Origin of the sequence: Streptomyces barkulensis (assembly GCF_002843305.1) — a bacterium.
Classification (GTDB): domain Bacteria; phylum Actinomycetota; class Actinomycetes; order Streptomycetales; family Streptomycetaceae; genus Streptomyces; species Streptomyces barkulensis.
On sequence record NZ_PGSG01000029.1, the window covers coordinates 1 to 171,722 of the forward strand.

The 171,722-nt window shown below is 71.9% G+C and carries 149 protein-coding genes, 3 pseudogenes and 2 riboswitches; of the genes and pseudogenes, 102 read left to right on the forward strand and 50 right to left on the reverse strand.

Annotation, left to right across the window (positions count from 1 at the left end):
- Positions 1-926, forward strand: a 926-nt coding sequence (recA, locus tag CUT83_RS06740; RefSeq protein WP_101254966.1) for a recombinase RecA, incomplete at its 5' end; no start/stop codon positions are given.
- Positions 812-1,460, forward strand: a pseudogene (recX, locus tag CUT83_RS06745) (recombination regulator RecX). The gene recA and the pseudogene recX, both read left to right, overlap by 115 nt.
- 43 nt (positions 1,461-1,503) lie before the next feature.
- Here recX and CUT83_RS06750 read toward each other — a convergent pair.
- From CUT83_RS06750 to CUT83_RS06770, 5 genes are all read right to left on the reverse strand, one after another.
- Complete coding sequence (locus CUT83_RS06750; RefSeq protein WP_101254968.1) at positions 1,504-3,069, reverse strand: FAD-dependent monooxygenase; 1,566 nt, start codon at positions 3,067-3,069, stop codon at positions 1,504-1,506.
- Between the two features lie 190 nt (positions 3,070-3,259).
- A complete protein-coding gene (locus tag CUT83_RS06755) occupies positions 3,260-4,168 on the reverse strand; it encodes an amino acid ABC transporter permease (RefSeq protein WP_101254969.1) in 909 nt (302 codons plus the stop codon).
- Positions 4,165-4,842, reverse strand: a complete 678-nt coding sequence (locus CUT83_RS06760) for an amino acid ABC transporter permease (protein ID WP_093851289.1) — start codon at positions 4,840-4,842, stop codon at positions 4,165-4,167. Before CUT83_RS06760 ends, CUT83_RS06755 begins: the two co-directional genes overlap by 4 nt.
- A gap of 102 nt (positions 4,843-4,944) precedes the next feature.
- Positions 4,945-5,775: a glutamate ABC transporter substrate-binding protein gene (locus CUT83_RS06765; RefSeq protein ID WP_165869610.1), complete on the reverse strand. Its 831-nt coding sequence runs from the start codon at positions 5,773-5,775 to the stop codon at positions 4,945-4,947.
- Positions 5,776-5,828: 53 nt separating this feature from the next.
- Positions 5,829-6,605 carry an amino acid ABC transporter ATP-binding protein gene (locus tag CUT83_RS06770; RefSeq protein ID WP_093851307.1) on the reverse strand — a complete coding sequence of 259 codons (777 nt, stop codon included), beginning with the start codon at positions 6,603-6,605 and terminating at the stop codon, positions 5,829-5,831.
- A 281-nt stretch (positions 6,606-6,886) separates the two neighbouring features.
- Here CUT83_RS06770 and CUT83_RS06775 point away from each other — a divergent pair, with 281 nt between their 5' ends.
- Positions 6,887-7,654: a response regulator transcription factor gene (locus CUT83_RS06775; protein ID WP_101254971.1), complete on the forward strand. Its 768-nt coding sequence runs from the start codon at positions 6,887-6,889 to the stop codon at positions 7,652-7,654.
- 39 nt (positions 7,655-7,693) lie between these two features.
- Positions 7,694-9,121: a sensor histidine kinase gene (locus tag CUT83_RS06780; protein ID WP_101254972.1), complete on the forward strand. Its 1,428-nt coding sequence runs from the start codon at positions 7,694-7,696 to the stop codon at positions 9,119-9,121.
- Positions 9,122-9,145: 24 nt separating this feature from the next.
- Here CUT83_RS06780 and CUT83_RS06785 read toward each other — a convergent pair whose 3' ends face one another.
- Positions 9,146-10,144: a TAXI family TRAP transporter solute-binding subunit gene (locus tag CUT83_RS06785; RefSeq protein WP_101254973.1), complete on the reverse strand. Its 999-nt coding sequence runs from the start codon at positions 10,142-10,144 to the stop codon at positions 9,146-9,148.
- 77 nt (positions 10,145-10,221) lie between these two features.
- On the opposite strand from CUT83_RS06785, the gene miaB reads away from it, so the two are divergent.
- Together miaB and CUT83_RS06795 are read left to right on the forward strand one after the other, a co-directional pair.
- Positions 10,222-11,709, forward strand: a complete 1,488-nt coding sequence (gene miaB / locus CUT83_RS06790; RefSeq protein WP_101254974.1) for a tRNA (N6-isopentenyl adenosine(37)-C2)-methylthiotransferase MiaB — start codon at positions 10,222-10,224, stop codon at positions 11,707-11,709.
- Between the two features lie 161 nt (positions 11,710-11,870).
- A complete protein-coding gene (locus CUT83_RS06795; RefSeq protein WP_101254975.1) occupies positions 11,871-12,584 on the forward strand; it encodes a class III extradiol dioxygenase subunit B-like domain-containing protein in 714 nt (237 codons plus the stop codon).
- Between the two features lie 48 nt (positions 12,585-12,632).
- On the opposite strand, the gene CUT83_RS06800 is transcribed toward CUT83_RS06795, so the two are convergent.
- Positions 12,633-12,824, reverse strand: coding sequence for a hypothetical protein (locus CUT83_RS06800; RefSeq protein ID WP_101254976.1), 192 nt, complete (start codon positions 12,822-12,824; stop codon positions 12,633-12,635).
- A 323-nt stretch (positions 12,825-13,147) separates the two neighbouring features.
- On the opposite strand from CUT83_RS06800, the gene miaA reads away from it, so the two are divergent.
- The 6 genes from miaA (at position 13,148) to CUT83_RS06830 (ending at position 20,395) form a co-directional block, all read left to right on the forward strand.
- A complete protein-coding gene (gene miaA / locus CUT83_RS06805; protein WP_101254977.1) occupies positions 13,148-14,086 on the forward strand; it encodes a tRNA (adenosine(37)-N6)-dimethylallyltransferase MiaA in 939 nt (312 codons plus the stop codon).
- A gap of 145 nt (positions 14,087-14,231) precedes the next feature.
- Positions 14,232-14,741, forward strand: a complete 510-nt coding sequence (locus CUT83_RS06810; protein ID WP_101254978.1) for a hypothetical protein — start codon at positions 14,232-14,234, stop codon at positions 14,739-14,741.
- A gap of 41 nt (positions 14,742-14,782) precedes the next feature.
- Positions 14,783-15,685, forward strand: a complete 903-nt coding sequence (dapF, locus tag CUT83_RS06815; RefSeq protein WP_101254979.1) for a diaminopimelate epimerase — start codon at positions 14,783-14,785, stop codon at positions 15,683-15,685.
- 105 nt (positions 15,686-15,790) lie between these two features.
- Positions 15,791-17,947 carry a RelA/SpoT family protein gene (locus CUT83_RS06820; protein WP_101254980.1) on the forward strand — a complete coding sequence of 719 codons (2,157 nt, stop codon included), beginning with the start codon at positions 15,791-15,793 and terminating at the stop codon, positions 17,945-17,947.
- 230 nt (positions 17,948-18,177) lie between these two features.
- On the forward strand, positions 18,178-19,677 hold the full coding sequence (gene hflX, locus CUT83_RS06825) for a GTPase HflX (RefSeq protein ID WP_101254981.1): 1,500 nt from the start codon (positions 18,178-18,180) through the stop codon (positions 19,675-19,677).
- 112 nt (positions 19,678-19,789) lie between these two features.
- Positions 19,790-20,395, forward strand: coding sequence for a response regulator transcription factor (locus CUT83_RS06830; protein ID WP_101254982.1), 606 nt, complete (start codon positions 19,790-19,792; stop codon positions 20,393-20,395).
- Here the strand turns inward: CUT83_RS06830 and CUT83_RS06835 are convergent.
- Entirely contained in the window at positions 20,282-21,526 is a 1,245-nt protein-coding gene (locus CUT83_RS06835; protein ID WP_101254983.1) for a sensor histidine kinase, read from the reverse strand. The two genes, CUT83_RS06830 and CUT83_RS06835, sit on opposite strands and share 114 nt — an antisense overlap.
- A 398-nt stretch (positions 21,527-21,924) precedes the next feature.
- Between CUT83_RS06835 and CUT83_RS06840 the strand changes: the two genes are divergently transcribed.
- The 3 genes from CUT83_RS06840 (at position 21,925) to CUT83_RS06850 (ending at position 29,433) form a co-directional block, all read left to right on the forward strand.
- On the forward strand, positions 21,925-28,449 hold the full coding sequence (locus CUT83_RS06840) for a polymorphic toxin-type HINT domain-containing protein (protein WP_240958329.1): 6,525 nt from the start codon (positions 21,925-21,927) through the stop codon (positions 28,447-28,449).
- A gap of 112 nt (positions 28,450-28,561) precedes the next feature.
- The gene (locus tag CUT83_RS06845) at positions 28,562-28,840 is read left to right on the forward strand and encodes a hypothetical protein (RefSeq protein ID WP_101254985.1); all 279 of its coding nucleotides are present in this window, start codon (positions 28,562-28,564) and stop codon (positions 28,838-28,840) included.
- Between the two features lie 89 nt (positions 28,841-28,929).
- Positions 28,930-29,433 carry a hypothetical protein gene (locus tag CUT83_RS06850; protein WP_101254986.1) on the forward strand — a complete coding sequence of 168 codons (504 nt, stop codon included), beginning with the start codon at positions 28,930-28,932 and terminating at the stop codon, positions 29,431-29,433.
- Positions 29,434-29,601: 168 nt separating this feature from the next.
- On the opposite strand, the gene CUT83_RS06855 is transcribed toward CUT83_RS06850, so the two are convergent.
- The gene (locus tag CUT83_RS06855; RefSeq protein ID WP_101254987.1) at positions 29,602-29,946 is read right to left on the reverse strand and encodes a hypothetical protein; all 345 of its coding nucleotides are present in this window, start codon (positions 29,944-29,946) and stop codon (positions 29,602-29,604) included.
- A gap of 275 nt (positions 29,947-30,221) precedes the next feature.
- Between CUT83_RS06855 and panD the strand changes: the two genes are divergently transcribed.
- Complete coding sequence (gene panD / locus CUT83_RS06860; RefSeq protein ID WP_093662665.1) at positions 30,222-30,638, forward strand: aspartate 1-decarboxylase; 417 nt, start codon at positions 30,222-30,224, stop codon at positions 30,636-30,638.
- 100 nt (positions 30,639-30,738) lie between these two features.
- Here the strand turns inward: panD and CUT83_RS06865 are convergent, their stop codons facing one another.
- Positions 30,739-31,965, reverse strand: coding sequence for a trypsin-like serine peptidase (locus CUT83_RS06865; RefSeq protein WP_101254988.1), 1,227 nt, complete (start codon positions 31,963-31,965; stop codon positions 30,739-30,741).
- Positions 31,966-32,249: 284 nt separating this feature from the next.
- On the opposite strand from CUT83_RS06865, the gene CUT83_RS06870 reads away from it, so the two are divergent.
- From CUT83_RS06870 to CUT83_RS06880, 3 genes are all read left to right on the forward strand, one after another.
- On the forward strand, positions 32,250-34,265 hold the full coding sequence (locus tag CUT83_RS06870) for an IucA/IucC family protein (protein ID WP_420882485.1): 2,016 nt from the start codon (positions 32,250-32,252) through the stop codon (positions 34,263-34,265).
- A gap of 29 nt (positions 34,266-34,294) precedes the next feature.
- Positions 34,295-35,125 carry a GNAT family N-acetyltransferase gene (locus CUT83_RS06875; RefSeq protein ID WP_240958323.1) on the forward strand — a complete coding sequence of 277 codons (831 nt, stop codon included), beginning with the start codon at positions 34,295-34,297 and terminating at the stop codon, positions 35,123-35,125.
- Between the two features lie 67 nt (positions 35,126-35,192).
- Complete coding sequence (locus tag CUT83_RS06880; RefSeq protein ID WP_101254990.1) at positions 35,193-37,271, forward strand: ATP-dependent DNA helicase; 2,079 nt, start codon at positions 35,193-35,195, stop codon at positions 37,269-37,271.
- A gap of 194 nt (positions 37,272-37,465) precedes the next feature.
- On the opposite strand, the gene lexA is transcribed toward CUT83_RS06880, so the two are convergent.
- Positions 37,466-38,272 carry a transcriptional repressor LexA gene (gene lexA, locus CUT83_RS06885; protein WP_101254991.1) on the reverse strand — a complete coding sequence of 269 codons (807 nt, stop codon included), beginning with the start codon at positions 38,270-38,272 and terminating at the stop codon, positions 37,466-37,468.
- Between the two features lie 407 nt (positions 38,273-38,679).
- Here lexA and nrdR point away from each other — a divergent pair, with 407 nt between their 5' ends.
- Both nrdR and CUT83_RS06895 read left to right on the forward strand, forming a co-directional pair.
- Positions 38,680-39,309 (forward strand): transcriptional regulator NrdR, encoded by a 630-nt coding sequence (nrdR, locus tag CUT83_RS06890; RefSeq protein ID WP_101254992.1) that lies wholly within the window; start codon positions 38,680-38,682, stop codon positions 39,307-39,309.
- Positions 39,310-39,422: 113 nt separating this feature from the next.
- Positions 39,423-42,278 (forward strand): vitamin B12-dependent ribonucleotide reductase, encoded by a 2,856-nt coding sequence (locus CUT83_RS06895; RefSeq protein WP_101254993.1) that lies wholly within the window; start codon positions 39,423-39,425, stop codon positions 42,276-42,278.
- Positions 42,279-42,421: 143 nt separating this feature from the next.
- On the opposite strand, the gene CUT83_RS06900 is transcribed toward CUT83_RS06895, so the two are convergent.
- Positions 42,422-42,952, reverse strand: coding sequence for a TerD family protein (locus CUT83_RS06900; protein WP_101254994.1), 531 nt, complete (start codon positions 42,950-42,952; stop codon positions 42,422-42,424).
- A 286-nt stretch (positions 42,953-43,238) separates the two neighbouring features.
- On the opposite strand from CUT83_RS06900, the gene CUT83_RS06905 reads away from it, so the two are divergent.
- The 5 genes from CUT83_RS06905 to CUT83_RS06925 all read left to right on the forward strand — a co-directional run bounded on the left by CUT83_RS06905 (position 43,239) and on the right by CUT83_RS06925 (position 48,109).
- Positions 43,239-43,847: a YdbC family protein gene (locus tag CUT83_RS06905; RefSeq protein ID WP_101254995.1), complete on the forward strand. Its 609-nt coding sequence runs from the start codon at positions 43,239-43,241 to the stop codon at positions 43,845-43,847.
- A gap of 103 nt (positions 43,848-43,950) precedes the next feature.
- The gene (locus CUT83_RS06910; RefSeq protein WP_101254996.1) at positions 43,951-44,673 is read left to right on the forward strand and encodes a histidine phosphatase family protein; all 723 of its coding nucleotides are present in this window, start codon (positions 43,951-43,953) and stop codon (positions 44,671-44,673) included.
- Positions 44,674-44,871: 198 nt separating this feature from the next.
- A complete protein-coding gene (locus CUT83_RS06915) occupies positions 44,872-46,632 on the forward strand; it encodes a DUF4153 domain-containing protein (RefSeq protein ID WP_101254997.1) in 1,761 nt (586 codons plus the stop codon).
- Positions 46,633-46,731: 99 nt separating this feature from the next.
- Positions 46,732-47,409 carry a ribonuclease HII gene (rnhB, locus tag CUT83_RS06920; RefSeq protein ID WP_101254998.1) on the forward strand — a complete coding sequence of 226 codons (678 nt, stop codon included), beginning with the start codon at positions 46,732-46,734 and terminating at the stop codon, positions 47,407-47,409.
- 67 nt (positions 47,410-47,476) lie between these two features.
- Positions 47,477-48,109 carry a hypothetical protein gene (locus CUT83_RS06925; RefSeq protein WP_101254999.1) on the forward strand — a complete coding sequence of 211 codons (633 nt, stop codon included), beginning with the start codon at positions 47,477-47,479 and terminating at the stop codon, positions 48,107-48,109.
- A 36-nt stretch (positions 48,110-48,145) separates the two neighbouring features.
- Here the strand turns inward: CUT83_RS06925 and CUT83_RS06930 are convergent, their stop codons facing one another.
- Positions 48,146-48,793 carry a hypothetical protein gene (locus CUT83_RS06930; RefSeq protein ID WP_101255000.1) on the reverse strand — a complete coding sequence of 216 codons (648 nt, stop codon included), beginning with the start codon at positions 48,791-48,793 and terminating at the stop codon, positions 48,146-48,148.
- 118 nt (positions 48,794-48,911) lie between these two features.
- Positions 48,912-51,077, reverse strand: coding sequence for a RecQ family ATP-dependent DNA helicase (locus tag CUT83_RS06935; RefSeq protein WP_101255001.1), 2,166 nt, complete (start codon positions 51,075-51,077; stop codon positions 48,912-48,914).
- Between the two features lie 163 nt (positions 51,078-51,240).
- Between CUT83_RS06935 and CUT83_RS30800 the strand changes: the two genes are divergently transcribed.
- Positions 51,241-51,714, forward strand: coding sequence for a DUF4192 domain-containing protein (locus CUT83_RS30800; protein ID WP_101255002.1), 474 nt, complete (start codon positions 51,241-51,243; stop codon positions 51,712-51,714).
- A 94-nt stretch (positions 51,715-51,808) separates the two neighbouring features.
- Here CUT83_RS30800 and CUT83_RS06945 read toward each other — a convergent pair.
- Positions 51,809-52,963, reverse strand: a pseudogene (locus tag CUT83_RS06945) (tyrosine-type recombinase/integrase); the annotation flags it as partial.
- Between the two features lie 287 nt (positions 52,964-53,250).
- Here CUT83_RS06945 and CUT83_RS06950 point away from each other — a divergent pair.
- The 11 genes from CUT83_RS06950 to CUT83_RS06995 all read left to right on the forward strand — a co-directional run bounded on the left by CUT83_RS06950 (position 53,251) and on the right by CUT83_RS06995 (position 60,430).
- Positions 53,251-53,448, forward strand: coding sequence for a helix-turn-helix transcriptional regulator (locus tag CUT83_RS06950; protein ID WP_101255004.1), 198 nt, complete (start codon positions 53,251-53,253; stop codon positions 53,446-53,448).
- A complete protein-coding gene (locus tag CUT83_RS06955; protein WP_101255005.1) occupies positions 53,445-53,666 on the forward strand; it encodes a hypothetical protein in 222 nt (73 codons plus the stop codon). Before CUT83_RS06950 ends, CUT83_RS06955 begins: the two co-directional genes overlap by 4 nt.
- Positions 53,663-53,932, forward strand: coding sequence for a hypothetical protein (locus tag CUT83_RS06960; protein ID WP_101255006.1), 270 nt, complete (start codon positions 53,663-53,665; stop codon positions 53,930-53,932). Before CUT83_RS06955 ends, CUT83_RS06960 begins: the two co-directional genes overlap by 4 nt.
- A 123-nt stretch (positions 53,933-54,055) precedes the next feature.
- Positions 54,056-55,270, forward strand: coding sequence for a hypothetical protein (locus CUT83_RS06965; protein WP_101255007.1), 1,215 nt, complete (start codon positions 54,056-54,058; stop codon positions 55,268-55,270).
- Between the two features lie 173 nt (positions 55,271-55,443).
- On the forward strand, positions 55,444-55,644 hold the full coding sequence (locus CUT83_RS29795) for a hypothetical protein (RefSeq protein WP_143688504.1): 201 nt from the start codon (positions 55,444-55,446) through the stop codon (positions 55,642-55,644).
- Complete coding sequence (locus CUT83_RS06970; RefSeq protein ID WP_101255008.1) at positions 55,641-56,042, forward strand: helix-turn-helix domain-containing protein; 402 nt, start codon at positions 55,641-55,643, stop codon at positions 56,040-56,042. Before CUT83_RS29795 ends, CUT83_RS06970 begins: the two co-directional genes overlap by 4 nt.
- A 4-nt stretch (positions 56,043-56,046) precedes the next feature.
- Positions 56,047-57,033 carry an HK97 family phage prohead protease gene (locus CUT83_RS06975; protein WP_101255009.1) on the forward strand — a complete coding sequence of 329 codons (987 nt, stop codon included), beginning with the start codon at positions 56,047-56,049 and terminating at the stop codon, positions 57,031-57,033.
- Positions 57,030-57,248, forward strand: a complete 219-nt coding sequence (locus CUT83_RS06980; RefSeq protein ID WP_101255010.1) for a hypothetical protein — start codon at positions 57,030-57,032, stop codon at positions 57,246-57,248. The genes CUT83_RS06975 and CUT83_RS06980 overlap by 4 nt, the downstream gene beginning before the upstream one ends.
- On the forward strand, positions 57,248-57,787 hold the full coding sequence (locus tag CUT83_RS06985; protein WP_101255011.1) for a hypothetical protein: 540 nt from the start codon (positions 57,248-57,250) through the stop codon (positions 57,785-57,787). The genes CUT83_RS06980 and CUT83_RS06985 overlap by 1 nt, the downstream gene beginning before the upstream one ends.
- A gap of 678 nt (positions 57,788-58,465) precedes the next feature.
- Entirely contained in the window at positions 58,466-58,654 is a 189-nt protein-coding gene (locus CUT83_RS06990) for a hypothetical protein (protein WP_158238977.1), read from the forward strand.
- A gap of 132 nt (positions 58,655-58,786) precedes the next feature.
- A complete protein-coding gene (locus CUT83_RS06995) occupies positions 58,787-60,430 on the forward strand; it encodes a DNA methyltransferase (RefSeq protein ID WP_101255012.1) in 1,644 nt (547 codons plus the stop codon).
- A 52-nt stretch (positions 60,431-60,482) separates the two neighbouring features.
- On the opposite strand, the gene CUT83_RS07000 is transcribed toward CUT83_RS06995, so the two are convergent.
- Positions 60,483-60,689: a DUF397 domain-containing protein gene (locus tag CUT83_RS07000; RefSeq protein ID WP_101255013.1), complete on the reverse strand. Its 207-nt coding sequence runs from the start codon at positions 60,687-60,689 to the stop codon at positions 60,483-60,485.
- The gene (locus CUT83_RS07005; RefSeq protein WP_101255014.1) at positions 60,686-61,510 is read right to left on the reverse strand and encodes a helix-turn-helix domain-containing protein; all 825 of its coding nucleotides are present in this window, start codon (positions 61,508-61,510) and stop codon (positions 60,686-60,688) included. Before CUT83_RS07005 ends, CUT83_RS07000 begins: the two co-directional genes overlap by 4 nt.
- Positions 61,511-61,557: 47 nt before the next feature.
- Here CUT83_RS07005 and CUT83_RS07010 point away from each other — a divergent pair, with 47 nt between their 5' ends.
- Genes CUT83_RS07010 through CUT83_RS07020 form a run of 3 tightly spaced genes read left to right on the forward strand, consistent with a single transcriptional unit; the run spans position 61,558 to position 62,737 of the window.
- Positions 61,558-61,827 (forward strand): hypothetical protein, encoded by a 270-nt coding sequence (locus tag CUT83_RS07010; protein WP_240958321.1) that lies wholly within the window; start codon positions 61,558-61,560, stop codon positions 61,825-61,827.
- Positions 61,824-62,084 (forward strand): DUF7848 domain-containing protein, encoded by a 261-nt coding sequence (locus tag CUT83_RS07015; RefSeq protein ID WP_101255016.1) that lies wholly within the window; start codon positions 61,824-61,826, stop codon positions 62,082-62,084. The genes CUT83_RS07010 and CUT83_RS07015 overlap by 4 nt, the downstream gene beginning before the upstream one ends.
- A gap of 41 nt (positions 62,085-62,125) precedes the next feature.
- Positions 62,126-62,737 (forward strand): hypothetical protein, encoded by a 612-nt coding sequence (locus CUT83_RS07020; protein WP_143688505.1) that lies wholly within the window; start codon positions 62,126-62,128, stop codon positions 62,735-62,737.
- Between the two features lie 20 nt (positions 62,738-62,757).
- Here CUT83_RS07020 and CUT83_RS07025 read toward each other — a convergent pair whose 3' ends face one another.
- Positions 62,758-62,937, reverse strand: a complete 180-nt coding sequence (locus CUT83_RS07025; protein ID WP_101255018.1) for a hypothetical protein — start codon at positions 62,935-62,937, stop codon at positions 62,758-62,760.
- A gap of 145 nt (positions 62,938-63,082) precedes the next feature.
- Here CUT83_RS07025 and CUT83_RS07030 point away from each other — a divergent pair, with 145 nt between their 5' ends.
- The 4 genes from CUT83_RS07030 to CUT83_RS07045 all read left to right on the forward strand — a co-directional run bounded on the left by CUT83_RS07030 (position 63,083) and on the right by CUT83_RS07045 (position 67,901).
- Entirely contained in the window at positions 63,083-63,841 is a 759-nt protein-coding gene (locus CUT83_RS07030) for a DUF4192 domain-containing protein (protein WP_338154106.1), read from the forward strand.
- A gap of 55 nt (positions 63,842-63,896) precedes the next feature.
- A complete protein-coding gene (locus tag CUT83_RS07035) occupies positions 63,897-64,664 on the forward strand; it encodes an NUDIX hydrolase (protein ID WP_101255020.1) in 768 nt (255 codons plus the stop codon).
- A gap of 216 nt (positions 64,665-64,880) precedes the next feature.
- Complete coding sequence (locus CUT83_RS07040; protein WP_101255021.1) at positions 64,881-65,948, forward strand: FadR/GntR family transcriptional regulator; 1,068 nt, start codon at positions 64,881-64,883, stop codon at positions 65,946-65,948.
- A 375-nt stretch (positions 65,949-66,323) separates the two neighbouring features.
- The gene (locus tag CUT83_RS07045; protein ID WP_173915038.1) at positions 66,324-67,901 is read left to right on the forward strand and encodes an RNA polymerase sigma factor; all 1,578 of its coding nucleotides are present in this window, start codon (positions 66,324-66,326) and stop codon (positions 67,899-67,901) included.
- Between the two features lie 360 nt (positions 67,902-68,261).
- Here CUT83_RS07045 and CUT83_RS07050 read toward each other — a convergent pair whose 3' ends face one another.
- Complete coding sequence (locus CUT83_RS07050; RefSeq protein WP_093851254.1) at positions 68,262-68,492, reverse strand: DUF7455 domain-containing protein; 231 nt, start codon at positions 68,490-68,492, stop codon at positions 68,262-68,264.
- Between the two features lie 471 nt (positions 68,493-68,963).
- Here CUT83_RS07050 and CUT83_RS07055 point away from each other — a divergent pair, with 471 nt between their 5' ends.
- Both CUT83_RS07055 and CUT83_RS07060 read left to right on the forward strand, forming a co-directional pair.
- Entirely contained in the window at positions 68,964-71,066 is a 2,103-nt protein-coding gene (locus tag CUT83_RS07055; RefSeq protein WP_101255095.1) for a DNA gyrase/topoisomerase IV subunit B, read from the forward strand.
- A gap of 241 nt (positions 71,067-71,307) precedes the next feature.
- Positions 71,308-71,772 carry a DUF485 domain-containing protein gene (locus CUT83_RS07060; RefSeq protein ID WP_101255023.1) on the forward strand — a complete coding sequence of 155 codons (465 nt, stop codon included), beginning with the start codon at positions 71,308-71,310 and terminating at the stop codon, positions 71,770-71,772.
- A 53-nt stretch (positions 71,773-71,825) separates the two neighbouring features.
- Here the strand turns inward: CUT83_RS07060 and CUT83_RS07065 are convergent, their stop codons facing one another.
- Complete coding sequence (locus CUT83_RS07065) at positions 71,826-72,737, reverse strand: ferredoxin family protein (protein ID WP_101255024.1); 912 nt, start codon at positions 72,735-72,737, stop codon at positions 71,826-71,828.
- Between the two features lie 185 nt (positions 72,738-72,922).
- On the opposite strand from CUT83_RS07065, the gene CUT83_RS07070 reads away from it, so the two are divergent.
- Positions 72,923-73,987, forward strand: a complete 1,065-nt coding sequence (locus CUT83_RS07070) for a CobW family GTP-binding protein (protein WP_101255025.1) — start codon at positions 72,923-72,925, stop codon at positions 73,985-73,987.
- 103 nt (positions 73,988-74,090) lie between these two features.
- Here CUT83_RS07070 and CUT83_RS07075 read toward each other — a convergent pair whose 3' ends face one another.
- Positions 74,091-76,538 (reverse strand): DNA gyrase/topoisomerase IV subunit A, encoded by a 2,448-nt coding sequence (locus CUT83_RS07075; RefSeq protein ID WP_101255026.1) that lies wholly within the window; start codon positions 76,536-76,538, stop codon positions 74,091-74,093.
- A gap of 215 nt (positions 76,539-76,753) precedes the next feature.
- On the opposite strand from CUT83_RS07075, the gene CUT83_RS07080 reads away from it, so the two are divergent.
- The 4 genes from CUT83_RS07080 to CUT83_RS07095 all read left to right on the forward strand — a co-directional run bounded on the left by CUT83_RS07080 (position 76,754) and on the right by CUT83_RS07095 (position 81,694).
- A complete protein-coding gene (locus CUT83_RS07080) occupies positions 76,754-78,145 on the forward strand; it encodes a M16 family metallopeptidase (protein WP_101255027.1) in 1,392 nt (463 codons plus the stop codon).
- A gap of 23 nt (positions 78,146-78,168) precedes the next feature.
- Positions 78,169-79,545, forward strand: coding sequence for a M16 family metallopeptidase (locus CUT83_RS07085; RefSeq protein WP_101255096.1), 1,377 nt, complete (start codon positions 78,169-78,171; stop codon positions 79,543-79,545).
- A gap of 207 nt (positions 79,546-79,752) precedes the next feature.
- Positions 79,753-79,926, forward strand: a riboswitch (cyclic di-AMP (ydaO/yuaA leader).
- Between the two features lie 13 nt (positions 79,927-79,939).
- Positions 79,940-80,809, forward strand: coding sequence for a M23 family metallopeptidase (locus tag CUT83_RS07090; RefSeq protein ID WP_101255028.1), 870 nt, complete (start codon positions 79,940-79,942; stop codon positions 80,807-80,809).
- A gap of 192 nt (positions 80,810-81,001) precedes the next feature.
- Complete coding sequence (locus CUT83_RS07095) at positions 81,002-81,694, forward strand: GntR family transcriptional regulator (protein ID WP_101255029.1); 693 nt, start codon at positions 81,002-81,004, stop codon at positions 81,692-81,694.
- 212 nt (positions 81,695-81,906) lie between these two features.
- On the opposite strand, the gene CUT83_RS07100 is transcribed toward CUT83_RS07095, so the two are convergent.
- Positions 81,907-82,188 (reverse strand): HPr family phosphocarrier protein, encoded by a 282-nt coding sequence (locus CUT83_RS07100; RefSeq protein ID WP_093851246.1) that lies wholly within the window; start codon positions 82,186-82,188, stop codon positions 81,907-81,909.
- 211 nt (positions 82,189-82,399) lie between these two features.
- On the opposite strand from CUT83_RS07100, the gene CUT83_RS07105 reads away from it, so the two are divergent.
- The 4 genes from CUT83_RS07105 to CUT83_RS07120 all read left to right on the forward strand — a co-directional run bounded on the left by CUT83_RS07105 (position 82,400) and on the right by CUT83_RS07120 (position 87,826).
- Positions 82,400-85,204: a bifunctional acetate--CoA ligase family protein/GNAT family N-acetyltransferase gene (locus CUT83_RS07105; RefSeq protein WP_101255030.1), complete on the forward strand. Its 2,805-nt coding sequence runs from the start codon at positions 82,400-82,402 to the stop codon at positions 85,202-85,204.
- 28 nt (positions 85,205-85,232) lie between these two features.
- On the forward strand, positions 85,233-85,826 hold the full coding sequence (locus tag CUT83_RS07110; RefSeq protein ID WP_101255031.1) for a DUF5998 family protein: 594 nt from the start codon (positions 85,233-85,235) through the stop codon (positions 85,824-85,826).
- On the forward strand, positions 85,826-87,025 hold the full coding sequence (locus tag CUT83_RS07115) for an alkaline phosphatase family protein (protein ID WP_101255032.1): 1,200 nt from the start codon (positions 85,826-85,828) through the stop codon (positions 87,023-87,025). Before CUT83_RS07110 ends, CUT83_RS07115 begins: the two co-directional genes overlap by 1 nt.
- Before the next feature lie 114 nt (positions 87,026-87,139).
- The gene (locus tag CUT83_RS07120) at positions 87,140-87,826 is read left to right on the forward strand and encodes a thymidine kinase (RefSeq protein ID WP_101255033.1); all 687 of its coding nucleotides are present in this window, start codon (positions 87,140-87,142) and stop codon (positions 87,824-87,826) included.
- Between the two features lie 33 nt (positions 87,827-87,859).
- Here the strand turns inward: CUT83_RS07120 and CUT83_RS07125 are convergent, their stop codons facing one another.
- Complete coding sequence (locus CUT83_RS07125; RefSeq protein ID WP_101255034.1) at positions 87,860-88,681, reverse strand: VOC family protein; 822 nt, start codon at positions 88,679-88,681, stop codon at positions 87,860-87,862.
- 251 nt (positions 88,682-88,932) lie between these two features.
- Between CUT83_RS07125 and CUT83_RS07130 the strand changes: the two genes are divergently transcribed.
- Positions 88,933-89,808 (forward strand): sulfurtransferase, encoded by an 876-nt coding sequence (locus tag CUT83_RS07130; RefSeq protein ID WP_101255035.1) that lies wholly within the window; start codon positions 88,933-88,935, stop codon positions 89,806-89,808.
- Positions 89,809-89,866: 58 nt separating this feature from the next.
- Here CUT83_RS07130 and sepH read toward each other — a convergent pair whose 3' ends face one another.
- Positions 89,867-90,928, reverse strand: coding sequence for a septation protein SepH (gene sepH / locus CUT83_RS07135; protein WP_101255036.1), 1,062 nt, complete (start codon positions 90,926-90,928; stop codon positions 89,867-89,869).
- A 444-nt stretch (positions 90,929-91,372) separates the two neighbouring features.
- A complete protein-coding gene (locus tag CUT83_RS07140; RefSeq protein ID WP_101255037.1) occupies positions 91,373-92,716 on the reverse strand; it encodes a D-arabinono-1,4-lactone oxidase in 1,344 nt (447 codons plus the stop codon).
- Between the two features lie 143 nt (positions 92,717-92,859).
- Here CUT83_RS07140 and CUT83_RS07145 point away from each other — a divergent pair, with 143 nt between their 5' ends.
- Together CUT83_RS07145 and CUT83_RS07150 are read left to right on the forward strand one after the other, a co-directional pair.
- A complete protein-coding gene (locus CUT83_RS07145) occupies positions 92,860-93,972 on the forward strand; it encodes a ferrochelatase (protein WP_101255038.1) in 1,113 nt (370 codons plus the stop codon).
- Positions 93,973-94,156: 184 nt separating this feature from the next.
- Positions 94,157-94,918, forward strand: coding sequence for an inositol monophosphatase family protein (locus tag CUT83_RS07150; protein ID WP_240958327.1), 762 nt, complete (start codon positions 94,157-94,159; stop codon positions 94,916-94,918).
- Positions 94,919-95,019: 101 nt separating this feature from the next.
- Here the strand turns inward: CUT83_RS07150 and CUT83_RS30275 are convergent, their stop codons facing one another.
- Positions 95,020-95,193 (reverse strand): hypothetical protein, encoded by a 174-nt coding sequence (locus tag CUT83_RS30275; protein WP_165869606.1) that lies wholly within the window; start codon positions 95,191-95,193, stop codon positions 95,020-95,022.
- A 392-nt stretch (positions 95,194-95,585) separates the two neighbouring features.
- On the opposite strand from CUT83_RS30275, the gene CUT83_RS07155 reads away from it, so the two are divergent.
- From CUT83_RS07155 to CUT83_RS07170, 4 genes are all read left to right on the forward strand, one after another.
- Entirely contained in the window at positions 95,586-96,239 is a 654-nt protein-coding gene (locus CUT83_RS07155) for a response regulator transcription factor (protein WP_101255039.1), read from the forward strand.
- A 7-nt stretch (positions 96,240-96,246) separates the two neighbouring features.
- Complete coding sequence (locus tag CUT83_RS07160; RefSeq protein ID WP_101255040.1) at positions 96,247-97,524, forward strand: sensor histidine kinase; 1,278 nt, start codon at positions 96,247-96,249, stop codon at positions 97,522-97,524.
- A 444-nt stretch (positions 97,525-97,968) separates the two neighbouring features.
- A complete protein-coding gene (locus CUT83_RS07165; protein WP_093662716.1) occupies positions 97,969-98,268 on the forward strand; it encodes a DUF4193 domain-containing protein in 300 nt (99 codons plus the stop codon).
- Between the two features lie 13 nt (positions 98,269-98,281).
- Complete coding sequence (locus CUT83_RS07170) at positions 98,282-99,154, forward strand: EcsC family protein (protein WP_240958320.1); 873 nt, start codon at positions 98,282-98,284, stop codon at positions 99,152-99,154.
- Between the two features lie 71 nt (positions 99,155-99,225).
- On the opposite strand, the gene CUT83_RS07175 is transcribed toward CUT83_RS07170, so the two are convergent.
- Positions 99,226-99,681 (reverse strand): DUF3093 domain-containing protein, encoded by a 456-nt coding sequence (locus tag CUT83_RS07175; RefSeq protein ID WP_101255041.1) that lies wholly within the window; start codon positions 99,679-99,681, stop codon positions 99,226-99,228.
- A 58-nt stretch (positions 99,682-99,739) separates the two neighbouring features.
- Between CUT83_RS07175 and CUT83_RS07180 the strand changes: the two genes are divergently transcribed.
- The 6 genes from CUT83_RS07180 (at position 99,740) to CUT83_RS07205 (ending at position 103,889) form a co-directional block, all read left to right on the forward strand.
- Complete coding sequence (locus CUT83_RS07180; RefSeq protein ID WP_101255042.1) at positions 99,740-100,324, forward strand: PaaI family thioesterase; 585 nt, start codon at positions 99,740-99,742, stop codon at positions 100,322-100,324.
- On the forward strand, positions 100,321-100,881 hold the full coding sequence (dut, locus tag CUT83_RS07185; protein ID WP_240958318.1) for a dUTP diphosphatase: 561 nt from the start codon (positions 100,321-100,323) through the stop codon (positions 100,879-100,881). The genes CUT83_RS07180 and dut overlap by 4 nt, the downstream gene beginning before the upstream one ends.
- A gap of 1 nt (position 100,882) precedes the next feature.
- Positions 100,883-101,671 carry a DUF3710 domain-containing protein gene (locus tag CUT83_RS07190; RefSeq protein WP_101255043.1) on the forward strand — a complete coding sequence of 263 codons (789 nt, stop codon included), beginning with the start codon at positions 100,883-100,885 and terminating at the stop codon, positions 101,669-101,671.
- Positions 101,672-101,826: 155 nt separating this feature from the next.
- Positions 101,827-102,537, forward strand: coding sequence for an ABC transporter ATP-binding protein (locus CUT83_RS07195; RefSeq protein WP_101255044.1), 711 nt, complete (start codon positions 101,827-101,829; stop codon positions 102,535-102,537).
- Positions 102,538-102,692: 155 nt separating this feature from the next.
- Entirely contained in the window at positions 102,693-103,100 is a 408-nt protein-coding gene (locus CUT83_RS07200; RefSeq protein ID WP_101255045.1) for an OB-fold nucleic acid binding domain-containing protein, read from the forward strand.
- 3 nt (positions 103,101-103,103) lie between these two features.
- Positions 103,104-103,889, forward strand: a complete 786-nt coding sequence (locus CUT83_RS07205; protein ID WP_439144995.1) for a DUF3159 domain-containing protein — start codon at positions 103,104-103,106, stop codon at positions 103,887-103,889.
- A gap of 105 nt (positions 103,890-103,994) precedes the next feature.
- Here the strand turns inward: CUT83_RS07205 and CUT83_RS07210 are convergent, their stop codons facing one another.
- The 3 genes from CUT83_RS07210 to CUT83_RS07220 all read right to left on the reverse strand — a co-directional run bounded on the left by CUT83_RS07210 (position 103,995) and on the right by CUT83_RS07220 (position 107,599).
- On the reverse strand, positions 103,995-104,678 hold the full coding sequence (locus tag CUT83_RS07210; protein WP_101255046.1) for a potassium channel family protein: 684 nt from the start codon (positions 104,676-104,678) through the stop codon (positions 103,995-103,997).
- Positions 104,675-105,343 carry a potassium channel family protein gene (locus CUT83_RS07215; protein ID WP_101255047.1) on the reverse strand — a complete coding sequence of 223 codons (669 nt, stop codon included), beginning with the start codon at positions 105,341-105,343 and terminating at the stop codon, positions 104,675-104,677. Before CUT83_RS07215 ends, CUT83_RS07210 begins: the two co-directional genes overlap by 4 nt.
- Before the next feature lie 108 nt (positions 105,344-105,451).
- On the reverse strand, positions 105,452-107,599 hold the full coding sequence (locus CUT83_RS07220) for an MMPL family transporter (RefSeq protein ID WP_101255048.1): 2,148 nt from the start codon (positions 107,597-107,599) through the stop codon (positions 105,452-105,454).
- Positions 107,600-107,695: 96 nt separating this feature from the next.
- Between CUT83_RS07220 and CUT83_RS07225 the strand changes: the two genes are divergently transcribed.
- The gene (locus tag CUT83_RS07225) at positions 107,696-108,250 is read left to right on the forward strand and encodes a MarR family winged helix-turn-helix transcriptional regulator (RefSeq protein ID WP_420882482.1); all 555 of its coding nucleotides are present in this window, start codon (positions 107,696-107,698) and stop codon (positions 108,248-108,250) included.
- Here CUT83_RS07225 and CUT83_RS07230 read toward each other — a convergent pair.
- Positions 108,147-109,835 (reverse strand): SDR family oxidoreductase, encoded by a 1,689-nt coding sequence (locus CUT83_RS07230; RefSeq protein ID WP_101255049.1) that lies wholly within the window; start codon positions 109,833-109,835, stop codon positions 108,147-108,149. The two genes, CUT83_RS07225 and CUT83_RS07230, sit on opposite strands and share 104 nt — an antisense overlap.
- Positions 109,836-109,999: 164 nt before the next feature.
- Here CUT83_RS07230 and CUT83_RS07235 point away from each other — a divergent pair, with 164 nt between their 5' ends.
- From CUT83_RS07235 to CUT83_RS07250, 4 genes are all read left to right on the forward strand, one after another.
- On the forward strand, positions 110,000-112,066 hold the full coding sequence (locus CUT83_RS07235) for an APC family permease (protein ID WP_101255050.1): 2,067 nt from the start codon (positions 110,000-110,002) through the stop codon (positions 112,064-112,066).
- Positions 112,067-112,133: 67 nt separating this feature from the next.
- A complete protein-coding gene (locus tag CUT83_RS07240; RefSeq protein ID WP_101255051.1) occupies positions 112,134-113,513 on the forward strand; it encodes a class I SAM-dependent RNA methyltransferase in 1,380 nt (459 codons plus the stop codon).
- 489 nt (positions 113,514-114,002) lie between these two features.
- The gene (locus tag CUT83_RS07245) at positions 114,003-114,251 is read left to right on the forward strand and encodes a TIGR02391 family protein (protein ID WP_101255052.1); all 249 of its coding nucleotides are present in this window, start codon (positions 114,003-114,005) and stop codon (positions 114,249-114,251) included.
- Positions 114,252-114,271: 20 nt separating this feature from the next.
- Positions 114,272-115,204: a transposase family protein gene (locus CUT83_RS07250; protein ID WP_240958314.1), complete on the forward strand. Its 933-nt coding sequence runs from the start codon at positions 114,272-114,274 to the stop codon at positions 115,202-115,204.
- A 55-nt stretch (positions 115,205-115,259) separates the two neighbouring features.
- Here CUT83_RS07250 and CUT83_RS07255 read toward each other — a convergent pair whose 3' ends face one another.
- Both CUT83_RS07255 and CUT83_RS07260 read right to left on the reverse strand, forming a co-directional pair.
- On the reverse strand, positions 115,260-116,228 hold the full coding sequence (locus CUT83_RS07255) for a PIN domain-containing protein (protein ID WP_101255054.1): 969 nt from the start codon (positions 116,226-116,228) through the stop codon (positions 115,260-115,262).
- A 455-nt stretch (positions 116,229-116,683) separates the two neighbouring features.
- Entirely contained in the window at positions 116,684-117,892 is a 1,209-nt protein-coding gene (locus CUT83_RS07260; RefSeq protein ID WP_240958313.1) for a cellulase family glycosylhydrolase, read from the reverse strand.
- A gap of 517 nt (positions 117,893-118,409) precedes the next feature.
- On the opposite strand from CUT83_RS07260, the gene CUT83_RS07265 reads away from it, so the two are divergent.
- The 3 genes from CUT83_RS07265 to CUT83_RS07275 all read left to right on the forward strand — a co-directional run bounded on the left by CUT83_RS07265 (position 118,410) and on the right by CUT83_RS07275 (position 122,448).
- Positions 118,410-120,056: a cellulose binding domain-containing protein gene (locus CUT83_RS07265; RefSeq protein WP_101255056.1), complete on the forward strand. Its 1,647-nt coding sequence runs from the start codon at positions 118,410-118,412 to the stop codon at positions 120,054-120,056.
- Positions 120,057-120,143: 87 nt separating this feature from the next.
- Positions 120,144-121,388 carry a mannose-6-phosphate isomerase, class I gene (gene manA / locus CUT83_RS07270; RefSeq protein ID WP_101255057.1) on the forward strand — a complete coding sequence of 415 codons (1,245 nt, stop codon included), beginning with the start codon at positions 120,144-120,146 and terminating at the stop codon, positions 121,386-121,388.
- Positions 121,389-121,473: 85 nt separating this feature from the next.
- Entirely contained in the window at positions 121,474-122,448 is a 975-nt protein-coding gene (locus CUT83_RS07275) for an ROK family protein (RefSeq protein ID WP_101255058.1), read from the forward strand.
- A 165-nt stretch (positions 122,449-122,613) separates the two neighbouring features.
- Here CUT83_RS07275 and CUT83_RS07280 read toward each other — a convergent pair whose 3' ends face one another.
- Both CUT83_RS07280 and CUT83_RS07285 read right to left on the reverse strand, forming a co-directional pair.
- On the reverse strand, positions 122,614-123,642 hold the full coding sequence (locus CUT83_RS07280; protein WP_101255059.1) for a LacI family DNA-binding transcriptional regulator: 1,029 nt from the start codon (positions 123,640-123,642) through the stop codon (positions 122,614-122,616).
- On the reverse strand, positions 123,639-126,086 hold the full coding sequence (locus CUT83_RS07285; RefSeq protein ID WP_101255060.1) for a glycoside hydrolase family 2 protein: 2,448 nt from the start codon (positions 126,084-126,086) through the stop codon (positions 123,639-123,641). The genes CUT83_RS07280 and CUT83_RS07285 overlap by 4 nt, the downstream gene beginning before the upstream one ends.
- A gap of 271 nt (positions 126,087-126,357) precedes the next feature.
- On the opposite strand from CUT83_RS07285, the gene CUT83_RS07290 reads away from it, so the two are divergent.
- The 4 genes from CUT83_RS07290 to CUT83_RS07305 all read left to right on the forward strand — a co-directional run bounded on the left by CUT83_RS07290 (position 126,358) and on the right by CUT83_RS07305 (position 132,000).
- Positions 126,358-127,677: an ABC transporter substrate-binding protein gene (locus CUT83_RS07290; protein WP_101255061.1), complete on the forward strand. Its 1,320-nt coding sequence runs from the start codon at positions 126,358-126,360 to the stop codon at positions 127,675-127,677.
- Positions 127,678-127,782: 105 nt separating this feature from the next.
- On the forward strand, positions 127,783-128,760 hold the full coding sequence (locus CUT83_RS07295; RefSeq protein WP_101255062.1) for a carbohydrate ABC transporter permease: 978 nt from the start codon (positions 127,783-127,785) through the stop codon (positions 128,758-128,760).
- Positions 128,757-129,629, forward strand: a complete 873-nt coding sequence (locus CUT83_RS07300) for a carbohydrate ABC transporter permease (RefSeq protein ID WP_101255063.1) — start codon at positions 128,757-128,759, stop codon at positions 129,627-129,629. The genes CUT83_RS07295 and CUT83_RS07300 overlap by 4 nt, the downstream gene beginning before the upstream one ends.
- An 856-nt stretch (positions 129,630-130,485) precedes the next feature.
- Positions 130,486-132,000: an AAA family ATPase gene (locus CUT83_RS07305; protein ID WP_101255064.1), complete on the forward strand. Its 1,515-nt coding sequence runs from the start codon at positions 130,486-130,488 to the stop codon at positions 131,998-132,000.
- 64 nt (positions 132,001-132,064) lie between these two features.
- Here the strand turns inward: CUT83_RS07305 and CUT83_RS07310 are convergent, their stop codons facing one another.
- Both CUT83_RS07310 and CUT83_RS31355 read right to left on the reverse strand, forming a co-directional pair.
- On the reverse strand, positions 132,065-132,508 hold the full coding sequence (locus tag CUT83_RS07310; RefSeq protein WP_101255065.1) for a hypothetical protein: 444 nt from the start codon (positions 132,506-132,508) through the stop codon (positions 132,065-132,067).
- Between the two features lie 688 nt (positions 132,509-133,196).
- Positions 133,197-133,964 (reverse strand): calcium-binding protein, encoded by a 768-nt coding sequence (locus CUT83_RS31355; protein WP_101255066.1) that lies wholly within the window; start codon positions 133,962-133,964, stop codon positions 133,197-133,199.
- 441 nt (positions 133,965-134,405) lie between these two features.
- Here CUT83_RS31355 and CUT83_RS07320 point away from each other — a divergent pair, with 441 nt between their 5' ends.
- Positions 134,406-135,080, forward strand: a complete 675-nt coding sequence (locus CUT83_RS07320) for a lytic polysaccharide monooxygenase auxiliary activity family 9 protein (RefSeq protein ID WP_478079045.1) — start codon at positions 134,406-134,408, stop codon at positions 135,078-135,080.
- A gap of 380 nt (positions 135,081-135,460) precedes the next feature.
- Here the strand turns inward: CUT83_RS07320 and CUT83_RS07325 are convergent, their stop codons facing one another.
- Together CUT83_RS07325 and CUT83_RS07330 are read right to left on the reverse strand one after the other, a co-directional pair.
- Positions 135,461-136,486 carry an MDR family NADP-dependent oxidoreductase gene (locus tag CUT83_RS07325; RefSeq protein ID WP_101255068.1) on the reverse strand — a complete coding sequence of 342 codons (1,026 nt, stop codon included), beginning with the start codon at positions 136,484-136,486 and terminating at the stop codon, positions 135,461-135,463.
- 25 nt (positions 136,487-136,511) lie between these two features.
- Positions 136,512-137,442: pseudogene (locus CUT83_RS07330) on the reverse strand (dTDP-glucose 4,6-dehydratase).
- 737 nt (positions 137,443-138,179) lie between these two features.
- On the opposite strand from CUT83_RS07330, the gene CUT83_RS07335 reads away from it, so the two are divergent.
- The 3 genes from CUT83_RS07335 to CUT83_RS07345 all read left to right on the forward strand — a co-directional run bounded on the left by CUT83_RS07335 (position 138,180) and on the right by CUT83_RS07345 (position 143,938).
- Positions 138,180-139,820: a penicillin-binding transpeptidase domain-containing protein gene (locus tag CUT83_RS07335; protein ID WP_101255069.1), complete on the forward strand. Its 1,641-nt coding sequence runs from the start codon at positions 138,180-138,182 to the stop codon at positions 139,818-139,820.
- A 776-nt stretch (positions 139,821-140,596) separates the two neighbouring features.
- Entirely contained in the window at positions 140,597-142,021 is a 1,425-nt protein-coding gene (locus CUT83_RS07340) for a non-reducing end alpha-L-arabinofuranosidase family hydrolase (protein WP_101255070.1), read from the forward strand.
- Between the two features lie 375 nt (positions 142,022-142,396).
- The gene (locus CUT83_RS07345) at positions 142,397-143,938 is read left to right on the forward strand and encodes a fused MFS/spermidine synthase (protein WP_101255101.1); all 1,542 of its coding nucleotides are present in this window, start codon (positions 142,397-142,399) and stop codon (positions 143,936-143,938) included.
- A gap of 100 nt (positions 143,939-144,038) precedes the next feature.
- Here CUT83_RS07345 and CUT83_RS07350 read toward each other — a convergent pair whose 3' ends face one another.
- From CUT83_RS07350 to CUT83_RS07370, 5 genes are all read right to left on the reverse strand, one after another.
- Complete coding sequence (locus tag CUT83_RS07350; RefSeq protein ID WP_101255071.1) at positions 144,039-144,866, reverse strand: pentapeptide repeat-containing protein; 828 nt, start codon at positions 144,864-144,866, stop codon at positions 144,039-144,041.
- Positions 144,867-145,160: 294 nt separating this feature from the next.
- Positions 145,161-146,030 (reverse strand): energy-coupling factor ABC transporter ATP-binding protein, encoded by an 870-nt coding sequence (locus CUT83_RS07355; protein WP_101255072.1) that lies wholly within the window; start codon positions 146,028-146,030, stop codon positions 145,161-145,163.
- Positions 146,027-146,776 carry a cobalt ECF transporter T component CbiQ gene (gene cbiQ, locus CUT83_RS07360; protein WP_101255073.1) on the reverse strand — a complete coding sequence of 250 codons (750 nt, stop codon included), beginning with the start codon at positions 146,774-146,776 and terminating at the stop codon, positions 146,027-146,029. Before cbiQ ends, CUT83_RS07355 begins: the two co-directional genes overlap by 4 nt.
- Before the next feature lie 4 nt (positions 146,777-146,780).
- The gene (locus CUT83_RS07365) at positions 146,781-147,245 is read right to left on the reverse strand and encodes an energy-coupling factor ABC transporter substrate-binding protein (protein ID WP_240958309.1); all 465 of its coding nucleotides are present in this window, start codon (positions 147,243-147,245) and stop codon (positions 146,781-146,783) included.
- The gene (locus tag CUT83_RS07370) at positions 147,245-147,955 is read right to left on the reverse strand and encodes an energy-coupling factor ABC transporter permease (RefSeq protein WP_101255102.1); all 711 of its coding nucleotides are present in this window, start codon (positions 147,953-147,955) and stop codon (positions 147,245-147,247) included. The genes CUT83_RS07365 and CUT83_RS07370 overlap by 1 nt, the downstream gene beginning before the upstream one ends.
- Before the next feature lie 30 nt (positions 147,956-147,985).
- Positions 147,986-148,170, reverse strand: a riboswitch (cobalamin riboswitch).
- 160 nt (positions 148,171-148,330) lie between these two features.
- On the opposite strand from CUT83_RS07370, the gene CUT83_RS07375 reads away from it, so the two are divergent.
- From CUT83_RS07375 to CUT83_RS07405, 7 genes are all read left to right on the forward strand, one after another.
- Entirely contained in the window at positions 148,331-148,948 is a 618-nt protein-coding gene (locus tag CUT83_RS07375) for a hypothetical protein (RefSeq protein ID WP_240958308.1), read from the forward strand.
- Positions 148,949-149,056: 108 nt separating this feature from the next.
- Positions 149,057-149,794: a hypothetical protein gene (locus CUT83_RS07380; RefSeq protein ID WP_101255074.1), complete on the forward strand. Its 738-nt coding sequence runs from the start codon at positions 149,057-149,059 to the stop codon at positions 149,792-149,794.
- Positions 149,794-150,471: an RES family NAD+ phosphorylase gene (locus tag CUT83_RS07385; RefSeq protein WP_101255075.1), complete on the forward strand. Its 678-nt coding sequence runs from the start codon at positions 149,794-149,796 to the stop codon at positions 150,469-150,471. The genes CUT83_RS07380 and CUT83_RS07385 overlap by 1 nt, the downstream gene beginning before the upstream one ends.
- An 8-nt stretch (positions 150,472-150,479) precedes the next feature.
- Positions 150,480-154,250 carry a CHAT domain-containing protein gene (locus CUT83_RS07390; protein WP_101255076.1) on the forward strand — a complete coding sequence of 1,257 codons (3,771 nt, stop codon included), beginning with the start codon at positions 150,480-150,482 and terminating at the stop codon, positions 154,248-154,250.
- A gap of 284 nt (positions 154,251-154,534) precedes the next feature.
- Positions 154,535-154,975 carry a MerR family transcriptional regulator gene (locus CUT83_RS07395; protein ID WP_101255077.1) on the forward strand — a complete coding sequence of 147 codons (441 nt, stop codon included), beginning with the start codon at positions 154,535-154,537 and terminating at the stop codon, positions 154,973-154,975.
- 181 nt (positions 154,976-155,156) lie between these two features.
- The gene (locus tag CUT83_RS07400) at positions 155,157-156,359 is read left to right on the forward strand and encodes an MFS transporter (protein ID WP_101255078.1); all 1,203 of its coding nucleotides are present in this window, start codon (positions 155,157-155,159) and stop codon (positions 156,357-156,359) included.
- Between the two features lie 171 nt (positions 156,360-156,530).
- A complete protein-coding gene (locus CUT83_RS07405) occupies positions 156,531-156,890 on the forward strand; it encodes a hypothetical protein (RefSeq protein WP_101255079.1) in 360 nt (119 codons plus the stop codon).
- A gap of 149 nt (positions 156,891-157,039) precedes the next feature.
- Here CUT83_RS07405 and rox read toward each other — a convergent pair whose 3' ends face one another.
- Both rox and CUT83_RS07415 read right to left on the reverse strand, forming a co-directional pair.
- Entirely contained in the window at positions 157,040-158,473 is a 1,434-nt protein-coding gene (gene rox / locus CUT83_RS07410; RefSeq protein ID WP_101255080.1) for a rifampin monooxygenase, read from the reverse strand.
- Positions 158,474-158,733: 260 nt separating this feature from the next.
- Positions 158,734-159,075 carry a VOC family protein gene (locus tag CUT83_RS07415; protein ID WP_101255104.1) on the reverse strand — a complete coding sequence of 114 codons (342 nt, stop codon included), beginning with the start codon at positions 159,073-159,075 and terminating at the stop codon, positions 158,734-158,736.
- A gap of 148 nt (positions 159,076-159,223) precedes the next feature.
- On the opposite strand from CUT83_RS07415, the gene CUT83_RS07420 reads away from it, so the two are divergent.
- The 4 genes from CUT83_RS07420 (at position 159,224) to CUT83_RS07435 (ending at position 162,576) form a co-directional block, all read left to right on the forward strand.
- A complete protein-coding gene (locus tag CUT83_RS07420) occupies positions 159,224-160,201 on the forward strand; it encodes a GlxA family transcriptional regulator (protein WP_101255081.1) in 978 nt (325 codons plus the stop codon).
- Positions 160,202-160,256: 55 nt separating this feature from the next.
- Positions 160,257-160,898: a DJ-1/PfpI family protein gene (locus tag CUT83_RS07425; protein ID WP_101255082.1), complete on the forward strand. Its 642-nt coding sequence runs from the start codon at positions 160,257-160,259 to the stop codon at positions 160,896-160,898.
- 59 nt (positions 160,899-160,957) lie between these two features.
- Positions 160,958-162,025 (forward strand): DNA polymerase III subunit beta family protein, encoded by a 1,068-nt coding sequence (locus CUT83_RS07430; RefSeq protein WP_101255083.1) that lies wholly within the window; start codon positions 160,958-160,960, stop codon positions 162,023-162,025.
- A 74-nt stretch (positions 162,026-162,099) separates the two neighbouring features.
- Complete coding sequence (locus tag CUT83_RS07435) at positions 162,100-162,576, forward strand: hypothetical protein (RefSeq protein WP_101255105.1); 477 nt, start codon at positions 162,100-162,102, stop codon at positions 162,574-162,576.
- 235 nt (positions 162,577-162,811) lie between these two features.
- Here CUT83_RS07435 and CUT83_RS07440 read toward each other — a convergent pair whose 3' ends face one another.
- Genes CUT83_RS07440 through CUT83_RS07450 form a run of 3 tightly spaced genes read right to left on the reverse strand, consistent with a single transcriptional unit; the run spans position 162,812 to position 165,462 of the window.
- Positions 162,812-164,923, reverse strand: coding sequence for a caspase, EACC1-associated type (locus CUT83_RS07440; RefSeq protein ID WP_101255084.1), 2,112 nt, complete (start codon positions 164,921-164,923; stop codon positions 162,812-162,814).
- Positions 164,898-165,281 (reverse strand): hypothetical protein, encoded by a 384-nt coding sequence (locus CUT83_RS07445; RefSeq protein ID WP_139238140.1) that lies wholly within the window; start codon positions 165,279-165,281, stop codon positions 164,898-164,900. The genes CUT83_RS07440 and CUT83_RS07445 overlap by 26 nt, the downstream gene beginning before the upstream one ends.
- 7 nt (positions 165,282-165,288) lie before the next feature.
- Positions 165,289-165,462 carry a DUF397 domain-containing protein gene (locus tag CUT83_RS07450; protein ID WP_101255085.1) on the reverse strand — a complete coding sequence of 58 codons (174 nt, stop codon included), beginning with the start codon at positions 165,460-165,462 and terminating at the stop codon, positions 165,289-165,291.
- A 366-nt stretch (positions 165,463-165,828) separates the two neighbouring features.
- Here CUT83_RS07450 and CUT83_RS07455 point away from each other — a divergent pair, with 366 nt between their 5' ends.
- Complete coding sequence (locus tag CUT83_RS07455) at positions 165,829-166,821, forward strand: alpha/beta fold hydrolase (RefSeq protein ID WP_101255086.1); 993 nt, start codon at positions 165,829-165,831, stop codon at positions 166,819-166,821.
- Positions 166,822-166,912: 91 nt separating this feature from the next.
- Here the strand turns inward: CUT83_RS07455 and CUT83_RS07460 are convergent, their stop codons facing one another.
- Entirely contained in the window at positions 166,913-167,353 is a 441-nt protein-coding gene (locus tag CUT83_RS07460; protein WP_101255087.1) for a MarR family winged helix-turn-helix transcriptional regulator, read from the reverse strand.
- Positions 167,354-167,441: 88 nt separating this feature from the next.
- Between CUT83_RS07460 and CUT83_RS07465 the strand changes: the two genes are divergently transcribed.
- The 5 genes from CUT83_RS07465 to dnaK all read left to right on the forward strand — a co-directional run.
- Positions 167,442-167,852 carry a nuclear transport factor 2 family protein gene (locus CUT83_RS07465; protein ID WP_101255088.1) on the forward strand — a complete coding sequence of 137 codons (411 nt, stop codon included), beginning with the start codon at positions 167,442-167,444 and terminating at the stop codon, positions 167,850-167,852.
- Positions 167,853-167,993: 141 nt separating this feature from the next.
- Positions 167,994-168,695, forward strand: a complete 702-nt coding sequence (locus CUT83_RS30045; RefSeq protein ID WP_158238978.1) for a hypothetical protein — start codon at positions 167,994-167,996, stop codon at positions 168,693-168,695.
- Positions 168,696-168,840: 145 nt separating this feature from the next.
- On the forward strand, positions 168,841-169,722 hold the full coding sequence (locus CUT83_RS07480) for a helix-turn-helix domain-containing protein (protein WP_101255090.1): 882 nt from the start codon (positions 168,841-168,843) through the stop codon (positions 169,720-169,722).
- Positions 169,719-169,907 carry a DUF397 domain-containing protein gene (locus CUT83_RS07485; RefSeq protein ID WP_101255091.1) on the forward strand — a complete coding sequence of 63 codons (189 nt, stop codon included), beginning with the start codon at positions 169,719-169,721 and terminating at the stop codon, positions 169,905-169,907. Before CUT83_RS07480 ends, CUT83_RS07485 begins: the two co-directional genes overlap by 4 nt.
- A 214-nt stretch (positions 169,908-170,121) precedes the next feature.
- A partial coding sequence (gene dnaK, locus CUT83_RS07490) for a molecular chaperone DnaK (RefSeq protein ID WP_101255092.1) occupies positions 170,122-171,722 on the forward strand: 1,601 nt, incomplete at its 3' end.

Sequence of the window (171,722 nt, forward strand, 5' to 3'; positions counted from 1 at the left end):
CCTCCGGCAAGACCACCCTGACCCTGCACGCGGTGGCCAACGCCCAGCGGATGGGCGGCACGGTCGCCTTCGTCGACGCCGAGCACGCGCTGGACCCGGAGTACGCCAAGCGGCTGGGGGTGGACGTGGACTCGCTGATCCTGTCCCAGCCCGACAACGGCGAGCAGGCGCTGGAGATCACCGACATGCTCATCCGCTCCGGGGCGCTGGACCTGATCGTGATCGACTCGGTGGCCGCGCTGGTGCCGCGCGCGGAGATCGAGGGCGAGATGGGCGACTCGCACGTGGGCCTGCAGGCGCGGCTGATGAGCCAGGCGCTGCGCAAGATCACCGGTGCGCTCAGCCAGTCCAAGACCACCGCCATCTTCATCAACCAGCTCCGCGAGAAGGTCGGAGTGATGTTCGGGTCGCCGGAGACGACCACCGGTGGGCGGGCGCTGAAGTTCTACGCCTCGGTGCGGCTGGACATCCGCCGGATCGAGACGCTCAAGGACGGCACCGATGCGGTGGGCAACCGCACCCGGGTGAAGGTGGTCAAGAACAAGGTGGCGCCGCCGTTCAAGCAGGCGGAGTTCGACATCCTCTACGGGGTGGGGATCAGCCGGGAGGGCGGGCTGATCGACATGGGGGTGGAGCACGGCTTCATCCGCAAGTCGGGCGCCTGGTACACCTATGAGGGCGATCAGCTGGGGCAGGGCAAGGAGAACGCCCGCAACTTCCTGCGCGACAACCCGGATCTGGCCGACGAGATCGAGAAGAAGATCAAGGAGAAGCTCGGCATCGGCCCGAAGACCGAGGCCCCCGAGGGCGAATCGGGCGCGGACGTGGCCAAAGCCGAGACCGCCCCGGCCGCGGCGGCGAAGACGGTGCCCGCGCCGACGACACGTGCCAAGGCGGTCAAGAGCACCGCAGCGGCCAAGAGCTGAGCCGTGGCGGGACGTCAGGGGGAGCCACCGGCAGACCCGGAGGAGCGGGCGCGGGCGATCTGCCTGCGCCTGCTCACCGGAACGCCGCGCACCCGCGGGCAACTCGCCGAGGCACTGCGCAAGCGGGAGATCCCCGAGGACGTCGCCGAGTCGGTGCTCTCCCGGCTGGAGGACGTCGGGCTGATCGACGACGCGGCGTTCGCCGACGCCTGGGTGGAGTCCCGCCACCACGGCCGGGGCCTCGCCCGCCGGGCCCTCGCCCGGGAACTGCGGCACAAGGGCGTGGACTCCGAACTGATCGACCATGCGGTGGAGCAGCTGGATCCGGAGCGGGAGGAACGCACCGCCCGAGCCCTGGTGGAGCGCAAACTGCGCGCCACCAAAGGGCTGGAACGAGACAGGCGGCTGCGCCGGCTCGCCGGGATGCTGGCGCGCAAGGGCTACCCCGAGGGGCTCGCCCTCCGGGTCGTGAGGGAGGCGCTGGAAGCGGAGGGGAAGGACGTGGAGGAGTACCCCCTGTACGGCGGGGACTGAGCCGCACGGCACCGACCGGCGGTGACACCGGTCGGCGGCGGGATCACGGACCCGCTGTGGCCGCCTCCCCGGCCAGGGCGCCGCGCACCACGTCCACACAGGCACGCAGTTCGCCGGTCCGCGCGCCGGGCAGCGCGGTCACCAGATGTCCGTCCGGGCGGATCACCAGAGCGGTGTGGGCGACCGCGCCCGGATAGCTCTCGGCCACCAGCAGCTCAGCGGGCACCGGAAGCCGCTCCACCACGGCGGCCAGCTCCGGCATCAGTCCGGCCGACAGCCAGTGGCGGCTGTCCCACACATGAGTGCCGGGCGCGACCAGCAGCACCAGCAGCTCACCGCCCAGCCGCTCCCACAGCCGCCCTCGCGTCCCGTCCAGGGCCGTCACCGGTACGTCCCGTACAGGCGACCCCGGCTCGGTCCCGACCGCGAGCGCCCCGGGAACGGCGTCATGCCCGGGCGCCAGCGGCGAACGTCCGTAACACGGGGGCGAGCCCAGTGGCCCCCGGCCCAGATGCCCGTCCGTCAGCAGCTCCGGATGCCCCCGTGAGGCACCGGACAGCAGGGTGCGCAGTCCCCCGCCCCCGCGCACCAGAGGCAGCGCCTGGTCGAGGGCGCGCAGCCGGGCCCCCACCGCGCCGCGCCGCTCGGCCTCGTAGCTGTCGAGCAGCTCTCCGGGCGCTCGGCCGCGCAGGCACAGCGCCAGCTTCCAGGCCAGATTGGCCGCGTCCCGCAGACCCTCGTCGACCGGCTGGGTGCCCAGCGCCCCCAGCAGACGCGCCGCGTCCCCGGCCAGGAAGGCCCGGTCCGAGCGCCAGTGCCGAGCCAGCCGCTGGTGGGCGATGTGCACACCGGTGTCCAGCAGTTCGTAAGGGGGAGGAGCCTCCCCGCACCATGCGGTCAGGGTGTCGCGTATCCGGGCCAGCAGCGCGTCCGGGGTGACCAGATCGCCACGCGGTGGCAGCAGCCAGTCCAGCCGCCACACGCCGTTGGGCAGCGGACGCGCCACCACCTCGCTCTCCCCGCCGGGCACATCGCGGTGCAGCAGCGCCTCGCCGTCCCAGGGCAGTTCCACCCGCAGGGCCGCCACCGCGTGACGCTCGACGGAGGTGCGCCCGGGGAAGCGGATCCCCAGCAGCTTGCGCACCGTGGAGCGGGCACCGTCGCACCCCACCAGATAACTGCCCCGCCACCAGGCGCCGGCGGAACCGGGAGCGCCGCGGGTGTGGGCCGAGACCCCCCGTTCGTCCTGCTCCAGCTCGTCCAGGCGGGCCCCGGTGACGATCTCGGCCAGCGGCTCCCGTTCCAGCGCGGCCCGCATGCCCCGCTCCAGCGCGTACTGCTGTATGTGCACCGGCGAGGTCCGGGCGTCCAACTCGACCCGCCGCACCGGCTGTCGCCGCCGCTCGGTGCGCCACGCCGCCCACCGGGCGCCGCCCAGCGTCGCCGCGTACGCCGCCGTGTCCGGCCGCAGGACGCAGGTGCGCGCCGTGCGCTGTTCCACCTCGCCGTCACCGCCGTCCAGCACCACTGACGGCACACCGTGGCGCGCCAGCGCCAGCGCCAGCGCGAGCCCGACGGGTCCCGCGCCGACGACGATCACCGGGTCCACGACGGGCGGCCCTCGCAGTTCTTGCGGTCCGGGCGGTTCTCACGGTCCGGGGAGGGAGGAGGGGGTGGAGCCGATGGAGCCCGGTACACGATCACACCTCGTATGCAACCCACTGCCTGTGCCCCCGTCAAGCGACGGGGGCACAGGCAGTGGATGCACAACGGGCGCGGAAGGGGGGAGCGGCGAGCGGCTACTTCCGGGCGTGGGGCTCGACGTGCGGCTCGTCGAACTCCATCTCCGTTTCGCCGCCGCCGTGCAGCACGGCCCCGGTGGACCGCTTGCCGCGCCGCAGCCGCCCTTCCAGCCAGCTCGCGAAGCTGGTGAGCAGGAAGTTCAGCACGATGAAGATCAGCGCGATCACGGTGAAGGCCGCGATGGTGTTGGCACCGTAGTTGGCGGTGATCACCCGCACCTGGCTGAGGAGCTCCATGTAGCCCAGCAGCGCGCCGCCCAGCGCGGTGTCCTTGACGATCACCACGAGCTGGCTGACCAGCGCCGGCAGCATCGCCGTGACCGCCTGCGGCAGCAGCACGTAGAACATGATCTGGCCCTTGCGCATGCCGATGGCCTTGGCCGCGTCCGTCTGGCCCGAGGGAAGCGACAGGATGCCCGCCCGCACGATCTCGGCGATCACCGAGGCGTTGTAGAGCACCAGGCCCGTCACCACGGCGTACAGCGGGCGCACATCGGAGGACAGGTCGGTGAACTGCGCGTACGCCGCGTTGGCGAAGAACATCATCAGCAGCACCGGAATGGAGCGGAAGAACTCCACCACGGCGCCGGCGGGGACACGGACCCACCGGTGGTCCGACAGCCGGGCCATGCCGAACAGCGCGCCCAGCGGGAGCGCGATGACGATCGACAGAGCCGCGGCCTTGAGGGTGTTGAGCAGGCCGGGGATCAGATATGTCGTCCACACCCGGCCGTCGGCGACGAACGGCTTCCACTTCGCCGCCTCGAGCTGGTTCTTGTCGGCCATGGTGTCCAGCGCCCACCACAGGGCGAGGGCGAGGAGCAGCAGGAACACCACGGAGTAGAGGATGTTGCGCGCCTTGGCCCGCGGGCCCGGGGCGTCGTACAGAACGGAGAGGTCACTCATCGCTTCACCGCCACGCGCTTGCTGACCCAGCCCAGCAGCATGCCGGTCGGGAGTGTCAGGACAACGAACCCGAAGGCGAACATCGCGGAGACCAGGAAGATGGCGTCGCTCTCGTACTCGATCATCGTCTTCATCAGCGCCGCGGCCTCCGCCACCCCGATGGCGGCCGCCACCGTGGTGTTCTTGGTCAGGGCGATCAGGACGTTCGCCAGGGGCGCCACGACGGAGCGGAAAGCCTGCGGGAGGATGATGAGGAACAGCACCTGGAAGAAGCTCAGCCCCAGGGCGCGCGCCGCCTCGGCCTGCCCGACGGGCACCGTGTTGATGCCCGAGCGCAGTGCCTCGCACACGAAGGTGGCGTGGTAGGCGATCAGGCCGAGCACGGCGAGCCTGAAGCCGATCGTCTCGAAGTCGCTGCCCCCGGCCAGCGTGATCCCCAGCGTCTGGAAGAGCCCCAGCGAGGCGGCCAGGATGATGACCGTCAGCGGGGTGTTCCGTACGACGTTGACGTAGGCGGTGCCGAAGGCGCGCATCAGCGGCACCGGACTGACCCGCATGGCGGCCAGGATCGTTCCCCACACCAGGGAGCCGATCGCCGAATAAACGGTGAGCTGCACCGTCACCCAGAAGGCTCCGAGCACGTCGTACTGCCCGGAATCAAGAAAGTCGAACACGTTCTCCCGCGCTCTCGCCTCGTCGGATGGCGTCTCGTCGGACACCGTCGGAGGTGCGGTGCGCCGCCGCCCGCGGACGGCCGCGGCGCACCGCGGACGGCGTCAGTTCGTCTCGGTGATCTCCGGGGCGGGCTCGTACTCGTAGTTGGCCGGGCCGAAGTGCTTCTTCGCGGCCTCTTCCCAGGCGCCCTCGTCGACCATCTTCTCGAGAGCGTCGTTGATCTTCTTGCGCAGCTCGGTGTCGCCCTTCTTCAGGCCGATGCCGTAGGGCTCGTCACTGAGGTTGAGACCGGCGAGCTTGAACTTGCCCTGGTGCTCCTTCTGCGCCGCGTAGCCGGCCAGGATGGAGTCGTCGGTGGTCAGGGCGTCGACGGCCTCGTTCTCCAGGCCGGTCAGGCACTCCGAGTAGCCGCCGTAGTTGATCAGGTTGGCCTTCGGGGCGAACTTCTTGTTGACGTTCTGCGCCGAGGTGGAGCCGGTGACCGAGCAGAGCTTCATCTCGCTGCTGTTGAGGTCCTCCTCGCTCCGGACGGTGTCGTCGTCGTTCCGCACCAGCAGGTCCTGGTGGGCGAGGAAGTACGGGCCGGCGAAGTCCACCCGCTCCTTGCGCTCGTCGTTGATCGTGTAGGTGGCGGCGATGAACTTCACATCGCCGTTGACGATCATGTTCTCGCGCTCGGCGCTGGGAGCCTGCTTCCAGACGATGTCCTTCTCGTCGTAGCCCAGCTCCTTGGCGACGTACTTGGCCACGTCCACGTCGAAGCCGGTGTACTCGCCGTCCTGGGTCTTCAGACCCAGGCCCGGCTGGTCGAACTTGATGCCGATGTTGATCTTCTCGTCGTCGGAGCCGCTGGCGCCGCCGCCGCACGCGGTGGCGGTCAGGGCGAGGACGACGGCGGTGGCGGCCACGAGGCCGGACTTGCGGAGGGTCATGGTGAACATCCCTGGAGTCGTATCGTGCAAAGGTCCGCTGAGCCGTTGCCGGATCAGTGGTGGAGGATCTTCGACAGGAAGTCCTTGGCGCGGTCGCTGCGCGGGTTGCTGAAGAACTGGTCGGGAGTGGCCTCCTCGACGATCCGCCCGTCGGCCATGAAGACCACCCGGTTCGCGGCGGAGCGGGCGAAGCCCATCTCATGGGTGACGACGACCATCGTCATGCCGCCCTGCGCGAGCTGCTGCATGACCTCCAGGACCTCGTTGATCATCTCGGGGTCGAGCGCGGAGGTGGGCTCGTCGAAGAGCATCACCTTCGGGTCCATCGCCAGCGCGCGGGCGATGGCCACACGCTGCTGCTGACCGCCGGAGAGCTGGGCGGGGTACTTGTCGGCCTGGTTGGCCACGCCCACCCGGTCGAGCAGGGAGCGGGCCTTCTCCTCGGCCGCCTTCTTGTCGACGCGGCGGACCTTGAGCTGGCCCAGCATGACGTTCTCCAGCACCGTCTTGTGCGCGAAGAGGTTGAACGACTGGAAGACCATGCCGACATCGGCGCGGAGCCGGGCCAGTTCCCTGCCCTCGGCGGGCAGCGGCCTGCCGTCGATCAGGATCGTCCCGGAGTCGATCGTCTCCAGGCGGTTGATGGTGCGGCACAGCGTGGACTTCCCGGACCCCGAGGGCCCGATGACGACGACGACCTCGCCCCGCGCAATGGTCAGGTCGATGTCCTGAAGGACGTGCAGGGCACCGAAGTGCTTGTTGACATTGTCCAGGACGACCAGGTTCTCCGCCGTCGGTGCGGCGTCCTTGGTCACCGATACATTGCTCATCGGCGTCATTCGCTCCGTCCTCGTCGGTTGAGGGGACCTTAGTGACCACCGCTGAGCAGCGTCATCCCATCTGAGCTGAACTTGAGCATAACGATTCAGCCGCAAAGGAACTTATCGCCCGAAAGGTTCACCGGTCGGCGTATCGGCTGCTTAACGTGGGGGTTCGTGCGGACGCGGGCCCGCCGGGTCTTGACGCACCGGGCCGGATCGGAGTGGATGACTGCCACGCCCGGGAGGGTCCGGGAAGACACACGGGGGAGCGCCGGGGGAGGAGAGGGGCCATGAGACTGCTGCTCGTCGAGGACGACGACCGCGTGGCCGCGGCGCTGTCCGCCGTACTCGCCCGGCACGGCTTCGAGGTGGTGCACGCCCGCGGAGGCGAGGAGGCCCTGCGACGCCTGCTCCCGGACGGCGCCGCGCCCCCCTTCGACGTGGTGCTGCTCGACCTCGGTCTGCCCGACATCGACGGTTTCGAGGTGTGCGGCCGCATCCGCCGGCTGACCAGCACCCCGGTGATCATGGTCACGGCGCGGGCCGATGTGCGCTCCCGCGTCCACGGCCTCAACCTCGGCGCCGACGACTACGTGGTCAAGCCCTACGACACCGCCGAACTCCTCGCCCGGATCCACGCCGTCAGCCGCCGCACCGCCCCCGCCGCCGCCCCCGCCGCCGCACCGGCCGGCGCACCGGGCGACCCCGGCGCCGACCGCACCGCGGGCGGGGAGGGGGGAAGCACCCGGGCGGCGGGGACCGGAGAGCTGAGCCTGGGGCCGCTGACCATCGAGACCGACACCCGCCGGGTCACGGTGCACGGCGAGGCGGTCTCCCTGACCCGCAAGGAGTTCGACCTGCTCGCGCTGCTCGCCCAGCGCCCCGGCGTCGTCTTCCGCCGCGAGCAGATCATCAGCGAGGTCTGGCGCACCAACTGGGAGGGCACCGGCCGCACCCTGGAGGTGCACATCGCCTCGCTCCGCTCCAAGCTGGCCCTGCCCGCCCTGATAGAGACGGTGCGCGGAGTCGGCTACCGGCTCGTCGCCCCCACCGGCTGAGGCCGGGACCAGGACCGGGACGAAAGCGGACCGCCCGCCGTGCGCACACGCCTCCTCGCCCTCCTCAACGCCCTGATGGCCGCCGTCCTGCTCGCCCTCGGCTTCCCGCTCGCCGCGAGCATGGCAGCCGCCGAGCAGCAGCACGTCGTCGTCGACCGTATCGACGACACCGCGCGCTTCGCCTCCCTGGCGCAGTACGTCACCACCCGCCCCCCGGCCCGCAGCCCCACCACGGCCGAGGCCCGCCAGCAGGACGAGCGGCTGGCCACCCTGCGGGACGAACTCACCCGCTACCACGATCTGTACGGCATCAGGGCCGGCGTCTTCTACCGCGACGGCAGCCCGATGGCCGCGGCCCCGGCGGCCTGGCGGCCCCCGCGCCGGGGAGAGGGCGCCGCGGCCTTCGCCGAGGCCCTGGCCGGGCGCCGCAGCCACGACCCGCCCCAGGTGTGGCCCTGGCAGGACGGCCGGATCGCGGTCGCCTCACCGGTCGTGCGCGACGGCGACGTCGTCGCCGTCGTCCTCACCGACTCGCCCACCGGGCCGATGCGCTCGCGCATCCTGCACGGCTGGCTGCCGCTGGCCGCCGGGGAGGCGGCCGCCATGCTCGTCGCCGTCGCCCTCGCCGTCCGGCTGACCGGCTGGGTCCTCAAACCGGTGCGCGTACTGGACAAGGCCAGCCACGACATCGCCACCGGGCGGCTGGCCTCCCGGGTGGCCGCCCTGAGCGGACCGCCGGAGCTCCAGCGCCTGGCCCGGTCCTTCAACGAGATGGCCGACCACGTCGAGACCGTCCTGGAGCAGCAGCGCGCCTTCGTCGCCGACGCCTCCCACCAACTGCGCAACCCGCTGGCGGCCCTGCTGCTCCGCATCGACCTGCTGGCCCTGGAACTGCCCGAGGGCAACGAGGAGATCGCCTCGGTGCGGGCCGAGGGCAAGCGGCTGGCCCGGGTGCTCGACGACCTCCTCGACCTCGCACTGGCCGAGCACACGCCCGCCGACCTGCGGCTGACCGACATCGCCGCGCTCGCCGCCGAACGCGTCGCCGCCTGGCGTCCGGTCGCCGACCGCGAAGGGGTGGAGCTGCGCGCGACCGGGCAGGGCGCGGTGACCGGCTGGGCCGACCCGGTCGCGCTCTCCAGCGCGCTGGACGCGGTCGTGGACAACGCGGTGAAGTTCACCCCCGCCGGGGAGTCGGTCACGGTCGCCGTCACCGCGGGCGGCGGGCGGGTGACCATCGAGGTCGCCGACCACGGGCCCGGCCTCGCCGAGGAGGAGCTGAACCGGGTCGGGGACCGCTTCTGGCGCAGCGGCCGCCACCAGAACGTCTCCGGCTCCGGCCTGGGCCTGTCCATCTCCCGCGCGCTGCTCACCGCGGGCGGGGCGGAGATCTCCTTCGCCCGCAACGAGCCGCACGGCCTGCGCGTGGTGATCGCCCTGCCGCGGAACGCGCCGGACGCGGGGTGAGGAGCGGACTGGCACCGGACCGGCTCAGGACTTCACGGAGCGGTAGTAGCGCTCGGCGCCTTGGTGCAGCGGGAGCGGGTGGGTGTAGATGGCCGTGCGCAGGTCGACCTTCTGCGCGGCGTGGACCGCGCGGCCGATGCGGTCCCGGCTGTTGATCACCGAGCGGGTTATCCCCTCGGTCAGTGCGGCGTCCGTGCCGTCCATGGTGACCAGCAGGTTCGCCACCGCGATCGTCTCGACGGCCTTGCCGTCCCGGACGGCGGGATAGGCGTCGGAGGGCATCAGGGCCGCCCGGTAGGAGCGGGTCTGCGGCTCCTGGGCGTGGAGCACCGGCACCAGGTCGCCCAGCGGGACGAGGCGGATCTCGGTGGCCTCGGCGAGTTCCTCGATCGCGCCGGTCGGCAGCCCGCCCGACCAGAAGAAGGCGTCCAGCTCCTCGCGCAGCAGCAGTTCCGGCATCCGGTCGATGCCCTGGAGTACCGGCCGGATGTCCTTGTCCGGGTCCAGGCCCGCGGCCTTCAGCAGCCGGCCCGCGATCAGGTTGACACCGGAGCGCTGCTGTCCGAGCCCGACCCGCAGCCCCTCCAGGTCCTCGGCGGCGCGCACCGGCGAGTCGGCCGGGACGACGAGCTGGATGTAGTCGTCGTACAGCCGCGCGCAGGCCCGCAGCCGGTCGGCGTCCTTTCCGCCGGAGTTGACGTAGGCGGCGACCGCGTCGGCCGCGGCGATGGTGAAGGACGCCTCGCCGGAGACCAGCCGCTCTATGTTCTGCACCGAGCCCTGACTGGGCACGAGTGTCACGTCCACCTCGGGCAGGTCGCGGCCCAGCTGCTCCTTCAGCAGCTCCCCGTAGCGTTCGTAGACCCCGCCGCGGGCTCCGGTGGTGAAGACGACCTGGCCGCCGGGCGCCGGGCCGCCGCCGGGCAGCAGCCACCACAGCAGCAGCGCGAGCACGGCGACCGCGGCTCCGGCGGCCGTCAGCGGCCGCCGCGCCCACGGGCGCCGTATGTGCGGGGAGACCATGGCACCGATCCTGCCAGGACCGGTGTGCGGAAGGGAGAGGCGGGGCGGGCGGGGGAGCGCGTACCCTGTCGACTGAGATGAGTGCGAAGACTTACCAGGTGCGCACCTACGGGTGCCAGATGAACGTCCACGACTCCGAGCGCCTGTCGGGCCTGCTGGAGGACGCGGGCTATGTCCGGGCCCCGGGGGACGCCGAAGACGCCGACGTGGTCGTCTTCAACACCTGCGCGGTGCGGGAGAACGCCGACAACAAGTTGTACGGCAACCTCGGCCACCTCGCCCCGAAGAAGGCGTCCCGGCCGGGCATGCAGATCGCGGTCGGCGGCTGCCTGGCGCAGAAGGACCGCGACACCATCGTGCGGCGCGCGCCCTGGGTCGACGTGGTCTTCGGCACCCACAACATCGGCAGTCTGCCGGTGCTGCTGGAGCGTGCCCGCGTCGAGCAGGAGGCGCAGGTCGAGATCGCCGAGTCGCTGGAGGCGTTCCCCTCCACGCTGCCGACCCGGCGCGAGAGCGCGTACGCCGCCTGGGTCTCCATCTCGGTCGGCTGTAACAACACCTGCACGTTCTGCATCGTCCCCGCGCTGCGCGGCAAGGAGAAGGACCGCCGGCCCGGCGACATCCTGGCCGAGGTCGAGGCGCTGGTCGCCGAGGGCGTCACCGAGATCACCCTGCTGGGGCAGAACGTCAACGCCTACGGATCCGACATCGGCGACCGCGAGGCCTTCTCCAAGCTGCTGCGCGCCTGCGGGAAGGTCGAGGGTCTGGAGCGGGTCCGCTTCACCTCCCCCCACCCGCGCGACTTCACCGACGACGTCATCGCCGCCATGGCCGGGACGGAGAACGTGATGCCGCAGCTGCACATGCCGCTGCAGTCCGGCTCCGACCGCGTGCTGAAGGCGATGCGCCGCTCCTACCGGCAGGAGCGCTTCCTGGGCATCATCGAGAAGGTCCGGGCCGCGATCCCCGACGCCGCGATCTCCACCGACATCATCGTGGGCTTCCCCGGCGAGACCGAGGAGGACTTCGAGCAGACCCTCCACGTCGTCCGCGAGGCCCGCTTCGCGCAGGCGTTCACCTTCCAGTACTCCAAGCGCCCCGGCACCCCGGCAGCCGAGATGGACGGGCAGATCCCCAAGGAGGTCGTGCAGACGCGGTACGAGCGTCTGGTGGCCCTCCAGGAGGAGATCTCCTGGGCGGAGAACAAGAGGCAGGTCGGGCGGACACTGGAGGTCATGGTGGCCGAGGGCGAGGGCCGCAAGGACGGCGCCACCCGCCGGTTGTCGGGCCGCGCCCCCGACAACCGCCTGGTCCACTTCACCCGCCCCGACGACGACGTACCGCGCCCGGGGGACATGGCGACCGTCAAGGTCACCTACGCCGCCCCGCACCACCTGCTGGCCGAGGGCGCGGTGCTGGGAGTGCGGCGCACCCGCGCGGGCGACGCCTGGGAGCGGCGCAACGCCGCTCCCGCGGCCGGGCCCCGGGGCGTGATGCTCGGGCTGCCGACCGTCGGCGCTCCCGAGCCGCTGCCCGCCGCGCCGGGCGGCTGCACCGCCCGCTGACGCACCCGCCCTCCGCGGCGCACAGACGCACGGGTCCGGCGTACGCGCGCCGGCCTGTGTCGGATGCGCGCCAGGTGCGCGCCGGTTGTGCGCTGGTCAGACGTGTGCGGGCCCCTGTGCGCCCGACCGCGGGGAGGGCGTGCGGCGGTAGGCTGCGAGCCATGCTTGTCGCCGCCGCCGTATGCCCCTGCCCGCCGCTGCTGGTGCCCGAGGTGGCGGGAGGCGCCGCCCAGGAGATGGACGAAGCCCGAGCCGCCTGCTACGACGCGATCGCCGTCCTGGCCGCCGCGCGTCCCGGCCGGCTCGTCGTCGTCGGCGCCGCCGATCCGGCGGGCCGGGGCAGGTACCCGCAGGGCGCCACCGGCTCCTTCCACGCCTTCGGGGTCGGTCTGGAGGTCCGGCTGGGGTCGGGCGAGGGCCCGTCCGCCGGGCATCCGCTGCCGCCGTCCCTGGCCGTGGGCGCCTGGCTGCTGGAACGCACGGGCTGGGGCGCGGCGCCGGTGGAGGGGATCGCGGTGGGGGAGCCGCTGCCGAAGGAGCGCTGCGCGCAGACCGGGCGGGAGCTGGCCGCCTCGGCGGAGCGCGTCGCGCTGCTGGTCATGGGCGACGGCAGCGCCTGCCGGACGATCAAGGCCCCCGGCTACTTCGACGAGCGTGCCGCCGCCTTCGACGCGGAGGCGGCCCGTGCCCTGGGCGCGGCCGACCCCGCCGGGCTGCTGGCCCTCGACGAGGAGCTGGCCTACGAGCTGAAGGCGTCCGGCCGGGCCTGCTGGCAGGTGCTGGCCGGCGCGGCCGGGAACGCGGGGCTCAAGGGGCGGCTGCTGTACGACCGGGCGCCCTACGGTGTCGGCTATCTGGTGGCGAGCTGGTCGTAGGCCGGCCCGCCCCCTCCGTCCCCGCCGTGCGGCGGGGACGGAGGCCGCTCAGGCGGCGGGGCCGGCGGTGTCCCCCTTCTCGTCCCTCTCACGGGTCATCCGCTCCCGCGCCTCCTGGATCTTCGCGTCTCGGGTCCCGGTGCGGCGCCGGTGCCTGCCTCCGGTTCCGCCACCGGACGTCTCCCCGGCCTTCCCGCCGCGGCGGCCGGCCATGCCCCTGACCCTGTCCATGATGCCCATGGCGGTCACTTCCGTTCTCTCGCGGTCCTCTCGCGCTCCGCCGGTGACCCCCGCCCCGGGGCGGGGCCCCGGCCCACTCGCGCATCGCCGACAATGGTGCGAATCGCCTCATATACACCTCAGACCTTACTCGCGCGGTCGCGGTTCCGCGCCTCACGGAGCGGTTCACCGGCCCGCACCCCGGTTGCCCGGCCGCGGGCCGGTACGCCGTGACGGGCGACGGGCGACGGGTGACGGGCGACGAGCGACGAGCGAGGGGCGCGGACGTGTGGCGCCGCGTGACCCGCTCGGAGCCCTCCTTGTGTGTTTGCGAGACTTGGGCCGTGAGCAGCTCACCCCCCAACCCCCGTGTCATCGCCGTGGTCGGACCCACCGCGGCCGGAAAGTCCGACCTGGGCGTCGCTCTGGCCCGGCATCTCGGCGGCGAGGTGATCAACGCCGACTCCATGCAGCTCTACCGGGGCATGGACATCGGCACCGCCAAGCTGACTCAGGAGGAGCGCCAGGGCGTCCCGCACCGCCTTCTGGACGTCTGGGACGTGACGGTCACCGCCAGCGTCGCCGAGTACCAGCGTCTGGCCCGCGCCGAGATCGACCGTCTGCTCGCCCAGGGGCGCACCCCCGTGCTCGTGGGCGGGTCCGGGCTGTACGTGCGCGGCGCCGTCGACGCCCTGGAGTTCCCCGGCACCGATCCGGCCGTGCGGGCCCGGCTGGAGGCCGAGCTGGCCGAGTCCGGCTCCGGGGCGTTGCACGCCCGGCTCGCCGCCGTCGACCCCGAGGCGGCCCGCGCGATCCTGCCCGGCAACGGCCGCCGGATCGTCCGCGCCCTGGAGGTCGTCGAGATCACCGGCCGCCCCTTCACCGCCAACCTCCCCGGCCCCGAATCCGTCTACGACACCCTCCAGATCGGGGTCGACGTCGCACGCCCCGAACTCGACGAGCGGATCTCCCGGCGGGTGGACCGGATGTGGGAGGCCGGGCTGGTCGAGGAGGTGCGAGAGCTGGAGCGCGCGGGACTGCGCGAGGGCCGCACGGCCTCGCGGGCCCTGGGCTACCAGCAGATCCTGGCCGCTCTGGCCGGTGAGTGCACCGAGGACGAGGCGCGCGTCGAGACCGTACGCGCCACCAAGCGCTTCGCGCGGCGCCAGGACTCCTGGTTCCGCCGCGACCCGCGTGTCCACTGGCTCAGCGGCGCGGCGGACGATCGTGGCGAACTGCCCGACAGGGCGCTGGCCCTCCTCGAACGAGCGGTCACAGCCTGATCACGTGATGGCATCGGGACGCCCAGCGGGCGCTGGACGGCCGCTCCGGCGTGCCATCATCGAGCATCGGCGAGCATCGGCGAGCATCGGCGAGCATCGACCGCCGATCGAGCCGCAGAGCCGGGAGTTGGGAGGGCACGTGGCGATGGAGGCCGGCCCCCGCAACAGCGACGAACCGGTCGTCGAGCAGCTCCGCGCCGACGGCGCGGCCGGCGACGACCCGAGGCCCCTGGACGGTCCGAGGCCCCTGGACGGCGCGGGCCCACTGGAGGACGGGGACGGACTCGAGGTGCTGGAGGAAGCGGCCCCCGAGGAGGACGAGTCCTACGGCGAACTCCGCCCGCCCCGGAAGCTGCGGCTGTGGCAGCTCGCCCCCATCGTCGGCCTGGGCGCGGCCGGCTCGCTGATGTTCGCCTTCCCGCTCGCCTTCGGTCTCGGTGAGGGAGGGGCGGTGGTCGCCATGCTCGGACTGCTCCTCAGCTGCTGCGCCGCGGGCTGGGGCATGATGGCCGCCCGCCGCGTCGGCCTCGCCTGGCCGGGCCTGCCGGCGCGCGGCTCCGGAGAGCGCCCCGACTGGCGTCTGGTCGTCCTGTACACGCTGATCGTGGGCACCCTCGTGGCGCTGGCCGTCTGGCGCGTCGCCCGGCTCCGCTAGCGCCCGCCGGCCCGGCCGGCGGGCGGGTTCCGCCCCGTACGATGGGCACCGTGAACAGCGCAGCAGGGGCCGCAGGCACGCCCGTGCCGTTCCTCAAGGGGCACGGCACCGAGAACGACTTCGTGATCATCCCCGACCCGGACGGGACACTGGATCTGTCCGCCGCGGCCGTGGCCCGGCTGTGCGACCGGCGTGCCGGGATCGGCGGGGACGGCCTGCTGCGGGTGGTGCGCTCCGCGGCCCACCCCGAGGCGCGCCCGATGGCCGGCGAGGCCGAGTGGTTCATGGACTACCGCAACGCCGACGGCAGCGTCGCGGAGATGTGCGGCAACGGCGTACGGGTCTTCGCACGCTACCTCCAGCGCGCCGGGCTGGCCGGGGCCGGCGACCTCGCCGTCGCCACCCGGGCCGGTGTGCGCCGGGTGCGCCTGGCCGAGGACGGCGGCGTCACCGTCCACATGGGCGCCGCCAAGCTGCCCGGCGGCACGGGGACGGACGTCACCGTCACGGTGGGGGAGCGCAGCTGGTCCGCGCTCCAGGTCGACATGGGCAATCCGCACGCCGTCGCCTTCGTCGGCGACCTCGCCCACGCCGGCGACCTGACCACCGCCCCGGCCGTGGCACCGGCCACCGCCTACCCCGAGGGCGTCAACGTCGAGTTCGTCGTCGGCCGGGGGCCGCGCCACGTGGCCCTGCGGGTGCACGAGCGCGGTTCCGGCGAGACCCGCTCCTGCGGTACGGGCGCCTGCGCGGTCATGGTCGCCGCCGCCCGCCGCGACGGCGCGGACCCGGCCGCGGACGGCGCTCCGGTCACCTACACCGTCGACGTCCCCGGCGGGCGGCTGGTGATCACCGAACATCCGGACGGCGGTATCGAGATGACCGGCCCCGCCGTGATCGTCGCCGAGGGCACGATCGACCCCGGCCTGCTCGCCGTTTCCTGAGGGCGACCGCTCGAACGGGTGATCCCGGCCACTGCGGACGGGAGGCGGCCCGCGGGGTGTGGGAGGCTCGGTAGGATCAAGCCCCCCGACGCAGTGGGAGGTGCCATGAGCGCAGTACGGAGCCTTCGCAAGCTCGGTCGTGCGGCCCTCCTGGGTCCGTCGCCCCGTCACGCCCTCCCCGACGCCATCGAGCACGTGGCCAAGGCGCACCGCGCCCACCACCCGCGCGCCGACCTCGACGCACTGCGCCGTGCCTATGTCCTGGCGGAGTCCTCGCACCGGGGGCAGACGCGCAAGAGCGGCGAGCCGTACATCACCCACCCGCTGGCCGTCACCCTGATCCTGGCCGAACTCGGTGCCGAGACCACGACCCTGACGGCCTCTCTGCTCCACGACACCGTCGAGGACACCGAGGTGACGCTGGAACAGGTGCGGGCGGAGTTCGGCGAGGAGGTGGGTTACCTCGTCGACGGTGTCACCAAACTGGAGAAGGTGGACTACGGCGCCGCCGCCGAGCCGGAGACCTTCCGCAAGATGCTGGTGGCCACCGGCAACGACGTGCGGGTGATGTCCATCAAACTCGCCGACCGGCTGCACAACATGCGCACCCTGGGCGTGATGCGGCCCGAGAAGCAGGCGCGCATCGCCCGCGTCACCCGCGACGTGCTGATCCCGCTGGCCGAGCGGCTGGGCGTGCAGGCGCTCAAGACCGAGCTGGAGGACCTGGCCTTCGCCGTCCTCCACCCCGAGGAGTACACCCGCACCCGGGAGCTGATCCGCGGGCACAACGCCGGCGCCGACCCGCTCGCCGAGATCGCCGAGTCGGTGCGGGCCGTACTGCGCGAGGCGGACATCGCCGCCGAGGTCCTCATCCGGCCGCGACACTTCCTCTCCGTCCACCGGGCCCGCGCCAAACGCGGCGAGCTGGGCCCCTGCGACTTCGGGCGGCTGCTGATCCTGGTCGCCGAGAACGCGGACTGCTACGCGGTCCTGGGAGAACTGCACACCTGCTTCACACCGATGATGTCGGAGTTCAAGGACTTCATCGCCGTGCCGAAGTTCAACCTGTACCAGTCGCTGCACACCGCGGTCGCCGACACCGGGGGGCGGGTGGCCGAGGTCCTGGTCCGCACCCACCGGATGCACCGGGTCGCCGAGGCCGGGGTGATCGCCCTCGGCGACCCGCACCGGGCCTCCGGTGCCTCCGGTGCCGACCCCGCCGGCGAGACGGCCGCCGCGGACGACGGACGCGCCGACCCCACCCGTCCCGGCTGGCTGGAGCGGTTGCTGGAGTGGCAGAGCCACGCGCCCGACCCGGACACCTTCTGGGCCGAACTGCGCGACGACCTCGCCCAGGACCGCGAGATCACCGTCTTCTGCACCGATCCGGGCGGCCCCGGCCGGACCGCCGCCCTCCACCTGCCCGCGGGCGCCACCTGCGTGGACGCGGCCTACGCCCGCTACGGCGCGGCCGGGCACGCCCTGGTCGGCGCCCGGGTGGACGGACGGCTCGCGGCGCTGGGCACCGTGCTGAGCGACGGCGACTCGCTGCAGTTGCTGATGGCTCCCGAGGGCACGTCCGGCCCCTCCCCGCAGTGGCTCGAGCACGCCCGCACCCCCACCGCGCGGATCGCCATCCGCACCTGGCTCGATGCCTGCGCGGAGGGCGGCGAGCGGTCGGAGGGAGCGGGCGGGCAGGCCCGTACGGCCCCTCCGAGCGCGGCCCGGGAGCCCGCCCTCCCCCCTGCCGCCGTACCCGATGGCCCGCCTGCCGTACCCGGCGGTCCGCGCCGGGCCGCCCGGCCCCGCCAGAGGCCCGCGGCCGTGGCCGGGATGCCAGGCGCCCCCGTGCGGCTGGCCCGCTGCTGCACGCCGGTGCCCCCCGACGCCGTGGTCGGCTTCGCGGTGCGCGGCGGCGCGGTGACCGCCCACCGGGAGGGCTGCCCCACCGTGGCCCGGATGACCGCCGCCGGGCGCGAGACCGTGTCCGTGCGGTGGCAGGACTCCGGCGCGGGCTGCCGGGTGACGCTGCACGCCGAGTCGCTGAGCCGCCCGCACCTCCTCGCCGATCTGACCGAGGCCATCGCGGCGGAAGGGGCCGCCGTGGTCTCCGCCGAGGTGGAACCACCCAGGGAGCACCGGGTGCGGCACACCTACACCCTGCGGCTGGAGGACGCCGGAGAGCTGCCCCGGCTGATGCGCGCCATGCGGGAGGTGCCCGGCGTCTACGACGTCGTCCGGGCCACCAGCCCCCAGCCCTGAGGAGCCCGCTCGGGGGCCGCTCGGGGGCCGCTCGGGGGAGCCCGGCCCCCGGAAGGGCCGGGATGCCGCGCAAACCAGGTGACGGCCGGGCCGCGCCGTGCCACCATCGTCGTGTCCGGGCGGGCCGCGGCCCGCGTCCGTACTCGTGTCCGTGCCCGTGCCGACGGGAATGTTCCGGGTGCCGCACACGTTGACCCGGATACCTTCACTCCATCGACGTAAGGACTCACTTGACCTTCTCTTCCTCCCTTCCGCAGAACGGCCAGCGCCTCGCCGAGACGTACCGCCGAGCCGACGCCCTGATGGAGGAGGACGTCGCTTGGAGCCAGGACATCGACGGCGAGCGCGACGGCGACCAGTACGACCGTTCCGAGCGCGCCGCCCTCCGCCGCGTCGCGGGTCTCTCCACCGAACTGCAGGACGTCACCGAGGTCGAGTACCGGCAGCTGCGGCTGGAGCGCGTGGTGCTCGTGGGCGTGTGGACCTCCGGCACCGCACAGGACGCCGAGAACTCCCTCGCCGAACTCGCCGCCCTCGCCGAGACCGCGGGCGCGCTCGTCCTCGACGGTGTGATCCAGCGCCGCGACAAGCCGGATCCGGCCACCTACATCGGCTCGGGCAAGGCGCAGGAGCTGCGCGACATCGTGGTCGAGACGGCGGCCGACACCGTCGTGTGCGACGGCGAGCTCAGCCCGGGCCAGCTCATCCACCTCGAGGACGTCGTCAAGGTCAAGGTGGTGGACCGCACCGCCCTGATCCTCGACATCTTCGCCCAGCACGCCAAGTCCCGCGAGGGCAAGGCGCAGGTCTCGCTCGCGCAGATGCAGTACATGCTGCCCAGGCTGCGCGGCTGGGGCCAGTCGCTGTCCCGGCAGATGGGCGGTGGCGGCTCCGGATCCTCCGGCGGCGGCATGGCCACCCGCGGTCCCGGTGAGACCAAGATCGAGACCGACCGGCGGCGGATCCGCGAGAAGATGGCGAAGATGCGCCGGGAGATCGCGGAGATGAAGACCGGCCGCGACGTCAAGCGGCAGGAGCGGCGCCGCAACAAGGTGCCGTCGGTCGCCATCGCCGGATACACCAACGCGGGCAAGTCCTCGCTGCTCAACCGTCTCACGGGCGCGGGCGTGCTGGTGGAGAACGCGCTGTTCGCCACCCTCGACCCGACCGTGCGACGTGCCGAGACCCCCAGCGGGCGCGCGTACACCCTGGCCGACACCGTCGGCTTCGTACGCCATCTGCCGCACCACCTCGTCGAGGCGTTCCGCTCCACGATGGAGGAGGTCGGCGACGCCGACCTGATCCTCCACGTGGTCGACGGCTCGCACCCGGCACCGGAGGAGCAGCTCGCCGCCGTGCGCGAGGTGGTCCGGGACGTCGGCGCGGTGGAGGTGCCCGAGATCGTGGTGGTCAACAAGGCGGACGCGGCCGATCCGCTGACCCTGGCGCGGCTGCTGCGCGCCGAGAAGCACGCCATCGCCGTCTCCGCCCGGACCGGGCAGGGCATCGACGAGCTGCTGGAGCTGATCGACCGGGAACTGCCGCGCCCGGCCGTGGAGCTGACGGTGCTGGTGCCCTACACCCGTGGCGACCTGGTCTCCCGGGTCCACGCCGACGGGGAGGTCCTCTCCGAGGAGCACACCGAGGGCGGCACACTGCTCGCGGCCCGTGTCCACGAGGAGCTGGCGGCCGAACTCAGGGCGTACGCCACCGCCGGCACGGCGGCCTGACCCCGGCGCCGCACGCGCCTTCCGACAACGCGCACCGGGCCCGCCCCCTCTCCAGGAGGGGGCGGGCCCGGTGGCCGTGTGGGGCCGGATGCCGGGCGGGCATACTGATCCCATGATCAAAGTGCTGGTCGCCGAGGACATGCACGTGGTGCGGGCGGGACTGGCGGAGATTCTGGACGGACAACTGGGCATCGAGGTCGCCGGGCAGGCGGCCGACGGCCCGGCCGCACTGGAGGCGGCCCTGCGGCACGGGCCCGACGTCGTGGTCCTCGACATCGATCTGCCCGGTCTGGACGGCATATCGGTGGCCGCACGGCTGCGCGAGAGGCTTCCGGCGTGCCGCTGTCTGATGCTCACCGCGCTGGACCGCCCCGGACTGTTGCGCAGGGCACTGAAGGCGGGGGCGGCGGGCTACCTGCTGAAGACCACCACGCCGGGTGAGCTCGCCTCGGCCGTGCGAACCGTCGCGGCCGGGGGACGGGCCGTCGACCCCCGTCTGGCCGAACAGAGCTCGGAACTGGGGAAGAACCCGCTGACCGCGCGTGAGGCCGAGGTGCTGCGGCTGTCCGCGGGCGGGGCGGGGGCCCGGGAGATCGCCGCGGAGCTATTCCTCGGCGTGGGTACGGTGCGCAACCGCATATCCTCCGCGGTGGGCAAACTCCATGCCCGCACCCTCGTCGACGCCGTCAGGATCGCCGAGCGCAACGGCTGGATCTAGCGGCAGCACGACCGACAGCCGGAACGATCCGTCCCCGGCCGCGAAGGTCAGGGCGCCGCCGAGCACCGCCGACCAGGCCGCCAGGCCGGCCAGCCCCGCGCCGGTGAGCGGCCGGCGGCGCGGAGCGCCGTCGTTGGCGACGGTGAGCTCCACCCGCCCGTCGTGCTGGTTCACGGCGATCTCGCAGTTCACGGCCCGGCTGTGCCGCAGGAGGTTGCCGGTGGCCTCCCGCAGCGCCGCGCCCAGGCAGTTGCCCACGGCCGGCGACAGCCGGCTGTCCGGCGGGGCGGTGACACGGGTGGTGATGCCGGCCTGGGTGAGCAGCCGCCGGGCGTGGACGATCTCGGCCTGCAGCGACACCGACAGCCGCCCGTGCGCCACCGCCCGTACCTCGGCGTGCGTACGGCGGGCCAGCGCCGCGGCCTCGGCCAGCGCGCGCCGGGTGGAATCCTGGGAAGCGGGCGCGCCCGCACCACAGGTCCCCGCGCGGTGCAGCGCGGACTCGCACCGGACCGCTATCGACACCAGCGAGGACCCCAGCAGATCGTGCAGGTCCCGGGCGACCCGGTCGCGTTCGCGCTGCTCGGCCAGCCGGGCGGCCTGGTCCTGCGCGGCCTGCGTCCGGGAGGCGAGCAGGGCCAGGTGCGCCACGCCGTAGACGCTGCTGGCCGTGATCACACTGGACACCAGCACGTTCAGGGAGCTGCGAGGGGTGTCGACCAGCGTCCCGGCCAGCAGCGGCCCGCTGGCGACGACACCGGCCGCGATCACCACCGAGGAGGGCGGAGGGACGGTCAGCAGGACCGCTCCGGCCAGAAAGCCCAGCAGGCTGAGCCAGGGACTGGGGAAGAGCAGGATCGGCAGATAGGTCAGCAGCGCCTGAGCGCCCAGCAGCCACCACCGCCAGCGGTAGGGGAGCCGGTAGGGGGGAGGCGCGTACTGGCCGAGCAGCACGGCGGGCAGGACGATCAGCAGCAGGAGGCCGGTGACCACCGTGCGGCGGCTCAGAGGCTGGCTGAGCACGTCCAGCGCGACCAGGGTGAGCGATCCGGCGATCACCAGGGCGACCGTCCCGAAGGCGATCCACGAGCTCTGCGGCGCCCGGACGCGGCTCCGCTTTCCGGTGGTCATCCAACCCTCCTTGCGGCGGCGGGAGTTGAGGAGTGCCCGGCGCCTGTGAAGCCTGTGGGAAGTTGTACGCGGAATCGGTGAAGATCTCACTTCTTTTCCGGTCGGACCGGTGGTCGGATCAGCGGCGACCTGTGCTGCCGAGAAGAAGGACACACCCGGTGAGAGACCACGCACCCCCGCCCGAGGAGTGGGAAGGGTCCGTACTGGCGCTGCAGCGCCGCAGACGCCTGCTGCCCCGTATAGCCCTGGCCGCCGCGGCCCTGCTCACCGCCGAGACGGCGCTCGTCGTCGCCACGTCGGGCCAGGCCGTCGCGCTCCCGGCGAAGAAGACCCAGGCCCCGGCCCGGCCGGAGGGCGGGAAGGGGCCGCGGAGCGCCGCGGACATCCCGTCGGCGAAGGTGGCCGCGCGGCTGTCGGGCAAGCGGGTCGAGGCGCTGAGTGAGCGGACGGAGACCTCGACGACGTGGGTGAACAAGGACGGCAGTCTGACCACCGAGCTGTCGGCCGGCCCGGTCCGCTTCCAGCGCGACGGCGAGTGGGTCGAGGTGGATGTCGATCTGGTGCGGCGGCCGGACGGCTCGGTTGGGGCCGCCGCCCACCCGGCGGGGCTGAGCCTGGCGGGCAAGGGCGGCGCGCTGCCCAAGTCCCTGGCGGCGGCGGAGAAGGCCCCGGCCCGTGACCTGGTGACGCTGGGGGAGGGCGAGGAGCAGATCACCCTGCAGTGGAAGGGCGGCCTGCCCGCCCCGAAGCTGGAGGGCACCCGCGCCACCTACGCCGGTGCGCTGCCGGACGCCGATGTGGTCGTGGAGGCCACCCGGACCGGGTTCGAGCAGTTCGTCGAGATCGACAAGCGCCCCGCGGCGAAGGAGTACTCCTACACGCTGCCGCTGAAGACCGACGGGCTGAAGATCAAGCAGCAAAAGGACGGCAGCCTGCTGTTCACCGACACCGCCTCGGGCAGGAAGAAGCGGGCGGTGATGCCCGCACCGGTGATGTGGGACGCCGCCGTGGACGAGGTCTCCGGTGAGCACACCAACCGGGCGAAGGTCGACTGGAAGGTCGTCAGGACCGGCGATGGCGTCGATCTGGTCATCACCCCCGACGCCGACTTCCTCGCCGACCCGGACACCAAGTACCCGGTGACGGTGGACCCCTCCACCTCGGCGCTGTCCAACGTCTTCGACACCCTGGTCAAGCGCGGTGAGACCACCGACTGGTCCACCAACACCGAACTGCACCTGGGCAACCCGGGCACCACCAACCCGGACGGCACCACGAGGCTGTCGCGGTCGTTCATCACCTGGAACACCGCGCCGATCTCCGACGCGCTGGTCACCGGCGCGAAGCTGTCGCTGTGGAACGTCCACTCCGGCAACTCCGACTGCAAGCCGTACGGGTGGACGATCTGGGAGACCGGCGCCCCCTCCACCGCCACCCGGTGGGACAACCAGCCCTCCTGGGTCGCCCAGCGCCACTCCTCCACCGAGACCAAGGGCCGCGCGGCCTGCGGCGGGGCGGGCTGGATCAACGCCGACGTCACCGGTCTGGTGCAGACGTGGGCGTCGGCGAAGACCTCCCGCGGCCACATGGGCCTGCGCGCCGCCACCGACGCGACGACCCACTGGAAGCAGGTGAGCTCCGCCAACGCCGCCGCCAACCCGCCGAAGCTGGTGGTGAACTACAACTACCGGCCGCGCACCGGCACCAAGCAGGAGGCCGGCCCGCCGTACTTCTCCTACAGCGGCGCCTATGTGGTCAACACCACCACGCCCACGCTGCGGGACACCTTCGTCGACGCTGACGGGGACAAGGTCAACGGCACCTTCCAGATCTACGACAACGCCACCAACACCCAGGTCGGCGACGTGATCGTCTCCAAGTACGTGCCCAGCGGGCAGGTCGCCTCCGTCACCGTCCCCGCCGGGGTACTGGCCAACGGCAGGACCTACAAGTTCCGCACCAGCCCGTACGACGGGGCGCACTACAACACCGGCTGGTCGGCGTGGAAGACCTTCACCGTCGACACCACGGCCCCCTCCGCCCCCACCAAGATCACTTCCACAGACTACCCGTCGGGTTCCTGGGTCAAGGGCGCCGGACAGGCCGGCACCTTCACCGTCACCCCGCCCGCCGGCAGCGACCACAACTGGCTGGAGTGGACGCTGGACGGCGTGACCTGGACCAAGGTCGCCACCGGCGGCTCCAGCGCGAACAAGGCCCTCTCCGTCACCCCGCCCAAGGACGGCACCCACACCCTCCAGGTGCGGGCGGTGGACAAGGCCGACAACAAGTCCGACGCGATCGAGTACACCTTCCACGCCGGGCCCGGCGGCTTCCTCCAGCCGGCCGACGGCGAGCGCACCGCCCGCCGCCTGCCGCTGGTCGCCGAGGCCGACGGAGCCAAGTACGACGCGGTGTCCTTCTCCTGGCGCCGCTCCGAGGCGGACGACTGGACGCGCATCCCGGCCGGGGACGTCACCTCGGGCGGCACGGCGCTGACCGCCTGGCCGGTGCCGCTGACGAACGGCAGGAACGCGCGGCTGGTGTGGAACGCCACCGACACCGTCGACCCCGACGGATCGGTGCAGATCAAGGCCGACTTCACCGGCCCGGGCAGCGCCTCCGGCGCCACCGAGCCGCTGACCGTCGTCGTCGACCGCAACGCCACCGGCGCGGCCACCAGCCAGGTCGGCCCCGGCTCGGTCAACCTCCTCACCGGCGACTACACCCTGTCGGAGACCGACGCCTCCGCGTTCGAGATGTCGGTGACCCGTACCGCCTCCTCCCGCACCCCCGACAAGGGGGCGACGCAGGAGGGGCAGGCACCGATCTTCGGCAAGGAGTGGGTGACCGGCACGGCCGCGGAGCTGACCGACTCCGACTACACCCACCTGCGCAGGGTCTCCGACACGGCCGTGGACGTGGTGCTGGAGGAGGGCGACGCGCTCCATTTCACCGCCAACGCCGCGAAGAACGGCTGGATTCCGGAGCCCGGGGCGGAGGACCTGACCCTGCGGGGCAGCGTGACCGGCTCCTTCACCCTCACCGACACCGAGGGCACGGTCACCACCTTCACCAAGCCCGACGCGGCGGCCACCACCTGGCAGGTCTCCTCCACCCTGCTGGACGGCCTGACCAACTCCACCACCACCGTCGTCTCCGAGACGGTGACCGTCGACGGCAAGAAGCTCGCCCGCCCCAAGCGGGTCATCGCCCCGACCTCGGCCGCCACGATCGCGGCCTGCACCGCGGACCCGGCCACCAAGGGCTGCCGTGCGCTGGAGTTCGTCTACGCCACCGCCACCACCGCCACCGCCGACGCCTTCGGCGACTACAGCGGCCAGGTGAAGGAGCTGCGGCTGTGGTCCACGGCCCCCGGCGCGGCGAACGCCACCGCCAAGGCGGTGCAGACCTACGCCTACGACGCCTCCGGCCGACTGCGCCAGGCATGGAACCCGCTGATCACCCCGGCGCTGAAGACGGAGTACGCCTACGACGCCGCGGGGCGGGTCACCCAACTCACCCCGCCCGGCGAGCTGCCGTGGACCTTCGCCTACGGCAAGGCCGGCAGTGCCTCCACCGCCGGTGAGGGCATGCTGCTCAAGGCCACCCGGCCGGGTCTGAAGCAGGGCACCGCCGGCACGGTCGAGGGCACCGCGGCCACCAGCGTCGTCTACGGCGTACCCCTGACCGGCAGCACCGTCGCCCCCTACAACATGGGCGCGAACGACGTCAGGACCTGGAGTCAGCTGGACGCCCCCACCGACGCCACCGCGGTCTTCCCCGCCGACGCCGTCCCCGCCTCCCACACCGGCAGTGCGCTGACCCCGGCCGCCTACCGGCGGGCCCAGGTGCACTACCTGGGCGTCTCCGGACGCGAGGTCAACTCCGCCGCACCCGGCGGTCACATCTCCACCACCGAGTACGACCGCTTCGGCAACACCGTCCGCGAACTGTCGGCCGCCAACCGGGCCGTCGCCCTGGGACTGACGGCCGGGGACCGGGCCGCCCAGGCCGATCTGGGCATCGCCCAGCTCACCCCGGCCGAGCGCGCCGACCTGCTGGCGACGAAGTCGGTCTACAACGACACCGGCACCCGGGAATTGGAAGAGTTCGGGCCGCTGCGGCGCGTGGACCTGACCGCCGACCTGAAGTCGGGCACCACCACCCTGGTCCCGGCCGGCACCTCGGTCACCGCCCGGAGCTGGACGGCCAACGAGTACGATGCCGGACGCCCGACCGACGGCACCGCCAAGGTCAGGGACCAGGTCACCAAGGTCACCACGGGCGCGCAGGTGCGTGAGCACCCCGCCGTGCACGGCGAGACCCGAGCGGTGCAGACCGTCTACGACTGGGCCAAGGGCCTGCCGGTCAAGTCGATCCAGGACCCCGGCGGTCTGGCGATCACCACCACCACCGAGTACGACGGGCAGGGCCGGGTGATCAAGACCATGAACACCGGCAGTACCGGAACCGACGCAGGTACGGTGGTCACCGCCTACTGGTCCGCGAGCGGCACCGGCGCCTGCGCCGGACGCCCCGAGTGGGCTGATCTGGTGTGCTCGGTCGGACCCGGCGGAGCGATCACCGGCGGAGGATCCAACCCCGCCCAGCTGCCGACCACCACTACCGAGTACGACTGGTGGGGCAACGCGGCCAAGGGGGTCGAGACCGCCAATGGCGTCACCCGCACCACCACCACCGCCCATGACGCCGCGGGGCGTCCCACCACGGTGAAGATCACCGGTGGGGTCGGCCAGGCGGTGCCGGAGGCAACCACCGAGTACGATCCGGCCACCGGACAGGCCGTCAAGACCGTCTCTCCGACCGGCGGCACGATCACCCGGGCGTACGACAAGCTCGGTCGCATCATCTCCTACACCGATGCCGACGGGGGAAAGACCACCACCGAGTACGACCTGCTCGACCGGCCGGTGAAGGTTTCCGACACCGTCCCGTCCACCGTCACCTACACCTACGACCACGCTGCCGAGCCCCGAGGTCTGGCCACGAAGACCACCGACTCCGTCGCCGGCACCTTCTCGGCCACCTACGACGCCGACGGCTCTGTCGCCACCGAGAAACTGCCCGGCGGCTACACCCTCACCGTTACCGAGGACACAACCGGCTCGACCACCGACCGCACCTACACCCGCGACAGCGACGGCACCGTCGTGATGTCCGACTCGGTCACCGAGTCCGTCCACGGGCAGAACACCAGCCATGCCGGCTGGTCCGACCAGACCTACCGCTACGACGCGGCAGGCCGCCTGGTCACGGTCGAGGACACCGTAGAGACCGTTTGCACCCGCCGGACCTACGGCTTCGACAAGCACAGCAACCGCACATCCCTGACCACTGCCGCCGGAGCCCCCGGCGCCGACTGCCCCACCACCGGAGGAACCACCAGGACACACACTTACGACAGCGCCGACCGCCTCGTCGACTCCGGTTACACCTACGACGCGTTCGGCCGTACCACGGCCCTGCCCGGCGGCGTGAGCGTGGGCTACTACGCCAACGACCTCGCCTACCAGCAGACCGCGAACGGCAAGCGCCAGACCTGGAAGCTCGACGCCAACCTGCGCTTCCGCTCCTGGACGGTGGAGACCAACAACGGCGGGACCTGGTCCCCGACCGACAACAAGGTCAACCACTACGACGGGGACAACGACAATCCCCGCTGGATCGTCGAGAACACCGCCACCGGCGCCCTGACCCGCAATGTGGACTCCCTCTCCGGAGACCTCGGTGCGATCACCAGCGGCACCGGCCACACCGTGCTCCAGCTCAGCGACATCCACGGCGACGTCGCTCTGCAGCTCCCGCTCGCCGCGGGGGAGGCACCGGTAGCCCTGGACACCGATGAGTACGGCAACCCGCGCGGCAAGCAGGACGCGGCCCGCTACGGCTGGCTCGGCGGCAAGCAGCGCTCGAGTGAGACCGTGGCCGGCTACACCCTCATGGGCGTACGCCAGTACAACCCCGCCACCGGCCTTTTCCTGTCCGTAGACCCCGAGCAGGGCGGTAACGCCAACGCCTACGAGTACTGCAACGCCGACCCCGTCAACTGCTTCGATCTCGACGGCAAGTGGAGCTGGCGCAAGGCGTGGCGCAAGACCAAGCGCTGGGCGTGGCGCAACAAGTGGGACATCGCCCTCACCGCGGCCGGTTTCATCCCCGGCCTCGGCGCCGCGGCCTGGGGTTACCGCGCTTACCGTGGTTACCGCGCCATCCGGGCCGCGCGGACCGTCGCACGCAGTTGCCGCCGTAACTCCTTTCTTCCCGAGACGCCGATCGTCATGGCCGACGGGAGCACCAAACCCATCAGCGAGGTGAAGGTCGGCGACCGTGTGCTTGCGGCGCACGAGGTGACAGGCGAGATCACCGTCTCCCCCGTCACCGACGTCATCATCGGTGACGGGCTCAAGGACTTGGTCACGCTGTCGGTGGACGCAGACGGCGACGGACGGTCCCAGCAGATCACCGCCACGGCCGAGCACCCCTTCTACGCCCAGGGACGGGGGTGGGTCAACGCATCCGAGCTGCACACCGGGGAGCGCCTGATGACCCCGGAGGGGCCGGTGCCCACCGTCACCGGCACCAGCCGCACCCAGGAGATCCGCACCGTCTACAACCTGACCGTCGCCGGCAGCCACACCTTCTTCGTGGTGGCCGACGGCCAGTCGGCGCTCGTCCACAACTGCGGCCCCAGGAACAGCAGCAAGTGGTTCTCCAACAGGAGGAAGGCGTACCAGCAACGCAGGAAGGACTACAAGCGGCTGACCCGCAGGGGATACAGCTGCGAACTCCGCGGTCCCTGCAGCAGTGGTGGTCACTCCCACCTCACCTGGCGCAAGAACGGCCGGTGGGGAACCATCCACTACCGCTGGCACGGCCGTGGCCTGGGACGACGAGGCTGACCACGCCGCAGTCCTAAGCTGGTTCATGCAGTTCCCCCGTCAGGGGGCAGGTGGCGAGGCCGCACCGTGTGCGGCCTCGCCACCCTCATCGGAGGGAGTGAACGTGGGAGACATGACCGCCAAGGCGCGAGTGGCAGACCTTGTCGTCGCGTACGCGGTCCTGGTCGACGCGACGAATGCGTGCGATGCCCTGGACGAGGTGGTGGTGGCCGCCGACACCTGGGCTTCGGCCACGGATCTCATCCGGGCCTGCGGCTACCTCAAGGTCCCCAGGCGGGCCACGAGCGGCAGGATCGCGGCAGAGGCGATCGAGACGGCCCTCACGGATCCCGGAACGGTCTTCCGGAAACGCTTTATGTCGGACACACCGTGGGCACCCGCCGCGAGGTAAGGGAAAGTCCCGTCTTCGCGGGGCGGTGCGACGGAAGAAGTACGTGTCCCTGCGCCCGGACACGAAATCCGCTGGAACGGTTGGCAACCATGAGCATTCAGAATTCCCTCGAAGGTCTCGTCAGCGCGCTGCGCCGCCACGCCGAGCTGATGTCCACGCCCGACACCGCGGGAAACGCGGGTGTCGAAGCGTTCCAGGAGCTTAGGAGGGCCGCTGTGGCATATGGCCGAAGCGTCCGTGAAGAGACACGGTGGGACAGTCCGTTCGCCGAGATCGAGGAGGACGAGGAGGACTTTGTGGCGGACGAGGGGGATCTCGGGGAGATCTTCGGCGCCGGGCCCGGCGAGAGGCACTTCACCGTGTCGGGCACCTGGACGTTCGAAGTGACCGACGAGGAGGCATGGCTCGAATACGCCAGACAGCTGCTGGCCGGCGTTCCGGAGGAATCCCTTCAGCTGAACGGAGATCCGGCTGAAGCTGCCGCAGCGGTGCTGGCTTACAGCGACCTCTTCGCTCCTCTCGCGGGTCACGGTGTCATCACTGCCGAGCAGGACTGGACCGTCCAAGGCACGGGCGACGTTCTGGAGGGTTGAATCTCCCCGCGGGATTCACCGAGCGGGTGCAGGTGGGTGAGTGACACGGCTGTCGGCCCGGCCGTTCGGGCCGTGCCCGCTCACTCCTTCGGCGCGGACATCTGCGGGGACGGCAAGGCCGGGAACGGCTCGCGTGCGGGCGGCTGACCGCACGAACCGCCACGCCTCTCAGCAGGACTGCTCGACGTAGAGCAGTCTCCTCCCGTCCTCGGACCGTCCGCGAAAAGCTGAGTAGATGGGGTGGTCCTCACGGCCGAGGCGGTCTTCGACCTCGGCCCACGCCGCTTCCCTGTCCTGCGCCGCCGTCCCGACGCGGCGCAGGACATCGCCCGCGCCGTCACCGATGATCACCACGTCGGCCCGGCGCATGAGCCGCCTGGCCATCCGGGCGTCGAGCGGGTGCTTGGTCAGCACCCATGCCTCGCCGTCGCCGTCGACGAGGAGCCCCGCGGTCGCCGGAGACGGGACGAACTCGCCGCCGGTCTCCTCCGCCGGCCCCAGCGACTGCAGCATCCGCGCGAAGCCTCCGCTGCGGCGAGATGGTTTCTTCGGCACGCGGACAAGTCTCCCGCCCCCGGCCCCGGAGCACCACGTCCACAGACCCGTCGGCATCATGTGCGGTATGCGGTGCCGTCTCCCGCGCCACGGGCCGCGGGAGGCGGCGGCGGGCCGACCGTGATCCGGGTCACGCTCCACCAGGTGGCCGGGGGCTCGGCCGTACGATGGGCAAGACGGCGCGCATCCCGCCCCGGGAGCGCGACCCTACCCACCATCGAGGAGTCGGCACCGTGCTGCGCACCATGTTCAAGTCGAAGATCCACCGTGCCACGGTCACCGAGGCGGATCTCCACTACGTGGGGTCCGTCACGATCGACGCGGACCTGATGGAGGCCGCCGACCTGCTGCCCGGAGAACTGGTCCACATCGTCGACATCACCAACGGCGCCCGCCTGGAGACCTACGTCATCGAGGGACGGCGCGGCTCCGGTGTGATCGGGATCAACGGCGCGGCCGCGCATCTGGTCCACCCCGGGGACCTGGTGATCCTCATCAGCTACGCGCAGATGGACGACGCCGAGGCCCGCTCCCACCGGCCCGCGGTGGTGCACGTGGACGCCGACAACCGCATCGTGGAGCTGGGCAGCGACCCGTCCGAGCCGGTGCCCGGCAGCGACACGGTGCGCAGCCCGATGGCCATGGTCTGACCGTCCGGCGTGGCACTCCCGCACCCGCGGACAGGCCGAGGGCCCCGCCGCTTCCCTCCGGGGAAGCGGCGGGGCCCTTTGCGTACCGTCTCCGGCGCGCTCAGTTCTCGCCGGCGAACTTCTCGCTGACGCCCTCCAGGACGCCCTCGGCCTCCTCGCCCAGCCGCGGCCCGGCCAGCCAGGTGTGGTCGATCGTGCCGATGGAGGTGACCGACACCAGCGTCCGCTCGCCGGAGCCCCCTCCGGCGAACCAGCCGCCGCCGGAGGAGCCGCCGGTCATGGTGCAGCCGATGCGGTACATCGTGGACTCCGACTCGCTCAGGGTCAGCCGGCCCGGACGGTCGGTGCAGGTGTGCATGGTGAGCCCGTCGAAGGGCGGGGCGGCGGGGTAGCCGTAGGCCCGTACCGAGGAGAGCGAGGCCACCGACGGCTTGCCGAAGTCGACCGGTACGGCGGTGCCGACGGTCTCCTCCAGCGACTTGCCGCCCTTGTCCTCGGCCTCCACCCGCAGCACGGCGAAGTCCTGCGAGGCGCCCAGACCGCCCGTCTCGGCGCCGTTGGAGATCCAGTGCTCGGTCGTCTGCGCCCAGGTCGCCCAGAACACGCCGTGCGGCGCGACCTCGGCCGGGGACGCCTGCTCCAACTGGGAGGCCTTCAGCGCCGAGTCGTTGTAGGCGGGCACGAAGACGACGTTGCGGAACCAGCCGCCGTCGGAGCCCGCGTGCACGCAGTGCCCGGCGGTGGCCACCAGGTTGGACTTCCCCGGGCTGCGGGGGTCCTCGACGACGGTGCCGGAGCAGACCATGGGGCCCTTGGGGGTGTCCATGAACACCTTGCCCACCGCCGGAGCGTTCTCGCGGTACGGCGCCGTGACCGGCCGGGCCTTCTTCGGCGCGGGGTCGGGGTCGGTGACGCCCTCGTCCCCCTCACCGCCCGTGCCGCCGCCCGTGCCGCCGTCGTCGACGTCGGAGTCGACCCTGCGGTCGTTCTCCTCGGCGTCCTTCATCCGGTCCGGGTTCCACAGGCCCTCGATGATCGGGTTGACGAAGTCCCTGGCCTCACGCAGCCAGTCGTCCTTGTCCCAGTTCCGCCACTCCCCGTTCTTCCACTTCTCGGGATCGAAGTCCTTCAGGGCGGCGGGCAGTTCCTCCGGCAGACGGAGACCGTCGATGCCGGGTCCGCCCTTCCCGTCCGGCGCGGTGACGCTGGGACTGGCCTGCGCACCGGCCTCTTCGTCCGCGGGACCGCACGCGGCGGCGGTGACGGCCAGGGCCGCGGCGATCGCCGTTGCGGCCAGTGCGGACCGCCTCCTGCTCGTAGCTGACATGAACTGAGAATCCCCCTGAGACGGAACGCTGCGCCTACCGGCCTGCCATGGGCCCCGCCGAGCGGGGCGGGCCCCACTATGCCGGTGCTTCGGGGGACGGCGTACGACGGGTCCGCGGTTCCAACTCGCCCGGGAGACGGGGATCTCGCCCCGGACCGTGATCCGGCGGAGGCGTCGTCGTTGGTACGGGCGAAGACACGGTGGCGCTCTTGCCGGCGACACCGTGCCACGGGAACCGGACGACCACGCACCGGTGCGGTGCCCTCACCCCCAGGGAGACTTCCGTGAACGCATGTCCCGCTCCGGACGGGATGACGACGCAGGAGGCGGCGGACCCGGCGGGAGAACGGCCCGCCGTGATCGCGGACCCCGCCGTCCCCACCGAGCCCGGCGTACCCCGGCAGCCGCGCCGCGCCGTGCCGCCGGCGCACACCGGTGGGCGGGAGGCGGGCGATTTGCCGGAGCACCCCGACCCGCTGGAGCACCCCGACCCGGTCGCGGCCGCCGATGCCGCGGCCGCCGAGAACCTGCTGCGCTGCTGGGTGCGGGAGAACGACCTGCCCCGGCCCCAAGGGTCCGGCGGAGCGGGAGGCCCCGGCGGAGCAGGCGGCCTCGGGGGCGGGACCGTTCTCCGCGTCGCCCTGGCCTCCTGCGGCCTGGTGCTGCGGGTACCGGTCCGCCACTGGTCCGCCACCGGCTGGCACCGCTTCGGTCCGCCGGCCCTGGAGGGTGCCGCGCCCGGCACCGCCCCCGTCGACGCGGTGACGCTGGCCGCGCTGCTGGCGCGGGAGGCCGCGCACCGCGGCCCCACAACCCCGAAGCCCGCGGTGGGGGAGGGCGCTGAACTGGTCGGCCGGGTCGCCGACTCCGTACGCCGGACCGCCGTCTTCCTCGCCGACCGCCGCGCCCGACCCGAGAGGCCGCCCACCGCCGACCCGTTCCTGGACGGCGAGCAGTCCCTGATCCTGGGGCATCCGCTGCACCCGGTGCCCAAGAGCCGCGAGGGCATCACCGAGGCGGAGGCGCGCGACTGGTCCCCGGAGCTGCGCGGATCCTTCCCCCTGCACTGGATGGCCGTCGACCGCTCCGTCCTGGCCTCCGACTCCGCCTGGACCGACCGCGGCCGGACCGTGCCCGCCGAACGGATCGCCGCCGAACTGGCCGGGCCCGGCCTGCGCCTGCCCGAGGGGACGGTCCCCCTTCCGCTGCACCCCTGGCAGGCCCGCGAGGTGCGGCGCCGCCCCGCCGTCGCGGCGTTGCTGGAAGCCGGTCTGCTGCACGACCTCGGCCCGCACGGCGACCCCTGGCACCCGACATCCTCCGTGCGCACCGTCCACCGGCCCGGCGTACCCGCCATGCTCAAGCTCTCGTTGGGGCTGCGGATCACCAACTCCCGCCGGGAGAACCTCCGCAGGGAACTGCACCGCGGAGTGGAGGTGCACCGGCTGCTGCGCACCGGCCTGGGCGCGCGCTGGCGGACGGCCTTCCCCGGCCGCCCGGGCTTCGACATCGTGCGAGACCCCGCCTGGCTCGCCGTCGACGACGGCGGCGGGGAACCGGTGGCCGGACTGGACACCGTCATCCGCCACAACCCCTTCGGACCCGGCGACGACGCCGTGTGCCTGGCCGGGCTGACCTCCCCCCGGCCCTGGCCCGGAGATCCCCGCGGCGCGCTCCGCTCCCGGCTGGCCGACGCCGTCACCCGGCTCGCGGCCAGCACGGGACGGCCGGTGGCCACCGTCGCCGCCGAGTGGTTCCTGCGCTACCTCCACACCGTCGTCCGCCCCGTGCTGTGGCTGGACACCGAGGCGGGTGTCGCCCTGGAGGCGCACCAGCAGAACACCGTGGTCCTGCTCGACGGCGACGGCTGGCCGGTGGGCGGCCGCTACCGCGACAACCAGGGCTACTACTTCCGCGAGTCCCATCGCGAGGCGCTCCGGCGGCGCCTGCCGGGCATCGGCGCCGACAGCGACACCTTCGTCGCCGACGAGGTCGTCGACGAGCGCTTCGCCTACTACCTGGGCGTCAACAACCTGCTGGGTCTGATCGGGGCGTTCGGTTCCCAGGGCCTTGCCGACGAGGGGCTGCTGCTCTCGGCGCTGCGCCGCTTCCTCGCCGGCGCCCACCGCCCCGGCGGCGGCGCCGGCGGGTCGCCGCTGCCCGCCCTGCTGCTGGACTCCCCCGTCCTGCGGTGCAAGGCCAACCTCCTCACCCGGCTGCACGGACTGGACGAGCTGGTCGGGCCGGTGGACACCCAGTCCGTCTACGTCACCGTCACCAACCCCCTGGTGAAGCCCTGAACCGCCCGGACCGCCCAGGAGGCACCGCCATGACCACCGGTGTTCCACCGGCCCGCCCCGCATCCGGCGCACCCGCCGTGTTCGCTGCCGCGCGCGTCCCGGCGGACGTGACGCTCCCGCCGGCCTCCGGTGCCCCCGGCCCACGGCTGCCCGTCGGCCCGTCCGTCGGCCCGCCCGCAGGCCCGTCCACCGCGCCGTACGGCACCGCGCCGTACGGCACCGCGCCGTACGGCACCGCGCCGTACGGCACCGCGCCGTACGGCACCGCGCCGGAGCCAGTGCCGCGGCCGGATCCGCTGGACGCCGTCGCCGACTGGGGGCCGGTCACCACGGCCGCCGGGGTCTTCCGGCTCGTCCCCGTCCGCCTCGAACGCGATCTGCGGCTGATCACCGCCTGGATGAACGACCCCGCGGTGGCGGCCTTCTGGCACCTGGCCGGCCCCGCCGGGACCACCGCCGCGCATCTGCGCGCCCAGATCCGCGGCGACGGGCGCAGCGTGCCGTGCCTGGGGGTGCTCTGCGGCGTCCCCATGAGCTACTGGGAGGTCTACCGAGCCGACCTCGACCCACTCGCCCGGTACCACCCGGTGCGCCCGCACGACACCGGACTGCACCTGCTGATCGGCGATGCGGCGGACCGGGGCCGCGGTGTCGGCACGGTGCTGCTGCGGGCGGTCTCGGACCTCGTCCTGGACCGGCGGCCGATGTGCGGCCGCGTCATCGCCGAGCCCGACATCCGCAACGTCCCGTCCGTCTCGGCCTTCCTGCGGGCGGGCTTCCGGCTGGCCGCCGAGACCGACCTCCCGGGCAAACGGGCCGCCGTGGTGGTCCGCGACCGGGCACCGCGCCACGCCCCGTGACCCTCCGGGTGGGCAGCGGGCCGTACCGGGCACGGCTGTCGGCGGCACCGCGTAAGGTGGCGGTCCTATGACCAAGCCCGCCCTCACCGACCTCCTCCACGCCGCGGTCACCGCCGTCGGAGGCACCGAGCGACCCGGCCAGGTCGCCATGGCCGAAGCCGTGGCGGAGGCCATCGACAGCAACGTCCACCTGCTGGTCCAGGCGGGCACCGGGACCGGCAAGTCGCTGGGATACCTGGTGCCCGCCCTGGCACACGGCGAGCGCACGGTCATCGCGACCGCGACGCTCGCCCTGCAGCGGCAACTGGTCGAACGCGACCTGCCGCGCACGGTTGAGGCACTCCATCCGCTGCTGCGCCGCCGCCCCGAGTACGCCATGCTCAAGGGACGCTCCAACTACCTGTGCCTGCACCGCCTCCACGAGGGGGTGCCGCAGGACGACGAGGACGGTCTGTTCGACCCCTTCGAGGCGGCGGCCCCCACCAGCCGGCTGGGCAAGGACCTGCTGCGGCTGCGGGACTGGGCGGACGAGAGCGAGACCGGTGACCGCGACGATCTCACCCCGGGCGTCTCCGACCGGGCCTGGTCCCAGGTGTCGGTCTCCTCGCGGGAGTGCCTGGGCGCCACCCGCTGCGCCTACGGGGCGGAGTGCTTCGCGGAGGCGGCGCGCGAGCGGGCCAAGCTCGCCGAGGTGATCGTCACCAACCACGCGCTGCTGGCCATCGACGCCATCGAGGGCGCGCCGGTGCTCCCCGGTCACGAGGTCCTGATCGTCGACGAGGCGCACGAACTGGTCTCCAGGGTCACCGGGGTGGCCACCGGCGAGCTGACGCCGGGCGGGGTCAACCGGGCGGTGCGCCGTGCGGCCAAGCTGGTCGACGAGAAGGAGGCCGACCGGCTGCAGACGGCCGCGGAGGGCTTCGAGCGGCTGATGGAACTGGCGCTGCCGGGCCGGCTGGAGGAGATCCCCGAGGATCTGGGGTACGCCCTGACGGCGCTGCGCGACGCGGCCCGCGCGGTCATCACCGCGCTGGGCAACACCCGCGACCGGTCCGTCCAGGACGAGGACGCCGTCCGCCGCCAGGCCCTGGCCTCGGTGGAGAACGTCCACGCGGTCGCCGAGCGCATCGTGCAGGGGCCGGAGCACTCGAAGTACGACGTCGTCTGGTACGAGCGCCACGACCGCTACGGCGCCTCGCTGAGGGTCGCCCCGCTGGCGGTCTCCGGGCTGCTGCGGGAGAAGCTGTTCGAGGACCGGTCGGTGGTCCTGGCCTCCGCCACGCTCAAGCTCGGCGGGGACTTCGACGGGGTGGGCGCCTCCCTGGGGCTGAGTGCCGAGGGACGGGTCACGGAGACCGGCGGTGCGGCCGAGCACTCCGGGAGCGCCGGCGCCGCCGACGGGGACGGCGCCGCCGACGGGGACGGAGACGGGGAGGGCGCGGCGGAGGCGGACACCGGAGTTCCGCGGTGGCGGGGGCTGGACGTCGGCTCGCCCTTCGACTACCGCAGGCAGGGCATCCTCTACGTCGCCCAGCATCTGTCGCCGCCCGGCCGGGAGGGCAGCCGCGGCGACATGCTGGACGAGCTGACCGAGCTGGTCCGGGCGGCCGGGGGACGGACCCTTGGGCTGTTCTCCTCGATGCGGGCCGCCCAGGCGGCGGCCGAGGAGCTGCGCGGGCGGCTGGACGTCCCCGTACTGCTGCAGGGCGAGGAGACCCTGGGCGAGCTGATCCGGCGCTTCGCCGCGGACGCCGAGACCTGTCTGTTCGGGACGCTGTCGCTGTGGCAGGGCGTGGACGTGCCGGGCCCGAACTGCCAGCTGGTGGTGATGGACCGCGTCCCGTTCCCGCGCCCCGACGATCCGCTGATGAGCGCCCGGCAGAAGGCGGTGGAGGAGGCGGGCGGCAACGGCTTCATGGCCGTGGCGGCCACCCACGCCGCGCTGCTGATGGCGCAGGGTGCGGGCCGCCTGGTGCGGGCGACGGGGGACCGGGGCGTGGTCGCGGTGCTGGACCCGCGGCTGGCCCGGGCGCGCTACGGGAGCTTCCTGCGGGCCTCGATGCCCGACTTCTGGTACACCACCGACCGCAACCAGGTGCGCCGTTCGCTGGCGGCCATCGACGCCGCGGCCAAGGAGGGCGTGTAGAGCCCCGGTAAGGCAGGGCAGCCGCGCAAGGCGGCCCCCGGCCCCCGGCCCCCGGGAGCCCGGCGCAGGCCCGGTGCTCCGGCAGGCCCGGAGCGTACCGGAGCGCAGGGCACAAGCTGGGCCCCGGGACCGGCGCAGTGGTCCCGGGGCGGTCCGTTCCGGCCGTCGTGCGGCCGGTTTCGTGCTGCGGCGCGTCAGACGCGCCGCAACACCGCCACGACCTTGCCGAGGATGGTGGCCTCGTCACCGGGGATCGGCTGGTAGGCGGCGTTGTGGGGGATCAGCCACACATGCCCGTCCTCGCGCCTGAAGCGCTTGACGGTCGCCTCGCCGTCCAGCATGGCGGCGACGATGTCACCGTTCTCGGCGACCGGCTGGCGGCGCACCGTGACCCAGTCGCCGTCGCAGATCGCCGCGTCCACCATGGAGTCGCCGACGACCTTGAGCACGAACAGCTCTCCGTCGCCGACGAGCTGGCGGGGCAGCGGGAAGACGTCCTCCACCGACTCCTCGGCGAGGATCGGGCCTCCGGCGGCGATCCGGCCGACCAGGGGGACGTAGGAGGCGGCGGGCTTGCCGGTGGTGTCGGTGGTCTGACTGGTGGGCGCGTCCGAGGCGCGCACCTCGTAGGCGCGGGGACGGTGCGGGTCGCGCCGCAGGAAGCCCTTGCGCTCCAGCGCCATCAGCTGGTGGGCCACGGAGGAGGTGGAGGACAGGCCGACGGCCTGTCCGATCTCCCGCATCGACGGCGGGTAGCCGCGGCGCTGCACCGAGTCGCGGATCACCTCGATCACCCGGCGCTGCCGGTCCGTCAGCCCGGAGCTGTCGGCGCGGATCCCCGGTGGACGGCCGGGCAGCGAGCGGGTGGGCCTGGGAGCCTCCGCGCCGCCGGCCGCGCCGTCGGACGCGCCGGGGGCGGCGTTTGCCTCCTGCACATGATCGGCGCGGCCCCGGGAACGGTCCCGTGCGGCGATGGTGGCGCTCTCTGCGGTGGTGGTCACGTCGGCCCCTCTCAAGCGGTTCTCCCTGGTTGGACAACGGTATGTGCTTTCGAAAGGTTGCGCCAAACACACGTTCGAGTGAAATTTCGCAGATTGCCTGACGTGATCGATGAGGGCGGTGTATGGGCTGCGGGACGCCTCCGATCGCTACGGTAGCCTCTCGTACGTTTGCCGTTCCGGCGTTTCCGGCACGCATGGCGTGTTCGTCAAGCAGCCACCAGATGTAGTGGTTAGATGTTCGGTGGCTGCCCAGAAGTTGTGGTCCCCCGGTCCTGAGGGGCGGCGGGTATCACCTATGCTGGTGGCCGCTTCCGAGGCCCGTCCACCGGGTACTCGAATGCGTGTCCAATGCTGTTCTGCTGCGCCGCTCATGCTGCGCCATCGAGGGTGAAGGAGGGTGGGAAGCGATGCACTGCCCCTTCTGCCGGCACCCCGACAGCCGCGTCGTCGACAGCCGCACCACCGACGACGGCACCGCGATCCGCCGGCGCCGCCAGTGTCCGCACTGCTCCCGCCGCTTCACGACGCTGGAGAACGCGTCGTTGATGGTCATCAAGCGGAGCGGGGTCACCGAGCCCTTCAGCCGGGACAAGGTGATCGCCGGGGTGCGCAAGGCATGCCAGGGACGTCCGGTCACCGAGGACGCGCTCGCCAAGCTGGGCCAGCGGGTCGAGGAGGCGGTACGCGCCACCGGAAGCGCCGAGCTGTCCACACATGACGTCGGGCTGGCCATACTCGGCCCGCTGCGGGAGCTGGACCTCGTGGCGTATCTGCGCTTCGCCTCCGTCTACCAGGCGTTCGACTCGCTGGAGGACTTCGAGGCCGCGATCGCCGAGCTGCGCGGGGAGCGGGCCTCCGCCGACCGCGTCGCCTCCGGCGACCGCGCCGGCGGAGGCGACGCGGCCCCGGGCAGAACCACGGCCGCGGGAGGCGGAGCCGGGGAGGCCGGGGACGGAAGTGACGGCGGGGGCGAAGGTGACGGCGGGGGCGGCGAAAGCCCCGCCGCCCCGCCCGCGCCACTGGCCGCCGGGAACTGAGCGGCCCCGCACGGACCGGACCGGAGCGCGTCGCGCTCCGGCCATCGAAACGAACACCACACCCCGGGAAGTGCGGGGTGTGTCAGGGCGTTATGCCTGTACAGGGAGGCGGAATGACAGAGACGACGAGCGACCCGGCACGAGGGGCCCGGTCCAAGGGGACCAAGGCCGCCAAGGGTCTGCGGATCGAGCGCATCCACACCACCCCCGGGGTGCACCCGTACGACGAGGTGGTCTGGGAGCGCCGTGACGTCGTCATGACCAACTGGCGCGACGGCTCGGTCAACTTCGAGCAGCGCGGCGTGGAGTTCCCCGACTTCTGGTCGGTGAACGCGGTCAACATCGTCACCAGCAAGTACTTCCGCGGAGCCGTCGGCACGCCCCAGCGCGAGACCAGCCTCAAGCAGCTCATCGACCGCGTGGTGAAGACCTACCGCGCCGCCGGTGAGAAGCACGGCTACTTCGCCTCCCCGGCCGACGCCGAGATCTTCGAGCACGAGCTGGCCCACGCCGTGCTCCACCAGGTGTTCTCGTTCAACTCCCCGGTGTGGTTCAACGTCGGCACCACCCAGCCCCAGCAGGTCTCCGCCTGCTTCATCCTCTCCGTCGACGACTCCATGGAGTCGATCCTGGAGTGGTACAAGGAAGAGGGGATGATCTTCAAGGGCGGTTCCGGCGCGGGCCTGAACCTCTCGCGGATCCGCTCCTCCAAGGAACTGCTCTCCTCCGGCGGCAACGCCTCGGGCCCGGTCTCCTTCATGCGAGGCGCCGACGCCTCGGCGGGCACGATCAAGTCCGGCGGCGCCACCCGCCGCGCGGCCAAGATGGTCGTCCTGGACGTGGACCACCCCGACGTCGAGGCGTTCATCGAGACCAAGGTCAAGGAGGAGGAGAAGATCCGCGCCCTGCGCGACGCGGGCTTCGACATGGACCTGGGCGGCGACGACATCACCTCCGTCCAGTACCAGAACGCCAACAACTCCGTCCGCGTCAACGACGCCTTCATGAAGGCCGTCGAGAGCGAGTCGAAGTTCGGCCTGCGCGCCCGGATGACCGGCGAGACCATCGAGGAGGTCGACGCCAAGGCGCTGTTCCGCAAGATGGCCGAGGCCGCCTGGGCCTGTGCCGACCCCGGCATCCAGTACGACGACACCATCAACCACTGGCACACCTCGCCGGAGAGCGGCCGCATCACCGCCTCCAACCCGTGCAGCGAGTACATGCACCTGGACAACTCCTCGTGCAACCTGGCCTCGCTGAACCTGATGAAGTTCCTGCGCGACGACGACGCCGGCAACCAGTCCTTCGACGCCGAGCGCTTCGCGAAGATCGTCGAGCTGGTCATCACCGCGATGGACATCTCCATCTGCTTCGCCGACTTCCCCACCGAGAAGATCGGCGAGACCACCCGCGCCTTCCGCCAGCTGGGCATCGGCTACGCCAACCTCGGCGCCCTGCTGATGGCCACCGGCCACGCCTACGACTCCGACGGCGGCCGTGCGCTGGCCGGTGCGATCACCTCCCTGATGACCGGCACCTCCTACCGCCGCTCCGCCGAACTGGCCGCGACCGTCGGCCCGTACGAGGGCTACGCCCGCAACGCCGACGCCCACCAGCGCGTCATGAGGCAGCACGCCGACGCCAACGCCGACGCCAAGCGCATGGACGACCTGGACACCCCGGTGTGGGCCGCGGCCACCGAGGCGTGGCAGGACGTGCTCCGGCTGGGCAAGAAGAGCGGATTCCGCAACGCCCAGGCGTCCGTGCTGGCACCCACCGGCACCATCGGCCTGATGATGGACTGCGACACCACCGGCGTCGAACCCGACCTGGCCCTGGTCAAGTTCAAGAAGCTGGTCGGCGGCGGCTCGATGCAGATCGTCAACAACACCGTGCCCAAGGCCCTCAAGCGGCTCGGCTACCAGCCCGAGCAGGTCGAGGCGATCGTCGAGCACATCGCCGAGCACGGCAACGTCATCGACGCCCCGGGGCTGCGCCACGAGCACTACGAGGTCTTCGACTGCGCCATGGGCGAGCGCTCCATCTCCCCGATGGGGCACGTGCGGATGATGGCCGCCGCCCAGCCGTTCCTGTCCGGCGCGATCTCCAAGACGGTCAACATGCCGGAGTCGGCCACCGTCGAGGAGGTCGAGGAGATCTACTTCGAGGGCTGGAAGCTCGGCCTGAAGGCCCTGGCGATCTACCGCGACAACTGCAAGGTCGGCCAGCCGCTCTCCGCCAAGAAGAAGGAGGCGCAGCCCGAGGCCGAGAAGGTCGTCGAGTACCGCCCGGTGCGCAAGCGCCTGCCCAAGGGCCGGCCCGGCATCACCACCTCCTTCACCGTCGGCGGCGCCGAGGGCTACATGACCGCCAACTCCTACCCGGACGACGGTCTGGGCGAGGTCTTCCTGAAGATGTCCAAGCAGGGCTCGACCCTCGCGGGCATGATGGACGCCTTCTCGATCGCCGTCTCGGTGGGCCTGCAGTACGGCGTGCCGCTGGAGACCTACGTCTCGAAGTTCACCAACATGCGCTTCGAGCCGGCCGGTATGACCGACGACCCGGACGTGCGGATGGCGCAGTCGATCGTCGACTACATCTTCCGCCGCCTGGCGCTGGACTTCCTGCCCTTCGAGACCCGCTCGGCACTCGGCATCCACTCCGCCGAGGAGCGCCAGCGCCACCTGGAGACCGGTTCCTACGAGCCCGCCGACGACGAGCTGGACGTCGAGAGCCTGGCCCAGTCGGCCCCGCGCCAGGTGGAGCCGCCCAAGACGGTGAGCGGCGCCTCCGAGCCGCAGGCTCCGGTCCCGGCGCCGAAGGAGGCGCACAGCTCCACCGAACTGGTGGAGATGCAGCTCGGCCTCAACGCCGACGCGCCGCTGTGCTTCTCCTGCGGCACCAAGATGCGCCGCGCGGGAAGCTGCTACCTGTGCGAGGGCTGCGGCTCCACCAGCGGCTGCAGCTGACCTGCGGTGCGGCGGCGGGCACCCGCCGCCGCACCGGGGGGACGACCGGAGGGCGCCGACCGTGAGCGGTCGGCGCCCTCCGCGCCCTCCGCGCCCTCCGCGCCCTCCGCGCCGTCCGGCGCCGCCTGCGGCGGGCCGGGCCGTCAGACGGGAGTGCCGCCCATGAGGCGGGTGAAGGACTCCGGGTCGGCGTCGAACCCGCGCAGACGCTCTCGGAACTCCCAGGCGCCCGTGCCGTTGCGGGTGAACTCCGCGACGGTGGCGGCCGTCGCCCCGGACACGCCGGAGAAGTCGTGCTCGGCCAGCTCGACGTAGCCCTCCCTGATCCGCACACCGGTGCGCGCTATGTCGCCGAACGTCCGGCGTCCGCTGTGCTGCTGGACCGCCACGCCCACGACCACCCGGGCGTAGGAGGAGGCCAGCCGGCCGAGTTCCAGGGTCATGACCTCGTCGTATCCGAGGCCCAGACCGGTCCGGCTGTCCCTGCTGAGGTTGATGGTGCCGTCGGGCGAGCGGCTGTCGAAGTGCACGATGTACGCGGGCTCGCCGTGCGGGTCGTCCGCGGTGTAGGTCGCGGCGATGATGTCGAGGTCGTGGGGCGAGGACTCGGAGGGGCTGGGGTCCCACCTGACCGCTACCTCGACCTTCTCCACCCCCTTGTTGGGACTGCTCACCAGGCTCCCCTTCCTAGGAACTGAGCTGCTGCGGGACACGGCCGCCCCCGGCCCGGGGCCGGCGTGGTGCGAACGCCATGACAGCACATCAACTCTCCTTGTTACCAGGCTGTTTGTCCACGGCACCCGGTCCACGGCCCACGGCATCCGGCACCCGCTCGCGGACGGCTCGGGGAGAGCACGGCCGCGGAGGCGGTCGAACGCGGAGTCGGGGCCGTCACGCCCGTCGCCCCCCGCCCGTGACAAGCCATGCGATCAGTCACCGATATGGCCGTACGATGGCGCGGTGCTGGTCAAGTGGATGCGCTGCACGGTTGTGGACCGACGAGGCTTCGAGCGGGGGCAGCGGAAGTGGGCCGGCCTGCTCGGCGAGCCGGGCTTCCGCGCACAGGGCGGCGGCTGGAGCCGTTCCCGGCCCGGCGTGGCGCACCTCTTCGGCTTCTGGGAGAGCCGGGCCTTCTACGACTCGTTCATGGCACGCTCCCACGACCGGCTGGCGGCGACGCAGAACGGCACCTACAAGGACGCCCAGGTCCGGCTCTTCGAGTACCGCTTCGATGTGAAGGTGGGGTTCCGTCCGCAGTTCACGGACGCGGACCTGTTGCGTGTCGCCCACTGCCGGGTGCGCCGTGAGCGCATCGAGCACTACACCCTGATGCAGGAGAAGGTGTGGAACCCGGCGATGGCCGGGTCGCCCGGGATGCTGCGGGGGGTCTTCGCGCAGGCTCAGGCCGAGGACGAGTTCCTGGTGCTGTCGATGTGGGACTCGGCGGCGGAGCACGGCAAGTACCGCACGGAGCGGATCGAGCGGCTGGCGCTCCGCGCCCAGCTGGGCGCGGACGTCGCGGCGGTCGGCGGGGACGTGATCGACCTCGAGCCGTCCTGGACGGTCTGACGCCGGTGCCGGTGCCGGTGCCGGTGCCGGGGTCGGTGCCGGGGTGAGAGCTGGCCGGGCTCGTGGTTGGGCCGTGAGGCCTTTGCGCGCCTAGGGTGGGGGCATGGCACGACCCCGGCGCATCGTCCTGGTCCGGCACGGCGAGTCGGAGGGAAACTTCGACGACGCGGTCTACGAGCGGGTGCCCGACCACGCCCTGAGCCTCACCGAACGCGGATTCCGGCAGGCCGAGGCGACGGGAGAGCGGTTGCGGGCGGTCTTCGGCGACGAGCGGATCTCGGCGTACGTCTCGCCCTACCGCCGCGCCCACCAGACCTTCCGCGCACTGCGTCTGGACCCGACGCGGGTGCGGATGCGCGAGGAGCCCCGGCTGCGCGAGCAGGACTGGGGGAACTGGCAGGACCGCGAGGACGTACGGCGGCAGAAGGCGGCGCGCGACGCGTACGGGCACTTCTTCTACCGCTTCGCGCAGGGGGAGTCGGGCGCGGACGTCTACGACCGGGTCGGGGCCTTCCTGGAGAGCCTGTGGCGCAGCTTCGAGTCCCCCGACCATCCGCCGAACGTGCTGCTGGTGACGCACGGGCTGACCATGCGGCTGTTCTGCATGAGGTGGCTGCACTGGACGGTCGCGGAGTTCGAGTCGCTGTCCAATCCGGGCAACGGGGAGATGCGGACCCTGGAACTGGGAACGGACGGGCGCTACCACCTGGACCGGCCGTTCGAGCGCTGGTGCACCCCCGAGTCGTACGCCGGGCCCTACGAGGGGGAGTCCGGGGAGACGTACGGGATGTCCGGGGTGCGCGGGCGTCCCGGAAGGTTCCGGTGAGGCGCTGACGCCGCGGCGGGTGTGCGCCGGACCGCCGGACGCGCCGGGTGGATTCCTTGCCCTCCCTCTTGTCACCGCTCTGTCACAGAGCGGCGCTCGGGATGCGAGTGAGCGCCGGGGGCGCACTACGGTGGCGCCCGAGCCGCCGCGTTGATCACCGCACGGCGGTGGGGGAAGACGTGGTGGGGAGGGGAGCCCATGTCCGATCAGCCGTCCGGCGTGCCCGCGGTGAACGGGGCGAACGAGGTGGACGACACTCCGCCGAAGGATGCCGTCCGAGGGGAGGACGGGCACGAGGAGGCACGGCGGGGGGAGGTCCGGCGGGGAGAGGCCGCCCCCGGTGGCGCCGAGCAGCCGGAGAAGTCCGTCCGGACGACGGGGGAGCCCGCCGCCCCGGACGGACGGCGGCCCGGCGCGACCCACGGCGCGACCCATGGGGCATCCTCCTGGGCCGCGTACGAGCCACCGCCCCCGCCCGCCTGGGTGACGGCCGCCAGACCGGAGGAACCCGGGCCGATCGGCACAGCCGCGCTCTGGGCGGTGCTGGCCACCGGGGTGCTCGCCGCGCTGCTGCTCGGTGACGGACTGGGCCTCAACGTGCTGCTGGCCGCTGCGCCGGCCGCCCTCGCCGCGTACTTCGCCGGGCGGGCCGCGGGGCGCGGCGTGCGCCCGTGGTCGCTGGTGTGGGCCGCCGGCGGAGCGGCACTGCTGCTGGTGCCCGCGCTGCGGGACGCGGGGTGGCCGACCTTCCTGGCGCTGGCGGCGGCCCTCGCGTCGGGGTCACTGGCACTGCACGGCACGCGCACTTGGCGCGGAACGCTGATCGGATGTGTCGGAGCGGTCGGCGAGGTCCTGCCGGGCGCCCTCTGGGTCTGGCGCGGATTGCGCGAGCGGGCGGACGGTTCGCGCGACCGCTGGTGGCCCGCCGTCCGGACGGCCGGCGTCGCGGCCGTGCTGCTGGCCGTCTTCGGTGCGCTGTTCGCGGGGGCGGACGCGGCCTTCGCGGACCTGCTGGCCGGGCTGGTGCCCGAGGTGTCGGTGTCGGACGGACCGGCGCACACCCTCCTGTTCGTCCTGGGGCTGGCGACCGCGCTGGGAGCGGCCCGCACCGCCGCGGCCCCCTGGCGCTGGGACCGCGTCGAGGGCGGCCGGGGGCGCCCCCGGGGGCGCGTGGAGTGGGCGCTTCCCCTGATCGTGCTGAACGCTCTGTTCGCCGTGTTCATAGCCATCCAGCTCGCCGTCCTCTTCGGCGGTTATGACAAGGTGCTCGAAGAGACCGGGCTGACCTATTCGGAGTACGCCCGTCAGGGCTTCTGGCAGCTGCTGACCGTCACCCTCCTGACCCTCGTCGTGATCGCACTGGCCCTGCGCTGGGCGCCGCGCGGCGCGGCGCGCGACCGTACGCTGGTCCGCGCCGTCCTGGGCGTCCTGTGCGCGCTGACCCTCGTCGTGGTGCTCTCGGCCCTGCGCCGGATGGAGCTGTACGTCGACGCGTACGGCCTGACCAGGCTCAGGGTGTCCGTGGCCGGGGCCGAGCTGTGGCTCGGTGTCGTCATCGCCTTGATCATGGCGGCCGGGGTGTTCGGCGCGCGCTGGCTGCCGCGCGCGGTGGCGGCGAGCGCGGCGGGCGCCGTGCTGTGCTTCGGACTGGTCTCGCCGGACGCCCTGGTGGCCGAGCAGAACGTGCGGCGCTTCGAACGTACCGGGCAGATCGATCTGGCCTATCTGAAAGGGCTCTCCGCGGACGCCGTACCGGCCCTCGACGCCCTGCCCGAGCCTCAGCGATCCTGCGCCCTGCGGGACATCGCCGACGACGTGCTCGGCGGGGACAAGCCCTGGTACGCGACCAGTTACGGCGAGGCGCGGGCCCGCGCCGTGCTCACCGAACGTCCCGCCGACCGGATCACTTCCCCCTGCGGGCGGCTGGACCGGGAGGGGCGGAGCCTCGAATCCCGCTGAACCGCGCGGGGGCGTGCCGGATCGTACCTGCGGGCGGCTGGAGATCCTCCGGCCCCGGGGGACGTCCCCCGGGCGGCGGGGCGTACCCTGGCTGACGCCATGCCGTACGAGCCTCCCACCCACCGCGTCGAACGTTCCCTGCGGGCCACCACGGGAGCGAGGGTCGTCGCCGGGATCGACGAGGTCGGCCGGGGCGCCTGGGCGGGGCCCGTCACCGTCTGCGCGGCGGTCACCGGGCTGCGCAGGCCGCCCGACGGGCTGACGGACTCCAAGCTCATCGGGCCCGCCCGCCGCACCGAACTCGCCGGACGGCTCACCGACTGGGTGACCGCCCACGCGCTCGGGCACTCCTCTCCGGAGGAGATCGACGAACTGGGCATGACGGCCGCCCTCCGGCTGGCCGCCGTGCGTGCGCTGGAGGCGCTGCCGGTCCGTCCCGACGCGGTGATCCTCGACGGCAGGCACGACTACCTGGGGGCGCCCTGGCGGGTCCGCACGGTGATCAAGGGTGACCGATCGTGTGTCCCGGTCGCCGCGGCATCCGTGATCGCCAAGGTGCACCGGGACACCCGTATGGCCGAACTGGGCTCCGAGTACACCGAGTTCGGCTTCGACCGCAACGCCGGCTATCCCTCGCCCGTCCACCGTGCCGCCCTCGAGGAGCTGGGGCCCACGCCCCACCACCGGCTGTCGTGGTCGTATCTGGACGCACTGCCGCGCTGGCGGCACCTGAAACGGGCGCGTGCCGAGCGGACCGAGCAGATCGGCCTCTTCTGACTCGAAACCGAATCTTTTTCCGAACCCGCTGGCGCGTCCCGCACCGGCGTTTGATAGACAACACCCCATGCCGCACAGCTCCGAGGAGCCCAAGATCCACCCGAATGTCCCCGGCCCCCGCAACATGACGGGCACCGCCCGGGCCCCACAGGTCCCCCGCCCCTCCGCACCCGTTCCCGGCCCCCGGCCGGGCCCCCGGCCGACGCAGCAGCGGGCCGACCGCAGCCGTCCCGCTCCCGGCAGGCCGGCCCCGGCTCGTAACGCCGGGCCTTCGCGCCCCGCGGAGGAGGCGGCGGACGCGAAGGCGGATCCGGGGAAGGCCGCGCCGCAGATCCAGCTCGTCGAGGCCACCGACGCCACCGCGGTCGAGGTCGCGGACGAGGCCGTCGACAGGCTGCTCGACGAGGGCCGCTCGCCCGCCGACGTCCTGGTGTTCACCACCGGTGAGCAGCACCCCTGGGCGCAGCACGAGCTCACCTTCGGCGAGGACGCCTACTGGCGCCAACAGGCCGAGGGCGATGACGTCTTCTACGCCCACGCGTCGGCCGCGGAGCGCACCACCGGCCGCCCGGTCGTCGTGCTCGCCGTCAACGGCGGGACGGACGAGCAGGCTGCCCGGGCGCTGCCAGCCGCCCTTGCCAGGACGGGGTCGCGGCTGATCGTCTGCGGCGATCCGGGCCGGCTGCGCACCCTGCTCTGAATCGGCGCTCCGGCCCGCGGCCCGCCGCCCGGCGGGTCAGCGGGCCGTCGTACTCCGCCGCGCCCCGGAGTGCCCCGGGCCCTTCTTCCCGGGGCTGTTCCTTCCCGGGCCGCCTTTCTCCGCGGCCTCGTCCCCCGGGCCCCCGCTTTCCGGCCGTGCGCCCCAGGCGGCGGGGCCGCCGACGTACGGCCGTCGTCCGCCGCGGTCCTCGCCGAGCACCTGCCAGCCGGTACGGGTCAGCGTGATGTACGCCCCGCACCGCAGGCCGTGCAGTATGCAGGCGTCGCGCAGCCCCCACATCCACGCGCCGTCCTCGTCCCTCCAGCCCGAGCCGTCCTCACGGCAGCACAGCAGGACGGCGGTCCGCGAGGGCCTGCGGCGGCGCAGGTCGTGAGGGACGATCCTGCGCAGCTGGGACAGCAGGACGTTGCGGCACTCCCAGCCGTCCGGAGTGGAGTTGGCCCGCGAGAACGACGCGCTGGCGATGATCCGTTCGTCCGGGCCGAGCACCGCGACGACGGAGGTGGCCGGCCCGGGCCGGTGGCGGGTGTGCAGCCCGGCGACCAGTTCGCGCGGGCTGCGCAGCAGAGGGATCCCGGCAGCGGCCCACTCGGCGGGTTCGAGAAGGCGTCCGGCGTGGGACGGGGTCTCGGCGGGCGGCGGTGAGACGAAGCCGACGGTCATGGTCCTCCCTCCGTGGCACCGCACCAATTCTCACGGGTGAACACGGTCGCGGCAATGGAACACCGAGTCGACCTGGTCACGCCGGACCTTTTGCCGCGGAGCGGCGGGCGGCCGCGGTTCATCCCCGCACGGCCAGCACCAGCGGCATCACCTTCTGGGCCCCGGCCCGGCGCAGCAGCCGCGCGGCCACGGCCAGGGTCCATCCGGTCTCCGTGACGTCGTCCACCAGCAGTACCGGGCCGCCGGCCGACGTGACCGCCTCCGCCAGCGGCTCGGGCACCGTCAGCGCACCGTGCAGGGCCCGCAGCCGCTGCGCGCTGTTGCTGCGCGGGATACGGGTGTCCGACGCCCCGTCGGTGTATTCCACGGTGCCCAGCAGCGGTATCCGGCCGACCGCCGCGATCCGCTCCCCGAGAGACCTGATCAGCTGTGGCCGGGTCCGCGAGTCGATCGTCACCACCCCCACCGGGCGGGCCGGCGAGTCCTCCTCCCCCGAGGCCCAGCCGCCCGGCCCCCGCGCCCAGTCGGCGAGTACGGAGACCACGGCGCCGGCCACGTCGTCGGGCACCGGTCCGTCCTGTGAGGGCGGCTCCAGCAGCGGACGCAGGCGGTTGCCCCATCCGATGTCGGACAGCCGGCCCAGCGCCCTGCCGGGAGCGGCCTGTTCGCCCGGAGGAACGCGCCCCTTGAGATCCAGCCCGATCGCGGGGAGCCCCGTCGGCCACATCCTGCGGGGCTCCACCTCCACACCGGGGCGTCCCAGTTCTCCCCGGGCGGCCTCCAGCGCCGCCGGATCGACATCGGTGCCGAACCGCGGGCCCGCGCAGTTGTCGCACCGTCCGCAGGGCGCCGCCTGCGCGTCGTCCAACTGCCGCCGCAGGAACTCCATCCGGCATCCGGAGGTGGCGGCGTACTCCTTCATCGCGCGCTGCTCGGCCTCCCGCTGCCGCGCCACCCAGGCATACCGCTCGGTGTCGTAGGACCAGGGCTCTCCCGTGGAGATCCAGCCGCCGCGCACCCGCCGCACAGCCCCGTCCACGTCGAGCACCTTGAGCATCATCTCCAGCCGCGAGCGGCGCAGTTCCACCAGCGGTTCCAGGGCGGGCAGGGACAGCGGCCGGTCGGCCGACGCCAGCACGTCCAGGGTGCGGCGCACCTGCTCCTCGGGGGGAAAGGCCAGGGACGCGAAGTACCGCCAGATCGCCTCGTCCTCCGGGCCGGGCAGCAGTAGCACCTCGGCGTGCTCCACCCCGCGCCCGGCCCGGCCCACCTGCTGGTAGTAGGCGATGGGGGAGGAGGGGGAACCGAGATGGACGACGAAGCCCAGGTCCGGCTTGTCGAAGCCCATGCCCAGCGCGGAGGTGGCCACCAGTGCCTTGACCCTGTTGCCCAGCAGATCCGCCTCGGCCGCCTCCCGGTCGGCGTTCTCCGTCCGCCCGGTGTAGGAGGCGACGGTGTGCCCCCGCTGCCGCAGGAACGCCGCCACCTCCTCGGCGGCCGAGACCGTCAGCGTGTAGACGATGCCGGAGCCCGGCAGCTCGTGGAGATGGCCGTCGAGCCAGGCCAGCCGACGTGCCGCGTCCGGCAGGTGCAGCACTCCCAGGCTGAGGCTCTCCCGGTCCAGCGGGCCGCGCAGCACCAGTGCGTCCGTCCCCGTCCCGCCGGTGCCCAGCTGCTCCGCCACGTCGGCCGTCACCCGGGCGTTGGCCGTCGCGGTGGTGGCCAGCACCGGGACGCCGGGGGGGAGCTCGGCGAGCATCGTCCGCAGCCGCCGGTAGTCGGGCCGGAAGTCGTGCCCCCAGTCGGAGATGCAGTGCGCCTCGTCGACCACCAGCAGTCCGGTCGTGGCGGCCAGCTTCGGCAGGACCTGATCGCGGAAGTCGGGGTTGTTCAGGCGCTCCGGGCTGACGAGCAGCACATCGACCTCTCCCGCGGCCACCTCGGCGTGGACCGTCTCCCACTCCTCGGTGTTCGCCGAGTTGATCGTCCGGGCGCGGACACCCGCGCGCTCCGCGGCCTCGACCTGGTTGCGCATCAGCGCCAGAAGCGGTGAGACGATCACCGTCGGTCCCTCGCCGCGCTCGCGCAGCAGCGCGGTCGCCACGAAGTACACCGCCGACTTGCCCCAGCCCGTGCGCTGCACCACCAAGGTCCGCCGGCGTTCCACCACCAGAGCCTCGACGGCCCGCCACTGGTCGGTGCGCAGTCTCGCCGTACCGGTGGTGTCGCCGGTGAGGCGGGCCAGTACGGCGTCGGCCGCGGTGCGCAGATTCTCCTCGCTCATGTGTCCATGCAACCCGATGACACCGACACCGTGCGAACCGCCTGTGGACAACCAGGGGTCCATACAGCTGAGGTGATCACCGGAATATCAGTAAATGTTCTTACCGAGGCCACTTGTGGACGGAGCCGCACGCCATCCCGTCCGTCCGCGTCACTGTCAGGGCATGACACAGCACAGCGAATCCTCCCGACAGCCGTCCACCACCGCCCAGGTCACCCTGCGCGGTCCGGCCGAGCTGGTCGACTCCCTCCCCTACCTCCTCGGCTACCACCCCGACGACTCCGTCGTCCTGGTCGGTCTCCACGGCCCGAGCGGCCGCTTCGGCGGCCGGCTCCGCGTGGGCATTCCCGCCGCGGAAGGGGAATGGCCCGAGCTGGCCGAACAGCTCGCCGACTGTCTGCGCGGCAGCGGCGTCCCGCGAGGCGACAGCCCTGACGCGGCGCTCGTCTTCCTGTGCCGGGATCCGGCCGCCGGCGAGAGCGGCCGGGCCGTCATGGAACGGCTCAGGCCTCTCGCCCAGCGGCTGCGGACCGCCTGCGGGGCGCTGGACATGCCGGTGTACGAGGCGCTGTGCGTCTCCGGTGGCCGCTACTGGTCCGGTCGCTGCCTCCCCCTTCCTGACCAGCGGAAACCGTAGGATCCGGGGCCGCTGGGCGCAGTATGGGCGCTGCGCCCAGGGCCGCCTCGATCACGGTCCGCGCGGTGTCGTCCGCGCCGGGCAGGACGTGGGCGTACACCTTCATCGTCACACCGGGGTTGGAGTGCCCGGCGTACGTCTGCACGGCCTTGATCGACACCCCTGCCTGCACCAGGGTCGAGATGTACCCGTGCCGCAGAGTGTGGAACGTGGTGCGCTCGGCGACCGGTTCCTGCCCGGCCTCCCGCAGCGCCCGGTTGGCCCGCCCGACGATCTTCTCCCACCGCCGCGACCAGTTCGACCGGCGCAGCGCCTCACCCTCGGCCGAGGGGAAGACCAGCATCGCCGTGCGCCGCTCAGGACGCCTGGGGTCGGTCCGGTCGTCCAGCACGACGCCCTGGGGCGGGAAGGCCCGCAGATGGGCGCGCAGAGCCTCCACGGCCACCTGGGGGAGCGGGACGGTGCGCAGGCTCTTGGCCGTCTTCGGCCGGTCGAGATAGGGGAGACCGGCGGCCGGGCCGACGAGCTGCCGCCGGATCGTAACCGTCCCGGCCCTCAGGTCGAGCGCGTCGGCCTCCAGCCCGAACACCTCGCCCCACCGCAGCCCGGCCGAGGCCGCCAGCAGCAGCGCGGCCCGGTAGTGCGCCGGGGCCGCGTCCACTAGCGCGGCCACCTGGGTGGCCGTGGGCGGCCGGATCTCCCGGCGGACATCGGCGGGCAGCCGGATGCGCGAGCACGGCGACCGGGATATCAGCCCGTCGCGCACCGCCTCGCTGAAGATCGACGCGAGGACGGCGTAGGTGGACTGCATCGAGCTGGGCGCGAGTACCTCCGCCCGGTCGGCCACCCACGCCTGGATGTCCCGGCGGGTGACGGCCCGGATCGGCGTGTCTCCGAGGAGCGGCAGGATGTGCAGCCGCAGCACCCGCTCCGTGCGCTCGGCGGTGCCCGGCCGGTGGTGGGCCGTGGCCGCCCACCGCTCGGCCACCTCACGGACGGTCTCCCGGCCGGTGGCGGTGTCACCCAGCAGGCCGCGTGCCAGCTCGGCGGACACCTGGGCGGCCCGGCGGTCGGCGTCGGCCCGCTTCGCCCAGGTCTCCTTGCGCTGCCTGCCGTTGGCCGCACGCCAGCGGACCTGCCACCGACGGCCCTTGCCGTGCAGGGGAGTTGGGAATTTCTTGTGCTCCGCGCACCTTCCGCGCGGAGTTTTCGGCTTCTCTGTGTGCCAGAGATCCACGACGGCGGCCATGGTGCTTCGCCTCCATATGGGCGCGTTCTTATCGCTGCCCTGAATTCCAGCGTACTGCGCTGCCGGTCATGGCGGGAGAGAGGCTGCGGATCCGTTCTCCGAGGTGGATATCTACCCCGAAGGTCACTTTCGCGAGATCAGGGAAGTGCAGGTCAGAGACTCAGGTGCGTCTTGGATGTCGGTTTTCTGGGGTTTCTCGTGTCCGAAACCCCGGGGCTCTGTCGGGTGGCTCGGCTGCAATGGGGGTCACGGGAAATTCCCGTTATCCGAGACCGAGGAGAACCGAAATGGCCAAGGGAGTTGACCGGCTGCTCACCTCCGAGGAAGTCGCCGAGATTCTGGGCGTCGATCCCCGCACCCCTCCGCAGTGGCGCTACCGGGGCCTGGGGCCGGACTGGGTGAAGATCGGCACCCGCGTCCGCTACCGGGCCGAGGACGTGGAGAAGTACATCCGCTCGCATCTGCGGAAGGCGGCCGAGAAGTGAGCGCCGAGCAGGGCCGCAGCAAGGGAGAGTCCGGCTTTGCCTGCTCGGTCTGCGGGAGCAGCGAGGTCTACCGCAACGGTCGCGACCAGGGGCCGAGGTGCGCGCCTTGCAAGCGCGAGTACGCGCGGCGGCGCTACTGGGCCGACCCCGAGCGCGAGAACGCCCGCTTCAGGGCCTGGTGGGCGGCCAACCGGGCCGTGCGGGAGGAGACGCCGTGAGCCCCAAGTTCGACCTGACGGTGGCGGTCCGTGCCGACGGGGAGCGCGTCCTGGTCGTGCAGCCCGCCCTCACGGAAGACCAGCCGCAGGAGGTCAAGGACGCCCTGGCCGTGCGCCGCGTGGCCAACACGACGGGCGTCTGTCCCGGCTGTGGTGCCCGCATGGCGCTCCCGAACCGCGCCGAGCGCCGTGCGGCGGCGAAGGCCGGGCGGGTGCTCCACGCCCGGATGGAGCACGAAGACGACTGCCCGGCCACCGCCGTCTGACCGATCCCTCTGTCCGCTCAGACCCGCAGTTATGAGTACGAGTACATGCAAGACGACAAGACGACGGCCGCCGGGGATTTCTCCTTCGACGACCGTCCAACAACCACTTTCCACGGTACCCCTTTGGCCTCTCTCGCGCTGGAGGCGCTGGCGTATGCCTACGTCACCGCGCCGGACAATCTGAAGGCGGCCGGGACCTGGCTTGCCGTCCCGGCAAGTCAGCAGACCGAGTTCGCTCAGCTTGTGGAGACCGTCCGCCAGAACCGGCTGTACGCCGCTCAGACGGATGAGCCGTCGTCCTGGGTGCGTGTTCACCCGGAGAAGGCTCTGGAGGCCGCGAGCAACCCGTTGGAGCCGACGATCGGCCGGTTCGCCGAGACCCCCAGCGAGCCGCCGCACGGGGTCTTCTACGCAGGCTGTGTCAACTCCGTCATCGGACCGTCGGAGAGCGGCAAGTCCTGGCTCGTCCAGTACGTCGTGGCACAGGAACTCAGGGCCGGGAACGGGGTCGTCTACGTGGACTACGAGGACGACGCGGCCTCGGTCTACCGGCGGCTTCTGCTGCTGGGCGTCCCGGAAGAGGTGCTGCGCGGCGACCGATTCCGGTACCACCAGCCGAACGGCCCCATGACCGAGGCGGAGAAGGCCGCATTCATGGCCTCCGTGGACCTGGGCGGCACCCTCGCCGTCTTCGACGGGGTGACCGAGGGGATGGCCTTGGAAGGGTTGTCGCCGCGCGATGAGGCCGAGGTCGCCACCTGGCACGCCCGGACCACCAAGGACCTCGCCCACGGCGGCTGGGGCGTCGCCGTCATCGACCACACCCCCCACGACGGCAACCGGGCCCTCGGCTCGCAGCACAAGAAGTCCTGCATCACCGGGGCCTCCTACCTGGTTGAGGCGGTGCAGCAGGTCGCGCCGGGTGAGGCCGGACGGCTGCGCCTCAAGGTCGAGAAAGACCGGCACGGCTCGGTGCGGCGCGAGGCAGCACCGGGGCCCAATCCGAGGTGGCGCGGCGACCTCACCGTGGACTTCACCGGTGGACCGGAGCCGGTCGTGACCCTGTGGCCTGCCTCGCCCAGAAGCGAGACGGACGTCATCGAGGTTGAGATCAAGCCCGAGGAACGCGTGTGCCGGGCGGTCGTCCAGTACATCGCCCAGGCACCCGGCTGCACGGCCGGTGACATCGAGGACGCCGTGAAGGCGAGGAAGAACAGTCTTCTCCGGGCCAAGCGGTGGCTGATCGACCAGGGGTTTCTGAAGGCTGCGAAGGAAGGCAACCGGGTCGCCCACTACATCGGCCGACCGCTCGCCGACGAGGCATTCGACCCGGTGTAGTTCCCAGGTTCCCGCCTTTTCGGAACCGGTTCCCGGAACCGCTTCGAATGCCCGACAGAACGGTTCCCCCGGTTCCCGTCTTTAGCGGGAACCGGGAACCGAGTCGGTTCGAGGGGCCTTGAGGACGAAAGCAAGAACAAGATCGCGGAACCTCTCTGAGAAGGAAGAAGACCATGAGCGAACCCTCCATCCCCATGGGCGTCGGAGACACCCCCCACGGCCCCGCCGACCCGGCCGACGACGAACTGGCCGCACCGGAGCCATGCAGGCCGCCCCGGACGCCGCTGACGCCGCTGGAGAGTGCCTGTGCTCTTTGCACCATGCCCAGTGGCCAGCACGACCGGGGCTGCCCGCTGCGCAGGAGGCCGACATGAGCACTCATCGCATCACCGAGGAGTCGGTCATCGTCGGCGGCTACACGGCCCTGCTGATGGCTACCGCGCTGCGCGTGTACATGCGTCGGGGCGGATTCGATGCGGTCCATCCGGCGGACCGTGCCGAGCTGGACGCTTCGATTGCCGCGCTCGCAGCGGCCGGAAACGCATCCCAGCAGCTCAGGACGGTGGGCGGAAACGCGGAAACGCCGACCGGCGCGGCCGGGCCAGAGTCGTCCATGACGGTCCCCGAGACGGCCCAGCGACTCGGCCTCAGCGAACGGCACATCCGGAACCTCGCCGAAAGCCACCTGGGCGGCCGGAAGGTCCGGGGCGGCTGGCGCTTCGACCCGGCGGCCGTCGAATCCGAAGCGGCCCGCAGGAGCAGGAAGGAGTGAAGCGATGGAGAGCAAGACGACGCGCGGCTCGGTCAGCGTCAAGGCCGCGCGGTCCGGCGGCGGCGCATCCGGCACCATCGAGGCCGTCTTCGCCACCCTCGGGGTGCGCGACCACGACGGCGACATCGTCCAGCCCGGCGCGATCGGCTCCGGCCAGGTGATCATCAGCGACTGGAACCACTCGTCGTGGCAGGGAGCCCGGCCCATCGGGCGGGGCCGCATCTACGTGGACGGCAACAAGGCCAGACTGTCGGGGCGGCTGTTCCTCGACACCGCCGCCGGGCGCGAGGCGCACGCCATGCTCAAAGGGCTGGGCGACCTCGCCGAGTTCTCCTGGTCGCTGGACTCCATCGAGTCCCACATGGGCCAGGACGCCCAGGGCCGCCCCACCCGGTTCATCACCGGCGTGAAGGTCAGGGAAGTGAGCCCCGTCATTCAGGCCGCCTCCATCGGCACCGGCCTGCTCGCCCTGAAGGGGCGCGGCTCTACCCGCGCCGAACTCGCGGCCATCAAGGCCCGGCTCGACCTCGAAGAGCTGGCCGAGATCGCCGAGCGCAACGAGCGGGCCCTGCACTGCGAGGCCGTGCAGGCGGAACTGCTGGATGTGCACGAGGACATGCTCCGCCGCGACGGCGTCGGGTACTCCCGCGACCTCGACTCCCTGGTGCCGGACGGCACGAAGGACGCCGCCCGTGCGGCCGTCGTCAGGTACGCGGGGGAACTGGGACTCCCCGACGCCGTGCGGGTCAAGTGGTTCTCGGCCGAGGACGAGGAGGGGCACGTCGAGTTCCGCTCGCTCAGGCCGCTGCTGGGCCGCTGCCGCCCGAAGGCCGAGCCGGACACGATCTGGCTGCACAGCGCCCTGTCGGCCGAGGAGGCCCACCGCGTAGCCGCCCACGAGCTGCGGCACCTCGCCGGCGGTGACGAATCCGAAGCACGCACCTACGAGGAGAAGGCCAAGTTCGAGTGGCTGGAAAGGAATTGGCGATGACCGAGAAGACCTATGGCAGCCCGACCGAGGAAGCGCAGGGACGAGTCCAGGCTGCTCTGGAGATCGGGGACCTGTCGGAGATCCATCCCAACGCCGCCCTGATGCTCCGAACCCGTGTGCTGAACCTGGACATCGAGAACTCCGAGTACCTGACCGCGATCGTCGAGCGCGCCAAGCAGGCGGCCGTGGACCGGGCGCTGGGGAGGAGCGAGTGATGCGCACACCGCGCGAGAACAAGGCCGCTGGCCGCAGCACCTGCCCCCGGTGCGGCCGCAAGCGCACCGACTTCGGCTGCCGGACGGTCCGCATCGGCGAATACTGCATGCAGGCCGGGCTGTACGAGTACGCCGAGGGCTATCTCGTCTACCCCACCTACGACCCCCCGGGGCCCGCCGAAGGGGCCGCGATGGTCGAGCACGCCCCGGCCGTCGCGGAGGCGGAGAAGGCCGTGGACGCCGCCCTGGCCGAGTTCACCGCCGCCCAGTCCGCCCACTTCGACGCGCTGCTCGCCGCCGACCAGGCGGGCGTCCGCACGTCCAGCATGGTCATGCGGCAGGACGGTGCGGTGCCCGTGCGCCAGCGCGTCTCCGCCCGCGAGAAGGCCAGGATCGCCGATGCCGAGGAGGCCGCCCGCGACCGGCTGGGCGATGCCGAGGAGGCACTGAAGCGGGCCAGGGACCGGCTGTCCCGGCTGGAGCACCGGAGGGAGGCCGCCGTACGGGCGGGTCGCAACGAGGACCGGGAGGCGGGATGATCCCCGCACCGGAACTGTCCATCCGTACACAAGTCCCTGTCTTACGAAGGTTCATTCTGAATCAGTACACAGTCGCACGTTGTTGCTGTGTACTGATTCAGTCCTTCTGTAACAGAGCTGAATGCTGAGCTGCTGTTGTCAGTCATTCGCTTACATGCATCTGTTCGTGGCTACTTACTCGATGAACTGCATTGATGTAATGATTGCAAGTGAATGATATGCAGTCTTCGTATGACAATGCAGTCAAGTAGTAGAGACCAAGACAGAGACATGTGATAGATGCATGACTGCATTGCTTGCCTCATCGCATGCAACATCCTGTCGAGTCCTGCACCGGCCATGCGAAGGCGAGTGCGAGCCGATGCGCCACTGGAGTAAGTGCGCCACCGCCGCAATACGGCACGGATGATCCGTGCACCATTCACAGCGCTGGTGAACTGCGCCAGTGACGGCGACAACGGTGCGCCAGCCCATTTGCGGCGATCCAGGAGTCACCGCCACTTCGGCCGCAGGCACCGATTCCTCGCGCACCCGGTCATCCCGATCTCAGGGAATGGGGGGCGGGGGGGTGCACATGCGCACGTACGCGAGGAAGACCCCGCGCCCCTGACCGTTTCTCTCCCTATTTTTCCGCCTGGGGAGCCCTCTCATCTCTCCCCGGACACGAGGAGTTCGAGCATGCCGATCGCGCACTGCACCGCCTGCGACGCCGTCATCCGCGACGCCGACGGGCGGCCCGCTCAGGTCCCCGTGGGCGACCCGCCGCGCTGGTGCCGTGCCTGCCGCCTGGAGAGCGAGCATCCGGGCCGCTGGTACGGCCTGAGCGACGGCGGCTGGTCGCCGACCCGGCGGCGAGGGGGTGCGTGACCGTCTCGGAGCTGGCGGGAGGGACCGGAACGCCGGCCTCGCTGGTGGGCGGGACAGAGGTGAGAAAGCGTCACGTACTGCTCGTGCAGGGCACTTGGCCGGACAGGGGCCAACCTGGCAAGATCCCCCTCCATGGGGACTACGCAGGAGACCGCGCTCAACCAGCTGTACTACGGCGACAACCTCGATTTACTCAGACAGCACATCCCTACAGGCAGCGTTGATCTGGTATATCTCGATCCGCCGTTCAATTCCAAACGCTCCTACAACATCTTGTTCAAGGAGAAGAGCGGCGAGGACTCTCCTGCGCAGATCGAAGCCTTCGGTGACACGTGGACATGGAGCTACGAGTCCGAGGCCCTGTTTAATGAGATCCTCAACGGCGATGCATCCTTGAAGGTAAAGGACGCCCTGGAAGCCATGCGAAGGCTCCTGGGCGACAACGATGTGCTCGCCTACCTAGTCATGATGACCGCCAGGCTTATCGAATTGCACCGCGTGCTAAAGGACACCGGGTCTCTGTATCTGCACTGCGACCCAACGGCAGGTCATTATCTCAAGGTCATGCTCGACGCAATCTTCGGGCCGGACAAGTTCGGTGCAGAGATTGTATGGAAGCGGACCACTGCGCACAGCGATGGAAAGCAGGGGCGCAAGCTGCCTGGTCGAGTCCACGACGTGATCTACTTCTACACGAAGGGCAAGGAGTGGACGTGGAACCCGATCTACACCCCGTACGAGCAGTCGTACATTGAGTCGCACTATCGTTTCATTGAAGAAGACACGGGACGCCGGTACCGTAAGGACAACCTGACTGCTAGCAAGCCCGGTGGTGACACCAGCTATGAGTGGAATGGGGTAAGGCCCTACAAGGGGCGATACTGGGCGTACAGTCGCGCGAAAATGCAACAGTTCGAAGAGGAAGGGCGGCTCGTATACACTCGGACGGGAATGCCGGAGCTGAAGCGGTATCTCGATGAGATGCCCGGCGTCCCCCTTCAGGATGTGTGGACAGATATCGACCCCATCAACGCCAAAGCCATTGAGCGCCTGGGGTACCCCACTCAGAAGCCGGTGGCGCTGCTGGAGCGGATTATCGAGTCCAGCAGCAATCCGGGCGATGTGGTCCTCGATCCCTTCTGTGGATGCGGCACGGCCATCGACGCCGCCCAGAAGCTCGGGCGGCGCTGGATCGGCATGGACATCACCACGCTGGCCATCGACCTGATTGACGCCCGGCTCCGCAATACTTACGCCGAGTCGATTCAGGACACCTACGAGATCCTCGGCATACCGAAGGACATGGACGGAGCCGTAACGCTCTTCAAGAAGTCGCCCTTCGAGTTCGAGCGCTGGTGCGTCATGCTGGTGGACGGTCAGCCCAACGACAAGCAGGTCGGCGACAAGGGGATCGACGGTGTCATCCGTATCCCCATCGACAAGAAGGGCAGCTCCCAGCGGGTCCTGGTGTCCGTCAAGGGCGGCAGCACCAACCCCGGGCATGTGAGGGATCTGGTCGGAACCGTCAGCTCGCAGAAGGCCGCCATGGGCGTGTTCATCACGATGAAGAAGCCGACCAAGGGCATGGTGGACGCGGCCAACCACTCCGGCACGTACACCTATCCGATCAACGGTGTGACGTACCCCAAGGTGCAGATCATCACCGTGCAGGAGCTGTTGGACGGCAAGCGTCCCAACCTCCCGACTGCGTTGCTGCCGTACTTCCAGGCCAGGCGACGGCAGGATGATGGGCACAAGCAGATGACGCTCGGTTAGAAATGCCGAGGGCCCCGGAGCCGGGGAAGCTCCGGGGCCCTCGCTGGCAGCCTCAGCGGCCGTCCTTCACCCCGGCCACGAACGCCGCCCAGGCGTCCGCCGGGAAGGCCAGGACCGGCCCGCCGGTGTTCTTGGAGTCCCGGACACCGGCGACGCCGGGGAGGCCGTCGGCGACCTCGACGCACTCGCCGCCCTGCCCGTTGCTGTAGCTGGACTTACACCAGAGAGCGGCACTGAGGTTGGGGCGGTCCGGGCTCATCGCATGTCCTCCATCGCTTCGCGGATCACGGCTAGCGACTCCTCGTGGCTGAGAGCCGTGGCCTGAAGGTGATCGTAGGCCAGGGACAGCTCCGTCACCTGGTCCGATTCCTCGCAGAGCTGCCCGGTGAACGGGCCTTCCACGTAGGCCACGGCGGGGCCGTCCTTCCGGCTCAGCAACGTGAGCGTTCCGCCCAGCGCGGCGTGAGCGCCCACGCTGGTGGGGAGCACCTGGAGCACTATGGTCCGGCTTTCCACCAGCGTCACAAGATGGCCGAGCTGGGCGGCCATGACATCCCGGCCACCCACGGGGCGGCGCAGCAGTTCCTCCTCGACCACGTACCACAGGGCCGGGGGGACGGCCCGGCCCAGGACCTCCTGACGGCCCAGGCGGGCATGGACGCGGCGCTCCACCTCCTCAGCACTGTCGCGGGGCCGTCCGGCCCGGAGAATGGCGCGGGCGTAGTCCTCCGTCTGCAACAGTCCGGGCACCACCATGGGCGCGTAGCCGCTGATGGCGGTGGCCGCCGCCTCCATGCGCATGTACCGCTGCACCCAGTCCGGGAAGGCGGGGGTGCTGTCCATGAGGGCGAAGAGGCGGGCGAACAGGCCGCCGGTCTCCAGCGCCACATCGAGCGCGGTGGCGTTGTGGAGGGTGGCCGGAATCGACGCCAGCTCGATCTGGGCGATGCGGCTGGGGGAGATGTTCGCCTTGACACCCAGCTCCCGCTGGCTCCAGTCCCGTTCCTCCCGGCGGTGGCGGACCTCCGCGCCGAAGAACTCCGCTGGACCGGCGCTCGGGTCAAGTTCCTTGCCGGGCACAGGCGATCACCGTTCTTTAACTCTCAAGCTTAAAGGACTGGGATCTGGTGAGCGTACCGCCGCAGCCGCAACTCTGTGACCGGCTGGACACGCACAGCGGTCAGGAGAACGGCATGGCGGTGTACCTGGTGGACACGGCACGGAACAAGATCGGTGAACTCATGGGCAGGGACGGGAGTCGGTACCTGCTGCGCCCGGTGGGCGGAGGACGCGAGTGGGCGTGCGACCCCGGTGACGCCCGGGCCGCCACGCTCGCCGAGAAGCTGAGCGCGGGGGTGCGGGCGGCGAACCAGCGCAGCGGGGAGCGGCTGCGATGACGCGGTCGGTCTACCGCTTCATCCGGTGGCGGATGTCGCTGAACGAGGAGCCGGACGCCGAGCCGATGACGTACGCCATGCAGTGCACGCTGTGCGGCCAGCACGGCCCGGCCGGGGAGGATGCCGAAGAGGCCCGCCGCTGGGTGTTCGCCCATGTCACGAAGCCGGAGAACCGGCTGCACATGACCTACCGCGAGATCATCACCCGGCCGTGGGTCGCCCTGCCCGACGACCGCCGGCCTCCCAACTCCCTCTGACCGCCCGAGCGTTGTCACATGGTCGTTCTACGCTGCTCCGCGTGGGAGCAATCGACTGGGGGGACGCCCCGACATGGCTGGGAGCCGTCTTCGCCGCGCTGGCCGCAGCGGCGGCTGTGTGGACACTGAAGTCCCAGCGGGACCAGATCGACGAGCAGCGGGAGTTCATCCGCCAGCAGTCCGAGAACCTGGCCCTGGAGCGTGCCGAGCTACAGGCTGTGGCCGAGGACCGGAAGCGGGAGCAGGCCAGCAGGGTCACGATGGTGGACTGCCACCTCAGGTTGAAAGATGGAGATTTGACCGACGCTGGCGCTCCTGACGGGAGGAGATGGTATGTGGCTGTCCAGAACGGGAGCAGTGCGCCAATTTTCTCTGTGCAAATGACCTTTGGAGCCGCAGGGATCGCTGAGGAAACGGCTGTGAATCAAAACCCTGCTGCCGGACATAGTTCCCTGGGGTTGATTGGTAGGAATTCGCCGGTGAAGGTGGTTGGAGCAGGGGATCGCCTTCGGTTTGACTCGGTATTGATATCCCCCGAAGAAATTCCCGCATGCCGTCCTGTCCTGTACTTCACGGATGAGGCCGGTGTGCGCTGGAGCCTGGACGAGCACGGCAAGCTCGAAGAGGTCACCGAAGGCCAGGCGGGGGAGTAGGCCCGCAGGCCGGGCCGCACTCAGGCCAGCCCGGCCCGGTCATCGAAGGTGATCGCAGCGGCGGCGGCCAGCAGCCGCAGCTCGGGATCGTCCGGAGCGTCGTAGAGCATGAGGCCGAGCGCGTCCATGAGCCGGGCGAGGTCGCCGGGGCCCATGTCCTTGATCTCCGTGGCGATGCGGGCGAGGTCTGCGGGTGTCATGGTGATCGCTTTCCTGTGTGCTGGTGTCGATGTTGTGGGCGCGAGGTGGGCGCGGGACCTGTAGATGACCAGTGATGCCGGTTGATGCCCAGAGCAGTGGAATCGCAGGTCAGAGCCACTGCTCCGGGCATCGGCCGAGGTCAGGATTCCGGCCGGACAGAGCTGGTCCTACTGCTGTCCCGACACCCGGTGCTGCCCCGCGGAGGGCACACCGCTGGGCGTCCCCGGCACCTCGGCCATCGCGGCCGCGGCCGCGTACGCCGGACTGCGGGTGGAAGGCACCCTGAAGGAGATGACGGCCAGGCTCGCGCCACTGGGCCCACCGGCCGCCGGGCCGCAGGAGCGGGCCCTCGACATCGCGGGCGCGGCCCTGGTGCCGCGGATGCTGGGCGAGGCCGACCGCGAGACGGTGCGTGCCGAGACCCTGGCGCTCGCCGGGCGGCTGCTCGACCGCTACCGGAACGCGCCGGCGGCGGGCCGGAACGAGGGGGCGGCCGGGGCCGACGCCCGGGACGACCGCCTCCTGACCGATGAGGAGGCCGCCACCGTGATCCTCGGTCTCCAGGACAGGGTCACCCGGGACTGGGCCGCGGAATGGATGGAGGGCGAGGACGCCGTCCCCGCGCTGCGACTGTGGAGGGCGCTGGCCAGGCGGTGCGCCGGGGCCTACGCCGAGCACGCCGCGGCCCCGCTCGCTCTGGCCGGATGGGTCGCCTGGTCCGGTGGGGACGAGCCGGGCGCGCGCGTGGCGCTGGGCCGGGCGCTGGAGCTGGACCCGGAGTACGTCTTCGCGCGGCTGCTCCACGGCGCGTGCAACAGCGGGCTCGACCCCGAACCGCTGAGGCAGTGCCTGCGGAGGCAGCGGGCCGCGCGCGGTCTCGGTGCCGCGGCGGTCCAGGGCTGAGGGCGGAGCGGCGCAAGCCTCTGTTTATCGTCAGGCAGACGACTATGATCACGTCATGCCCTACGACCCGTCGGCCTTCCCTCCCTTCGCCGTCACCGTCGATCTGGTCGTGCTCACCGTGCGAAGGCATGCCCTGTGTGCGCTGGTCGTACGCCGGGGCGAACCTCCCTACCAGGGGCGATGGGCGCTGCCCGGGGGCTTCGTGCGCATCGACGAGGACCTCGGGGCCGCGGCGGCCCGCGAACTCACCGAGGAGACCGGGCTGCATGTCCAGGGGCCGGACGACCGGCACACCGGTGCCCATCTCGAACAGCTCGCCACCTACGGTGATCCGGGTCGGGACCCGCGGATGCGAGTGGTCAGCGTCGCCCATCTGGTGCTGGCCCCCGACCTGCCCACCCCCACGGCCGGTGGCGACGCCGACAGTGTCCGCTGGGCGCCGGTGGACACCCTGCTGCCTCCCGGACAGCCTTCCGGGGACGGCCCGGACCGAAGCGGCGGACAGCCCGCTCCGCTGGCCTTCGACCACTCGAGGATCCTCGCGGACGGAGTGGAGCGGGCCCGATCGAAGATCGAGTACTCCTCGCTCGCCACCGCCTTCTGCCCGCCGGAGTTCACCGTGGGAGAACTGCGGCGGGTCTACGAAGCGGTGTGGGGCGTCGCGCTCGACCCGAGGAACTTCCACCGCAAGGTCACCGGCACCCCGGGCTTCCTGGTGCCCACCGGCGGTACGACGACTCGTCAGGGTGGTCGGCCCGCACAGTTGTTCCGGGCAGGCGGCGCCACGGTGCTGAATCCACCGATGCTGCGCCCGGATGTCTGAGGGGGAGAGAAGCCGAATCCTCGCCTCCCTCCGGCCGGTGTCCGGGCCGTCGGGCGGCCCGCCGGGGAACCGACGCGCCTCTCACCAGCGGATCCGGGGCCTTCGGTGGTACCGCTCCGCCGCAGGCTGGTGCCGGCTGCCGCGTATTCCCGGTCGGAAGACCGTTTCTTTCCGATAAGGCGTCAATCGCGAGGAGACCACTGATCACCCTTTCGTGTGCTTTTCACCAAAGCCCTCAAGGCCGTCCGGAGCACCGCCGACAAAGGATGCGTGACTACCCTTGCGCACACCATGATGACCTCGGCTCGCTCCGCCGACTCCGGCCTCACGGCTTCGGGCGAGCCGGACCGTTACGCCTACGCCGAGTCGACCGGCGCGACCCGTGCCACCACCGTCCCCGCGTGGGACGGTGGCGAAGCGGACATGGCCCGGGCCGGACGACGTGCCGCCGGAAACCGGGGGCGCGGACTGCACGGCCAACTCGTACAGCAACTGGGGCAGATGATCGTCTCCGGAGACCTCGGGGCCGACCGCCCCCTCGTACCGGAGGAGATCGGCCAGCGATTCGAGGTGTCGCGCACCGTCGTCCGCGAGTCGCTCCGGGTCCTCGAGGCCAAGGGCCTGGTCAGCGCCCGCCCCAACGTCGGAACACGGGTCCGCCCGGTCAGCGACTGGAACCTTCTCGACCCCGACATCATCGAATGGCGCGCCTTCGGCCCACAGCGTGACGACCAGCGCCGCGAGCTGTGCGAGCTGCGCTGGGCCATCGAGCCGCTGGCCGCCCGCCTCGCCGCGGACCACAGCCGCGACGAGGTGCAGCAGCGCCTCGCTGACATGGTCGAGATCATGGGCCACACACTCGCCCAGGGCGACAGCCTGACCTTCTCCCGGGCCGACGCCGAGTTCCACGCCCTGCTCCTGCACGGCGCCGGCAACCGGATGCTGGAGCACCTCTCCGGCATCGTCGGCGCGGCTCTCCAGGTCTCCGGGGCCCCCGCCGCCGGATGCGAGCGTCCCACCGAGGCGTCGCTGGCGCACCACCGCAGGATCGCCGAAGCCGTCGCCTCCGGCGAGGCGGCCGCGGCGGAGAACGCGGTGCGCCAGTTGCTCACGGTCTCCTCCGAGGCGGCCGTCCCCGCGACGCCCGGCGCTCCCGCGCCGGGCGCTTCCACCGCGGCCGCTTCCGCCGCGCAGTCCGAGACCCAGACCTCTCCGGCGGCTCCGGCGGCTCCGGCGGCGGGTGGAGCCGCCGACCACGTGGTGCCGGCGCCTCGCGAGCACTGACGTCCGGTACCGGCCGCACCCGCACGGTGTCGCCGGATCCCGCCCGGCGGGATCCGGCGACGTCCTTCCGGCGGGTCCGCCCGCACCCGCGGCGTCTGCCGCCCCGGGGCACGGTCCGGCCATAAGTCGCCGTATGGGTATTTCTGTTCTCCTATGTCGTGTGACCCGGGACACTCTGGTTGGGCGTAACGCTTCGCGTGGCAGCGCGATGACTCAAGAGGTGGCAGCTACCGGGGGAATACGGACGCCGCATCCGGCGCTGTAGTTCCTCCGTCGCTCCACCCGAGCCGCCGGTCATCCCCGCCGGGGCTTGCAGGTCCCGGACCCCTCCGTGGGCGGGGCCGAAGCCGTTTCCATCGTTCCGAGAGGTTGTTCGTGTCGGCCAGCACATCCCGTACGCTCCCTGCGGAGATCGCCGAGTCCGCGTCTGTGATGGCGCTCATTGAGCGGGGAAAGGCCGAGGGGCAGATCGCCGGCGACGATGTGCGTCGGGCCTTCGAGGCCGACCAGATTCCGCCGACCCAGTGGAAGAACGTCCTGCGCAGTCTCAACCAGATCCTCGACGAGGAGGGTGTGACGCTGATGGTGAGTGCCGCGGAGGCCCCCAAGCGCACCCGGAAGAGCGTCGCAGCGAAGGCCCCGGCCAAGCGCACCGCGACCAAGACGGTCGCCGCCAAGAAGACCGCTGCCAGGAAGGCCGCCCCGGCCGCCGCCCCCGAGGACCCCGCCGAGGACGCGGAGGGGACCGCCGAGGAGGCCGAGGCGAAGCCGGCCAGGAAGGCGCCCGCCAAGAAGGCCGCGGCGAAGAAGACCGCTGCCAGGAAGGCGCCCGCGAAGAAGGCCGCGGCGAAGAAGACCGCGGCCAAGAAGTCGGACGTCGACGAGCTGCTCGAGGGGGACGAGGAGGTCATCGACGAGCCTCCGGTCAAGGGCGGCAAGACCGCCGAGGACTCCGCGGCGGAGCCCAAGAACGAGAACGAGGGTTTCGTCCTGTCCGACGAGGACGAGGACGACGCCCCCGCGCAGCAGGTCGCCGCCGCGGGCGCCACCGCCGACCCGGTCAAGGACTACCTCAAGCAGATCGGCAAGGTCCCCCTGCTCAACGCCGAGCAGGAGGTCGAGCTGGCCAAGCGCATCGAGGCCGGTCTCTTCGCCGAGGACAAGCTCGCCAACAGCGACAAGATCGCCCCCAAGCTCAAGCGCGAGCTGGAGATCATCGCCGAGGACGGCCGCCGGGCCAAGAACCACCTGCTGGAGGCCAACCTCCGTCTGGTGGTCTCACTGGCCAAGCGTTACACCGGCCGGGGCATGCTCTTCCTGGACCTGATCCAGGAGGGCAACCTGGGCCTGATCCGCGCGGTCGAGAAGTTCGACTACACCAAGGGCTACAAGTTCTCGACCTACGCGACCTGGTGGATCCGCCAGGCCATCACCCGGGCCATGGCCGACCAGGCGCGCACCATCCGCATCCCGGTGCACATGGTCGAGGTGATCAACAAGCTCGCGCGCGTCCAGCGCCAGATGCTCCAGGACCTGGGCCGCGAGCCCACCCCGGAGGAGCTGGCCAAGGAGCTCGACATGACCCCGGAGAAGGTCGTCGAGGTCCAGAAGTACGGTCGCGAGCCGATCTCCCTGCACACCCCGCTGGGCGAGGACGGCGACAGCGAGTTCGGTGACCTCATCGAGGACTCCGAGGCGGTCGTCCCGGCCGACGCGGTCAGCTTCACGCTCCTGCAGGAACAGCTCCACTCCGTGCTCGACACGCTCAGCGAGCGCGAGGCCGGCGTGGTCTCGATGCGTTTCGGTCTCACCGACGGCCAGCCCAAGACACTGGACGAGATCGGCAAGGTCTACGGCGTGACCCGCGAGCGGATCCGCCAGATCGAGTCCAAGACGATGTCGAAGCTGCGCCACCCCTCCCGTTCGCAGGTCCTGCGGGATTACCTCGACTGACCCGTTCGCCAGGTTCGTCCGCTCAGGCCGGAGGGCCGGAGCCCCGTCCACGGGGCTCCGGCCCTCCGGCCTGAGCGGCGCGCGGGTGTGTGCGGCTCTCCGGATGCGGAAGCCGCCCGCATGGCTCACCCTGGGGTGAGGCGGGGGGCGATCCGTACGTTCAGGGAGGCTCCGTGCGCCCGTTTCCCGGCATGCGGGAGCCTGTGCGGCCTCCGGGGCCCACCACCGCCTGCCGTGCCCGCCCGTGCCCGGGTACGGCAAACGGGCGGTCACCCCGTGAGGGGGCGACCGCCCGTGGCGTCCGGCCCTGGGCCGGTCCGAGCTCGTCGGATGGGGACGCGTTTGCCGCCGGTCGGCAGATCAGTGCTCGCTGTCACCCGCCGTCGCGGGGGTGGCGTTGAGCCGTTCGGTCTCGTCCTGTATCTCCGCAGCGATCTTCTTGAGTTCCGGCTCGAACTTGCGGCCGTGGTGGGCGCAGAACAGCAGCTCTCCACCGCTGACGAGCACAACACGCAGGTATGCCTGGGCGCCGCAGCGGTCGCAGCGGTCAGCGGCCGTCAGCGGGCTCGCGGGGGTCAGAACAGTAGTCACGTCGCCTCTTCTCTAGCTCGACGAGCTGTCGTACCAGGGTCAACATCCAACCAGGCCGAAAACGTTCCCGCTCGTGGCTTTTCCTCGAAAATCTCTGTGTGAGGTGGCTGACATGTTGCCGGTTGGCGGCGAATGAGCCGATTACAGAGATGTGTTGATCTTCGTCGTCTTCGTGTTGTGTGTTCGGTTGTCTCCTCCGGCGCCGGTCTCGCCGGTGTCGTTCCAGAGGACGTGCCCGGAGCCTAGATGGTTCATGCCCGGAAGGGAACGTGATGTACACGTCACCCGGACGAGTTATCGAACGCTTGGTCGACGCTGGTCTAGCATGGGCCTTCTCCTGGGTGGCTTCACCTTGGCTCTCCATGGCCTCGGTACCCTCTGACCCGCAAGACAGCCATCCCCAGCGAAATTCAGCGAGGAGCGAACCGCGTGACCGCCGAGACTCCCCTGGCCTCCGGCAGGGGAAACCCCATGCCGTCCACCGCCCTGCTCACGGGCGCGGACCGTGACGGTTCCAACTACACCGCGCGGCACCTGCTCGTCCTCGAGGGGCTGGAGGCGGTGCGCAAACGGCCCGGTATGTACATCGGCTCCACCGACAGCCGCGGTCTGATGCACTGCCTCTGGGAGATCATCGACAACTCGGTCGACGAGGCCCTCGGAGGGCACTGCGACCACATCGAGGTGATCCTCCGGGAGGACGGCTCCGTCGAGGTGCAGGACAACGGCCGCGGCATCCCCGTCGACGTCGAGCCCAAGACGGGACTGTCGGGTGTCGAGGTCGTGATGACCAAGCTGCACGCCGGCGGAAAGTTCGGCGGCGGATCGTACGCGGCCTCCGGCGGTCTGCACGGTGTCGGCGCATCCGTCGTCAACGCCCTGTCCGCCCGCCTCGACGTCGAGGTCGACCGTGACGGCCGTACGCACTCCGTCAGCTTCCGGCGCGGTGTTCCGGGCATCTTCACCGAGTCCGGCCCGGACGCCCCCTTCGATCCGACGAGCGGCCTGCGCAAGAGCAAGAAGATCCCCAAGACCCGTACCGGCACCCGGGTGCGGTACTGGGCCGACCGCCAGATCTTCCTCAAGGACGCCCGGCTCTCCCCGGAGAACCTGCACGCACGTGCCCGCCAGACCGCCTTCCTGGTGCCCGGCCTGACGATCGTCGTCCGCGACGAGCGCGGGATCGACGGCGCACCGCCGGTGAAGGAGGTCTTCCGCTACGACGGCGGCATCAGCGAGTTCTGCGAGTACCTCGCCCCGGACCGGCCGCTGTGCGACGTGCTGCGGCTGACGGGCCAGGGCGCCTTCAAGGAGACCGTCCCCGTCCTGGACGAGCGCGGCCACATGATCCCCACCGAGGTCACCCGCGAGCTGGGCGTGGACGTCGCGCTGCGCTGGGGGACGGGGTACGACACCACGGTCAGGTCGTTCGTCAACATCATCGCCACCCCCAAGGGCGGCACCCACGTCGCGGGCTTCGAGCGCGCCGTCACCCGCACGGTGAACGAGGTGCTGCGCTCCGCCAAGCTGCTGCGCGTCGCCGAGGACGACATCGTCAAGGACGACGCCCTGGAGGGCATGACGGCGGTCGTCACCGTGCGGCTGGCCGAGCCGCAGTTCGAGGGGCAGACCAAGGAGGTGCTGGGCACCTCGGCCGCCTCCCGGATCGTCGCCCAGGTGGTCTCCAGGGAGCTCAAGGCGTTCCTGACCTCCACCAAGCGCGACGCCAGGCAGCAGGCCCGCTCGGTGCTGGAGAAGGCCGTGGCCGCGGCCCGCACCCGCATCGCCGCCCGCCAGCACAAGGAGGCCCAGCGCCGCAAGACCGCGCTGGAGTCCTCCGCCCTGCCGGCCAAGCTCGCCGACTGCCGCAGCGACGACGTCGAGCGCAGCGAGCTGTTCATCGTCGAGGGCGACTCGGCGCTCGGCACCGCCAAGCTCGCCCGGAACTCCGAGTTCCAGGCGCTGCTGCCGATCCGCGGCAAGATCCTCAACGTCCAGAAGTCGTCCGTCTCCGACATGCTGAAGAACGCCGAGTGCGGCGCGATCATCCAGGTCATAGGGGCGGGCTCCGGTAGGACGTTCGACATCGACCAGGCCCGCTACGGCAAGGTCATCTTCCTGGCCGACGCCGATGTCGACGGCGCGCACATCCGCTGTCTGCTGCTGACGCTCTTCCAGCGCTACATGAGGCCGATGGTCGAGCAGGGCCGGGTCTTCTCGGCGGTGCCGCCGCTGCACCGGATCGAGCTGATCAATCCCCGGCGGGGCCAGGCGAAGTACATCTACACCTACTCCGACAACGAGCTGCGCCAGACCCTGCTGGAGCTGCAGAGCAAGGGGGTCCGCTTCAAGGACTCCATCCAGCGGTACAAGGGCCTGGGGGAGATGGACGCCGACCAGCTCGCGGAGACGACGATGGACCCGCGCCACCGCACCCTGCGGCGTATCAACATCAGCGACCTGGAGGCCGCCGAGAAGACCTTCGACCTGCTGATGGGCAACGAGGTCGCGCCGCGCAAGGAGTTCATCACCACCTCCGCGGCCACGCTGGACCGCTCCCGGATCGACGTCTGACCCGGGCGCCTTGGCCCCTTGGCCGCCTTCGCCGTGCCTCTGCCACCGCCTCTGTCCCCGCCTCTGTCCCCGCCTCCGCTTCCGGCCCGTCCGGAGACGGGGGCGGGGCGGGGGCGGGGTTCTTCCAGGGCCGGATCCGGTCCCCGGACCGCCGGGGACCGGCCCGGTGAATCCTCCCCTGAAAGGGTGAAGAGTCCGGATTGATCCTCCGCCGGGCCCGAATCCCTGCCCATCCTGGGCCATGCGGATCGACGACCCCTGGCACGACACCCTCGCCTCCGGCCGGGGCGAGGAGCGCGGCGCCGCCGCGGCGCCCTTCCCCCGGCGGCCCGCTTCCGGCGGGGCGACCGCCCCCGCCGCCCGCCTCGCCCACCCCCGCGCAGCGGCCTTCCGCGGAACGCGCCACCGCCGCCTCGTTCTGTCCGTCTGCGCCGCGCTCCTCGCCTGCCACCTGGCGTATCTGGTCGCCGTCACCGCCGTGCCCGCCGTGGCGGGCCGAACACTGGGCGGCGGATCCGTTACGGCGGGCACGGCCGCCGGATTCGCGCAGTTCGCCGTCGTCTGCCTGCTGGCTTGGGCGTACGCCCGGCACACGCGCCCGCACCGGGGCGGGCGCGGGGAGGTCCACGGGCCGTGCCGGTACGTCTGTGGACCGGCCCGTGCCGCGAGCCCGGCGGCACCGGGCAGGAGCGGCCGGGTCCGCTGACCGGCCCACCACCGGGCCGCGCTCCGGCCCGCCCATACCTCCTGGGAGAGTGGTCAGAGCGGGGTCACGTCCACGGCGGCCACACGGGGCTGTACGGCGGGAGCGGCGCCGCAGCTCGCGGTCACGGGCGGGACGTCGGTGTCCTCGGTGACCGTGACGCGCCAGGAGCGGCCGTCGGCGTGGGCCACCGTGACGCTCCACCGAGGGGCGGCGCCGGCGGTCCCGGCGACCGTCAGGGCCTCGGCACCAGCCTCGCCCGTCAGCTCGCGCACCGCCAGGTCGGCGGCCTGGCCCGGCCGGTCCCAGGCGGACCGGCCCCGGCACCCGTCGGTGGCGATCCGGCCGCGCCGCAGCTCGTCCAGCACGCCCTTGACGGCGTGGCCCCCCAGCCTGCCGTACGCGTAGCCGTACGGCAGGACCAGCAGGGTGGGGGCGAAGCGGTGGCCGCCGATGTGGGTGGTCTCCCACACCTCGCAGGCGTCGGAGGCCGCCAGCTCGGCGGCCAGCGGGCGGCCCAGGACGGCGCAGCAGCGGTCGCGCCTGCCGTTGGTGCACACCAGAGCCAGGGGATCGCCGCCGTACGGCTCCCACAGCCCGCCGTGGTCGCCCGCGCCGAGCGTGGCCATGACGGCCGCGTCGAGGCCGTACAGCTCGTCCGTGCCGGTGAGCAGGGCGGTACGCACCCAGGACCGGCCGGGGAGGGTGTGGGCGAGATAGACGCGGCGGAGGGCCGGACCGTGGCGGTCCGGGTGGCGGCCGGGGCGGCGGATCAACGCGACCCGTACACCGGTGCCGGCGGCGGCACGCTCCAGCGCACGGCCCAGTACCGGGTCGAGACGGCTGTCGGTGAGGGCCTTGGCCCCCCACGGACCGGGCTGCTCGACCAGCAGCCATGTCCGGGCGGTCGCGGCGGTGGCGGCCGGCGGTTCGGCCAGCGCCCGGGAGGCGGTCGAACAGGTACTCACACAGGGGAGCCTAACCGCTCCCGCCCGGGGGATTCCCGTCGGCGGAACCGGCGGGCCCGGGCAGATCCCGGGCAGGCCCGGGCAGGTCCTCGGGCGCGCGGGCGGGAGCGGGGAGGGGAGAGGCCGTCGGTTACCATCGGCAGCCGTTCCGGTACGGCTGCCACCCGCACGATGGAGGCGCGATCTTGGTCAGGAAGCGGATCCCGGTCATCGTGCTCGCCGGTTTCCTCGGGTCGGGGAAGACCACCGTCCTCAACCACCTCCTCGCCCACAGCGGCGGTACACGCATCGGCGTGGTCGTCAACGACTTCGGCAGCATCGAGATCGATGCCATGTCGGTGGCCGGGCAGGTCGACTCGATGATCTCCCTGGGCAACGGCTGCCTGTGCTGCGCCGTCGACACCAGCGACCTGGACACCATGCTGGAGCGCCTGGCGCGCCCCTCGGCCCGTATCGACGTCATCGTGGTGGAGGCCAGCGGCCTGGCGGAGCCGGAGACCCTGATCCGCATGATCCTCTCCAGCGACGAGGAGAACATCGTCTACGGCGGCCTGGTGGAGGTCGTAGACGCCGCGGAGTTCGAGGACACCCGGGCCAGGCACCCGGAGCTCGAACGGCATGTGGCGATGGCCGATCTGGTGGTGCTCAACAAGGCGGACCGGGCCGGGGAGGAGGAGCTGTCCGCCCTGGCCGGCCGGCTGCGTGGGATCGGCCGGGGCGTACCCGTCGTCCCCGTCTCCCACGGGCGCGTCGATCCGGAGCTGCTCTTCGACCCGCGCCCCCGCGACGACGGCGCACAGGGCGTGCGGCAGCTCTCCTTCGAGGACGTGTGGGCCGAGATCCGCGAGAGCGGGCACGGATGCGGCGACGGGCACGACGGGCATGACGCGCACCTCCACGCCGCCTACCAGAGCGTGGAGTTCACCACCGGTGAGCCGGTGGACCCGCGCCGGCTGATGGAGTTCCTGGACGGCAGACCCGACGGCCTGTACCGGATCAAGGGCTTCGTCCACTTCGGTGTGCCCGGTCACCGGGAGAAGTACGGGCTGCACGCGGTCGGCCGCTTTCTGCGCTTCAACCCCGGGCCCTGGGGGAGCGGGGAGCCGCGCCTGACACAGCTCGTGCTGATCGGCTCCGGTATCGACGCCGGCGCGGTGCGCGAGGAGCTGGCCTCCTGCACGGCCACCGGCTCGCCGGAGGAGGCGAGCCCCGACAGCATGTGGGGCGTCCTGCGCTACGTACGGCCCTGAGCGTCCCGCTGCACAGGACGCCCCGGCGGCGCGACGGCCCGGCCCGTACCACCGGGCCGGAGCGCCGCACCGGGATGTCGCACCGGGGTGTCGCGCCGGGACGTCACACCGGCCCGGCGACCACCGAGACCGGCTTGGCCAGCGGAGTGCCCGAGCCGTCGCGGCGCGGGTCCGGCTCCGGCAGGTCCACCGGCGAGCCCTTGGCGTCCGCCGCACGAGCGGGAGTGGCGCCGGCCCAGGCGAAGGTCAGACGGTCCTCGCCCTTGAGGAAGCGCTGGCAGCGCACCCCGCCCGTGGCCCGGCCCTTGCGGGGGTACTGGTCGAACGGCGTCAGCTTGGCCGTGCTCACCTCGTCGGCCAGCGTGCCGCTCGATCCCGCGACCGTGAAGACCACCGCGTCGGCGGCCGGGTCGACCGCGGTGAAGGAGATCACCTTCGCGCCCTGGCCCAGCTTGACGCCCGCCACGCCGCCGGCCGGGCGCCCCTGCGGCCTGACCTGCCCGGCGGGGAAGCGCAGCAGCTGCGCCTCGTCGGTGACGAAGACCAGGTCCTCCTCGCCGGTGCGCAGCTCCACCGCGCCGACGATCCGGTCGCCCTCCTTGAGGGTGATGACCTCCAACTCGCCCTTGTTGGAGGGATAGTCGGGCACCACCCGTTTGACCACGCCCTGCTCCGTGCCCAGCGCCAGCCCCGGCGAGGACTCGTCCAGGGTGGTCAGGCACACCAGCTCCTCGCCGTCCTCCAGGGAGAGGAACTCCGTGAACCGGGCGCCGCCCGCCAGGTTCGGTGCGGAGTTCTCCGGAAGCTGCGGCAGGTCGATGACCGAGATCCGCAGCAGGCGCCCGGCCGAGGTCACCGCCCCCACCTCGCCCCGGGCCGTCGCGGGGACGGCCGAGACGACCACGTCGTGCTTGCGGCGCTTGGCGGAGGAGTCGAAGGCCGGCTCGCCGCCCGCGGTGCGGGCCAGCAGCCCGGTGGAGGACAGCAGCACCCGGCACGGGTCGTCCGCCACCTGGAGCGGGACGGCCGCCGCGGGAACGTCCGCCGAGGACAGCAGCTCGGTGCGGCGCGGGGTGCCGTACTTCCTGGCGACCGCGGAGAGCTCCGAGGAGACCAGCTTGCGCAGCTCCGCGTCGGACTCCAGGATGCGGGTCAGCTCCTCGATCTCGGTGTTCAGCCGGTCACGCTCGGACTCCAGCTCGATGCGGTCGAACTTCGTCAGCCTGCGCAGCGGGGTGTCGAGGATGTACTGCGTCTGCACCTCGGACAGGCCGAACCGGCCGATCAGCGACTCCTTGGCCTGCGCGGCGTTCTCGCTGGAGCGGATGATCCGGATGACCTCGTCGATGTCGACGAGCGCCACCAGCAGGCCCTCGACCAGGTGCAGCCGGTCGCGCCGCTTGCCGCGCCGGAACTCGCTGCGCCGCCGCACCACGGTGAAGCGGTGGTCGACGTAGACCTCCAGCAGCTCCTTCAGGCCCAGTGTCAGCGGCTGGCCGTCGACCAGGGCCACGTTGTTGATGCCGAAGGACTCCTCCATCGGCGTCAGCTTGTAGAGCTGCTCCAGCACGGCCTCGGGGTTGAAGCCGTTCTTGATCTCGATGACCAGCCGCAGCCCGTGCTCGCGGTCGGTGAGGTCCTTGACGTCGGCGATGCCCTGGATCTTCTTGCCGTTGACCAGGTCCTTGATCTTGGAGATGACCTTCTCGGGGCCGACGTTGAAGGGCAGTTCGGTGACGACCAGGCCCTTGCGCCGTGCGGTCACGTTCTCCACCGAGACCGTGGCGCGGATCTTGAAGGTGCCGCGCCCCTTGGCGTAGGCGTCCTTGATGCCCTGCAGCCCGACGATCCGGCCGCCGGTGGGCAGGTCCGGGCCCGGCACGAAACGCATCAGCGTCTCCAGGTCCGCGCCGGGGTGCTTGATCAGATGCCGGGCGGCGGCGATCACCTCGCCCAGGTTGTGCGGGGGCATGTTGGTGGCCATGCCGACCGCGATACCGGAGGCGCCGTTGACCAGCAGGTTCGGGTAGGCCGAGGGCAGCACGGACGGCTCGGACTCGCTGCCGTCGTAGTTGGGCGCGAAGTCGACGGTGTCCTCGTCGATCGACTCGACCATCAGCCCGGCCGCCGGAGCGGAGCGGCACTCGGTGTACCGCATGGCGGCGGGCGGGTCGTCGTTGCCCAGCGAGCCGAAGTTTCCGTGCCCGTCCACCAGCGGCAGCCGCATGGAGAAGGGCTGGGCCAGGCGCACCAGCGCGTCGTAGATGGCGCTGTCGCCGTGCGGGTGGAGTTTGCCCATCACCTCGCCGACGACGCGTGCGCACTTGACGTATCCGCGCTCCGGCCGCAGCCCCATCTCGTGCATCTGGTAGAGGATCCGCCGGTGGACCGGCTTGAGTCCGTCGCGTGCGTCGGGCAGGGCGCGCGAGTAGATGACCGAGTAGGCGTACTCCAGGAAGGAGCCCTGCATCTCGTCGACGACGTCGATGTCGAGGACGCGCTCCTCGAACTCTCCCCCGGGCGGCGGGGTCTTCGTGCTGCGGCGGGCCATCGCGGCTGCGACTCCTTCTTGCGTACTGCGGATTGTGTGTCCCCGTGCGGGGGCAGGGGGCGGACGGGCACCATTGTGGACCTCGGCACCGACAGTCCGGTCCCCGCCCCGAACCGTACGGGAACTTCGCGCTTTGTCCGGCCGCTTGCATACAGTGACCACACACGCGTTGTGAGAACGCGGTCCGCGATCGCGATCGAAGGGACTCCCTGCCCATGGCTCACACGGCCTCTCCCCCGCCCACCACCGGCGGTCTGACGGCGACCGAGCACCGGCTGGCCAACGGCCTGCGAGTAGTGCTCTCCGAGGACCATCAGACACCGGTCGCCGCGGTCTGCCTCTGGTACGACGTCGGATCGCGCCACGAGGTCGCCGGGCGCACGGGTCTGGCACACCTCTTCGAGCACCTGATGTTCCAGGGATCGGCACAGGTGAAGGGGAACGGTCACTTCGAGCTGGTGCAGGGGGCGGGCGGCTCGCTCAACGGCACCACCAGCTTCGAGCGCACCAACTACTTCGAGACGATGCCCGCCCACCAGCTGGAGCTGGCGCTGTGGCTGGAGGCCGACCGCATGGGGTCGCTGCTGGCCGCCCTGGACGAGGAGTCCATGGAGAACCAGCGCGACGTGGTGAAGAACGAGCGCCGCCAGCGGTACGACAACGTGCCCTACGGCACGGCGTTCGAGAAGCTGACGGCGATGGTCTACCCCGAGGGCCACCCGTACCACCACACCCCGATCGGCTCCATGGCCGATCTGGACGCCGCCTCCCTGGAGGACGCGCGGGACTTCTTCCGCACCTACTACGCGCCGAACAACGCCGTGCTGGCGGTCGTCGGCGACATCGATCCGGAGCGCACGCTCGCCTGGGCCGAGAAGTACTTCGGCTCCATCCCCTCCCACGAGGGCAAGCGGCCGCCGCGCGACGGCTCCCTGCCGGAGGTCATCGGCGAGGAGGTCAAGCAGGTCCTCCACGAGGAGGTGCCCTCCCGGGCGATGATGGCCGCCTACCGGCTGCCGCACGACGGCACCCGTGAGGCGGACGCCGCCGACCTGGCGCTGACGGTCCTCGGCGGCGGCGAGTCCTCCCGTCTGAACACCCGCCTGGTCCGCCGCGACCGCACCGCCGTCACCGCCGGTTTCGGCATGCTGCGGCTGGCGGGGGCGCCCTCGATGGGGTGGCTGGACGTGAAGGCCTCCGGCGACGCCGAGATCCCCGACATCGAGCGGGCGGTCGACGAGGAGCTGGCCCGCTTCGCGCAGGAGGGGCCGACCCCGGCGGAGATGGAGCGCGCCCAGGCGCTGCTGGAGCGTGAGTGGCTGGACCGGCTGGCCACGGTCGGCGGCCGCGCCGACGAGCTGTGCCGCTACGCGGTGCTGTTCGGCGACCCCCAGCTCGCCCTGACCGCGGTGGAACGCGTGCTCCAGATCACCGCCGACGAGGTGCGCGAGGTGGCCGCGGCCCGGCTGCGCCCCGACAACCGGGCGGTGCTGATCTACGAGCCCACCCAGGCGACCGCTCCCGACACCGCGGCCGACGTCTCCGAGGGCGCCACCGTTTCCGAGACCGGCACCGCCGACGACCACGACCAGGAGGCCGCTCAGTGAGCGACGCCACGGCCCAGAACGGAATGTCGATGGAGTTCCACCCCCAGCCCCGCGGCGGCGAGCCCAGGCCGTGGGCGTTCCCCGCTCCCGAGCGCGGTGAGCTGCCCAACGGGCTGACAGTGCTGCGCTGCCACCGCCCCGGCCAGAAGGTCGTGGCCGTCGAGGTCAACCTCGTCGCGCCGCTGGAGGCCGAGCCCCGTGACCGGGAGGGCGTGGCCGGGATCATGGCCCGGGCGCTGAGCGAGGGCACCGACCGGCACAGCGCCGAGGAGTTCGCCGCCGAGCTGGAGCGGTGCGGAGCCACCCTGGACGCGCACGCCGACCACCCCGGCGTACGGGTCTCCCTGGAGGTCCCGGCCTCCCGGCTGACCAGGGCGCTGGGCCTGCTCGCCGACGCGCTGCGCGCCCCCGCCTTCCCCGAGGGCGAGGTCGAGCGGCTGGTGCGCAACCGCCTGGACGAGATCCCGCACGAGCTGGCCAATCCCGCCCGCCGGGCGGCCATCGCGCTGTCGAAGGAGCTGTTCCCGGCCGATTCCCGGCTCTCGCGTCCCCGCCAGGGGGCCGAGGAGACCATCAGGAACATCGACGCCGAGGCGGTGCGCGCCTTCTACGCGGAGCATGTGCGGCCCTCGACGGCCACGGCCGTGGTGGTCGGCGACTTCACCGGGGTGGACCTGGACAAGGCGCTGGCCGAGACCCTGGGTGACTGGAAGGGCGCGGCCGCCGGGCCCCGCCCGGTCCCGCCGATCACCGCGGACGACACCGGCCGGGTGATCGTCGTGGACCGGCCCGGATCGGTGCAGACCCAAATGCTCATCGGCCGGATCGGCCCCGACCGGCACGACCGGGTCTGGCCCGCCCAGGTGCTGGGCACGTACTGCCTGGGCGGCACGCTCACATCCCGCCTGGACCGGGTGCTGCGCGAGGAGAAGGGCTACACCTACGGCGTACGGGCCTTCGCCCAGGTGATGCGTTCCTCCCCCGAGGGGGCCGGCGCCTCGATGCTGGCGATCAACGGCTCGGTGGCCACCGATGTGACGGGTCCCGCACTGGAGGACCTGTGGCGCGTGCTGCGCACCCTGGCGGAGGAGGGCCTCACCGACGCCGAGCGCGACACGGCCGTGCAGAACCTGGTGGGGGTGGCCCCGCTGCGCTACGAGACGGCGGCGGCCGTCGCCGGCACCCTCGCCGACCAGGTGGAACAGCACCTCCCCGACGACTACCAGGCGAAACTGTACGCCCGCCTCGCCGAGACCGGCACGGTGGAGGCGACGGCGGCGGCCGTGGCCGCCTTCCCCGTGGACCGTCTGGTGACGGTGCTGGTGGGAGACGCCTCACAGATCGCCGACACGGTGCGGGATCTGGGCATCGGAGAGGTGACGGTCGTCACGGACCAGTGATCCCCGGCCGCCTCGCGGCGGCCGCGCAGCGGAAGGCCCTTGGTGGGGTTGCCATACCAAGGGCCTTCCGTATGTCCGGTTTTGGGCTATTCCGGTGGGCGGCTCGTGTGGCATGGCCTACAAAAGGCGCTATTTGCTTGCTCGCTCAATTTTGTCCGTTTAGCGTCGATCTCGCTGGCCGTCAGAAGTGACCGCGACCGCGGCCGACGGCAGTGATCGCCGAGTCCCCCGAGCGGGGGAGCCGGGGACCCAACCTCCCGCCCTTCACACGCGGGAGCGGTCCTCTCCCGAGGCACCTGGGGTGAATCGGGCCGTGCGCCCGTAGGAGACCTTCCTGCTCCGAACCCGACAGCTAACCCGGTAGGCGAGAAGGAAGGAAAGGAGTACGCCACCCATGGCGTTCACCCGTGCCACCGCGCAGCTCGCCGAGAAGCTGACCGGAAAGCTCACCGGGCTCACCGAGAGCCTCACCGAGAAGCACCACCTCTCCAGCCGCTCCGTGCGCACCCGCGTCGGCCTGGCCGGAGCCGCCGCCCTGACCGTCACCGGTGTGGTCGGCGCCGCCGCCACTCCCGCGATCGCCGCTCCGGACGAGGGGTCGGGGACCTACGCCCTGGGCTTCGTCCAGGCCATGGCCGTCGGCGACACGATCGCCGACGACGTCAGGGCCCAGGCGCAGGCCCAGCAGCGCGTCGCCGACGCCGCCGAGGAGAAGGCCGCCGAGGAGCGCGAGGCCGAGAAGGCCGCCGAGAAGCGTGAGGCCGCCCAGGAGCGTGAGGCCGCCGAGAAGCGTGAGGCCGCCCAGGAGAAGCGCGCGAACGAGCGCGCCGACCGTTCCGCCGAGCGCCGTTCGGCCACCGGCTACGTCGACCCGGTCGCGGGCGTGGACACCACCACCACCTACAAGCAGGCCGGGGCCTCCTGGTCCTCCGGCAAGCACAGCGGCATCGACTTCCCCGCCAACACCGGCACCCCGGTGCGGTCCGTCGGCCCGGGCACCGTGGTGACGGTCGGCTGGGGCGGCGCGTACGGCAACCAGATCGTCATCCGCCATGACGACGGCAAGTACACCCAGTACGCCCACCTGTCCGCCACGAAGGTCTCGGCAGGCCAGAAGGTCGACGGCGGCCAGCGGATCGGCGCGGTCGGCTCCACCGGCAACAGCACCGGCCCGCACCTGCACTTCGAGGCCCGCAACGGCGCCTACTACGGCTCGGACTTCAACCCGATCACCTACCTGGCCGGCAAGGGCGTCGACGTCTGACGGACCCCGCCCGCAGGGCGCCGGGCCGCCGTGCCCGTCATACACCGGCATCCGCCGCACGACCCGTGAGGGTCGTGCGGCGGATGTTTTCACGTCTGTTTTCCGGCGGGCATCGGAAAACGCGTGCCGGTGGAATACAGTTCGAACCTGCGGCACTTCGGGAAACATGGAGACGGCGGCGGAGGTCGGCCCATGCGCATTTCCGCGCACATGGTGTGCAGCGCGGTCCGTGACGATATCGTCCTCGGTGTTTTCCCGCCCGGGGCCCGGCTCACCGAGGAACTCCTCGCCAGACGCTACGGCGTCTCGCGCGTCCCGGTGCGCGAGGCTCTGCGGACCCTGGAGTCGGAGGGCTTCGTCGTCTCCCGCCGCCACGCGGGCGCCTGCGTCGCCCGGCCCACCGAGCAGGAGGCCGCCGACCTGCTCGACATCCGCGCCCTGCTGGAGCCGCTGGGTACCGCGCGGGCCGCCCGGCGCCGCACCGAGGCGCAGCTGAGGGTTCTGCGCGGACTGGTCCGCCTGGGGCTGCAGCGGGCGGAGAGCGGCAGGCTGTCCGACCTGAGAGCCCTGGAGGACTGGTACCACGAGACGCTGGCCCGGGCGTCGGGCAGCCCCAGTCTGGCCTCACTGCTCACACAGCTGCGCCGCAAGATCACCTGGGTGTACGCCGCGGAACCGCCGCTGCGGGCGGTCGCCGTGTGGCGTGAGCACGGCGCCATCGTGGACGCCGTCGCGCGCGGCGACGCGGAACGGGCCCGCGCCCTGGCGAGCGAGCACGTGGAACGCTCCGTCGCGGTGCGCCGCGAGCAGCGGCCGGTGGCCGTGCGGCGGCCGCCGGAAAGGCCCGGTGAGAAGAAGGAAACACACCGTAAACACGCCGTGTGACAATTCGTAACAGGAATTGTGTACACAGGAGGGGAATACACGGGGAATGCGCACCTGGAATGCACTGGGTGCGGGAAAGGCTGCGGAGCGGTTCGCCCCGCAGTCTTTGCCGGTGGTTGCCCGCCGGTGATTTCCGTCGCGTTTCCGCGCCGGGCCCGTATCCAGCGCCGCATGCGGGCCCGGACGGCGGCCGGCTCGCCGGACCGTGCGGCTCAGACGGCTCCGGGCAGTTCGTCCAGCCCCTCGGAGACCAGCTTCGCCAGCCGGTCCAGGGCGGCGTCGGCGTCCTCGGCCGCGGAGGCCAGCACGATCTCCTGGCCGCCCTCCACCCCCAGCCCCAGCACCGAGAGCATCGATGCGGCGTTGACCGGTTCGCCGCCCGGCCTGGCCACGGTGACGGGGACGCCCGAGGCGGTCGCGGCGCGGACGAAGACCGCGGCGGGGCGGGCGTGAAGGCCCTCGGGCCAGCCGACGGTGACACGGCGCTCTGCCATGGTGTTGCCCTTCGAATCGAAACGGATCGGATCGGGTCGAAACGGAGCGGATCGGAGCGGGCCGGAGCGGGCCGGAGCGGTGCCGGCCGGTTCGGGTCCGGCCGGGACCGGGCCGCGTGTCCGCGGTCCAGCCCAGCTTCGCACAGGCGGGTCCCCGGAAAGGGGAGACGACACCTCCGCGATCCAGGGCCCGGTGACTAGGCTGACCCCCATGCGGACGTCGAGCGAGCCTGCCTACCCCGCCCACTGGGAAGCCGATGTGGTACTGCGCGACGGCGGTACGGCCCGGGTCCGCCCCATCACGCCCGACGACGCCGAGCGCCTGGTCGGCTTCTACGAGCAGGTCTCCGACCAGTCGAAGTACTACCGCTTCTTCGCCCCCTACCCCCGGCTCTCCGACCGCGACGTACGCCGCTTCACCCACCACGACTACGTCGACCGGGTCGGCCTGGCCGCCATCGTCGGCGACGAGTTCATCGCCACCGTCCGCTACGACCGCATAGACGCCACCGGCCGCCCCGCCTCCCTGCCCGCCGACGAGGCCGAGGTCGCCTTCCTCGTCCGCGACGACCACCAGGGCCGCGGGGTCGGCTCCGCCCTGCTGGAGCACATCGCCGCCTGCGCCCGCGAGCGCGGGGTGCGCCGCTTCGTCGCCGAGGTCCTGCCCGCCAACACCAAGATGGTCAAGGTCTTCACGGACGCCGGCTACTCCCAGAAGCGCAGCTTCGAGGACGGCGCGGTCCACCTCACCTTCGGCATCGAACCGACCGAGCAGTCCCTGGCGGTCATGCGGGCCCGCGAGCAGCGTGCCGAGGCCCGGTCCGTGCAGCGGCTGCTGTCCCCCGGCGTGGTCGCCGTCATCGGCGCCAGCCGTAACCCGGGCGGGGCCGGGCGCACCGTCCTGGAGAGCCTGCGCGCGGCCGGTTTCACCGGCCGCGTCCACGCCGTCAACCGCGCGCTGGAGGAGGGACGCGCCGAGATCGACTCGGTGCCCGCCCACCGCTCGGTGCGCGACATCCCCGAACCCGTCGACCTCGCCGTCGTCGCCGTCCCCGCCGGGGAGGTGCCCGGGGTGGTCGACGAGTGCGGCGGGCGGGGCGTGCAGGGGCTGGTCGTCCTCTCCGCCGACTTCGGCCGCGACGCGCAGCGCGAACTGGTGCGGCAGGCCCGCTCGTACGGGATGCGCATCATCGGGCCCAACGCCTTCGGACTGATCAACACCGCCCCGGAGGTCCGGCTCAACGCCACCCTGTCGCCCGAGACGCCCGAGCGCGGCCGCATCGGGCTGTTCACCCAGTCCGGGGCCATCGGCATCGCCGTGCTCGCCGGACTGCACCGCCGCGGCCGGGGGGCCGGCGGCGTCTCCACCTTCGTCTCGGCCGGCAACCGCGCCGACGTCTCCGGCAACGACGTGCTCCAGTACTGGGATGACGACCCCGACACCGACGTCGTCCTGATGTACCTGGAGTCCTTCGGCAACCCCAGGAAGTTCAACCGCCTGGCCCGGCGCACCGCCGCCCGCAAGCCGATCGTCGTGGTCAAGGGCGCCCGCCACAACGCCAGCGCCCCGCCGCCCGGCCACGCCGTCCCGGCCGGCCGCACACCCGACGCCACGGTCTCCTCGCTGCTGCGGCAGGCCGGGGTCATCCGCGTCGACACCGTCACCGAACTCGTCGACGCCGGCGTGCTGCTGGCCACCCAGCCGCTGCCCGCCGGCCCGCGGGTGGGCATCCTGGGCAACGCCGAGTCGTTGTGCCTGCTCACCTACGACGCCTGCCTGGCCCGGGGCCTGCGCCCGCAGCCCGTCACCGACCTGACCACCGAGGCCGGCCCCGAGGACTTCCGGCGGGCCCTGGCCGCCACCCTCGCCGACCCGGCCACCGACGCCGTCGTGGTCACCGCCATCCCCTGGGTGGACGGCAGCCACGGCGCGGGGGACGCGACCCTGCTGGCCGAGGCGCTGGCCCGGGCGCTGCGCGAGCCGGACGGCGGCGCGACCGGCGGCGCGGGCGGTGGTGAGGACGGCGGCCGCGGCGGCGCGGAAGCCGCGAGCGCCCCGGCCAAACCGGTGGTCGTGGTCCATCTGGCCATCGAGGGCCTGGACGCCGCCCTCGCCGAGCACCGCCTGCCCGCCTACCCCGCCCCCGAGCGCGCCGTGGACGCCCTGTCGGAGGCTGTCCGCTACGCGCAGTGGCGGCGGGAGGCGGCCGACCCCGGCCGGGTGCCCGAGTACGACGACATCGACGAGGCTTCCGCCGCCGCCCTGCTGACCCGGGTGCGCGAACCGGACCGCGGCACGCTCCGCAGTACCCCTCTGAGCGGTGAGGAGACGGCCGAACTGCTGGGCCACTACGGCGTGTCGGTGCAGCCAGTCCTGCCCGCGCCCGACGCCCGCGCGGCCCGCGCCGCCGCGAAGAGGCTGGGCTATCCCGTGGCCCTGAAGACCACCGCCCCCCATCTGCGCCACCGCTCCGATCTGGGAGGCGTACGGCTGGACATCGGCAGCGAGGCCGGACTGCGGCGCGCCTACGCCAGGATGACCGAACAGCTGGGCGAGCCCGCCGAGTTGCGGCCCGTCATCCAGGCCATGGCGCCCCGCGGCGTGGACACCGCGGTGAAGGCCACCGTCGACCCCGCCATCGGCGCGGTGCTCTCCTTCGGACTGGCCGGCCCGCCCTCGGAACTGCTGGGCGACGTCGCCCACCGGCTCGTCCCCGTCACCGACCGGGACGCGGCCGGACTGGTCCGCTCCATCCGCTCCGCGCCCGTGCTGTTCGGCTGGCGCGGCGCCCAGCCGGTGGACACCGGTGCCCTGGAGGAGCTGCTGCTGCGCGTCTCCCGGCTGGTCGAGGACCATCCCGAGGTGGTCTCCGTCGACCTGGAACCGGTGGTCGTCGCCGCCCGCGGGCTGACCGTCCTGGACGCGGCCGTCCGCGTCGCCGAGCCGCCCGCGCCCTTCGGCACGGCCCATCCGGCCTGGGCCGACCTCGGCCCCCGCCGCCTGCCCGCGTACTGAGCCGCCCGGTCCCCGTAGGATGGGCCGCATGGCGAAGACCGGTACGACGACCCAGGGGCTGCGCACGGCCATCGAGCGCAGCGGCTACTACCCGGCTCTCGTGGCCGAGGCGGTCGAGTCCGCCGTGGGCGGCGAGCCCGTCTCCTCGTACGTGGTCCACCAGGAGACGACCTTCGACTCCAACGAGGTCCGCCGCCACGTCACGGTGCTGGTGCTCACCGACACCCGGTTCATCGTCAGCCACACCGACGAGCAGCCCGCCGACGGCACATCCCCCTCGCCGTACGCCACCACCTCCACCGAGTCGGTGAAGCTGGAGCGGATCTCCTCGGTCGTCCTCAGCCGCGTCGTCGCCAACCCCGAGTCGTACACCCCCGGCACCCTGCCGCGCGAGGTCGTCCTCACCATCGGCTGGGGCGCCGTCTCCCGCCTCGACATGGAGCCCGCCAACTGCGGCGACCCCAACTGCGAGGCCGACCACGGCTACACCGGCTCCCTGACCGCCGACGACCTCTCGCTGCGCGTCAGCGAGGCGGGCGACGGACCGGACACCGTCCGCCAGGCGCTCACCTTCGCGCAGGCGCTGTCCGAGGCCACCACGGCGACCGCCGGCGCCCGCTGATGGTCCAGTCCCTCCCGCACGGTCCGGCCGCCCACGAACCGGCCCCGCTGGATCCGCGCACCGCGCCCGTGCCGCGCTACGGCGACGCCTCGCTGGCCGATCTGCTGCCCGCCGTCGCCGCCGGGCAGGGGGTGCCCGGACTGTCCTCGGGCCTGGAGCTGGAGCCCGCCGACCGGGTGTGCGTCTTCCTGGTGGACGGCATGGGCTGGGAGCTGCTGGCCGCCCATCCCGGCGAGGCCCCCTTCCTGGCCTCCCTGCTGGCCGGCTCCCGCGGCGGCACCGGGCGGCCCCTCACCGCGGGCTTCCCCTCCACCACCGCCACCTCGCTCGCCTCCGTGGGCACCGGCCAGGTGCCCGGCGCCCACGGACTGCCCGGCTACACCGTGCTCGACCCGGCCACCGGCGAGCTGATGAACCAGCTGCGCTGGCAGCCGTGGACCGACCCGTACCAGTGGCAGCCGTATCCCACCGTCTTCCGGCTCGCCGACGCCGCCGGCGTCGCCACCTGCCAGGTCACCGCCCCGCACTTCGAGCACACCCCGCTCACGAAGATCGCCCTGTCGGGAGGCTCCTTCCTCGGCCGGCTGTCGGCCGAGGACCGCATGGACCTCGCCGCCGAGCGGCTGGGCTCGGCCGGCCGCACGCTGGTCTACACGTACTACGCCGAACTCGACGGCAGCGGCCACCGCCACGGCGTGGACTCCGACGCCTGGCGCGGCCAGCTGATGTACGTCGACCGCCTCGCCCAGCGCCTGGCCGAGCAGCTCCCGCCGCGCTCCGCGCTCTACGTCACCGCCGACCACGGCATGGTGGACGTCCCGCGGGATCCGGACGCCCGCTACGACTTCGACCACGACTGGGAACTGCGCGCGGGCGTCGCACGGCTGGGAGGCGAGGGCCGGGCCCGCCACCTGTACGCCGTGCCCGGCGCGACCGGGGACGTCCACGCCGTCTGGCGCGAGGTCCTGGCGGACCGGGCGTGGGTGGCCACCCGGGACGAGGCGATCGAACTGGGCTGGTTCGGGCCACGTGTCGACGACCGGGTGCGCGGTCGGATCGGCGACGTGGTGGCCGCGATGAGCGACACGGCCGCCGTCGTCGCCACCGAGACCGAGCCCAACGAGTCCGAACTGATCGGCATGCACGGCTCGATGACCCCCGCCGAGCAACTGGTCCCCCTGCTGGAAGTCCGCACCTAGCCCGGCGCCGCCGGACCTGCTGGATCCGTCCGCGGCCGCGCGCACCGGTTTGTCGCTCGCACCGCCCGCCCCCCCCAACGCCGACCGCCGACCGCCGAAAGGTTCCGCCTCCCCATGCCCGAACTGGTCTTCTTCGCCGGAACGATGGACTGCGGGAAGAGCACCCTCGCACTCCAGATCCAGCACAACCGCTCGGCGCGGGGACTGTCGGGGATGATCTTCACCCGCAACGACCGGGCGGGGGAGGGACGGCTCTCCTCAAGGCTCGGTCTGGTCACCGAGGCCGTGGAGGCGGGCGAGGGCTTCGACTTCCACGCCCATCTGGTGCGGCACCTGACCTCCGGCGGGCGCACGGACTACGTGATCGCGGACGAGGCGCAGTTCCTCGACCCCGGGCAGGTCGACCAACTCGCCTGTGTCGTCGACGACCTGGGCATCGACGTCTTCGCCTTCGGCATCACCACCGACTTCCGCACCAGGCTCTTCCCCGGCTCGCAGCGGCTGATCGAGCTGGCCGACCGGATCGAGTCCCTCCAGGTCGAGGCGCTGTGCTGGTGCGGCGCACGCGCCACCCACAACGCCCGCACGGTCGGCGGCCGGATGGTCGTCGAAGGCGCCCAGGTCGTCGTCGGGGACGTCGCCGGCGAGCGGAGCGCCGCGGGGGAGGACGTCGGCTACGAGGTGCTGTGCCGGCGCCACCACCGGCGCCGGCTCACCGCCGCCACGGCCCGGGCGGGGGCGTTGTCCCCGGACGTACTGCCCGTGGACGGTGCGGACGCCCCCGCCCTGCACCGCGGCTGAGCACCCCTCACGGGGCGCTTCCCGCAAGAGCCCTCACGAGCCCCGGCGACCCGTGTGGATCACCGCGAAGGGCGCGCCCTCGCGGTCGGCGACCCGCGCCGCCCGCCCGGACGGCGTGTCGTGCGGCGGCAGCAGGACGCGCCCGCCCAGCTCGGTCACCCGGCGCGCCGCCGCGTCGGTGTCGGCCACCTCGACGTACATCAGCCAGTGCGAGCCGCGGTCGTGCGGCAGCCCGTCGCCGATGCCGTGGATGCCGCCGACGATCCGGCCGTGCGCCGTCAGGGTGAGACGGTCCGGCTCCGCGTCCGCGCCGCCGGAACCGCCCGCACCCGGGTGCTCCCCGGCGGGCTCGGCCTCCAGACCGAACACCGTCTGGTAGAACTTCTCGACCGCCGACGCCCGGTGGGTGATCAGTTCGTTCCACACCACCGTGCCCGGGCCGCCGCCCATACGGGCCCCGGGCCGTGTGTCCGTCTGCCGTATCCCGAAGGAGGCCCCGGCCGGGTCCGCCGCGATGGCCACGCGCATCGTCCCCTCCATGTCCAGCGGCCCCACCCCGACCGTGCCGCCGCACAGCCGGACCAGCTCCGCGGCCTTGTCGGCGTCGTCGGCGGACAGATACGGCAGCCAGGCGGGCAGGCACTGCCGCCCCCGCGGCATCTGGCCGATGCACGCGACCTCACTGCCGTCGAGCAGCGCGCGGAAGTGCGGGCCGGCCGACCCCGGCCCCGGGCCCTGCCGGTAGTCCCAGCCGAACAACTCGTGGTAGAACTCCTGGCTCGCCGCCGGGTCGTGGGCCAGCAGACTCAGCCAGGAGGGCGTGCCCGGAGCGTGTCGTGCCACTGCCTCGGTCATCTGTTCACTTCTCTCCTCGGGACCGTCGTCGATGCGGTCGTCCGGTGATCTTCCGTGCACTGTCGGTGGCCATGGTCTCATCCGGCGCCCATGCCGCGCACGGGGCCGTCCGGCCCGTGAGGAGGGCGAGGCGGCCCTCCGGGGAGAACGGCGGACATCTCGCCCAAAGCCCCCGCTCCGCACGCCGACACGGGCGGACCGCGCCGGGCGGAGGCGAGGACATACGGGAACGGCCGCGCGAAGATACGGCCATGGCAGTCATCGTCTCCCCTACTCAACTCGCGCGCGAACTCACCGGTTCGCCTTCCTCACCGCATACCCCGCCCACGCTGCTCGATGTCCGCTGGGAGCTGACCGGGCCCTCCCGGCGCCCGGACTACGAGGCGGCGCACCTGCCCGGAGCCGTGTACGTCGACCTGGAGACCGAGCTGGCCGGTCCGGTGGGGGAGGGGACGGGGCGTCACCCGCTCCCGGATCCACAGGTGTTCGGGGCGGCCATGCGCCGGGCCGGGGTCCGCCAGGGGCACCCGGTGGTGGTCTACGACGGCGGCCGCGGATGGGCCGCCGCCCGCGCCTGGTGGCTGCTGCGCTGGACCGGCCACGAGGACGTACGGGTGCTGGACGGCGGTCTCGCGGCCTGGGAGGGCCCGCTGACCGGGGAGGTGCCACGGCCGCCCGAGGGCGACTTCACACCCCGGCCGGGCTCGCTTCCCGTGCTCGACGCCGACGGCGCGGCGGCCCTGGCCCGCACCGGGGTGCTGCTCGACGCCCGCTCGGGCGAGCGCTACCGCGGCGAGGTCGAGCCGATCGACCGCGTCGCCGGACACATCCCGGGCGCGGTGTCGGCGCCCACCACCGAGAACACCACCCGAAGCGCCTCCTGGGACGCTTCCGGCAGTGCCCCCGGCGCTTTCCGGCCCGCCGCCGAACTGGCCGCCCGCTTCGCCGCACTGGGCATCGACGCGGACACCGAGGTCGGCGTCTACTGCGGCTCTGGGGTCTCCGCGGCCCACGAGATCCTGGCGCTGGCGGTCGCCGGCATCGACGCCGCGCTGTATCCGGGCTCCTGGTCGCAGTGGTCCGCCGACCCCGCCCGCCCGGTGGCCACGGGCCCCGAGCCGGGCTGAGGGGCGGGCCGCCGCACACGCCGAAGGGCGGCGGGGCCCGGCCCCGCCGCCCTTCGGCCTACTCCTGTTTCTTGCGGCGCGTGCCGAAGACGATCTCGTCCCAGCTGGGGACCGCCGCACGGCGGCCCGGGCGGACGCCGTCCGCCTCGGCCTGGCGGTCGGTGCTGCCCGTGAGCCGGTCGCGGTGGCCCGCCACCGAGCGCGGCATGAGCACATCGGCGTAGGCCGCCCCCGCGCTCGCCGCGGGAGCGGGCGGCTCCACCGCCTCCGGCTCCTCGGTCTCGTCCTCCGGCGTGCCGTCGGGAGAGGGGGACTGCTCCGGCACCACCAGATCGCCCCGGAAGCTGGGCACCGCCTCCAGCAGGCTGGTCAGCGAGTCCCGCTCGACACCCCCGTCCTGGTCCGCGGCCTCCGGCGGATCGGACTCGGAGGCGTCGGAACGCTCCGTCCGGTCGAAGCGGTCGCGCGGCAGCCGCGCGATGCGCGGCACGAACGGGAAGCTCGGCTCGGGGGTGTCGTCGCTCTCGCCGATCAGCGCCCGCGCCTCGTCGTCCACGGCCTGCACCAACCGCCGCGGCGGATCGTACGTCCAGCTCGCCGAGTGCGGCTCGCCGGCCACCCGGTAGACGAGCAGCACCTCCCAGGTGCCGTCGTCCCGGCGCCAGGAGTCCCACTGCACCGTGTCCTTGTCGGCGCCGCGCAGCATCAGCCGCTCGGCCACGGCCTCGCCGAGCTGCGGGCCGGTGCTCTCGCCGGGGCGGCGCACCGGTGTCTTGCGGGCCCGCTCGGCCATGAACGCGCGCTCGGCGAGCACCGGCCCCTCGAACCGCCGTACCCGGTCCACGGGGATGCCGGCGAGCTGGGCGACCTCCTCGGCGGTGGCTCCGGCCCGTATGCGGGCCTGGATGTCGCGGGGGCGCAGATGGCTCTCGACCTCGATCTCGATCTGGCCGAGCCTGGCGCGGTCGTTGCGGACGGCGGCGCGCAGCCGCTCGTCGATCGGAAGTGTGTACTCCGTGTTGTCGGCAGCCTTGAGCACCAGCCGTGTGCCGTCGTTGCTGACGGCCACGACACGCAGTTCGGGCATGGGAACCTCCCGGGTGGTGCCTGCCGACGTCACGTGCGTCGCTGCTCCCGCTGGACGAGTGTGACGTGCCCGGGCGCAGCCTGCCACAACCTTGCCGACCTGCCCGGCGTGTCGGGCCCGCGCCCTGATCCGCCACTGTGGCACGGTTGCCTGTTGACCACGGAAAGTGACCGGGGTGGTGACTGTCCGTGGTACCGGCTGACCGGGGCCGGGGTCAGGGCTCGCCACACTACTCCATTGGGGCCACGCCGTTGGATCGGCACGCCGCCCAAGTTCTCACAGCGCCGGGGAGTTGAACACCGCGCCGGCCGTAAAAAGACGGCATCGAAGGTGTGGATCTTCACGGAATCCGCCGAAACGGAACCACCACCTTGGCCGGAAACCGCCTAGCGGGGGCGGAGGGGAAGATACGTGCGACCCGGTCCGGTAGGGGGACGGCCGGGGCGGCGGGCTGACGGCGGCGGGCCGGCGCCCGGATCAGTCGCCCAGTACCCGCCGCAGATGGTCGTTGCCGAACACCCGGTCCGGGTCGAGGCGGTCGCGCAGCGCGGTGAACTCCGCGAAGCGCGGGTAGACCTCGGCCAGGTACCCGGCGTCGCGGCTGTGCAGCTTCCCCCAGTGGGGGCGCCCGCCGTGCGCGACCATGATCTGTTCGGCGGCCGTGAAGTACCGCTCGTGCGGGGTGCCCCGGTACACGTGCACCGCGATGTAGGCGGTGTCGCGGCCCGAGGCCGTGGACAGCGTGATGTCGTCGGCGGGCGCGACGCGCACCTCGACGGGGAAGTTCACCCGCAGTCCCGAACGGTCGACCACCGCACGCAGTTCGCGCAGCGCCTCCACCGCGGCCTCCCGCGGCAGGGCGTACTCCATCTCCACGAAGCGCACCCGGCGCGGCGAGGTGAACACCTTGTAGGGGATGTCGGTGTATGTGCGGGCCGACAGGGCCCGGCCGGCGAGCCGCGCGATGCCGGGGACGGCGGCGGGAAAGGCCCGGCCCACCGAGCAGGCGGCCTGGAAGACGCCGTTGGACAGGAGTTCGTCCTCCAGCCAGCCGCTCAGGCGCGGCAGCGGCTCGGCCGGGCCGCCGCTGCGGTTGTTGCGCTTGGTGACGCAGCGGTCGGTGTGCGGGAACCAGTAGAACTCGAAGTGCTCGTTGTCGCGCACCAGATGGTCGAAGTCCTCCAGCACCGCCTCCAGGCGCATGGGCTCCTCGCGTGCGGTCAGCAGGAACAGCGGCTCCACGGCGAAGGTGATCTCGGTGATCACACCCAGCGCCCCCAGGCCGATGCGGGCCGCCGCGAAGACGTCCGGGTTCTCACCCGCCTCGCCCGCCGAGCACCGCAGGACCGATCCGTCGGCCAGGACCATCTCCAGGGCGCGGATCTGGGCGGCGAGCGAGCCGGAGTCGCGGCCGGTGCCGTGGGTGCCGGTGCCGACCGCGCCGGAGACGGTCTGCTCCATGATGTCGCCCATGTTGGTCAGGGACAGCCCCTCGGCCGCCAGCGCCTCGTTGAGCCGCTTCAGCGGTGTTCCGGCGGCCACCGTCACCGTCCCGGCCCCGTGGTCGATCCGGCGGATGCCGGTGAGGCGGTCGGGGCGTATCAGCACGCCCTCGGTGGCGGCCACGGGCGTGAACGAGTGCCCGGTGCCGGCGGCCTTGACCGTCAGTCCGTCCTCGGCGGCGCGGCGCACCACCTCGGCGAGCGCATCGGTGGTGGAGGGCGCCGAGGTCCGCAGCGGACGGGCGGTCGCGTTGCCCGCCCAGTTGCGCCACGTCGGCGGTGCGGGCCGCCCCGTACGCCGTGCTGTGTGCGTGGTCATCGCTGACGGCCCTCCCCATGGCTGGCGTACCGCGCGGGCGGTGGACCCCACCGGTCGGAGGGGGATCATACTCACGCGAGGCCGTTTTGGACCCACCGCGGGTCCGGGCGGTGGACCCCGCGGCCGGATGGCAGGATCGAGACATGTCCGACGCAACTGACGCCCGCCCCTACGACGCCCTGCTGCTGCTGTCCTTCGGAGGACCGGAGGGGCCCGACGACGTGGTGCCGTTCCTGGAGAACGTCACCCGCGGGAGAGGCATTCCGAGGGAGCGGCTGGAGGAGGTCGGGCAGCACTACTACCTGTTCGGCGGCGTCAGCCCGATCAACGCCCAGAACCGCGAGCTGCTCGCCGCCCTGCGCGAGGACTTCGCCGCGAACGGACTGGACCTGCCCGTCTACTGGGGCAACCGGAACTGGGCGCCGTACCTGACCGACACCCTCCGCGAGATGGTGTCCGACGGCCGCCGTCGGATCCTGGTGCTGGCCACCAGCGCGTACGCCTCGTACTCCGGCTGCCGCCAGTACCGGGAGAACCTCGCGGAGGCCCTGGCCGCCCTCGAGGCCGAGGGCCTGAGGGCGCCGCGGGTGGACAAGCTGCGGCACTACTTCAACCACCCCGGCTTCGTCCGCCCCATGACCGACGGGGTGCTGGCCGCCCTCGCCGAACTGCCCGGGGAGGTCCGCGCGGGGGCGCACCTGGTCTTCACCACCCACTCCATCCCCCTCTCCCAGGCCGAGACATCCGGGCCCGACGGCGGCGCGTACGTCGCCCAGCACCTGGACGTGGCGCGGGTGATCGCCGGCGCGGTGCGCGAGGAGACCGGTGTGGACAGGCCCTGGGAACTGGTCTACCAGTCCCGCAGCGGCGCCCCCCACATCCCCTGGCTGGAGCCGGACGTCTGCGACCACCTGGAGGCGCTGCACGGGCAGGGCGTGCCGGCCGCGGTGATGGTCCCCATCGGTTTCGTCTCGGACCACATGGAGGTCCTGTACGACCTCGACACCGAGGCGATGGCCAAGGCGGGGGAACTGGGCCTGCCGGCGGTGCGGTCGGCCACCGTCGGCGCCGACCCGCGCTTCGCCGCGGCCGTGCGCGACCTGGTGACCGAGCGCGCCGCCGCCGAGCGCGGCGAGCACCCCGAGCGCTGCGCGCTGGGCGCGCTGGGCGCCGGCCACGACGTGTGCCCGGTGGGCTGCTGCCCGGCCCGTACGCCGAAGCCCGCCGCCGCGGGCGCCGACAGCCCGTACGCCTGACGCCGTACCGGCGCCCGTCCGACACCCGCCTGATTCCCGCACGACACCGCCGAGGAGAGCCGTGACCGACGCCGCAAGCCCCACCGGGCCCCCCGCCGGCAGCCCTGCCGGGACCGGAGCGGAGACCGACCGCGCGACCGCCGCCGTGGCGGATCCGCTCAACAGGGAGCTTCTGGGCCTCGCGATGGAGGCCGCCCGCCGGGCGGGCGCGCTGCTGAGCGAGGGACGCCCCGCCGACCTGGGGGTGGCCGCGACCAAGAGCAGCCCCGTCGACGTCGTCACCGAGATGGACCTGGCCTCCGAGAAGCTGATCACCGGCTTTCTGGCCGACCACCGTCCCGGGGACGGCTTCCTGGGGGAGGAGGGGGCCTCCTCGGAGGGAGACAGCGGGGTGCGCTGGGTGATCGACCCGATCGACGGCACCGTGAACTACCTCTACGGACAGCCCGCCTGGGCCGTCTCGATCGCCGCCGAGCACCGGGGCGAGACGGTCGTCGGCGTGGTCCACGTCCCGCCGCGCGGCGAGACGTACCACGCGGTGCTGGGCGGGGGCGCCTGGCTGAACGGGAAGCGCGTGCGCTGCCGCCCCTCGCCGCCGCTGGAGCAGGCACTGATCGGCACCGGCTTCAACTACGTCGCCGAGCGCCGCCGGGCCCAGGCGGAGGTGGCCCGCCGCCTGCTGCCGAGGGTCCGCGACATCCGCCGCTCCGGCTCGGCGGCCATCGACCTTTGCGACGTGGGCGGCGGGCGGCTGGACGGCTTCTACGAGCGCGGGCTGCATCCATGGGACTTCGCCGCGGGCGATCTGGTCGCCCGCGAGGCGGGCGCCCTCACCGGCGGACGGCCCGGCTCCCCGCCGACGGGCGAGCTGACGGTGGCCGCCTCGCCCGGGGTCTTCGGCGCGCTCCAGCCGCTGCTGGAGGAACTGGGCGCCTGGCACGAGTGAACGGCTCCGGTCCGGGCAGTAGGGGCACCGGCCCCTCGTGCGCCCCGCACGGCGGCGCCCCGGGAGGTTCTTCCCCCCGGGGCGCCGGTGTGTGATGCCGGTCAGGCGCTGGTGACGCCGACCTCCACTCCGTACTCGGCGGCCAGACGGCGCAGATCCTCGAGCTCGGCCTGCTCGACGTCCACCAGGAAGTCGTCGCCCGACTCACGAGCGCGGATCAGGTCGGACTCCGTGGTCCGTATGCGCTGCAGAATGCCTGCGGTGAACGCGTCCATGGTGCGCCCCCTCGTCGTGGGTCGTCGGCACGGGGGTGTGCCGGGGGTGGGGCGATCACGGTGTGTTCCCCGAGCGGTCGGCCGACGGCTCTTCCGGGGCTGGGAAGAGGGGTCGTGGCATGCCGTCTACAGGGCGTGATCGCGGGTGTACTGCCGTCCTCCCCATCTCAAACCTCAGAGAAACCTCAAGAAGGACGAAAATTCGGTGAACGGCTGCGACGGAAGTCCCTTACGGCCCGTTTACTGAGGTCGCGGGCACGATGGACATGATGGAACAGGACGGGGTGCGGCCCGGCTCGGAGCCGCTCCCGCGCCGTTCCCCGACGGCCCGGACGGCCCCTTGTCCTGTGAAGCCCCGCGAAGCACCGTGAACCGAAGGAAGGACACCGCCCGTGCGCGTACTCGTCGTCGAGGACGAGCAACTGCTCGCCGATGCCGTGGCCACCGGACTGCGCCGGGAGGCCATGGCCGTCGACGTGGTCTACGACGGCGCCGCGGCCCTTGAGCGCGTCGGGGTCAACGACTACGACGTGGTGGTGCTCGACCGCGACCTGCCACTGGTCCACGGCGACGACGTGTGCCGCGAGATCATCCGGCTGGGCCTGCCGACCCGGGTGCTGATGCTCACCGCCTCCGGCGACGTCAGCGACCGGGTGGAGGGCCTGGAGCTGGGCGCGGACGACTACCTGCCCAAGCCCTTCGCCTTCAGCGAGCTGACCGCCCGGGTACGGGCGCTCGGCCGCCGCAGCACCGCGCCCCTGCCGCCGGTGCTGGAGCGCGCCGGCATCCGGCTGGACCCCAACCGCCGCGAGGTCTTCCGCGACGGCCGGCAGGTGCAGCTGGCCCCCAAGGAGTTCGCGGTGCTGGAAGTGCTCATGCGGGGCGAGGGATCGGTGGTCTCCGCCGAGCAGCTCCTGGAGAAGGCATGGGACGAGAACACCGACCCGTTCACCAACGTCGTACGGGTCACCGTGATGACCCTGCGCCGCAAGCTAGGCGAGCCGCCGGTGATCGTCACCGTGCCCGGCTCCGGATACCGCATCTGAGCCCCTCATGACACCCAGCACGCCCGGTACCCCCGGCTCTCCGCCCCAGCCCCCGGCGACCCCGCCCAAGCCCACCTGGGACCCCTTCCAGCCGGGCCGCTCACACCCCTGGCTGCGGCCCACCATCCGCATACGCCTGACCCTGCTGTACGGCGGGATGTTCCTGATCGCCGGGATGGTGCTGCTGGCGATCATCTACCTGCTGGCGGCCCAGGCGCTGAAGGACGGCAGCCATCTGCCCTTCCAGATCATCGGCGTGCGGGACCAGACCACCGACGCCGTCTGCAGCCTGCCCAGCCGGGCGGACGGCGGGGAGCTGACCCCCCAGGAGCTGACCGCCGCGGTCCAGCAGTGCATGGAGAACCAGCGGCAGGTGGCCCTGGAGGCCCTGCTCAACCGTTCCCTGATGGCCCTGCTGGGCCTGGCCGTGGCCGCCTTCGCCTTCGGCTACGTCATGGCCGGCCGGGTGCTCTCGCCACTGGAGCGCATCACGCGCACCGCCCAGCGGGTCGCCGGTTCCGACCTGCACCGCCGCATCGAGCTGGACGGACCGGACGACGAGCTCAAGGAGCTGGCCGACACCTTCGACCAGATGCTGGACCGGCTGGACCGGGCCTTCACCGCCCAGCAGCGGTTCGTCGCCAACGCCTCGCACGAGTTGCGCACCCCGCTGGCGATCAACCGCACCCTGCTGGAGGTCCAGCTCTCCGATCCCGGCGCATCCCCGGAGCTGGTCCAGCTCGGCAAGACGCTGCTCGCCACGAACGAGCGCAGCGAGCAGTTGGTGGAGGGCCTGCTGCTGCTGGCCCGCAGCGAGAACGAGATCGTGGACCGCAAGCCCGTGGACCTGGCCGAGGTCGCCTCCCAGGCCGTGGAGCAGGCGCGCGGAGAGGCCGAGGAGGGGGGCGTGGAGCTGCGGGGCGTGCGCCAGCCCGCGTATGTGCAGGGCAGCGGGGTGCTGCTGGAGCGGGTCGCGCTCAATCTGGTGCAGAACGCCGTGCGCTACAACGTGCCCGGTGACGGCTGGGTCTCGGTGGACACCCGGGCCCAGCCGGGGCAGGCGGTGCTGGTGGTGGAGAACACCGGCCCGGTGGTCCCGGCGTACGAGGTGGACAATCTCTTCGAGCCCTTCCGCAGGCTGCGCACCGAGCGCACCGGCAGCGACAAGGGGGTCGGCCTGGGCCTGTCGATCGTGCGGTCGGTGGTGCGCGCCCACGGCGGGGCGGTCACGGCCCGGCCGCGTGAGGAGGGCGGGCTGGTGGTGCGGGTCACACTCCCCATCTGACGTCCCCGCCGGACGGGAGGGGCGGACGGGCCGGACGGGACGGAGAGGCGATCATGGAATACCCTCGCCACGCCCGGTGTTATGGGGCGAAATCCGGGAATTCCTCCATGGTTCGCCCCGGTTGTGATCGATCACACACGCGATTTTTCAATCACGCGCGTACAGCCCCCCAAGGCCTGTCGAAAAATGCCGGAAAATCCATGTTTTCGCAGGTCGTGATCGTGGAAAAGAGGGGAGGCGGTACGCGCAAAGTGGACACGAGGGCCGTCCCGGGCCCTCGGTCGACGGCCGACTCGGTCACCCCATCAGGGGCGCGGTTGGGTGTCGATTGAGTAACAGGGCTTGATGTGAGGCAAAATCTCCGCCTCAGGTCGGGCACAAGTCCGGCCTCTCGCGCGTTACGTGCGCTGGAGACACCACAGACACCCAGAGGGGGAGAGCGACATGGCGACCGATTACGACACTCCACGCAAGACCGATGACGACGTCAACGAGGACAGCATCGAGGAACTGAAGGCCCGGCGGAACGACAAGTCCGCCTCGACCGTCGACGTCGACGAGTTCGAGCAGGCCGAGGGCCTGGAGCTGCCCGGAGCGGATCTCTCCAACGAGGAGCTGTCCGTGCGGGTGCTGCCCCGGCAGGCCGACGAGTTCACCTGCATGAGCTGCTTCCTGGTCCACCACCGCTCGCAGCTGGCGGCGGAGAAGAACGGCCACCCCATCTGCCGCGACTGCGCGGCCTGAGCCGGGCCGGCTGATGACGGCCGAGGAAGCACGTGACGCCGAGCGGGGCCAGGACGGGGAGGCCTCGCTCGCGCCCGTACCCGCACCCAGGTCCGCGCCCGCAGCCGCCCTCGGCCGCGGGCTGCGGCGGCTCCGTCCGCGCCGCCCGGACGGAGTGGACGGAGTGGACGGCGCGGACAGACCCGACGGACCCGACGGCCGAAGCGCACGGGGGCCGCGCGAGCGTGGCACGGTCCGGGCGTTCCTGGGCGTGGTGGCCGACCGCATCGTCGACCTCGCCCCCAGGATCCCGGTGAGGGACCTGGCCACGCTCCGCCGGCAGTTCCCGGGCCTGGGTCCCGAGGAGATGGCCGACCGGCTGATATCGGGTGCCGTGAAGGGCAGTGCGACCGTCGGCGCCGGAGTGGGCGCCTCGGCGATGCTGCCCGTACCGCCGGCGATGCCCGCCGAGCTGGCCGCCGAGGTCGTCGGGGTGGCCGCGGTGGAGCTCAAGCTCATCGCCGAGCTCCACGAGGTCTACGGGCTGCGCCCGCCGGGCAACACCCGGGAGCGGGCCGCCGCGTACCTCACCGAGTGGACCCAGGAGCGCGGGATAGAACTGGCCGCGCCCGCCACGTTCGGCGCGGCGTTCGGCAGCCACATGAGACGCCAGCTGCGCCAGACCCTCCTCAAACGCACCATGCGCAACCTCCCCAACCTCACGCCGTTCATGATCGGCGCGGCGGTGGGCGCCCTGATGAACCGGCGCGACACCAGGAAGCTGGCGGAGAAGATCCGCGGCGATTTGAGGCAGCGGCGGATCCCCTGGGACGCGATCCCCCTGGAGGACCGCCCGGGGAAGATCATCCCCTCGCAGCCCCGGAACGCCCCGGAAGGGGACGGCTGACGCCCGTCGTCCTCCCGCCGGGCCCTTCGCCGGCCCGGTACGCCCGGCCCGGTACGCCCGGCCCGGCCGCGCTACCGGCGCGCGGCCTCCAGCGCGTCGGCCAGCGCCCGCGGGCGCCGGGTGGACAGATACAGGTACGGCGTGGGATCCGCGGGGTCGGTGACCTCCACGCGCAGCGCCGTGGGCACATAGCCGCGCAGCAGCATGTAGGCGCGCGGATCGGCGCGGTGGGTGCGCCAGGCGCGGGCCTCCTCCTCGTCCAGGACGTGCGCCCCGCCCAGCGCGGAGACCGGCACCCGGGCGTCCCCCGCGACCAGCGAGTCCGCGACCACGCGGATACGGGCCGATCCGTAGGCGCTCACCGCCACCGCGCCCAGCGCCGCACCCACCGCCAGACCGCCCAGCAGGGGCATCAGGCCCAGGGGGAACAGGATCAGGCCCAGGGCGACCCCGGACAGGGCGGCGATCAGCCGCCAGGTGCGGGGTGCGGTCAGCCGCTCGTCGTACAGCACGCCGGGAGGAAGCATGTCCCCAGCTTGGCACGCCCGCGACCGGCTCACTGACCCGGCGGTAAGGTCAGCATCCGTGAGTGCCACCAAGACATCCCTGACCCCGCCGGACGACGCCGTTCCCCCCGTGCGCCACCCCGACGCCCCCGCCCCCGGAGAGCCGCTGGGGGCCCACTACGCGCAGTGCTTCGGCTGCGGCACCGAGCAGCCCCACGGGCTGCACATCGACGCCCGGGCGGGCGAGGGGGTCAGCGTCACCGCCGAGTTCACCGTCCGCCCCGAGCACCAGGGCGCCCCCGGCCTCGCCCACGGCGGACTGCTGTCCACCGCCATGGACGAGATCCTGGGCTCCCTGAACTGGCTGATGCACACCATCTCGGTCACCGGGCGCCTGGAGACCGACTTCCTCCAGCCCGTCCCCGTGGACTCCGTGCTGCACCTGACGGCGCGGGTGACCGCCCGGCACGGGCGCAAGATCTACTGCACCGCCACCGGGCGCGTCGGCGGCCCCGACGGCCCCCTCGCGGTGCGCGCCGACGCCCTCTTCATCGAGGTCAAGGTCGAGCACTTCGTCGACCACGGCCGCAAGGACGAGATCGAGGCCGCGATGGCCGATCCCGACACCGTCCGCCGGGCCCGCGCCTTCGAGGTGAACCCGTGAGCCGCGCCGGCCTGCCCGGACGCGACCCCGTCGAGGTGCTGATCCGCCGCCTCGACCCCGAGGTGCCGCTGCCCGCCTACGCCCACCCCGGCGACGCCGGCTGTGATCTGGTCACCACCGAGGCGGCCGAACTGGCCCCCGGCGAGAGGGCTGTTCTGCCCACGGGGGTTTCCATCGCACTGCCCGACGGGTACGCCGCCTTCGTGCATCCGCGCTCCGGTCTGGCGGCCCGCTGCGGGGTCTGCCTCGTGAATGCCCCCGGAACCGTGGATGCCGGGTACCGTGGGGAGATCAGGGTGATCGTGGCCAACCTGGATCCACGCGAGAGCGTGCGGTTCGAGCGGTTCGACCGCATCGCCCAGCTCGTCGTCCAGCAAGTCGAGAAGGTGCGCTTCCACGAGGTGGAGGAACTGCCGGGATCGGCGCGAGCGGCGGGGGGCTTCGGCTCCACGGGCGGCCACGCCGCACAGGACGGCACCGCACAGGACCACGCTGCACAGCACAACCATTACGCTGCGGTCGCGGCCGACGAGGCTGCCGACCTGAAGGGACAGTGACGTGTTCGGACGTCGTCGCAAGAAGAAGGTAGAGCCCGAGGGCGCCTCGGACGAGTTCGAGACGGAACGATCCGACGAGGGCACCGACGCGTCGGACGGGTCCGCCGACGGCACCGGTGGCGAGCAGACCCGGGTCAAGCTTCCCCCGGCCCCCCGGCCGGACGGCCCCTGGGACGTGAGCGAGCTGCACGCACCGGGCGAGGGCCGGGTCGATCTGGGCGGCATGTTCGTGCCCGGAGTGCCGGGCATGGAGCTGCGGGTGGAGGTCGCCGGTGACGCCATCGTCGCCGCGACGATCGTGCTCAAGGACAGCGCCGTCCAGCTCCAGGCGTTCGCCGCCCCCAAGCGCGAGGGCATCTGGGACGAGGTGCGCGAGGAGATCGCCTCGGGCATCACCCAGAAGGGCGGGATCATCGACGAGGTCGAGGGACCCCTGGGCTGGGAGCTGCGCGCGCAGGTGCCGGTCAGGCTGCCCGACGGCAACAGCGGCATGCAGGTCGTGCGTTTCATCGGCGTGGACGGCCCCCGCTGGTTCCTGCGCGGTGTCATCTCCGGCCAGGGCGCGGTGCAGCCGCAGGCCGCCGGACTGCTGGAGCAGATCTTCCGCGACACGGTCGTGGTGCGCGGGGAATCCCCGATGGCGCCCCGTGACCCGATCGTCCTCAAGCTCCCCGACGACGCGCAGATGGTGCCCGACGGCGTCCAGCAGGAGCAGGCCCAGGAGGGCTCCCGCTTCGCCGGCGGCATCGACAAGCTCCAGCGCGGCCCGGAGATCACCGAGGTCCGCTGAGCGGGACGCGGGGCGCGGGGCTCCCGCGGGAGCCCCGCCGCATCGCCCGTGACGGGTGACGGCCGGCCGCGGGCTCCGGCGCCGGACGGGGTGAACCCCGGCCGGTGCGGCGCTAGGCTCGGCACCGTCCGGAGCCGTCCGGAAGGGGAGGCCGTATGGGCGCCGTGGTCGACGTCGAGGATCTGTACCACTCCTACGGCCACGCACCCGCCGCGCCGCCCGTACTGCGCGGCCTGTCGCTCACCGTCCGGCGCGGTGAGCTCGTCGCGGTCACCGGGCGCCCCGGCGCGGGCCGCACGACCCTCCTGGGCCTCGTCGGCGGGCTCGACACCCCCGTCTCGGGCCGGATCACCGTCGACGGGGTGCGGCTGGACGGAATGGGGGAGCAGGAGCGGCTGAGGCTGCGCCGCGACCGCATCGGCATCGTCTTCCCCTCCCCGGGGCTGCTGCCGGTCCTCACGGTCGCCGAGAACGTCGGTGTTCCGCTGCGGCTGCGCAACATCCCCGCGCGCGAGCGCGACGAGCGGGTCTCCCGGCTGCTGGCCGAGGCCGGCCTCGCCGAACTGGCCGGGCGGCGGCCCGACGAGATCGACGGTGCCCGGCGCCAGCGCGTCGCCGTCGCCCGCGCGCTGGCCATCCGGCCGGCGCTGCTGGTCGCCGACGAACCCACCGCACTGCTCGGCCCCGGCGACGTGGCCGGGGTGCTGGAGCTGCTGTACACCGCCGTCCGCGCCCGCGGGACCACCGCGCTGGTCGCCACCCGCGAGCCCTGGCTGCTGTCCCGCTGCGACCGCGTCCTGGAACTGCGCGACGGACGGCTGAGCGAGGCCGGCCCGGAACTGCGTCCACTGCCGGCCCGGCCCTGAACCGCGAGCCGTGAGCCCGGTGCGCGTCGCGGAGCGCCGGGTCCGCCGGGGGCTCGGAAGACGCCGGGGAACCGGGGAAGGAGCCTTCGGTCACATCCGGTTCCGGGGCCCTCCGGGGCATTACGGGGGGTGACGGGCGCGGGTAGGCTGGCCGTATGAGTGGCGTTACCCGACTCGAGAGGGGCGGCCGGCTGCGGCGCCTCCTCGGGCGTCTGGCCTCCTCCCAGGAGGATCTGCTCTCCGCCGAACTCCGGCAGGACACCGAGGAGAGCGGCTGCACCCGCATCTGCGACTGCGGCGACCGGCAGATCGTCACGGTCACCGGTACGCTGCGCACGGTGACGCAGCGCCCCAGGGCGGGCGTGCCCGCGCTGGAGGCGGAGCTGTTCGACGGGTCCGCCCCGCTGGACGTCGTCTGGCTCGGCCGCCGGTCCATCGCGGGCATAGAACCGGGCCGCAGGCTGATCGCCCACGGGCGGATCGCGATGAACCGCGGCCGCCCGGTGCTGTTCAACCCCAAGTACGAGCTGCGACCCATCGGACAGGACAGCGGACAGGAGTAGCGGGTGACCTCTCTCGACAAGCCGGCCGCCGGCGTGGACGGGCCCGGGGCCGGAGCCGAGGCCGAGGCCGGCGCGCCCGGTCCGACGGTCACGGACAAGGCGCTGATGGAGGCGTTCGGCGGAGTACGGGGCATGGTGGACACCACCGTGCCCGGACTGGTCTTCGTGCTGGTCTACACGATCAGGCGCGACATCCACCTCGCGGCCGTCGCCGCCCTGGGCCTGAGCGTCCTGCTCGCGCTGGCCCGTCTGGTGCAGCGCGAGACCCTCAAGCACGCCTTCAGCGGCGTCTTCGGGGTCGGGATCGGCGCGGTCTTCGCGATGATGTCGGGCGACGCCAAGAACTTCTACCTGCCGGGCATGCTCTACACCCTGGGGCTGGCGGTCGCGTACTGCCTGTCGGCGATGGTGCGCTTCCCGCTGATCGGGGTGCTGCTCGGGCCGCTGATGCGCGAGAACCTCTCCTGGCGCACCCGCAACCCCGGCCGCCTGGCGGCCTACACCAAGGCGACCTGGGCCTGGGGCATCGTCCTGCTGGCCAAGTCGGCCATCCTCTTCCCGATCTACTTCTGGGGCGACGCCACCCAGCTCGGCTGGGTGAAGGTGGCGCTCGGCATCCCGCCGCTGCTGCTGTGCGTCTACCTGACCTACGTCTTCCTGGCCAAGGCCCCGCCGCCGATCGACGTGATCGCCGAGATGGAGGCGGAGGAGGCCGCGGAGGCGGAGAGGAAGAAGGAGCGGGACGGGGAGCGCGAGCGCGTGGCGGGCGAGACGCGGACGGACTCCTGACCCCCGGCCCCTCACGGCCCCGCGGCGGCCGTACGGCACACGCAGAGGGCGGCGGCCCCGGCCGGCCGGCCGGGGCCGCCGCCCTCTGCCACGTGGAGCCCGCCGCTACCGGGAGTCCTCCTCCGGCTCCCGGCGCACCGACAGCAGTTCCTCCAACTGCTCCTCGCGGGACTGGGCGGCGACGAACAGCAGCTCGTCGCCCGGTTCCAGGGAGTCCTCGGGGCCCGGGGTGAGGACCCTGCTGCCGCGGATTATCGTCACCAGCGCGGTGTCCTCGGGCCACCGCACCTCGCCCACCCGTGTGCCGGCCAGCGCCGACTCGGGGGGCAGGGTCAGCTCGACCAGGTTGGCGTCGCCCTGGCTGAAGCGCAGCAGCCGCACCAGATCGCCGACGCTGACGGCCTCCTCGACCAGCGCGGACATCAGCCGCGGGGTCGAGACGGCCACGTCGATGCCCCAGGACTCGTTGAACAGCCACTCGTTCTTGGGGTGGTTCACCCGTGCCACGACCCTCGGTACGGCGTACTCCGTCTTGGCCAGCAGGGAGACCACGAGGTTGACCTTGTCGTCGCCGGTCGCGGCGATCACGACGTTGCAGCGCTGGAGCGCGGCCTCGTCCAGCGAGGTGATCTCGCAGGCGTCGGCCAGCAGCCACTCGGCCTGCGGCACCTGCTCCACCGAGATGGCGCCGGGCGCCTTGTCGATCAGCAGTACCTCGTGGCCGTTCTCCAGCAGTTCCCCGGCGATGGAACGGCCCACCGCGCCGGCTCCGGCGATCGCGACCCTCATCGGACCTCCCCCTCGGGGCCGCGGGAGAACGCCGCCTCCACGTCGCCGACCCGGTCGCAGCGCATCATCACATGCACCAGATCGCCCTCCTGGATCACCGTGTCGGAGGTGGGCAGCATCGCCTCGCCCAGCCTGGTGATGAAGGCGACCCGGGTGCCCGTCTCCTGCTGGAGGCGGCTCACCCGGTGCCCGACCCAGGCGGTGGAGGCGTGCACCTCGGCGAGCTGGACGCCTCCGGTCGGGTCCAGCCACAGCGGCTCCGCCCCCGAGGGCAGGAGCCGCCGCAGCATCTGGTCGGCAGTCCAGCGGACCGTGGCGACGGTCGGGATCCCCAGCCGCTGGTAGACCTCGGCGCGGCGGGGGTCGTAGATGCGGGCGGCGACGTTCTCCACGCCGAACATCTCGCGCGCCACGCGGGCGGCGATGATGTTGGAGTTGTCGCCGCTGCTGACGGCGGCGAACGCCCCGGCCTCCTCTATCCCCGCCTCGCGCAGGGTGTCGCGGTCGAAGCCGATCCCCTCCACCCGGCGTCCGCCGAAGGACGAGCCCAGTCGGCGGAAGGCCGCCTCGTCCCGGTCGATGATCGCAACCGTGTGACCCCGCTGCTCCAGGGTCCGGGCGAGCGCGGCGCCCACGCGCCCGCACCCCATGATGACGATGTGCATGAGGCCGCTACCCCGTGCCTTCCTGTGCCGTGACGACCCGGGCCCGCATCGTGCGTCGTCCTTCCCGCCCCGACCGGGGCACCTGCCGATCTGTCCTGCGCCGTAACGCTACCCGGCATCCGGCGCGGGGCGCCCCTCCCGGTCCCCTCCGGGTCGTGTCCCCGTCTCCTCGCCGCGGCGGCCCAGCGCGCTGGGCCACCACACGGCCGGTCCGATGTCCCTGGCGAGGGCCGGGACGAGCAGGGAGCGCACGAGGACGGTGTCCATGAGCACGCCGAAGGCGACGATGAAGGCGATCTGCACCAGGAAGGACAGCGGGATCACCACCAGCGCCGCGAAGGTGGCGGCCAGCACCACCCCGGCCGAGGTGATCACACCTCCGGTGGCGGTCAGGCCCTTGAGCACGCCCATCCGGTTGCCGTGCAGCAGGGTCTCCTCGCGGACCCGGGTCATCAGGAAGATGTTGTAGTCCACCCCGAGGGCGACCAGGAACACGAATCCGTACAGCGGGATGGAGGGATCGGTGCCGCTGTAGCCGAGGAGGTGTTCGAAGACCAGGGCGGCGATGCCCAGGGTGGCCAGGAAGTTCAGGGCCACGGTCGCCACCAGCAGCACGGGCATCACCACCGACCGCAGCAGTCCGATCAGGATCACCAGGATGATCACCAGGACGACGGGGATGATCAGCGCGCGGTCCTCGCGGGCGGTCTCACGGGTGTCGAGCTGCTGTGCGGTGTAGCCGCCGACCAGGGCGTCGGCGCCGTCCACGGCGTGCACCCGCTCCCGCAGCCGCTCGACGGTGTTCAGGGCCGCGTCGGAGTCGGCCCCGGCCGACAGGGTGGCCTGGACGCTCACCCGGCCGTCGACGACCAGCGGCTCGCCTCCGCCGGGGCGGCCCGAGGAGGTGACCGGGGCGGCCGAGACCACGCCCTCGGTGTCCTGCGCGGCGGCGGTGACCTCCCGCACCCGGTCGGCGTCCGCGATGATCACGGCGGGGTTGCCGGAACCGCCGGGGAAGTGCTCGTCGAGCTTCTCCTGGGCGGTGACGGACTGGGCCCCGCCGACGAAGATCTCCTTGGTCGGCACGCCGGTGGACGACAGGGTCGGGAAGAAGGCGGCGGCGATCGCCAGGCCCGCCAGCGACACCGCCCACACCCGGCGCGGGGAGCGGTCCACCAGGGCCGCCACCCGGCCCCACACGCCCCGGGCGGCGGACGGGTCGGACGGGTCCGCGGGCGGCTTGGGCCGGGCGGGCCAGTACGCGGACCGGCCGAGCACCGCCAGCACCGCGGGCAGGAAGGTCAGGGCGCTGAGCATCGCGCAGGCGATGCCGATGGCGCCGACCGGGCCCAGGGCCTGGTTGTTGCGCAGATCGCTCAGCAGCAGGGCCAGCAGGCCCAGGGCGACGGTGGAGCCGCTGGCGACGATGGCCCCCAGGGAGCGGCGCAGCGCGGTCCGCGCGGCGCCCAGGCGGTCGCCGCGGTGGGCGAGCTCCTCGCGGAAGCGGGCCGACAGCAGCAGCCCGTAGTCGGTGGCGGCGCCGATGACCAGGATGAACAGGATGCCCTGCACCTGGCCGTCCACCCGTACGACGTCCCGTTCGGCCAGGAAGTAGACGATCGCGGTGGCCAGCGCGAGGGCGAAGACCGAGCCGAGGATGATCGCCAGTGGCAGCAGCAGACTGCGGTAGACCAGCAGCAGGATCAGCAGCACCACGCCGAGCGCCACGCCCAGCAGCAGTCCGTCGATCCCGGCGAACGCCTCGGACAGGTCGGCCTGGGTGGCGGCCGGGCCCGCGACGTAGGCCTCGGTGCCCTCCACCTGCCCGGCGGTCTCCAGGATGGTGTCGACGACGTCGCCCATCTCCTCGTCGAGGTCGGAGGAGAGCGGGAGGACGGCCTGCAGAGCCTCGCCGTCCTCCGACGGCTGCACGGGGGAGGGGCGGCCGGCGACGCCGGGGGCCTGGGCCAGTTCGGTCAGCGCCTGCTCGGCCCGCTGCCGCTGGCCGGCGTCGATGCCGCCCTCGTCGGCCTCCCAGACGACGATGGCGGGCACGGTCTCGGAGGTCTGGAAGTCCTTCTGCGCCTCGATCACCCTGGTCGACTCGGCGCTCTCGGGGAGGAAGGAGGCCTGGTCGTTGGTCGAGACCTCGCTGATCTTCCCGGCGTACGGGCCGAAGGCGCCGCCGACCGCCAGCCAGACGACGATCAGTGCGGCGGGCACCAGCCACCTGAGGACACGCGGTGTGGGTTTCATGGACTCCCCTGAACCGAAGGACGTGGGCACCGCCTGCGCGGGCATAAATCTTTTTCGTTGAGAAACTTGACGATCGAGACTGTATATCGTGGAGGAGTGCGCGACTCAGACGACCCCACCGGCAAACCGGCCGGCGAACCCGCCGGCGCCTCCACCGAGCCCCCCGCCGGCCCCGACGGCGGTCCGACCGGGCTCCAGGCGTTCGCCGTGCTGCTCCGGCGCATGAACGGCGAGTTCAGCCGCATGGCGCACGACTTCGCCCAGTCCCACGGCCTGCACCCCACCGACGTCCAGGCCCTGGTGGAGATCCTGGACGGCGAGCGGGACGGGCCCGTCACCCCCGGACTGCTGCGCGAACGCCTCCAGCTCACCTCGGGCGCGGTCACCGCCTGCCTGGACCGCCTGGAGCGCGCGGGCCACATCCGGCGCACCCGGGACTCGGCCGACCGCAGAATCGTCCACCTCCACTACGCCCCCCGGGGCCGGGAGGTGGCCCGCGAGTACTTCCGTCCCCTCGCGCGTGCCACCGACACCGTGCGGCAGCGCTTCAGCGACGCGGAACTCCGCGCCGTCGTGCGCTTCCTGGCAGCCATGAACGAGGAGCTGGCCGCGCTGCGCCACCGCCCGGACGGGGGCCCGCCCCGGAGGTGACCCGGCGCCGCCGCCCGACACCCGCGGCCCCCGCCTCGGCCGCCGAGGCGATATTGCGCGCCATCCCGCCGAATACCACCGCGTGGAACGGCGAAACACCCCACCAGTACGCCTGGCCCAGCAGACCGTGCGGGTGGAACAGCGCCCGCTGCCGGTAGACGGTCTCCCCGTCCGGCCCCCGGTCCGCCCGCAGCTCCAGCCAGGCCAGCCCCGGCAGCCGCATCTCCGCCCGCAGCCGCAGCAGCCGTCCCGGCTCGATCTCCTCCACCCGCCAGAAGTCCAGCGAGTCGCCCGCCCGCAGCCGCTCGGCGTCCCGCCGCCCCCGCTGCAACCCGATCCCGCCCACCAGCCGGTCCAGCCGGCCGCGCACCGCCCAGGCCAGCGGCGCGGAGTACCAGCCGTTCTCACCGCCGATGCCCTCGATCACCCGCCACAGCGCCTGCGGCGAGGCGGCCACGGTGCGCTCGCGCTCGTCGGTGTAGAGGCTGCCGCCCGCCCAGTTCGGGTCGGTGGGCAGCGGATCGCTGGGCGCGCCGGGGACGGACGCCGAGGACCACCGGGTGGCCACCTCGGCGTTCTTGATCCGCTTCAGCGCCAGCCGCAGCGCCCGGTCCAGGCTCAGCAGGCCGCCGGGCGGGTCGGGGACGTAGCGGGCGATGTCGTGCTCGGCGCAGACCACCTCGTGCCGCAGCGACTCCGCCAGCGGCCGGGCCAGTGCGCGCGGGACGGGGGTGATCAGGCCGATCCAGTGGCTGGACAGGGTGGGGGAGAGCACCGGCACCGGGACGATGACCCGCCTGGGCAGCCCGGCCGTCGCGGCGTAGCGCTGCATCATGTCGTGGTAGGTGAGGATCTCCGGGCCGCCGATGTCGAAGGTCCGGTTCACCTCGGGCGGCAGCGACGCGCAGCCGGCCAGGTAGCGCAGCGCGTCGCGCACCGCGATCGGCTGGAGCCGGGTGCGCACCCAGCTCGGGGTGATCATCAGCGGCAGCCGCTCGGTCAGATAGCGCAGCATCTCGAACGACGCCGAACCCGAACCGATGATCACCGCCGCCCGCAGCACGGCCGTCGGCACCCCGGAGGCCAGCAGCAGCCGCCCGACCTCGGCGCGGGAGCGCAGGTGCGGGGAGAGCTCCTCCTCCGGCACCCCGGCCGGGGTCAGCCCGCCCAGGTAGACGATCCGGCCCACCCCGGCCGCCCGCGCCTGCTCGCCGAAGATCCGCGCGGCCTCGCGGTCGGTGGTCTCGAAGCGGGAGCCGCCGCCCATGGAGTGCACCAGGTAGTAGGCGACGTCCATGCCCTCCATCGCCGCGCGCACCGACGCGGCGTCGGTGACGTCCCCGCGCACCACCTCCGCCCGCCCCGCCCATGGATAGTCGCGCAGCTTGGCCGGGGTGCGGGCCAGACAGCGCACGGTGTGCCCGGCCGCCAGCAGCTCGGGCACCAGCCGGCCGCCGATGTAGCCGGTGGCCCCGGTGACCAGGCAGCGCAGCGGCCGGCCCGCAGGCCCTTCCCCCTCCCCGCCGGTGCTTCCGTTCCCGCCGGTGCGGTCCGTACCGCCCTCGCCGCCGTCGCCGCCGTCCATGTGCCGGCCCGTCCTCTCCGCCATACGGCCATGCTTGGCCCCGCCCCCGCCTCCCGCAACTCGCGGGAGCGGACGCCGGTGACGCGCCCTCCCGCCGTGACCTGCCGCACTCCGGCCCGACGGCGGTTGGGTGGGCCGGGGAGGTGAGGCTTACGATCCTCTGCGTGTCCAAGCTGACCGATGTGTCCAAACGGATCCTGATCGGCAGTGCGCTGCGCAGCGATCGCCTCACCCAGACGCTCCTGCCCAAGCGCATCGCCCTCCCGGTCTTCGCCTCCGACCCCCTGTCGTCGGTCGCGTACGCCCCGGGCGAGGTCCTGATGGTGCTCTCCATCGCCGGGTTCTCCGCCTACCGCTTCGGGCCGTGGATCACCCTCGCCGTCGTCGTGCTCCTGTTCGTGGTGGTCGCGTCGTACCGGCAGAACGTCCGCGCCTACCCCTCCGGCGGCGGCGACTACGAGGTGGCCACCGCCAACCTCGGTCCCCGCGCCGGGCTCACCGTCGCCGGCGCCCTGCTGGTGGACTACGTCCTGACGGTGGCCGTGTCGGTCGCCGCCGGGGTGGAGAACCTCGCCTCGGCCATCCCGTTCGTCTCCGAGAACAAGACCGGTACGGCGGTGGCGATCATCGCGCTGCTGGCCGTGCTGAACCTGCGCGGCGTACGCGAGTCCGGCACGATATTCGCCGCCCCCACCTACCTCTTCGTCGCCTGCGTACTGGGCACCATCGTCTGGGGAGCCTTCCGCGGCCTGGCCCTGGGCGACGAGATGTCGGCCCCCAGCGCCGGATACGAGGTCAGCGCCGAGACCGCGGAGCTGACCGGCTTCGCCCTGCTCTTCCTGCTCCTGCGGGCCTTCTCGTCCGGCTGCGCCGCCCTCACCGGCGTCGGCGCCATCAGCAACGGCGTCCCCGCCTTCCGACGCCCCAAGAGCCGCAACGCCGCGACCACCCTGGCGCTGATGGGCGGGCTGGCCGCCACCATGTTCGGCGGCATCATCGCCCTGGCCCTGGCCACCGGTGTGAAGATGTCCGAGACGCCCGCCACCGACATCCTCATCGACGGCCGCCCCGCCGGTCCCGACTACCACCAGGACCCGGTCATCGCCCAGGTCTCCGCGGCCGTCTTCGGCAACGGCTCGCTCCCCTTCCTCCTGGTCGCCGCGGCCACCGCGCTCATCCTCTTCCTGGCCGCCAACACCGCCTACAACGGCTTCCCCGTCCTCGGCTCGATCCTCGCCCAGGACCGCTACCTGCCCCGCCAGCTGCACACCCGGGGCGACCGGCTGGCCTTCTCCAACGGCATCGTGCTGCTGGCCGTCTTCGCGGGCGTGCTCGTCTACGCCTACGACGCCGACTCCACCCGGCTGATCCAGCTCTACATCGTCGGCGTCTTCGTCTCCTTCACCTTCAGCCAGACCGGCATGGTCCGGCACTGGAACCGCCACCTCGCCCAGGAGACCGACTCCTCCGCCCGCCGCCGGATGAAGCGCTCCCGCGCCATCAACGCCTTCGGCGCCTTCTTCACCGGCCTGGTCCTGGTGGTGGTGCTGGTCACCAAGTTCAGCCACGGCGCCTGGGTCGCACTCATCGGCATGGCGCTCTTCTACGCGATGATGACCGCCATCCGCCGCCACTACGACCGGGTCGCCGAGGAGCTGGCGCTGCCGGCCGAGGCCGGGCGGGAGGAGATGGCCAGGCCCTCGCGGGTGCACTCCATCGTCCTGGTCTCCAAGGTCCACCGGCCGACCCTGCGGGCGCTGGCGTACGCCAAGATGATGCGCTCCGACACCCTGGAGGCCCTCAGCGTCAACGTCGATCCCGAGGAGACCCGCGCCCTGTTCGAGGAGTGGAACCGGCGCGGCATCGACATCCCGCTGAAAACCCTGGACTCCCCCTACCGCGAGGTCACCCGGCCGGTCGTGGAGTACGTCAAGGGCCTGCGCCGCAGCAGCCCGCGCGCCGTGGTCAGCGTCTACATCCCCGAGTACGTCGTCGGCCACTGGTACGAGCAGCTCCTGCACAACCAGAGCGCCCTGCGGCTCAAGGGCCGCCTGCTGTTCACCCCCGGCGTGATGGTCACCTCCGTGCCCTACCAGCTGGAGTCCTCCGAGCGCGCCCGGCTGAGGGCGCGCAGGCGCTCGGAGTGGAGCGCGCCCGGTGCGGTGCGCCGCGGCCCCGCCGGCCCCGACCGGCCCGCGGACCGGAGGGAGGGGGACGGGCGACAGGGGTGACCCGGGCGGACCGGTAGGCTGGAGGACTGCCGTCCATGCGCCCCGCCGTCCGTTGGAGCCGCTCCCCATGCCCCCCGCAACACCCCCCGCCGCGTCCCCCGAAACCGCACCGTCGCTGGTGGGCCGGGAGTACGAGGTCGAGATCGGCCCCGTCGCGCACGGTGGCCACTGCATCGCCCGCACCGAGGAGGGGCGGGTGCTGTTCGTGCGCCACGCCCTGCCCGGCGAGCGGGTCGTCGCGAAGGTGACCGAGGGCCGGGAGGACTCCCGCTTCCTGCGCGCCGACGCCGTCGAGGTCCTGGAGCCCTCCAAGGACCGCGTCGAGGCGCCCTGCCCGTTCGCCGGCCCCGGCCTGTGCGGCGGCTGCGACTGGCAGCACGCCGCCCCCGGGGCCCAGCGGCGGCTGAAGGCCTCCGTCGTCGCCGAGCAGCTGGCGAGGCTGGCGGGGCTGACGGCCGAGGACGCCGGCTGGGACGGCACCGTCGAGCCCGCCCCCGGCGACAAGGTGCCCAAGGGCGAGGTCCCGGCCTGGCGCACCCGCGTCCACTACAGCGTGGACGACGAGGGCCGCGCCGGGCTGCTGCGCCACCGCTCCCACGAGGTGCAGCCGATCGACCGCTGCCTGATCGCCGCGCCGGGGGTGAGCGAGCTGGGCGTCGAGAAGCGCCGGTGGCCGCAGATCGCCACCGTCGACGCGACCGCCGCCACCGGCTCCGGCGACCGCCAGGTCGTGCTCACCCCCCGCCCCGGCGGGCGCCTGCCCCTGGTGGAGCTGGACCGGCCGGTGTCGGTGCTGAGGGGCGAGGAGCCCCGCGGACGCGGCGCGGAGCGCGGCGGCGAGCGGGCCGTGCACCGGGTGCACGGCCGCCCCTTCGTCCGTGAGCGCGCCGTCGGCCGCACCTGGAGGATCAGCGCGGGCGGTTTCTGGCAGGTCCACCCCAAGGCCGCCGAACTGCTGGTCGAGGCCGTGATGACCGGTCTGACGCCGCGCAAGGGCGAGATGGCCCTCGACCTGTACTGCGGCGCCGGGCTGTTCGCCGGAGCCCTGGCCGAGCGCGTCGGGGACAAGGGCGCGGTGCTCGGCATCGAGTCCTCCAGGCGCGCGGTGGAGGACGCCCGCCACAACCTCGCCGACCTCGACCGTGTCCGCGTCGAGCGCGGCAACGTCGAGCAGGTCCTGCCGCGCACCGGCATCACCGAGGCCGACATCGTCGTCCTCGATCCGCCCCGCTCCGGCGCCGGGCGCAAGACGGTGCGGCAGGTGGCCTCCCTCGGGCCGCGCCGGATCGCCTACGTCGCCTGCGACCCGGCCGCCCTCGCCCGCGACCTGGCGTACTTCCGCGAGGAGGGCTACGTCCCGCACTTCCTGCGGGCCTTCGACCTGTTCCCGATGACCCACCACGTGGAGTGCGTCGCCATCCTCAAACCCGCGCCGAAGGGTTCCTGACCTGCGATTTTGCGCGTGCGCATTATGTGCGGTGTGGGCGTTACGGGCGATATCTTGACGCTGAAATGACGCTCGTGACGCTCATTTGACGCTCGTTCTGACGGGATGCCAGGTGAGGTTGTGGCAGGTGATGGGCACGGCCTCATTCGTAGGGAGGTGCGCCTGGGCGTCACCTGCATGCGTCCGCACGTGGTCGTGGAGTCCCAGCCGTATCCAGGCGCGTCCAGGGCGAGCCGGCCGGAACGACCCGTCTCCAGGGTGCCGCCGTGGATTGTGACTGGATGCGGGGACAGCTTGAAGAGTTCCTTGACCTGGCCACCCGCTACGACGCCAACATAAGGCCGGGCGATTACATCGGTGACCCGAACCTGCACGCCCGTTTGCACCGAGCCGAGCCCACTGCCAAGCAGATTCTCCACCTGCTCGCCCCAGCGATCGCCGACAAGATCGACATCGGCCAGGTGGCCTGCCCAGGTAGCCTGCGTCGCCATGGCGCGCAACGAGGTTCAGCGCGGCCTCGGAATTCTGGCGGACAAGGACGAATGGGCGGTCCGGCTGGTGCCGGACGTCTCGACGCTGGCCGCCGACCGGTTTCACCCCTGGGTCTGGGAGCCAGCGGCTCCCCTGTGGGCTGCGGAGGCCCGTCAGGACGCGGTGCTCGCCGCCGCCCGGACCGTAAACCGGCGCCTCCAGCTAACGAGCTCGTGCATGGTAGGCGGTGAGGCGTCGAGCTGCTGATCGCCGATCATGGTCGGGTGGTGGGGAACGCGTCTCGTGCAGTGATCATCAGCGACCGGAGGATCACGGGCCTGTCGGCCGACGTGATCGCTGAATTGGTCGCCGAGCTGGGCCCGTTGTGGCATGAGCGGCACCAGGCCAGGCTCACCTCCCGGCCGCGGAAGCGGGCGGTGGGCGCCGGTGCGAAGCACCGGCTGGTCTTCGTCGACCGGCTCCTGGCCACGCTCTTCCACCTCCGTCACGCCACCACGCATGACGTGCTGGCCTGCTGGTTCGGCGTGGACCGCTCCACCATCACTCGAGCCGTCGGCGAGGTGCGGCCCCTGCTCGCCGAGCGAGGCTGCACCATCGCCCCCGGCGTGCGGCTGCGGACTCTCGCCGAGGTCATCGACCACCTCGGTGCCAGCGGCAGGACCGGGATCATCGATGGCACCGAGATCCGCGTCCGGCGCCCGGCCGCCGGACGCCGGGACCGGGACAAGTTCATCTCCGGCAAGACCAGGCAGAACGCCGTCAAGACCATGGTCGTCACTGACGGGGACGGCCGGATGCTGTTCTGCAGCCCGACCCGGCCGGGCAGCTGCGCGGACATCACCCACGCCCGCCAGCTGGGGCTGGTCAAGCTCCTGGCCGACGGGCCGGCCGTGGAGATCCTCGCCGACGCCGGATACCAGGGCCTGGGCGCGCAGACCGGCGGACGGGTGGTGACACCACCGCACCGGAAGTTCAAGAAGAACGCTCCCGACTGGTACGAGGAGATGTATGAGCGGCAGCGCACGGCGCACTCCTCTCGGCGCATCCGGGTCGAGCACGGCATCGCCCATCTGAAGAACTGGCGCGCCCTGGCCCGCCACCTCGGCCGCCGCGAGCACATCAGCGACACCGTCCAAGCCGTCGCCGGCCTGCTGTCCCACCAGCAGACCGTCGACCTCACCTCGGCACGGCCGAGGTGAACACCGAGCCCCGTCAAAGTCCTCGACGCCTCACCACCTACCATGCACGAGCTCGTTAGGAACCCGCCGCTTCCGCCACTGCCTCGCTCTCGCTCTGGTTGCGAGCGTCCTGCCTCGCGCGGCGCTTTGCTCTGGTTCCAGGTTGCTGGGCCGCAGCCCAGTCGGGTTCCGGCCCCGGGTCCTTCGTTGGAATCTTCGTCACGGTCAGCCGGGCCGCATGGCCGCGGGTGTGCTGGCCAGTGTCGCAGGTCAAGAAACGCACGTCGTCACGGGCGAGTGACTGGATGGCGACGGCCCGGTCAATGATCTCGTCATCGGTGATGGGCAGCCGCGTGTGGCCGGTGGGGTCCAGCACGATCTCGAAGGTGATGGCGCCCCGCGCCTTCTCGGACGTGTACCGGGCCTGGCGCCAGCAGACCGCGGAGGTCCCTCCTTGCAGCGTCTTGTCCAGGAGCCCGAGGGTGTAGGAGGCGCGCCACCGCGCCTGCTGCTTGCTCGACTCCTTGAGGGCGTCCAGCTCGTCGACAACCGCCATGGGGAATAGGAGACGGATGCTGTCGGACGGGAAGATGCCGAGGACTGCAACGAGATCGAGTGTGTCGAGCCTGCTGGGCGCGTGAATGTAGAAGCTGGTGTCGGCGATGACGAACACCTCGCGCTTATCCCAGCGGGAGATGACCCTCTCGAGATCGGTGACGGCCTCCTCCAAGGCCCGATCGCGCTCGGAAAGTTCTAGGTCGACGAGGCCGTTCACAAGACGCTGCTGCGCGGAGCCCGCGAGGGTGCCGCAGCTGGACAAGAGTGCCTGATAGCGGCGGGTGAGGACGAGGTGCTCAATGTCCCTGTTGCTGATCTGGTGGCGCAGACGGTCGGCCGAGTCCGTCGCCCACTCCAGGTATCGCAGGAGCCGGTCGTAGGCGCTGTTGTAGCCAGAGCCGCGGAGGTTCTGAGCGTTGAGCTGGACGCCCCTGAGGTGCTGTCGGATGGTGTCCCGGTCGGCTCCGGGGCGAGGTGTTATCAGCATCCTCCGATCATGCAGTGCGGGTCTGACAACGGTGCTTCACGGAATCGGCGAGGTCACCGAGTCGCTCGATAGGTGACGGACCGAGCTGCGCCCCGTGGCCTCTTGGCTGCGCAAGTCATCGATTGCCCGACCAGTCTCGAGCCCTCGACTCGGAAGGTGACAAGGCGCTCGTGACCGACGGTGATGGTGACCTCGGACGCGCTGGTGAAGGGCTCTGCGTCGGCAGTGTCAGGGAGGCGAAATGAGAGTGAGTCATGACGCTCGTTTGCCTTCGAGACCAAGGTCGCCAGGCGGGACACGGCACATTCTGCGAGGGCGGCCTCTCGACGTCGCTCGGGTGAAGCGGCCTGAGCCGTGGGGTCCTCGGCGGGCGTCACGCACCGTTGGCTGATTTCTGTATGACAGCACGCCCCGCTCGAGAGGCATCCGGGCGGGGCGTGCGATCATCGGGCTGGTCAGCGATCCGCAGCGCTGCCGCGGACGACGCAGGAACGGTTGTTCTCCCAGCCCCAGCCGTCACCGTCAGGGTCGGAGGCACTGCCGTGCACGCAGTACACGTACCCGTTGGGAGCGAGGGCGCCGCGGACGACGCAGGAACGGTTGTTCTCCCAGCCCCAGCCGTCACCGTCAGGGTCGGAGGCACTGCCGTGCACGCAGTACGGGTAACCGTTGGGCGCGGTGCCGCCCGTGCCGCCGTCCTCACCGCCGTTGTCGCCGCCGCCGTAGACGGTGGCGCGCTCCGACGTGGCGACGATGCCGTTGCTGCCGTTGAAGAAACGGTCGCCCCAGCTGGTCAGCGAGTTCGGGTCGAAGCCGTTCACCATGTCGAGGTACTCGACGCCGCTTCCGTTGCCGCTCCACGACCAGCCGATGTAACCCACTCCGAGGGACTGGGCCGTGGCCATAATGGCGCCCTCGTCGGGGTTGCCGTCGCTGTGCTGGTCACCGAACTCGCCGACAACGATCGGGAGGCGGTTGCTCACGAAGGCATTGAGGTAGTCCTGCACCTCGGTCGCGGTGTCGTACACGCCGTACATGTGGATGGAGAAGATGGTGTTGCGGTCGGGGTCGGAGGCGAAGACCGACGCCGCGTTGTCCCGCATGGTGCCGGACCAGTCCTGCCCCCAGTTGGGAGCGTCAACCATCAGCGCGTGGTCGATGCCGGCGCCACGGAGCTTGGCGATGGCCGCCTTCGTCGCGTCGGTCCACGCGGTGTAGTTGGTGTTGCCGAAGGGCTCGTTGCCGATGTTGACGACGACGTAGTCCTCCTGGCCCTCCAGCGCGCTCTTCACGCTGACCCAGTAGTCGGCGGCCTGGTCCAGGCTGGTCGCCGCACTGTCCTCGCCGTAGCCGGTGGTGTCGTGCACCTCGAGGACGCAGATGACCCTGGCCTCCTTGCACTGGGAGATGAGTGTGGAGACCTGGGAGGCGCTCGTCTTCGTCCAGCGGCCGCCGCTGCTCAGAACGACCCGCACGGTGTTGGCGCCCTTGGCCGCGATGTCGGCGATGGAGCTGGTGCGCTCGGGGTACCAGGTGTAGGCGTGGTTGACCCCGCGCATGACGAATGCGTTGCCGTTGCCCTCGACGACGCGCCCGTTGCTGACGTGGATGCCGCCTTCAGCCGCCTCCGCCGTACCTGCAGAAGGCCCTGCGAGTGAGAGCAAGAGCCCGAGAAGGGCAGCGAACGCGGCCCAGGCCCTGGTGATCGGCGCGCTTCGTGACTTTTGCATGTGTCTCCTCGGAAGGTTGATGGGGGGAGTCGCTGCCTGGCCGCCGCACGCAGACGTCGGAACAGGTGGATGACAACGATGTCCGACAGCGGGAAGGCGTCGCCCGCCAGTAACTGAGCGAGCGTCAGGCGCCGTACGGCAGGCGCTGGGTGAGCGGTGCGAAGAGCCGCCGAGCGGCCGAACCCAGCTGCGGGCCGCTCAACGCCACACCATGAGGCACTGGATGTCCCACACATGTCAATAGACGGTTCGAGATTTGTTGCCAGGGGTGGATGGCGGCCTGCCGGCTAAACCGCTAAACCTGCTGCACAGGCAGCGGAATCCCCTCTGCCGCACCTTTGACCAAGGGAAACATGTCTTGCGAGATTGATTGACAGTCAAAGCGGCCCCCTCTACGTTCCCCGCAGGTTAACCGGTACATGTCAGTCGTCAGTCGAACGAGAGAGCCGCGATGCATGGTCACCTCCTCCCACCGGTCCGACGCCATTCGACACTCCTCGTCTTCCTGATCGTGGCCGCCCTGGCCGCTGCGTGCCTGTCGGTCATGCGGCCGCCTCCGGCCTCGGCCGCCTCCCAGGACTCCTTCGTGACACGCTGCGGGATCCGTTTCTGCCTGGACGGCGAGGAGTACTACTTCGCCGGCGCCAACGCCTACGACCTCTTCACCTTCGGGTCGGGCTCCGGTGACACGGAAACGCAGTTCATGGACAAGCAGCGCATCGACGCCCACATGGCCCGCATGCGCGACGACGGAGTCGACGTCGTCAGGCTGTGGATGTTCAGCCACGAGAGCTGGCACGGCTTCGAGAAGTCCGAAGGGGTTTACGACGAGCAGCAGTTCGCACTGTTCGACTACGTGATCGAGTCGGCTCGGGCCCATGGCCTGCGGCTGATGCCGGTCCTGGAGAACTACTGGGAGGCGTACGGCGGCATCGACACACGCCTGCGCTGGGAAGGACTGTCGGGCGGGCAGCCGGCCCGGGCAGCGTTCTTCGACAAGAACCGCTGCCCCGGGTGCTTCACCTCGTACAAGAACTACGTGAGTCACGCGCTGAACCGGACCAACCACTACAGCGGCGTCAAGTACAAGGACGATCCGACCATCTTCGCCTGGGACCTGATGAACGAGCCCCGTTACGAGGGGCAGAGCCAGGAGGAGAACGTCGAAGGGACCACCCTGCGCGCCTGGGTCGACGAGATGGGGGCGTTCGTCAAGGGGATCGACCCCCACCATCTGCTGGGTGCCGGCATCGAGGGACACGGCACGGAGTACGGCTTCGGCGGCGACGAAGGCAATCCCTTCGTCCATTTGCAGCAGTCCCCGTACCTGGACTTCACCTCGGCCCACCCCTACCCCACGGAGCACTGGGCAGACCTGACCCTCGAGGAGACGAAGTCCCTGGTCAGGGCCTGGATCAGAGACTCGCACGAGAAGGTCGGAAAGCCCTTCTTCATGGGGGAGTTCAACGTCCACAACGTCGACCGCGCAGCCTGGTGGCGCGAGATCTACGCCGACTTCGAAGCGGCCGGTGGCGACGGCAGCGCCTTCTGGTGGTACCAGGACCGGGAGATCGACGGCAAGTTCGGTGTCTCGCAGGGGGACCCGGAACTCGAGGTCTTCCGTGCCCACTCGGCCCGCATGGCCGCCAAGAGCGGCAGCTCCCCGACCGCCACCCCGACGCCGCCTCCTTCCACCGGCACGCCGACCGGGAGTCCGGAGCCGACGCCGAGCCCGGACCCGACCGGCACGCCCACGGCATCGCCCACCCCGGCCCAACGGTGCAAGGTCGGTTACCGGCTGTCCGACTGGGGGGCCACCTTCAACGCGGACGTCACGATCCACAACACCGGAACCGCTCCGGTGAACAACTGGGAGCTGTCCTTCTCGTTCTCCGGCAACCAGACCATCACCCAGATCTGGAACGGCACGCGGGTCCAGGACGGGCGCAGCGTGACCGTGACGCACCCTGCCGGCTACAACACGACCATCGCGCCGGGAGGGAGCGTGAACTTCGGCTTCAGCGGCACCTCCGAGGACGGGACGAATCAGGTGCCCGCGTCCTTCACCCTGAACGGAACGGCATGCTCTTCAGCGTGACCGCGGAACCGGGATTCACTATACCGGTTTAATAACAGGGCTCCACGGTCTCGTGGAAAACTTCTGTACGCGGTTAACGTACGGAACGTGGACCTACTTCTTCCGATCATCAAGCCGTATGCGTGGGGCTCCCGCGAAGCTCTGGCCCGGCTGCAGGGGCGGACGACCCCTGCGGCCGGGCCGGAGGCGGAGCTGTGGATGGGTGCGCATCCGTCCGGCCCGGCGGGCCTGACCCGCGACGGACGGGCAACGACGCTCCTCGACGTCGTCACCGACGATCCCCACGCGGAACTGGGCACCGAGTGCGCCGAGCGGTTCGGGGGCAGACTGCCCTTTCTGCTCAAGGTGCTGGCCGCAGAGCAGCCGCTCTCCATACAGGTGCACCCCGACCAGGAGCAGGCGCGCGCCGGGTTCGCCGCTCAGGCGTCCGATGGAGGGCGCGGTCCCTACGTCGACGACTGGCCGAAACCCGAACTGCTCCACGCCCTGACCCGTTTCGAGGTGCTGGCCGGCTTCCGTGACCGGGAGGAGGCCGCACGTCTCCTGCGGGGCCTCGAAGTGGAAGCACTGCGCCCCGTGATCGGCCTGCTGCACGCCGGGACCGACGAGCGGGCCCTGTCCGCGGCACTGCGTGCCCTACTGGAATGGCCGCCGGAGGCCCGCGCGGACCTCGTCCACTCCGTCGTGTCCTCGTGCCGGCGTGCTGCCGGGTCGACCGGCCCTGCCGCAGCCGCCTACGGGGCAGTGGTCCGCATGTCCCGGCATCACCCCGGGGACCTCGGCCTCGTGGCCTCACTGCTGCTCGACCGCCGGGTCCTGGAGCCCGGTGAGGCTCTGTTCATGCCGGCGGGCGGACTGCACGCCTACGTCCACGGCGTGGGCCTGGAACTGCTCGCCAATTCGGACAACGTGCTGCGCGCAGGGCTGACTGCCAAGGAGGTGAACGTCCCGGAGCTGCTACGCATCACCAACCCGGCGGTGCGGGTCCCTGCCGTCACGCCGACCAGGGTCCAGGGACCGGGATCCACCTGGCTCTACGACTGCCCGGCTGCCGAGTTCGCCCTCTACCGCACGGATCTCGACGGCTCGCGCATCCCCCTCGTACCTGCGACCGGACCTCGTATCGCCTTCTGCCTGGACGGGTCGGCGAGCCTTCGCGCCACGGCGGCCGGGAGCACGCCGGTGCGGCTTGGCCCTGGCACCTCCTGCTTCCTCCCCGACTCGGACGGAGAAGCCCTCGTCGAAGGCAACGGCACCCTGTTCGTCGCCACCGTCGGCCACCGCCCGGACCGGCGCGACACTCCCGCCCAACCTTCCGTCCCCCTTATTTGACAACGTTGTCGCCCTTCACAGCCTCCGTGGTCCGCCACCGCGGCACCCAAGGCTGTGCCGGGCGACCGGAGAAAGGACCGTATCGGTGTACGCCGCCTTGGACATCGGAGGGACCAAGATCGCGGGAGCGCTGGTGGACGAACGCGGCGCCGTCGTCCACCGTGCCGAGCTCCCCACGCCGGCCCGGGAATCCGCCCGACGCATGGCACGGACCGTCGACGCCGTGATCGACGCCCTGTCCGCCACTGCGGCCTGGAGCGCGGCGCGCGCCGTGGGTATCGCCAGCGCCGGACCGGTCGACACCGTGAGCGGCACGGTGAGCCCGGTGAACATTCCCGCCTGGCGCGACTTCCCCCTCGTCGACAGCGTGAGCGCCCATCCGGAGCTCTCCTTCGGCCCTGAGCCGATCCTGCTCGGGGACGCAGTGGCCATGGCCGCCGCCGAGCACTGGATCGGCGCCGCACAGGGAGCGGACAACGCTCTGTGCATGGTCGTCTCCACCGGTGTCGGCGGTGGATTCGTCCTGGGCGGGAGGCTGCATCCGGGAACCTCGGGGAACGCCGGCCACATAGGCCACATCTCCGTCGGCATCGACGGACCGCCCTGCCCCTGCGGGGCACGGGGATGCGTCGAGGGGTACGCCAGCGGGACAGCCATCGCCCGGTACGCCGTCGAGACGGGCTGGTCCCCAATGCCTGGCATGCAACCCTCCGCCGCGGCCGTCGCCGCGTCCGCGCGTCAGGGTGACGAACGGGCCCTGGCCGCCTACGACCGCTCGGCACGGGCCTTGGCCGCCGCGATCGCCGGTTGCGCGGCGCTGCTGGAGATCGAGGTCGCGGTCATCGGCGGGGGCGTGGCGCAGGCGGGCGACACACTCTTCGGACCGCTGCGCCGTCACCTGCGGTCGTTCGCGGCACTCGGCTTCATGCGCGGCCTGGAGGTGCGGCCCGCCGCTCTGGGCGGGGACGCCGGTCTCATCGGCGCGGCGGCGGCGGCCCGCAGGCACCACGAGGAAATAGGGGTGCCTGGCTCACCAGCCGTTCCGCGATCGAGGACTTAACCGGTTTTGTTCTTGTGGTCGGTCGATGTTTTCGGCGGGGTCCTGCCTCCTTCATCCGCAGAACCCCGCCGAGGCTCCCGACGGGCGGTTTCGGGGAGGAACTCCCGAAGCCAATGAGAAAGGGCGCGGCCTGAAGCCGCACCCTTCCGTCGTGCCCGCCCGCCTCTACGAGGGAGGTGGGGCGGTCGATGCCCTCGGCACGAGCGAGGGAGTGGCGACGGGCCGTGACGTCACCTCGCGTTCTTCCAGCACATCGAACAGCACCCGTGCGACCTGGGCTCCGAAACCATGGACGTCGTGACTCATCGCCGTGAGCGTCGGATGGGTCAGCCGGCACAACTGGGAATCGTCCCAGGCCAGGAGCGACACCTCGTCAGGTACGGAGAAGCCCATCTCCGTGGCGACGCCGAGTCCCGCGACGGCCATGATGTCGTTGTCGTACAGGATCGCGGTGGGCCGGTCGCCGGCCAGCAACAGCGAACGGGTGGCCCGCGCGCCGTCCTCGCCCGAGAAACCGGTCTCGACGTGGGGTCCGTGCTCCAGGCCGAGTTCGCTCATGGCCTGTTCGAACGCTGTGGTCCGGATCGTGCTGTGTCCGAGCCCCCGGGGACCGCCGACGTGGGCGATCCGCCGGTGTCCCAGCACCGCCAGGTAGCGTACGGCCTCGGCGACGGCGGCGGCGTCGTCCGTCCACACCGAGGGGAACCCTCCGGTGAGAGACGGATGACCGACGGCGACAGCCGGGAGGCCGATCTCCTGCAGGGGCGAAATCCTCGGATCCTCGTCATGGAAGTCGACCAGGATCGAGCCCGCGATCTGCTGTTCCCGCCACCACCGTTGCTGCAGCCCTACTTCCTCCTCCAAGGAGTCGACGAGGCGTAGCAGCAGTGAGCAGTCCCGCTCGGCGAGGACGCTTTCGATGCCGGAGATGAACTCCATGTAGAACGGCTCCAGCCCGAGCAGCCTGGCAGGCCGGCAGATCGCCAGCCCGACCGCGTCGGCGGACTGACGCGACAGACTCCGGGCCGAGGAGTTCGGGGACCAGCCCAGACGCCGGGCCGCGGCGAAGATCCTCTCCCGGGTGGCCTCCGAGACTCCCGGTTTGTGGTTGAAGGCCAGGGAGACGGCTCCCTTGGAGACTCCGGCGGCCGCGGCGACGTCTTTGATGGTCACCCGCGCGGACGGTGAGCTCATGCCGGTTCCACGCAGAACAGTGCCGCCGCGACGGCGTCGGCGCCCGTCTCGGTCGCGTTCGTGACGCGCAGCCGGAGATGCTCGCCGGGAAGCAGGGTGCGCAGACCGGTGTCGCATGCCGCGCCCGGGCCCAGCCGGTCGGCCTGCAGGAGAAGGTCGCGTACCAATGTATGTGCGGTCACCACGACCTCGACATTACCCGGACCGGCGTCCGACGGGGACTCGACCGCTACGTCGTAGTCCGGGACCGGGTAGGCGAACTCCTTGTCGGTGACCGGCAGATGCACACTGCGCAGGTCCCCGCTGTCGGCGACGAGGAACTCCTTGGCGGAGGACGCGTCGGGGACCAGGTCCTGCGGCAGGCACTGCCGGTGCGCCGTACGGGCGGCGACGGTCACCTCTATCACTCGCTCGGCCACGACGGCGCCGTCCGCCCGCATCCGGCGCAGAGTCACATGTGCCTCCCAGGGCTCGGCCGCCTGATTGACGACAGCGAGCACAGGCGCGTCGTCGCCGGGCTGGAGGGTGAGGAGCCGGTCGGCGTAGACGCGGCGCAGTTCGTGGTAGAGCGGCTTCGGACGGCCGTCGCCGTCGATCGCCGCCCAGGAGCTGACCGGCCAGCAGTCGTTGATCTGCCAGACCACCGTGCCGGCGCACACCGGCCAGTGGGAGCGCCAGTGCTCGATCCCGGCGGCCACCGCACGGGCCTGCACGACCTGCGTCAAGTAGTGCCAGCGGTCGAAGCCACCCTCGGGGAGGACGAAGTGGCGCTCCACACCGCGGTCGAGCTTGCCGTTGCCGTCCTCGGCCTTCTGGTGGTGGAGCATGCCGGGCGAGTCGGGTGCGAGGTCCTCGCCGGGCAGCGCGCGGCGCAGCGTCGCCATCGCCGGCGGGGCCTGCCAGCCGAACTCGGCGACGAAGCGGGGCACCGAGTCGCGGTACTCGGCGTAGTCCCGGCGGTTCCACACCTCCCAGGAGTGGTGGGTGCCGTGCGCGGGATCGTTGGGGTGGTGGTCCCAGGAGCCGGACCAGGGGCTGCCTGCGGTGTAGGGGCGGGTGGGGTCGAGTTCGGCGACGATGCGGGGCAGCAGGTCGAGGTAGTAGCCGCCGCCCCAGGAGTCGCCGTCGAGCTCCGGTTCCCAGTCCCAGTCGCGGAAGCCCCACAGGTTCTCGTTGTTGCCGTTCCACAGCACCAGGCTGGGGTGGGGCATCAGCCGGACGACGTTGTCGCGCGCCTCGGCCTCCACCTCGGAGCGCAGCGGCTGTTCCTCCGGGTAGGCGGCGCAGGCGAAGAGGAAGTCCTGCCAGACCATCAGGCCGAGCTCGTCGCAGGCGTCGTAGAAGGCTTCGTCCTCGTAGATCCCGCCGCCCCAGATCCTGACGAGGTCCACCCCTGCCTCGGCCGTCTGGCGCAGGCGGGTGCGGTACCGCTCGGGGGTGACACGCGAGGGGAAGACGTCGTCGGGGATCCAGTTCACGCCACGGGCGAAGATCCGCTCACCGTTGACGACGAGAGTGAACCCTGTACCGTGCCGGTCCGCCGAGCGGTCCAGTTCCACGGTCCGGAAGCCGATGCGCCGTTGCCAGGAGTCCAGGGGACGTTCCTCGTGCTCCGGACCGGTTCCTTCACCGTCCTTGACGAGCACGAGTTCCAGGTCGTAGAGGGGCTGCTCTCCATAGCCACGTGGCCACCACAGAGCGACGTCGGGCACGTCCAGCGTGATCACGGCCTGCGTCCCCTCCACGACGCCCCTGGCCACGGCGAGCCCCTGCCCGACGGTGGCACGCACGGCGAGCGGCCGTTCCGCTCCTTGTGCGGTCCGCTCGACCTCGACGCTCACCTCGACCCGGCCGGTGCCGTCGGCCACCGTCACCAGGGGGCGCACGTCGGCCAGCCGGGCCGTCGACCACCGCTCCAGCCGCACCGGTCGCCAGATGCCGGCGGTGACCAGCGTCGGCCCCCAGTCCCAGCCGAAGCTGCACGCCATCTTGCGGATGTACTGGAACGGCTCGGGGTACACGTTGGGTCGCTCACCCGTCACTGCCCGCACCGAAGCCGCCTCGTCGTAGGCGGAGGCGAACTCCACCTCCAGGAGGCCGTGCCGACCGGTGACGTCGAAGCGGTAACGCCGGTGCATGTTCCGGGTCCGGCCCAGTTCCCGACCGCCGAGAGTGATCGTCGCCGCGGTGTCCAGGCCGTTGAAAACCAGATCGGTCCGCTCGTGCGCCTCCCCGGAGGTATCGGCGGCACGCAGATCACGGATGTATGTCCAGGCTCGCTGCCCCACCCAGGCCACGTCCTTCTCGTTGGTGCCGAGGAAGGGGTCGGGGATCAGTCCGGCCGAGAGCAGATCGGTGTGAACGCAGCCAGGAACCTGGGCGGGGAGCTGGCTGCCGCTGTGGAGGAGGCTCCAGTTCTCGGTGAGCGGGACGACTTCCTTCATGTACGGCTCCTTCGGGGGGACGGGCCCGGTGTCGTATGCAACGCGACTCAACCTAACCCCGGACGAGTGAACCGGTCTAGTCCGCATCGAACGAGCGGGCGCCTTGCCGTTTCAGCAAGAATCAGCAGGTCTCGACATGTCAGCGTGCTCCCGAGGTAACGATTAAGTATCGCGGAGGATAGGGGAGCTTTACCGGTTCACAACTGGCTGACATAGTCGCCGTCAACCACCACCGGAGCCCGAGCCGTGATCCTTGGAAGGAGCTGGGCACATGGGGAAGAGGACGCTGAGCGTCGCTCTGTTCGCCGCGATGCTGACCGTTGCGGGGTGCAGCGGAGGAGCAAGTCCGAGCGCCGACGAGACCGCGGCCGCGCCGGCGAACCCGGACGACGCGTCGGGGGGCATCACCGTACTGACCAATCGCACCGACCTCGTCGAGGACGGAACGATGAAGAAGTACGCCGATGAGTTCAACAAGGTCTACCCCAAGGTGAAGGTCACGTTCGAGGGTCTCACCGACTACGAGGGGGAGGTGAAGATCCGCATGAACACGGAGGACTACGGCGATGTCCTTCTGATTCCGTCCGCAGTCGCCAAGGGCGACTACCCGAAGTTCTTCGCTCCCCTCGGCGACACCTCGTCGATGAAGGAAACCTATCGCTTCACCGGCAAGACCGACGTCGCCGGCAAGACGTACGGCATCGCCACCTTCGGTACCGCCAACGGGCTGGTCTACAACAAGGCCCTGTGGAAGAAAGCCGGGATCAGCGACTGGCCCACGACCACCGACGAGTTCCTCGACGATCTCAAGACCGTCAAGGAGAAGACCGGGGCGACTCCCTACTACACCAACTTCAAGGACGGCTGGCCGCTCGAGAGCCCTTGGACCAACGGTGTGGGATCGATCAGCTGCGACGCCCAGGCCACCGACCAGCTTGCGGCGACGGACGAGCCCTGGGCCGAGGGCAGCGACCTCCGCACCCTCGACGGGCTTCTCTTCGACATGGTCCAGCAGAAGCTGACCGAGAAGGACCCCGCCACCACGAACTGGGAGAGCTCCAAGACCCTTCTGGCCAAGGGCAAGGTCGGCAGCATGATGCTGGGCTCCTGGGCGATCAACCAGATGCGGGACGCGGCCGAGAAGGCAGACCAGAACCCGGACGACATCGGGTTCATGCCGGTCCCCTCCCAGAAGGACGGCAAGTTCTGCGCCACCCTGGTCTCGGACTATCAGCAGGCCGTCAACATCCACTCCGAGCACAAGGAGGCCGCCCGGGCATGGATCGACTGGTTCACCGAGAAGTCCGGCTACGCGACGAAGGAGGGAGCGGTCTCCGTCCTGAAGTCCGAAGCGATGCCGGCGACGCTCCAGGACTACGTTGACAACGATGTCCAACTGATCGAACGTTCCGAGGCGAAGACCGCCGAGGTCAACGCCATCGACAACGCCGCCGAGATCGGGCTCAACAAGCCCGACTACCGGAAGAAGCTCATCGACATGGCCCGCGGTGCCACCGACGGCTCCTTCGAGAGCTACATCGAGGAGCTGAACAAGCGATGGTCCGAAGCCAGGCAGACCGTCGGTTCCTGACCCATCCCGACTGAACTCAGCACCTGCCGGGTCCCGCCCACCGTCTCGGACCGGGACCCGGCGCCCCAGTGCCCTCAGCGGACGACGAAAGGCCCTGGTTCCGCGATGACCCGAACGACTTCCACCGCCTCACCCCCCGCCCAGGCTGCCGCCGGACCGGCCCGTCCCGGAAAACTGCCCGGCCGGCCCCGCGCCCGGGCCGCCGCGTCATGGCGCGACCGGCCGATGCGCAAGATCACCCCCTGGCTGTTCCTGCTGGCGCCCCTCGCCCTGCTGATCACGTTCACCTACGTGCCGGTGGGCAACATGATCTACTACAGCTTCACCGACTGGGACGGTGTCAGCCCGGACCGCAACTACGTCGGAGCGGGGAACTACGCCGAGATCTTCACCCGCCCCGAGCTGCTGCGGGTGTTCGCGGTCAGCTTCTACTACCTGGCCGCCTCGGTGGTGCAGATCGTCATCGCGCTGTACTTCGCGGTCATTCTCAGTTTCGATCTGCGCTTCAGGAACCTGTTCAAAGGCATCCTGTTCTTCCCCTACCTGGTCAACGGTGTCGCGATCGGCTTCGTCTTCCTGTACTTCTTCCAGGACGGCGGCACGCTGGACTCGGTCCTGTCCTGGTTCGGCATCGGCACCGACCACGCCTGGCTGGGGACCCCGGAGTCTGCCAACACCTCCATGGCCGGCGTTTCCGTGTGGCGCTTCACGGGCCTGAACTTCGTCCTCTTCCTGGGCGCGATCCAGTCGATCCCAGGGGAGCTCTACGAGGCGGCTCAGCTGGACGGTGCGAGCCGGTGGCAGCAGTTCCGCCACATCATCGCGCCGAGCATCCGGCCGGTGGTGAGCCTGAGCGTCATCCTGGCGATCTCCGGCTCACTGTCCGTGTTCGAGATTCCGTACATCATGACCGGCGGTGCGACGGAGACCTCGACGTTCGTCATCCAGACGGTGAAGTTCGCCTTCCAGTTCAACAAGACCGGCCTGGCCTCCGCCTGCGCGGTGGTGCTGCTGGCGATCATCCTGGTGATCACCTGGATCCAGCGCCGCCTCGTGCCCGACGAGAAGGTGGATCTCGTATGACTCCCATCGCCCCCGCCCGCCCGACGCAGGGACGAGCGCGCCGTCGTCCGCGCATCAGCACCGCCCTGACGTATCTGTCGCTGATCGTCGCCTCCCTCGTGGTGCTGCTGCCACTTGTCGTGGTCTTCCTGACCTCGCTCAAGTCCTACGGGGAGATCTCCGAGGGCCAGGGCGCGCTGGCACTGCCGGAGAACTGGCTGAACTTCTCCAACTACGCCACTGCCTTCACCGACGGCCATATGCTGATGGCCTTCGGCAACACGGCCTTCATCCTGTTGTTCTCCATCATAGGAACCGTGATCATCGGATCGATGACCGCGTACGCCATCGACCGCTTCGACTTTCGCTTCAAGAAGCTCGTCATGGCCCTGTTCCTGATCGCCACGCTGGTGCCGGCCGTCACGACCCAGGTCGCGACCTTCCAGGTGGTCAACAGCTTCGGTCTGTTCAACACCAGGTGGGCGCCGATCCTCCTGTACATGGGCACCGACATCGTGGCGATCTACATCTTCCTTCAGTTCATCCGCGGCATCCCCAGGTCTCTCGACGAGGCTGCGCGACTCGACGGTGCCAACGCCTTCACGATCTACCGGAAGATCATTTTCCCGCTGCTGAAGCCGGCCATCGCGACCGTGGTCATCATCAAGGGCATCACCACGTACAACGACTTCTACATCCCCTTCCTCTACATGCCCTCCGAGGAACTCGGGACGATGTCGACAGCCCTCTTCCGGTTCAAGGGCCCCTTCGGAGCACACTGGGAGAACATCTCCGCCGGCGCAGTTCTCGTCATCGTGCCGACCCTGGTGGTCTTCCTGTTCCTTCAGCGCTACATCTACAACGGCTTCGCCCAAGGGGCCACGAAGTAGCGGTTCCCGACGCCTCGGCCCGACGCCTCGGCCCGGCGACGCCGGTCCAGGCGTCGGCTGGTCGGGGTGTCGGCTGTGGAGGCGTCGAAGCCGCAGTCCGAGTCAACGGCTGTCGGGCGAACACGATCGCGACACATTCCGCCGGGCGTGCCCAGCTCCGACGACGTCCCGGGGCCGGGCGGTGAAGGTCCGGCCGCGCGCGGCAGATCACTGCTATGGAGACCTGGAGCCTCGACCACCGGCTCCGGCGCGGTTCGCGATCTGTGGGGATCGTAAGCACTCTCGTTGTTGATCGTCGGTCGGCCACGAGACCTCGATTGATGCCGAAATCGTGACGCTCGTTTGACGCTCCGATCTTGGAAGCGGCCTCCCAGTGCTCATGAAAGGGCCCCTGACCTGCATCTTTCATCTCAAAGGGAAGTGCCGACGTGTTCCCGATGACCCACCACGTGGAGTGCGTCGCCATCCTCAAGCCCGCCCCGAAGCGCTCCTGACCTGCGAGTTCGTCGAACCGGGGACTTTGCTCGACCTGTTACCGGCCCTCCATCGGGTGGAACGGCCGCTTCACCCACGAAAGCGACCTGACCTGCGGTTCTGTCGCGAAGCGTCCCTCGTTCCCACTGCGGTGCGAGGGCCTCGCCCGGAGTCCTGACGCCCGTGTGACGCCCGGCTCCCCACGGCGGGGCCGGTGGAAGCGGCGTGCCGTGATGTGCGCGACGCGGCCTTGCCGCGGAGTCGCCGGGACGGTTCCGCGACCCTCGCTCCGGCGGTGCTCCCAGCCGATCTCGACCAAGCAGGGTCGTGCGGAATGCGTCTAAGTACACTTAGACGCATTCCGTCGTAGTGGGGCAGGATGATGGAGGTTTCGGTGAGTGGGAGCGTGCTGACCAAACCTGCGGACGTGGTCGACCGCGATCGTGAGTGGGATCTGCTCACCGAGTTCGTCACGGACCCGGACCCGGCGATGCGTCTGGGGATCGTGTCGGGGCGCAGGCGTTACGGGAAGTCGTACCTCCTGCAGGCTCTGTCGGAGCGGATCGGTGGCCTGTACGTCACGGCGGTGCGGGAGGAGGGACGGCTGCCGGCGATACAGCGGTTCAGCGACGCAATCGCGGTCCACGCCGGGCTGCGCCCGGGCACGCTGCGGCTGACCGACTGGCGCGAAGTCCTGGCCAACGCCCTGGACGTCACCGTGCGCTCGAAAACGCCACTGCTGGTGATCGACGAGTTGCCGTACCTCCTCCAGCACTCCTCCGAGATCCCGGGCGTGCTCCAGCAGCTCTACGACGAGCGCCAGCGCGGCACCGGAGCCGGTCCCGGACCACGGGTGATCCTCTGCGGGTCGGCGATGAGCGTGATGCACGAACTGCTGTCGGGGACGAAGCCGTTGCGCGGCCGCGCGGTGGTCGATCTGCGGCTGGGCGCCTTCGACTACCGGGCGGCAAGGAAGTTCTGGCAGATCGACGACCCGCTGACCGCCCTACAGGTGCACGCCGTCCTCGGCGGGGCGCCCGGCTACCGGCCGGTGGCCGCCCGTCCGCACCCGAACGACGGCTTCGCCGCCTGGCTCTCCCGGACGCTTCTGGACCCCGGGCGAGCCGTGTACTCACGCACGGAGACGGAGTACCTGCTGCGCGAGGACCCGCGCATCACCCATCACACCCTGTACTACGACATCCTCACCGCCATCGCACAGGGCGCCACCACACCCACCAAAATCGGCGCGGCCCTGGAACGGCAGCGCAACGCCGTCACTCACCCGCTCGATGTCCTCGAGTCCACCGGTTACGTCCAGCGCGAGCAGGACATCCTCCGCCCCCGCCACCCGGTGATCACCCTGGCCGACCCGGTGATCCGCTTCAACCAGCTGATCACACTGCCGCAGGCGGCCACCGTCGAGCAGGGTTTCGCCGAACAGGCGTGGCAGGCAGCCGCTCCCACCTTCAACTCCAAGATCCTCGGCCCGCACTTCGAGGACCTCGCCCGCACCTTCACCCGCCGCTACGCCCACACCCTGCTCCCCGGCGGTCTGCCCGGTCCGGTCGGTACCACCGAGGTCGCCGACCCGGCGGCCCGCACCAAGCACGAGGTCGACGTCATCGCCCTCGCCCTGGGCGAGCGTCCGCAGGCGCCGCGCGCCCGGATCGCCCTGATCGGCGAGGCCAAAGCCACCGCCGCCCGCCGCGGCACCGGCGATCTGCAACGCCTGGAGCACATCCGCAGCCTGCTCACCGACCAGGGCTACGACACGACGGGCGCCACGCTGGCCCTGTTCTCCCTCCACGGTTTCTATCCCGATCTGGTCGACGCAGCGGCTCGCCGCGATGATCTCCTGCTGGTCGACCTGCCGGGTCTTTACGGGATCGGGTAGCCCAGCGAGTTCATGGAGACTCGCCCCAGCCCCTCCGACCGGCACGTTCGGAGATCGCGAACGCTCACCGCTGCTGCGAGGTGGCCGGGGAGCAGGAGTTCACCTTCGGCCTGTTCTTCACGCTGCGACTGCGGGTGCGTACGGCCCGTTCGCGGGGCGTTTCGTCGCTCGTTCCGAATCCCAGCACGACGCTGCATCCCTCGCGGGCACGCTGCAACCCGAAGCCCCTCAACCGCTCGACGCTGGTCCCCACGGTTCCGACTCGGCCGAGCTTCACGAGCTTCACGAGCTCCGCGAACTCCGAGCCGACGAGGTGGCCGGCCGCCCTCTCGTAGCTGAAGATGCGCCCACCCCTGGGTCCGAGCGTGCAGTCGTCCTCCAGGAGAACGCGGTGTAGAAGAGGGGAATGTACATGCCGTGCTGCCGGCAGCGGTGGCATCGCGAAGTGGACGCCCTTGGGGCAGCCTCTCGGGATTGAGGCGATGCGACAGGTTCGCGTGACGCTCATTTGGCGCTCCCCGCCCGGAAGACCATCGCGCAGGATGCAGAACACCCTTCTGACCTGCGGGTTATTCGGCGGCATGGATTCGCACGCGTTCCCGATGACCCACCACGTGGAGTGCGTGGCCATCCTCAAGCCCGCGCCGAGGAGTTCCTGACCTGAGGTTCCACCGAGCCGGGCACCGCGTTCGACCTGTTCGCGGCCATCCACCGGGTGGAACGGCCGCTTCGTCCGCCGAAGCGGCCTGACCCGGTGCGGTCATGAGCCCGGACCCGGCCGGCGAGGGCTTCCAGCGCCGGGGGCGTCGCCGGAAGCACGCCTCGAACGCCTCGAACGCCTCGAACGCCTTGGACGTCACTCTCGGCGGCCGCCTCCGGGCCACTTGCGCTCCCTGTGGTCCCCCTTCCGGTCGAAGGCTTCTTCGCTCGGGCGGCACCGGCGTGGACTCGCCGGACCGGTGCCGCAGTCGCCGCAGTCATGACACTGGAAGTGTTCCGCGTGTATCCGACGTGGTCACGGAAGGAAGGTGAGGAGGACCCGGCTCCCGCCGGGGCACCTCGTGTCGCGCGGAGACCTGCCGTCCGCGGCGTTCGCGGTGTGACGCGGCTCGGGTGGCGGGTCGCCGGCGGTGGTGGCCCGGCGCCCGCGACGCTGTCCGCGCCGCGGGCCGGGGCCTTCGCGCATGGAGGCGCACTTACGGGAGGAGGATGTTGCGGCCGGGGCCGCCTTCGAGGGTGTCCTTTCCGGTGCCACCCCAGACGAGGTCGTCGCCATCTCCGCCGTCCAGTGTGTCGCTGCCGGGGCCGCCGAGGAGGATGTCGCGGCCGTCCCCGCCCATGGCGTGGTCGTCGCCGGGGCCGGCGTGCACGGTGTCGTCACCGCCATAGCCCTCGATCATGTCGTCGCCCCGGCCGCCCCACATCCGCTGGTTGCCGTTGTCACCCATCAGGTGGTCTATGCCGTCGCCGCCGTGCAGGGCTGCGGGCCCCATGACCATGTCGTTCCCCGCGTCGCCCTGCACCTTGCGTGCGGTGTGGGCGTGCAGTTCGTCGTCGCCGGGGCCGCCCCTGACGGTGCCGATCCCGGGGGTGAAGGCGGCGATCGTGTCGTCGCCGTCGCCGAGGAAGACGTCGATCCTGTCGGGCCGGGGGCTGTCGGCGGGTAGTTCGCAGACGACGGAGGTGGTGTCCTCGGGCCTGGAGTACGCACAGTGGTCGCCCGGCGCGAGCGGGACCACGTCGCTGAAGCCGATCCGCCGGATCCCGTCGCTGGTGTACATGGAGAATATGCTGAGGTTGTTGGTCTGTCCCGCAGCGGCGGTGAAGACGATCGACTGAGTCGCCCAGTCGGCTCCGACGCGGGCCTTCGCCTCGGTGGTGGCGGCCGCTGCCGGGCCGGCGGCGAGGCCGGCGGCTAACAGGGTCACGGTGACCGCGCTGACGGTGGCTCGGTTTCGGTTCATGAGACCTCATCTCGATGGGGGGACGGTCGACCCGCTCGGTGTGGTGCTGCCCGGGACCGGGCGGACGGTCGTGGGGCAGTCTCCCCCGCCGGCCCGGAGGATCTGCAAGACCCTCGTAATGACCAGTCGTCACGGGGGAGACGGTGTCCCTCCGGATGTGATTGCTGGTCTCCGCTGGTCAGGCATGTTCCCGGTGTCGCCGTGGCGGGATTCGCGCGGTTGGTTCCGGCTCCGTGGCGCGGCGTCGCCCCGCGCGCCGGTCCGGGCCGCACCCTCGCCTTCCGGGCCGGGGGAGGGTTCTGGCTCCCGGCTTCCGGAAGGTTCCCTGCTCACCGCCCACTTCCGTAATCGACTCCGTTTGCTTCATTGACATTTCACTCAGAAGTCGTACCGTTGGGAGCGCTCCCATGGTGCACCGCAACTGGAAGGAGTTCCCCCCACATGCGTAAGAAGAGCCCATTAACCGGGCGTTCCCGGTCGGCCCTCCGCCGGCCTCTCCAGGCGCTCGTCATGCTGTTCGCCGTGGTTGTCGGCGCACTGACCTGGACGGCCCCCGCCCAGGCTCACGGCACCATCGTCAACCCCGCCTCCCGCGCGTACCAGTGCTGGAAGACCTGGGGCGGCAACCACATGGACCCGGCCATGCAGACCCAAGACCCCATGTGTTACCAGGCGTTCCAGGCCAACCCTGACACCATGTGGAACTGGATGAGCGCGCTCCGCGACGGCCTCGGCGGCCAGTTCCAGGCGCGGACCCCCGACGGGACGCTCTGCAGCAACAACCTCTCGAGGAACGCCAGCCTGAACAGGCCCGGGCCGTGGAAGACGACCAACGTCAGCAACAACTTCACCGTCCAGCTGCACGACCAGGCGTCCCACGGTGCCGACTACTTCAGGGTCTACGTGAGCAAGCAGGGCTTCGACCCCAAGACCCAGACCCTGGGCTGGGGCAACCTCGACTTCATCACGCAGACCGGCCGCTTCGCCCCGGCGCAGAACATCAGCTTCAACGTCAACACCTCCGGCTACACCGGACACCACATCCTGTTCGTGATCTGGCAGGCCTCGCACCTCGACCAGGCCTACATGTGGTGCAGCGACGTGAACTTCGGCTGAGCCGGAGAGCGCCGCACACCGCACCGGCCTCGGCCGGGCGCCGATAACCCGCCGCCCGGCCGACCGGGCCCCGTCGGGGCAGGGGACGACCCACCTGGTCACCCTGCCCCGACGGGGCTCCCCGCGCTCCTGGTGTGGACACATCCGATCGCGCGGCAGTCGCACGGCATGAGGCGCCCGGCCGCCGAGTGCAGCTTCTCGCCGACGAACAGTTCCAGGAACCGCGCGCGTCGCCGTGCACATTCGGCCCCACGAGGTGGACACCGTCCAGGCCGAGCTCCTCGGAGATCATCGGATTCCCCTCCTCAGCCGGCGCCGCCGGCGTCATCTGGTCGATCCTCGAAGGAGACTCCTTCCCGGGAGCCGCTCAGTGCCGGCCGTCAGGAGATCTTGACGAGCACGTTGCCCTTGTAGGTGCCGCGCAGCAGGTTGATGAGCGCCTCGGGCGCGGCCTCCACGCCGCCCTCCACCACGGTGTAGGGCAGCACGATCTTCCCCTCCTGGAGCCACTGGGCGAAGTGCTGGTTCCACGCCTGGACCTGCTCCGGTGTGTGGTAGGTGGAGAACGGCTTGATGACGATCTGCCGGACGATCCCGGTCATGACGTCCAGCCGGGGGAACGCCCCCTGGGCGTCACCGGTCTGCGCGGAGACCGCGCCCCCGAGCGCGAACCGGGCACCCTGCGCCGCCACCTGCACGGCGGCCTCGAAGTGCTCACCGCCGACCAGGTCGAAGAACACGTCGATCCCGTCGGGAGCCAGCTCGGCGAGCTGCTCGGCCACCGGGCCGTCCTTGTAGTTGAACGCGGCGTCGTAACCGAGCACCTCGGTCAGATAGGCCACCTTCTCGGCGCTGCCGGCCGAGCCGATGACCCGTTTGGCCCCCCGAGCCTTGGCGATCTGGCCGGCCAGCGAACCGACACCGCCCGCCGCGTTCGACACGAAGACCACATCGCCCTCGCCGACCTCCGCGACATCGGCGATGCCGTGGTACGCCGTGATGCCCTGGTTCAGGAAGTACTCCAGACCCGGGTACCAGGCGGGCTCGACCTTGAAGTACTGGTCGGCGGGCCCGGTGGAGTACTCGGTCCAGCCGTCCAGGTGCTGGACGGTGTCGCCCACGGCCAGGTCGGGGCTGTCCGAGGCCACGACCACGCCGATCGCGCCGCCCCACGGCCGCTCGCCGACCTTGTAGGCGGGCATCATGGGCAGCCCGGGGTCCTCGGTCATCAGGTCCCGCATCACGGCGGTCACCTGAAGGTACCGGTTGTGCACCACCACGTTGCCGACCGTGGGCGCGGTGGCCTCCACCTCGGCGACCTCGAAGTTCTCCTTCGACGGCTGGTCGGTGACATAGCGCGCCAGGCGTACTTCCTTGCCGGCCTTGGGCAGAGTCTGGGCGGTCATGGGTAATCCCCTTCGGTTTATTTCTTCACTCATTGAGGCCCGTTTCGAACGGCTGCTCGGGGATGAAGCCCAGTTCCTCTCGGATCTTGGCCATATCCAGGGAGTACCGCTGGTCGTGGCCGGGGCGGTCGGCGACCTGTTCGACCATCTCCCAGCCGGCCCCGCAGCTTTCCAGCAAGTGGGCGGTCAGTTCCCTGCCGGTCGGTTCCGTGTCGCCGCCGACGTTGTAGACCTGGCCGGCCCGGCCGCCGCGCAGCACCAGGTGAGTGGCCGCGCAGTGGTCCGCGACGTGGAGCCACTCGCGGACATTGGCGCCCTCCCCGTACAGCGGGACACGGCGGCCTTGCAGAAGGTTCGTGACGAAGCGCGGTATGGCCTTCTCCGGACTCCGGTACGGACCGTAGTTGTTTCGAGCACCGGGTGATCACGGCGTCCAGGCCGTGGGCCCTGTGCGCGGCCAGCACCAGCAGATCGGAGGCGGCCTTGGACGCCGCGTAGGTAGGGTCAGTTGGGCGCAAGCGGCTGCTCCTCGGTCCACGAGCCGACCGGGATCGATCCGTAGACCTCATCGGTGGACACATGCACGAAACGCCCGACACCGTGCCGACGGGCGGCGTCCAGCAGTACCTGTGTGCCGAGCACATTGGTCGACACGAAGTCACGGGCATCCTCGATGGACCGGTCCACGTGCGACTCGGCGACGAAGTGAACGATCACATCGTGCCCGCGTACCGCCTCGTCGACCGGCTCCGCGAGGCGGATGTCACCACGGAGGAACGAGAACCCGGGATGCCCGGCGACCGGTGCGAGGTTCCTCATGTCGCCGCCGTGGCCGAGCACATCGAGCACGGTGACCCGGGCACCGCCCGCGGGGGTCCCGGAAGCCTGCCGGACAACAGGGCCCTGACGTGCTGCGATCCGATGAAGCCCGTACCACCGGTGACGAATATCCGCATGCGACGGATGGTAGGAAAGCGGGCTTGAGGCCGGGTCGAGCCGTAATGGCGGACGGGACCGGCCAGACCGACTCGTGGCCCGAACCTCTGTCACGGCTACGGCCTGCGAGTTCGTACACGGTGGGCGGTGAGACGCCGAGGGCGTGCCGCGGTGGAGTGAGCGCACCGCATCCGCATCGCGGCGGGTGACGGTGGCGATGCCCCGGGGGGCGAAGTGGTGTCGGAGCGCGTTCGCGGCGTGTCCCGGACGGACTCGGAGAGGGGCCGCCCGCCGTCGACGACCGTCCTGGTGCGGCTTCCTGCCGACAGCACGGGCGAGCGGCGGACTCACCCCGGCGGAGGGCGGCCCGTGGCAGACCGTGACGCCGTTCGACGGCAGGGAATCCGGGCCGGCGGTGGGCCGGCGGTGGGCCGGCGGTGAGTTCCTGGAAGGCCGTCGGCCGAGCCGGGCCCGGCTTCTGGATTTCGGCCAATCCAGCGGGATTCGGAGCCCGGCCGGTGCCGTGCCGACGGACGGTTGGAGTGAGCCGCCGACCGGGATGCGGGGAGGTATTCGGCGGACAAGCAATTTATGAGTGCTGTGCGGCTTCTTGTCCACGTTGTGCGGTGATGTGTGCGGGCGGCACGCGATCTCTTCGCCTTGCGCCGTGTGTCGCTGCCGGTGGTGGCGTGTCGTGGTGCTGGCTTGAAACAACTTTTCCCGAGGAAGCCGGGAAGGTGGCTCCTACAATGGGGATATGACACAAGGGATTCAGTTTCCGCGGGGAAGGCGTTCTGCGCGCCGGCGTCCGGTCCTCGGAATTTTAGTCGCGGTCGCCATTGTGGCCGGTGCCGGATACTGGGTGTACAACGCGCGGGGCGATGACGGCGATGCGGAAGTGGCGGCGGCGACTGAGCGGGTGGAAGGGTTCCTCGCGGCGTGGGAGGCCGGGGACGCCGGCGAAGCGGCTTCTTACACAGATGCTCCGGGCGCCGCCGAATCGCTCATCGACTCGGTGTTGACGAATCTGAAGCCAACGGAGACCGAAATCGCCGTCGATGGTGTCGCCGAACGAGTTGAGGGGGAGGTGAAGGTTCCCTTCAGGGTGGAGATGCGGATTCCCGGTGTGGGCGAGTACGCGTGGAATTCAAGCGCCGTGGCCCGGAAGGAAAAGGACGGGGGGTGGGAGGTGGAGTTCACCACGCCCACGGTCCATCCGGAGATGAAGCACGGCCAGACCCTGGCGCTGCAGTCCCGGGAACGCGCGAAGATCCTCGACTCGACCGGTGCCGAGCTCCAGGCGTCGTCTTTGACCGGCGCCGTCGACCCGGAGAGCGGGAAGGGTGTCTCGGGGCTCCAGCGTCGCTATGACGAGCAGCTCACGGGGGGCGGTGGCGGAGCGAAGTCGGTGGTGGTCGCGGACCGGGACTCGGGGCGTGCGGTGAAGCGACTCGGCGAGGAGAAGGGCGACCGGGGAGAACCGGTCGAGACCACCATCGACCCGAGCGTCCAGGTCGCGGCTGCCGAGGCGCTGGAAGGTGTGGACAAGAAGGCCGCCATCGTTGCCGTGGCTCCGAGCAGTGGCCGGATCCTGGCCGCCGCGAACGTTCCGGGCGGAATGAACCGCGCGCTGACGGGGCGCTACGCGCCGGGCTCGACGTTCAAGGTGGTCACCACCGCCGCGCTGCTGAAGGCGGGTATGCGTCCCGAGGACGTCGCAAACTGCCCCGAATTCGCTCACGTCAACGGTCAGCGCTTCGAGAACCAGGACCGGTTCACGCTGCCGGCGGGCTCCACCTTCAAGGACTCCTTCGCCGATTCGTGCAACACCTTCTTCGTCAACGCGCGGGACGAAGTGTCGAATTCGGCCCTCCAGGACACGGCCCGGACTTTCGGGATAGGTGGAGTGTGGGACGTGGGAGCCGTGACCTTCGACGGTGCGGTCCCGGTTCCCGGGAACGAGAACGAAAAGGCCGCGTCCATGATCGGGCAGGCGCGTGTCGAGGCTTCTCCGCTGGTGATGGCCTCGGTCGCGGCCACGGTCAAGGAGGGCGAGTTCAAGCAGCCGGTTCTGGTGCCGGACGTGGTGAAGGAGAAGCACGAGGCACCGGAAGCGCTGGACCCGGCGGTGGCCGCCGATCTGCGCACGATGATGCGGGCGACGGTCACCGAGGGGGCGGGAGTGGAGCTGAGGGGCGTCCCCGGCCGGCCCCATGCCAAGACCGGCACGGCCGAGTTCGGCAGCGAGGACCCGCCGCGTACGCACGCGTGGATGATCGGCTTCCAGGGGGACCGCGATCTGGCCTGGGCGGTGCTGCTGGAGGACGGCGGGTCCGGAGGCGCGGACGCGGGCCCCATCGCGGCGAAGTTCCTCCAGAACCTCGGCCGACCTGCCTGAGTTCGGCACCCGTACCGCCCCTCCCCGGACGCGGCCCGTGTCCGGGGAGGGGCGGTACGGGTGCGGGGAGTCGCGCCGGCGGAGACGGCCGCGGCCGGTGAACGGCGGGGGCCGCCGCCCGCCGGCACCACCCCGGCCCCGTTCTCCCCCACAGGTTCCACCCGGACCCGGCCGAGTCGGCGGCCACCGCGGTGATCTCCTCCCGAACGGCCTGCGGACCCGCTGCGGAACCGGCTGGGATCCGTCCCGCGACCCGACTTCGCCCGGCATCCCGTCCGAGGTCCTTGTCGCGGCCTGTCGGATACCGGACGCCGCCTCTCCGCGGGTCCTTGGGGTGTTCCGCCGTCGAAGGCGGCGCATGCGAGAGGTGTTGACGCCGTCCGCCTCCTCCTTATCATTCAGGTTGCTCGACAAGCCGACCAACGTTCGACATATCGAACATCCGGAATCGCTCCGATGCACAGCGGTGCGTCTCCGGGGCGCGCCCCGAACGCCGAGCCGTAAGGAGTCTGCCGCATACGTATGTCGTGGCCTCACGGATCCCTCTCCCGCCGTCGTGCGCCGGACATGCCCGTCCTGCGCTCGTACGGGCCGGCGTACGGGGACCGCCGGCCGCTCGGCTGCGCCGTTGCGGACCTCGGCGCCGAGTGCGGCCTGAACGGAGCCCGCGCCCGGGCCCGTACCCGGGCCCGCACGCACACCGCACCACACCGACAGTCCGGCCGGGCTCCGACGAGGCCGGCCGGAACCGCCCACTCAAGGTTGGGAAAGTCCCCATGCGCAGAGGAAGTTCCATCCGCAGGCATCCGTCCGCGGCGCTCGCCGCCGCGGCCGCGGCCCTGGCCGCGCTGGCGGCGATGCTCGTCGCCCCCTCGGCCCAGGCGGCCGACAGCGGAGCCCTACGCGGTGTCGCCTCGAACCGGTGCCTCGACGTGCTGGGCGGCAGCACGGACAACGGCACACAGTTGCAGATCTACGACTGCTGGGGCGGGAGCAACCAGCAGTGGACGCTGACGGACGACAATCAGCTGACCGTGTACGGCGACAAGTGCCTGGATGTTCCGGACCACGCCACCGAGGCCGGTACCCGGGTGCAGATCTGGACCTGTTCCGGCGGTGCGAACCAGCGGTGGCGGGTGAACTCCGACGGCACGATCGTCGGTGTGGAGTCCGGGCTGTGCCTGGAGGCCGCGGGCGCGGGGACGGCCAACGGCACGGCGGTGCAGATCTGGACGTGCAACGGCGGCGGCAACCAGAAGTGGACGGGCCTGTCCGAGACGCCGCCGACGGACGGCGTGTGCTCCCTGCCCTCGACGTACCGGTGGTCGTCGACGGGTGTGCTGGCGCAGCCGGCGAACGGGTGGGACGCGGTGAAGGACTTCACCGCCGTCAAGCACAACGGCAGGAACCTGGTCTACGCGACGAGCGCGTCGGGATCGTCGTACGGCTCGATGATGTTCAGCCCCTTCACGAACTGGTCGGACATGGCGTCGGCGGGCCAGAGGGGGATGAACCAGGCCGCGGTGGCGCCCACGCTGTTCTACTTCGCGCCCAGGAACATCTGGGTGCTGGCGTACCAGTGGGGGGCGTGGCCCTTCATCTACCGCACGTCGAGCGACCCCACCGACCCCAACGGCTGGTCCTCCCCGCAGCCGCTGTTCACCGGGAGCATCTCCGGCTCCGACACCGGCCCGATCGACCAGACCCTGATCGCCGATGACGAGAACATGTACCTGTTCTTCGCCGGTGACAACGGCAAGATCTACCGGGCGAGCATGCCGCTGGGGAACTTCCCGGGCAACTTCGGCTCGTCGTACACGACGATCATGAGCGACACGAAGGCCAACCTGTTCGAGGGCGTGCAGGTCTACAAGGTCAAGGGCCAGAACCAGTACCTCATGATCGTCGAGGCGATGGGCGCGAACGGGCGCTACTTCCGGTCCTTCACGGCCTCCAGCCTCAGCGGCTCGTGGACCCCGCAGGCCGCCAGTGAGAGCAACCCCTTCGCGGGCAAGGCCAACAGCGGCGCCACCTGGACCAACGACATCAGCCACGGTGACCTGGTCCGCGACAACCCCGACCAGACCATGACCATCGACCCCTGCAACCTGCAGTTCCTCTACCAGGGCAAGGACCCCAACGCGGGCGGCGACTACAACCGGCTGCCGTGGCGGCCGGGCGTCCTCACCCTGCGGCGCTGACCTCCCGTTCCCCGGTGACCGTGGTGCGGTGCGGTCCGCGGGCACGTGGGGGAGCGGTCCACGGCGTGGGCGCTTCCACCCGCCGGCCCGCACTCACCGCCCAGGAGAACCCCGGCCGTGCGGCGGCCGGGGTTCCCCTGGGGCCGGCACCGCCGCGGCGTCCGGACCGAACCCGTCCTCGGAGAGGCGGGCGCGCTCGGCCCCCACCACGGCATGCCCGTCACAGGGAGGGCCGAACCGGTCCGTCCCGCCCGCACCGCGGCGCCCCGGGCCGTGCCCCGCGCCCTCGACGCGCGGGGCACGCCCGCGGTGGGCGGACCGCCGGGCAACAAGGGCTCCCGTCCTGTCCGTTCGGCCGGTGCGGCACATGCGAGGATGTCGCTTGTGACCGAATCGTCTTCCCCGCCTGTCGCCGAGGCCGTGCCCCGCGGCCATGGTCTGGGATCCCGCGCCGCGGCCGTGCTCGTGTTCGGGTCCTCGGCCGCGGTCCTGGTGGTCGAGATCGTCGCCCTGCGGCTGCTGGCCCCCTACCTCGGCCTCACCCTGGAGACCAGCACCATGGTGATCGGCATAGCCCTCACCGCGATCGCGCTGGGCTCCTGGCTGGGCGGGCGCGTCGCCGACCGGGTCGATCCACGCCGGCTCCTGGGCCCCTCGCTCGGGGTGTCGGGAGCGGTCGTGGCGCTCACCCCCGCCGTACTGCGCGGCACCGCAGAGTGGGCGCCGCCGGCGCTGTTGACGATCGCGTCGCTGACCATCCTGGTGCCGGGCGCGCTGCTCTCCGCGGTGACGCCGATCGTGACCAAGCTGCGTCTCACCAGCCTCGCCGAGACCGGAACGGTCGTCGGCCGGCTGTCCGGCGTCGGTACCGCGGGCGCCATCTTCGGCACCGTCCTGACCGGCTTCGTCCTCGTGTCGCGACTGCCGGTCAGCGGCATCCTGATCGGCCTGGGAACACTGCTGGTGGCCGGCTCGGCGCTGGTCGAGTGGCGAACGCGCGGGTGGAGCGGCACACCCGCCCTGACGCTCGCGGTCGTCGCCGGCGGCCTGGCCGCCACGGCCGTGCCCGGCGGCTGCGACGTGGAGACGAGATACCACTGCGCACGGGTCGTCGCCGACCCCGACCGGGACAGCGGCCGCACACTCGTCCTGGACGGCCTGCGGCACTCCTACGTCGACATCGAGGACCCGACCTTCCTGAAGTTCACGTATGTACGCGCCATCGCGTCGGCGGTCGACGCGGCCTTTCCCGAGGGCGAGGCGCTCGCCGCCCACCACCTGGGCGGCGGCGGGCTCACCTATCCCCGTTACCTCGCGGCCACGCGGCCGGGGACGCGCAGTGTCGTGTCCGAGATCGACAGCGGGGTCGTGCGCATCGACCGGGAACGGCTCGGTCTGGGAGACGAGACCGGTGTCGACGTACGGGTCGAGGACGGCAGGCTCGGCCTGCGGCGGCTGGAGACCGGCAGCCGCGACCTCGTCGTCGGCGACGCCTTCGGGGGCGTCAGCGTGCCGTGGCACCTCACCACGGTGGAGGCGCTGGCCGACGTACGGCGGGTGCTCGACGAGGACGGCCTGTACGTCGCCAACCTCATCGACCACGGTGATCTCGCCTTCGCACGTGCCGAGGCGGCCACCCTCGCCGAGACCTTCGAGCACGTCGCCCTGATGGGTGAACCCGCCGACATCGGTCTCGCCCCGGCCGCCGCCGACGGCGGCAATCTGGTGGTGCTCGCCTCCGACCGGCCGGTCGACCCGCGCGCGACCCAGGAAGCACTGGACGCCCGGCGGACCGGCTGGAAGATCGCCACCGGCGACGGCCTCGCCTCCTGGATCGGCGACGCCCGGCCGCTCACCGACGACCACGCGCCCGTCGACCAGCTCCTCCAGCCCTACGGCTCACGGGGCAGCCGGTGACAGGACACGTCTCACCACTGCCTCGTGGCCCTCGGTGACGGCGGCTCCGGCCCCCGGGCGGTGGTGCGGACCGGAGCCGGGCGGGACGTGGCCCCGGGCCTCACCCGGCCCAGTGCCCGGGCCGCCGGAGCGCCGCCGGGATCCGGGTCGCCCGGTCTCCGCGAGCGGCGTTGAGCTGCGGCTGCGTGAGGAACAGGGCTCCCGTCAGATCCGCGCCGCACAGGTTCGCGTCCCGCAGGTCCGCACCGATGAGGTCCGCCTCCCGCAGGTCCGCGCCGGACAGATCGGCGGCGATCAGGCAGGCGCCGCGCAGGCAGGCGCCGCGCAGCCTGGCGTTCCGCATGCGCTTGCCCACGAGGTCGGCGCCCCGGAGGTCCTTCCTGCGGCCGGGCACCGAGGCGCGGGCGAGCTCACCGGCTCGCAGCAGCAGCGCGTTCACCTCCCGGTGCAGGGCCGTCACGTCGACTGCGAGCAGCGACTCGGCCGTGTCCCGTGTCAGCGCGTCGATCCGGTCGTAGGCGCGACGCAGATCACGGCGGACGGGCCGGGCGGCCGGCAGGTCCAGCGCCTCGGCGGTGTACCGCAGCAGTTCGTGCAGGTGCCGCATGACCGGGAAGACCTCGTACATCGTGCGGGCCGAACCCGGCTCCTCGCGCCAGCTGCGGCCCCCGAAGGTCACCTGGGAGACCTTCTGCCCGGCTCCGAAGCAGTCGAAGACCGTGCAGCCGTTGTAACCGCTGTCGCGCAGCCGCTCGTGGATACCGCAGCGGAAGTCCCGCCGGAGGTTGCCGCACGGGGCGCCGGCGGCCTTGTCGGCGGCGAAGTCGGCCGAGCGGGCGAAGGGCAGCGCCACGCAGCACAGGCCGAAGCACTTCTCGCAGTCGGCCCGCAGCTCGGGGCCGGCGGCGTTCGGGGTCTGCTGGGACAAGACGGTCGTTCTCCTGGTGGGGCGGGTGGTGGAACACCGCTGAATCCCCTGCGGTGTCCGGCCGTGTTCACGCGGGTTCAAGCGGGTTCACGCGGGTTCGCGCGGGTTCGCGCGGGAAAGCCAGCCTTTCATTCTATGCGGCCCGGTGTGTCGCGGCCAATGGCCTTCCGTCGTGCGGTGTCCGTCCGCTCCCGTCACCGGCTGCTCGCGGGGGAGAGGAAGCACCCTTTCGAACCGGGGCTCCTCCTGTCCGCATGCCCTCCGGCATGCCCCGGCCGGCCCGCCGGCGGCGCGTCAGCCGTCCGAGCGGGGCCGGGAGGCGGCGGCACCGGTACGGACGAGCGCGGCCAGCTCCTCCGGAGTACGGGGGCCGTCGTCGTCGGCGGCGGTCAGCAGGCCCCGTGCCCGCAGCAGCCGTTCCACCGCGACGCCCCAGGGCAGACGCAGCCCCGCCCGGTGCAGAAGACCGGTGCGGGCCAGCATCGAGGCGGCCGGTCCGGTGCGCACCCCGTCCGGGGTGAGCAGCGCGGCGTCGTCGGCCCAGAGCAGGGCGAGGTCGACGTCGTGCGTGGCCATCACCACCGTCGTGCCGCCCTCGCACAGTCCGCCCAGGGTGGCGAGCAGCCGCTCCCGGCCGTCCGGGTCGAGCCCCGCGGTCGGCTCGTCGAGGACCAGGACCTCCGGCCGCATCGCGACCGCCCCCGCGATCGCGGTCCGCTTGCGCTGGCCGTAGGAGAGCAGATGGGTGGGACGGTCGGCCAGGTGGCCGATGTCCAGGGCGGTCAGCGCTTCGTCCACTCGCGCCCGCACCTCGGAGTCCGGCAGCCCGAGGTTCAGCGGCCCGAAGGAGACGTCCTGGGCGACGGACGCGGCGAAGAGCTGGTCGTCCGGATCCTGCACGACCAGCTGGACGGTCGTCCGCAGCCGGGTCAGCCCCTTGCGGTCGTAGGCGACGGGCCGCCCCCGCAGGATCAACTCACCGGCGTCCGGCCGCAGTCCGCCGCTCAGCAGCCGCATCAGCGTGGTCTTGCCGCTGCCGTTGCGGCCCAGCAGGGCGAGCGTGCGCCCCCGGCGCACCTCGAAGTCGAGGCCGCTGAGCACAGGCGGCCCGTCCTCATAGGAGAAGGACGCCTCCCGCAGGGCCACGAGTGCCGGCTCGCTCACGTCAGCGGTCCTTCCAGGGCGAAGGTGAGGGCGGTCACGGCACCCAGGAGCGCGACGCTGCCGGAGGTGAAGCGCGCGGAGACGCCCGCCTCGGGCACCAGCACCCGCAGGGCGCCGTCGTAGCCCCGTCCGGCGAGCCCGTCCTGGAGCCGGGCGGCCCGGCCGAAGGCGCGTACGAAGGCGGTGGCGCCGAGAGAGGCCAGGGAGCGCCAGGCCGCGGCCCGGGTGGTGTGCCCGAGCCGGGCGGCCTGCGCCTCGCGGACGCGACGCACCGAGTCCAGCAGCAGGAAGCTCATCCGGTACGTCACCAGGGCGACGTCCACGACCGGCGCGGGTACGCCGGCCCTCACCAGCCGGGGCAGCAGGTCGGACATCGGGGTGGTGAAGGCGAACAGCAGCATGCCCAGGGAAGCCGCCGAGGTGCGCAGCAGCAGCTCCCCGGCGCGGGCCGGGCCGTCGTCGGCGAGGGACAGCAGCCCCTCCGGGCCGGCGACCTGGACCAGCAGCGTGGCCGCGCCGGTCACACAGAAGCCCAGGGGCACCCGGCAGGCGCGCCACAGCCTGCGTCCGGGCACGCCCGCCGGGCCCAGCAGCACGGCTAGCGCGGTCAGGGCCACCAGGGCCGCGCCCGGCCAGGGCGGCAGGCAGAGCGCCAGCGAGGTGAGGCCGAATCCGAGCACGGCCTTGTCCACGGGGTGGCGGCGGCGCCAGCGGTTGCTGTGCGCCGCCGCGTCGATCGGCAGCACGGGATCAGACCTCCCGGGCCCCGGTGCCCCCGGCGCCTCCCGCGGTGTCCCCGGTTTCCTCCGGCGGCGCTCCCGACTGCGCTCCCGACTGCGCCCCCGGCCGCGCTTCCGGCCGTGCCCCGGGCAGGGGGCCCGACGGTGCTTCCCCCGGCGCCCCGGCCGGCCGCTCGCCCTGGCGGCGTCCGCGGCGCAGGCCGAAGTAGTAGGCGACGACGCCCGCGCCGAGCGCGGCCTGCAGGGCGAACAGCGCCGACTCGACCTCGCCGGACGGCGGCTCGTACAGCGGGGAGAACCACGGCTCGTAGTCCGGTTCGATCTCGGTGATCGCCGTCTCCGCCTCGGCGTCGGCGCCGGCGAAAGGCTCCTCCTTGTGGTCGCCGAGTCCGAGGGCCAGGGGCAGGACCGCGAGGGCGGCCACGGCGAGCAGCAGCAGGACGTTGATCCCGGTGTCCCTCTTCGTCACGCTCATCAGGCCACCGCCCCGCTGCCGGCGGCCTTCTCCGCCCCGGCCCGCCCGCCGGAGACCAGCACGCCCAGCCGGGTCAGCTCGCCCCGGCTGGACTGCACCAGCAGCCGCATCACGAACACCGTCAAAAGCCCCTCGCTCACCGCGAGGGGGATCTGTGTGAGGGCGAAGATGGAGCCGAACTTGCCGAGCGCGCCCCAGAACCCGCCGGACGGGTCGGGAAACGCCAGCGCCAGCTGCGCGCTGGTGACGCAGTAGGTGGACAGGTCGGCGGCGAACGCGCCGGAGAAGACGGCGGCCATCAGCGGCGCGCCGGACCGCCGCAGCAGCCGGTAGAGGGCGTATCCGGCCCAGGGGCCGGCGATCGCCATCGAGAAGGCGTTGGCGCCCAGCGTGGTCAGGCCGCCGTGCGCGAGCAGCAGCGCCTGGAAGAGGAGCGTGATGGTGCCCAGCACCGCCATCATCGGCGGCCGGAACAGGACGGCCCCCAGCCCCGTGCCGGTGGGGTGCGAGCAACTCCCGGTCACCGAGGGAAGCTTCAGGGCCGACAGGACGAACGTGAAGGCCCCGGAGGCGCCCAGGAGCAGAGTGCTCCCGGGATGCTCCCTGACCTCACGGGTGAGACGGCGGACTCCGTGGACGATGAACGGAGCGGACGCGGCGCCCCAGGCGACCGCGTGCGCGGGGGGCAGGAAGCCCTCGGCTATGTGCATGACCGGACAGACCCTCTCCAGCACCTCGTGGATGGTTGACGCGCCCTGGCCGGTCTCCTGGCTGACGGGTACCACCGCCCGGGCTCCGCCTTCCCGGGCCCCGAAGGACCCAGTGGCCGCCCGCGAGGGCTGGAGCCGGACTTCCCGATCACAGTGGCGAGGGCCGCACCGGTATCGCACCGGATTTCCCGTTCACCAAGGCGTGGCGACAGTAGTGCGCGCGCGGAAGCGTTGGCAAGCAGGCCTTATGCCGCGCATGAGCCCCCTCGTGGGCCCCCCGGGCCGTGCGTCCGGCCGGTGACGGGCCGGATACCGGGCGTTCTCCGGGCGGGGCGTTCACACGAGGGAGGTGCGCTGCTTCGCTGGTGGTGTGACGTGATCGACACCGCGGAGCGGAGCACCGGAGGCCGTATGGACGTGGGGAGCGCGACCACCCTGCTGGCCGCGGCCGTGGGAGTGGTCGGGACGCTGCTGTCCGCGCTGCTGACCCAGCGTGCGGCGGACCGCGGCCGGCAGCGCGAACAGGAGCGGGCCGAGCGGACGTGGGAGCGGCGCAGCGGGACACAGGAGCTGCGGTCGTGCTACGTGGCGTTCAACACCGCGACCCGGCGGTATCTGGCCGCGCTCACCGACCAGTTGCACGCCCTGGGCCGTGACGAGGACCCGCGCCCCGTGCGGCAGCGGCTGACCGAGGCGCGCGACCGGCACCGTGAGGTGTACGCGGAGGCCCAGCTGAGGGTGCCGGAGCGGGTGCTCGAACTCACGGGCGCCCTCAGCCGCGAACTGGGCGCGGTCTACGGCATGCTCCGGCGCCTGGACGAGGGTGTGCCGCGGACGGGGGACTGCGCCGCCGCCGCACAGGAGAGGATCGACGCGCTGTGGCGCGGGCTGCGGGAGGCGCGGCGCGAGATGAGGACCGACCTGGGCGTGTCCCGGTCGTCCGGCGGCGAAAGCGCCGGTTCCCGCCACCGTACGCCCGGCGGGTCGGCATAGTGGCGTTGCCACCGGGGGCGCCGGACCGTGGCGGAGACACCGGTCGCCCCCGTTCACCGGAGGATTCGGGCCGGGGCGGACCGGGACGGCCGGAGGAAAGGAGACCGGATGAACGAGGGCGGTGAGGGCCGGGCCGACAGGCTGCTCGCGCTGATCGGGGAACACCGGGCCGCCATCCGCGAGGCGCTCGACGACGAGCGGTACGCGGAACTGCTCACCGGACTGGAAGCACTCGCCGCGGCGGCGCCCGACGACGGCCCGGCGGTCCGCAGGGCACTCCAGGGCGTCCGTCTCGCCCTGCTGCCGCTGCCGTTCGGCCATCCGGTGAGCGCCGCGCTGGACTCCGTCCGGCTGGCCGCCGCGCCGCCCGGGCCGGGGGCCGTGGCGGGGGCACGGGAACTGGTGGCGCTGCTGGCGGCGGCCCCCTCGCAGCCACCCGCCGCCGGGGCCGCCGCCGGGGCCGCCGCCGGAGCTGCCGCCGGAGCTGCCGCCGGGGTCGGCGCCGACGGTGCGCCGGACGAGCTGCTGCGGGCGCCGGCCCTCTCCGCGGACGAGGCGCGGGCCCGGTGCGCCGGCGCGGCGCCGCCGCCCGAGCTGATCAGACTTCCGGACCCCGAACTCGGCGACCGCTACCCGCGGTTCCAGTTCGCCGCGGACGGCGGCACCCCGCACGAGGTCGTCCTTGAGGTCAACCGTCTCCTCCTCGCGGACATCGACCCCTGGGGGGCCGCGGCCTGGTGGCTCAGCGCGAACACCTGGCTGGACGGGACGCCCGCGGCGCTCCTCGGCCGGCTGCCCGACCGGCGGCTGGTCGAAGCGGCCGCCGCGCTGGTGGAGGGGGACTGATGAGCGGCCTCTTCCCCATGACCTCGCTGGAGTTGCGCCCCAACCGCCGGGTGATCCCGGCCGGCACGGAGCTGTGGCGGGTGCACAACACCCGTTACGAACCGAACGAGTTCAACCCGAAACTCGCCGACCCCTTCGAGTTCAGGGACGGCAACCGCTTCGACGGCACGCCGCTGGACCCGTACCACTGCCTGTACCTGGCGGACACCGCGACCACGGCCCTCGCGGAGAGCGTGCTGCGATCCCGGCCCTTCGAACCGCCGGCCGGCCGCCGCCGCATCCCCTACGCCACGGTCCGGGGCCGCTCGCTGAGTGTGCTGCGCACCAGGTGCGAGCTGACCTTGGTCTCCCTGATCGAGTCGAGGGACCTGGCCGCGGTCTGCCAGGAGGCCGCGCTGCTGGAGGACGAGAGGAACTACGTGCCGGCCAGGCGCTGGGCGAGCGAGATCCGGGCGCAGGCCCCCGACGCCATGGGACTGATCTGGCAGTCCCGGCACGACCGGCCGCGGCACGCCCTGGTGCTCTTCCACGACCGGTTCGCGCACTGCGACGGCAAACCACTGGACGTAATGCCCGGGAAGGGCATCCTGGATCTCGGCTCCGACGCCGGGATCGGGCGGGCGAACGGGCTCCTGGAACCGCTGCGCGCGGAGATCTCCCGGCCGGTACGGAGGTGAGCGGGGAAGTGGCGGAGGGGGAGCCGGCGGCTGCCGGGGGCGGGCGGGGCGACGGCACCGGGGCGGCGGAGCCGCGGGAGCGGGCGGCCGAAGCGGTCTTCGAGGCCTGGCGGCTGCTGGGCAGCCCGCGGGCGCCGGGCACATGGCCCGCGGAGGAGGACCTGGGGCCGGCGATCGGCCGGCTGGCCGCCGTCGAGAGGGAGCTGGTGGAGAGCGGGGAGGACTTCTCCGCCGTCTTCGTGTGCCTGGGCCTCCTGCTCGGCGCGCGCTGTATGAGCAGGCGGGAGAGCCCGTCCCCCGATCCCGGGGAGCGGGCCGAGGCGCTGCGGCGCCTGCGGTGGACGGACCGCAACGGGTCGCTCGCCGACACGGTCGCGCTGCAGGCCCGCATGGTGCTGCTCGTTCTGCTCGCGCCCTGGGCCCTGCCCCGCCCCGACGGCACCCGCACGGCCCTTCTGGACGCGCTGCTCGCCGCGGCCGACGGACGGGCGCTGACGCGGACGCTGCGCCGGGACCTCACCGAGGCCCGGGAGGTGGCCGGCCGCATCGCCGAGGCCCCGGTCGACCAGACTCCGTTCGACCGGGAGTTCCACCGGCAGGCGGCGAGGATCAAGCAGGACATCGAGCGGATGCTCGCCGCCGGTTCCCCTCCCTCCGAAGCCGGTCCCTCCTCCGGGGCCGGCACCCCCTCCGGCTCCGGTTCCCCCTCCGGGGCCGGGACCTCTTTCGAGGCCTCCGGCACCGAGGACGGCCTGCTCCCCGCCGTCCGCGGTCTGCTGGACCTGGCCGGCTCGTACAGCACCCCGCGGTTCACCCGCGTACTCGCCCACCTGGTCGTCGCCCTGCGGTCCGGGTTCGACGACGGCTCGTTCGCGGTCCTGGGACTGGACCCGGAAGTGGTACCGCTGCTGAGCAGGGCGGCGGCCCGCGGCGCGGCGGACGCCGACGGTGTCCGCCGCGCCGCCGGCCTGGCGCTCGGGGCACTGCGCGCGCTGCCGCCGGACGCGCCCGAGCGCGTCCGGGTGGCGAGGCTCCACGCCTATCTGCTGGTGGCGCTGGACTCCCTGGCGCCGGGAGCGGCCGACTTCAGCGCCGTGGAGCGCCCAGCGCCGGAAACGGACGGTGACGGCGACGGCGGCGGGGGCGACCGCCTCACGGAGTGGCCGGTCGGCGCCACCGTGGAACCGGGACTAATCCCCCACCTCGACAGCCGGCTGAGGGACTTCGTCGCCCACCTCGGCCTGCGCGAGCGGCGCATGGCGGCCAGGTTCGACCGGCTGCTGGCCTACCGGACCGGTGATCCGGGCTATCTGGAGGACGCCGCCGCCCTGCTCGGGGAGGCGGTCCGGGCGAGCCCCGCCGGCTCCTGGTGGGCGCTGGCCCTGGGGGCGGATCTGGCCGAGGTCCTGGAGCACGCCGCCGTGTTCGGCGGCAGCTTCCACGACGCGGAGGCGTCCCTGGCCACCCTGCGCGGCCTGCGCGCCGCCCTGGAGAGCGACGGCTCGGTGCCCCCCGACGCGCCGTTCGCGCTCGGCCTGGTGCTCTCCACCGCCGACCTCGAGCTGTACCGCGCCCAGCGCACCGGAGACCACCGGGCCCTGCCGCGTCTGAGGGAGGAGCTCCGCGGCCGGTACGCCGCCCTGCCGCCGCACAGCGGCCGGCGTGAGGAGCTGGCGGAGCGGCTGAGCCGGCTCGACGAACTGAGCGCACGTGCGCGCCGGGTCCGGCGGGCCGCCGGACCGGATCGGACCGGGCAGGAACAGACCGGGCAGGAACAGACTGGGCCGGAAGCCCTGGAGCAGGAGATCGCCAGGCTCCGCCGGAGCCTCGGTGACCCGGAGATCTACCATGACCAGCAGTACGACCGGCGCGCGGAACTCGGCCTGCTGCTGTTCCAGGCCGCACTGCGCGACGAGAAGGCCCCGGCGCTGCTGGACGAGGCCGTCACCGAGCTGACCCGGGCCCGTGCGCTGCTCGCCGGGGGACGCGGCGGAAAGCACCGTGTGGACATCCTGACGAAGCTGGCCGAGGCCCATGTCGTGCGCGCCGCGCGGGGCGGCCCGCACAGAGACGCGGACAGACGGGCGTTCGTGGAGGTCACCCGCGAGGCGCTGGGCGAACTGGCCGCCGACGTCCTGCTCCAGGCCGGGGCCGACCACGGGCTGTCGGCGGCCCTCAGCGGCGCCCTGCTGTCACGGCGGCTGGCTTTCGCGGCCTTCCTCACCCGGCGGCCGGCCGACGCGGTGGCCGACCTGGAGAAGGGGCGCGCCCTGGTGCTCCAGACGGCCGCCGCCTCCCGGAGCGTCCCCGAACTCCTCGACGCGGCGGGCCACTCCGGACTGGCCCGGCAGTGGCGCGCCCAGGTCCCCGCCCGGGCCCTTGCGGACCCGCAGCCGGCCGCCGGTCCGCCGGTTCCCAGCGCCCTGCGGCGCAGGGCGCTGACCGCGCTGGGCGTCCGCCCCGGTGTCGGGGAAGGTCCGGGCGTCCGTCGGTTGGTGGGCGCGGCGGACGCGGCCGGGCTGACCGCCGGCCTCGCCGCCACGGGCACCGACGCGCTGGTCTACCTGGTGCCCGGCATGCCGCTGCCCAGCGGCTCGTTCCCCGGCCACGCGCTCATCCTGCGCCCCGGCGCGGCCCCGGCCACGCTCCCCCTGCCGGAGCTGAAGGACCCGGGCGGCCCGCCGCTGGAGCGGTACCTCGACGCCGCGGCGGAACGCTCCCGGGTGCTCGCCGACCCGGACGCGGACGTGTCACGGCCGGCCGGCCGCGAGGAGCGCTGGCAGGAGGCGCTGGACACCCTGTGCGAGTGGGCCTGGCAGGCGGTGATGGGACCGCTGCTCGCGGCCGTACGTCCGACGGCGCCGGACGGGCCGGCCCGCCCCCCGCGGATCGTGCTGGTGCCCTGCGGCCGGCTCGGCGCCGTGCCGTGGCACGCGGCACGCACCCGGGGCCCCGGGGAGCACGGCCACCGCTACGCCTGTCAGGAGGCCGTCCTCGGCTACGCCCCCTCCGGCGCCCAGTTCCTGGCCGCGGCCGGCCGGCGCCGGATCCCTCCCGCCGCCGGCCGGCAGGTCCTGGTCGCCGACCCGGAACTGACCCTGCCGTGGGCCGAGGTGGAGACGGTCGCCCTGCGCACCGCCTGCTACCCCGGGGCGCTCCGCTACGGCGAGTTCCTCACCGCCGACGGGGCCCGGGACGCCGCGGGCACGCCGGAGGAACTGCTCGCCGTACTGCCCGGCGGTGCGTCGCCGGCGTCCGTGGTCCATCTGTCCTGCCACGCCCTCGCCGCGCCGCGCCCCACCGGCTCCGCGCTGCGGCTGGCGTCCCCGCCCGGCGCGGGCCGGGACGCCGGCCGGCTGACCGTGGCCGCGATCCTGGACGGCGCCGCCGGACGCCGGACGGACGCGGCGGGCCCGCTGGTCGTGCTCAGCGCCTGCGAGACCGATCTGAGCACGCGCCACCACGACGAGGCGCTGACCCTCGCCACCGCACTGGTCGCGGGCGGTGCCGCCGATGTCGTGGGATCCCGCTGGGCGGTGCGCGACGGGCCGACCTCCGTGATGATGGCGGTCTTCCACCACCATCTCACCGCCGGCGGGCTGGCCCCGCCGGACGCCCTGCGCGCCGCCCAGATGTGGATGCTCGACCCGCACCGCGAGCCCCCGCCCACCCTCGGCGGTCTCCTGCGCCGCGAGGCCGCCCGTCCCGACCTCCACCGCCTCCACCACTGGGCCGCCTTCACCCACCAGGGCAACCCGGCTCCCCTGCCCGCGAGTTGAGGCGGCGGGCCGGGAGGGCGGGATCCGTCCGCGCCGGAACGGCCGGAACGCCCCGCTCGCCCGCGGGCTGCCCCGCTCGCCCGCGGGCTACGCTGCCGGGGTGACGCGGCAAGCCACCCAGGAGCAGCGGCGGTCCGCCGACCACGGGCCGCGGTCCGCCGCCCGCCGCCCGCCGCATCGACGGGGGAAGCAGCCGGTGCGTCGCCGCGGTTGTCCGTTGTGCGCCGCCGGCCGTGACGCGGCCGGCGGCCGCCTCGTGGGCCTTCGCCGTGAAAGGGAGACACGTGCAGATCGGGGAGTTGTCCGAGCGGACCGGGGCGAGCCGCCGGTCCATCCGGTACTACGAGCAGAAGGGGCTGCTGCGGTCCCACCGCACCGCCAAAGGGTGGCGTGAGTACGACGAGGAGGCCGTCAACAGGGTCCTCAACGTCAGGGAGCTGCTGGCCTCCGGGCTGACCGTCGAGGACATCCTGCGGGTCGAGCCCTGCCTGTCCATGGAGATGGCCGACTTCATGTCCTGCTCCGACGCCGACCACGCGATCTCGATGTACGAGGAGCGGCTGGCCGTCATCGACGAGAAGGCCGCCCTGCTCCGGCGCCACCGCGAGGAACTGGTCCGCCGCATCGCCCTGCTGCGCACCCGGTCCGGAGCCGACGGGTTCGAGGAGCTCCTCGGGAAGGCACGCGGAGCGGGCCGGAGGCCGGGGCCGGGGGAGCGGGCTTGACCCTGACACCGGTGTCACCACCTAGCGTCCCGGAAGTGCGCGGATCCGGGTGGCGGCAGGCGTGGAGCCCGCCGCCGCCCGGGTCCCGGTTCCCATCGCTACGAGCGCGCGTCCCCTGAGCGCAAGGGCCGGTCTCCCGTTCCCTCGCTGCTCCGGCGCGCGTGACGGAGGTTCGCCCGACATGAGAAGCACTCCGCCGAGCTGGCTCGCGGTGCTGTTCCTGACCCTTCTGGCCACGGCCACCGACGAGTTCATCATCGCCGGTGTGCTCAGGGCCGTCGCGGCCGACCTGGACGTGAGCGTCCCGGCGGCCGGGCAGCTGGTGACGGTGTTCGCCGTCGTCTACGCGCTCGGGGCGCCGACGCTGGCGGTCGCCTTTGAACGCTTCCCCAAGCGCACCGTGATGATCGCGGGCCTGCTGGTCTTCGTGCTGGCCAACGCCGCCGCCGCGCTCGCGCCGGGGTACTGGCCGCTGATGGCGGCCCGGGTGCTCGCCGCCCTGGCCGCGGCCGTGGTGACCTCGGCCGCCTTCACCACGGCGGCCATGGGCGCGCCCGAGAGCATGCGGGGACGCTACCTCGGCGTGGTCACGGCGGGTATGACGGCGGCGCTGTTCACCGGTGTGCCGCTGGGGACGTGGCTCGGCGGAGCCTTCGGCTGGCGGGCGACGTTCTGGCTGATCGCCGCGGTGGGGGCGGTGGCCGCGCTCGGACTCCTGGCCACCGCGCCGCGCATCGGCGGCAGCGAGCCCGCACCGCTGCGCGAGCGGCTCGCCCCGCTGCGGAACACGGCCGTGCTGCGCCTGGTGGCGGTCACCTTCCTGGCGGCGAGCGGCGGCCTGATGTTCTACACCTATCTCGCGGCCTACACCGCCGAGGTCGCCGGCGGCTCCCACGGGCTGCTGTCGGTGATGCTCCTGACCGTCGGCGTCGCCGGTCTGCTCGGCGCGGTACTGGCCGGTCGCGCGGCCGACGCGCTGGGTCCGCGCCGCAGCCTCCGCCTGGTCGTCGGCGGGCACGCCCTCGCGCTGGCGCTGGCCGCGGCCCTGGTGTTCGGCGGCATCGGCGACCCGGTCGTGCTGGGCGCGGTCATCGCCTTCTGGGCGGTGTTCGCGTGGGGTCTGAACCCTCCGGTCCAGGGGAGCATCATGGGCGCGGCCGGACCCCGGGCGGCGATGACCGCCCTCGCGCTGAACATCAGCGGCCTCTACCTCGGCACCGGTGTGGCGGGCGCGCTCGGCGGCGCCGTCATCGGCGTCGCGGGCGTTGGCTGGGTGCCGGTGGCGGCCACCGCGCTGATGACCCTGTCCTTCCTCCTCACCCCGCGTACGGCACCCGGGAAGCGGGCCGGGGACGCAAACGCCCCCCGGCTCACCGAAGCCTGAGCCCCCGCCGGGGCGGCGCCGCTTTCCGAGCGTCCACCACCGCTGCCGGTCGGTCCCCTGCGACATGATGACCGTACGGCCACACGTCGAGAGCCGCGCCGGGTCGCTCGTGGACGCGGCAGGGCTCAGGGGGTGGGCCTTGCCCCGCTCACAACGGGGAGGAAGGTTTTGATGACCGGGAAGGACCTGGAGCGGCTGCTGCGGGCCAAAGGGGGAGAGGTCGGAGTCCTCTGCGCGAAGGCTCTGGCGAGGGGCGCGGAGCACGAGGTCTGGGAAGGGGAGGCCAAGGCCGACTGGATCGCCGCCATGTACGCAAGGAGGGAGCGTCGCGTGCGCAAGGCCGGGCAGCCCTCCATCGGTTTTCCCGGGGCGGTCGCCGACCTGCGTGCCTACACGGGCGACCACGTTCTCATCGGTTACGTGGACGACCGGCCCTGCGGCGGCTTCTACTTCCAGCTCTTCCTCGACCCGTGGGCGGCGCACATCGTCGCCTGCCTGGGCGTACGCCCGTCCCCGCGGAGTGACCGGTGAGTACGGAACGGAGGTGCCGGAACCTCCGAGGTATTGGACGGAACGAGGGACCTTCGGCGCCGGCAGTGACAAGGGAAGAAGCCCGAGAAGGGCGGAGCGGGCGGCAGACGCCCGACGGCTGAGACGGCCGCCCCGGACCCCACCCCGGCTCAGCCGGGGGTGGCGGGGCCGAACCACCTGGGCAGGTGGTCGAGCAGCCCGGACTGCTCCTCCCCCGCCCACGCCACATGGCCGTCCGGGCGCAGCAGCACCGCGGGCGCGTCCAACTCCCCGCCGGTGTCGGTGACATGGTCGACGCGGTCCGCCCAGCCCGCCACCGACAGCCGGCCGGTCCCGTCCAGCAGCAGCCCGCGTCCGCCGCGCGTCAGCTCGTACAGGCGGCGGCCCCGCCCCAGCTTCACATCCGGCAGCCGCCGGCCGAGCAGTTCGTGGCCCCGGCCGAAGTCGTAGCGGACCGAGATCGCGGTGATCTTCTCGGTCAGATGCCGGTTGACCTCCTCGAAGTCCATCAGCTCCGACACCAGCCGGCGCACCGACCGCGGGCCGGGCTCGGTGGACATCAGCGTCATCTGCGCGCGGGTGTTGTCCAGTACGTCGGCGGCCACCGGGTGCCGTTCGTCGTGGTAGCCGTCCAGCAGCCCCTCCGGCGCCCAGCCGCCGACCTCGGCGGCCAGTTTCCAGCCCAGGTTGAAGGCGTCCTGGATGCCGAGGTTGAGACCCTGGCCGCCGACCGGGGGGTGGATGTGGGCGGCGTCGCCGGCCAGCAGCACCCGGCCGGCCCGGTAGCGCTCGGCCTGCCGGGTGGCGTCGCCGAAACGCGAGAGCCAGCGCGGCGAGTGCACGCCGAAGTCGGTGCCGGCGACCGCCCGCAACCGCTCCCTGACCTCCTCCAGCGTCGGCGGGACGGTGCGGTCCTCGGCCAGCCCCTCGGCCGGTACGACGACGCGGTAGACGCCCTCCTCGACGGGCCCGACGCCGAACCGCAGCTGGGCCTTGCGCACATCGGCCACCACGGACGCGATCACCGCCGGGTCCTCGGTCGCCTCCATCTCGCCCAGCAGCGTCTCGACCCCGGCGGGCTCGCCGGGAAAACCGACGCCGAGCAGTTTGCGCACCGTGCTGCGGCCGCCGTCGCAGCCGACGGCGTAGCGCGAGCGCAGCCGCGTACCGTCGGCCAGCTCGACGGTCACCCCCTCCTCGTCCTGCTCCAGCCCGGTCACCTCGCGGCCGCGCCGGATCTCGGCGCCCAGCTCGGCGGCGCGCTCGGCCAGCAGGCGGTCGGTGACCGGCTGCGGGATGCCCAGGACGTAGGAGTGCGCGGTGTCCAGCCCCTCGGGCGAGGGCTTGGGGATGCCGGCGAAGAATCCGCCGACCGGGTACTGCGTGCCGTGCGCGAGGAACCGGTCCAGCAGACCGCGCTGGTCCATCACCTCGATGCTGCGCACATGCAGGCCGAGCGCGCGGACGACCCTGGTCGGCTCCGCCTCCCTCTCCAGCACCACCACGCGCACACCGTGCAGCCGCAGCTCGCAGGCCAGCATCAGACCGGTCGGCCCGGCGCCGGCGATGATCACGTCGATCACGGAAGTCCCCCATGTGAAGAGAATCGGTCCCGGGCCGGCCGCTCCGCGCTTCCCGTAAGCACGCAGAAGCGCGCAAAGCGCGTGAAACCCGTCATTTGCTCGGTTTCCGGCCCAGGACGATGATTCTGCGGCAAGACCCGGGTCTTGCCGCAAGGCCCCCGTTGCGCTATAGGTTGAAGATGGCGGGGTGGATCTTTTCCCTCGCCGGGTGCCGACTGTGCCAGTCGGCCGTGCGGGTCGGCCGTACGAGCCGTCCGCGATCAGAGCGGAGGGCCGCCGAACCCGATCTCGTTCCCCTCCGGATCGCGGTATGTGACCTTGCGGACGCCGTTCGGATAGGTCTCCCGGTCGGCCGGCTCCAGGCCCCGGGCGGTGATGCCGGCCACGAGGGCGTCGAGGTCGTCGACGAAGACGGTGTGCAGGGCGTGGCCGGCGTGCTCGGGCCGCCGCTCGATGAACACCGAACGGTGTTCCGCCAGTTCCCACACGGCCTCCGTCTCGCTCGCGACGAACGTCGGCGGGGAGCCGAGCAGCCGTTCGTACCAGTCCAGTGCCGCCGCGTAGTCGTCTACACAGATGCCTGCGAACAGATCCACGGTCATGCGGGCATGGTAGGTCCGGCGCACGCGGACCCCGGCCGTTCGCCGTCCCGGCCCGGTCACCGGCGCGTGGGGGCGGGCTCCTCCCATGGCAGGAAAGGTGGGAAAGCCGTCATTGCCGCCATCCGGGCCGGCTGCCAGGCTGAGGCGCATGAAGCCCCACAGCGTGCTCATCGTCCTCTACGACGACGTGCAGAGCCTGGACGTGACCGGCCCGCTGGAGGTGTTCGCGGGAGCGGGCACGGCGACCGGACGGCCGGGCACCTACCGCATCACGACCGCCGGACCCGGCGGCGGGCCGGTGCGCACCAGCAGCGGAATGCGTCTGCTGCCCGACGAGGACCTCGACCGCGCCGGACCGCCCCACACCCTCCTGGTGCCCGGCGGGCGCGGCACGGTCGATCCCGATCCGGCCGTGGTGCGGCGGATCGCCGAACTGGCCCCGGCCGCCGAGCGCGTGGTGTCGGTGTGCACGGGCGCCTTCCTGCTCGCCGAGGCCGGACTGCTGGCCGGACGGCGGGCCACCACGCACTGGGCGCGCTGCGACAGCCTCGCCCGGCGCTTCCCGGACGTCGAGGTCGATCCCGAACCGATCTACGTCAGGGACGGGAACATCTCCACCTCCGCCGGCGTCACGGCGGGGATCGACCTGGCCCTGGCCCTGGTCGAGGAGGACCTCGGCCGGGACACCGCACTCCTGGTCGCCAGACACCTGGTGATGTTCCTGCGCAGGCCGGGCGGCCAGGCGCAGTTCAGCACACAGCTGGCCGCCCAGCTCGCCGAGCGGCACCCGCTGCGCGAGGTCCAGCGCTGGATCGCCGAACACCCCGGCGACGACCTGTCGGTCGAGGCCCTGGCCGGCCGCGCCGCGATGTCGCCCCGCCACTTCGCCCGTGCCTTCGCCGCCGAGGTCGGCACGACGCCCGGACGCTACGTGGACGGGGTCCGGCTGGAGACGGCCCGCCGGCTCCTGGAGGACACCGGGGACGGCGTCGAGGAGGTCGCCCGCTCCTGCGGCTACGGCACCCCGGAGGCGATGCGGCGCGCCTTCGTCCGTGCCCTGGCCGTACCGCCCGCCGAGTACCGGCGCCGCTTCCGCACCGCCCACCGGGCCCACCAGGCCCACTGAGCCGAGCCCGCAAACCCACCGAACCTGATCGAACCCACCGAACCGGAGGAAGACGATGCAGGTCGCCATCCTGCTGTACGACCGCTTCACGGCGCTGGACGCCGTCGGCCCCTATGAGATCCTCTCCCGCGTCCCCGGCACGGAGGTGGTCTTCACCGCCGCCCGCCCCGGCCCCGTCCGCACCGACATGGGCAGTCTGGCCCTGACCGCGGACGCCGCACTGCCGGAGGTGACGGAGCCCGACGCCGTCCTCGTCCCCGGCGGCCCCGGTGTCGCGGACCTGCTCGCGGACGGGCCCGTCCTGGACTGGCTGCGCGGCGCCGACGCGGGCACCGCCTGGACGGCCTCGGTCTGCTCCGGCTCCCTGCTGCTGGGCGCGGCCGGGCTGCTGGCCGGACGACGGGCCACCTCGCACTGGATCTGCCTGGACCGCCTGCGCGCCCTCGGGGCCGTCCCCACCCCGGAGCGGGTCGTCACCGACGGCAAGTACGCCACCGCCGCCGGGGTCTCGGCCGGCATCGACCTCGCCCTCCACCTGGCCGGGCGCATGGCCGGCGACGAGGTGGCCGAGGCCGTGCAGCTCGTCGTCGAGTACGACCCGCAGCCGCCCTACAACACCGGCTCCACCGCCACCGCGCCCGCCGCCCTGGTGGAGTCCCTGCGCGCGAGCGACCTCGTCGTCGGCGCCCGGGCCTGAATCCCTTACCCCGTACCCGGTGTTGACCTTCGACCTGCTTGAAGCCCGACGATGACCGGGTGCCGAATTCCGAGCTGATGCCCATCGGGGTCTTCGCCCAGCGCACCGGTCTGACCCCCAGCGCGCTGCGGTTCTACGCCGACTCCGGGCTGCTGCCCCCCGCCGAGACCGATCCGGTCTCGGGCTACCGCTACTACGGCGCCGACCAGGTGCCACGGGCCACCACCCTGCGCCGGCTCCGCCGGATCGCCATGCCTTTGACCACAGCCAGGGCGGTGCTCGACGCCGGGCCCGGCGAGGCGTCCCGGCTGATCGACGAGCATGTCGCGAAGGTACTCGGGGACGCGGCGGCGGTACGGAGGGACGCCGCCGCGCTCAAGTCCTCGCTCCACGGCGTGCCGAGCCGGCCGGTCGCCGCGCTGAAGGGGCCGGTACTGGCCGACGCGGTCGAGCAGGTCCTGACCGCGACCGCGTGCGATCCGGAGCTGCCGGTACTGGGCGGGCTGCGCGTCGAGGCGACCGCCTCGGCGGTCGCGCTGACCGCGACCGACCGGTACCGGCTCTCGACCCGGACACTCGTCCCCGCCGAACCGGCGGCCACGGCCTGGGCCGCCACGGTCGACGGCGGTGAACTGCGTTCCGCGACAGGCGAGATGCGCCGCAGCCCGCTGGTGCGGATCGAGGCGACGCCGTACGGTATCCGGCTGCGCACGGCGGGACGGGAGGACCGGCACTGCCGGGTGCTGACGGAGGAGTTCCCCGACCACCACCTGATGCTCGCCTCCCTGCCGGAGGCCACCACCCGCGCGACGGTGGCGAAGGACGCGCTGCTGCGGGCACTGGAGGAACACCCGGGCGAGCGGATCGAGTTGCACGTCACCCGGCACGGCCTGGCCCTCCCGGCGTCCGGCGAACACCCCGGCGCCCTGCTCCCGGCCACCGTGACGGGAGGAGAGGTGCGGGTCTTCTTCGAGCTGACCACCCTCTACCCGGCCGTCAGCACCGCCATCGGCCCCGATGTGATGCTCGATCTGCGCGGGACCGATCTGCCCGCTACGGTCCGCTCAGCCGACCGCGGCGACCTGACCACCTGGGCCATGCCCGCCGGCCCCGACCACCGCGCCTGACCGAGAACCACGAGGAGCACTCACCAGTGACCACCACCCCCGCCTCCGCCGCACCCGCCGCCCCCGACCCGACGATGGAGGCCATCGGCGCCGCCGTCGCCGAAGGACAGAACGGCCAGGCACAGACCGCCCGCCGCGAACTCCTGGACCTGTGGTCCGCGATCGGCCCCACCGGCGACCCGCTGCACCGCTGCACCCTCGCGCACCACCTGGCGGACCTCCACGAGGACCCCGCCCAGGCCCTGGCCTGGGACGTCCGGGCCCTGGACGCCGCCGACGCCGTGACCGAACAGCGCCTTCGGGAACACCACGCCGGTCTGAGCGTCGCCGCCCTCTACCCGTCCCTGCACCTCAACCTCGCCGACGACTACCGCCGGCTCGGTTCGTTCGACGCCGCGGCCGAGCACATCGAAGCGGCCCGCCAGCATCTCCCCGGCCTCCCCGGGGGCGTTTACGGCGACTTCCTGCGCACCGCCGTCGAGCAGGTGGCCGAGGCCATCACCCGGCGCGACACCGCCAAGCGGTCCTCCGCCCCGGGCCCCACCGCATGACGCGCGTACAGCGCGCCTCGGACGGCACTCCCCCGAACCGCCCTGGCACCGTGCCGTACCCGCGTCCGATGACCAGCGCCTGTGGTGTGCTGTCCGCGACGGTCGAGGGGGCGTGCACTGCCGAACAACTGCCCGCTTTCCGTGCACGGGACCACGATCCGGGCCCTGGACACGCTGTGGCCGGTGGGGCGTGCAGGTGGCTTCGAAGCGGCCGGTGCGAACGGATTTTCGGGTGTTACGGCAGCTCCCAGACGTAAGCGATCGAATGACCGCCGAACTGGAACTGCCAGACGTACACGCCGTCGCGGCCCGCTGTGATGAGATGCCGACCGTCCGGGAGGAAACCGAGGGCTTCGGGCTTGGTCCGGTGGCCGCCTGTCATGAGATACAGCCGCCGCGCGGTCCTTGGATCCCAGAAACTCACTTCACCGTTGGTGCCGGCGGTGGCCAGGAGGTGGGAGTGCGGGAAAGCGAAGACATCGGTGGCCTGACCGGATCCCTGGCCCAGAGCGGCCAGTTGGCCGCCGGTGTCCGGGTCCAGCAGGTGTACGCCGGATCCGGCACCGACACCCAGGAGTTCCCCGTCCGGACTGAACGCGACGCGCCCCACATGCCCGCTGCCGACCAGGAAGAGGTACCGGGGCTTACGCCACTTCCGAGCGTCCCAGAGGACCACGGAGCCGTCCGCGCCCCCGGCGCTCACCAGCCGTTGGCCGTCGGGCCGGAACGTCAGACCGGCCACCTCGCTCTCGTGGCACTGCACCCTTGCCACCTGTTTACCCGAGTGCGTGTCCACCACCCGTACCACCCCCGTGCTGGTCCCCATGGCCAGAGTGAACCCGTCGGGGCTGAAGGCCAGTGCGGTGATGAGCGGATCACGCCCCTGGGGGTCCTTGTCGATGCTGCGCTCCACCTGCCCCGTGAACGTGTCCCAGACGACGATCGAGCCGTCGGCACCGTCGGCGGCGAGCCGTCGGCTCCCCGGGGCGATGGCGATTCGTGTGGCGAGTGTCGCCTCGCCGTCCGCCAGGACGCGCGGCCGTTTCCGGGTCTCATCCCAGAGCCGAATGCTGCCGTCGTCGCTTGAGATGGCGAGGAAATCCCCTTTCGGACCGTAGGTGATGGTCCGGACCTCGCCGTCAAGACCGGGCAGTGTGCTCACGTGACGGCCCTGCACAGCCTCCCAGACCTGCGGGGGCCCGCCGTCGACCGAGATGGCGACCAACGGGATCGAGACCCCGGAGCGAATGGTCATGGCTGTGACCCGCCGCTCCTGCTCGGGGATGCCGGAGGTGCCCCAGACCGGCAAGGCGTGCAGTGGGTCGCTACGGGTGCGGCCACGGGTACGGAAGACATGGTCCCGCACGGACTCAGCCGTCGGCGTGGGTACAGGGGTGGGCGCTGACGTGGGCGCGGGCGGGGATGCGGGCGCTGGTGTGGGCGCAGGCCCGGTGGCAGCACGCAGGGCGATGGGCCTGCCACCGGCCGGGCGTGGACGTCGCGACCGGCGACGCCGCTGGACCGGCCACCACAGATTCGCCGCGCCAGCGGTCGCGGGCGGCGCGGTGGCCGCCCGTGCGAGCCAGATCCGTCCCTCGCCTCCGAACACCCAGCGCTGCGGTGTTTGCTCGGCTCCCCGCTCCGCCACATACGCGGACGCGTGGTCGAACGCGTCCTCGACCGAGATGTACCCGTCGCCGTCCGCGTCGGCGGCGCCCGTACGGAGCCCGTCGACCAGACCGGTCGTGAACACCGAACCCTCCGGAACGGCCGTCCCCGTCAGGCTCTCGCCCTCGAAGGAGTACTCACGGGACCGCGAGGCCGTCAGAACGGCCCGCCCTCGCCCGTGCCCCACGATCCGGGACTCCAGGTCCACGTCACGCTCGCCGGACTTCGCCCCCTGCGCGAACGCACCACTGAAACAGCAGTCCAGGATGACGACCTGGCGCCGAGCCCGGCACTCGTCCAGTTGCTCCAGCAGCCATCCGGACTCGACACCGGTCGAGGCGAGCCGCCCCTTGCGGGTGTCCGCGCCCGCGAAGTACAGGCGCCCGCGCGCGTCGAGCAGACCGTGGCAGGAGAAATACACCAGCAGCAGCTCGTCCGTGCCCCGCCCGGAGAGGAAGTCGTCGACGCCACTGCGGATCTCCTGCGCTGTCGGGTCGGTGAGCCCGCGCACGTCGAAGCCGCCGATCTCCGGGGCGCCCAGAACCTCCGCGAGCGCCTCCGCGTCCCTGGCCGGGGCCCGAAGCCGGGCCAGCCCGGCGTCCGCGTACGCGGACACGGCGACGACGAGCGCGGACCGCCGCCCGGGCGGCAGCTCAGGAAGTGATGTTCTGCCGCTCAAGCCAGATCTCTATCAGTCGGTCCTGCTGCTCCGAACTGATGCCCGTCACCTTCAGCGAGTCCTCGCCGAACGTGATCTCCACCGACTTCTCACTGCGCGCCGCCCACCGCTTGACGGCGCCCACCACGGCACGCGCGCCCTGTGCTATGCCGACCCGGACGAGCAGCGCGCCCACCGTGGTGCCCACACCCTTGGCCAGCGGGGGCAGGTCGTCCGCAGCCAGCGGATCGACGCCCGCCACATCCAGTTCGAGCAGTTCGGTCCGCAACTGGCCCGCCAGATAATCCAGTTCGGCGCCATCCTCGTCCGCTTCGGGGACGACCCGCAGCACCAGCGACTCCGTGGTCATATCGCCCATGACTTCCTCACCTTCCGTTGCCGAGTGCGACGAGGGCCGCCCGGGCGGCGGGGGAGCCGGCGCACACCGGGTCGTCCGGGGACCTGGAGCCGTGTGTGTGGACGGCGGAGGAACGAGCGGCGGCCTCGGCGCAGTCGCCGGCTTCGCCCCCGCTGCGGTCCGACCCGGACCAACCGGTCATGGCACCCTCCGAGAACGCTCCGGCAGACGGCGCCGTCCTCCGGAGGGCGGCGCCCACGATCACAGCATTCCACAGGAGACTGACAGGGACTCACCTCGCCGGAAAAGCGGGTGAAGTACCTGCCGCCCTCGACTCATGAGGAACTCGCCGGTGCCCCGAACAGGTTCGCCCTCCCGGGAACCACCGGGCGCGGGTGCGGGCGACCGGCCGTGCCGGCACACACCGCCGGGGCAGGGGGTTGCCGGACCGGCAAACGGGCTCGCCCTCCGGGCGGGGTCTCCCAGATGATCGGAGCCGAGCCGCCGGAGGGCCGGAGAAGACCGGCCCGCCCCACGGCGGCGCCCCACGGCCCTTGAGGAGGCCCCCATGCCACAGCACGACGGGCGACACACCACGGAGACCACCCACCGGTCGGTGCCCTCGCCGGGAGGCCGGATCCACCTGGTGGAGCAGGGCAGCGGGCCGCTGGTGCTGCTCGTCCACGGCTTCCCGGAGTCCTGGTACTCCTGGCGCCACCAGCTGCCGGCCCTCGCGGCGGCGGGATACCGCGCGGTCGCGATCGACGTGCGCGGCTACGGCCGCTCCTCCAGACCGGCCGCCACGGACGCCTACCGGATGCTTCACCTGGTGGAGGACAACGTCGCGGTGGTACGCGCCCTGGGCGAGGAGACGGCGGTGGTCGTCGGCCACGACTGGGGCTCGCCCATCGCCGCGAACTCCGCGCTGCTCAGACCGGAGGTCTTCCGCGCCGTGGGACTGCTGAGCGTCCCCTACAGCCCGCGCGGCGGGCCGCGCCCCGGCGAGGTCTTCGCACGGATGGGAGGGGAGGAGGAACTCTACGTCTCCTACTTCCAGCGGCCCGGCCGCGCCGAGGCCGAGATCGAACCCGATGTGCGCGGCTGGCTCGCGGGCCTCTACGCGGCCCTGTCCGCCGACACCATGCCCGCACCTGGCGCCCCCGACCCGCACTTCGTCGGCAGGGGCGCGACGATGCGGGAGCGGTTCCCCGCCGGCCGGCTGCCCGCCTGGCTGGGTGAGGAGGAACTCGACTTCTACGCTGGGGAGTTCGAGCGCACCGGCTTCACCGGGGCACTCAACCGTTACCGCAACATGGACCGCGACTGGGAGGACCTCGCCGCCTTCGACGGCGCCCCCGTCACCCAGCCCTCGCTGTTCATCGGCGGCGGCCTGGACGCCTCCACGACCTGGCTGGCCGACGCGATCGAGGCGTATCCGACCACGCTGCCCGGCCTGGTGGCCTCCCATATCCTCGACGGCTGCGGCCACTGGATCCAGCAGGAGCGGCCCGCCGAGGTCAACCGCCTGCTGACCGACTGGCTCGCCACCCTGCCCGCCTGAACCGCGCCTCCTGCCGTACCTCCGCCCGCACCACCTGGGCGGCGCCCCCGCGCGGCGCCGTGTGCCGGGCGGGCGGGGCGGGGCGGGTGGATCAGTGCGGTTCGTGGTGGGTGAGGACACGGCCGAGCAGGCGGGTCAGGGTCTGCCGGTCCTCGGCCGACAGCGGCCCGAGCAGGTCGTCCTGCACCCGGTCGAGCACCTCGTCCATGCGCCGCAGTTGCCGCAGGCCGTCCTCGGTGAGCGTCACCCTGTTGCGCCGTCCGTGGTCCGGGTCCGGCGTCCGGTCGACGAAGCCCCGCTCGGCCAGTTCGCCGACGGCCGCCACGACGTCGCTGCGGTCGACTCGGCACCGGCGGCCGAGCTCGGCCTGGCTCGCGGGCCCGAACTCGTGCAGAGCGGCCAGGATACGGTAGTGGTATCCGCGCGCCCCGGTGGCCGCGAAGCCGTCGAAGGCCAACCGGCGTGCGTACAAGGACAGTTGGCCGATCAGCCAGCTCGGCTTCGTCGTCAGGCGCTCGGGGGGCTCGTCCATGGGTTCCACTCTAAACGGTGTTGGTTCGACCAACACACTGCCTTAGTGTTGGTCGGACCAACATTTTTTCCACAGCAAGGGGGATGCCGTGCCCGACGACACCCGGACCGCCGACCGCATCGAGATCGCCGACCTGTTCGCCCGTCTGGCCAACCTGCTGGACGAACACCGCCACGAGGACGCCCACACCGTCTACAGCGACGACGTCGTGGTGCACTCACCGCGCGGCGAGCTGCACGGTCTCGGCGAGGTGACCGCCCTTCTGCGGCGGAGCCGGGTCGAGGGGGAGCGCACCCAGCATGTGCACGGGGACGTGCTGGTGAGCGTGGACGGCGACCGCGCCGAGGCCACCGCGAACCAGATCGTGTACTTCCACCGCGACGGCGGACCGCCCCACCGCACGAGCGGCCTGCGGGTGGCGGGCACCGCCGTAAGGACCCCGGCGGGCTGGCGGTTCGGCGACATGCGGATCACGCTCGCCTGGGCGCAGGGGGGGTGACGGGCAGGGGCGGGCCCGGAGCCCGCCCCTGCCGCGATCCCCGTCCGGGCGCTGAGCGGGCCGGGGCATAGCGTGGTGCGGTGAACGAGGGCGCGGGCGGACCCGCGACCGCCCGGTGGCAGGGATGCGGGGGAGTCGAGGATGACGGGGAAGACCGGATCGCGGGCGCGGCGCAGGGTCGTCGGCGCGGGAGTGGCGGCGGCCGTGCTGGCGGCCCTGGCCACGGCGGGGTGGTACGGCTACGTGTGGCTGGCCGAGCCGATGGACGTCCTGTCGAGCACCGGCGAGGTCGACGCGGCCAGTCGCGATGCCGGTCCGGAGGGGGAACGCCGCCTGGAGGAGATCGTCGACCGCCTGCCGGGCGTGTCACGGCAGTTGGGCGCCGCCGCGAAGGACCACTGCCTGCGCCACCCCGCCTTCGAGGGCGAGCCGCCCGGCCCGCTGGGCTGCCAGTGGCGGCTGGAGCGGTACGTCGTCCTCGACGGCGACCCGGGCGAGGTCGGCGAGAAGTGGGCGGAGGCGCTCGGCGAGGACCGGTGGACCGGCTCGCCGGAACCGCTGCCGGTGAACTTCTCCCCTTCCTCCGAACGGTACGAGTACCGCGACGTGCGCACCCGCGACCGCCTCGTCGTCACGCTGGTCCGGGACGGCGCCGACCTGCCGCTGCTGTACGCCCCGCCCACCATCGAGCCGTTCGTCGAACACGAGCGGGGGCGGCGGGACTTCACCGGGCGGGGGGCGGCGCGGGAGGCGGTGGCGGAAGGACGCCGGGTCGCCAGGGTCTCGCTGCTGCACGCCTACCACGCCCAGGAGGGCGACGCCCCCTTCGAGCCGCTGCGCTGACCGCCCGTGCCCTGGCGGTGGACCGCGTACGCCGGGTGACCGTACGCGCACTCCGGGTGGACGGCGCGCGGCCCTTTCGGTAACTCTGGGCGGGTTCGGCCGCGGGGGAGACCGCGCGTACAGCACAGCACCGGGAGGGCCGCCCATGACCACAGACGACGCCTGCGCCACGGAGGAAGTGGATCCGGGAGCGGACCCTGAAGTGGACCTGGGAGGGGAGCCGACCCCCTCGAGCAGCCTGCGCACCTTCGGCGCGGTCGTCCAGGCCCTGCGCGAGCACGCGGGCCTGAGCCGCGCCGAACTCGGCACCTGGGTGCGGTACTCCAAGCACACGGTGGCCTCGGTGGAACTGGGCCGCCGGATGCCCGACGAGTCCTTCGTGGAACTGGCCGAGATCGCCCTCGGCGACACCGGCGCCCTGCGCAAGGCCGCCAAGTACCTGACACGCGGCGAACCGGGCCTGGCCGCCTGGTTCTGCCAGTGGGCCCGCCTGGAACGGCTCGCGGTGAGCCTGGCCACGTACGAGTGCCGGCTGGTGCCGGGGCTGTTGCAGACGGAGGGGTACGCGCGCGCCGTGTTCGAAAACAGCATCCCTCCGCTGTCCGACGAGCAGATGGAAGCGCAGGTGGCCGCTCGACTGGACCGGCAGCGGATCATCAGGGAACGCCCCAACACCTTGTTCAGCTTCGTCATGGAGGAGTACATCGTCAGGCGCCGCCTCGGCGGTGACGAGGTGGCGCGTGAACAGCTGGACCACATCTTGACCGTCGCCCGACTTCGCAATGTGTCCGTCCAGATCATGCCGACCGACACCGTGTGCCACGCGGGGCTCGACGGTCCGCTCGCCCTCCTGGAGACACGGGACGGGAAGCGCCTCGCCTACTCGGAGGGGCAGGAGAGCGGCCGCTTCATCGCCGACCCGAAAGAGGCCGCCACTCTGCATCAGCGATATGCGACACTCCGCGCACAGGCCCTCAGCCCTTACGAGTCCACGGGCCTGCTGGAGCGGATCAGAGGAGCGCTATGAGCAGCAACACCGAACTGGCCTGGTTCAAGTCCAGTTACAGCGGAACCCAGGGCGACAACTGTATCGAGGTCGCCGTCACCGGGCAGGCCGTGCACGTGCGGGACTCCAAGGACGTGAGCCGCCCGGCCTTCGCGGTCGGCCGCGAGGGCTGGGGCCGGTTCGTGCGGCACATAACGGGGGAGTAGCGCGGGACGCACCCCGGCGGAAGAAGCTCCAGCGAGGCGGGCGGCACCCACGGGTGCCGCCCGCCTCGCTGTGTCTCCGGATGGCGGCCTCCGGCCGCGCCCGGCCGCACTTGACTTGGGTCGACTCAAGTTTTATGCAGGAGGTACAGGCATAAGAAGCCCGGTTCCCGCACCGTGCGCCGGTGGGCGGCGGTGGCGAGAGGAGGGACCACAAGTGGCACGAGCGGTAGGCATCGATCTGGGCACCACCAACTCCGTGGTGTCCGTGCTGGAGGCCGGCGAGCCCACGGTCGTCGCCAACGCCGAGGGCGCCAGGACCACGCCGTCGGTGGTGGCGTTCGCCAGGAACGGCGAGGTGCTGGTGGGCGAGGTCGCCAAGCGGCAGGCGGTGACGAACGTGGAGCGCACCGTCCGCTCGGTCAAGCGGCACATGGGCGAGGAGGGCTGGCGCTTCCCCGCCACGGGAGACGTGGACGGCAGGCGGTACGCCGCCCAGGAGATCTCCGCGCGGGTGCTGCAGAAGCTGAAGCGGGACGCCGAGGCGTACCTGGGCGAGAAGGTCACCGACGCGGTGGTCACCGTCCCCGCCTACTTCAACGACGCCCAGCGCACGGCGACGAAGGAGGCCGGGGAGATCGCGGGCCTGAACGTCCTGCGCATCATCAACGAGCCGACCGCGGCCGCCCTGGCCTACGGGCTGGAGAAGGAGGACCAGACGGTCCTGGTCTTCGACCTCGGCGGCGGCACCTTCGACGTCTCGCTGCTGGAGATCGGCGAGGGCGTGGTGGAGGTGAAGGCCACCAACGGCGACACGCACCTGGGCGGCGACGACTGGGACCAGCGGATCGTCGACCACCTGGTCAAGCAGTTCAAGAACGCCCACGGGGTGGACCTGGCCAAGGACAAGATGGCCGTCCAGCGGCTGCGCGAGGCGGCGGAGAAGGCGAAGATCGAACTGTCCTCCGCGACGGAGACGACCATCAGCCTGCCCTATGTCACCGCCTCGGACCAGGGTCCGCTGCACCTGGACGAGAAGCTCACCCGGGCCCGGTTCCAGGAGCTGACCGCCGACCTGCTGGAACGCTGCAAGGGGCCCTTCCACCAGGCCGTGAAGGACGCCCGGACCTCGGTCTCCGACATCGACCACGTCGTGCTGGTCGGAGGGTCCACGCGGATGCCCGCGGTGACGGATCTGGTCCGCGACCTCACCGGCAAGGAGGCGAACAAGGGCGTCAACCCCGACGAGGTCGTGGCCATCGGCGCCTCGCTGCAGGCCGGTGTCCTCAAGGGCGAGGTCAAGGACGTCCTGCTGCTGGACGTCACCCCGCTGTCCCTGGGCATCGAGACCAAGGGCGGCATCATGACCAAGCTGATCGAGCGCAACACCACGATCCCGACCAAGCGCTCGGAGATCTTCACCACCGCCGAGGACAACCAGCCCAGCGTGCAGATCCAGGTGTACCAGGGCGAGCGGGAGATCGCCGCGTACAACAAGAAGCTGGGCATGTTCGAGCTGACCGGGCTGCCGCCGGCGCCGCGCGGGGTGCCGCAGATCGAGGTCACCTTCGACATCGACGCCAACGGCATCATGCACGTGTCGGCCAAGGACCTGGGCACCGGCAAGGAGCAGCGGATGACCGTCACCGGCGGCTCGGCGCTGCCCAAGGACGACATCGAGCGGATGATGCGGGAGGCCGAGCAGTACGCGGAGGAGGACCACCGGCGCCGGGAGGCGGCCGAGACCCGCAACCAGGCCGAGCAGCTCGTCTACACCACCGAGAAGTTCCTGACGGACAACGCCGACAAGGTGCCCGG

Coding starts and splice junctions, on each gene's coding strand:
- CUT83_RS06755 (WP_101254969.1), bottom strand. CDS start 4,168: ATGAGTGACCTCTCCGTTCTGTACGACGCCCCGGGCCCGCGGGCCAAG.
- CUT83_RS06765 (WP_165869610.1), bottom strand. CDS start 5,775: ATGACCCTCCGCAAGTCCGGCCTCGTGGCCGCCACCGCCGTCGTCCTC.
- CUT83_RS06770 (WP_093851307.1), bottom strand. CDS start 6,605: ATGAGCAATGTATCGGTGACCAAGGACGCCGCACCGACGGCGGAGAAC.
- CUT83_RS06775 (WP_101254971.1), top strand. CDS start 6,887: ATGAGACTGCTGCTCGTCGAGGACGACGACCGCGTGGCCGCGGCGCTG.
- CUT83_RS06785 (WP_101254973.1), bottom strand. CDS start 10,144: ATGGTCTCCCCGCACATACGGCGCCCGTGGGCGCGGCGGCCGCTGACG.
- miaB (WP_101254974.1), top strand. CDS start 10,222: ATGAGTGCGAAGACTTACCAGGTGCGCACCTACGGGTGCCAGATGAAC.
- CUT83_RS06795 (WP_101254975.1), top strand. CDS start 11,871: ATGCTTGTCGCCGCCGCCGTATGCCCCTGCCCGCCGCTGCTGGTGCCC.
- CUT83_RS06800 (WP_101254976.1), bottom strand. CDS start 12,824: ATGGGCATCATGGACAGGGTCAGGGGCATGGCCGGCCGCCGCGGCGGG.
- CUT83_RS06810 (WP_101254978.1), top strand. CDS start 14,232: ATGGAGGCCGGCCCCCGCAACAGCGACGAACCGGTCGTCGAGCAGCTC.
- dapF (WP_101254979.1), top strand. CDS start 14,783: ATGGGCACCGTGAACAGCGCAGCAGGGGCCGCAGGCACGCCCGTGCCG.
- CUT83_RS06820 (WP_101254980.1), top strand. CDS start 15,791: ATGAGCGCAGTACGGAGCCTTCGCAAGCTCGGTCGTGCGGCCCTCCTG.
- CUT83_RS06830 (WP_101254982.1), top strand. CDS start 19,790: ATGATCAAAGTGCTGGTCGCCGAGGACATGCACGTGGTGCGGGCGGGA.
- CUT83_RS06835 (WP_101254983.1), bottom strand. CDS start 21,526: ATGACCACCGGAAAGCGGAGCCGCGTCCGGGCGCCGCAGAGCTCGTGG.
- CUT83_RS06845 (WP_101254985.1), top strand. CDS start 28,562: ATGACCGCCAAGGCGCGAGTGGCAGACCTTGTCGTCGCGTACGCGGTC.
- CUT83_RS06850 (WP_101254986.1), top strand. CDS start 28,930: ATGAGCATTCAGAATTCCCTCGAAGGTCTCGTCAGCGCGCTGCGCCGC.
- CUT83_RS06855 (WP_101254987.1), bottom strand. CDS start 29,946: ATGCTGCAGTCGCTGGGGCCGGCGGAGGAGACCGGCGGCGAGTTCGTC.
- CUT83_RS06865 (WP_101254988.1), bottom strand. CDS start 31,965: ATGTCAGCTACGAGCAGGAGGCGGTCCGCACTGGCCGCAACGGCGATC.
- CUT83_RS06875 (WP_240958323.1), top strand. CDS start 34,295: ATGACCACCGGTGTTCCACCGGCCCGCCCCGCATCCGGCGCACCCGCC.
- CUT83_RS06880 (WP_101254990.1), top strand. CDS start 35,193: ATGACCAAGCCCGCCCTCACCGACCTCCTCCACGCCGCGGTCACCGCC.
- nrdR (WP_101254992.1), top strand. CDS start 38,680: ATGCACTGCCCCTTCTGCCGGCACCCCGACAGCCGCGTCGTCGACAGC.
- CUT83_RS06895 (WP_101254993.1), top strand. CDS start 39,423: ATGACAGAGACGACGAGCGACCCGGCACGAGGGGCCCGGTCCAAGGGG.
- CUT83_RS06910 (WP_101254996.1), top strand. CDS start 43,951: ATGGCACGACCCCGGCGCATCGTCCTGGTCCGGCACGGCGAGTCGGAG.
- CUT83_RS06915 (WP_101254997.1), top strand. CDS start 44,872: ATGTCCGATCAGCCGTCCGGCGTGCCCGCGGTGAACGGGGCGAACGAG.
- rnhB (WP_101254998.1), top strand. CDS start 46,732: ATGCCGTACGAGCCTCCCACCCACCGCGTCGAACGTTCCCTGCGGGCC.
- CUT83_RS06925 (WP_101254999.1), top strand. CDS start 47,477: ATGCCGCACAGCTCCGAGGAGCCCAAGATCCACCCGAATGTCCCCGGC.
- CUT83_RS06930 (WP_101255000.1), bottom strand. CDS start 48,793: ATGACCGTCGGCTTCGTCTCACCGCCGCCCGCCGAGACCCCGTCCCAC.
- CUT83_RS06935 (WP_101255001.1), bottom strand. CDS start 51,077: ATGAGCGAGGAGAATCTGCGCACCGCGGCCGACGCCGTACTGGCCCGC.
- CUT83_RS30800 (WP_101255002.1), top strand. CDS start 51,241: ATGACACAGCACAGCGAATCCTCCCGACAGCCGTCCACCACCGCCCAG.
- CUT83_RS06950 (WP_101255004.1), top strand. CDS start 53,251: ATGGCCAAGGGAGTTGACCGGCTGCTCACCTCCGAGGAAGTCGCCGAG.
- CUT83_RS29795 (WP_143688504.1), top strand. CDS start 55,444: ATGAGCGAACCCTCCATCCCCATGGGCGTCGGAGACACCCCCCACGGC.
- CUT83_RS06970 (WP_101255008.1), top strand. CDS start 55,641: ATGAGCACTCATCGCATCACCGAGGAGTCGGTCATCGTCGGCGGCTAC.
- CUT83_RS06975 (WP_101255009.1), top strand. CDS start 56,047: ATGGAGAGCAAGACGACGCGCGGCTCGGTCAGCGTCAAGGCCGCGCGG.
- CUT83_RS06980 (WP_101255010.1), top strand. CDS start 57,030: ATGACCGAGAAGACCTATGGCAGCCCGACCGAGGAAGCGCAGGGACGA.
- CUT83_RS06985 (WP_101255011.1), top strand. CDS start 57,248: ATGCGCACACCGCGCGAGAACAAGGCCGCTGGCCGCAGCACCTGCCCC.
- CUT83_RS06990 (WP_158238977.1), top strand. CDS start 58,466: ATGCCGATCGCGCACTGCACCGCCTGCGACGCCGTCATCCGCGACGCC.
- CUT83_RS06995 (WP_101255012.1), top strand. CDS start 58,787: ATGGGGACTACGCAGGAGACCGCGCTCAACCAGCTGTACTACGGCGAC.
- CUT83_RS07000 (WP_101255013.1), bottom strand. CDS start 60,689: ATGAGCCCGGACCGCCCCAACCTCAGTGCCGCTCTCTGGTGTAAGTCC.
- CUT83_RS07015 (WP_101255016.1), top strand. CDS start 61,824: ATGACGCGGTCGGTCTACCGCTTCATCCGGTGGCGGATGTCGCTGAAC.
- CUT83_RS07025 (WP_101255018.1), bottom strand. CDS start 62,937: ATGACACCCGCAGACCTCGCCCGCATCGCCACGGAGATCAAGGACATG.
- CUT83_RS07035 (WP_101255020.1), top strand. CDS start 63,897: ATGCCCTACGACCCGTCGGCCTTCCCTCCCTTCGCCGTCACCGTCGAT.
- CUT83_RS07055 (WP_101255095.1), top strand. CDS start 68,964: ATGCCGTCCACCGCCCTGCTCACGGGCGCGGACCGTGACGGTTCCAAC.
- CUT83_RS07060 (WP_101255023.1), top strand. CDS start 71,308: ATGCGGATCGACGACCCCTGGCACGACACCCTCGCCTCCGGCCGGGGC.
- CUT83_RS07075 (WP_101255026.1), bottom strand. CDS start 76,538: ATGGCCCGCCGCAGCACGAAGACCCCGCCGCCCGGGGGAGAGTTCGAG.
- CUT83_RS07080 (WP_101255027.1), top strand. CDS start 76,754: ATGGCTCACACGGCCTCTCCCCCGCCCACCACCGGCGGTCTGACGGCG.
- CUT83_RS07085 (WP_101255096.1), top strand. CDS start 78,169: ATGTCGATGGAGTTCCACCCCCAGCCCCGCGGCGGCGAGCCCAGGCCG.
- CUT83_RS07090 (WP_101255028.1), top strand. CDS start 79,940: ATGGCGTTCACCCGTGCCACCGCGCAGCTCGCCGAGAAGCTGACCGGA.
- CUT83_RS07095 (WP_101255029.1), top strand. CDS start 81,002: ATGCGCATTTCCGCGCACATGGTGTGCAGCGCGGTCCGTGACGATATC.
- CUT83_RS07100 (WP_093851246.1), bottom strand. CDS start 82,188: ATGGCAGAGCGCCGTGTCACCGTCGGCTGGCCCGAGGGCCTTCACGCC.
- CUT83_RS07105 (WP_101255030.1), top strand. CDS start 82,400: ATGCGGACGTCGAGCGAGCCTGCCTACCCCGCCCACTGGGAAGCCGAT.
- CUT83_RS07110 (WP_101255031.1), top strand. CDS start 85,233: ATGGCGAAGACCGGTACGACGACCCAGGGGCTGCGCACGGCCATCGAG.
- CUT83_RS07115 (WP_101255032.1), top strand. CDS start 85,826: ATGGTCCAGTCCCTCCCGCACGGTCCGGCCGCCCACGAACCGGCCCCG.
- CUT83_RS07120 (WP_101255033.1), top strand. CDS start 87,140: ATGCCCGAACTGGTCTTCTTCGCCGGAACGATGGACTGCGGGAAGAGC.
- CUT83_RS07125 (WP_101255034.1), bottom strand. CDS start 88,681: ATGACCGAGGCAGTGGCACGACACGCTCCGGGCACGCCCTCCTGGCTG.
- CUT83_RS07130 (WP_101255035.1), top strand. CDS start 88,933: ATGGCAGTCATCGTCTCCCCTACTCAACTCGCGCGCGAACTCACCGGT.
- CUT83_RS07140 (WP_101255037.1), bottom strand. CDS start 92,716: ATGACCACGCACACAGCACGGCGTACGGGGCGGCCCGCACCGCCGACG.
- CUT83_RS07145 (WP_101255038.1), top strand. CDS start 92,860: ATGTCCGACGCAACTGACGCCCGCCCCTACGACGCCCTGCTGCTGCTG.
- CUT83_RS07150 (WP_240958327.1), top strand. CDS start 94,157: ATGGAGGCCGCCCGCCGGGCGGGCGCGCTGCTGAGCGAGGGACGCCCC.
- CUT83_RS30275 (WP_165869606.1), bottom strand. CDS start 95,193: ATGGACGCGTTCACCGCAGGCATTCTGCAGCGCATACGGACCACGGAG.
- CUT83_RS07160 (WP_101255040.1), top strand. CDS start 96,247: ATGACACCCAGCACGCCCGGTACCCCCGGCTCTCCGCCCCAGCCCCCG.
- CUT83_RS07165 (WP_093662716.1), top strand. CDS start 97,969: ATGGCGACCGATTACGACACTCCACGCAAGACCGATGACGACGTCAAC.
- CUT83_RS07170 (WP_240958320.1), top strand. CDS start 98,282: ATGACGGCCGAGGAAGCACGTGACGCCGAGCGGGGCCAGGACGGGGAG.
- CUT83_RS07175 (WP_101255041.1), bottom strand. CDS start 99,681: ATGCTTCCTCCCGGCGTGCTGTACGACGAGCGGCTGACCGCACCCCGC.
- CUT83_RS07195 (WP_101255044.1), top strand. CDS start 101,827: ATGGGCGCCGTGGTCGACGTCGAGGATCTGTACCACTCCTACGGCCAC.
- CUT83_RS07200 (WP_101255045.1), top strand. CDS start 102,693: ATGAGTGGCGTTACCCGACTCGAGAGGGGCGGCCGGCTGCGGCGCCTC.
- CUT83_RS07210 (WP_101255046.1), bottom strand. CDS start 104,678: ATGAGGGTCGCGATCGCCGGAGCCGGCGCGGTGGGCCGTTCCATCGCC.
- CUT83_RS07215 (WP_101255047.1), bottom strand. CDS start 105,343: ATGCACATCGTCATCATGGGGTGCGGGCGCGTGGGCGCCGCGCTCGCC.
- CUT83_RS07220 (WP_101255048.1), bottom strand. CDS start 107,599: ATGAAACCCACACCGCGTGTCCTCAGGTGGCTGGTGCCCGCCGCACTG.
- CUT83_RS07230 (WP_101255049.1), bottom strand. CDS start 109,835: ATGGACGGCGGCGACGGCGGCGAGGGCGGTACGGACCGCACCGGCGGG.
- CUT83_RS07240 (WP_101255051.1), top strand. CDS start 112,134: ATGCCCCCCGCAACACCCCCCGCCGCGTCCCCCGAAACCGCACCGTCG.
- CUT83_RS07245 (WP_101255052.1), top strand. CDS start 114,003: ATGGCGCGCAACGAGGTTCAGCGCGGCCTCGGAATTCTGGCGGACAAG.
- CUT83_RS07255 (WP_101255054.1), bottom strand. CDS start 116,228: ATGCTGATAACACCTCGCCCCGGAGCCGACCGGGACACCATCCGACAG.
- CUT83_RS07265 (WP_101255056.1), top strand. CDS start 118,410: ATGCATGGTCACCTCCTCCCACCGGTCCGACGCCATTCGACACTCCTC.
- CUT83_RS07280 (WP_101255059.1), bottom strand. CDS start 123,642: ATGAGCTCACCGTCCGCGCGGGTGACCATCAAAGACGTCGCCGCGGCC.
- CUT83_RS07285 (WP_101255060.1), bottom strand. CDS start 126,086: ATGAAGGAAGTCGTCCCGCTCACCGAGAACTGGAGCCTCCTCCACAGC.
- CUT83_RS07290 (WP_101255061.1), top strand. CDS start 126,358: ATGGGGAAGAGGACGCTGAGCGTCGCTCTGTTCGCCGCGATGCTGACC.
- CUT83_RS07295 (WP_101255062.1), top strand. CDS start 127,783: ATGACCCGAACGACTTCCACCGCCTCACCCCCCGCCCAGGCTGCCGCC.
- CUT83_RS07300 (WP_101255063.1), top strand. CDS start 128,757: ATGACTCCCATCGCCCCCGCCCGCCCGACGCAGGGACGAGCGCGCCGT.
- CUT83_RS07305 (WP_101255064.1), top strand. CDS start 130,486: ATGGAGGTTTCGGTGAGTGGGAGCGTGCTGACCAAACCTGCGGACGTG.
- CUT83_RS07310 (WP_101255065.1), bottom strand. CDS start 132,508: ATGAGCGTCACGCGAACCTGTCGCATCGCCTCAATCCCGAGAGGCTGC.
- CUT83_RS31355 (WP_101255066.1), bottom strand. CDS start 133,964: ATGAACCGAAACCGAGCCACCGTCAGCGCGGTCACCGTGACCCTGTTA.
- CUT83_RS07320 (WP_478079045.1), top strand. CDS start 134,406: ATGCGTAAGAAGAGCCCATTAACCGGGCGTTCCCGGTCGGCCCTCCGC.
- CUT83_RS07325 (WP_101255068.1), bottom strand. CDS start 136,486: ATGACCGCCCAGACTCTGCCCAAGGCCGGCAAGGAAGTACGCCTGGCG.
- CUT83_RS07335 (WP_101255069.1), top strand. CDS start 138,180: ATGACACAAGGGATTCAGTTTCCGCGGGGAAGGCGTTCTGCGCGCCGG.
- CUT83_RS07340 (WP_101255070.1), top strand. CDS start 140,597: ATGCGCAGAGGAAGTTCCATCCGCAGGCATCCGTCCGCGGCGCTCGCC.
- CUT83_RS07345 (WP_101255101.1), top strand. CDS start 142,397: ATGTCGCTTGTGACCGAATCGTCTTCCCCGCCTGTCGCCGAGGCCGTG.
- CUT83_RS07365 (WP_240958309.1), bottom strand. CDS start 147,245: ATGAGCGTGACGAAGAGGGACACCGGGATCAACGTCCTGCTGCTGCTC.
- CUT83_RS07370 (WP_101255102.1), bottom strand. CDS start 147,955: ATGCACATAGCCGAGGGCTTCCTGCCCCCCGCGCACGCGGTCGCCTGG.
- CUT83_RS07380 (WP_101255074.1), top strand. CDS start 149,057: ATGAACGAGGGCGGTGAGGGCCGGGCCGACAGGCTGCTCGCGCTGATC.
- CUT83_RS07385 (WP_101255075.1), top strand. CDS start 149,794: ATGAGCGGCCTCTTCCCCATGACCTCGCTGGAGTTGCGCCCCAACCGC.
- CUT83_RS07400 (WP_101255078.1), top strand. CDS start 155,157: ATGAGAAGCACTCCGCCGAGCTGGCTCGCGGTGCTGTTCCTGACCCTT.
- CUT83_RS07405 (WP_101255079.1), top strand. CDS start 156,531: ATGACCGGGAAGGACCTGGAGCGGCTGCTGCGGGCCAAAGGGGGAGAG.
- CUT83_RS07415 (WP_101255104.1), bottom strand. CDS start 159,075: ATGACCGTGGATCTGTTCGCAGGCATCTGTGTAGACGACTACGCGGCG.
- CUT83_RS07420 (WP_101255081.1), top strand. CDS start 159,224: ATGAAGCCCCACAGCGTGCTCATCGTCCTCTACGACGACGTGCAGAGC.
- CUT83_RS07425 (WP_101255082.1), top strand. CDS start 160,257: ATGCAGGTCGCCATCCTGCTGTACGACCGCTTCACGGCGCTGGACGCC.
- CUT83_RS07435 (WP_101255105.1), top strand. CDS start 162,100: ATGGAGGCCATCGGCGCCGCCGTCGCCGAAGGACAGAACGGCCAGGCA.
- CUT83_RS07445 (WP_139238140.1), bottom strand. CDS start 165,281: ATGGGCGATATGACCACGGAGTCGCTGGTGCTGCGGGTCGTCCCCGAA.
- CUT83_RS07450 (WP_101255085.1), bottom strand. CDS start 165,462: ATGACCGGTTGGTCCGGGTCGGACCGCAGCGGGGGCGAAGCCGGCGAC.
- CUT83_RS07455 (WP_101255086.1), top strand. CDS start 165,829: ATGCCACAGCACGACGGGCGACACACCACGGAGACCACCCACCGGTCG.
- CUT83_RS07460 (WP_101255087.1), bottom strand. CDS start 167,353: ATGGACGAGCCCCCCGAGCGCCTGACGACGAAGCCGAGCTGGCTGATC.
- CUT83_RS30045 (WP_158238978.1), top strand. CDS start 167,994: ATGACGGGGAAGACCGGATCGCGGGCGCGGCGCAGGGTCGTCGGCGCG.
- CUT83_RS07480 (WP_101255090.1), top strand. CDS start 168,841: ATGACCACAGACGACGCCTGCGCCACGGAGGAAGTGGATCCGGGAGCG.
- CUT83_RS07485 (WP_101255091.1), top strand. CDS start 169,719: ATGAGCAGCAACACCGAACTGGCCTGGTTCAAGTCCAGTTACAGCGGA.